This is a genomic window from Nocardiopsis metallicus (assembly GCF_014201115.1).
GTDB classification, from domain to species: Bacteria; Actinomycetota; Actinomycetes; order Streptosporangiales; family Streptosporangiaceae; genus Nocardiopsis; species Nocardiopsis metallicus.
This window is the reverse complement of sequence record NZ_JACHDO010000001.1, coordinates 2059950-2290635: the sequence shown is the minus strand read 5'-3', so window position 1 is coordinate 2290635 and position 230686 is coordinate 2059950. Positions and strand designations below refer to the sequence as shown.

The window sequence follows — 230686 nt, the reverse complement described above, 5'->3', positions numbered from 1 at the left end:
CCGCGTCCGCGTCGGCGACCAGTACCTCGACCTGCCCGAGAGCCTCCTGCACCGGCGCCCCGCCCTGCGCGGCTACGCCGGATCCAAGGTCGTCGTGGGCATCCGCCCCGAGGACATGGAGGACGCCGAGATCGTCGGCGGTACCGAGGGCGCCACCCTCACCTCGGTCGCCGACCTGGTCGAGGCCATGGGCTCCGACGTCCTCGTGCACTTCCCGCTGGACGCCGCACCCGTGGTCACCGAGGACACCCGCGAACTCGCCCGCGACGCCGGGACCGACGAGACCCTTCCGGCGACCGACGACGGGGTCGTCCTCGTCGGCCGCTTCAGCCCCCGTACCCACGTGTTCGAGGGCCAGACCATCTCCATCGCCGTCGACACCGAACGGCTCCAGTTCTTCGACCCGGCCACGGGTACCGCCATCCACGACTCCTGAGGAGCGATCCCCCATGTCAGCACGCAGCAGCGCCCCGCACACCACCCCGCACACCGCTTCGCGCTTCACCGCGCACCGTCCCCGGTTCCTGGCCGCGACCGCCGCCGTGCTCGGCCTGGCCCTGGCCGCCACCGCCTGCGGAGGCGACGGCACCACCGCGGCCTCCGGCGCGGACCTGGACGGCCAGACCCTGGAGATCGTCGGTCCCTGGGCCGGTGACGAGCAGGAGGCCTTCGAGCAGGTCCTCGCGCTCTTCGAGGACCAGACCGGCGCCACCGTCTCCTACAGCGGTGCCGGGGACGACCTCCAGACCGTCCTGCAGACCCGCATCCAGGGCGGGGACGAGCCCGACGTCGCGCTCATCCCGCAGGCCGGGCTCATCCAGCACTTCGCTGACGAAGGCGTCCTGGTACCGCTCTCCGACGAGGTCGTCCAGGCCATGGACGAGAACATGGCCGGGGCCTGGGCCGAGATCGGCTCGGTCGACGACACCCCCTACGGCGTCTACCTCAAGGTCGCCAACAAGTCCCTGGTCTGGTACAACGACGAGCTCTTCGCCGAGACCGGAGCCGTGCCGCCGGAGAGCTGGGAGGAGTTCGTCGAGCTGTCCGAGAACCTGGCCGACGTCGGCGTCAGCCCGCTGTCCGTGGCAGGGGCGGACGGTTGGGTCCTCACCGACTGGTTCGAGAACGTCTACCTCCAGACCGCCGGTCCGCAGATGTACGACCAGCTCGCCGCGCACGAGATCCCGTGGACGGACCCGAGCGTCGAGGTCGCCCTGGAGACACTCGCCGACGTGTGGGGCGAGGAACAGCTGATGCTGGGCGGTTCCGGCGGCAGCCTCCAGACCGACTTCCCGACCTCCGTGGTCAACGTCTACAGCGACGACCCGGACGCCGCCATGGTGGTGGGCGCCGACTTCATCGGCGGGGTCGTCACCGCCAGCACCAACGCGGCCGTGGGCGACACCGCCCAGATCTTCCCCTTCCCGACCATCGGGGGCGGCGGTGACTCCGTCGTCGTGGCCGGGGACGCCGCCGTCGCGATGAGCGAGGGCGAGGCCACCATGGAGCTGCTGCGCTTCCTCGCCACCGAGGAGGCAGCGGCGGAGTGGGCCGCCATCGGCGGGTTCATCTCCCCGAACAAGCACCTGACCGCCGACGACTACGCCGACCCGGTCCTGGGCCAGGTCGCCGAACAGGTCATCCTCGCCGGTGACAGCGTGCGCTTCGACCTGTCCGACCTGCAGCCCGCCGCCTTCGGCGCCACCGTCGGCGACGGCATGTGGCAGACCCTCCAGGACTTCCTGGCCGACCCCTCCGACGTGACGGGCACCATGGAGCGCCTCGAGGCCGAAGCCGAGCGCGCCCATGGCTGAGCCCCGCCCCGTGGCCGAGCGCACTGAGCCCCGCCCCGTGGCAGCGCCCGCCGAGCCCCGCCCCGGCTGGCGGCGGCTGTTCGGCCCCGCCACCCTGTTCCTGCTACCCGCCCTGCTCTTCCTCGGCGTCTTCCTGGCCTACCCGGCCGTGTACTCCGTGGTCCGCAGCTTCTTCGACGCCTCCGGGTCCCAGTTCGTCGGGATCGACAACTACACCCGGATGTTCACCGACGACCGCACCCTGACCGCCATCCGCAACACCGGTATCTGGGTTCTGGTCGCACCCGCCCTGGTCACCGGGCTGGGCCTGGTCTTCGCCGTGCTCACCGAGCGCGTGCGCTGGGCCACCGCCTTCCGGGTCCTGCTGTTCATGCCCATGGCGATCTCCCTGTTCGCCTCCGGCATCATCTTCCGACTGGTCTACGACGAGAACCCGGACCGCGGCGTGGTCAACGCCGCCGTGGTGACCGTGCACGACACCTTCGCCTCGCCCTCCGAGTACCCCGGGGCGCGCCCGCGCGGCGACGAGGAACTCGACACCGACCCCGCCCGGGGCGGGTTCACCACCACGCGGACCTACGAACCGGGGGAGACCGTCACCCTGCCGCTGGTCGGCATCCGCCCCACCGAAGTCCCCGAACAGGCCGTACAGGCAGCCGCCCCCGAGCCCTCCGGGGACACCATCGAGGGCGTGGTCTGGTTGGACGTGGCCCTGGGCGGCGAGGCCGGGACCATCGAGGACGGCGAGAACGGCATGCCCCGCATGACCGTCGACGCACTCCGGGACGGACAAGTCGCGGCCAGCGCCACCACGGGCGACGACGGCCGCTTCACCCTCACCGGGCTGGAGCCGGGGGAGTACGAGGTCCACCTGGCCGCGGACAACTTCACCGAACCCTTCCGCGGTCTGACCTGGCTGGGCCCCACCCTGATCACCCCGGTGATCATCTCCTCCTGGGTGTGGATCATGACCGGTTTCGCCATCACGTTCATCGCCGCGGGGCTCGCCGCCATACCCAGGGACGCCCTGGAGGCGGCCCGGGTCGACGGCGCCACCGAATGGCAGGTGTTCCGCAAGGTCACCATCCCCCTCCTGGGGCCGCTGCTGCTGGTGGTGTTCGTGACCCTGATGATCAACGTCCTGAAGATCTTCGACCTCGTGTTCGTGATCGCACCCGGATCGGTCCAATCCAACGCCAGCGTGATCGCCCTGCAGATGTGGCAGGTGTCCTTCGGGGCGGGCGGAAACCAGGGGCTGGGCAGCGCCCTCGTGGTCCTGCTGCTGGTCCTCGTCCTGCCGATCGTCTACTTCAACATCCGCCGATTCCGACGGGAGCGCTCGTGACCACCACGCCCCAGCAGTCTCCCTCCGTCGTCGAGGTGACGGTCTCCGGCGCCCCGCGCCGCGGGCTGGCCTCGCGGCTCGTCTCCCGACTGGGGTCGGGCACCCTCCAAGTGGCGCTGGCCCTGGTCGCCCTGTTCTGGATGGTGCCGGTCGTCGGCCTGCTGCTGGTGTCGCTCCGCTCGGAGGCGGACAACACCAACAGCGGCTGGTGGACGGTCCTGCTCAAGCCCACCGAACTCACGCTGGACAACTACCGGACGCTGGTCGACAACGACGTCCTCGTCCAGTCGTTCCTCAACACCGTCTACATCTCGGTACCCGCCACCCTGCTGGTCGTGGGCATCGGCGCGCTGGCCGCCTACGCGCTGGTGTGGATGGACTTCCCCGGCCGCGACTGGATCATGGTGGCCGTGGTCGGCCTGCTGGTACTGCCCATCCAGGCGGCGCTGATCCCCATCTCCCAGCTGTACGGGGCCCTGGGGATCTTCGGCTCCATCACCGGCGCCATCCTGTTCCACGTCGCCTTCGGGCTGCCGTTCGCGGTGTTCCTGCTGCGCAACTTCTTCGTGAACATCCCGCGGGACCTGCTGGAGGCGGCTCGGATGGACGGCGCCAGCGAGTGGCGGATCTTCCGCAGGGTCGTCCTGCCGGTGGCGCGCCCCGCGCTGGCCTCGCTCGCGGTCTTCCAGTTCCTGTGGGTGTGGAACGACATGCTGGTCGCCCTGGTGTTCACCAGCCCCGACTCCGCCCCGCTGACCGTGGCGCTGCGCTCGCAGCTGCGCCAGTTCGGCACCAACATCGACGTCCTGGCCTCCGGTGCCTTCCTGTCCATGCTGGTCCCGCTGCTGGTCTTCTTCGCCTTCCAGCGCCACTTCGTCCAGGGGGTGTTCGCGGGCTCCGGCAAGTAGACGCCACCGGGTCCCACCAGACCCCGCCCGAACCAGACGGCCACGGTCCCACTCCCTCGTTCCGACCGCTACCGGCCGTCCCGGGCCCCGCGGAACCCACTCCGCGGGGCCCGGCCCACGACCCCGTCGGGAAACAGCACGGTCCCGGACAGCGCCACCCCGAACACCCCGCCACCGATCGTCAGCGTCAGCAGGGCTGTCAGCAGCAGGGCGTTCAGTACCCCGCCCCAGCGGTCACCGAACACGGGCGGGCCCAAACGCCCCCGCCGTTCCACCCGCTGCTCCTCTTCCGTCACGGAGATCGCGCCCACACTCCCGCCCGCGGAACGGTTCCGTTAGGTCGTCGAAACCACGGCCCAGGTCCGGCAGCAGAGTACCGACGGGCCACCCATCGCCGGTATCCAGGTCGTCGACGCGGCCGAAGGCATCGAGCTCTGATTGCGGTGGCCGTGTCTTCATCGGGTTTTCCCTCCTGTTGTTCGAAAGTCAGGAAAAGGGAAATAAGACAACGACGGGAAGGTTGCCGTATTCGACCTCGGATCGGCTGATGGAAATCCCTGAGTAGGCCTCGACAGCTGAGAACACCGCCGCCGGGAGTTCTTTGAAGTTCTGTTCCCAATACAGTTCCACCTCGACCTCCGGTGTGTCCAGAACAGAAGGGAATACCGCCCCGGCCGCGTGCAGTGAGGTTTTCTCAGCGAAGATCATTTCCACTGCCTGTTGAGGACAAGAGCCGCACGGGCGATGTCTCCGATCCGGCTCGGGCTAAGCGTGACGTACTTCAGCGTCCGCCAGCGCTCCTTGAGTTCGGCGGCGGTGCGCTCACCGAGCGCACGCACGTGCCGCAACAGCGCGTTATACATCCGTGTGTCCACGTGCAGAGCCCCTTCGCCCTGGCCCGTAGGGCGCTTGATGGGGGTGTGCACGCCGATACCGGCGCCTTGGTAGCCCTTGTCAGCCAGGGTGGGCAGGCCCTCGGCCGCTGCCTTGTACAGGGCGGGCAGGGCGTGGAGGCGGGCGGCGGTGATGTCGGGGGTGGATCCGGGCTCGACTGCGGAGACCCACAGCGGGGTGCCGTCCGGTGCGGATAGGAACTGGATGTTGCCGCCGAAGGCCTTGTGTTTTTGGCTGAACCACAGGTCGTTGCCGTTCTCGCGGACGCCCGCGAGGCGGTCGGAGGCGATCAGCGTGCCGTCCAAGACTACGCGCGCTATCCCTTCGTTGTGGCAATTGGCCAAGACTTCGTGCAGGTCGGGGGCCTGGCCGGCGAGGACGTCGATGCCTTCGTGTAGGTAGCGGTAGCTGGTGGCCTGGGAGATTCCGGCGTCACGGGCCAGGCAGTGCACACAGCCGCGCTCACGGAACCAGCGCAGCACCAGCACCGCTTGGCGGAACGGCCCGAGTGCCCGTGAGCCCTTCGGAGTGGCGATGCTTCGGCGGTGGGCGGCCAGGTGTCGGGCGAGGAACTCGACGATGTGGCGTGGGACGTCGAGGGTGGCAGAATAGGTGACCAACGTGAAGCCTCTGGTGGTTACGGACATGATCTTGTGGTGAGACCTGTCCTACCAGGGGCTTTACGTCTGCTCGCATCCAGGTGCCACTCGTCCGGCCCGGCGGGGATCCGAAAATCACCCTGCTCCGCAGAGATCATTTCGCTGAGAAAACCTCAGTGCGGAATCCAGTTCTGATCCGCGGCCTGTGTCCTCTCCGAACTCCCCGCCGGCGATGCGCCCTTCGGAGGTGGTATGCACGATACGTGAAGGCGGGTCGTGCCTGTTCAGGCTGAGGCAGACGGTTTCCACCCCGGCCAGCTCGGCTGTCTGCGGACCGCCGTAACGGTGCAGGTGCCAGGTGGCCATTTCCCAGTCCTCCAGTACGTACACCCAGTCCCCGCTGGTGCCGTACATGGCGTATTTGACGCTCCTGGAGTCCACGCCGTCAGGCAGGGTCACCGATTTCCAGTCCTTGTAAAGATGGCCTTCGTCGAGCTGGAGGGGCTCGGCTTCGAGATGGGAGAGAAAGTCTTCCGCGTCGATGCCGCGAGCTGCGGTGAGGGATATCCCGCCGAGCATTCCCGGTGAGCTGTAATTCGGTTTCTGGTAACTGTGTTCGCCGATCCAGCGGATCCCATCGCTCATGTGGACAGGATAGTCGGAAACCGGAGTCCGCCTTTTCTCGGATTTCCTGGAGCAACTGGATGGTGGGAGACCTCGGCGAGGGCATCGTCTTCCACACCATGCGAGTCTCGGCGGGTTCCGAGCAGACGGCTCGGGAACGGACCGGGGAACAGGGATTCGCCACCGCCGGGGCAGCCGATCCCTTCAAGCCGCACATCGTCGACGTCTCCAACATCTGACCGGGTTCAGCGAACGCGATCGAATGCCCTCCTCACTCCCCGGCGGCCCGAAACCGGTGCTTCAGTCTTCGGGCACACCGGATCCCGCTGGTAAAAGCCGCCCCGGGGTCTGCCGACGGAGCTGTGTATGCCCGCCCTCGGCCCGCACCCGGGTGATCGGGTCCCATGCCGGGCCCGGACCCGGTCCCCGAACCGACATCAGGGCGGCGGCAGCTCCGGTGCGCGTTCTCCGGCCATCCACAGCCCCAGGCCGTGCCGGTCCACCAGGACCATCCCGTCACCGGCCTCGCGCACGGCCTCCCGGGAGAACCCGTTCGAGGCGACGAACATCCCCACGTAACCCCGGTGCCCGCCGGCCAGCGCGCCCAGGAAAGCACGCACCTCGTTGGGCGGTACCGGTTTGCGCCAGCGCTTGCACTGCACGGCCAGCGGTCTGCCGTCCGGGGTCTGCGCCCGCAGGTCCACCCCGCCGTCGGAGGCCCCGCCGACCACCGTCACCTTCGTGTATCCGTGGGTGCGCAGCAGCCGCGCCACGTGGTGCTCGAACTGCGTTCCCGACATCGTGTCGATCCCCGCGATCCCGGTGCGCGAGACGATCCACCGCTCCCGGGCCAGCCGCACCCGCGACCACGCCCACCAACCCAGCCCGGCCGCCGCGACCGCCACTGCCAGACCGACGGACAACAGCACCCCCGGGCGTTCGGCGTTGTCGAACAGCCACCCCAGCCCGAGCAGGAGCACCAGCACCGTCAGCGGCAGCGCGCCCCGGAGCCTCCGGCCCCACCGTCGCCGCCCGCCTCGCCCGCGCCGACCCTGCCGCACACTCACGTTCCTCCCTGGGGGTGGGGACATACCGGGGCACATCATTCCACGGAGTGCACACATTCCCCCGGGAGGTTCGGCTCGGGGTGACCAAGCCGACCACCGGACCCCGCCGACGCCGGTCCGGACTGTCTCCGGGCACTGCCAGAATGGCCCCGTCGTGGTTTCGCGCCCGGGGGTGCGCGGACGGGGGACACGAGTACACGGGGGTGCAGTGGTGGCCGAGCGCAGGACTCTGGATCTGGACGCGCTCGCGGTCAGCGACCGTTTCCGGCTGTTCAACTTCACCCGGCGCGACGACCACGTCACCTACCTGTGGATCCTGCGCGCCGTGGACCGTCTGCGCGAGGTCCACCAGGTCCAGGTCGGCGCGGACGAGGTCGCCGCGACCCTGCGCGAACTCAGCGCCGCCCACGCCGAGGCGCCCGAGATCCCCGCCCAGGGCCTGCGCCACCGGCTGGACGAGCTCGCCGCCGACGGAGTGGTGCACCGCTTCGACGACGCCTCCCGCGCCGGAACCCTGGCCCGCTACCGCAACCGCCAGTCCGTCTACCAGTTCAGCGAACTCGGCTACCGCGCCTACCACGCGGTCGAGAACCTGCTCGGCGCCCGGGCCGAGGACGTCAACCTGTCCCGCCTGGTCTTCTCCGACGTTCTGGAGGACCTCGGGGCGCTGGCCGAGGCCAACCGCACCGGCCGGGTCGAGGACGTCTACCGCCGCCTCTCCCGCCTCGACGCGGTCATGGAGGACATGGGCCGCCGCTCCGCCCAGTTCCACGTGACCCTCGGCGAGATCCTGCGCTCCACCGAGGCCTCCTCCGAGGTCTTCCTGCGCCACAAGAACGCCCTGCTGGTCCACATGTCCGACTTCATGGCCGAACTGGACCGCTACCTGCCCCGGCTGGACCGGGCCGTGCACGAGGTCGAGGCCACCGGCCTGAGCACCCTGCTCTCCCGCGCCGCCGACGTGGACGAACGCCTCTTCATGGACCGGACCGAACGCCTGGAGGACTGGTCGCGCCGCTGGTGGGCGGTGCGCGCCTGGTTCGCCTCCGAGAGCGGGGCGCCCACCCGCGCCGCCGAGCTCGGCCGGGCCACCCGCTCCGCCGTCTCCGGGGTCGTCGCCCTGCTGCGCCAGATCACCGAGGCCCAGCGCGGCGGCGTCAACCGCTCCACCCAGCTGCGCCACCTGGCCGCGTGGGTGTTCGACACCCCCGACGACGGCGCCGCGCACGCCCTCATGGGCGCCGCCTTCAACACCCGTTCCGCCCGTCACCTGGGCGCGGCCCACGAGGACGGCGACGAGTTCGCGCCCACCGACTCCTGGCACGACGCCGCCGGGGTGGAGGTGTCGGTGACCCTGTTCCGCAGCGACCGCTCACCCACGCACGGCGTCCCCAAACCGGTGCGCAGGGACACCGGAGCCCGCTCCGAACTGCGTCGGCGCCAGACCGAGGACCGCGAGGCCGAACGCGCCTCCGCCACCCGCCTGGTCCAAGAGGGCGCGCACCACCGCGTCCTCGACGACAGCGACACCAAGGTGCTGCTGCGGCTGGTCACCAAGGCCCTGGAATCGAGGTCGGTGGTCGCCGGGCGGATGAGCTCGGCCACCGGTGACGACGCGGGCACCCTGGTCAAGCTGGTCCCCAGCGACCGGGGAAGCACAGTGCGCACCTCGCGGGGCAGCCTCCACCTGCCCGGGTTCCGCCTCGAACTCGCCTCCCGCGCCCGCGGCGCCCGCAGTACCCGCCGCAGCACTCGCGGGGCTGACAGCACCCGGGGCGACCAGAGCACGCCCACCCGGAAGGGGGACTGATGGCCCGACGGAACCGCCCCCGAGTCGAGGACGTGGACCTGGGCTCCTACCAGCAGGCCGTGCGCAAAGTCCTCACCTGCGACGTCATCACCGCTGCCCGGCCGCGCCCCGGTGTGCTCGACCAGGTCCTGCACTGGGCCGACCAGATGACCGAGGACCTGCGCGACCTGTTCGGGTACACCCTGATCGCCACCACCGACCACGTGCGACTGGTCCGCGAGCTCGACCTGCTCGACCCCACCCAGCGCCAGACCTTCGCCCGCAAGGGCAAACCCTTCGACCGCCGCCGCCTGGCCTACCTGTGCCTTCTGCTGGCCGCCTTCCAGCGCTCCCAGGTCGAGATCAGCCTCGGCGACCTGGTCAAACGGCTCACCCCTTCGGCCAACGAGATCGAGGGCCTGGGCTACGACCCCACCGACTCCACCCACAAGGCAGCGCTGGTCGACGTCACCCACTGGCTGTTGGACCGGGGCGCCCTGCACCTGTCCGACGGCTCCGTCGAGGCCTGGGCTCGCGGCGGCGAGCAGGGCGACGCGCTCTTCGACATCGACCACGAGATCTGCGAGGTCCTCTTCCGGCCCACCCGGCCCATCCAGCACCTGAACAGCGCCTCCGGCCTGCTCACCGACGCCCTGGGTCCGGACGCCTCCCGCGAACGCGCCGCCCGGCGCGCCCGCCGCCTGCTGGTGGAGTACCCGGTGGTGTACTACGCGGACGTCGAACCCGAGGTCGCCGCCGCCCTGCGCGGCAAGGGCCCGGCCGAGGAGGTGGCGCGCCTGACCGGCACGAAGCTGGAGCGCCGCGCCGAAGGGGTCCTGCTGGCCGATTCCTCCGGTACCTTCACCGACCGCGCCTTCCCCGGCAGGGGAGGGGCCGTCACCCGCACGGCCGGGCTGCTGCTGGCCCAGATCACCAACCACTTCGAGGAGTCCTGGGCCGCCCTGGCCCACCTGCCCGCCCCGGGCCCCGTCCACGAGCACCCCGAGCTGGTCGCCCGGATCGACGCCGGGGTTCCGCGGGAGGGCGTCGTCACCGAACTGGCCTGGGCCGAGGCCGGGCACGCTCCGACGGTCGCCGAGCCCGCCCCGGTACCGCTGGTGGAGCGCGAACGCCTGGAGGAGATGGTCGCCGACCTGTTCGAGGAGTTCGGCGCGTCCTCCTTCACCGCCAGCTGGCAGCAGGACCCGCAGGGCCTGCTCGACGCCGCCCTGGCCCTGCTGACCGACCTCTCCCTGGTCCGGCCGCTCCCGGGCGGGGTCCTGGTCACGCCCGCCGCACTGCGTTACCGCAACATCCGGGGCGCACTGCCCGAACGTCCCGACACCGGGCTGCTCCCGTTCGGCCCGCTGGACCCGACGGCCGGAGACACCGCCGGAGCCGAAGCCACCGCCACCCGGCCAGGGCCCCCGGAAGACGCAGAGCCCCCGGAACACGCAGAGCAAGCAGAACACGCAGAGACCGAAGGAACCGAGGAAGCCGCGCCATGACCCGCAGGAGCGACCGCTTCCGGCCCAGCCGGGCCGGTGTCGTCAACGTCTGGGACTACGTCGACGAGGAGTTCGCCTTCGCCGACGGCCGCCTCGTCCTGCGCGGCCACAACGGTTCGGGCAAGACCAAGGCCCTCGAAGTGCTGTTCCCCTTCGTCCTGGACGGCTACACCGACGCCCGCAGGCTGGACCCCTTCAGCGGCCAGAACCGCACCATGAAGTCCAACCTCCTCTACCGGGGCGACGAGTCCGCCTACGGGTACGTGTGGATGGAGTTCGCCCGCACCACCGACGGCGATCCGGACACCGGCGACGCTGGTACGACCGAGACCGTCACCCTGGTCATCGGGCTGCGCGCGCACCGCCACCGCGACGGGGTCAGCCCCTCCTTCTTCGTCACCGACCAGCGCCTGGGCGTGGACTTCGGACTGCTGGCCACCGACGGGCGCCCGCTCACCGAACGCCAGCTCAAGGCGGCCCTGGGCGAGGACGCCCACCACTCCACCGCCGCCGACTACCGCCGGGCCGTCGACGCGCGCCTGTTCGGGCTGGGGGAGCGCTACGTCCAGCTCCTGGACCTCCTGCTCGCCCTGCGCCGCCCGCTGCTGGCCAAGGACCTGGACCCGGAGAAGGTCTCGCACACCCTCACCGGCGGTCTCAGCCCTCTCGACGACGCCCTCGTCGACCAGGCCGCACGCGACTTCGCCAACCTCGCCGCCGTGCAGAGCCGCTTCGCCAGCGCCAACGCCGCCCACGAGGCCGCCCGCACTTTCACCGGCGTCTACGCCGACTACCTCACCGCCAACGCCCGCCACCGGCTGTCCCGGGTCGCCTCCGCCACCGAGCAGGCCGACACCCACGCCCGCACCGTCACCGAGGCCGCCGCCGAACTGGACCGGGCCACCGAAGCACGAGACCTGGCCCGCGAACGCGCCGCCGAACTGGCCAGGGAGTCCGAGCGCCTGGACGCCCAGTGCGCGACCCTGCGCCAGCACGAGACCCTGCGCGACCAGCAGGCCCTCCAGGTCCGGCGGGAGAACAACGAGGCGCGCGCCCGCCAGATCTCCACCCAGCAGACGCGGGTGCGCGCCCAGGAGGAGGAGATCTCCCGGTTGAGCGGAGAGGCCGCCCGCGTCGCCGAACGCGTCGAACGCGAGCGCGCCCGCGCCGAGGAACTGCGCACCGAACTCTGCGCGGCCGCCGAGGCCTCCGGCATCGTCCACGACGCCGAGGGGGAGGTGGACACCGGTGACGACCTGCCCGAGACCGCCCGGGGCCGGGCCAGCGCCCGACTCGACGACGTGCGCGCCGTACGCGAACGCCTCAACGCCCAGGACCGCGCCGAGGACGGCCGAGCCCGCGCCGAAGCCGCCGCCACCCGGGCCGAGGACACCCTCGGCGGACGCGAAACCGAGTGCGCCGGGGCCCAGGAGAAGCTCACCGAGCTCCGCGCCACCCTCGCGCAGAACCTGGATGCCTGGTCCGAGCGCTGGGAGATCGTCGGCCCCGAGTCCCTGACCGCCCTGCGGGACACGCTCGACCACTACGGCGAACCCGGCACCGCCACCCTCGCGCAGGTGTTCAACGAACAGCTCCACGACCAGCAGCTCCAGGCGGCCGCCCGCGCCAACGGTCTGGAGTCCGAACAGAGCCGACTGGGCGAGGAACTGGCCGCCGTCCGCCGCGAACGCGACCACATCGCGGCCGAACGCGACGACGCCCCGCCCGCCGACCCCCTGCGCCCCGCCCCGCGCGAAGGCCGTCCCGGAGCCCCGCTCTGGCAGCTGGTCCGCTTCGCCGAGGACCTGACCGAGGACCACGCCGCCGCCGTCGAGGGCGCCCTGCACGCGGCGGGCCTGCTCACCGCCTGGATCCACCCCGACCCCGAGCTCACCCGCGAAGCCCTCGCCCAGGGCGAGGCCGACGCCTACCTGCTCCCCGCCGAACCAGGCGCTACCGGCGCCACCGCAGGGACCCTCGCGGACGTCCTCGTGCCCGAGACCCAGGACCACGTCCCCGTGGACGTCATCACCCGCGTCCTGGCCTCGATCCCCTTCAACGAAGGGGAGGGTGACGCACCCGTCGGCGTGGACACCACCGTCACCGGCGTGGACACCCGGGCCACCGGAGTGGACACCCCTGCCACCGGAGTGGACACCCGGGCCCGCTTCCGCCTCGGACCCCTCACCGGTGCCCGCCCCAAGGCCGCCGCCGAGTTCATCGGTGCCACCAACCGCGCCCAGCGCCGCCGCGAGCGCCTGGCCGCCCACGACACCCGCATCGAGGAGCTCTGCGCCCGCCGCACCGAACTCGGCGACCGCCTCGCCCGGGCCCACGAGCTCCTCAAGGACTTCGACCGCGCCCGCGCCGACCTGCCCGACGCCACCGAGGCCGCCAAGGCCCTGCGCGCCCTCGAACACCACTCCACCCTCCTGGCCTCGGCCCGCGCCGCACGCGCCGAGGCCCGCCGCGACCTCGACGCCGCCGTCGCCCAGGTGGACGCCGAACGCCGCCAGGTCCGCACCGCGGCTGCCGAGCGAGCCATGCCCACCCGCCGGGAGGACGTCGACGCGGTCGCCGCCGCGGCCGAGGCCTTCCAGGACACCGCTCGGAACCTGCGCGCCGCACGCGCCGACATCGCCGAGTACGAGCGCGACCTCACCGGGCGCCAGGACACCGTCGCCCGCCTGACCGAAGCGCTCGACAGCGACCGCGCCGACCTCGACCAGAGCCGCACCGACCACGAACGCGAGACCGAGGAGCTGGCCACCCTGGAGGCGGCCATCGACGCCCCGGCCCGCGAACTCCTCGACCAGCTCGAACAGGCACAGAGCCAGCTCCGCGAGGTCCAGGAGCGGCACCGCGCCGCCACCGCCGAGGCCTCCCGCGAGCACGACCTGGCCGTGCGCTCCGAAACCCTGCGCGACAGCGGCCGCCAATCGCTGGCCCAGGCCCTGGGCACGCTCTTCGAGCACGCCGCCGCCTTCGCCGGACTCACCCAGCCCGCCGTACGCGCAGTCATGGGCGTGGACACCTCAGGCGCCTGGCCGGTCCCCGACCAGTGGCCCGCGCCCGAAGAAGCGGCGGAGCGCCTGCTCACCGGGCAGGCCGCGACCGTCCGCGAGATCCTGCCCGGGGCCGCCGCCGCCCTACTCGACGGTTTCGCCGAGGCCGTCGGCACCAAGGACGTCGGCGACGCCGAACTCAAGACCGCCGGGACCCGTATGTCCCAGGCACTGCGCACCTTCCAGGAAGCGCTCGGCGGTGACGCCGAGGGCTACCGCGTGGACCACGAGGTCGGCGCCAGCGGCCTGGTCACCGTACACGTCAACGACGAGAACGGCCGCAACCCCGTCTCCGCGTTCGCGCGCGCCGTCGCCGAACGCGTCGAGGAACAGGGCGCGCTCCTGCGCGAGGAGGAGCAGGGGGTCCTGGAGGACGAACTGCTCAGCGGGATCGCCCAGCAGATCCACGACCGGGTCCGCGCCGCCAAACTCCTGGTGCGCGCCATGGACCGCGACACCCGCGCCCGCCCCATGTCCTCCGGCACCCGGGTGGGCATCCGCTGGTCCCGCTCGGACGGCCTCGGCGACCACCAGCGCCGGGCCACCGAGCTCGTCCGCCACGACGGCTCCGGACTCGGCCCCCGCGGCCTGGGCGAACTCCGCGCAGTCCTGCGCGAGATGATCCGCGACTACCACGCCCGGCACCCCCGCGCCAGCCACAAGCAGGTCCTGGCCGCGGTCCTGGACTACCGCGACTGGTACCGCTTCGAGCTGCGCCTGGCCGAACCGGGCAAGGACGAGGCCACCCTCACCAAGAACAAGCACGAGCAGATGTCCGGCGGCGAGAAGTCCGCCGCCATCCACCTTCCGCTGTTCGCCGCGGCCAACGCCCTGTACTCCTCAGCCGCGCCCACCTGCCCGCGCGTGGTCGCCCTCGACGAGGCGTTCGCGGGTATCGACGACCGCTACAAGCCCGAACTCATGGGCCTGACCGTCACCTTCGATCTCGACATGTTCATGACCGGCCACGACCTGTGGGTGCACTACGACACCGTCCCCATGGCCGCGCACTACGACATGCACCACGACAAGGCCAGCCACACCGTCTCCGCCCTGCTCATGCTCTGGGACGGCGAGCAGACCCTGGACGCCGACGCCGGTTTCGCGGGCAACGAGGAGCTCGCCGCGCAGCTGCTCGGCATCACCCCGACCCGCTACGTGCCCCAGTCCACCGCGGGCACCCTCCTGGACGAGGCGGCCACCTGACGACCCCGAAGGCCAGCGGCCCGGTACGCGGTATGCGACGTACCGGGCCCGGCTAAACCGGAAAAATGAACTGAGAAATTCATTTTCCTGTTCGTGTCCGCTGCTTTCAGTGATAGATGGCAGGTAGCGACCGTGCGGCCTGGGCGGCCGGAAAAATTTCCCGGGGCTCGTGGCGTGGAGAACTCCCGGTTGGTTAAGATCTCACCTCCCGATTTCTGGAGCTCGAAATGACGGAACCCTTTCTCCGCACGGTCGAGGTGCCGCTGGGCGAGGACGGCACGGAAACCGTTCTGGTCCAGGTGCGCACCGCGGACGATTCCATCGTGCCGGTGGGTCGCGGCGACCGGTCCGTCGCTCGGGCCAGGAAGACCTTCTCCCAGATGCTCGGTACCGTGCGGCCGGTCGCGGAGAGCTTCGTCGGGCAGGTCAGGGGAATGGCGGACGCCCCGGAGGAGGTCACCCTGGAGTTCGGGATCTCACTGTCCGCGGAAGCGGACCTGGTCATCGCGAGCACCACCACCGAGGCCAATTTCGCGGTGAGCCTGAAGTGGAAAAGCAAGCCCGAAGCGAAAAACGGGTGACGAGCCGTGGCGGCTGACCGCTTCAGTTCGGGACCCCGGTGGCCTCCCGTCCAACCGAACCCGGGGAGTAGTGTGCCCCTAGGGCCTGTTCCGCGGATCTTGGTTCTCGAATCTGTGGCTCTGAGCGTCGGTGTACAACCGGTATATGAGCCGCAGATTCGAGCTCACTGACCAAGAGTGGGACCTGATCAGCCCCCTGCTACCCCCGATGACGCCCCAACGCGGAGGCCGCTGGCGTGATCACCGCCAGGTCCTCAACGCGATCATCTACCGGACCCGTACCGGTATCCCCTGGCGTGACCTGCCCGAACGCTATGGCCCCTGGACCACCGCCCAACACCGGCTCCAACGCTGGGAAGCTGATGGCACCTGGGCCCGCATCGAACAACACCTCATCGACACCGATGAGGACACCGACCTGGACGCCCAGATCGACTCCACCGTGGTGCGTGCCCACCAACACGCCGCCGGAGCGCGAAAAGGGGGAAGAGTCCTGAGGACTCACGAGTCGCCCAGGGCCTCGGAAAGTCCAGGGGAGGTTTGAGCACCAAGATCCACACCATTTGCGAGGGCAACGGAAAACCCCTGGTCACCACCCTGACCCCGGGTCAGGACGCCGACACGTTGCAGTTGCCGGTGCTGGTGGGGCTGGTGCGGATCAACCAGCCCGGGCCCGGTCGTCCCCGCACCCGTTTGGAAGGGCTGGCCGGGGACAAGGCCTACAGCTCCAAGGCCAACCGGGACACCCTGCGCACCACGCGGACCCGGTGCACCATCCCCGAGCGTGAGGATCAAAAGACCAACCGCCGCAACCGCGGGTCGGCCGGCGGTAGACCGCCCGACTTCGATCGGGAGGTCTACCGCCAACGCAACCGGGTGGAGCGGTTGATGAACCGGCGCAAGCAGTACCGGGCGCTGGCCACCCGGTATGACAAGCTCGCCACGACCTACCGGGCCACCGTGCGCGTCGCGGACATCCTCATCCGGTTACGCGCACGACCCGACCGCTCCACCCCACAAGATCCACGGAACACGCCCTAGCTTGGCGTTTAACCTGCTTGCTTGGCTCCGGGGTGCCCCGTAGTGCCCGTTTTGTTCTTCTTGGGAACCCCGTATCGGGGAGCTGGACGCTTGTTCTGGCTCCCCACCGGACGCCCCGGACCAGGCCCGCAGGATTTCGGTGCACCCACACACACCGGCAGGTCAGCGCGAATGTACCGAAACCCCCGACGCACCCGCGCCGGACTCATCCGGTCCGCTTCCACCAGCCGATGCCAGGGCAATCTGACCTGACGCGCCAACAACCGGGCCAGACGTAGCTGGGTATAGGCCACCACGACCAGCCAGGACCACCGGTCCGCCGATCGCGGGTCCCGTAGCCGGGGTGCGTTCCACCCCAACGACTGTTTGAGGAAGCGGAAGGTGTGCTCGATGTCGAACCGGCGCAAATAAGCCCACCACATCTGACTGACCTGCTCTGAGCGCATGCCGGTGGCTGAGGACCACAACCACAACGGTTTGGGATCGCGCCGCGAGGGCAAAGCCTGCACCTGCAACAACACCAGGGTGCCCTCGATCACCGGTAGCTCACCGGGGTGCTCGGCCCAGGCTGAGCGGTGGGTCAGCCGGGGATGCATCCGATCCCAGGAGCGCGCGGTGGCACTGCCGTAGCGGCGGGTGGCAGCGGTGGTCACCGTCTCCGGCTCGGGCCAGGTATCGGGGGCGGCCATCCGTAGGGCAGCCCCGTGTTTGGGCGGGCGCCCGTTGGCTGAGATCGGTCGGTGCTCGGCTGGGCCGTAGAGCACCCGGTTGGAGGGCAACCGGCCCACCACCTGAACGGGCAGATCAGCGAGCAGATAGGCCAGACGAGGACTGTCATAGCCCGCGTCAACCACCACCACAATGTCGGGATCGCCCTGCTGGTGGTGTTCAGCCCTGATCAATCGGGCGATCAGCTGGCGGACTTGGTGGGCGGTGACGGTGGTGGGGTCCTCGTCACTGTGCAGGCGGCGCAGGTCCAGGGGCGCGGTCCAGGAGGTGGAGCCCTCTTCCAGTGCGACGATCATGGAGTAGGGCCAGCCCGGGACCATCTCGGCCTGGCCGGTGCCGCGCCCGTAGGTGTGGCACCAGGCCCGGTCAGGGCTGGTCCAGGCGTCCGGGCGCAGCCAGGGGGAGACATCGCAGGCCAACACGATGCGCCCGTGGAAGCGGGGCAGGGGCAGCGAGGCCAGGATCGATCGCAGTTGGGTGGTGTCGATGCTTCCGTGGGCCAGGGCGGCGTAGGCCGAGCCGTGGCCGCGGTGGTGTTCGGGCTCCAGGGAGAGTTGTGCCAGGTGGCGCACGGGGGTCGGGGTGCTGACCAGGGCTTCGCAGACCTCGAAGAGGGCGTCAGCACGTGTGGTCAGGCAGGCGTGGAACTGGGAGCGGAATCGGGCCAATGTCGACAGTGGCTCGACAGGGGTGTGCTGGTGCAGCAGACTCATGGTGACGGCCTTCGTTGTGATCAGGTGTGTTCGTGGTTGAAGCACATGATCACGCGAAGGCCGTTGTGCTGTCCGGGAAACAACGAAGCCCGTGACCGGGACGGTATCCGGTCACGGGCTCGAGGTTAAACGCCAAGCTAGCCCGGGCGCGACACCCTGGGCGCGACGTGGGGAGAAGTACGCGATGACAGTCATCGGGAAGGTCGCCGACTTCGTCGGCAAGTGGTTCGCGATCCTGGTCCTGGCCGGGGCGATCATAGGGCTGCTCATCCCGGCGCAGACCTCGCTCATCGCCCCCCACGTCCCCCTGCTGCTCGCGATCATCATGTTCGGCATGGGCCTGACCATGCGACCGGTGGACTTCGCGATCGTGGCCAAGCACCCCAAGGCCGTGCTGCTGGGGGTGGTTGCCCAGTACACGGTCATGCCGCTGCTGGCCTGGGGCATCGCGCACGCCTTCGGCCTGCCGCCGCTGCTGGTGGTCGGCATGATCCTGGTCGGTGCCTCGCCCGGCGGTACCGCCTCCAACGTGATCGTCTACCTGGCCCGCGGCGACGTGGCGCTCTCGGTCGCGATGACCTCCATCTCCACCCTGCTGGCGCCCTTCCTGACCCCGCTGCTGGTGCTGGGCCTGGCTGGCTCGACCCTGCCGGTCTCCGCGAGCGCCCTGTTCGCGTCGATCCTTCAGGTCGTGCTGCTCCCCGTCATCGCGGGCCTGCTGCTGCGCACCTTCGCCGAGCGTTTCGTGACACCGCTCCTGCCACTGATGCCGCTGGTATCGGTCACCGGCATCGTGCTGGTCGTCGCCGGTGTGGTGGGCGCCAACGCCGACGCCGTGCTCACCACCGGCCTGTTGCTGGCCCTGGCCGTGATCGCGCACAACACCCTCGGCCTGACCGTCGGTTACCTGGTGGGCTACTTCGGACGGATGCCCGAGAGCGCCCGCCGCGCGGTGAGCGTGGAGGTCGGCATGCAGAACTCGGGGCTGGCCGCGAGCCTGGCCACCACCCACTTCGAGCCCGTCGCCGCGCTGCCCGGGGCGCTGTTCTCGGTCTGGCACAACCTGTCCGGCGCGGCCGTGGCCACCTACTGGGCACGCAGGGCTCCCGAGGAGGAGGGCACCGAGGAGGCCAGGGAACCCGAGCGTTCCTGACACGCCGGGGCTTGCCCCACACCAGTCTCACGTGACACGCTCGCCCCTGACATCTGCCTGACATCCCCCACGCACGACGAGGACGGATCACGTGGCCGCCCGCAAGAAGAAGCGCAAGCCCGGACGCGGTAAGAACGACATCCACCGGGGCCCCACCCGCGACCCGGGGCCGACCGGGAACGTGGGCTGTTACTTCATCTTCTTCTCGATGCTCGCCATCGGCCTGATCGTCCTGCTGTTGGAGATCTTCACCTAGGCTCGCCGAGTTCCGCCCCGGCCGTCATCGGCTGAAGCTGCGGCGCAGGTCGGGGCGGACGCAAACCAGCAGGTCGGGCAGGTACTCCGGGCCGACCACTTCTTGGTCTCGCCACCGCGCGGGTTCGGCCGGGAACCTCCGCCGTGGGAGCCAGGCGGAGCTGGAGGACCGGACGGGCGGGTGTCTGCGGGAACCGAATCCCGCACATCCTGGGGGAGCGATCCCGGCGCAACCGGGACGGGTTCACGAACACCCATGTCGGATCCCTGTCAAGGGCCCGAACAGACCGCTGACCCCCGTCGCCGGGCGACGGGGGTTTCAATACGGGAATCTGCTGGAGAAACTCGGGGCTCAAGGACCGGACGAGTCCCGCCGCGACCGGGACCCCACGGGACACCCGAGCATGCGGCTGTCCCGTGCGCCCCAACCCCTGAGCTGCCAGTGGCAGCTGAGGACTTGGGACTTCCCCGAGAATCGCAAGGACTCCCTGGTCGGAGTACCCCAAGGGTTTCGGGGCCTCAGTCCCGAAAAACATGGAACCGTCTCCGAAGCGCTATCCGAAGTGATGTTTGAACAACGGATTCGGAATCAGGGCACATGAAGGAGGGCGTTTCCCAAGTGGAAACCCTTCGGAGAGTGACCCTGCAACGTGGCTCCCCAACGCCCGTGCGGCGGCACGGAGGGACGGACTCTCTCGGGGATCTCACCGACACCGTCTGGAAGGTCTGGGGCCGGGTCGTCTGGATCCGCGCCTCGGCGCCGTTTTCCCGTCCAGTTCCGGTCGGTGGTGCTGTACACCTTGGGGCCGGTCGCCGCGACCACGTACACCGGGCCGGTGCCGGCGTCCGGGTCCGAGACCTGCCATGCCGTGACAACGCTGTGGACAGGTCGCGACCCGTGGTCTTCGCGCCAGTGAACGAGACCGCCCCGAACGGTCCCGCCCGAAGGTCCTCCCCACACCTCAGCGCATGCGCTTCCACGGATTGCCGGTTCCCACACCCGGTAAACCTGGCCTGAAACGGCCATCAGTGATCATCCGAGGCAGCCACATTGACACCCGGCCGCTGCGAGGCTGAGCATATGCGACACATCGCCCCTTGCTCCGGTCTTCTCGTGCTCGCCCTCCTGGCGACCCCGAACGTCTCCATCGAACGCCTCGCCGCGAGTCCGCCGCCCCCGAACACACCGGGCCCCGCCACGTCCCTCCAGTGCGGTCCCCGCCGGCCTGCTCCGCTCCCGCACAGGCCACCGCGCTGCGGCTACCGGTAACCCGGCGGCGACGGCGGGCCCCCGAAGGTTTCCGAGGGGCACGCCGTCGCCCCGCGCAGCCCGGTGGCCCCGCACTCCCCAGCCGGTCGGCCCGCCAGGAATCAGCTCTCCAGGAACCGGTACCCGAACTGCTCCAGGCGGGTCCGTGCCCTCGCCAGCTCCTCCTCGGTGAACAGCGGAGCGAACTCCGGCTGTAGCACCAGCGCCTCCACCGTCAGATCCAGCCGCCCCCGCTCCCACAGGTTCGCGAACCCGTCGGAGACTGCCGGAACGCTCAGCAGCTGGCGAGCCGTCCCCAGCGGGCCCAGCTCGGACAGCATCCCCAGGTAGCCGGAGGCGGTGTAGTCGGCCTCGCGTTTGGCCCGCTCGTAGAGCGACAGCATGGCCTTGCCGAAGTCCGTGGTCTCGGGCGCCGCGGACTCGGGCTCCTCGACCGACTCCTCCCAGGAGGACGGAGCGGAGGACTCCTGGCTCAGGCGCTCGACGAACCCCCGCAGGGAATCCACCGAGGTGAAGACCTCATAGCCCAGCTCCTGCAACCTGGGCAGGTCCGCCTGCTCCGGGTCCAGCTCCAGGACGACCGGCTTGCCCACACCTCGTTGGAGACCTTCGGCCCAGAAGGCCTCTGCTTCGGCGATGACCCGGCCGCGCACCGGGTCGCTGATCACGGTGTCCAGTTCCGGTTCGGCGTACCCCGCCTCGCGCAGCGCCTCGACCAGTTCCTTGACCTGAAGCGTCCGGGGGTCGTCCGCCCGTTCCGTGGTGACGGTGAGCGGGCTCAGCGTGGCCTCCTCGACCGACGCCGAGCCCTCCAACAGCTCCTCGAGGAACTCCTGGGCGGAAGCGGCCAGGAGTTCCCGGCGGACCGTTAGGAAGTCGCCGTAGCGCTCCGGATGCCACAGCTCCGGGTCGGTCGGAATCCACTGCGAGGCCAGCACCCCCGGATGCGCTGCCTCGGCCTCCGCCAGGTACTCGTGTGGTGGGCGGCCTGCCGCGGCGGCGACGCTCTCCTCGGTGAGGAAGCAGAAGTTGGCGATGGCGTCGGACTTGCCCTCGTGCCCGCGCAGCAGCTCGGTGGAGAAGAGGTTGCGGCGGTGCAGTTGCGGGCGCTCCCCGAGGCTCTCCGCAGTCAGCACCTGGCCACTACCCAGGTCACGGGCACCGCGGGCCCGCACGAGCAGGTACAGCAGCGGGTAGAAGCGTCCTCCCTGGGTGCCCTCGAAGTCATCCGGACGCACCGTTAGAGACCCGCTGCGAGACCGCTTCAGGGCATCGATCAGCGCGTCGACCCCGCCCTGCGCCGCCCGCTCGTAGTCCCGTTGCAGTGTGGTCTCGGTCGTGGCGCTGTACCGAGCCCACAGCGCAGAGTGCATGTACCAGTACAGAACCTTGTCCCGGTGGGCCCGGTCGTCGAAGGCGCCGCCGTTGAGCTCCAGGAGCAGGACCGCCACGGGGAGCGAGGAACGGCTCTTGAGCACCCGGTCGTGATCGAGCCCCAACCGTCCCCGCACTGCTTCCAGGAAGGTGCCGGTGTGCGCAATCGACTTCTCCAGCGCCGAACGGAACTCCTCGGCTTCCACCTTGCTCAAGTGCTCGAACTGCGAGCGGCGGGTCGCGACCGCGGTCACCACCCGCAGCAGCCAGTCGAGGCCGAACTTGTAGCCGTCCTTCTCCCACTCGTCTATGGCCTGGCGCATCACCCTGCGCGCGTCCGGCCACTGCGCGCACACCCTCGCCAGGGCCAGGTCGCCCTTGGACAGCTTGGTGCCCCCGGAGTTGACCCGGTTGAAGATGTCGACAACCTCGTCGATGTCCTTGTCGACCCCGGTGATCTTCTCCTGGTGAAACTCTCGGCCAGTCACCTGGTGCAGCTGGTTCAGGTTCTCCAGGAAGGTGGTGGTCTGGTCGGGGTAGGCGTCCTGGAGACTACGCAGGAAGTGGATCGGTCCCTGCGCGAACAGCTCGCTCACGCTCACCCACCGCGGGTCGCCCGACATCTTCGTGGGCATGTAGAACGCGAAGTCTTCGGTCTCCACGTTGAAGTACACCCCGGTGAAGGCCTTGGGATCACCGTCGAAGAAGGCGGGTGGGTTCCCCTTGATCACCCCGTACAGAGAGGTGATGCGCTGCTGCCCGTCCAACAACATCAGGTACGGGCCGTTGCCGGGGGTGCCGCCCCGGGCGGAGAGGTCGGCGTCGGAGGTCTCCCACATGAGCAGACTGCCCACCGGGTGGCCCAGGTACATGGAACGCATCAGGCCACGTACCTGGTCCCGGTTCCAGACGTATCCGCGTTGGAACTCGGGCAGGAGGACGGTTCCGGCGTCGATCTGGTCGAGGAGCACGGACAGTTTCGCCATGGGGCGGTGACTTTCTCGTCAGGGGTTCGTCTGGGGAAGACCGGTATTGCGGAAGGACATCGCCTTCAGATCGCCTTCAGGGGGACAAGATCGCCTCGATGAACGGGCTCGGGTTCTCGTGCCAGCTCACACTCAGCTGCTCGCGTGCGCGCGTACACGCCACGAACAACAGGCTGCGCTCGCGCATCAGGTCGCGCGCGTACGCACCGGGATCCTCCACTTCGGGTGTCAGGCTCTTCGGCGCGGGGAGCTTGCTGTCCGCGGCACCGACCACGGCCATGCACCGGAACTCCAGACCCTTCATGCGGTGCATCGTTCCCACGGCCACCTCGTCCTCGGGGGTGTTCCCCTTGGCCAGGGCCCGGGCGGAGACGCCCTGCCGGTCCAGCTCCGCCACCACCTGCTCCACGACGCGATTGGACCTGGCCGCCACCCCGATCTCCCCGGGGAGCACACCGGCTTCGGTCCAGGAGCGCACGGTGTGCACCAGGTGTTCCAGTTCCGCCTGCCAGGTGGCCAACCCCGTCAACACCGGTTCCGCGCCGCGCATCTCCGAGCGGCAGCCGGAGATCGAGTCCGCCCCGCCGTCCAGGTCGTCCACGCTCTGCCCGCGCATCAGCCCCAGACTCCACTCCAGGATCTGCGCGGTGGTCCGGTAGTTGATCCGCAGCTTGGCTGACCGTCCGCGGATGTTGATTCCGACCTCCGCCAGACTCACCTGCGGGCCGTAGAGGCGCTGGTGCGTGTCCCCGGCGATGAAAAGGTCGTCGGCGCCCTCGTCGACCGCCGCACGCAGGAGCCGCCACTGCCCCGGATTCAGGTCCTGGGCCTCGTCCACCACGATGTGCTCGAAGGGGCGGGAGCCCTCTTCCCCGAGCAGGCGGGCGGCCTCCTCGGTGACGGTCTCGTACGTCCACAGGTTCTGCTCCGCCAACAGCGCGCGGAACCCCGTGATCGCCTGCCACACCCGGGCCCGGTGGGCCGCGCTCATCCCGCGACCGCGACCGGTCCGCTTCGCCGCCAGGTACTCGGCGGCGGTCTCGACCTTGCGGGCCAGCACCACCTGGCGCCACTCCTCGGCCAGGAAACCGGGGGAGAAGTCCAGGCCGAGCTCCTCCAGCACCTGCTCCCACAGCTGGCGCTCACGCTGCGGGGACAGCAGGTCGAGCCCGCCGTGGGCCTCCCGGAACACCCGGTTGGCCAGCCGGTCCACGTGCTCCACCCGCACCCGGGAGAGCACCTCATCGGCGTCCCCGGCGGCGTCGTTCTCCGCCAGCAGCCGCAGACTGGACTCCAGCGCGTCTGCCAGGGTGGAGGTGAACGTGGTCAGCAGGACCCGGCCGCCCGTACGGGCCAGCCGGTGCGCGCGGTGGATGGCCACGACGGTCTTGCCCGTCCCGGGGCCGCCGCTCACCCTGGCCGGCCCCCGATAGGAGGCCTCCACCACCGAACGCTGCACGGGGTGCAGGTAGATCCGCCACAGGTCGAACGGGTGCGCCAGCGCGGACATCAGCTCTTCGGGGCCCTCGACCAGAAGTACCCGGTCGGAGCTGCGCCGCACGGCCGCGTCCAGGTCGTGCGGGTCCACGTCCTCGACGATGGCCGGTCCCAGCTCCGCCCACACCTCTTCGGGTGTCATACCGGACGCCAAGCCGTACAGGACGTCCCACTGCACCGGTGGCAGCAGTCCGCGGGCGGCCTCCAACTGGAACGGCGCGGTGAGCACACGGGCCAGCGGCAGCGTGTGCTCGTCGATCCCCAGCCGCCGCAGCTCGGAGTCCTTGACGTTCTCGAACAACCGCTCGGGCGCGCTCCTGGCCATCCGTTCCATGTGCGGCAGGCTCGCGTCCAGAGCCGCCACGTCCCGGATCTCCACCCCGCCGGTGGCCAGGTTCACCGACGCCTTGCGGCGCTTGGCCCAGTCGTAGGCCTCGTCGTGCCCCATGACCCGCAGGAGCGTGTAGGTATCGCCGCTCTCGGGGGCCAACACCACACCGCGCCAGTACTGGTCGATACGGATGGTGCGGAAACGGTCGTCGCGGGCGCCGGTGATCTTCTCCAGGTGCAGCCCCGCGTGCGTGGCCTCCTCGAACTTGGCGAACACCTCGCCCACCCGTTCTCGCACAGGTTTTTCGAGGTTGGGGAATTCCTTGAGAAGGTCCAGGTGCAGAGCGAGTCGAGCCACGGGTGGGTCGTCCTAGCGTCGGGGTTTCGGGGGCCCTGGGTGGGATCGGGAACCAACTTAACGCGTTCCCGAACACGGCACCGGAGGCGTTCGGGCAGGTTGCCCACTCGTTACCCGAATTGTCCGAGATCAGGAATGCGCAGGTGTGAACACCCGGGCCAGGGCCGCGCCGTACATCCTTTGCGGGCTGGGCAGCGACGGCGGGTGCAGCACACCGGGCATCGGCTCCAGTTCCTGAGCGAACCGGATCAGCCGCTCGTACACCTCCACGGCACCGGCGGGGCGGTTCTCCGGCTGCTTCTCCAACAGGGCGTTCACCACCTCGGCCAGCTCCGGCGGTACCTCCGGCCGCAGGTCACGCACCCTGACCGGGTCCTTGCCCACCTGCTTGGAGGCCACGGCGAACGAGGTGGAGGCGGTGAACACGGGTTGCCCGGTGAGCATCTCGTACACCGTGCATCCCAGGGAGTACAGGTCACCGCGGGCGCTCGTCGTCCCGGACATCAACTGTTCGGGGGCCATGTACGCGGGTGTTCCCGGAGTGTGCCCCGCCCGGGTGATCTGAGACATGTCGGTGCGGCCCAGCGCCACCGCCAACCCGAAGTCGAGGACCTTCACCGTTCCGTCCGGCTCCAGCATCAGGTTGCCCGGCTTCAGGTCCCGGTGCACCAGCGAAGCCCGGTGCGCCACGGCCAGTACCGCGCACACCTGGGCCGCCACCCCGGACGCCCAGCCCACGGACAGCTGCTCCTGCTCGGCGACGAGATCGGCCACACTCACCCCGTGGATGCGCTGCATGACCAGGTAGGGCTGCTCCTCCTCGGGCGCGCTCATCCCGAAGACCGTGGGCACCCCGGGGTGCTGCAGTTCAGCGGTGATCCGGGCCTCGCGGGTGAACCTGCGCACCAGCTCGGCCCGCTCGCCGTCGTCGCAGTCCCGCGGGAAGCGGATGAACTTGACCGCCACCTCCCGCCCCAGCCGGACGTCGCGCCCCTCCCACACCTCACCCATCCCGCCCCGGGCCAGCGGTGCGGTGCTGAGCCTGTAGCGCCCGTCCAACAGCCGCGAGTGCCGTGCCGTCTCGGTCATGCCGCGTACTTCCCCCACCCTGGTACTTTCGCCCGACGCTATCGCACCGCGGGCCGCCGTCCCGTAGGGAAAACACACGGGTGGCCCTCCCCAAGGGAGGGGGCTCAGGCATGGGTCAGGGCCCTACCAAGGGTCCCAGGACATTGAGGGCGTCCCTGCGCCGGAGCAGGTCGTGCACGGTCTGGTTACGGTAGGTGCGCAAGCACCCGTAGCAAGAGGTCTCCGTCCCGCAGTCGCACTCGTTCACCCTTGCGAAGGCGGCCTTGAGCACGGTGCCGAAGTGTTTCGAGATCCTCTCGGCGCCACCGGCACCGCCCGGAACGGTGTCGAAGAGCACCAGACTCTTGCTGCGGTCCCTACCGTGGTGCACGGTGCCCCCGATGTCCTCTCGGCTGATCTCCAAAGCGGAGGAGGCACCTTCCAAAAGCGCGTAGAGCAGGGACTGGCGTGCTGTTTCGGAAATGTCTCCCAGTTCGAGCGGCCCCTCGAACCGCACCGACATCAGATCCGTCTCGTAACGGTGTCCCAGTGCGCGGAGGCTGATCGGTCCGGTGCACTCGTCCCCGCTCGCCGGTTTGCGGTGCTTCTTGGGGAAGGCCCGGTTGTGCGGTACAGGCTCGCCCCAACCGCACCACTCGCACAGGTGGAACCCGGCCCAGTTCTTTCCCTCGGAGACCGCCACGAGCTCACCCCGGCTCCCGCTCAGGCAGTGTGCCAGACCGCCGTTGCCCAGCGACCATGCCTTCTTCTGCGGGTGCTCCGCGAGTCGGCGTACCTCGACGAACCCGTTCCAGGAACGTTCCGGAGGAGTTCGGCCCACGGCCTCGGCCTTGGGCGCCGAGACAAAACCGAACTCGGGCACGCTGTACACCATCGTCCGTCCCCTGGTGCTGCCGCAGGCACCGCATGCGGCAGACAGGTTTCGGGCGGTCTGGTCGGCCTGCTCGAAGTAGCCGCAGTCGGGGCAGCGCCTGTAGTGGTACTCCGGCAATCCTCGGTCGGGTAGACGGTACACACCGGCGGAGACCCACCGCTTGCCGCCAGCCACGATTGATGACCCGGGCGCGTACTCGTGGATGGCCGCGGTGAGGTCGCGGGTGAGTTCGAGTTTCGCGCCGGTGGCGTCGGCGTGCACCGTGCGCAGTTCCACCGTGTCAACCGGGAACCCGTATTTGGGCAGGATGTTCTTGGTGGACAGGAACCCCAGGAGGTCTCTGCCGCGGATCGTGTTGGCGGTCCTGCGGAAGTGTCCGGCCAGCCGGTCGTTTCCTTCCTCGAATGACTTCAACCGCCTCTTCCGTAGCCACTCCAGTTCACGTTCGACCTCCGCCTGGGCCTTCTTGACCATGCTCACGAGCTCTTCGGCCCAGGCCTGGCCGGCGAGGTCCATGTGACGGGCCACTTCCGCGGGCAGGATCTGCTCCAGAGACCGGGTGATGCGGTCGGGTACCGGGTCTAGGAACGAGCCCAGCAGCTGTGTCGGCGACGGGCCGCTCTCCTGGGCGGGGCAGAAGAAGTCGCCCACCTTGTTCCAGAGCACGCCGCTTTCTTGGAAGTGGTGTCGGAAGAATGCGGACAGCGCCACCGAGTGCGCGTGCCTGCGGTCGATTCGCACGTTTTCCAGGGGAACGAAGGGCGTGGGCATCTTACCGCTGATCATCTCCTCGGGTCGCTGGTAGCGGAAGAGGTCGTGGGAACGCCGCATCGCGTGCGTGACGACCAGCGCCGCGGAACTGACCCGCCGTCCGGCACGGCCCGCGCGCTGCACGTAGTTGGCCGTGGTCGGCGGCATGTTCCGCATGAAAACCGCCTGCAGCTCACCGACGTCCACCCCCAGTTCGAAGGTGGTCGAACACGACAGGGCGTTCACTTTCCCCTTGATGAAGTCCTGTTGGATGGTGGCCGCCTCGGTGTTGGTCCACTGCGCGGTGTGTTCCTGGGCGTGGAGCGGGACCGGGTTCATGTTCTGGTACAAGTGGCGGTGGTGGTCCCGGTCCAGCTCGGGATCAGTGGGATCCATCGGAACGAGCTTGCCGGTGCAGTTCATCGTGGGACACACCCCGCGCACCGATACCGGGTTCGGCTTGCGGCAGGAATCGCATTCGAAAGGCGTGTTGTCCGGTCCCACCGGAGTGATACGGAGGAAGGTGTGGTCAACCTGGTACACCACACCGGTCTGCTTGGAGTTGTGCGTGGCCAGCCATCCCTGGGGTGTGTCACGGAGCAGAGCCCACAACTTCGCCAGGACCTCCCTGGGGTCAAGGTCGCAGCCGGTCTCCCTTAGCACTCGGGTGAGGTAGTCCAGGCGTCGGTTGTTCCTGGTCTTGGACGAAGGGGACCAGCTCAACTGCTTGCGTTTGCTGTGTGCTCCGTCGCCCCGCATGTAGATAGGGCCCAACCGTGGATCGAAGGCGGGATCGTTGGGCTTCACCCCGTCCGGCATGGTCACGACCCCTTGGAGCCGCACGGTGCGGACCAGCTCGCCCAGTAGGTCCCAGGCCTCCGCCATCTCCAATCCGAGAAGGCGGGCGGACCCCGGCGCCAGTACGTCCTCCTCCGGTCTGAGCATCTCCACCCGGATCAGCCCGCGACCTTCCAGAGACTGTCGTTCGGTGGTTGAGATCAGCTCGCTCATCACCCACAGCCCGGCTTCGCGCATTCTGGTCGTGTGGGAGTCCAGGTGACTGAAGCAGTGAGCCCGCTCGGCCGTCTCCATGGCCTTCTCGGTGGTGTCCCGGACAGACAGTCCACCAGGGACGTCCCCGGCTTCGAGAAGGCCCTGAAGTATCAGCCGCCGCCGTTGCAGTAACTGGTAGTCGTCCTCCAAACGAGGTGCGAAGTAGGCGGCTGCCTGGCGGCTGTCGCTGAAAGCGAGGAGTTTGCGTCCCCCGCCGGGCTGATTGGCGATTTCGGAGTCACTGTCTTCGGGAAGCGCCTGGTAGAGGGTGGTGGCGACCACCGTGGTAGCAGCGTCTTCACGGCTGCGGAAGCGTTTGATAGCGCCTACCCCGCGATAACCACAGGTGAGGCAGTGGGCGGTCCCCTTCTCGGAGGACCGGAACTGCTGAGCTGGACGTACTGCACGGTCCAGGCAGTTCGGTTGACAGGGGGAGTCGGGTTTCCCGGTCAGAGTCCCGCACCCCGTGCACAGATACCGCTCGGACACCTTGGCCGTGTCCTTCCCCGCCAAGGTGTCGTCGTCCTCGTCCATGGAGTCGACGGACTCTCCGAGGTGAAGCCAGACCACGGGCTCCCGATCCGTCCGCTGTGGAAGGAACCGGGACGGCTCCTCTTCCTTGTGGACCACCCCGACCAGGTAGGAGTCGCCACACCGCTGGCAGGCGGCCAACTCGAAGGTGGGTCGGCCGCAACCTGTGCGGGCACAGGTCTCGTGCCTGGCCAGGGAGACGTGCGGACGTTCGTTGTGAAGGCAGGCGAAGGCGCCGTCGGTAGCCCTGGTGAACAAGTGGTACCTGGCGGACAGCAGGGGAGTACCATCGGCTCCCCGCAATCGGCTGCCCAACGCCACCAAAGCCGTCAGAGCCTTGAGCCTCTCCTCCAAGACCGGCGGGTCGGTATCGGCGCCGAACACCCGATCGGCCAGGTCCGGAAGGGAGCAAGGGCCGCTGGCCAGTATTTCGCGTAACCGCCGCATCCTGATCTCCGCGGCGAGCAGGGCCGTGGGAGCCGCCGGATCCACCCCGTGGGAGAGGGCGGCGATCCCGGTGAGTGCTGGGCCCGGGTCGGCCTCGTCCAGCAGAGAGCTGTAGGCGGAGACGGGCAACGGGCCCCACTCCGGGAGCTCCTCGGCACTTCGCAGGGTGGCGCGGACCAGGTCCTGTTGTTCTGGTACCCCGTCCTTCCAGACGAAGGGGGAGTTGAAGAACAGCTTGCTCGCGAACGTCATCACCTCGGTCGCTTTATCGCCGACGGTCGCGCTGGTCGCGATGCACTGCAGCTTCCTGCGGGGCGCGACCCGGTCGCGCAGCCGGCGCAGGAGCATGGCGATCTCGGCGGCCTTGGCCCCGTCGTAGACGTGGGCCTCGTCCAGGGCGATGAAGCGCCAGTGCCCCGCGTGCGCGCCCTCGAACAGGTCTAGATCGTTGATGGGGGTTTGGTGTCCTGGTCAGTGGTCGTAGGCGATCAGGGACCGCTTGACCGGGGCACCGATCAACCAGTTGTGCCAGATCGCGGCGTTGAGCGCGCAAATCCTCTGACAGGTGCGCGCCCACAACCCTTCCGTGGTGCGGGCCGCGTGACGCTCCAACCCCAGCTGGTTCTTCAACGTCCAGATCACCGCCTCAACGCGTTGGCGCAGCCAGGAGGGGAACACCTTCACGTCGGGTTCGGGCTCATCCTCGCGGATCGGGCGGATGAGTAGATAACCCAGCTCAGCCGCATCAGCCTCGATCTTGGCTCCGGCGAAGCCCTTGTCACACACGATCGGGGCCGGCCCGGGAGCGCAGGCCTGAACGTGCAGCAGGTGCAGGGCCTGAGCACGCTCGTCCAGCTCTTTGGGATGAGCCAGGCTGAACGCGCACACCGCTCCCTCGGTGGTGGTGATGAGCATGAGCTTGGCGCCCCAGTAGAAGGCGTGGTGGGAGACGTCGCGTCCGTATCCGGCGATCTCGCCCAGCATGGAGCGGTTGACCGTGGTGCGCGAAGCACCGCAGCGCAGTGGGGTTCCGTCCATCAACCGCAGCCGCTCCCACCAGGTAGGCACGGCCCTGGCCAACCACATCGCTGCTGTGAACAGGGCCGGTGCCAGATCGCGCAGGTGGCGGTTGTACTCGGACTGGCCGGGCAGGCGGGGGAAGAGGTGGCCGATCCGGGCCGGTGCGGCGCGCAGCCAGTGGCGCTCTGAGTCATGGCGCAGCAGGACTTGGGCGATGGCCACGCACACGAGTTCTGGGTCGGTGAGCAGCCTTTTGGGGCCGCGTTTGCGGGGTTGTTCACGCGAAGGCAGGACGTGGTCGTCCAGATGGACGTAGAGTGCGGTCAGAAGGGCGTCAAGGTTGGTCGTCACACACCGATCCTTGACGCCCTTCGTCATGGGCGCAGGAGTTCCAGAAAACTCCCATCAACGATCTAGGTCCTTTGGGCGCAGGAGCAGGTACTCCAGCATCGCGTAGTTGGTCAGGAGCAGGTGTGGCGGGTTTTCCCGCATCTCCTCGCGGCTCAACAGCTCGTTGGGCAGGATCTCGGCCCCCGGGTGCAGCGACCGGAAGCTGTTGTGCGCGTCGTTGACGCTGTTACGGGTCTCACCGGTGTAGCGCCCGAAAGTGATGTGCGGGCTGCGCGCCAAGAGCCCTCGCAGCCGTTTGAGCTGATCGTTGGCGAGCGCGTTCATCGGGTAGATGAGCAGGGCGCGCACACCGGGACCCAGCTCTCCGCGTTCGTGCTCCTTCTCCAGGGTGTTGAGAATCGGCACCAGAAAGCTCTCCGTCTTCCCCGAACCCGTACCGGTGGCGACCACCAAGTTCCGCCCCGCCCCGACCTTGCGAATCGCCTGTTCCTGGTGCACGTACAGGGGCCGGTTCAGGTCCAGGGCGGCTGTGAATCCCTGGGTGAGCACCCCTTCCGCCATCAGCTGCCTCGGTGTCGCCCCGGTCGCATAGGCCGGGGTGACTTCCAACAGCGGTCCCTTACTCAGCAGCGGGCTTCTGTCGATCTCCTCGTTCAGCGCCCGGGCCAGTGCCCGGTCCCTGAGTGGGAGCAGTGACCGCAGGTAGCGGCGGTATCCCGCGCTGATCGCGGCGCCGACCGCCACCGGATCGAGGGTCTCCACGGTTTCGGTGCGCACACCTTCGGTACTCACACCCTGCTCCCTGCCTGTAGTAGTGCTCGCTCGGCCCCCGCAGCGGTGAGTTCGGCGAGCACGATGTCGAGGGCGACCAGCTCCGGTAGGCACTTGGCCAGCTCCGCCCAGAAACGGTGATGGCTCCTGGCGAGCCGGACACACTCCTCTGGGGGGTGGGGCCGGGCCGCCAGGCGTCCGTTGACGGCCAGGGCGAGGGAGAGCAGCGGCAGGTGACCGGGGTAGCGCTGGGCCAGGGTCCGGCGGTGGTCGAGCTCCCGCCGCAGGCTGTCACCCAGGGCGGGCACGAGCTCGGCGCAGGCCTGGAAGAGGGTGAGATCCACCCCGTGGCCGCCTTGGACGAAGTGCCTGCGGGCCTTCGGCGACAACTGGAAGCACCTGATCATGGCCGCCATGAGCACCCCCGGGTCGAGGAGCTCGGGGATGGGTGTGCGGGTGGGCGCGAAGGCCTCGTTCAGGTGTGTTCGCCAGGACTGGTTGAAGGAACTCGGACTGGCCAGCCGCAGTACCCGTTCGGCCCCGGGACGCGGCTGACCGACCAGCAGTGATACCGCGTCGGCGCCGCAGCGCCGCACGATCTCCGCCAGTGGGTCCGCCGCATCCGCCCCATCCACATGCGCGGAGCCGAACGGAGTACCCCGGATCCAGTCACGGGAGTGGAGCGCCGCGATCACGGGGTGCGCCTGCCAGGCCTGCGCGGCCTGCGCCGCTCCCGGTCGGAACCGGGGCGGCGAACTCACGGTACCGTTCAGGACCAGCTCCGGAACGCCTACACGGACTGGGGGCATCGACTCCAGGAAGTCCTCGAAGGAGAGGGCCTTCACGGTGGTGTGGGTTCGGGCGGGGGACGACGCCGACGGGCCGCGGCGGAAGCGGCCGAGCAGCGCGACCCGGCCGCGCAGAACCTCGGACGCCTCCTCGGTGAAGGCCCTGGGGAGCTGGCGTGTACGGGCTCGGTTGTGCGGGGTGATCACGTCGTCCACGGAACAGGCCGCCCCGCCCCCGGCGAGGAAGCGGCACAGCAGGTCCTCGTCCAGATCGGCGCTGTTCGGTCGGCCCGGCATCTCATACTCCAGGATGGTGCCGTCACCGCTGGTGGGCCATGAAGGCCACTGGCGCGCCCGCGCGGACCACGGGTCCACCTCCTGGAGCAGGACCCGGACCGGACCGCCGATCTCCGGGTGCTCCTCGGTGCACACGCGTCCGTTCCCGTCCACGCCGAGCAGCACGGGCGGGCGCCAGGGCGCGTACCAGGCATACAGGGCCGCCTCCATCTGGATGCCCGGGGTGACTCCGGTGAACTGGATGTACTCGTCCTCGAAACGCGCCTCCTGAGCCAGTGGTGGCGGGTTGACCTCGGCCACCCGGGTGACCCCCTGGGGGAGGACCAGCATGAGCTCGGTGTGGGAGTGCTGGGCGGCCGTCTCGCTCAGCCGGGCGACCGCGAACGCGTGCGTGTTGCCCGCGGACCGGCCCAAGGGGGTGATCTGCTGGAGTTCGGTGCTGTCCGCCGCGGCGATCATCAGTTGGGGGCGGGGCAGCCGACTCGTCTCGTCTGAGATCCGCACCGCCAGACCGGCGGCGCCGCGGAGCTCCTCGGGGGTGAGCTGGAGCGGTCGGTCGTGCCACGGGCCGTCATCGATCCGTACCTGAAGATGGGGCACGCTCACCCGGATCGGGAGCGCGCCGAACAGCGACTCCACTCTGCACCTGCGGGTGGTGCGGTGGGCGGAGAACGTCATCCGCGCGGGCTTCGCGGTCAGGGCCCCGGGCACGTGCAGCTGTGCTCGTCCGGGTTGGAGACCCTCGTACTCGAAGAGCCGCAGCGGTGGGTGCACGTGCACCTCCACCCCTTCAGCCAGGGCCACGGGCCAGCTCCGCTTGAGCCCTTCGGGGCAGCTGGCTTTGACGGTGAAGGTTCCCAGCCGTGGTTCCGGCAGGCGCTCCAGGGGTGAAACCCTGGTTCCGGAGGGGGCCTCGAAGGAGTATCGGAGGGTGAGGCCGCCACTCTGCCTGACCAGTACCTCCACGGTCCACGTCGTCGCGGGGCGTTCGGGAAGGACCAGTTCAGGTAAGGCGCTGTGGACCGGGGTGCCGTCCTCGTCCTCGACCCCGGGCAGAGCGGAACTCGCTTTCAAGGCCAGCCCGAAGCCGCCCGTCCCCCGGAACCGGTGGATCGGTCCCGCCGCCACCCGGATCCAGGAGTTGTCGTCGAGTTCCAGGAGTGAGCAGGTCCACCCGCCCCAGCCCGGCATGGACTCTGAGTACAGGGCGCGGACCCCGGTCGAACCCAGCAGCCGGTCGTTGGGGTGCAGGGCCCACAGCCGCCCCGTGGGCAGTTCCCGGTGCGGTCGGATCCAGCGGTGTGGTTCTGAGTCGGTGAACAGCAGTAGCTGGTCGTCTGCGGGCATGAGGTCGACCTGGTGTGCCTCACCTCCGGCGGGGCCGATCCGCAACGCCGCCGTGGGGGAGGACAGCGGGTGCACGGGGTGGTCGTCCCCGGCCTCGTCCTCCTCCGACACGCCCTGCGCCTCGATCCGTGTGCCGTCGGCGGTGCGCACCTGCCAGTGGGTGTGGGCCGGAAGGTGAACCACGACCTGTTCCCGCTCCCGGTCCAGCAGGAGACCGTGGTCGGGCCGCCGCGGCGCGGCACATCCGAGTGCGAATCTGCGGGCCAGGGCGTTGCGGGCCGGTTGGTCGAACCGCTGCGGCAGGTCGCCCTCGCCCATCGGAACACTCGTCTCTCCCCGTTCGAAGAGGCTGAGCACCCGATCGCTTCGCCGGATGGTCTCCAGGACGTGGTGCGCGTCCGAGGCCAGGAAGTGTCGCACGGGCGTGTCCAGCCGGGCCCTCCGCCCGCTGCTGTCGTTCACCCAGACCCGGAAAGCCTCGGCGTCGGTGAACAGAGTCCGCTCCCTGTAGTCGAGGAGCAGGTCGAAGAAGTCGTCGAGGCAGTGCGTGGGGATCCCGGCGTGCAGGAGTGCGGCGGCGACGTACTTGTTCCGCTTCCTGGTCCCCGGCACCGCGTCGGGCAGCCCGATCCGCCGCAGCGAGAGCAGGAACCCCTCGCCCCAGGCCCTGGCGGGTGACTGCTTCTGTTTCAGGTGAGACTGAACCCCGGTGAACTCCCAGAGGTGGTCCCAGAAGGTTCCCGCGGCGTAGGTCTCGACCGCGGCGCCCACCGTGACCAGGGCCGTGCACGCCGGCCACCGTTGGATCCCGGGTGCCTCGCCATGGCAGATCTCCCGAACGAAATGGCGGCCCAAAGCATGCGCGAGTTTCCGGAGGTCGGTCGACCGAACGGGTACCTGGTAAACGAGGCTTGCCTTGTTGGCTTTCGGTCGCAACCGCGATTCCTGGTCGCGTAGAAATCCGGGTATCTCCGCATAGGGCATAGGAGATATTTCGGTGGGGCTGGGTTCTGCCATGGCCGCCTCCGGCGATATCTGGAGGTTTCCTCCTCCCTTTTTAGGCTAGGGAGTTGGTGGTAGGGTGTCAATCCATGTTTTTGTTTATTCTTTCATGGGTTTGGCTTTTGCTGACTCCGGGTTCCGCTGTGCGGGTTCCCGGGGCTCGACCGGTTGTTACTGGGTGCGGGTATGCGGATGGCCGGGTCCGGCCACTGATCGAGGTAAATAAGAGACCAATGACGGTGACAAAAAGTCGGAGAAGGCGCATACTCGGTGGTGGCAATGCTGGATTCCTGGGGGTTTGCCATGGCCGCGCGCAGAAGCTCGGATGACGGCTCTTATCTTTCTGGAGGGCGCCAGGTCGCGGTTGTCGATCTGATGATCAATGGCCTCCTGGGGAAAGGTGACGAGCTGGTTCTCGGAGTCATCGGTGAAGATGGCGAGAAAGCCGAAAATATCGCTCGCCTGACCTCCGAGGGTCAGATCATGCTGGCCGACAAACGAGTATTTGTTTCCCCGCACAAGGCAGCTCATGAGGCGACGGGAGAGGCCGGCATCGACGGATGGTCGACCTGGGTGCGATGCAAGGACGGCAAGACCCTGGACGACCTTCGTCAGACGTTCCTTGAGAAGCAGGCCAAGAAGGAGCGCAAGGAGGAGGGCAACGGTCACCTGGCCCTGGCGCTGGAGCGACACAAGCGCCTCAAGCAGGCCCGCGCCCGTGCGGACGAGCACGCGCCGGAGAGCGTTCCCGTCCAGGAGCTCATCGGGCTCTGGGGAGCCACGCGCAGAGGCCAGGGGCTCATGCAGCTGATCGAGGTGGACCTGGCCAACCACGGCCTGACGACGCGGCCCGGCCTGATGGAGGCCCGGCCGGGTGACGCGATCAAGCTGGTGCACACCCTGGAAGGGCACGATCACCTGAGCCCCACGGTGGGTGCCCTCCCGAGCGCCAGGGTCAAGGTCCAGACGGTTCGGGAGAACGCCGGTGTCCAGGAGGCCCTCACGATCATGTTGCTCAAGGACTACTCCCAGGTTCCGGTCCTGAGCAAGAACAAGTCAGGTGTGCTGCGCGGGGTGGTGACCTGGAAGAGCCTTGCCAGGGCGATGAACGTGGATCCGAGGTGTTCCCTGAGACAGGCGACGGAGCCCTGTGACCCGGTGGAGTCCCACCGGGAACTCCTGGACGTCATTCCGGAGATCCAGGACCGGGGGTTCGTGCTCGTCAACGGGGAGGACGGCCGGATCAGCGGGATCGTGACCACCACCGACGTGGCCCAGCGCTACAGCGACGCGGCCATTCCCTTCCTGCTCATCGGGGTCATCGACACCCTCCTGCGCCGCACCATCGCGGAGAACGTCCCGATGGCTCTGATCAACAAGTTGTGCGCCGCGTCCGAGCAGGGGAGGCCGGAACTGAAGTCGGTCAACAACCTCACCATGGGCGACTACAAGAGGGTGCTGGAAAGCCCCGAAGCGTGGGAGCGCCTGGGGTGGCCCCTCGACCGTGCGGCCTTCATCAAGCAGCTCGACGCCATCGTCACCATCCGCAACGACGTCATGCACTTCAACCCCGACCCCCTCCCCGAAGGCTGCGTGGTTCAACTGAAGAGCATGATCGCTCTCGTCCGCGACCATGGCGGGGTCTGAGACGGAGCGCTCGTGGGTGGTTGCTCCCACTTTGTAGCCTGCTTGTTCCCCGATTCCGGACAACTGCTCCCAACGCCCTCGCGTCACCACTGTGGCGCCTGTAGCTTCTGGGTGCGGAAGGCAACAACGAGAAAACGGTGCGGATGGACAGCGAACCCCGGGAGATCAGGGACGAACTCCGTGGACGCCTTGAGGCCTGGCGCGAGGAACTCCTCGACCTCAGTAGGCGCAACAGACTGCTCAACTTCCGGCACACCAAGGCCTCGACCCTGGCGATCCACGAACCCGGCTACATGGACCTGCTGGGCAAGCTGGCCCGCGGCCTCGAATTCGCTCTGCTCCCCTCGAAGAAGGACAGCGAAGCGGAGAGCGAGGAAGCGGCGGAGGGCGCCGAACCGACCCGGTCTCCTGCTCTCCGCAGCCCACGAGCTGGGATCCGCACCCAGCGCGCCTACCAGGAGGATCTCGATCGGGCACTGGCCCGGCTGCGCAAACAGAGCCGCACCACCGAGACCGAGACGGGTATCTGGATCCTCTACCTCGGTGTGGGCTTCCTGCGTTGGAAGGGCCCGAGCGAACAGGACCATTCCGAGGCCCCGCTGCTGCTCGTCCCGGTGGAGCTGGAGCTCACTGATCGGGGCCGGTATCGCCTGGTCGCCTCCAACGCCGCCGAGCCGCTGCTCAACCCCGCACTGGGCATCAAGCTCCAGGAGTTCGGCATCGACTGGGGCGTCGTCGAGGACGTGCCCCTGGACGAACTGGAGCCGCTCTTCGCGGCGGTGCGCGAGTGCGTCGGTGAACAGCGCTCCTGGTCGGTGGAGGAGAACGTCGTCCTGGCGCCCTTCACCTTCCACAAGGAGACGATGTACCGGGACCTGAAGGACAACGAGGAGGCCATCCTGGGCCACCCGATCGTCCAGGCGGTCGCCGCCGCCCCGGAGAACCACATCAGCGCGGCCACCCTGGAGTACGACCTCCAACCCCTGGAACTTCTCGACCATCAGCAGGAACCCGAGATCGCCCCCCTCGTCCTGGACGCGGACGCCTACCAGCGGCGTGCCGTGGCCGCGGCCCTCGACGGGCGCAGCTTCGTCCTCGACGGCCCTCCGGGAACCGGCAAGAGCCAGACCATCGCCAACCTCGTGGCCGCGCTCATCGGGGCGGGGCGTACCGTCCTGTTCGTCAGCGAGAAGGCCGCCGCCCTGGAGGTCGTCCAGTCACGCCTGGTCGGCATTGGTGTCGACATCGCCGCCCTGGCCCTGCACGACGGCAAGACCAGGGGCGGTGCCATTGCCAAGTCCCTGGAACGATCCCTACACGCCGACGTGCGCGCCCTCCCGGTCAACCTCGCCGACGAACGCGACAAGGCCCGTGCCCTGCGTGCACGCCTGTCCGAGCACGCCGAGGCCGTCAACGAGATCGACCCCCGCATCGGCCTTTCCCTCAACCAGGCCATGGGGCGCATCGCGCTCCTCTCCCAGGGGCTGCCCGCCGACACGGAGCTAGGCATGGTCGACCCGGCCCCCAGCCTCTTCGACCGTCAGGGCCGGGAACGGATCGTCGACACGGCCCGCTCCATGACGCACGTGTGGGATCTGATCACCGCACCCGAGGAATCTCCCTGGCACGGCATCCGTCAGGCCAACACTGCCCAGGAAACTCTGGACGCGGCCCTCACAGCACTCAACGAGCTCGCCCGGCACCACGGCACGCTGCGGCGGATCACCGGGGGACAGCGGCCCGACTCCCCAAAGGCCGCACGGCGCTGGCTGCCCCTACTGCGAATCCTGGCCGAACGCGACGACGTCCCCGAACTCTGGCTGGTCTGCCCCGACCTCGAAGCGGACGTCGTGCCCCGGGTGAACGAGGTAGCCGACCGGCTCACCGGTCTGGCCTGGCTGCGGGAGCGGACCGATTTCGACTGGCGTTCGGTCAAGGACCTGCCCACCTTGGCCGAGCTGGACACCGAGACCGCACCCGACCAGGGGTGGGGCGTCGCCTCACTCGAACCGCTCACCGAACAGCGCGCCGAAGACGCGGTGCGGCTGTGCGCGGACTGGGCTCAGCGCCTGGCTGGGGCCGACATGACTCTGACTGAGGCCGCCCACCGGACCGGTATCCCCGCACCGACGGAACAGGACTCGGCCCTGCGCCTGGCCTCCGTCCTGGCCGAGATCGCCTCGGGGGCCCACCCGCTCCCGCACTGGCTGACCGAGACCCCACCGGAACAGGTGGGCCACCTGCTCACCTCCTTCGCTCAGCACCGGGACCGCCTGACCGAGAGTCGCCCGCGCGCCCGGGAACTGTTCCACGACGGTGTCCTGGAGCAGCACGACATCAGGGCCCTGGCCAACCGGCTCAGGCTCTGGCAGTACACCGGCCAGCTGGTCACGCAACGCCCCGCGGTGCCCGCGTACTGGCTCACCTTCCGTGATTTCCAACCCCTGGTCCGCGAACCCGTGCTTGCCGCCTGGGACCGCTGGCAGACGCGCCGGTTCGCCCTGCAGGACCTGGGCCGACTCACCGACCTGACGTGGAAAGAGCTGCCCGGTTTCGAGGCCGACGACCCCACCACGGCGGTCGCCGAGTTGGACACGGGGGCACCGCCGAGCGCGCCCGCAACGACGCCCGTTTCTTCGGCGGCTGGGCCACCCGGTTGACCGAGGTGACGGTGGTGTCGGACTCGATCGCCCAGGCACTCGCCTGCCCGCCTCCCCGCCACCCCCACGAGGTCCAGCTCCTCCTCGAGGCCGCCGTCGGCCTGGGCGCGGCGGTTCGACCCCTTCCCGCCTGGTTGGGCGAAGAGGCGGCGCGGGCGGCGCAGACCAGCGTGGACCACGCCGAAGCGGCGGTCGCCGAACTCCGCGAGGCCCGTGCTGCCGCCGCTGACCTGTTCGGACCCGCGACCCCTGAACAGCAGGGACTGGAAGAACTCCACCAGCGGCTGTCCGGCTACGGTCGCCTCGACCGGCTGGGTTCCGCCTTCCGCGAGGACAAGCGCCGGGCCGCCACTCTGACGGTCAACGGCTCCTGGGACAAACGGGTACCCGACCGTCTTCCTGAGGCGATCCGCTGGCAGCGTGCTCACCGCCTCCTGACCGAGAACTCCGCCGACTACCAGGCACAGCTCGGACAGCACTGGCGGGGCGAGGAGACGGACTTCGCCGCCGTGCGATCCAGCCTCCACACGGCGGCCCAGCTCCGCCGGCTCCTCCCGGAGGAGGGACGTAGCGGACTGCGCCGCTTCCTCTACCAGGACCAGGCCCTGGACAGCCGGACCGTCGCCGGGGCGCGCGCCGCCCAGGACGAACTGTCCCCCTGGGAAGAGGCTGCCCGCCAGCTCCTGCCCCCGGCCGCGGCGCTGTTCGAGCGGCCCCTGGAACAGGCAGCGTCCTGGCTCACCGCCGCGGCGGCCCGTCTCGACGCCGACGCGGACCTGGCCGACGTCCTCACCCCCGTGATCGGCGCACCCGTGTCCACGGGAACCGCGCGGGCCGTCCGCGACTGCGCCCTGCGGGCCCGTGACGCCGACCGGGAACTGCGTCGGCATGAGACGGTCGACCAGGCCGTGCTCGGGAACTACCGGGAACTGCTGGCGGAGCAGACCCGTCAGGGACTGGTCGAGGATCTGGACTGGGCGGAACGTGTCTCCCAGGAGCTGCGCGCCCTGACCGAACCCGTTCTGGGACCGGACTGCCTGGACATCGCCGGGATCGACTCTCTCCGGGCCCAGACCTCCGGGGCGAACGGCGGTGAGGTCAGCGAGGCCGGTACGGGCAGCACCGACCAGACCAGTGTGGGGAGCCAGGGAAAGGTCAGCGGCGCTCTCGGCCGAGCTTGCCAACGGGACCGCTCCCTGGCCGCCTCGCTCAGCCACGGCGGTACCTGGCACGGTGGACTCACCGACCGTATCGGTGACGCTCAGCGCTGGTACGAGGACCACCAGGCTCTCTGGGGCCAGGCCGCGGTACTGGGCAGGGCGTTCGGTCGTTACTGGCAGGGTGAGGAGACCGACACCGAGGTGCTGACGGCCGCCCTGGACCGGGCCGTCCGGTGTCGCGCGGAGCTGGGTGAGGACGAACGCTCAGCGCTTGCCGCCTTCCTGGACGACAGCGACCTCACCGACCTCCAGGAGGACCTTGACCAGGCCTCCCGGACGTTGTCGACGTGGGCCAACGAGCTGATCGCGTTTCCGGGCGGTTCCGCCCAGGCCCGCGACCTGGCTCCGGCTGCTGCGCTGTCCTGGCTCCGGCAGGTCCGTGTCCGGATGGAACGCTTGCGTGAACTGCTCAGCCGGTTCCGGCGCGACACCGGCATGGACGTGTCGGCCGCCGAGGCGGACAGGAACATCAACCTCGCGCGCTATCGGGACACCGCCGAGACCGAACGGGAACTGCGGGAACAGGACGATCTGAAACTCCTGGGCGGGCTCTACCAGATCGAGGGTGACCTCGGGGAAACGCTCCAACAGGCCCTGTCCTGGACTCGCCGTGCCCGGCGCCTGATCGACGACGCTGTGGGAACCGCCGCCCGCGAGTGGCCCGCAGGGGCGGTTCCGGCCCTGCGCGTCAAGTGCGCACCGGACGAACTCGGACGAGCGATGGACGACTGGGAGCTGGCGGTCGAGGTCTTCGCCGACCTGTTCGACGAACTGATCCGTCCGATCATCACCGGTCGGCTCTCCGGCGATCTGGCCGAGGCCGAACGGTTCCTCTTCGTGCTGCGTGAGGACAGCTCCTCACTGGAACGCTGGAGCACGGCCCTGACCGGGCTGGAAGCCGTGCGCTCCCACAGGTTGGGACCGCTCCTGGAGCGCTACGTCGGGTTGGGCGGGGACCCCGAACGCTGGCCGGACGCGGTGGAACGCGCCGTCCTGCGGGCCTGGACCGACCGTCGGCTCCGCGAGGACACAAGGGTGCGCAGGGAGCCCGGGCCGGTCCGGGACAACGAGGTCCGGGACTTCCGCCGGCGCGACCTCGAACTCCACACCTGGGCCAGGCAGGAGGTGCTCCACCAGTGGTCCGAACGCCGGCCACCGGTGGCGTCCTACTCCCCGGGCCTGGGGGTGATCCGCCGGGAGGCGGAGAAGAAGCGCCGCCACATGCCGGTGCGCAGGCTCATGGAGGAAGCGACCTGGGAGGCCCAGCGCCTCACCCCCTGCCTCATGATGAGCCCGCTCACCGTGAGCATGTTCCTGCCCTCGGACATCGAGTTCGACGTGGTGGTCTTCGACGAGGCGTCCCAGGTGAAACCGGCCGATGCGATCAACTGCATCTACCGGGGCAGGTCGCTGATCGTGGCCGGTGACCAGAAGCAGTTGCCGCCCACCGGTTTCTTCGACCGGGCCACCACCGACGACGAATGGGACGAGGAGCAGCAGGAGACCTACGAATCCCTGCTGGACATGTGCAAGGCCAGCGGCCGGATGCGTGACATTCCGTTGCGCTGGCACTACCGCAGCCGCCACGAGGACCTCATCGCCTTCAGCAACCGGAAGTTCTATGAGGGTGAACTCATCACCTTCCCCGGGGCGCACCTGCGCGACGAGAACACCGGGGTGGGCTTCGTCCGGGTCGAGAACGGTGTCTACGACCGGGGCGGTGCCCGCAACAACCGGGTCGAGGCCCGCAAGGTCGCCGAGCGGGTCGTCCACCACTTCCGGACCCGCCCCGGACAGACCCTGGGCGTGGTCGCCCTGTCTCGGGAACAGGCCAACGCCATCGAGGACGAGGTCGCCAAGGCCAAGGACGAGCACCCCGAACTGGGAGCGATGTTCGACGAGGGCCGCCTTGGCGGGTTCTTCGTCAAGAACCTGGAGACCGTCCAGGGCGACGAGCGCGACGTCATTATCCTGTCCGTGGGGTACGGGCCCGCGGCTGACGGGGTTATTCGTCGCAATTTCGGTCCGATCAACCGCGCGGACGGCTCACGGCGGCTCAACGTCGCCGTCACCCGTGCCAAGCGCCGGGTCGAAGTGGTCAGCTCCTTCTCCGCGGACGACCTGCGGGTCGGCCCGGACGACGCCGAAGGGCTGCGACGGCTGTGCGAGTACCTCCGCTACGCCGAACAGGGCCCGGCTGCTTTGGAGGCACAACCGGTCGCCGGACACGCCGCTGACGCCGACACCGAGAGCCCTTTCGAGGACTCCGTGCTCGACACCCTGCGGGGCTGGGGGTACGAGGTCCAGCCCCAGGTGGGCGTGGCGGGGTACCGCATCGACCTCGGCGTCATCGACCCCGAACTGCCCGGCCGGTACGTGATCGGCATCGAGTGCGACGGCGCCATGTACCACTCCTCCAAGGTCGCCCGTGACCGCGACCGCCTGCGCGACGGCGTGCTCAGTGGCCTGGGCTGGCGTCTGCACCGCATCTGGGGCACCGACTGGTACCGGGATCGCGCCCGGGCGCAGGAGCGGCTGCGCGAGGCGGTGGAGGCCGCAGTGCTCGCCGCCCGATCAGCGGTGGAATCTCCGGAGTTCGACGCCCGGGAGGGCCAAGGCACTGGCACCGTGGGCCTGACCCCCGACCTGGTCACGGTCCCCGACGAGGCGGCTCGGACCCGGGCCGCGGAGCAGGCCAGCCAACAGCGCCCCGACTGGCTGGTCGACTACGAGACCCACAATTACAAACCGCACGATGAGGCGTACTGGTACGAACCCAGGAGCGCGGAAGCCCGCCCCTACATCGCGGGGCTGTTCATGCTGATCGTCGAGCACGAGAGCCCGGTCGAGGTCAACTGGCTGTACCGCAAGACGATCGACTCCCTGGGCGGAGAACGGCTCGGCCGCACCATCAGGGCCAATTTCGACGTCACCCTGGAGCACCTGCTGCGCAAGGAAAAGCTGTGGCGTGACGGCGACACCATCTGGTGGCCTGGGGGCGGAGTGGAGGTCCGCTGCCCCAATGGTTCGGTCGTCCGCAGGATCAACGAGGTGCCCCCGGTCGAACGGCAGCAGGCACTGATCCTGCTGGTTCGTGACTCCACCCGCATCACCCGCCCGGACCTGCTCCGAGCCATGCGGGAGACCTTCGAGTGGGGCCGCAGCGGCAAGGACATCACCCAGGCCTTCGAACAGGACCTGGAGACGCTGCTGGCCAAGGGCACGTTGATTGAGGAGGGCGACGTCATCCGCTCCGGAACCTGATGCCCTGTCCTGAGGGATCAGGGGGAAGGCTGGGTGAGAGACCGGGCATACGCACGGAAACCGGTATCGGCTTGTTTCTCACACTCGGTCAACGCCCGGGGGTCGCACGGCGTCACCACTGTGGCGTGTGCGCCCCTTGGTCGTCGAGGAGCCGCTGTGGCGGTCGGGAGAGGGCCCCGCCGCCCCCGACTCCGTCATGGAAGGCATCACGATGTTCAGCCAGGGCCACCTGACCCGAGGCCACGGGGCCGACCCCCGACGGATGACGTTCGCCGTCGTGGACCTGGAGACCACCGGCCTGCACCCCGAGGCCGGGCACCGGATCTGTGAGGTGGCCGTCGTGCGCATGCGCGGCGACGGCACCGTCATCGACGAGTACTCCACCCTGGTCAATCCCGGTATGCCCCTGCGCAACTCCGAGTTCCACGAGATCACCGACGCCCAGGTCGCGCACGCCCCCGTGTTCGCCGACATCGCCGGTGACCTGGTCGCCTACCTCTCCGACGCCGTGGTCGTCGCGCACAACCTGCCGTTCGAGGAGGGCTTCCTGAAGGTGGAGTTCGGCAGACTCAACGTGAGCGCCCAGGGGCTGCCCGGGCTGTGCACGCTCCACACCCTGCGCACCCAGCTGGACCGGTACGGCTACAAGCAGAACCAGCTCTACCAGCTGATGACGGGGGAGTGGATGCGCGGCCAGCACCACGCCCTCGCCGACGCCCGTCACCTGGCCCGCATGCTTTCGGTCCTGCTCAGCGAGAGCCCTCAACCGCTGGCCTGGGCGGGGGCCAACCCCATGGCGGCCCCGCCGTTGCCCCGCACCGGACGTATCGCCCCGCGCACCTTCGGGCTGCGCAAAGGCCAGGAGGGATGGCTGGCCAACGTCGCCGCCGGCCTGCCCGACATGAACCCCTCGCCCCACCCGCACCCCCAGGGGGTGGCCACCTACCGTTCCGCGCTCGGCCACGCCCTCGCGGACGGCAGGATCGTCGGGGAGGAGGCCCACCACCTCGCTGAACTCGCCACCGCGGCCGGGCTGACCCAGACCACCATCCGGCAGGTTCACGAACAGGTCCTGCTCGAAGCCCGTGCCCGGGCCGAGGCCGACGGCGTGGTCACCAGCACCGAGCTCCGGGAACTGGAGAAGGCTGCCCGCAACCTCGGCGCCGGGCACGCCATCAAGGACCTGCTCTACGTCGCCGAACAGGAGAAGGCCCGCAAGAACGGCCCGCTCAAGGGCTGGCGGATCGTCCCGGTCGGAGACTCCCCGGCGATCAGCGCCGTCATGGACCACGCCGTGTCCCAGGGCGCGGCGGCCGGGGTGAAGATCACCAAGACTGTCCGCCTGGTGATCGCCGAGGCCGGAACCACCGACCCCAAGATCGAACGCGCCCAGCAGGAAGGCCACCGGGTGGTAACCCCGGCCCAGGCCTGGGACGTGCTCCGCGCCGCCTCGGACCGCCGCGAGGCCGGGCTCTTCGCCGACAGCGGCAGCGCCCAGGCGGCCGCGCAGATGAGGTCCGACTCCGCCGAACAGGAGGAGAAACGCCCCTGGCAGAGCTTCTGGCGCCCCCAGGAGCTCGGTCCCGGTGAGTACCACCAGAGGTTCGTGGCGCCCTTCGAAGAGCGCGATCGTGCCCGGTCAGGGGCCGCGGCGTCGTCTTCCACCGCGGCTCAGGCCGAGCGGAAGGGGTGCTGCGCCGGTTCGCTCTTGCTGTTCATGGCCACCGGTGCCGCCGTGACGACCACGCTCACCCACCTCTGGCCGCTCTGACCCCCTGTTGTTCCCCACCTGGTCACCACGCGGAGCGGCTGGTCTCAGGAGTCCTGCTCCGGGGCCAGCGCTCCCGAGGTCAGACCTTCGCGGGTCAGCTCGGCGGCCCTGTCGGCCAGAGTCGACAGTTCACGGGCGCGGCGTTCGAACTCTCCCAGGGCGCGGAAGGCAGCACCGTAGCGGCGCTGCTCCTCCGGTTCCAGCTTCGGGACGCGGGCGGCGCGGGCGTCGGTGCGGTAGGTGCCGCTGGCGCTGGTGGAACGCCGGGTGTTGGCCGCGGCGGTGAGGAAACCGTTGAGGAAGTCCGAATCCAACCGCTGGTCCACCGCCCGCGGTTTCTCTCCGTCCAGCTGGACCAACCCCGCGTCGACCAGGTCGCCGACCCGTACCTGCTGTTCTAGGCGCTCCGCCGTACCCGCGTGCACGATGGGCAGCAGCTGGGCCAGCTCCCCGGTCAGCCGCTCCAGGTCGGCGCGCACCTCGGCCAGGGCTTCGGGGATCTCGGCCAGGTCCGGGGCCACGTGCCGGGCGGGAGACAGATCGACCTCCTCGGCCAGAAGGTCGATCAGCGGTACCTCGGCGCCCGGGCTGTCGGGCAGCTGCCAGGGCTGGTCGGGGTCGGCGCCGGTCAGGTCCCACATTCGCACAGCCGTGGCCGCGTCCTCGCGTTCCAACGGTCTGCGCAGCAGCCACAGGTGCACCTGCTGGGAGTGGGAGGAGGCCAGACCGGCGGGTAGGGCGATGACGTCGGTCAGCAGACCCCGGCGTACCAGCTCGGCGCGGATCCGCCGCCCCGTCCTGCGGTAGGCGCAGGAGGTGGACAGCACCACGGCGGTCTGGCCGCCGGGTGCGGTGTGTGCGTAGGCGTGTTGGAGCCAGGCCAGTTCGCCTTCGGCCTTCGGCGGCAGGGCCAGTTCCCAGCGGGGGTCCATGAGGAGTTCCTCCCGGCCCCAGTCCGTGGTGGCGGGCGGCGGGTCGCACACCACCAGCTCGGCCTGTTCCCCCGGCCAGCGGTCCTCGCGCAGCGAGTCCCCGGTGGCGAACTCGGCGTCGGTGAGCCCTTCGATCCGGGCACGTGCGGCGGCGAAGCGCACCGCGTCCGGGTCGGTGTCCTGACCGCGTCGCCGCGCCTGCGGAGCGCCCACGGACAGCAGTAGCGCCCCGCTGCCGCAGGCCGGATCGAACACACTGGCCGCGTCGGTACGGGTCAACGCGGTCACCGCCCGGACCAGGCGTGCGGTGGAGGTGGCTGCCGTCCCGGCCCGCTCACTGGAGTTCAGGAACCGTTCGGCCAGCGCCCGCGAGACCTCGGCAGCGGAGGTCTCCTGGACCAGTTTGTCGGCCTGCTCGACGGCGGCCGCGCTCAGCTCGCCCGACCCCCGAGCGGGGTCTTCCAGGTATTCGGCCAGGTCGGCCAGCCCGGTCAGCATGTTCCCCGGGTGGTCGCCGCGCAGGGTGTGCCAGAGGCGTACTTCGGGGGATTCCTGGGCGCCCTTGTTCTGGCTCTCCAGCCAGGTCCGCACCTGAGCGAGGGGGAAGAGTGGGCTGGAGGAGGTGCCCCCGCTAGGGGCGGGGAAGTTGTCGTGGCGGCGCCGCCAGTTGGACACGGCGGCGCGGGTCACCCCGGCCAGCCGGGCGATGTCGGCGGCGGTGATCTGCTGCTCGTCGGTACTGGCCTGGGCACGGGAATCCATGGAGGTCACAGTACACGGATGCTGCTCCCAACCCCAGGCCTGGCCTGTTGGCCGCGTTAACGACCGGGGTGGGTTGGGTGGCGGGGCGGGGTGAACGCAGTGCCGTTCGGGACAGGAGTCGGCCGGTGTGTCATCCGAAAGGGTGCCGGGTGCGTCTTCTGGGGGTAGGGGGACAGTGGTGGGCTCTGATGGCCCGGCAGGCTTCCTGTCCCGATGGGTTGTCGTGCCACCAACTCACATGTATGTTTGCTATGTAAACAGCTTGCATGGTGGATCGAGAAGATACCTGTGCACGTGAGGCGAACGTGAGCGCCACCCCTGGGAGGATGGGGCGGCGCTCCCGCAGGGCGCACGGACACGCGGGTCGAGAGTGTGAGGGCACAGTGATGCAACGGCAGATCGTGGCGGACCGGTTCCGCCTGAAAGAGATCATCGACCGCGGCAACATGGGCGAGGTGCACCGCGCGGAGGACCTCGAGACGGTACTGGACGCCAAGGACCACGAGGTCGCCCTCAAGCTGATCCTGCGCCGCCGCTCCGGAGCCCCCGTCGACCCCCGGGACAAGTCGGTCCGGCGGTTCGCGCGCGAGGTCGCCATCATGCGCAAGCTCGACCACCCCCGCATCCCCAGGGTCATCGACGGCGGCGTGGACGACACCGACGGCGACCACCTGCCGTACCTGGCCATGGAGCTCCTGGACGGGCACACCCTGCGCGACCTCAACGACGATGCGCCCCAGCTGCCGGTCTCGTGGGCGGCCGCGTTCGGGGCCCAGATGGCCGACGCCCTCTACGCCGCCCACGCCGAAGGGGTCATCCACCGCGACCTCAAACCCGCCAACGTGATGGTCACCCGCGGCGGCCTGGTCAAGGTACTGGACTTCGGCATGGGCCTGATCGTCGACGACCCCGACGCCACCAAGCTCACCAGCACCCACACCACCGTGGGCACCGCCCGCTACATGGCCCCCGAACAGTTCGAGGGCGGCAAGGTTTCCCGCGCCGCCGACCTCTACGCGCTGGGCTGCGTCCTCTACGAACTCCTCTCGGGTGCCCCGCCCTTCGACGGCGCCACCAACTTCGAGCTGGGCTACAAGCACAACAACGACGAGGTCCCACCCCTGGGGCTGCTCCGCAACGACATTCCCAGCGAGCTCACCTACCTGCTCGAACAGCTTCTGCAGAAGAAGCCCGCGAACCGCCCGGTCAACGCCGCCGAGGTGCGCCAGGCCCTTCTAGCCGTCGTTACGGACGAGGGCGAGGTCTCCGGCTGGGCCGACTTCGACCCGCGCGCCCACCTACCTTCCGCCGTCCCGGCCGCGGTCCTGACCGACCCCGCCGGGCAGCGCCCGCACAACGCGCCCCTGGGCGTCATGGACGTCTTCTCCCTGCACGACCAGCTCATCGGCGACTACCGGGACTTCACCGAGGGCGGCACCACCATCCGCGACGACCGGATCGCCCAGTTCCTCAAGGAGGACCTGGACGGCAAGTCGCAGTGGCCCGACCCCTGGCTGTCCCTCAACCCCTTCTTCGCCTCCGGCGGGACCGTCCCCGAACTCGTCAGCGAGGGGCTGCTGCACGCGGAGGCCGCCCGCATCTTCCAGGCCAAGAAGAAGGAGGGCAGCACGGTCTGCGACGGCAAACCGCTCACCCTCCACCGCCACCAGCGCGAAGCCATCGAGGCCGCCCGCACCGGCCGGTCCTACGTGCTGACCACCGGCACCGGCTCCGGTAAGTCGCTGTCCTACATCGTCCCGATCGTCGACCGCGTCCTGCGCGAACGCGACCGCGAGAAGGCCGAGGGCCGCCGGACCAAACGGGTCCGCGCCATCATCGTCTACCCGATGAACGCCCTGGCCAACAGCCAGATCAAGGAACTCACCAAGTTCCTGGTCGACGGCTACGGGGCGGGCCGCGAACCGGTCACCTTCGCCCGCTACACCGGCCAGGAGAGCGAACAGACCCGCAAGAACCTGCGGGACGACCCGCCAGACATCCTGCTCACCAACTACGTGATGCTCGAACTGATGCTCACCCGGCCGGGCGACCGCAAGTCCCTCATCAAGATGGCCAGCGGCCTGGACTTCCTCGTCTTCGACGAACTCCACACCTACCGGGGCCGCCAGGGCGCCGACGTGGCCATGCTCATCCGCCGCGTCCGCCAGGCCTGCGACGCCCCCGACGTCCAGTGCGTGGGCACCTCCGCCACCATGTCCTCCGAGGGCACCACCGAGGACCAGCGGCAGACCGTCGCCGAGGTCGCCACCAAGATCTTCGGCACCGAGGTCCGCCCGGACAACATCATCACCGAAACCCTCGTGCGCGCCACCGCCGAGGGCGACGCACCGGTCCCGGCCGAGCGCCTGAGGGCCCCCGACGCCCCGCGCGCCTACAACGACCTGTACCAGGACCCCCTGGCCCGGTGGATCGAGTCCACGTTCGGGCTGACCACCGACCCCGCCGGCAGGCTCGTCCGGCAGCGCCCCACCAAGGTCGAGGACGCCGCACAGGAACTGTCCCGGGACACCGGTGTGCCCGAGCAGCAGTGCGTGGAGGCGATCCGCCGCACCCTGGAAGCGGGCGCGGAGGCCTTCCACCCCGGCAACCGCCGCCCCCTGTTCGCGTTCCGCCTGCACCAGTTCCTGTCCAAGGGCGACACGGTCCACGTCACCCTGGAGGACCCCGAGACCCGCCACCTGACCCGCGAGTACCAGCTGGAGCGCCCCGGCCACGACGGACACGTCCTGCTGCCGCTGTCCTTCTGCCGCGAGTGCGGTCAGGAGTACATGACCGTCTGGCGGGTGGAGAAGCCCACCGGAACCGTCTACCAGTCCCGGCGCGACACCACCGCCAGCTCCGACGGGGCCTCCGAGGGCTACCTGTACGTCTCCCCGGACTCTCCCTGGCCGGAGAGCCTGGAAGCGGTCCTGGACCGCAACCTGCTGCCCGAGTCCTGGACCGAGGCGGACGACAACCACCAGGTGAGCGTCCGCAAGAACTACCGCAACAACGTTCCGCGCGCCGTCACCGTGGACGTGCTGGGCCGCGAGGGCGAGGACGGGCTCAACGCCGCGTTCATCCCGGCCCCCTTCCTGTTCTGCCTGCACTGCGGGGTCAGCTACGAACAGAAGCGCGGCAAGGACTTCGCCAAACTCGCCAGCCTGGGCCAGGAAGGCCGTTCCTCCGCGACCTCCCTGGTCTCCGGCACGATCGTGCGCTCCCTCAAGGCGGTGCCCGCCGAGGCCCTGCCCAAGGAGGCCCGCAAACTCCTCACCTTCGTCGACAACCGCCAGGACGCCTCCCTCCAGGCCGGACACTTCAACGACTTCGTCCAGGTCACCGAGTTGCGCGGCGGCCTGTACCGGGCCCTGGTCAAGGCCGACGAGCAGGGCGAGGAGGGCCTGACCCACGAGAACCTGGCCACCCGGGTCGCCGAGATCCTGAAGCTGAGCCCCGAGGACTACACCAGGTCCGGCAGCGTCGCCCCGCGCCTGGCCAAACAGGCCGCCACCACCCTGCGCGACGTCCTCGCCTTCCGCCTCTACCTGGACCTGGAGCGCGGCTGGCGGGTGACCATGCCCAACCTGGAGCAGACCGGCCTGCTGCGGGTGGAGTACGCCGACCTCGGTTGGACGGCCGAGCAGGAGGACCTGTGGTCCAAGACCGCACCCGAACTCCGCGCCACCGAACCGCACGTGCGCAAGGTGATCCTGCGCGCCCTCATGGACGAGATGCGCCGCGGCCTGGCCATCGACACCCCCTACTTCCGCGACGAGAGCTTCGAGTCCCTCCAGACCGCCAGTGAGACCCGCCTCGCCGAGCAGTGGGTGCTCTCCAAGTCCGACCGCCCGCGCGTGGGCATCGCCTACCCGCGGCCCTCCGGGCGCGGCACGGACCGCAGCGGAATCTTCCTGTCCGGCCGCGGCAAGTTCGCCAAGTACCTCGCCCGCGCCCACAAGGAGTTCAAGGGCCTGGGCGCCGACGAGCTCCAGAAGGTCATCGCGGACCTGCTCTCGGTGCTCTCCGAGGCCGGACTGGTCAACGAGGTCGAGGCGGCGCCGCGGGGACGCCACAACCGCTTCCACCGCAACGACCAGGACACCGCGACCGGCTACCAGGTGGACGCCGCCTGCCTGATCTGGAAGGCCGGCGACGGCAAGTTCGGTGCCCAGGACCCGCTCACCCGCACCTACGCCAGCGGTGACGGGCCCCGCGTCAACAGGTTCTTCCGCGACCTCTACCGGGGCGCCGCCGCCTCCCTGACCGGCCTGGTCGCCCGCGAGCACACCGCTCAGGTGCCGCCCGAGGAGCGCGAGAAGCGCGAAGGGCTGTTCAGCGACGCCGAGCTCAAGCTCCTGTACTGCTCGCCCACCATGGAGCTGGGGGTGGACATCAAGGAACTCAACGCCGTCATGATGCGCAACGTGCCCCCGACGCCCGCCAATTACGCCCAGCGCAGCGGTCGCGCGGGCCGAGGCGGCCAGCCCGCCCTGGTCACCACCTACTGCGCCACCGGCAACAGCCACGACCAGTACTACTTCCGCCGCTCGGAGCGCATGGTGGCCGGGGTCGTGCAGCCGCCCAGGCTGGACCTGGCCAACGAGGACCTGGCCATCGCCCACCTCCAGGCCATCTGGCTGGCCGAGACCGACCTCCTGCTGGGCCGCGCCGTCCCCGAGGTCATCGACATCGCCTACGACGAGGAGCAGCGCGTCCCCGACCCGGCGCTGCCCCTGCACGACACCGCCCGCGACGCCATCGCCGACCCGGCCGCCCAGCGCCGCGCCATCGCCGCCGCCCGGGACGTCTTCCGGGACGTCTTCCCGCAGCTGGAGCAGATGACCTGGTGGGACGACTCCTGGCTGGAGCGGGTCATCACCACCGCGCCCGACCGCTTCGACCGCTCCTTCGACCGCTGGCGCGACCTGTTCCGGGCCGCCCTGGTGGACCAGGCCGAGCAGAACCGGCGCGTCCTCGACCACAGCCTCAGCGAACGCGACCGGGCCCAGGCCACCAACCGCCGGAGGGAGGCCGAAACCCAGATCACCCTGCTCAAGAACGAGAGCCAGGACAGCAAGTCGATGATGAGCGACTTCAACCCCTACCGGTACCTGGCCAGTGAGGGTTTCCTGCCCGGTTACTCCTTCCCGCGCCTGCCGCTGGCCGCCTACATCCCCACCCGCCGCAGCCGCTTCGACGAGGGCGACTTCCTCCAGCGGCCCCGCTTCGTGGCCGTGCGCGAGTTCGGCCCGGGCGCGCTGATCTACCACGAGGGTTCGCGCTACCAGGTCACGCGGGTGCAGCTCCCGCCGGACTCCGCCGGGGAGCTGTCCACCAGCAAGGCTGTCCGCTGCGAGACCTGCGGCTACCACCACGACCCCGAACGCCTCGCCGACCGCTGCGAGCTGTGCGACAACCGTCTGGGCGCCTCCACCCACGGCCTGCTCCAGCTGCACACCGTGTACACCACCAAGCGGGAGAAGATCTCCTCCGACGAGGAGGAGCGCCGTCGGGCCGGTTTCCGCCTGGTCACCTCCTACCGCTTCCAGGACCACGGCGAGCGCCTGGGCCGCCAGGACGCACAGGTGGCCGACCCGGTCGGGAAGCTGGCCACCCTGCACTACGGCGACTCCGCCACCGTGCGCATCACCAACCTGGGCCGCCTGCGCGCCAAGGAGAACGAGCCGGACGGTTTCTGGTTGGACCCGGTCACCGGAAAGTGGCTCAACGAACAGGACGCCAAGAAGGCCGTCGGCGACCAGATGGAACTGCCCCTGGTCGAGGGGACCGGTGAGGAGCGCGGCACGCGCAAGCGCGTCATCCCCTTCGTCGAGGACCGCCGCAACATCATCGTGCTGAGGTTGGAGGAGGCTCTGCCCCAGGAGCAGGCGCTGACGCTGATGTACGCGCTGGAGCGGGGGATCGAGGCCGCCTTCGAGCTGGAGGACGCCGAGCTCACCAGCGAGCTGCTCCCGCCCGAGGACGGCCCCCGTGATCGGATGCTGTTCACCGAGGCGGCCGAGGGCGGTGCCGGCGTGCTGCGCCAGCTCCAGGCCGACCCGAAGAAGCTGGCGCAGGCGGCGACCACCGCGCTGGCCATCTGCCACATGGACGCCGACGGCGTGGACGTCGAGGGTGCGTGTGCCCGCGGCTGTTACGACTGCCTGTTGACGTACGGTAACCAGTTCCACCACCAGCTCATCGACCGGCGTCTGATCCGGGACCTGCTGCTTCGCCTGGTCGACTCCGAGACCCTCACCACCGGTCAGGGCGTGTCCCGGACCGACCAGATGGCAGCGCTCAGCTTCCAGTCCGACACCGCGCTCGAACAGCGCTTCCTCACCTGGCTCAAGGAGCACGGCTACCGGATGCCCGACGAGGCCCAGACCCTGGTCGCCGAGGCCTCGGCCAAGCCCGACTTCGTCTACCGCCTCTCCGGGGCCCAGGTCGCCGTGTTCGTGGACGGGCCCGTGCACGAGGACGAGCGGATCGCCCAGCGCGACGCCGAGGCCGAGGAGCGCTTGGAGGACGCGGGTTGGGACATCGTCCGTGTTCCCCACGACGCCGACTGGAAGGTGATCATGGACCGACACGAGTCCTTCTTTGGCCCCGGCTCGCGCCGCTGACCGACTAGCTCTGCCCCCACTCCCCGTGATCTTGCTACCAGAGGCAAGCTGGAGCCCGATATGGCTCCTGGTAGCAAGAAGCGTCACGGGGGACAGCCACCGTAGATTTCCGAACGCAGACTCCCCGCAACACCCTGTGAGGAACGAGGAACTCCGTCACATGACCACCACGTACGCACCCGGATCCCTGGTCTCGGCCCGGGGCCGTGAATGGGTGGTGCTCCCCGAGAGCGCCGCCGACATGCTGGTGCTGCGCCCCCTGGGCGGCAGCGACGACGACGTGGCCGCGCTCTTCCCCGCCTTCGAGAAGGTGGCGGCAGCCACCTTCGACGCGCCCGACCCTGCTGACCTGGGCAACGCCGAGGCTGCTGGGTTGTTGCGCAGCGCCCTGCGGATCGGCTTCCGCTCCGGCGCCGGTCCCTTCCGCTCCCTGGCCGGGATCGCTGTGCAGCCGCGGGCCTACCAGCTGGTGCCGCTGCTGATGGCGTTGCGTCAGCAGACCGTGCGCATGCTGATCAGTGATGACGTGGGTATCGGCAAGACGGTGGAGGCCGGCCTGGTCGCTTCTGAGCTTCTGGCCCAGGGCGAAGCCAAGGGCCTGGCCGTGCTCTGTTCCCCGGCACTGGCCGAGCAGTGGCAGGAGGAGCTGCGCACCAAGTTCAACATCGATGCTGAGCTGGTGCTGGCCTCCACGGTTTCGCGGTTGGAGCGCGGCCTGGATCTCGGTCAGTCGCTGTTCGACAAGCACAAGCACGTCATCATCTCCACCGACTTCATCAAGTCCACCCGGCACCGCGACGACTTCGTCCGTCACTGCCCGGACCTGGTGATCGTGGACGAGGCGCACACCTGCGTGTCCGCCGACGACACCAAGGCCAACCAGAGCCAGCTGCGCTACGAGCTCCTGCAGAAGGTCGCCGCCGATCCGGAGCGCCACCTGCTGCTGGTCACCGCCACCCCGCACAGCGGCAAGGAGTCGGCCTTCCGTAACCTGCTCGGCCTGGTCAACCCCGAGCTGGCCACCGCCGACTTCGACACCCGTGCTGGCCGTGAGCTCCTCGCCCGCCACTTCGTGCAGCGCAAGCGCGCCGACGTGCGCCAGTACCTGACCCGGGAGGGTGACGGCCTGGCGGACGACTCCCTCGCGGAGAAGACCGCCTTCCCCTCGGACCGCCAGTTCAAGGACGAGAAGTACAAGCTCGCCTCCGAGTACAAGAAGCTGCTCGAGGACGCGATCGCCTACGCGAGCGAGCGTGTTGAGCAGGCTGGGGCACCCGGCGAGCGCAACTACCGGATCGCCTGGTGGTCGGCGATCGCCATGCTGCGCTCCCTGGTTTCCTCCCCGCGTGCAGCCGCCAAGACCCTCACCACCCGTTCCGCGGCTGCCCTCGCCAAGACGGCGAAGGAGGCCGACGAGCTCGGTGCCCCGCTGATCCGTGACTCGGTCGACTCCGACCAGCTGGAGGGGATCGACACCGCCCCCGGCGCCAAGGCGGATGAGGAAGAGGGCCAGACCAAGCACCCGCTGCTGTTGCTCGCCGAGCGGGCCGAGCAGCTGGAGGGTCCGGCCAAGGACGCCAAGCTCAAGGCCCTGGTCAAGCACCTCAAGGACCTACTGGCCGATGGTTACAACCCCATCGTCTTCTGCCACTACATCGACACCGCCGAGTACGTGGCCGCGAACCTGGAGAACAAGCTCAACGGGCGCGCCAAGGACGGCAAGCCGGGCTGGAAAACCACCGTCAAGGCGGTCACCGGCACGCTTTCCCCGCAGCAGCGCGTCCAGCGCATCGAGGAACTCGCGGAGGAAGCCGCGGCCGAGGCCGCCCGTGAAGCCGAATCCGAGGACGGGGCTGGTACCGCCGCCCGCCGGGTGCTCGTTGCTACCGACTGCCTGTCCGAGGGTGTGAACCTCCAGCACTACTTCGACGCCGTCGTCCACTACGACCTGGCGTGGAACCCCACCCGCCACGACCAGCGCGAAGGCCGTGTCGACCGGTACGGGCAGAAGCGCGATCAGGTCCGCGTCATCACCCTGTACGGCGAGGACAACGGCATCGACGGCAACGTCCTTGAAGTGCTGCTGCGCAAGTACCGCCAGATTCGCAAGGACCTCGGCATTGCTGTGTCCGTGCCTGACGAGTCCTCCGCCGGGGTCACCGACGCCATCGTCGACTGGCTGCTCGTGCGCTCCCGCTCCGGTGAGCAGGAGGCCCTGTTCGGCGCTGAGGAACTCACTTCCCGGGCCGATCAGCTAGAAGCCCAGTGGAAGTCCGCTGCTGATCGCGAGAAGCTCTCCCGCTCCAAGTACGCCCAGCGCGCCATCCACCCGGAGGAAGTTGCCCGCGAGGTCGCTTCGGTCCGGGCGGCCTTGGGCGGTACCGGCGAGGTGCGTGCGTTCGTTGAGAGCTCGCTTCGGGAGCTGGAGGCGATCCTGCGCCCCGCCCCGGACGGTTTCACCGCTGATGTTTCTGGGACCCCGGTCGGGCTGCGCGATGCCTTCTCCCCGGTTCTCGGATCGGCTGCCGTTGAGGACGGCAAGCCCTTCCCGTTCCGCGACACCGCTGCTGTTGCTCGGGGGGAGGCGGCCCTGGTTCGTACCGATCCCGTGGTGGGAGCTCTGGCCTCCCACGTACTGGATGCTGCTCTGGATCCGGACACTGCTGGTGCCCGGCCCGCGCGGCGTTGCGGTGTGGTCCGCACTTCGGCTGTCGAGAAGCGAACCACGCTGTTGCTGGTGAGGTACCGCTTCCATCTGACTTTGCCTTCGAGGCACGGAACCAAGCAGCTGGTGGCTGAGGATGCCAAGCTGCTGGCCTTCCGCGGGGCGCCTGAGCGCGCCGAGTGGCTGGAGCCGTCTGAGGCGGTTGCGCTGCTTGACGCCCGGCCCGACGCCAACACTGATCCTGCGTCTGCTGAGCGCTCCATGACTAAGATCCTTGAGGGTCTGCCCACGGTCTCCGACCGCCTGGTCGAGTACGGCCGTGAGTTGGCTGAGGAGCTTACCGAGTCCCATCGCCGGGTGCGTGGGGCTTCGGGTGAGATCCGTCGTGGTCTGAAAGTCGAACCTCAAGAGCCTGCCGACATCCTCGGCGCCTACGTCTACCTGCCCGCCCCCGCCGCCGGAGGTATTGCCTGATGTCCGCTATCGCAAAGAACCAGGTGTTCACCGCCGTGCACACCGTGGGTGGATTGCTGCCCGCCGACATGCTCGTCCGGATTGCTGAGGGCAAGGACGTTCCCGGCTCCAAGCCCTCTGACTACGGGGTTGTTGGATCTCGTTCGGTCAGCGATGACGCCGAGCGGCACTGGGAATTCCTCAAAGGCGTGTGGAAGGACCTGCGCAAGCAGCTTCCGGCCGAGAAGGACGGGACCCTTGCCGGTGACCCGACTGGCCTGGCCCTGAGTCAGTGGGTGCAACCGCTCTTTGCTGAATTCGGCTTCGGCCGGCTGGGAGAGGTCGGTTCGGGGCGGATCGTAGCTGACGACGACCCGGAGAAGGTCTTCCCGCTCAGCCACCGCTGGCAGCACGTGCCGATCCACGTGCCGGTGTGGGGGACCGAGCTGGACAAGCGTCCCGGGGGAGCGGGGACGGTTCCGCCGCAGTCGCTGGTGCAGGAGGCACTGAACCGGACTTCTGCTCACCTGTGGGCCGTGGTCACCAACGGGCGGCAGTTGCGGTTGCTGCGTGACTCCAGCGCGCTGGCCACAGCGTCGTATGTCGAGTTCGACCTTGAGGCGATCTTCGACGGCGAGCTGTTCAGCGAATTCGTGCTGCTGTACCGGCTCCTGCACGCTTCCCGCTTCGAGGCCAAGGAGGGCGAGCCCTCGGCGTCCTGCTGGCTGGAGAAGTGGCGCACCGACGCCATTACGTCCGGGACACGGGCTCTCGAGCAGTTGCGCAAGGGTGTGCAGGAGGCCATCACGACGCTGGGCACCGGTTTCCTCAAGCACCCGGCCAACAGCCACCTTCGCGAGAATCTGGATGCTAAGGATCTCCATGCGGCTCTGCTGCGCATGGTTTACCGGCTGCTGTTTCTATTTGTGGCGGAGGACCGCGAAGCCCTGCACCCGCCGGAGGCTTCGGAGCAGGCCAGGGAGCGCTACGCGAAGTACTTCTCCTCAGAGCGGTTGCGACGCCATGCCCGCCGCCGTCGTGGTACTGCGCACGGGGACCAGTACCGGGCCCTGAAGATCGTCCTGAATGCTCTCGGTGATGTGAACGGTCGCCCCGAACTCGCTCTGCCGGGGCTCGGTGGTCTGTTCACCGATACTGAAGCTGACGCTCCGCTGCGGGATCTGGAGCTGTCCAACGAGGCACTGCTCGGGGCGGTCCGCCACCTTGCTCAGGTGCGTGACACGGCGTCCAAGCGCTGGCGTTCGGTGGACTACCGGAACCTGGACGCCGAGGAGCTCGGTTCGGTCTACGAATCGCTGCTGGAATTGGTACCCAAGCACAGTGTCGCTGAGCGCACCTTCGAGCTGGTGGAGCTGGCCGGGAACGACCGCAAGACGACGGGTTCCTACTACACCCCCTCTTCACTGATCGAGATCCTGCTGGACTCCTCCCTTGACCCGGTTATCGATGACGCCGTCAAGCGGGGATCGGTCGAGGCCAGTGCGGCGGGGCAGGCGGACGAGTCCGAGGCGATCGTCGCGGAGTTGCTCAAGCTCACCGTCTGCGACCCGGCTTGTGGGTCCGGGCACTTCCTGGTGGCAGCGGCGAGGAGGATCGCCAAGAAGGTCGCAGCGGTGCGGGAGGGTAACCCCGAACCGACCGTGGACGCGGTGCGGCACGCCATGCACGAGGTGGTGGCGCACTGCATCTACGGGGTGGACCTCAACCCCATGGCTGTGGAACTGGCCAAGGTGTCGCTCTGGCTGGAGGCATTGGAGCCCGGCAAGCCGCTGAGCTTCCTGGATGCACACGTCAAGCGTGGAAACGCGCTCATCGGTGCAACCCCAAAGCTGCTGCGTGACGGTATCCCTGACGAGGCGTTCAAGCCCATCGAGGGCGATGACAAGAAATACGCGCGCTTCCTCGCCAAGACCAACAAGGAGGAACGCGGCGGCCAGATCGGCCTCTTCGACATCGACGACGATGCGGTGCAGGTCGACAACACCGTCTACGCGCGGCAGTTGGAGCAGATCACCGGTATCAACGCTGATTCCCTGGACCAGGTACGCCGCCAGGAGGCCGCCTACAGGGAATGGGCCGACTCAGACGAGTACGTGCGTGACAAGCGGGTGGCCGATGCCTGGTGTGGGGCGTTCGTGTGGCGCAAGACCCATGATGCGCCGCGTGCGGTCACCCAAGAAGTCTTCCGGAACCTGTCTAGGGCCAAGGAAGGCAACGGGGCTCCGTACACCACGGTCGAGGAGATTACGCGGTTGCGGGACCAGTACCGCTTCTTCCACTGGCACCTGGAGTTCCCGGACGTGTTCGCTTCGGCTGGTGGTGCGAAGGCGGATGAGGACACTGGCTGGTCCGGCGGGTTCGATTGTGTGGTCGGGAACCCTCCGTGGGAGCGGATCAAGCTTCAAGAACAGGAGTTCTTCGCCCAGCGTGACCAAGAAATCGCCTCAGCGCGCAACGCTGCCGAACGTAAACGTTTGATTGCCGGTCTAAAAATTGATATGCATCGCTCTTTGCTGTTTGAGGAATTTGAAGAAGCGAAGCGCCGATCTGAAGGTGAGAGCAGTTTTCTCCGAAGTAGCGGCCGGTATCCGCTCACTGGGCGCGGTGACATTAATACCTATGCGGTCTTTTCGGAGCTTGACAGATCTCTCATGGGGTCGAATGGTCGAATGGGGGTAATTGTCCCTACGGGAGTCGCTACGGATTCCACTACTCAGTATTTTTTCAAAGACCTGGTGAAGGAGAAGGCGCTAGTATCTCTGTTTGACTTTCGAAATGCTGGCTTCTTTGGTGATGTCGCTGGAGCTCAGGGAAATCGATTCTGTCTCTTTGTCTTGCAGGGGAATGCTAACGACGAGCCGGTCGATATGGTGTATCGTATTGTCGATCTGACTGAACTAGATGATCCTGAGCGTCACATCGTTTTTCGAAGCGAAGATATTGAGCTTATCAATCCTAATACTGGAACGGCTCCAATTTTCAAGTTTCGAAGGGACGCCGAGATTACCTTGGGTGTCTATCGCCGGTTGCCGATCCTGTTGAAGGAGGGTGATCCACGGGGAAACCCCTGGGGCGTTTCGTTTATGACCATGTTCCATATGGCTAATGACTCTGGCTTGTTCTGTGAGCGAGGGGCGCTGGAGGAGGGTGGCTGGAATCTAGAGGGAAATGTCTTCACTAGAGGTCGGGATCGCATGCTCCCACTCTATGAGGCGAAGATGTTGCACCACTACAACCATCGCTTCGGTGACTATTCGCTGGCTGATTTGGTGCAAGGTAAGGGAGTTCGTCAGCTTCCGAGGCCTGAGTTGAGTCGTCTAGATAATCCTTCGTTTTCGGTTCACCCTCGAGAGTGGGTTGATGAGTCCTTGGTGCGGGAGCGTCTGGAGGCAAAAGGGTGGAGTCGCGGCTGGCTGCTGGGGTGGCGTGATGTAACCAGTGGAATTGATGAAAGAACTTCGATATCTGCAATTATTCCCAAGGTTGCAGTTGGCCACAAATATATGCTTATTATATCTTCGATGAAACCGTTCCTGCTTTCTTGTTTGAATTCCATTCAGTCTTCGTTTGTTTTCGACTATGTCAGTCGTCAAAAAATCGGCGGAACGAGCATGGGTTACTTTATTTGGAAGCAGCTCCCTGTTCTATCTCCGGAATTTATTTCTCCGTTCTCGGAGTTTATTGGGCTGCGTTCCATTGAGCTTACTTATACTGCTAGCGATATTGAGCCTTTTGCGCGTGATTTGGGTGATGTGGGGGCACCGTTCAGGTGGGATGAGGAACGGAGAGCGGTGATGCGGGCTGAGCTGGACGCGCTGTTCTTTCATCTTTACGGGATCAACCGTGATGACATGGACTACATCATGGAGACATTCCCGATCGTGAAGAAGAAGGACGTGGCTAAGTACGGGACCTACCGTACTAAGGAGCGAATCCTCGAGATCTACGATCGGATGGCCGAGGCCGGGGTCTCCCGGGACACCCCGCTTGTTGATGGCGAGAACTTCGTCTCCGAGCTGACCCCGCCGCCGGGGCACGGACCCCGTCACGCCCCAGTCTGATCTGAGTCCACAACGAGGCCCCGTCCGCTCGGATGTTGAGTGGACGGGGCCTCGTGGGTTTCAGGGGTGCTTAGCGCACGCTGTGCTGATTGGGGGAGAGGAAGGCACGCCACTCGAGCGCCTCGAAGAAGAGCGCGCCGAGTTCACGGTTCTTCGTATCCCGAATGCCGGTGATTGGTCCTTCCGAAACCTCGACGCAAGCGCCGCGGTCGTTCGTATAGATCGCGGTGTGCCAGGGGTTATGGGCCACCTCAACACAGTTGTTGTCACCGCCGCTGTAGCTGGACTTGAACCACTCGGCCATCAGGTCTCCGATCAAGAGTTGATGCGGGCGCTATCCAGGAAAGCCTGCCACTCGATGGCACCGAAGAACAGTGCGCCGAGCTCACGGTTTTGGGTGTCACGGACCCCGGTGGTAGACCCTTCAGCAACCTCTACGCATGTGCCCCTCTCGGCGCTGTAGCTGGCGGTGTGCCAAGGGCTGGCGGGCACAGTCGACGCCGTAGTTGCTTCGTGCTCAGTCATCAGGGCCTTTCCAGATCTTCCGCCAGGTGACGGATGAAGTCTTGCGTCTCATCCAATGGCAAGGCAGCCGCTTGCATGTGCTCGAACCTGTGCGCATGGTCGGCAAGCTCCTTGCTGCCTTCAAAGAAGTGCCCGCTCGGCAGAACATCGATGTAGCCGACCCGGTCAGTTTCGCCGAGGTGCAGCAAGGTGTAGCCACAGGGCTGTGCCATGCCTTTGGACAGTAGCAGCACCTGAATGTCGATGTTCGGGCGCTTGTTCAGATCCATGAGGTGTTGGAACTGGGTTCGCATCACCTGAGGGCTGCCGACCAGACAGCGCAGTGCCGACTCGTCGATGATCGACCAGATGCGCGGTGAGACTTCGCGATCCAAGATGCTCTTGCAGCGTTCGATCCTGGCCGCCGCGCGCTTCTGGCGCTCCTCGGGATCACTGACAAGCCCTCTGGACATGAGGGCTTCCACGTAATCCGGATGTTGGAGTAGGCCTGGGATGACACCCATGGCGTACTCCTGAATCTTTGTGGCCTCGTTTTCCAGGCTGTAGAAGGCGTTGCCTGCTACGTCCTCGTGCTGGAACCACCAGGGCTTCTGCTTTCTCGCGGCCTTGGCGATCTCCACCAGCTCTTCTCGGAGCGCGTCGCTCGACCCGTACAGGCGGCAGAGAGCTGCCACGGCTTCGGTGGTCAGTCTGACGAACCGGCCGTTCTCGATTCTGTAGAGCTTGCTGGTGTCCCACCCCAGCTCCTTCGCGACCTGCTCCTGGGACATCTTGGCCTGAGCTCTGAGGCGCTTGAGCTGACTCACCAGGTAGTGCCTTCGGACGGGGGAGCCCTGGGCCACGACGGCCTCCTTCGTTCCATCGACGTCGCGCCGGTTGGCGGGGGTCGTAGTCATCATCTCACCAACCAGAAAAAGGACACGTGTTCATAATGCGGACCACTTTAAATGCAGGCCTTGTAACTTTGAAGGCCGCTCTCTAGCTTAGGTGGTGAGACGAACCCCAGCAGCACTGATGGCAGTCGGTGAAGCCGGGAGTTCGTGGAGCTACGGAGAAGAGGTCACGTGGTGGGTGGACGAGGGATACGGGCAGTAGACAGCGGGGGAACTCTGGATCACTGGGAGGGGTTCGGGGCGCGGGTGTGGGCGGCTCGCAGGGAACACGACTTCTCCCTCGACTACCTGGCGGCACAGGTGTACGTCACCAGCGAGATGCTCCAGGAAATCGAAACCGGAGCTCTCGACCCCGGGCGTCGGGTGGCCCAGGACCTGGACCGGAACCTCTACCTCGATGGGGAGCTCTGGGATGCCTGGGGGTCCGCCCATTTGGCCACCCTGTTCCAGGACCGCGTGACGATCACCGACGTCCTGCCCGAGGCCTTCCAGGTCCGGGCCTACGCACCCCTCGTTCTCCCCGAGCCCTACCTCACCGACGCCTACGCGACCGCTCTCCACCGCGCGGAACGCCCCATGGAGTCCCTACTCCTCGACGACGACCGGCCCCATGTCGGGCGGCTGCTCCCCACCAGCGGGGCCGCTCCGCACCACTGCCTGGTGATCGACGAAACCGCGCTCACCCGCACCCTCGCGGACGCCGACACCACGCGGGCCCAGCTCCTCCACCTGCACCGGCTGGCGCAGTCCGACCGGATCACCGTGCACATCATCCCCACGGGCACGCCCTACCACCCGGGGCTGCGCGGGGCCTTCTGGACGCTCTCCTTCTCGCCCGCCCACACGCTCGTCTACTCCCCGCACGCGCGCGGCCCCGGGCACGTAATCAGCGAGCCCGCTCTCGTCAAGGGCTACACCGACCTCTACGCCACCCTCCAGGGCGTCGCGCTCTCCGCCGACGACTCCCTGCACCGCGTCACCGAGATCGCCGCCCGTGTGCCCACCCCTGAGCGCCGCGCGCTGCACCCCTGAACCCCTGCGCCCCTGAAACCGAACCCACACGCAAAAAAGCTCTGGCGGGTGTTGACGCACCCCCAGAGCAGGCCGACCCAGTTCCACACCTTGCGAGTCAGAAAGCGAGATCGACATGTCCAGTGTGCCGTACGTGCGCGCCCCGTTCCACACACCCACCCCGCCCTTCGCGGGACGGCGCTGGTCCTCCCGGGTCTACCCCGGTGACCTGGCGCAGACCTCCTGGGTCCGCTCGGACCTGGCCGCCGACCTGCACCGGCTGGCCGGGCTGCCCGCCGAGACCAGCGAGAACATGGTGCTCTGCGCCAGCGAGATGTTCGCCAACGCCGTCGACCACAGCCGCTCCGGCCAGGACCCCGATGGCCGAGTGATCCGGACCCTGCACATGCCCACCGCCAGCACCGTCCAGGTCGCGGTCGTCGACGACGGCACTCGCACCGACGCCGACGCCTCCGCCCGCCCCGAGATCCCCGAGCACACCCTGGAGGAGTGGGCCCAGGCCGAGCGGGGCCGCGGCCTGCTGCTCATCCACCACCTCGCCGACCGTTGGGGCACCCGCGCGGTGTTGGACTTCCCCTTCTGCGACGCCCTCGGCACCGTGACCTGGGCCGAGTTCTCCCTCCCGGAGCTCACCCAGTGACCGGCCCCCAGCTCGACCCCGGGGTGCGGGAGGTCCTCACCGCACCCCGGGGCCACCGCTTCTCCCACACCCGCACCGGCAGGCGTCCCGTGCCGGCCACCCGCGAAGAGCTCTTCGACCAGATGATGGAGCACCCCAAGGTCCGCTACCGGGTGGAGCACGGCGAAGTCCCGCCCTGGATGGCCACGCACGCCGCCCGCCTGACCAGACAGGCGGCCCCCGCCCCCGAAGAGCCGCGCGACCCTCCGCCTCCGCCGACCCGTCCACCAGCCCGTCCGCCGACGCCCTTCGTACCGCGCCCCCGCCCGGCTCCCGACGACGGGCCGCGCCCCAAACCCCCGCTCCCGCGCCGCCCGCACAGCCACCGCAAACCCTGCTCCCTCACCGGCTGGCGTCTGGCCGCCTACGCCCTGGCCGCCGCCACCGGCGCCCTCGCCCACCACCTGGCCACGGTCCTGCTGTAGCCGCCCGCCACCGCACCCCAGCGAGGCCGCGCCGGAACCCCCACCCGGCGCGGCCTCCACTCGTTCCTTCGCCTTTCCCTCAGCTGTTCTCGTCCACGAGCACTGAAGGCCAGGGGAAGTCCTCGGGAAGTGCGTCCATGACCACCTCGCCGCAACGCTTCCCCTTCCAGACCCCGGCGCTGCGCATGGTGCCGACCTCCCGGAACCCGGCTTTGGCGTAGGCGTTGCGTCCTGCGGTGTTGGGTTCCAGGACCTTCAACCAGACCATCTCCAGACCGATGACGTGGAAGGCGTAGTCCAACGTCAGCCGTGTGGCCGTGGTGCCCACACCCTTGCCCCTGGCCTCCGGGGCGACGACGAGGACGAACTCGGCACTGCGTACCTGATGGTCGATGAGCAGACTGGCCAGCCCGCACGGGGCCGGTTCGTCCCCGCCCAGGTCGTAGACGGTGAACCGGGCCTGGTCGGGAGCTCCGCGCAACTGGTGCTCCAGCCCTTCGGCCCGCGACTCGGGACTCTCGGGCACCTGCCGCCCGTACCCGAGCACCGCGCCCGGGTCGCTCTCCCACCGCCAGTACTCGCGTGCCAGGTCGGCGCGCAGCGCTCCCAGGGCGATGCCCTCGGCCCGCGCCCACAGGACCGGTTCGGCGATGTCACTCACAGGACTCCTCGAAGGGTGTGTAGTCGGTGATGTCGTCGGACTCGGCGACCGCTCGGCCGCCGACCTCGACCCAGGCGTGCAACCGCACCGGATCGGTGGCCACTCCGTGTCGGAAAGCGGCCCGGTAGCCCGCCCAGCGCAGGGCGATACTGATCGCCGCAGCCTCCTCCCAACATGCCACGCGCAACGGCAGGAAGCGGCCTGCTTTGCGCACTGCGTGCGCTGCTTCCACCGCTGCTGTGTGGTCGGTGACGCCTGCCGCCGTCCGGGCCAGCCGCCGGGTGCGGGTGAAAGCGCCCCTGCGGCCGCCAAACCCCCCGCCCAGCACGGTCAGCAGCGCGAGACTCCCCAGGACGTACCAGCGCAGGGCAGCTCGGGGGAGCTGCGCGAGCGCGGCGGGGCTGTCACGTGTGCCCCAGCTGGGGGAGGAGGGTACTCCCGGCCTGACGTTGTCCCAGGCACCGGAGTCCCCGCCCCTCATGAGTACCCCAGCATCCACCAGTGCCACGAGGGTCCGCTCCCGCACGGGGGACGGAGGAAGAGCCGCGGTGCAAGAGCCCCCGGTGCCCCGCAGGTACGCAACGGCCCGAGCGGCCTCCCCGGAGAACAGCCGTACCGTCCCCTTCTCCACGTCCAGTGCGACGCATGCAGCCGGAAAGCAGACCAACCTCAGGTGCGGGGCGGGGGAGAGCGAGGGCGGAAGAGTCATCTCCCCGCCTCCTGCCGCGCCGGGGTCCGGGTCCATACGGTCGGAGGGCTCGCTTCGACCGCACGCGCCCACACCTCGGCGGCGGCCACCGGCTCCAACAGTCCCCACGGTGTCTCCCTGCCCGAAGCCGCTGCTCGCAGTTCCTCGTGTACTGCCTGCGGATCGATCAGGCCGTGGCCCGCCAGCCAGCCGTCGACGAGCAGCGCCGACACCTCGGGAAGGTGCGCACGCAACCCCAGGTGGTGGTCGGCGTCCGTGCCGCCCTTGGTGCGGCGACGTGCGATCACCTCGGGCAGGATGTCCCGCATCGCCTCCGTCAACTGCGGTTTGTAGCTCCAGGGCGACCCCCGGTCCCCGACACGGAAGGTCAGAGCGGCCTCCACCACGGCCCTGTCCAGGAACGGAGCCTCCAGACGCACCCCGAAGGACGCGGCGAACTGCGCGTCGGCGTGGGCGGTGCGCCCGATGCCGCGCAGCGCGAGCAGTTCCGCGTCGCCGCGCAGCAACTCCACGGTGCGACGGCTTGGACCGGCCACGGACGTGTTCTCTGCCTTCGGGGCGAGCCAGTGCGGGGAGGACCTGTGCCCGTTTCGGGCCATACGCGAAAGCATGCCGAGCGGGCTCTGGCGATCGAGCTTGGCCCACCCGTACAGATCCCGTAGAGCGCGGACCACTCGGCCGCGCGCAACCAGCCTGAGTGTGAGCTCGGGCGACTGCATCAACAGCGCGTCGCCCCCGTCGCCGCTCATGTGGAGGGTGCTTCCGCCGGCGCGGATCCGCTCGTAGGCCAACACGTGCCGGGCACTGGTGATGGTGGCCGGAGCGGGTTCGTCGGTTGGCGGGACCCGGTCCAAGCCGCCGTAGGGGAGTTCCGCCTCGGTCAGGGGCAACAGCGTGTGGTTCACATCGGCTCGTCCGTGTACCGCCTCACGTGCGTGGTCCATGTCGCCGCCGTGGTCCCTGGACGCCGGGTGGACGGTCCAGGCGGTGAGGGGTTGTGTGCCCGCAGCCTGCTTCGAGGAGAGAAGGCACAGTGTGGTCGAGTCCAGGCCCCCGCTCAGGTCGCAGGAGAGGTGTTCTGCCTGTGCGATCCGTACCGCCACAGCTTTTTCCAGCGCGTCTTTGAACAGCTGTGCGGCTTCGTTTCGGGGTGAGCACTTGGGCGGAGACCACCAGCGGGTGAGTGTGGCCCGCTCTCCTGAGCGCACCGTGAGGCAGTGCCCCGGAGGAACGGTGCGAACCCCCTGAAAGGCGCTGTGTTCCGTCCCGTGCGCTCCCACTGGATCCAGGAGCAGACCAGACACCCACGCCGGGTCCACTCCGGTACGGGTGAGACCCGACAGGGCACGGCTGGAGGACGCCCACACCGTAGAACCCTCCATCTCACAGAAGTGGATCGGTAGCGCGTGGGCCGGGTCGGTGAACACGCTCGCCCCTTCCTGGTGAGCGACGAGAACCGTGTAGTTGCCGGACCAGGTGGGCGGTCCGGATCGCCAGTCTCCCGAGAGCCAGGCGCGCAGGCAGAGGGCGGAGACCGTGTGAGTGCCCAGTACCGCCCCGTGCAGGGGGCCGGTCTCAGCGGTGGTCACGGCCATCCCGGAACCCGGGCCCGCCGTCCACAGCTCCCCGGAGGGGATCGCCCGGGACCAGGCGGGTGCTGTCGGCCGTAGAGAAGGGGAGCCGGTGGCCGTGACCACCCCGCCGAACCATTCCATGTCTCTCCTGTCCTCGGGGGCACGTCCACCGGTCCCGTAACCGGCCTACTGGTACTTGTAGCGCTTGTCCTCGCTACCGCTCCTGCTGCTGGTCCCCTCGGTCAGTTCCACTGCATCCCCGAGTTCGACCACGACGGAAAGGTCGTCGTCCGACTCGAACACAGGTGCCTCAACTGGCCGGCTCTGGTCCTGCATCGCTGATCGCTCCCTTGCTGGTGTTGTTCGCGGAGCCCAAGTCTGTTCCCGCTCCGGGGGACGCCGCTACCGCACCAAGGACGCCTCGAAGGACGTCTCCGGTGCGGTAGAAACGTCCCCATGCCCCCCAACGAACGTCTGCGCGTCTGCCTGGAGCAGTCCGGGCACACAGCAGCCTCTCTCGCCGCGCATGTGGGCACCGACCCCAAGACAGTGGCCCGCTGGATCAGTACCGGGCGCGTGCCCCACCGCCGCAACGCCCACGCGGTCGCGCGTGCACTGGGAACGGACGCCCGTGAACTCTGGCCTTCCCTGGAACGGCGGAGCAAGAGAACGGCGGCCGCGGACGAGGATCTGGTGGCCGTCCACCGCCACCGCTCCGATGTCTCAGCCGAGCAGTGGCGGGACGTGTTCGCAGCTGCTGAGAGGTCGATCGACATCCTGGTCTACGCGGCCCTGTTCCTCCACGAACAGATTCCCGGCTGGAACGACCTGCTCAGAGAAAAGGCCGGGGGCGGCGTTCGCGTGCGTGTGCTCATCGGGGACCCCGATTGCGAGGCCGTACGTGTGCGCGGTGAGGAGGAGAGCTTCGGCCACGGCATCCAGTCCCGATGCCACCTGGCCGCGATGCACTACCGGCCCCTGACAGCGACTCCTGGAATCGCGGTGAGAGTGCACTCCACGACGCTGTACAACTCGCTCTACCGGGCCGATGACCAGATGTACGTCAACACGCACCTGTACGGGGTCAACGCCTACGGCAATCCGCTGCTGCGGCTGAAACGCACGGCTGCCGGAGGAATGTTCGACGCCTACACCGCCAGCATGGACGCCGTATGGCACACGGCCCGACCACTTGAGGAGTGAATCAGCACATGGCCAGAACCGAGTACTACGACGACCCGGACGCCCCCGTGCCCAACAGCCTGGTGGTGGCGGCCAGCGCGGCCGTCCTCGACGAGGCGGGCCGTCTGCTGTTGCAGCGGCGGGTGGACAACGGGCTCTGGGCGATGCCGGGCGGGGTGATGGAGATGACCGAGAGCCTGCCCGAGGCGGCTGTCCGGGAGGTGCGCGAGGAGACCGGCTACGAGGTGGAGGTGACGGGGCTGGTGGGCACCTACACCGACGCCCGGCACGTGATCGCCTACAGCGACGGGGAGGTGCGCCGCCAGTTCAACGTGTGCTTCCGGGCCCGGGTGGTCGGGGGAGGACCCGCGGTCAGCGACGAGTCGCACGAGGTGGGCTGGTTCACGGCTGGGGAGATCTCGGGGTTGGACATGCACCACACCCAGCGCCTGCGCGTGGAGCACGCTTTCAGGGAAGGTGCTGCCCACGCAGGATGAACCGAAAAGACGCGCCTTCAGGAGGCCGTTCTCGGGCACGGGAACACCATTCGCCGCCTTGGTTCCACGCACCTGTGCAGCCTGCGATCCCCGCCGCACTCCGTGGTGCCTAGTTGTACTGACCACGGAGGTTGAGTCCAGCCCGGCAGTGATTTGACAGCAAGAGAGGGCCTCCGACATAGGTGTGGATTGTCTAGATCAACACCTGAAGTAGATCAGGAGGCCCTCCGTGACCCACATTACCCATGCCAATGCCCGTCTCACACCCGCCGGACGCCTGGCGTTGGCCCGCTGCGTGGTCGAAGACGGCTGGCCGCTACGCCGAGCCGCCGAACGCTTCCAGACCAGCGTGAGCACCACCAAACGTTGGGCCGACCGCTACCGCACCCACGGCCAAGCCGGGATGGGCGACCGCTCCAGCCGCCCACACCACTCACCCCGGCGCACCCCACCCGCCGTGAACGCCGCGTCATCAAACTCCGCGTGACCCAACGCTGGGGACCCGCCCGTATCAGCGGCCACCTGGGCATGCACGCCTCAACCGTCCACCGCGTGCTGACCCGCTACAAGTGCGTCCGCCTGGCCCACACCGACCGGGCCACCGGTCGTGTGGTGCGCCGCTTTGAGCGCTCCCGGCCCGGTGAGCTCGTGCACGTGGACATCAAGAAGCTCGGCAACATCCCTGTCGGAGGAGGACACCGAGCGCTGGGACGACCCCAGGGCCGCAAGAGACGCTCCAAGGCCGGGTACGCCTACATCCACAACGCCGTGGACGACCACTCCCGTCTGGCCTACAGCGAGCTCCTGGCCGACGAGAAGAAGGAGACCGCCACCGGCTTCTGGAAACGTGCCCACGCCTACTTCAGCTCGGTCGGCATCACGGTGGAACGGGTACTGACCGACAACGGGGCCTGCTACAAGTCCCACGCCTGGCGGGACCTGCTCGCCGACCAGGGCGTCAAACACAAGCGCACCCGCCCCTACCGGCCCCAGACCAACGGCAAGGTCGAGCGGTTCAACCGGACCCTGGTCGATGAATGGGCCTACGCCCGCCCCTACACCAGCGAGAGCCAGAAGCGGGAGGCGTTCACCGGATGGTTGCACGAGTACAATCACCACCGGTTCCACACCGCGATCAGCGGCCCTCCCGCCTCCCGCGTACCTAACCTCTCAGGTCAGTACACCTAGTCACCTACACCGTCACCGCCCTGGCAGGGGCCGTCGCCCATCACTTGGCCGCGTTCCTGCTGTAACCATCCGCCATCGAACCAGGGCAGAGCCGCGTCGCAACACCTGTCCCGGATCGGTTCCCCGCGATCCCCTGCCTGGGTTTCGGCGTCGTCGCTCATGAGTACCGCCGACGGACCGGGCACCTCCGGGCAGGGACATCCATGACCGCCTCGCCCAGCGGTGGCCGCCTTTTGTCTGGAATCGCGCAGGACCGACCTCCCGGATCTCACGTCGACGCTCTCGTCACAGGTCCCGGAACAGATCCTTGTCATGCACGTCGTCACTCCGGTGGCCTGCTCACCCGAAGTGCCAGGTGCTGCCGTCAGCAGCTTGGCGAGAGCTCAGGAGGGCATGCCGTCCGGCGCAGATCCTCAGAAAAAAAATCTCGTCGTTCGGGAACCACCATCACGGTGTGGTCGTCATAGGTACAGTAGGAAACTGTTAGCGACGTTCACATAATAATGAGGTTATGCTGTGTACTTGTGTCAACTGGAGCTGAAGGGCTTCCGGTCGCTCGCCGACGAGACCGTCACCCTCCAACGCGGTGTGACCGTGCTGGTGGGGGAGAACAACGCGGGCAAATCCAACGTCATGGACGCCATCCGCCATCTGACCGAGCCGTTGGACGGCAAGCGTGACCTCCACCTGCAACGTGACGACCTGTACCGCGACGGATGCCCCGCGGAAGGGCACCGGGCCGACTGCCCGCGGAGTATCGAGTTCGTGGGGCGTTACACCTCCCGGAACGTCAGTGACCTGGCGTCCTACAACCAGGCTCTCAACGCCGACCGGACCTCGATCAGCTATCGGCTCACGTACACACCGCCTCCGACCGGCAGCCAAAGGGGAGAGCTCTCCTGGCAGGCGGGTGAGACGGACACGGCTGACCAGGACCCCGAACCCGCCGCCCGTAAGCGCATCCGCCACCTGTACCTGCCGCCTCTGCGCGATGCCCGGCGCGAGCTGGCCTCCAGCACGGGCAGCCGTATCCAGCACGTGGTCGAGCGACTGCTCAAAGATAAAGACGAGCAGCAGAGCTTCATCGCTGACGTGGAGAAGCAGTTCCAGATCATCGAGGAGATGCCGACTCTGTCCGCTGCGGCCGAGCACGTCCAGAAGGGACTGACCAGGCTCACGGAGGGAGCTCACCACCAGCAGGTGGGAGTCGGCTTCGCCGAGACCTCCCTCGCGTCGGTGACCCGTGCGTTGCGTCTCCGTCTGGAGCAGGTCGGGCTGGATCCGCGTGACCTCGCTCAGAGCGGCCTGGGCTACGCCAACCTGCTGTTCATGGCCACGGTCCTCACCCAGCTCCAGGACGCCGCCGAGGCCGACCTGACGCTGCTGCTGGTCGAGGAGCCCGAAGCCCACCTGCACCCCCAGTTGCAGACGATCCTCATGGACTACCTCGTCGAGGAAGCGGCTAAGAGCCACCAGCGCGAAGCCGTGGGCGACGAGTGGCTGGGACGTATCCAGGTCGTGGTCACCACGCACTCACCCCACATCGCCACCGCCGTCGGGCCGGAGAGCTTCGTGGTGCTTCAACGGCACCGTCGCGTGCCGGAGGAAGGGAAGGAGGGCTCTGAGAAGGAGGCACTGCCGGAAGCCACGACGGCACGCCTACCGGAGTACCGTTCCAAGGCGGTCGCCGTCCGCGGGCTCGGGCTCAAGGACGCGAGCCTGCGCAGGGTCCGCCAGTACCTCAACGCCACACGCAGCACCCTGCTATTCGGCCCTCGTGTACTCCTGCTGGAGGGGATCGCCGAAGCTATCCTGGCGCCGGCCTTCGCGGAACAGATCCTTGACCGAGCCGGTATGCAGCGTTTCCGGGGAACAGCGGTGGTGCCGATCGACGGAGTGGACTTCGAGCCCTACCTCCGGGTCCTGCTCACCAAGGACCCCGGGAGCGGCCACCGCATCGCCCAGCAGGTCGCGGTCATCACCGACGGGGACTTCTTCGGCCTGGACGAGAAGAGGAAGGTGGACCGCCCAGGTGACCTCCGAGACCTCTTCACCGAGCTGGAGGCCTCGGATGACGTTGCCCGGGTCTACGCCAACCGGACAACGCTCGAACCCGAACTGCTGGCGGCCGACGAGCGCAACGTCCCCCTTCTCCAGGAGGCATGGAGGAACCAGCGTCGTGATGCGTGGGCGGATGACTGGGTTGCGCTGCCCGCTGAGCCGGAGGAGGCGCGGGCCAGGGCGTTCGCCGACCTGTTCGGTAAGCACAAAGCTCGCAAGGGTGACTTCGCCCAGGACCTCCTGGAGATCTCGGCGCAGATCGGACCGGACGGACACCTGATCCCACCCAAGTACTTCCGGGACGCTCTCGAGTGGATCACCCAGGGGGAGCCCGTCGATGCGCGCTGACTCGAAACCCCAGCAGGCTGGAGCGGAATTGCAGGATCAGGCTCGGACCGCGCAGCGGGCGGTGATCGATGTCGAGACGCTGCCGTCGCGACCGGTGAGTGTGGTGGCGTGTCCCGGAGCCGGTAAGACCCGCGTCATCGTGGACCGACACCTGGATCGTGCTCTGCCCGCACGTCAAGGGCGGGCGATCGTATCGTTCACCAAGGTGGCGGGGCGTGAGCTTCGCAAGCGCTGCCATGCGGCGGGAAAGCCCGATCTTGCTGGCTTCCCGCATTTCATCGGTACGATCGACACTTTCATCTGGCTCCACCTCGTGCGCCCCTACCTGCGTCCCCTCGCGCAGGGCGGACGGTCGTGGCGGCGGCTCGAATCGTGGCGGGACCATCCCGGCGCCAGCAACGGTGAACTGAATCTGGAGGACTTCGCCTTCGCCGGGGTCGAGGGAATACGTGTGGGCGCGGCCACGCTGATGGAGTCATCCCGCCACAAGCTACGGGGACGCGGCTCTTACGGGCCACAGCTGTGGGCGGCCCAGAAGATCAAGGAGCTGTTCGAAGAGGGATACGTCACGGGGGACCTCGTCCGGGACCTCGCGCTAAGGATCCTCGCTCAGCCGGAGCTGTCCGAGGCGGTGATGTCAGTGCTCTCCACCCGGTTCAGCGAACTCGTCGTTGACGAGGCCCAGGACTGCTCAGTCGAAGACCGCAATGTCATCCGGGAGCTGGTTGCCCGGGGCCTTCCGCTGATGCTTGTCGGCGATCCGGACCAGGCCGTCTACGGGTTCCGGGACACGGTAGCCGCGATCGACGACCCCGACCTCCTCGATGCGAAGCGGTCGTTGCGGCTGGAGCACAACTGGCGCTCCAGCCAGACCATCTGCGACCTCGCCGCGACCCTGCGCACGAGCGAGCGGGAGGCCGATACCGCCGCCGGCCCGCACCGGGGCGAAAGCGTTCCCATCCTCCTCACTGCCCTGCCGAGCCGGGGGACCGATCACGTCCGGGCCTTCTGCGAGGAGGCCGCCCGACTCGGGGTTCCCAAGGCGGAGCGCCTCGTGATCGCTCACCGCAGATCGTCCCTGCCCAAGGACCTCACCGGAGCGGCTAAGTCGCCCGCGTCCCATACCGGCAGGCTGGCCTGGGCCGTCGGAGTCCTGAACGCCGGGGCTCCCCCGGCCAAACAGCGAGAGCGGGCCGGAGCGGCCATCCTGGACGTGTGGTGCGGGAAGGACGACCTGCCCGAGGCTGACCGGTTGGAGAGGTACGGGGTCACAGCGCAGGGCTTGGCCCGGAGCCAGTCCCTGGTGCTACGCGACCTACCGCCCCTGGACCAGGTGATGGGGGAGTGGATGGAACAGGCCAAGGAGGTGTTCAAGCGCCACAGCCCCGGCCCGCACCTCGTCACCCCCAAGAACAACCCCCGCTGGGCGCGCCGGCAGGCGGGCAGGGACGACAAACCCGCCTACCAGGTGGGTGGTCACGGTTGTCCCCGGGCCGATGCGCCGGTGGAGGTGGGGCGGGTCACGAGCATCCACCAGGTCAAGGGTGAGGAGGCTGACGCGGTGCTGGTCGTCATCCCGAAGCCGACCGCGGATAACCGCTGCGAGGAGCTGCTGGCCTCCTGGTTGGATCAGGAACGTCCCAGCACCCCGGAGCTCGTGGAGGACCGCAACGTCCTTTACGTCGGGGCCACTCGAGCTCGCCGCCTGCTGGCTTTCGCTCTCTGCACGGATCACCTTCCCCGGGTTCAAGCATTCCTTGAACAGCGCGGGATTCCGTTCCGGGTGGCCGGATGATCCCCTCTCACGCGTGCTGTGGGGGATGACACGGTGAGGGGCCGGTCGTCGCGCAGGGACCGGCGATGAGCCGATCTCAAGATCGTGCCCACCTCGTGATTGTTTCGTACCTTGATTGCTGTTGACGTAGCTTTCATGTGTTGCTTGGCTGTTGTCATGTTGAGGGTGGTCTTCAACCCGTCCCCTGGCCCTCAGGTTCGGTGCCGCGGCGCCGGGAAAGTGGTGATCTGCCATGTCCGAGTCCGATGATGCCGTGCGTGCGGAGGACGACGGGCCCGATGAAGGGAAGGAGGGTGGTCGCAGAAGGCCGCCCCTGCCCCTGGTGCTGCTCGTGGTCGGGGCGCTCGGCGCCGGAACCCTTCTGGGGTGGTCGCTGCGAACTCCTGAGAACGCCCCGGTGTACCTGGAACTGTCCGAACAGCACGAGTCGACCGGGGGCGAGCTGGAACAGGCCCTGGTGAGAGAAGCTGACCACGAGGACACCATCAACGGCCTGCAGGAGGAGCTGGAGCAGCTCGAAGGTCCGATCCTGAAGCTGGACGAACGTGAGGAGGGACTGGACACCCGGGAGGGAGAGCTCGACGACCGGGAGGAGGAACTGACCGAGTTCTCCGAGGAGCTCGACGAGCGGGAAGGTGACCTGGACACCCGTGAGGAGGAGGTCACCGGCCTGGAGACCGAGGCCGAGGAGAACAGCTTCCCCGGCACCGGGACCTTCCTCGTCGGCGACGAGATCTCACCGGGGACCTACCGTTCCGAGGGCACCTCCAGCTGCTACTGGGCCCGGCTGTCCGGTACCGGCGGCACCCTGGACTCGATCATCGCCAACAACTTCGGCGGCGGCCGCCAGGTCGTGACCATCAGCGGTTCGGACGTGGCGTTCGAAACCAGCAGCTGCGGCGGCTGGACCCGGATCTGATTCCGGTTTCCCGCCGAGTTCGCGGGGGCTAGTGTGACAGCACTTCCCTCCTGGGGCAATTGGGGCGAAGCGGAATTTTACCCAAGGCTTCAAACGCGACCTTCGGATCTTCCTTTCGTGCGCGTGCGGGTGTTCCTGTGGATGCGGGTGCCGGTGCACCTGCGCTCCCCGCAGTTCCCCCCTGCAAAAGGACGTGTCGATGCCCCCCTCGACCCTGCCCTTGTCATTGTCCGCAGTCCGCAGCGTCGGCAGCATCATGCCCGCCGACATGCTCTTACGGATCTTCGACGGCCGCGATGTCGAAGGCGGTCGACCAGCCGACTACGGGGCCATCGGTACCCGGTCGGTCGAGGACGAGGCCGAGCGCCTGTGGCACGAACTGCGCGGTGCCTGGTGGGTGCTGCGCCGAACACTGCCCGGCCGTGAAGAGCACGGGCAACTGCCAGCAGATCCCACCCGTTCCGCGCTGCGTGGATGGGTCGAACCGCTGTTCGTCGCGCTGGGTTTCGGGCGCCTGGCCGGCCTGCGGATCTCCGGGATCCCGGCCGACGACGACCCCGGCCGGGTATTCCCGATGACCCACCGGTACCAGCGCCTTCTCATCACGGTGGCGCCCTGGGACACCGAACTCGACGCACGCGGCCGTGACGGCTCGGCCTCCCCGCAGTCGCAGATGCAGGAGTGCCTGAACCGCACCGAAGCGCATCTCTGGGGTCTGGTCACCAACGGCCGCGAACTGCGATTGCTCCGCGACTCCACCTCCCTGGCCGGGTCCGCCTACCTCTCCGTCGACCTGGAAGAGATCTTCGAGGGGGAACTGGTCCACGAGTTCATCGGCCTGTGGCGGCTCTTCCACGCCTCCAGGTTCGAGGTTCTCGACGGGGAACCACCGTCCACCTGCCTGATGGAACGCTGGCGGGATGAGGCGCTGCGCTCCGGCGTCCAGGCCCTGGACGCGCTACGGCAGAACGTCGAGGAGGCCCTGGCCATCCTCGGCACCGGCTTCCTACGCCACCCGGACAACCATCACCTGCGGCAACCGGCGAAGGTCGGTGAACTCCACACGGCCCTGCTGCGCCTGGTATTCCGGATCCTGTTCCTCGCCGTCGTGGAGGAGCGCGACCTCCTCCACCCACCGCACACCGATCCGCGCACCCTCGGTCGCTACGCCGACTACTTCTCCTTCGCGAGACTGCGACGGGTCGCCGACCGGGGCGGCGGAGGCGGTCACCACCGGGACCTGCACACGACACTGCGCATCGTCCTGGACGCTCTCGGGCTCGAAGACGGCCGCCCCGAACTCGGCCTGGTGGGCCTCGGCGGGCTCTTCACCCGCACCGAAGAGGATCGCTGCCTGGACGGGGCCTCTTTGAGCAACCAGGCCCTGCTGCGCGCGGTCCGCAGGCTGTCACGGGTGCGTGACCCCGGAACCCGGCGCTGGCGGCCGGTCTCGTTCCGTACGCTCTCCTCCCGAGAGCTGGGTGCAATCTACGAATCGCTCCTGGAGGACCTGCCGGAGTACCGGCCCGCGGACCATTCCTTCCACCTCGTCCACCGCGCGGGCAACGCGCGCAAGATGACGGGCTCCTACTACACCCCGTCCTCCCTCATCTCCCGCTTGCTGGACACCACCCTTGAACCCGTTCTCGACGAGGCGGTCAAGCGAGGGGCGAACCAGGCCGCCAACTATCCCGAACTCGATGAAGCGGATACCATCGCGGAGTCGCTCCTCTCCGTAACGGTGTGTGACCCAGCGTGTGGATCCGGGCACTTTCTGGTGGCCGCGGGCCAGCGCATCGCCAAGCGGGTGGCGGCCGTCCGCGAGGGCACGCCCGAACCGGGGGAGGAGGCCTACCGCCGAGCGCTCCACACTGTGGTCGCCCGTTGCCTGTACGGAGTCGACATCAACCCCATGGCGCTTGACGTGGCGAAGATGTCGCTGTGGCTCGAAGGCATGGCCCCGGGCCGACCACTCGACCTGCTCGCCCCCCACCTCAAATGCGGGAACGCGCTCATCGGCGCGACACCGGCACAGCTACGCGGCGGTATCCCCGACGCAGCCTTCACCCCGGTGGAAGGAGACGACCGCAAGGCCGCGGCCGCACTGGGCAGGGCCAACAGCCTCGAACGCGCCGGTCAGGCCGCACTGTTCGACACTGAACCCGACGCGGTCAAGGTCGACAACACCACCTACGCCGAAGGGCTCCACGGGCTCTACGCCATCGAGGTGGGCAGCCTGCGGGACGTCCGCGAACAGGAACAGGTCTACCGGGTCTGGCGCCGATCGGCCGACTACCGCAGGGCCGTGCACATAGCCGACGCCTGGTGCGCCACCTTCCTGTGGGAGAAGGTCGAGGGCGCACCGCAACCGGTGACCGACGAAACCTTCCGCAGACTCTTCGATCCCGAGGACGCCGCGGAGACCGAAGCCACCCACACTGAGATCAGGCGGCTCCGGGACCGCTACCGCTTCTTCCACTGGCATCTGGAGTTCCCCGACATCTTCCCGGTCTGCGACGACCTAGGCGGTGGTAGCAACGGCGCTCCGGGCTGGCAGGGCGGGTTCGACTGCGTGCTTTCGAACCCGCCCTGGGACAAGCTCGACTTCGAGGACAAGAAGTACTTCAGCGTGGTGCAACCCTCGCTTGCAGGCATCGCCGGACTGGCCCGCCGCGAGGCGATCGCCCAGTGGCAGCGTGACTTCCCAGAAGAAGCGGAGCGGTACCGGTCTGCGCGACGTCAGGTGAAGTCCACCCTGCATTTCGCCGGACGTTCCAAGGGGTTCCCCTCGTGCGCGAAAGGATTGACCGTCAAGGGGGTGAACACCCTCCAGGTGGACCACCTCTTCGTCGAGCTGTTCACCGGCCTGATCAAGCCCGAAGGCCGCATCGGCGCGATCGTGCCCACGTCCATTGCCACGGGGGCCGGGGCCCAGGAGCTCTTCGCCACCCTGACCCGAGACCGGTCGATCGCATCGCTGTACGACTTCGAGAACCTGAAACAGCTGTTCCCCGGGGTGCATTCTAGTTACCGCTTCTCACTGCTGACCTTGCACGGCTCCCAGAGCCCCGTGCCTGTGGCGGACTACGCCTTCTTCCTCCACGAACCTGCACATCTCGACGACGGGCGCCGGAACTTCGAACTCACCGCGGACGAAATCTCACTGCTCAGCCCCAACACGGGCTCACTCCCGCTGTTCGGTTCCAGGCGCGACGCCGACCTCACCCTTTCCGTCTACCGGCGTTTTCCGGTGCTGTGGGAGGAGGGGCGCAGGGACGGGAACCCCTGGGCAGTCAGGTTCAAGAATCTGTTCAATATGACCGATGACTCCGGGCTCTTCCGAACCAGGGCCGACTTAGAGGGGGAGGGGTGGCAGCTGCGGGGGAACGCCTTCGAACGCGAAGGCAGCCGAATGTCGCCGCTCTACGAAGCGAAGATGGTCCACCACTTCGATCATCGGTGGAACGGCTTCACACCAGCAGGGGCCGCACGACAACCGGAGCGGTCCGAGAAAGCAGACTCCGAGTACGCGCCGTTGCCCCGCTACTGGGTTCCCGAGGACGACGGTGCGAGGGAAGGCCTCGACACACGGCTGTCCGGGGTCGGCTGGGACCGGGAATGGCTCTACGGCTGGCGTGACATCAGCCGTTCCAATGACGAGCGAACCGCGATCCCTGCCCTGCTGCCGCGCGCGGCCGTCGGACACACCTTTCCCCTCATGTTCGTCCAACGGAGCCCGCGGCTGGTCGCGGCCTTGTGCGCGGTGCAGAGCTCGCTCGTCTTCGACTTCGTCGCCCGCCAGAAGATCAACGGCGCGCACATGTCCCTCATGACCTGGAAACAGCTTCCCGTGCCCACCCCCGAACAGTTCGAACCCCACCTGGACTTCCTGGTGCCCCGCGTGCTCGAACTCGTCTACACCACCCACGACATGGCCCCGCTCGCCCGCGACCTCGGTTGTACCGGCCCGCCCTTCCCCTGGGACGAGGAGCGCAGAGCGGAGTTGCGAGCGAAATTGGACGCCTACTGCTTCCACCTCTACGGACTCGACCGACAGGACACGGAGTATGTCCTGGAGACCTTCCAGACGGCGAAGGGCGGTCTGAAGAACAACGAGATCGCCCGATTCGGAACCTACCGAACCAAGGAGCTGGTTATGGAGGCCTTCGACCGCGCGGGCATCGGCCCCATGAGGACCCAGGGGGTCGAGCACTCCCGGAATTGACGAACCTCCTGTGGCGTCTCCCCTGGGAACGTCGCTGAAGCTCCTGCGGGCTCTCCGTTGAGGTGTCCACCGGGATCATCCTCGCGAGCACGAGCGGCGGCTTTCGGGACGTGAGGGGACGGGCGGGCCCGCCGCGCGGCCATCGAGGATCCCCACACTCCCAAGGCCTCGGTTGTGCTCACGGGCCACATGTCCCAGCTCACATCCAGTCGGCACAATCACAGCAGTGACCGACAGGAGGCGCCAGTGCCCACATCCCCCACGCGCAGACCCCGCCCGCCCGCAGCTCGGACGGTGCTCGCCCTGTCCGCCTGCCTCGCCCTGCTCTGCGGGGTGCTGGCGGCACCTCCCGCCCGAGCCGCCGTCCTGCCCTCGCACCTGGAGTTGCAGAGCACGCACACGTCGGTCGACAACGGCTGGGAACGGGTGGAGCACTACCGGGACGCCCGCCCCGGGTTCACCGCCGAGCAGTTTCCGCCCGACGGGCGGGGCGACCAGGACGGTCAGCGCGCCGCGTTCTTCGGCACCGCGCAGCCGGACTCGTCACGGTTCCTGCTCTACCACGCCCCCGGCTGGGACACCGCGCCGCGCGGCGCCGTGCTCCTCGTGCACGGGGCCAACGACACCCCCGACCGGGCCTGGGCCGACCCCGGCGAGTCCGGCGACTACGGATGCGGCAGGGCGAGCTGCCCCTCCACCGGGATGATGCAGGACCTGGCCGACGAGGGCTACGCGGTGTTCGCGATCGGGTTCGCGCACAAGCAGGGTGACAACCTCATGCAGGCCCAGCAGGTCGGCAACGCGCTGGCGGTGATCCGGGCCAAGCTCGGCGTCTCCGGTGCCGACGTCATCGGGTGGAGCAAGGGGATGATGTCGGCCCGCATGTACGTGTCGTCGGTGGTGCCCGAATGGGGGACGGAGTACGCGGGTGACGTCGGCCGTCTGATCCTGCTGGGCGGTCCCAACGGCGGCTACGACTACCCGTTCGCGCACGGGTGGGCGCACGACTTCTCCATCTGGCCCGAGTGCGGCGGGACCGTCAACGCGCCCTCTCCGCACACCCGGATGACCTGCTACGGCCAGTACACCCACCACCCGGAGTTCTCGTTCGTGCCCGACTCCGGCTGGGACGCCTACCCCGGTCAGAGGCAGATGCTCGCCCGGTGGGACCACCAGTACGGGGTCAACACCGCCGCACAGGACTGGTACACCACCTACTACGGAGGCCAGGGGGTCTTCACCCGGGGCCCGGGCATCCAGGCGGCCGTCGACGCGGGCTCGCTCATCGGACAGATCCAGGGCACGGGCACCCCGCCGGAGGTGCCGGTGTACCTGTTGGCGGGCGGCGCACCGACGGTCGTCGGCATCTGGAACGAGACGCGCGCCCCCAGCGACGGGGTGGTGTTCGTCGACAGCGCCCTGGACACCACCGGTGTCTCCACCGTCGGAGGCACCCGCCTGGCCGCCACCGTCAACCACCTCGAACTCGGTTGGCACCCCACTGTCCGCGACCAGGTCACCGCCTGGCTCCAGTAGGAGGAACCCCATGAACCACCTGTCGCCCTCGGTGGTGTCCGAGCACGTGGACACCGACCGGCTGCGCGCCCGTCTCCTGCACCTGGACCGTGCGGGCGAGGCGGTCGTGTTCGTGCACGGCAACGTCTCCTCCGCGCTGTTCTGGCAGCGCACCATGCTCGCCCTGCCCGAGCGGTACCGGCCGCTCGCCGTGGACCTGCGCGGATTCGGGGACAGCCCGCGCGAGGCGGTGGACGCGCGCCGGGGCCTGGGTGACTACGCCGACGACGTACGCGCGCTGCTGGACGCACTCGACCTGGACCGGGCGCACCTGGTCGGCTGGAGCATGGGCGGCGGTGTGGTGACCCGGCTGCTGCGGGACACCCCCGGGCGGGTGCGCTCGCTGACCCTGGTCAACCCGGTCTCCCCGTACGGTTTCGGCGGGACGCACGGCGTCGACGGCGCGCTCAATGATCCCTCCGGTGCCGGGAGCGGAGGCGGTTGCGCCAACCCGGACTTCGTTTCCCGGCTGGCCGCGGCCGACCGCTCCGGGGAAGCTCCCACCTCGCCCCGCCAGGTACTGCTGGGAGCGTACGTGCGCCCCGGCTGGACCCCCGAGGACCCGGCCGACCTGGACACCTACGTCGAATCGATGCTCTCCACCGCGGTGGGCGAGGCCCACTACCCGGGAGACGTACGCCAGGGCCCGGTGTGGCCCGGCGTGCTGCCGGGAGACCAGGGAGTGCTCAACGCGATGTCCCCGGTGCACTGCCGCCTGGACGACCTGCACACGATCGCCCCCAAGCCGCCGATCCGGTGGATCCGCGGCGCGGACGACGTGATCGTCTCCGACACCTCGCTGCACGATCTGGCCTACCTGGGGTCGATCGGGGCTGTCGAAGGCTGGCCGGGCGCGGACGCCGCACCGCCGCAGCCGATGGTGGCGCAGACCCGGCATGTGTTGGACGCCTACGCCGCGGCGGGCGGTGCCTACACGGAGCACGTCGTGGAGGGAGCTGGACACAGCCCCCAGATCGAACGCCCCGAGGAGTTCCTCGACCTCCTGGTGTCCGGGCTGGAAACCGCTGACGGGTAGTACGTCACGACCGCGTGCCCGCACTTCGACGCCGGGTCGAAGGGGCTGGAGCCCTGCGATACCTTCGCGGAAATTGCGTCCGTTCAACCTGTCGTTGTTTTTGGCGAATGGGTGGTATTTGGTGCGATAGGCCTTGGGTTTCATTTCTTGCTTCAGGGGAAAATCACCGGTGTCAGATTCGGGTTCTGGTGATGGGGTTCCTATCGCGCTTGATCTCCTCTCCCGTGTCCGTGTTGACCTTCCCCGTCCCTCGCATGCGACCAACGACCAGATCCACACGCGAGTGGAGTCTTTCTGTCAGGGGCAACACCATCGCGAACAACTGATGGGGGCGAGGTGGAGCCCCCGGGGCGCCCGTGTCGTGATCGATCCCCCGAACTCCGCGGGTCACCCGGTCGTGCACGCGGCGTGGCTGACGGAGATGACGGGTGGGGCCGTGGACGTCGCGTCCGCCTCATGGCTGTTGCGCCCGCAGGTGTGAGTGGAGTTCGGGATGCGTGTGGACGTGGAGTCGTGGCTCACCCTGGTGAGCCGGAGCGGTTCCTTCGACGCCCGGGCGGCGTTCGTGCGCGGTGGGGCCGATGCGCATGGCGGGGGAGAGGGCGCCAGGTCCGAACACCGGTTGGGTGTGGACGACCCGCTGCACTGGGAGTACACGGTTTCCACCGGGGGCCGGGAGGCGCGCTGGTCCTGTGACGGTGACGAACTCCTGCACGTCACCGATGAGAGGACGTTTCGCAGCCCGGTTCCCCACGGGTCCGATCCGGACGAGCCCTGGTACTTTTCCACGTGGCTGGCGGTCGTGGACACGCGGCTGGTGGAGATGGTGCGTCGGTGGATCTCCTCGCCCGGGTCCTCGTCGATGCCGTTGAGGAGGAGGGCGGGGGCGAACGCGGGTTCGTGCGCGTCGCGGCCCGGCCCCTGGGTAACGAACCCTCCCCGTACAGCGGTTTCTCGGTTCCCGACGGACGGTCGTTGAGCCTGCGGCTCGACGGCGGCCTCGGATATCTGACCGAGGTGGTGGTGACGTCCCCCGGCAGCGGGGCGCTCGATCCACACGCTCGCTCTGACCACTCGGGCGGCGTAGCGCAGTAGCGGAAACGGCAGGGAAACGAGCAGGAGCCCCGCTGCCCGAAGGGAGCGAGGGGCCTGGCTGTAAGGCGCTGCTTGGGCAGGGTGAGTCCGAGGCGGTGCGTGCCTGCCGGTGCTGTCGGCATTCGGTGGAGCTCGGAAGATAATTTGGTGCGCACCCGGAATCCCGGGGATGTATGGATCATTATGATTTTACCGTATTGTCTGTCATGTCGGTGCGATAAATTCGCTGAGCCTATTGATTTGCTGCGCCCCCGTAGGCATGGTGTAAGAGTGATCCGCCGCCCAATGACCCTGGGGAATCATGAAAGCCTCTGCTGTTGCCATCCTGGAATTCACGCCTCCCCCCGGTGCCGGGTAAGTGGTGCCCCGGTGGCTGGGGTGAACGGTTTCGATGGTTTCCGGGGTCCGTTCGATCCAGGCCCTTTCAGGGTCAGACCCGCCTTTCCCTGGATCTGAGCCGAAACGCCTCCAGGGGAGCTGGGAGAACTCTTTCGACCTCTGGCGCCGCACGCCTTTTGCGGGAGGGCGACGGTCCGTTCCCCGAGTCAGGGTGCAGAGAAGGCCAGGGGCGGTAAAAGATCCGGGCCCTGCCAGAAAGCATTCGGGTCGGGGCTGGGTATGACATCGAACGGAATCAGGGCTGTTATGGGCGGCCGCTCCTCGTGAGCCGTCGAAGAGCAAGAAACCATCAGCCACACCCGGAACTGCCGGGCCAACTGTCGACCTACGGAGAATGCATGTCCTTCAAGAACATCTTCGACAACAGCGAGAACGAAGCCGGATCCGCGGAGGAATCGGCCCGCGCGGTGTATGAAAGGATCCCGGGGGCGCGGCCCGAACGGGAGGGGATCGACCCGGAGCTCGCCGAGGGGATCCCCGAGGCCGAGCGCGACCCCAAGATCATCCGCGAGACGTCGCCTGAAGCGCTCAACGTCATGGGCAGCTTCATCTCCCCGATGTTCAGGAACACCCGGACCGCCGCCGCCGAGCAGCGCGGGACCAGCGAAGACCCCGAATCAACCACCTCGATGGCGTCCTCGGCCAAGGACGAGGCATTCAAGGGGGTGGAGGTGGAGATCAGGGACGAGGACCGCCCCGAGATCAGCGATGAGGAGCGGGCGAACCTGAAAAAGGCCAACCAGAAGTCAACCGGGAACCTCAGGAGGACTGACAACGGTTTCACCGAAGGGTGAAGGCGGTTCCGCGGCCTTTTCCGCGGACCGGATGTGCACCCGCAGGAATCTTTCCCCTCATGGGCCCCGACCCGAGAAAACAGGACCGTCGGGTTTCTTGGCGATGCGGAATGTCCGATCGGGTCAGGGCGGGAACCGTTCCACGGAATAGACAGATGATTGATCTCCACTCTTCAAGGAGGTAGATGTTCATGTCCGGCGCCATCAAGAACAACGTGAGTACCGCTTACCTCGGTGAGCGGTTCATGCGGCATCCGCTGACCGGGAGGAACCTGAAGGAACTCGAAATCGACGAGAAGGCGCCGGGGCTCCTGGAGCGGAACAGGGAAAGGCTGAAGGCGAAGGCCGAGAGGAAAGCGCCTGACGGTTCGGACCGGTTCGTGTACCCCACCGGGTTCTCCCTGAACAGGGGGAGGTTCGGGGAATACCCGACCGCACGGGAAACGGCTCACCAGCTCGGGTGGCGGGCCTACATGACGGTGGGCGTGCCGCTCGTCGAGGAACGAAACGACATCGTGCAGCCGCCGCCCGACGTGGTCTCCAAGCAGACCTACGTCAACCGAACGGACCCCAAGCCCACCACCTGGTCGCACACCGTGGAGTTCTCGGTCTCCAACACCATCAACTGGTCACTCCAGGGGCAGGTTCAGCTCACCTTCGGGGCCAAGGCCATCGCTTCGCTGCAGCAGCAGCTGCAGAAGAGCATGGCGCTGAACAACTCCCAGAAGACCACCCTGAAGAACAGCAAGGACAACCAGGGCGTCGACATGGAGTCCCAGTCGCAGTCGACCAGCACGACGACGGCCACCAGCAGCGCGACGGGAACCGGGGAACTGTCCGCTCAGCTCATGCTGGGGATCACCGGGTCCGTCAGCGGTTCTCTGACCACCGCGTTCAAGACCTCCTCAACGTTGAGCGGGGAGGTCGGCAGCCGGGTCGACGTCCTGGCCACGCAGCGGCGCCAGGTGCGCAGGTTCGACTACGAGTACCCGGTCTCCTTCGGCGGGGGAGTGGCTCTCTACTACCCCGAGCCGGTGGAGGTCGGGAAGACCCGGCCGGGCGGACCGGCACCGAAGGAACCGGAGTACTCACAGGTGGTCCCGTGGGAGCTCGGGGAGTCCGGTGCGACGGGCAAGGCCTTTGACCTGAACGACGAGGGCAGGCCGTTCATGCAGAAGGGCGAAGCCGAACTGGTCTCCACGCTCGCCGGTGTGCACGAGGTCTTCGAGCTCGAGAAACTCCACTTCACGTTGGAGGACCATCCGCTGCACGGAGAGGGTGCGGAGCGCGGGAACCCGAAGGCGGCCGCCGACGAGGTGCGCACCGGCCTGGGGACGGCCGACGGCCTGGCGTTGGACCCGGTGGCGCAGAAGGCCTACGTCACCGACCGGTACAACAGCGGAAAGCTGTACAAGGTGGACCTCGCCAGTGGCGAAACGGACTGGGTCCTGGACAAGCTCGGCGAAGTCAACGACGTGGCGCTGGACCTGCCCGGGGACAGGGCCTACGTCGCCGACTACGGCGGTCGGCGCGTGTTCACGGTGGACCTGTCCGACCACACCGCCCCTCCGGTCGCGGTCGCCGAGGGTATCCGCGTGTACGGCCTGGCGCTGGACCTGCCGGGTAACAGGCTCTTCGCCTCCGACCACGCGCGGGGCGAGGTGGTCGAGTTCGACCTCAGTGGCGGATCGGCCGAGCGCAAGCGCACCTGGAAGGTGCCGCTGGCCGCCGGGATCGCGTTGAACGCGGGCAGGGCCTACGTCGGTCAGTACGACCGCGGCGGGCTGTAGTAAGCATTCAGTTGCTGGGTTCGCCTGACAGGGCGACACTGGACCAGGCACGATGTCCACCATGCCGTCGGGACTGGAGACCGCCTCGCGTGAGGACCTGCTCGCGCTGATCGGTGTGCTCCACGAACAAAACACCGCCCTGCGCCAGCACCTGGCCCAGCAGACCGAAGAGATCACCCGCCTCAAGGCCGAGAACGAACAGCTCCGAGCCGACAACGCGCGTCTGACCACCCGGGTCGCGCAGCTCGAACGCCGCCTGGGACGCAACTCCGGCAACTCCTCCCTGCCACCCTCCTCGGACCTGTTCGACAAGCCCGAACGCGCACCCGCCAAGAAGAGCGCCCGCAAACGCGGACGCCAACCAGGCGCTGAAGGCTTCGGACTGCCTATGGTCGAAAACCCCGACCAGGTCCACGACCATCTGCCCGCCACCTGCACCGGGTGCCACGCCGAGCTGGACCCGGCCTCCTCCATTGGCTACCAGCGCCGTCAGGTCCGCGACATCCCCCTGGTCACGGTGCAGGTGAGTGAGCACCGCGCCCACACCTGCGCGTGCCAGTGCGGAAGCATCACCCAAGCAGCGATGCCCCAGGAACTGGCCGCCTCCCCTTCCTCCTACGGCCCCCACCTGCGCACCCTGGCCGTCTACCTGCTCGTGTTCCAGCACATCCCGGTGGAGCGCACCGCACAGCTCATCAACGACCTGACCGGCGCGAAGGTCTCCACCGGATGGGTGTCGCATCTACTGGGCGAGGCCCATGCTCTGGTCAGCGACAGCCTCAACCTGATCCGGGCGTTGCTCACCCTGGCCCACGTGCTGCACGCCGATGAGACCACCACCCGCATCAAGGACCAACGGTGCTGGTTGCATGTGGCCTGCAACGAGCACCTGACCCTGCTGGGTCTAGCTCCGCGTTCACGAGCCGGGGCGAACACGTTGGGGGTACTGCCGGGCTTTACCGGCACCCTGGTGCACGACTCCTTGGCCTTGTACTCGGGTTACACGTGCGCCCACCAGCTGTGCGGGGCGCACCTGATCCGCGAGCTCACCGCTGCCGAACAGGACCACCCCGGCCAGCACTGGCACCGTCAGATCCGGTCCGCGCTGGCCACCTTGGCCCGCGAGGCGGGGCGTGTGCGCTGCGGCCAGGCCGAGCACATCCCCGCCGGGGTGCTCCTGGCCCAAGGGGAGTTGTTCCACCACGGCATCGCGGTCGGGCTGTCCTGCCATCCCCGGGCCCAAGGAAGGAAGCAATCACCGGCCCGCAACCTGCTCGAGCGTCTGCGGGAGCGGGCCGAGCAGGTGTTGGGCTTCTCCGACCGGCCCCACCTGGTGCCCTTCACCAACAACCTCGCCGAAAGAGCGCTCAGACCCCTCAAGACCCAGGTGAAGATCTCCGGTTGCCACCAGTCCCGTCAGGGGGCGGCGGCCTGGCTCGGGGTGCGTTCCTACATCGACTCGGCCCGCAAGCACGGGGTGAGCGCGTTCGAAGCGCTGCGCCGGGCGTTCACCGGACAGTTGTGGATGCCGCCCATCCCCGCCTCCGCCTGACCAGCTAAGGCCATCTACCCTCCGCAGTCCCCAACGCCTTCTGAATGCTTACGGGCTGTACGAGATCGACCTGGGCGCGCAGGGAGGGGCTCCGCGGGAGGTGGCCACCAATCTCGGACGGAGTGTGCGCGTGGCGCTGCACGGCGGAGCTCTGGCCTACGTCTGCGACTCGACCGGCAGTCTGCACGAGGTCGTGGTGGCCGAGGGCGAGGACAAGGGTCTTCGCCGTGTGGTCCTGGGCGGCCTGGGCCCGGTCTGCGGTCTCGCGTTGGACGAGGCCAACGGACGGGTCTACGTCAGCGACCGGCACGGCAAACTGTCGCGGATCACCGGTGCGCTGCCCGACCGCCCGGCCCAGGCCTAGGATCTGGCTCCTCCTCGGGTGAGGCGGCGGTGACGCGCGGCATGGTCCGCCGCGCGCCCTCATCCGTGAACGCGCACCCATGGTGCGGGCCCGGCCCGAAGGCGAAAGCGGGGGCCCTTCGGTTCGAACCGGGCCGGACAGTTCAGGTATGGCGCAGGTATCAGGCCGCCCTCCGGCGCGTCGGAGGGCGGCACGGCTTCCTCAAACGTGTTTCTCCGGGGCCAGGGCCCCTGAGATGAGGCCCTCGCTGGTCAGTTCGGCGGCCTTGTCGGCCAGCGCCGACAGCTCGCGGGCGCGGCGTTCGAACTCGCCCAGGGCACGGAAGGCCGCTCCGTAGCGGCGCCGCCGTGCGGGTTCCGGTTTCGGGGCGCGGGCGGCATGGGCAGAAGTCGAATGCCGGGCTCCGCCTGGCAGGATTGACCAGGTTGCCAGCGCACGTCACACAGGAGTACATCCCGCGCCCTGCCCGCCGCCCCGGGTGAGCCCGGCGGCCGCCCGTTCCCCCACCCCGAGGAGTTCAGCCCCGTGAACGTCCCCCTGTGGCTGTGGGTCACGACCGTCCTCGTGATCGTCAGCCTCATCTGCGTCGACTTCGTGATCGTGGCACGCAATCCACGCAAGCCCTCGACCCGTGAAGCGGCCCTGTGGGTCAGCTTCTACGCGTTGCTGGCGGTGGCCTTCGGTGCGGCCCTGGCCTTCACTGCGGGGGCCGAACACAGCATCGCCTTCTACACCGGTTGGGTCGTCGAGTACTCGCTGAGCATCGACAACCTGTTCATCCTCATCCTGATCATCGGCTCCTTCCAGGTCCCGCCCGAACACCAGCAGCGGGTCCTGCTCATCGGGATCGGTCTGGCCCTGTTCTTCCGTGCCCTGTTCATCGTGGCGGGCGCGGCGGCGGTGGAGGCCTACGTCGGGGTGTTCTACCTGTTCGGCGCGATCCTGCTGGTCACAGCGATCAAGTTGCTCGTCTCGGCCGACCACGACGTGGCGCACGCCGAGTACAGGGAGAACGCGCTGGTGCGTACGGTCCGGCGGGTGCTGCCCACCACCGACCGGTACCACGGTGCCCGGCTGACCGTCCTGCTCGGTGGGCGGCGCCACCTGACCCCGATGCTGTTGGTGATCATCGCCATCGGCATGGCCGACATCGTCTTCGCCCTGGACTCCATTCCGGCGATCTTCGGCATCACCCAGGAGCCGTACCTGGTCTTCACCGCCAACGCCTTCGCCCTGATGGGCCTGCGCCAGCTCTACTTCCTCATCGGTAGTCTGCTCACCCGCCTGGTGTACCTGAACAAGGGTCTGGCGCTCATCCTCTGCTACATCGGAGTGACCCTGATCCTGCACGCCATCGAGCACACCACGGACCTGCCGGTGAGTTCCCCGCCCGAGCTGGTCTCCCTGGGCGTCGTCGTGAGCCTGCTGCTACTGGTCACCGTCGCCAGCCTCGTCGCCAGCCGTAACCACCGACAGCGCGAGTCCGTTTCCGGCTCCGAGGCACGGTAGGTGTTCAGCCCGGGCGGTTGCGCGCGGTGAGGAGCCCGAGCCCACCGGGGAGGAGTTGGAAACGCTGTTCCCGGTCCTGGCCTGAGGGGCCGGTGCACCGGGGACTGTCGGAAAGCGGAAGATCACCGGTCCTGACGCGGTGTTCGAGACCAGCGGCCGGGGTGAGTGGAAGAGAACCTGAGCAGCGAATGTGCTTCGCTCGGCCGTGCGGGCTCAGGACCGCCACCAGGGGAGGGGGTAACCGCCTTCCGGGACGCCTCTGGGTATCGGCTTGACCTGGGACGGAACCCGCAGTTCGGCCGCCTCCCACACCGCGCCCAGGCGCTGGTCCCACTCGTCGGTGAAGTGGTCGTAGGCGCCCACCCAGGCGTTCACCTCACCGACCTTGGGACCGTCGTCGGTGTAGAAGGTGTCCACACGCGTGAAGGCGTAGGGGGAGGCCGAGGACACCCGTCGGGCGACGTCGGCGAGCTCCTCCTTCTTCTTCTCGGGCAGGACCAGGTCGAGGTTGGTCTTCTCGACGTGTTTGCCGGTCTCCACCGGGTTCCAGTCGGCGTCATACCACCGGTAGCTGGCCAGGGTGCCCGAACGGCCAGGGCGTCCCTGGCGTTGCAGGACCAGGGCGATGTCCCCCTGGAACGTGTAGAACTTCAGGTCGTCCGGGACCTTGCCGTCCGCGATGAGCGGTTCCTCCAGTAGCCAGACGTCGGGGAACCCGCGCTTGTCCAAGGCGTCGCGCCCGCGCGCCACGATCTCGTCGAACGTCCAGGTCCGCTTGGCGATCGAGTCGTACCACCCCTTCTTCTCCGGCCTGAGCACCATGACACCGACAGCGCTGCATCCGTCCAGGGGCTTGACGACCACGGGGTTCTTCAGCCCCGGCTATTCAGCGGAATTGGGAGGACCGACCCCTGACAGCACGAAAGGTGCCCCTACCTGCAAAGATGTGACTGTCTAGGAAACATCACAGCAGAATCAGGAGCACCTTTCTGGTGCACGAGCCTACCTGGGACCACCGCCTGTCCGTGACCGCCAACAGCACCAACCTCGTCGGGCATGCCGGAGCCGTCCTGCTCCGCCAGCTCGCCGACCGCACCGGCCTCACCCGGGCCCTCGCCACAGCCTTGCCCACCAGCACCGCCAACGGCTGGCGGGACCGGGCCACCACCCTGGTCCACCTGGTCATCGCCATCGTGCTCGGCGCCCGCAACCTCTCCGAAGCCGAACGCCTGGGCCTGCACCACCGGCCCGTGTTCGGCCCACCCACTTCCGACTCCACCCTGCGCCGCGCCCTGAACGTCCTCGACGAGAGGGCCCTGGCGGCGATCGCCAAGGCCCGGCGGCAGATCCGCCGCCACGTGTGGACGCTGCTGCACCTGCGCCCCGGCGGGTTCCCCCAAGTGAAGGTCGCGGGCAAACCCCTGAAGGGATGGATCGTGCTGGACGCCGACGCCACGATCATCACCACCACCTCCAACAAGGAAGGGGCCGCACCCACCTTCAAGTCCAGTTTCGGGTTCCACCCCCTGGCCGCCTGGTGCGCCAACACCGGCGAGTGCCTGGCCATGCTGCTGCGCCCCGGCAACGCCGGAGCCAACACCGCGAGCGACCACATCAACGTGCTCACCTGGGCCCTGGATCAGGTCCCCGGCTCTTCCCGGGCCAAGATCCTCGTCCGTATCGACGGAGCCGGCGCCACCCACGACCTCCTCGAGTACCTGGAGAAGCTGAACACCAGCCGCAGGACGGTGCGCTTCACCGTCGGGTGGAAGATCACCACCGCGGACGAGGAGGCGATCGCGAAGATCCCCGAGAGCGCGTGGGAGAGCGCCGTGGACCAGAAAGGCGACCTCCAAGAGGGCTATGAGGTCGCCGAACTGACCGGGCTCAACACCCGCGAAGGCTGGCCCAAGGGGATGCGGCTCATCGTCCGCCGGGTACGCCCCTCCCGCCGCCACACCGCCAAGCTCACCGCCATGGAGAGGAAGACCGGTTGGCGCTACGCCATCTGCGCGACCAACATCAAGCGGATGCATCGGGTGCCGGGCTCCCACCAGGCCCAGTTTCTGGACGCGCTGCACCGAGACCACGCCGAGGTCGAGGATCGGGTGCGCACGAACAAGGCGATGGGGCTCGCGTTGTTGCCGTCATCGTCCTGGCAGGTCAACCAGGCGTGGGTGCTCGCGGCCAACCTGGCCGCGGATCTGGACGCCTGGCTGCGGTTGCTCACCCTGCACGATGCGGAGGACCTCGCGGATGCCGAGCCTGAGAGCATGCGGTTTCGGATCTACCACCTGCCCGCCCGTCTGGCCCGCCACGCCCGCCGCCGCTTCCTGCGTATCGAACGGTCCTGGCCCTGGGCGGAGGCGTTCACTACCTGCTGGCAGCGGTTGACCGCTCTGCCGACCCTCACCTGAGGATCGGGACCTGATCCGACGAGCAGCAGGAAGGAGGGAGCACGCAGTTCCGGGGTTCGTGGAGCCCGGCGCGCACCGCGGCGTCACGCGAGGGCTCGTTCCTGCCCGGACCAGGGACACCATGGGCGAAGTGCCGGATCAGAAGACGCGATCAGACCCCTGACGAATCCGGGTCAGATGCCCGGGCGTGAGCTTGTCGATCCCCGAGAGCACGCCGTACACCTTGGCGTGGGCGATACCGATGCGGTCCAGGAAAAGATAGGCGCCCAGCTTCGTGGAGAATCGATAGTAATCAGAGTCCGGGTTCAATTCCATTTTCTGCAGGAATTCCCTGCACTTGTAGGAAAACGATGGGGGGCTCCTGTGGTACCCGAGTGTCGCCTGGGCCGGATACTTGTCGACATCGATCATGCGCATCCCAGGATCCTAGTAGAGCCCGCACGGCCCGATCGTCACGCTTCGGCCTCGCCTCTTTTCCGATGTCGTCGAGTACTCCATCTCGATACCTTCCCTTCGTTGTTAATTCACCCGATGTGCGTCAACCTGCCGAAGGAAGAAGCGTCGCGATCGGTATCGCGAGTCTTTTCATGAACTGTGGTGAATCCAGAAGTTGCTACTCAGGAAGGGAAGGACCGGTACGCCGGGCGACCGCCGCGTCCGGTCCGGGGCCGCCTGCTTCAGCAGCGCGGCACGGGTGCCGATCACGGCGGCGCGCACGGTGGGCCTCAGGGCTTGGTGGCCAGGTAGTAGCTGTTGAGCGGATCCTGGTCGAGGGTGGTGACCTCGACGTCCGTGAACCCCGCGTCGGCCAGCATCGTGCGGGCCAGCTGCTCGCCCCACACGGTGCCGAGGCCGTCGCCGCCCAGTGCCAGCGACACGGTCATGCAGTGCATGGTCGACACGGTGTAGAGGAACGGTCCGAGCGGGTGCTCCACGTTGTCGGCCACGTCGCTGCTGGCGTTGATGTCGACCATGAGGAAGCGTCCCCCCGGCCGCAGCGCCCGGTTGATGTTGTCGAGCACCCGCGCGGGGTGGGCCTGGTCGTGGACGGCATCGAAGGCGGTGACCGCGTCGAAGGCCCCGGCAGCGTCGAGTTCTGCCACGTCGGCGAGCCGGAAGTCGGCGTTGGCGAGGCCGAGGCGGTCGGCTTCGGCCCGGCCCGCGGCGATGCCCTCTTCGGAGAAGTCGTAGCCGACGAAGCTGCTGCGGGGGAAGGCCTGGGCCATGAGGTTGACCGCGTGGCCGCTCCCGCAGCCGATGTCGGCGACATCGATCCCCTCCGCCAGCCGACCGGGCAACTCCGGGGCCAGCGGCAGGATCACCTCGATCAGGGCGTTGTCGAACACCGCCGCGCTCTCTTCGGCCATGAAGCGATGGAAGTCGGCGAAAGCGGCGTAGTGGACACCCCCTCCGGTCTCGAACCGCTCGGTGATCTCGGCGCTGACGTTGCCGAGCAGCGGCAGGATCTGCATGGTCTTGGCCACGTTGGCCGCCCCTCCGGAGCGGGTGAGCGGCAGGTGGTGTTCGGCCGGCAGGTGGAAGGTGCCGGTGGCGGGGTCGTGGTCGACGACACCGCCGGTGGTCATCGCGCCGAGCCACTCACGCACGTACCGTTCCTGCAGGCCGCAGGCCTCGGCGATCCGGCTGCTGGTCGAGGGCGGCAGACCCGCCATGGTGTCGAACAGCCCGGTGCGGTGGCCGATGCCGGCCATCAGGGCGAGCGCCCCGTCGTTGAGGACCTCGACCATGCGCTCGGCGAACGCTTGGGCGCGGTCGGTGTCGGCGGTGGGAGCGGAGTGGGCGGGTACTGTGGCGGTCATCGGTTCGGCTCCGTTCGGATCGAGGTGGGTCGGATGAGGGCCTGGGCGGTCGGTGAGGCCGCCACCGCGGCCCGGATCAGGGTCTGGAGGTGTTCGGGGGCGGCGTCGGCGTCGATGTCGAACCGCAGTGTCACCTCGCCGGGGCCGACCGGGACGCCTTCGACGCCGAGCGCTCCGCGCGCGTCCAGGGCGGTCGAGGCGTGGGTCTCGACGCGATCGAGCCGGATTCCCTCGGCGGTGGCCAGCTCGACCAGGGCGGCGCTCACGCAGGCCGAGGTGGCGGCGAGGAGCATCTCCGTGGGGGCCGGGCCGGTATCGGAACCGGCGAGTGGTGCGGGCAGGTCGGTATGGAACGCGTGATGGGACCGGTCCCGCGGCCCGTCCAGGCGCAAGGTGGCGCCCGCCCCCTCGGTCGCGAGCCCGTCCCGCCACCGCAGGTGCGTGCTCAGCTCGATCCGCAGGGGCTCGCCGTCCGCGTGCGCCCTCGTGAACAGGTCTGTCAGCACTTGTGCGTTCACGCCGTTCAGCGGTCGTGTTCCGGTGTGGGGCATCGTGATCATCCCCGTCTGTGGATTAGGGACGAGGATCCTCCGGGCCGGGCCCGGTCACATCCGTGAGCTCACCTATTTCGGCGCGAGGCCGTCACCGTGCCGCACGGCGACCCCCGCTGCCTCGGCGCGGTTGCGCAGGCCGAGTTTGGAGAGGATGTTGGCCACGTGGTGTTCGACGGTGCGGCGGCTGACGAAGAGCCGCTCGGCGATCTCGGGGTTCGACAAGCCCTCGCCGAGGAGCCGGAGCACCTCGGTTTCGCGTCGGGTCAGACCGGCCAGGCCCGACCGCCCCCGCGCACGCGCGACGGTCGCTCCTCGCACCCGCAGCCAGTTCGCCGCGCGGTCGGCGTCGGGGACGGCCCCGAGAGCGGAGAAGACCGCGTGGGCCGAGCGGGCCTCGGCGGTGGCCTGGGCGTTCGCGACGGAGTCGAGGTGTTCGGCGAGGGCCATGCGGGTGCTGGCCGCGTCGAGGGGCAGGTCGAGTTCGACGAACCCGGCGAGGGCGGCCTCGAGGAGGTCGCGTGCGGCGTCGGGGTCGGCGGGCCCTCCGTCGCGTTCGGCACTGAGGGCGATCCCGAGCAGGCGCTGGCCCCGGCAGCGCACGATGTCACAACCGGTCCGAGTCCCGAACTCGGTGATCTGGCGGCCGAGGTCGGCGGCGGTGTGCGGGTCCCCGGCGGCCAGGCGACACAGTCCGAGAAGTTCTCGCAGCCGGGCGCCGGGGGCGGCTTGGGAGCCGAGTCGTTCGAGCCCGCGGGCGAGGGTGGTCTCGGCTCCGGCGGGGTCGCCGTCCAGGAGCTGGAGCCGTGCGGTGACCGCGGCCAGCGACGGCAGGCCTTCGAAGCCGCGGATCACCCCGCGGGCCTCGTCCGTCCTGCCCTGGGTGATGCGCAGGTCGGCCAGGCATGCGGCGGCGTCGGCCCGGACCTTGGGGAGTCCGTGGGAGGCGAGTGCGACGGCGCACAGCAGTTCGGTCTCGGCCCGTTCCCAGTCGCCGGTGGCGGCGAGCACCTCGCCGTAATGGGTGCGGCAGCTCGTGTGCAGGTACGGGTTGCCGAAACGTTCGATGAAGTCGTCGAGGGCCCGCACCCAGTGCACCACCCGGGCGAAGTCGGCGCACGAACAACAGGCCCGCATCATCAGACAGCTCGTGAACACGACGGTGTCGGGCGAATCGGCCTCGCCCGCCACCGCGGCGGTCATCGCCTCGTCGAGCAGGGCGCATCCCTCGTCGGTGTTCCCGGCGTTGACCTGGGCCAGGCCGACGGCGGTCAGCGCCGAGACCTCCAGGTCGCCGTCGCCGTGGGCGACACCGACTGCATGGGCTCGGCGGCCGAGTTCGACGGCGCGTTCCGGGTCGGCCGCGAACACTGACTCGGCCAGGGCCACCCAGCCGTCGAGCAGCGGCAGTCGGGCCTGCGAGGCTAGACGGCCAGCCCGTCGGACCCAGCCCGCCGCCACGGTCTCGTTGCCGAGGTTGGCGCTGTGGACGAACGAGAGCTGGATGGCGGCCATGACCGCTTCCGGCGCCGCTCCCGCCCGACGGAACCCCTGGTAGGCAGTGGTCCAGTGGTGCAGGGCCCGGCGGATGTCGCCAGTCCACCACAGGGCCGAGCCGAGCCCGAAATGGGCTGCCGGGTCGGGCCGGGATCCGAGAAACTCGGAGAGCGAACGGGCGGCCGCCGCCCAGTCGCCTTCGGCGAGCGCGGACATCCCCTCCTCGAAGAGCGACGAGGGCTGTGAGCTCATGAGCCGATGCTAACAGCCAGGTCACGCCAGTAACGGGGATTCGTGTGCGGTACCGGCGCAGGGGGTCGGCCGTTGCGAGTGCGGGCTCCTCACCTGACCGTTCGGGACATCCGGGGCCTTCCCGATACGCGGGCAGGGTCCGGCGGGGGAGGAGGTCGGACCCATGAGATCGGATAATGTCCCTGGTCCCCGCCGCGGCCGCAGCTCTGGGGCGGAACCCTTCCGGGACTCTGAATGACGGCACCCGGGTTCGGGCGGGCACCTCTGGGCTGTGACGCACGCGACTGGCGAATGGGATACACCCGGGGGTATGTTGGGGGTGCGGGTCGAAAGGAGACCACATGAAGCCTGAAATGGTGGGCGACGCCATCACACGACTCAAGCGCGCTCAAGGGCAGCTCTCCGGGGTCATCGCGATGATGGAGGAGGGGGAGGACTGCGCCGCCGTCCTCCAGCAGCTGGCCGCGGTCTCCCGCGCCCTGGACCGGGCCGGGTTCAAGATCGTCGCGAGCGGCATGCGGCACTGCAACGCCGCGCGTGAGAACGGCGAGGAGCCCGAGCTCACCGAGCAGGAGCTGGAGAAGCTCTTCCTGGCCCTGGCCTGAGCCCCGCGGGCGCCGACCGCTGCCCGCGGGGCAGGCGCCCGGGGCTGACCTGTTCGCCGGGGCCTGGCCTGGTTCCAGGCCGACACCGACTTCTCATATCCGAATACCCCCCCTGTATGGGCGGGGGTCGCGAAGCCTGGGCCCATCAGATTCGGGGCCCGCGTCCGACCACTGGATACCCCCCGGAGTATCCAGGCAATATCCGACACCAAAGAAGGAAACCGACCCATGAGTGACCACGTCATCGACGCGCGCTCCGTACGCCACCTGGTCGAAACCGACCCCCACACCCTGCTCGTCGACGTGCGCACACCCGCCGAGTACGAGAGCTCCCACATCCCCGGCGCGATCAACCTGCCGCTGGGGCGGGTGGACGCCCACCTGGAGCGCATCGTCGCCGACGCCGGGGGCCGCCTCGTCCTGGTCTGCCAGTCCGGGAACAGGGCGGTGCGGTGCCAGGGCAAGCTGACCGCCGCGGGTCTGGACGACACGGTCGTGATGGACGGCGGCATGAACGCCTGGGAGGCCCAGGGCGCGCCCGTCGAACGCGGCCGCAGACGCTGGGCCCTGGAGCGCCAGGTCCGACTGGTCGCTGGAGGCCTCGTCCTCACCTCCGTACTCGCCTCCCTGCTGTGGCCCCCGATGGTGGCGGTCGCCGGTTTCGTGGGTGCGGGTCTGGCCTTCGCGGCCGTCACCGACACCTGCGCCATGGGTATGGCGCTGGCTCGGCTGCCCTACAACCAGCCGCGCAACGACCTCGACATCGAGGACTCCCTGACACGGCTCGGTGCCCGCCGATGAGCGGCGCGGGTAGGGCCCTCCTCTGACTTCTGGATACTCCCCGGAGTATCGCAACAGTGCAGACACCACCAGACAAGGAGCAGGACATGCTGCTGGAACGCCTCTACGACAACGACCTCGCCCAGGCGGGCTACCTCATCGGCTGTCAGGCCAGAGGAGAGGCCGTCGTGGTCGACGCCCGCCGCGACATCGGCGACTACCTCGACCTGGCCGCCGAACACGGCATGCGGATCGTGGCCGTGACCGAGACCCACATCCACGCCGACTACCTCTCCGGAACCCGTGAACTCGCCGCGGCGACCGGAGCCGCGGTGTACGTCTCCGGCGAGGGCGGCCAGGACTGGCAGTACGGTTTCGACGCCGAACGGCTCATGGACGGCGACACCATCACCATCGGCAACATCACCGTCCAGGCGCGCCACACCCCGGGACACACCCCCGAACACCTGGCGTTCCTGATCACCGATGGGGCGTTCAGCCGGGATCCTGGCTACCTGATCTCCGGGGACTTCGTCTTCGCCGGCGACCTGGGGCGTCCCGACCTGCTCGACGAGGCGGCCGGAGGCGTCGACACCCGCTTCGAGGGCGCGCACCAGCTCTTCACCAGCCTCCGCGAGGTCTTCCTGGCACTGCCCGACCACGTCCAGGTCCTGCCCGGGCACGGCGCGGGCAGCGCCTGCGGCAAGGCCCTCGGCGCGCTCCCGGCCACCACGGTCGGGTACGAGCGGCTCAACGCCTGGTGGGGGCCCTACCTGCGGAACGACGACAGGGAGGGCTTCGTCCGGGAACTGCTCGACGGGCAGCCCGACGCCCACGCCTACTTCGCGCGGATGAAACGTCAGAACAAGGAGGGCCCGCGAGTGCTGGGTCCGACGGCTCCGCCGCCCGAGCTCTCCGTGGCGGGGATCGGCCGCTCCCTGGAGCAGGACCAGATCGTGTTCGTGGACACCCGGCCCCACACCGAGGTGCACCGGGCAACCGTGGCCGGTGCGCTCAACGTCCCCGGTCCGGCCAAAGCGGCCACCTTCGGCGCGTGGGCCCTCGACCCCGAGACCGAGACCAGGCCGCTGGTGCTGTTCACCCCCGACGGGGACACGGCCCGGCGGGTGCGGGACCACCTGCTGCGGGTCGGTATCGACCATGTGATCGGGTACACCACCAGCACGGAAGGGCTGCCGACCACCGTGCCGCGGCGTATCACCCCGGAGCAGATGCCCGAATCCGGTGCCTCGCTGGTGCTGGACGTCCGTAACAAGGCCGAACACGCCGAAGGGCACATCCCCGGCTCCCGGCAGCTCAGCGCGGGCCGGGTGCTGTGGAACCTCGACGTCCTGCCCGCCGACGGCACCATCGTCAGCTACTGCCAGTCGGGTGCCCGCAGCTCCGTGGCTGCCTCGGCCCTGCGCCGCGCCGGATACGACGTCGTCGAACTCGACCGCGGCTACCCGGCCTGGGCGGACCAGGCATCGGACCGGCGCGCCCCCGCGCGGAGCGCCGTGCGCTGAGCAGGTGTGGGGGCGGTGCCCGCCGTGCCGGGCACCGCCCCCACCGCCGCAGGACACCGCCCCGACCCCGCCCTTCCTGTCACATCGACCCTCGTCCGCGTTCGCGAGCCATGGAAGCAGATTCAACATGGAGTTTCAGATCGTCCTCGTCCTTGGCCTCGCGGTGGTGGTGGGTCTCGCGCTCGGCCTGCTCGGGGGCGGCGGTTCCATCCTGATGGTTCCGCTCCTCACCTACGTCGCCGGCATGGCACCGAAGGAGGCCATAGCCGCGTCCCTGTTTATCGTGGGCGTCACCTCCCTGGTCAGCGCGTTCGCGCACGCACGCGAGGGAAACGTCCGCTGGCGCACCGGGCTGGTCTTCGGGGCGGCGGGCATGGCGGGTGCGTTCCTCGGCGGTGTGGCGGGCGGATACCTGCCCGGCGCCGTGTTGATGATCGCCTTCGCCCTGATGATGGTCGCCACCGCCGCGGCCATGCTCCGGGGCGGGAGGAAGGCGCCCCCGGTAGGCGGGGAGACCGAAACGCTTCCCCTGCGCCGTGTCGTCCTCGACGGCCTGGCGGTCGGGGCGGTCACCGGCCTGGTCGGAGCCGGCGGCGGCTTCCTCGTCGTGCCCGCCCTGATGTTGCTCGGCGGCCTGGCCATGCCGGCCGCCGTGGGCACCTCCCTGCTGGTGATCACGATGAAGTCCTTCGCCGGGCTTGGCGGGTACCTGACGACCGTCAGCGTGGACTGGGCCCTGGTGTCCGCGGTCACCGCCCTCGCTGTCACGGGCTCGCTGGTCGGGTCGCTGCTGACCTCGCGAGTGCCCGAAGCCGCCCTACGCAAGGTCTTCGGGATCTTCGTGCTGTTCATGGGCCTGTTTGTCCTGGCCCAGGAACTCCCCGCCCCCTACGGTCTGCTGCCCCCCGCGCTGGCGGCACTCGTGGCCGCCCTGGTGCTGGGCTGCCGCCTGATCGGTGAGTACTGTCCGCTGCTTCCGCTCCTGCGACCGCGGACATGACGCGCTCACTCCTTCGCGGCGTCGCGTGCTCCTGCGCGTGGACCCCTTTCCCGCAGGTAGGGCAGCGGAAATCACCTCGGCCAGGACGGTCGCGACCGCGCATCCGACGGTCGAGAGGTTGACCGGGGTGGAATCGACGCCGGACGTATCCACGAGGCCCGGTAGTGCTGGTAGGCGGGTGGCGAACGAAAGCACCGAAATGGCATTCAGGAAGATAAAGAGCACACGGCTCGGTCGGTGCTTTTGGCGTCTGTGAACCGGTGGGTCCGGGCATGCGGATTTCCTGCCCGTGTTCACCGGTCCGGTGCCGGGGCGCGGAGGGTCCTGTGCGCGCTCACGGGCTTCCCGTGCCCGCTGATGTACTGTTCAGTGGCTGTGGAGCGTCTGCGGTAAGGGAAGGAAGATCTGTCCGCGGCGACAGTTTTCACTGTCGGCCGGGGTGCTCGCCGGAGAGATCCCGAAAATCCTCCCGGTAGACCAGTCGGGGATCTGATAAGAGTCTTTCCAGTTTGGGGGATTGCGGTACCGGGTGCCCGACAGTACCAGTGCGGAAACGGCTCCTTGTGATTCGAGGAACCTTGTCAAAGGTACCCGATTCCAAAGCGAAAACAGGCCTTGACGAGGTAATTGGCGGCTGCCTAATCTGCTCGACAACAGGTCCAGAAAATTCCGGGACAGCTCGGAATTCCTGAGAACACCTCCCTTCGCGAGCACCGGGAAGAGTTCGAGCCCCGTGGCCGCGAATCGAGCCGTCCTGGGCTGGAGAACGGCCCCGGTCCCCCCGCTACGGCCTCCGGCCCGCCCGGAGGCCTGTGACCCCCGAGAAGGACGAAGCCCATGAAGAACCGCAAGCTCCGCGCCGCCACCGCGGTGGCCGCCGCCACCGCACTCGTCTTCGCTCTCCTGCCGGCCGGTGCGGCCAACGCGCACGGCTACATCGACACCCCCGCCAGCCGCCAGGCCCAGTGCGCCGCCGGAGTCGTCCAGTGCGGCGGAATCCGGTGGGAGCCGCAGAGCGTCGAGGGGCCCAAGGGCCTGATGAGCTGTTCGGGCGGCAACGCGCGTTTCGCCGAGCTGGACAACGACAACTACGGCTGGCAGGTCGCCAACGTCGGCACCAACGCCACCTTCAGCTGGACGATCACCGCCGCCCACTCCACCGCCACGTGGGAGTACTTCATCAACGGCCAACTCGTCGACAGCTTCAACGACGGCGGTGCACGCCCGCCGTGGAACTTCTCCCACAACGTCGACCTGTCCGGCTACAGCGGCCACCAGACCGTCCTGGCCCGCTGGAACGTGGCCGACACCGCCAACGCCTTCTACGTCTGCGTCGACGTCAACATCGTCTGACCCCGCCCCCCGGCCCGACCACCCCCCTCGGGCCGGGGAACGGTTCACCGGTGCCCGAACGCGCCTTCCCCGGCCCCGGCGTGGATACTGGTGCCCATGGCGATCATCCACAAGGCCACTCTCACACCGAGAAAACCGGATCTGATCAGCGCGTGGCTGGATGGCCGTTCATGGGCGGGGCAGGGGAGTACCGAGGTGCTCGGCACCTACAGGTTCGACGACCCCGCAGGCGAGGTCGGGGTGGAGGTGTTCCTGCTCCGGCGCGGAGAGCGGCTCCTCCACCTGCCGCTGACCTATCGGGGCGCACCCCTGCCCGACCACGGCGACCACCTCGTGGGAACCCTGGAGCACCCCGTCCTGGGCACACGCTGGGTCTACGACGGGTCCGCGGACGAGGTGGCCCTGGCCTGCTTCCGGAGGGCGATCGAGGGCGAGCAGGAACAGGCGGAGCTGGAGGTCTGGGACCAGGGCCGTGTCGTGGAGCACCGACCGCAGCAGGTGCTGATCTTTCGGGAAACCGGGGGTGAGCGCGAAGGCTCCGGGGGCTCCGGGAAGGACCAGGTCCTGCTCACGCGTGTTCTGGGGGAGGAGCCCGGAGGCACACGGAGGCTGCAGGCGCGGTACGGCGACCAGCAGTGGGTCGTGGCTGCGCTGGCGTAGAGCCCGTCGCTTCTCCTGGTTTCCAGAGGTTTCCCGCGCCCGTAGTGCGACCACTGAGGCCGACAGGGCCGGGGGCCGGATGTCGGTGGAATGTGGTTGTCTCATCCCATGGGTGCGCAAGACACGGGTGTTGAGATCGAGCGGTTCCTGCGGTTGGCGCGTGCGCTGCCGCGGTGCGAGGCCAAGGAGTCGGAGCGGTACACGACCTTCCGCGTGGGCGGAAAGCCCTTCGGATACCTGTGGCCGCGTACCGCCACGGTGGGGCTCAAGCAGACCCTGCTGGAGCAGGCCGCGCTGGTCGCCGAACGGCCCGAGGTGTTCGAGGTGCAGTTCACCGCGGGCGGGTTCGGCTGGGTGGTCGTCCACCTGGACGGGATCGAGCTGGAGGAGCTCAGCGAGCTCACCCTGGAGGCCTGGTACCTGACCGCCCCCGAGGAGCTGACCGCCGCCCCGCCCACTCCGGAGTCTCTGGCCAGGGCCTGAACGGTCGCTGTCTCCGTCCGCACGTGCGTAACTGGTGGCGCGTTCTCGTCTCGGGCGGTCAGCGACCCCCGCTCACGGGTCACAGCCCCAGCTCGTGGTGGAGCCGAGCGATCTTCAGTGCCTCCTGCTGGACCGCCAGTAGAGACCGCAGGGCCTCGTCCTGCTGGGTGCCGCCGGAGGTTTCCGCCAACAGGTCATTGGCGATCCGCTCGTACTCCGCGGCTCGCTCCGCGTCCTCCAGGCGTTCCTGGGCCTGTCGGACCCGGGCGGGGTAACCAGTGATCGCGTCGGTGCGGTCGGCCACGGCCGAACGGATCTCCTCGATCGCCAGTGTGGCCCGTTCGTGCGCGGACAAGGCCATCTCACCGTCGCCGCGGGGCTCGCCGACCGCGGCGAGGTCGACCTCGGCCCGCGATGCCTTCCACAGGTCACAGGCGATCTGCCATTCCAGGTCACGGAGTACGACGCTGTTCCGCGTCGTGTCCAGTAGCTGGCCGGAGCCGTGCAGGGGCGACGCCAGAACCGAGTCGACCGCTCTTTGGAGCGGGACCAGCGTGTCGCGATCGCGCTGGGTGAGCAGCTCGGGGTCGACGTAGTCCTGGCCGTGGGCCTGCCCGCGCTGAGCCTCGTGCTTGAGGAAGCGACGTTCCCTCAGTTCCAGGGGGACGTAGATCGCCAGGGAACCCAGCAACACGACCACGGCCACGAGGATGAACGCGGTGCCCAGTCCCGGCCCGGCGGCGATTCCGAGGCCGACGCACACCAGACTTCCGATGGCCAGAAAACCGGTGCTCTGAGCAATCTGATCCCTGGCCTCTTCGGCAGCGGGACTCAGAGGCTGCGCTGTGGACGGCGCCTCGGCGCCGGGCCGTGTGCTGTGTCGCGGGGACAGTGGGGGACTCCTGGTGACGTGCCGGTCGAGCTGGCTGCCGGACACGTTCATGCTGCCACAGAGCCGCCATGGCCAATGGACCCCGGCCGTGTGGAGGTTTCCAGCGATCAACTTGAACTTGTTAACAGCGTTGGCATCGTTAACAGTATTTGATGTATGTTGTGTGTGCACGCCCTGGAGGTGTTCGATCCCTCCCCCTACACACACCGGAGATCACCATGACCACGCCCCAGCAGCCTCCCTTCGGTCCGCCCGTACCTCCGGGGGCTCCGGTTCCGCCGAAGCGGGGCATGTCCACCGGCAAGAAGATCGGTGCCGGCTGCGGCGGGTGCCTCGGCCTCCTGCTGATCCTGTTCATGTTCGCCGGATGCCTCTCCGTCCTCAGCGGCGACGCCTCCTCGGGGCAGGGCGGCGACGCCTCGGTCCGTGAAGAGTCCACAGAGCCCGAGGAGGACGCCTCCGAGCAGACGGAGGAGGCGCCCGAGGACGAGCCCCGGGAAGAGGAGGAGGCGGCGGAGTCCGAGCCGGAACCTGAGCCGGAGGTGTCCGCCACGATCGGCAACGGAATCCACCAGGTCGGCGACGACATCGAGCCCGGTACCTACTCCACGGGCGGTCCGGACCCCGACGACCTCTTCCCGTTCTGCTACTACGCCCGGCTGTCCGGCCTGTCCGGGGAGCTCGACGACATCATCTCCAACAACAACATCGAGGGCCCCGGCACCGTGGTGGTCGCCGAGGGCGATGTCGCCCTGGAGCTCTCGGGCGGCTGCGAGTGGACCCTGCAGTAGTCGCCGTGGCGGGCGCTGGACGGTGCCTGCCACGCTTCGCTGTTTGGATTCGCGTTGATCTTGTCAACGTACTGAATTCCGATGATCTGTTTCTCCGGGGCGGTTGTCGTCCCTCGACTCTCCTCAGGGACGAAGATGCGCACCTCGAAGATCCCCGCCGCCGTGGTTCTCACGCTCGGGCTGGCCGCCTGCTCCTCGGGCTCCGAACCGGATGGGGCTTCGGACGACGTCGTGGGCATGCTCAGTGGGAGACCCGCTCATGGAGTCCCAGGCGCCCGTCTACGGCGGCAGTGTCAGCCCGCCGGACAGCTTGGCCCCGGGTCAGAGCGGCGCCTGGGAGGAGGACTGCTTCGCCGCGGAGGATGACGAATACCTTCAGTGGACCATCCGGTTCTCCGACCGGGAGTCCGCGGAGCCCTGCCCGGAGATCACCTTCGCGGGACAGGTGTGAGTGCCGCGCGGCCGGGGCCGGTGGGTCGAGGATCGGTCAGGGCTGCTCGAAGGCCGGGAGTTCCACCCCGGGGGCGCTCGTGTACTCCACTCCGCGTTCGGGCGGGGTGGGCTCGCCCGAGGCCGCGTCGACACAGTGGGCGTTGAACATCTCCGCCTCGTCCACGGGTGTGATGGACCCTCCTCCCAGGCGCCAGCCGAGGACACGCTTGACCGGGATCGCGGTCCCGTCGGCCAGGGTGTGGGAGAGGCGGTCGGTGAAGGTGCGCACGATCACGGCGGCGGGGGCTTCGGCGGACAGGGCGGTGTACAGCCGCTCCACCACCTCGGGGTGTTCGACATCGAAGCCCTCGCTTCGGCGGTCGAGGGCAGTGGACATCGCGTGCCGGGTGTGCAGGGTGAGGACGTACCGGTCGCCGGGCAGGTCGCGCAGGAGCGCGCCGAGCAGGGCGCGGGCGTTCGGGGAGAGCATTTTTCCAGTATGTGCCGGTGAAAGCGGGTCAACCGGGTTATCCACAGGCGCGTTCTCGGGCGCTGGCAGCTCGCGGTGTCCCAAGCCCCCGCTCATGCTCGGAAACGGCCGAAAACTTTCGGAAATCCTCTTCGGTTCCGCAAGTGTCTGGAACCGGGTTCCGGCGTGGTTGATGGTTTCGATCATCAAAAAGCGTTGTGAGCTGGCAGGATGCTAACTTAACGGGTGTTAACCATTCCGAAATTTTCCGGAAATTATTGACGGCGCTGAACGTGAAGCAGATACTTCGTGGCACGGCGATCCGCCGACTTCCCGACGGCCCTCATTAGGAGGCAGCTGACCGTGAACGACACCCCCAGACCCCCGTTCAGCCGCAGGAACTTCATCGGCCTCACCGGGGCCGGAGCGCTGGCGGTGGCGGCGCCCTCGCTGCTGCTGCCCGGTACCGCGCACGCGCAGACCATCACCGAGAACCAGACCGGAACCCACGACGGCTACTTCTACTCCTTCTGGACCGACGGCGGCGGCTCGGTGTCCATGACCCTGGGCAACGGCGGAAACTACAGCACGTCCTGGACCAATACCGGGAACTTCGTCTGCGGCAAGGGATGGAGCAACGGCGGCCGCAGGAGCGTGAACTACTCCGGAAGCTTCAACCCGTCCGGCAACGGTTACCTGTGCCTGTACGGCTGGACCTCGAACCCGCTCGTGGAGTACTACGTCGTCGACAACTTCGGGACCTACCGGCCCGAGGGGGAGTACCGGGGCACCGTGTACAGCGACGGCGGCACCTACGACCTCTACCGCACGATGCGCTACAACGCCCCGTCCGTGGAAGGTGACAGCGAGACGTTCCCGCAGTACTGGAGCGTCCGCCAGTCCACGCGCACCGGTGGGACCATCACCAGCGGAAACCACTTCGACGCCTGGACCGGCGCCGGAATGCAGCTGGGCTCCTTCAGCCACTACATGATCCTGGCGACCGAGGGCTACCAGAGCAGCGGGAGCTCCAACCTCTACATGAACGGCTGAGCGGCGGCCGCCGCGCCGCGTCGTGCCCGCTGGGCGCGGGTGCTGTCAGCCCGGCCCCTGCCCGCCCGCCGGCTCACTGGGTGAGCGGCGGGCGGCTTCGGGGCCGCCCCGGTCAGGGGGCGGCAGCCGGAACCCGTGCGCCCCCGTGGGAGGCCGTTTCCCCGGACGCGGTCTGTCGCTGTTCGGCGTACAGGGCCAGCAGGCCCGACCAGTTGCGCCGTGAACCCGACCGCTTGGCGTGCGCGGTGGGGGCCTGTCCGGCGGCCAGCTCCGCCAGGGTGGCCACGAACAGGTACTCGGCGGCCTCGTCGGGCAGGCCCAGGGCGCGCAGTTGCCTGCGCCAGGTGTTCCAGGTGAGCTCGTTCAGCCATCCCTGTCCCGAGAACGCCTCCAGGAACCTCTCCTGGGGATCGCGCAGCCGGGAGTCAGGTCCGGGGATGGCGCGGGCGTAGTGGTTCAGGAACACCAGCACCTCCGCCAGGGGCGGCCCCTGCGCCACCGCACCCTCCCAGTCGACCACGCGCACGCGGCCCCGGTGCACGAAGCAGTTGCTGGGCGCCAGGTCCCCGTGCAGCGGACGTACCGGAACGGTGAGGGCGCCCAGGTCGGAGCCGCGGCGGGTCATCCAACGGGTGAGTTCCTCGGCCCCGGGCGCCCCGCCTGGCAGGACCTGCGCCAGGCGCTCCAGTACGACCTTTGGGCCTACGGTGGCGGTCTCCTCCGACGCGGAGCTGTGGAACGTGTTCAACCAGGCCAGGGCCCTGGCATGGTCACGGGCGCTGAGGCGCCTGCTCTGCCGGAACCGTCGGCGCAACACCACATTGAGCGGGGTGCCGGGTAGAGCGGTCTGGGCCATGGCCACCGTGTCTCCGCACCGGTGTACACCCAGGGGCAGGGGAGCGAGCCCGGCCATGGCCGGATTCGCGGCGACTCGGACGAGGGCGTCGTGTTCCTGGTACAGCCGCGGTTGGTAATCGGGGTGGGTGTCGGCCTTGACCACCACCGCGGGGACGCGCCCGCGCGGCGCGAACAGGGCGTAGACCACACGCCCCTCCCACCGGCTGCCCAGGACCACCGCCGAGTGGGGCGGGGTCAGCGCGGCCGCCGCCTGGGGCGGCGTCGATTCCGGTAGTCCGGTACGGACGGCGTCGACGATCCTGTTCAGCATCAGAGCCCTCGCTCACGCTCGGCCGCGAACAGTACGTTCGGGAAGAACAGCTGGTCGAGCGGGGTGCGCGGCAGGCGTGCCAACAGCGCCGCCATGCGTGCGTGGTGGTTCTTCTGCGGAGGGTAGAGCGAGGCGAGGAACCAGGAGCGCGCACCGGCCCGATCGAGGGGCACGAGGAATCGTGGGTCGTGGAAACCGTGCCGGACCCCGTAGACCTGCGTGCGGGTGAAACCGGCGGCGGCCAGCAGACGTCGTCCGCTGCCGGGTGTCTGAGCCGCCCGCCGCCGGGGGAAACGGGCTCGGGAATCGGCACCGAACAGCAGGCAGGCGCCGGGGGCCGCGACCCTTGCCAGCTCGGCCAGCCGTTCGGGCCGCCACCACGCCGCGTTGACCGAGGCCAGCACGATGTGATCCACGGAGGCGTCCTCCAGCGGCAGCGGCGCGTGCGGCGAGTCCAGGTGGATCCTTCCCGCGGCGGACCTGCCCGCCTTGGGGCCGGTGTACACCACACTCAGTGGAACGGCCCCGCGTCGCTGTACCCCGCGGGCGAGTGCCTGATCATGGTTGAGGAACAGGACCCTCTGGCCTGACTCCAGCTCCAGCAGGGGCACCAGGCAGCGCGGCCCGAACATCTTGCCGGGCTTGGGCTGCTTGGCCTTGGGTTTCGGGCCGACACCGGGTCTTGCCTCGGGTGCGGGTGGCCAGACCTGTTCCGTGGGGGTGGAAGAGGATGGTGTCAACTGGTCGGTGTCCGGCATCGTGCTCTCAGGCCTGGGTGGGGGACACCCCGAAGACCGCACTGTCGTGCGGTAGCCAGAACAGGGAGAGGCCCGCAGCTGGTGCAAGGGGTGACGAGGGGAAATAAAAGTAGCATAAGTAGGAAATGTGAACTTTTGGTCTCCGAAGCCCTCTGCCGTTCCGCTTCCCGGGGGTGTACTGCTCCCGGACACGCCCTACCCCCGGGAGACCTCGGGCAGGCCGCCTCCGGCGACCACACCGACCAGGCCCAGCGCGGCGAGGAAGACCAGCGCCCACACCACGCCGAACACCGCCAACAGCGAACTGACGCCGCCGACCACGAGCAGGATGAGTCCCATCGCCGAGTTCGACACCGCCACGTAGGTCGTGCGCAGGTCCCCTTCGGCCACGTCGACGACGTAGGTCTTGCGCCCCACCCGGATACCGGTGTGCGTCAGGGCCAGCAGGAAGTAGCAGCCGATGAACAGCGCCGACCCCCACGCCGTCGTACCGGTGAAGCCCGGCAGGGAGACGACCAGCACCAGAACGAGGATGACGGCTGAGGCGACCGCGGCCCCGAACGTCATCAGCTTTCGACTCGACCTGTCGGCGAGCCGGCCGAACAGGCGCCCGCCCAACAACGCGGCGACCCCCGAAGCGAGGATGTAGCCGCCCAGGCCCGACAGGCCGGTGGTCCCCGACTGGGTGGCCAGGGTGATCACGAACGGCGGGCTCAGCGCCGAGACCAGGAGGAAACCGCGCACGGAGACGAATCGCCGGAAGGTACGGTCCTCGCGTAGCAGCCGGTAGGTCTGGACCAGCCAGTCGTGCCACCGCACCGGGTGGTCGCCGGAGTCGGGGCCGCGCCCGTTCGCGGTTGGTTCGTCGGCCGGTTCCCGGACCCGGGCGTAGACCCAGGCCACCCCCACCCACAGGGCGGCACCGCCGCCCAACAGCCAGGCCAGAGGTGCCGGGTCCAGGTCGTCACCGCCGAACACCCGGATCCCCAGACCCAACGTGATGGCCACCAGCCCCGCCGCCGCCGTGGCCAGGCCGTTGACCTGGCCGCGCTCTCCACTGGGCACGGTGCGTCCCTGCACGTCCTTGGAGGAGATCGAGCAAAGACAGCGGCCCAGTGAGAACACTGCCAGGGCGGCCACGATGACCGCGCCGGCCGGAAGCCCCCGGCCCAGCGCGGCCGCTCCCGCCATCACCGCCACCGAGCACGCCTGGACGAGTGAGCCGGTGACGAACACCCGCTTGCGGTACCGGGCCCGCAGGACCAGCGGGGTCAACAGCGCCTGCGGCAGCATCGAACCGGCCTCCCTGACGGGGACCAGCGCGCCCACCAGCGCTGCGGGGACGCCCAGGGCGTGGAAGAGCCACGGCAGGACGGTGGAGGCGTTGACCACCTGGTCCCCGGAGGACTGCAGGGTGTTGGCCCAGATCAGGCGCAGGCCGTTGCGCGGGACGTCGCCGCGTACCCGGTCGGGCAGCTGCTCCTCCGACTTCCGGTCGCGTTTGACCAGAGCGGAGTAGATTCTCTCGGTCGGGTTCATGCTCTCAAGCTAGAGGGCTGCTTCCGTATGCCGAATGCGCCACTCCCACCGCGCGAACCGTAGCGCCGAGGCGGGGTTTGCGCGTAGGTGCCGCTCCGCACCCGGCACCCGTGCCCCGGGTAGGTCCTGCAGGGCCCTGACCGTGCTCAGGCGGGTTCTCTCTTTTGTGAGGATAAATCCTCTCTTTTCTTTTCACTTCTTCGTCTCGCCATGCCGGTGTTGACCTCATTGATCGCCTGCAGAAATCATCGGGTTACTCTCGGACTCACCTCTCAGGGGTGTTTTAGTTTCTGGGATGTCTATCTGAGGGCGAATTTTCTATGGTTCTCAGATTGCGTTCGATTCGGGGGTTTCATGCGTTATCTGATGATGAGGAAGAAGGCAGTGGCCGCTACGGCTCTGCTGTTCTGTGCCGCGCTCTCCGGAGTACTGGCCTTGACCGGTGTCCTGCCGTGGGTGCTGGCGCTCCAAGCCGCCGCGCTGGGCGCTATCGGGCTGGGTACGGCGTCCCTTCTGTTCCTGCTCCACCGCGTGGATCTGCGTACCCGGGACGTCCACCGTTCGGTGCACGGTGGCAACCAGCTCATGACGGCGCAGGACATGATGCGAATCTCCTTGCGCGCGAAGGAGGCCCGGCACCGGGCCGGTGTACTCCATTCGGAGGGGAGGATTCAGGAGGCTGTCGACGAACTGGTTCCCTACGCGGCGCTGGATGACACCGCTGACCTCGCCCGTCGCCGCATGCTGAGTGAGCGCCGGGCACTGGGCCCGATCACCGGTCTGCCCGAACGCGCTACGGCGGCCTTCTCACCGGTTTCTGGGCGGATCCTGCACCTGGTGACCAACGCCCTGCCGAACACACAGGCCGGTTACACGGTACGAACCCACCGGATCGTCACCGCTCAACGGGAGGCCGGACTTGATCCGCACGTGGTGACCTTCGCAGGCTGGCCCACCATGGAGGACGGCGATACTTCTCCCCTGCGTGAGGTCGACGGGATCCCTTACCACCGGATCCTTCCCGGGAGGAGTTTTCTGCCCGGATTGCAGGAACGTATCGACGCCGCCATCCCCGAGGTCACCGAACTGGTCAAGCGTCTGCGTCCCGCCGTGTTGCACGCCGCCAGCGACCACAAGAACGCCACGGTCGCCCTGCGCGTGGGACGCGAGCTCGGTATTCCCGTCGTCTACGAACTCCGTGGGTTCCTGGAAGAGACCTGGCTGTCCCACGACGGGGCGCCCTCGCGGCGCGGCAGCGAACGCCACCGGCTCCTCGTGGAGCGCGAGGCCTCGGTTCTGCTGGAAGCCGACGCGGTCGTGACTCTCGCCCGGACGATGCGGGAGGAGATCATCCGCCGCGGGGTTGCGCCCGAGAAGATCGTCCTCTCGCCCAACGCCGTCGATGAGAGCCTCCTGCGCAACCGCCCCGACGGCCGGGCCTACCGGACCGCTCTGGGTATCTCACCGGACGAGACCGTGATCGGATCCGTCTCCAGTCTCACCCACTACGAGGGTTTCGACACCCTGATCGATGCGGCCGTTCATTTGCGGGACTGGGGGCACAGCGTGCGTGTACTCCTCGTCGGGGACGGAGCCGTACGTCCCGCACTCCTGGAGCAGGTCGAGCGTCTCGGGCTCGAAGCTCTGTGCCTGCTGCCCGGGAGTGTCGGGCCCGAGGAGGCCCTGCGTGCGCAGGCTGCCCTGGATGTCATGGTCGTGCCGCGTATCGACGCACGTGTGTCCAGGCTGGTCACACCGCTGAAGCCCGTCGAAGCGATGGCTCTGGGGACACCGGTGGTCGCCAGCGATCTGCCTGCTCTGCGTGAGCTGCTCGCAGACGGCCGGGCGGGCACGCTCGTGCCCGCTGGCGACGCGGTCTCCCTGGCCGACGCGGTCGTACGGCTGACCAAGGACGACCGTCTGCGCGAGCAGCAGGTCGAGGCGGCCCACGAGGAGGTCCTGGCCCACCGCACCTGGGCTCGCAACGCTCAGGTCTACCGGGACCTCTACGAACGTCTGGGCGCCTTCGCCTGACTGAAGGTCCGTCCGAGCCGCGCGGCCCCCGTCTCAGGAGCTCCGGGGGCCGCGCAGCCAACCGGCCAGCTTCTCCAGGGTGCTGGTCCGCCCGGACGCCGCGGACCTTCCGGCGGTCAAGTGAAAATCCTCGCGGTCCGGGCGCCCGAAGCTCACCTCCCAGTGCTCACCCCCTTGCGACCAGCGCAGGTGTACCTCGTCCCCCCTGGCAGAGGCCGTCGACCTTCCCGGGGCCGGAGCGCGCTCTCCGAAGCCCAACAGGGTGGCCATGGAACAGGAAGCCTCTCCGTTGATCTGGTAGGCCGAGGTCCAACAGGGCCGGAGTTCACCGTCCTGGCGGGAGATCCACCCCAGGAGATCCGGTTCGTTCTGCCCCCGCACCGGGTCCAGGGGAGTGGCGGGCAACAAGGGGGCCACGTGCAGTCGTGTGTCCGGCAGAGCGGCCTCGAAACCCGCACCGACCGCGCACAGGTCCAGCTCCGGAGCGAAGTGGAACCGCTGTGTGTAGGTGTGGGGCTGCTCCAGGTTGTCCCACAGCCAGGCGTAGACGAGCAGCCACTCTCCCGGGCGGAAGGCCAGGACCCGCGCGTGGCGGATGGTCTTGTTGTGCCGGACGTGGGTTCCGGAGTACAGGACGCCCTGGTGTTCACCGGCCTGGAGAAGTCCGGAGCCATAGGGCTTGACCCCTCGCCGCTGGTAACTTCTGCCGTCGATCTCGACGGTGTTGTGTGCTCGGGTGGACTCCACGTACACACGCGAGGGGTGCGCGTAGTAGAAGCCCGCCCGCCCCAGTTCGCTGTCAGGGGTGGTCCGGTTCGGATAGCCGAACTTGCCCGAGTCGACGAGGAGCTCGTGGCCCCTGTCGTACCAGACCATCGAGAGGTCGTCGGCGTGTTTGTGCACCCGTGAGTGGAAGCTCGCCGTCTGGGCCAGGTAGGAGCAGTCCCCGTAGTCCTGCGGGCCGGTGGGCCAGCGGTCGCGCGCCACGAAGTAGCCGGCGTCGTCGAAGGAACGCCAGCGGTCGCCTGGTGGCTTGCCGTGTGCGCCCTGGGTCAGGACGAACTCGAGGGCGGGGTTGAGGGCACAGGTGCGGTGCTCTTGGAGAACATCCCGGTGGATCGTGTCCCCGAACATGGCCAGGCGGCTGTTCGGGAGCACGAACCAGGCCAGTGCCTCCTGGATCCGGTCGATGAGCGGAGCGAACTCAGCTCTGTCCAACAGACCCGACGCGACCAGGCCTTCGAAGGTGTTCAGCACCATCTTGTGGTAGTCGGGGGAGTGCTCGCGATGTACACCCGTGGAAGTGAACTGGCTCTGGATCAGCTGATGCACTCGTGCACGTGCTTGTTCCCGGTGGGGGCCCATACCGGGTAGGCCGCGGAGCCTGCGAACCAGGGCCATCTGGCCCGCGGCCACGTAGAAGCCGTGGTTTGAGTGCGGGGCGAAGAACCGTGCGTCCGCCAGCGCCTCCAGGTGGAGCTTCGCGCAGCTCAGCAGTAGCGCGAAGGATGTGTGGTCAATCTGGTCGGTGCGTGCCGCCGCGTCCACGAGATAGCCGAGCTTGTAGGCACGCAGACCTATCGCCATGTCGTACCAGGCCATGCTCCGGTCGGGTTCCACCACCGGGTGCTGCCTGGCCCAGTCCAGGGCGATGTTGACGGCCCAGACCAGGTAGTGTGCCTCGCCGGTGTGGGAATGGTTGGCGAGCACGGGGCCGAGAAATCCCCAGGAATGGAAGGTTGAAGACCAGGACCTGTTTCCTGAGGCGCTTTCATCCCAGTTGATCGGGAGTGTCAGGTCGATGCGCGGGAATATTCCGTTTTTCCACCCCAGATCCATGACTTCATCGGCCTCGTCCCGTCTTGCCGGAGTCCAGTGCTCATTTGCTCTGAAGGCTTCGAAGGGAAGTGGGTCCTGTTTCCTTATGAGTGATCGCTCTTCTGGTTCCGTCATCGTTTTTCCAGTTTTTCGGGTTTGAGTCAAGTTCTCCTTCGCGCTTCACTGTGGAGCATAGTGCTCAAGGGGGTGGTGATATGGAAGGCGCGCTGAAATATTTTTATGCAGGATTTGTTTGCTTTGGCATTATTGTTCCTTTTGTCGGGGTGGAAATTTGCAGGCCGGTTGCGTGTCCATCTTTTATTTACTCCTGAAGGTGATTACTGTCTTCGTTGCCCTGTCTTTTGGGAGTGATTCTTTTGGGTGTCAGGAACAGCAAGCGGGGATGGCTCGATTACGCCGGTCGGCAGGCTCGGTCCTCTGGGGGTGATGCCTCACTCGACCCTGGCCGCACCATCCACGTGAATCCGTTGGAAATCACCAGGGTGTGTCGCAGGCACATCGATACCAAGAAGAAAGAAGGGTCGAAACTCTACGACTTCGGCCGGGTCCTGGAGGGCGACTGGGATCTGGCCAACCAGGGCAAGCGCAACATTCCCGTCGAAGAGACGGTGATTCATCAGTCGGTCTTCGATCGCTACGCCAACAACACCGCTTGGGAGGACCTGCCGGTGTTCGAGCACAAGCTCAGGGCTATCCGTGAACAGGGAAAAGTCGATGGGTGTCGCACCCGGGCGGACCTGGTCGAACGGTACCGGCGCTTGGACGGGGTCTGCGAGCGCTTGCGTGACACCGGGTGGCAGTTGGAGGAGCACGTGGGTGGACTGTTCCAGAACAACGTGTCCGTCTCCGTCACGAGGAACGGCGGCTTCCTGCTCGGGACGGGCGGTGCGCACCGACTTTCCATCGCCAAGTTCCTCAGGCTGCCCACCATCGAGGTCTACGTGCTCTCGCGGCACACCGATTGGATCGACGTGCGTAGAAAGGCGGCGGACGGCCTGGTTTTTCCCCATCCCGACCTGGAGGAGTTCGGACGGGGCGACGCGCGGCTGTCATCCGCCCCGTCTCCTACGGCCGTCAAGCGGCCGATCGGCCGCTTCCTGGACAGGTTGCTCCCGGTGCGTGTGTGATGAGGGGCAGGGAAGGCGCTGGCTTTCGCAGCTGAAGCGTTGAACTGCGGGCTCTGGAACCTCGAACGAGTCGGCAGCCTGCTTGCCTCGCCACCTGAGGGGCTAGCAGAGGCAGACGGAGCTGGAGGTCCGGGAGGACGGGCGCGTGCTGGAGCACAGGGCGCAGCGGGCCCCGTTTTCCGGGAACCCGGATCCGCTGGCGGGCGGGGCACCGCGGGGCCTGGGGGAAGAACGGGTGTGGCATTCGCGCCTCCTGGGTGGGGAGCTCTGAGGGAGGCGACTCGCTGCCGGTCAGTCGAAGTCCCCACCGGTGCCCCATGGGTCGGCCTCGATCCCGGGGGTGTCGTCGGACTCCGTGTGCTCGCCAAGGCGGGCCCAGGCCAGCACGGTCCACAGGCACAGCAGGGACGGGGCGGCCGACAGCAGGAACCCGCGGCCCAGGGTTCTGCCCTCGTCCCCGAGGTGGTGCGCGACCAGGCTCCCGACGAGGACGACGGCCAGGCCGAGCATCGAGCCCAGGACGGGGCGCCCGTACTTGAACGCGACCAGTGCCCACACGAGCGAGGCGGCCACCGCGGCTCCCGCCAGGAGCGCGCTCAGGGCGGGTGCGTTCACGGATGCTCCTTGTCCGGTCGGTGCACACCTGCTGAGCACAGCATCCGACGCTGTCCGGGGAGTGAAGCCAGGGTGACCGGGCGGGTAAACGTGCGGACACGCCGAAGGCCGGAGGCCGTTCGGGTAGCGGGGCGCGGCCGTCTTCCTCCCCTTGGGTGTGGAGATCGAACGGTTCCTGTGCTTGGTGCGCGCGCTTTCGGAACGGGCCGACCAGGACTCGGCCCGGTAGACGAGGTTCCGTGTGCGCGAGGGGCCCTGCGGCTGCTGGAGGAACTCAGCGGCCTCACCTGGGAAGCCTGGTTCCCGGCCGCCCGGGAAGTGCCGGTCGTCGCTCCGCCCGGCCCGGATGCGCTGGTCCGGGTCTGAACCTCGAATTACCGGGCGCGCGGAACCGGAGAAGCGGTGCACGGTCCACCGCGCACCGCCCCTTTCGCCAGCCGCTGTCGGAGTCTCATGGCGCGGGTGCTTCTCACAGCGCATCCGTCACCTGTCCGTGGAACGGTCAGGCGGCGGCACACTCCGTCTCCGGGACGCCGTTGCTGCCGGTGTGGGTACCCGTCAGGCCGAAGCTGGTGCTCTCCCCGGCGCTGAGGGAACCGTTCCAGCCCAGGTCGGTGGCGGTGACCCGCGCTCCGCTGCTGCTGATACCGGTGTTCCAGCCCTGGTCGACCCGCTGGCCGTCGTCATAGGTCCACGTCACGGCCCAACCGGTGAGGTCCGTGCCGGCGGTGACCGTCACCTCGGCCTGGAACCCGCTTCCCCAGTCGTTGACCAGACGGTACTCCGCCGTGCACTCCTCACGGGAAGGGGGATCGGTCGGATCCGTGCCGGGGTCGGTGGGCTCCTCGCCCGGGTCGCCGGGCCCGTTCGGGGGCCAGGGCGCGTCCACCGCCATGTCGTAGGCGGCCTGGGGCACGAACTGCCCGGCGGGGGCGATGCAGCCGTCGGCCTCACCGGGGAGCTTGGTCCACAGGAAGGCGTCGATCGTCGGGTTTCCGGTATCGGTGGTGCTGGGCTGGCCGATCATCCTTCCGGGCGGGTCGCACCACTCCTCGTCCGGGGCGGGGCCGTTGCCGTTGCGGCTGGTGTCGATCACGGCCCCGAGTCCGGCCACGCCGGTGGCGGAGATGACGGCTTCGGCGTAGGCCACCTCGTCGTCGGTCCAGTTGTAGTTGGAGGTGTTGGTGGACACACCGTGGGCGCTGTTGGCGATGTCGGCGCCGTTGAGCAGGTCGGCGGCGTCCTGGGGCGAGAGCCAGGACGAGTGGCCGATGTCGAAGTACACCCGGGCCTGGGAGGAGCCCGCGATGAGCGCCTTACCCGCGTGCGCCATCGACTCCAGGAGGTCGGAGGGGTCGCTGCAACCGCTCACCAGGGGCAGGGCGTCGGGTTCCAGGACGATGGTGGCGGGACGGTCCTCCAGCCCGGCGGCGACCTCGTCCACCCAGGCGCGGTAGGAGTCGTGGTCCGGCGCCCCGCCGTCGCTGTGGTTGCCGCAGTCACGGCCGGGGATGTTGTAGACCGCCAGGATGGGGATCTGCCCCTGGGCCTGGGCATCGCCGACCAGCGCGTCCACCTCGGCGCGGACTTCGTCCGGGTTGTAGTGGGTGAACCAGGTGGCCTGTGCGGTCGAGGCGATGCGCTCGCCGATCACTTCGGCTCGGGGGTCGTCCGGGTTCTCCTGGACCCAGACGGCCGCCGAGGTGTCGGGATTGGCGTAGAACTCGGAGTCCTGAGCGGCCGCTGGCGGCAGGCCGAGCAGCGCGGCTCCTACTACCAGAGCCGTGGCGGAGCCCAGGGCGGCTCCGATGGCTGTGCGTGTGCGGGACATAGCCTTCCTTCGGTGGATTGCCTCCGTTGCGGTCCCCGTACCACCCGGTGCCTTTCGGCTCCGGATGCCCCTCCCGAAGACTGGGAGCGCTCCCAGTCACGTGCAGGTTACCGGGTGCAGCGCTCGGCGCCCAGGGGGTAACGGCTACTTTTCCGGTTGTTCTCGCCCCTGTCGCGGTCTCCGTACGGGCGGGTCTGCGAGCTCGGTGATCCGGCGGGCGCTTTCCCGGGCCAGGCACAGCTACTCGAGGCAGGAGGCGTCGGACTCCGCCGCGGCCGCACTGCCCGCGCCCTCTTCGCTCATGCTGGACCGCAGGTGGGTGAGGCGGTGCGCGGCCTCCGCGTCAGCGAGCCGCTCCTGTGCCGCCAGGACGTGTCGTGCGTGCCGGGTGATGGTCTCGATCTGGCCGATGGTGCGCTGCTGCTGTTCGACGAGTTCGGCGAAGGCCTGATCGGCGGCAGCCCGGCTCTGCGGCACCGAGAGGGGGTCTGCTCGATCTTCGTTCGCCACACGGACTGTTCCCGCAGCTGTCGGGCGATGCTCCATCCCACACCGGTCAGGACGCCCCGGACACGGGTGGCGTCGTCGAGCAGTTCCCGTTCGTTCAGGGGAGAGCCCACGATCGTGTCCACCGACTGCTGGACGGTGACGAGCAGATCCCGTTCGGTGTCGGCCAGTTTTCCCCGGGGAGTACCCGCCCCTCCTCGATCAGTTCCAGCGTCGGCTCGGACCGCGGGTGCTCGACCACCATGACAAAGGCGAGAACGGCCGCACCGGTGGCGGCGACGGTGCCCAGGAAGACGGACATCCTCTCATCGGCGTCCTGCTCGCCCACGTGCAGGAAGACGGCTCCGACCATCGTGAGACCGATGGTCGTGATGCGGTTCTGGGCGGCTTCGTCCTCTTGGAAGCGCGTTCGTGAGCGCATGGTTCGCAGCAAACGGTGCGGGAGCGCGGGATCGATGGTGGCTCGGGGGAACCGGGCATGGGGGACCTTCTGAGGTGGAGGGCGCGGCACGGAGCAGTTCTTGCGGTCTTCGACTGCTGGGACGCGCTCCGTGGTTCCCCGGTTGACGGGCGGACCGGGCGCTGTTGTCCGCGCGTCCTGGGTGCGCGGCGCGCCCTGGCCGCCTCTCCGGGCCGCTCGCGCGGCTTCAGTCGGGCTGTTCCCGCAGGTAGGTCAGGACGGCCATCACGCGGCGGTCCACGTCGGTGCCGTCCGGGGGCAGGTCCAGTTTGGCGAGGATGTTGCCGATGTGCTTGCCCACGGTGGGTTCGGAGACCACCAGGTCCCGGGCGATCCGCGCGTTGGAGTGCCCCTCGGCGAGTAGGGACAGCACCTCGCGTTCGCGTTCGGAGAGGCGTTCCAGCGGTGTGCTGCGCCGGCGGACGAGCTGGCGCACGACGGCCGGATCGATGACCGTTCCGCCGCCGTGCACGCGGCGCAGGGTGTCGGCGAAGTCGGCGACGTCCACCACGCGCTCCTTCAGGACGTATCCGATGCCGTGTCCGTTCTGGGAGTCGAGGAGCTCTGCCGCGTAGCTGGACTCCACGTACTGGCTGAGCGCCACCACGGGCAGGGCGGGCCGGGTCCGGCGCATGCGGACGGCGGCGCGCAGGCCCTCGTCGCTGAAGTCCGGCGGCATGCGGATGTCGGTGACCACGAGGTCGGGTTCATGCTCCTCGACCGCCGCGACCAGGTCCTCGGCGTCGCCGACCGAGGCGGCGACCTCGAACCCGAAGCGCTGGAGGAGCCCGGCCAGGCCCTCGCGCAGCAGGGCGCCGTCCTCGGCCAGTACTACCCGGATGGATGACAAGGGATCTCCGCTCGCAGCCGTGTGGGACCGCCTGGGGGACTGGACAGCCAGATCTGGCCGCCCACGACGGCGACCCGGTCGGCCAGACCGGTCAGCCCGGTGCCCTGGTCTGGGTCGGCGCCGCCCCGGCCGTCGTCGATGGCCTCGAGGACCAGCGTGTCACCGTCGAGACAGGCGTTCAACCGGACCCCGGTGGCCCCGGCGTGTTTGGTGACGTTGCTGAGTGACTCGGCGGCCACGTAGTAGGCGGTGTTCTCCACGTGCACGGGCAGGCGCCGGGGGAGGTCGACGCGGGTGCGCACCGGTACCGCGGAGCGGTCGGCCAGCTCCGGTAGGGCTGCGGGCAGCCCACGGTCGCTGAGCACCTTGGGGTGGATGCCGTGGACGATCTCGCGCAGGGAGCCGATGATCTCCTTGGCCTGGGCGTGGACCGAGGCCAGGGTACGTTCCATGTCGCTGCCGGGCGGAGCGTCCATGCGGGCCAGACCCACCTGCACGGCCAGGGAGATCAGTTGCTGCTGGGCGCCGTCGTGCAGGTCGCGTTCGATGCGTCGGCGCTCGGTCTCGAAGGCGTCCACCAGCCGGGCGCGGGAACGGGTGACCTCCACCAGTTCCGAACGCAGCTCCTCGGTGCCGCGGTCGTCCAGCAGGAGGCGGGCCAGGGCGGCCTGCGCGTGGGCGGTGACGGCGACGGCGTAGGGGGCGGCCAAGAGGAGGACGAGCCCGGCGGCGACCAGGGGGAGCGTGCTCGCCGGGGTGCCGAACTCCCACGGGAAGAGGGCGACGGTCCCGCCGAACGCGGTGATCAACGGGCTGGTGACCAGGAACGGGCCCATCAGCGCGAACAGGTACACCACGGTCCAGCTGACGGATCCGAAGACGACGACCAGCAGGAGCAGGTAGGCGAACTCCCGCCAGGTCGCGGCCTCGGTGTAGCGGATCCGGACCCAGCGCAGGGCGCCCTCGCCGGTGGGCCGGTGCCCGCTGCGCAGCCGGGGGTGCACCAGACGTATCCGCCACCGCTCCAGCCGGGCGACCGGGACCGCGACCAGGGGGCCGAAGGCCAGCAGCAGGGCCAGCCCCAGACCGAGCAGAACGGCCAGGAACCAGGTCGGATGGTTCTGCCCTTGGACCATCTCCTCCAGGGCCGCGCCCAGGGAGAGGAGGGGGAAGGTGATCGGCGAGGTCAGCGCGGCGATCACGGTCCCGGTCAGCACGGTGGAGGCGAGGTAGCCCAGGCTCCGCCAGGGCCAGAGCGACCACAGGAAGCGCGGTCGCCGCAGCGCTTCCCAGGGCGTGCACGGTGGTGCCTTCGGGTCCTCTGACGGGGCGGTGGTCTCCTTGCTCACGCGCTCAAACTACGGGAACCGGAGGCCGCGGAAGAAGGCGGGGCGCCCCACCTTCCGGCTACGGGTCTGCCCTACCCCGGACAAGCCCTCAGGTCCCGATGATCCCGCCGTCGTCCTTGCGCACCACCACGACCGCGGAGCGGGGCCGTCCCGCGGGGTCGAACCCCGGCCAGTTGCTCAGTGCGCGCGGGTCGTCCACCGTGGGACCGCCCAGCCGGGCCGAGGCCGAGCCCGGCCCCTGCACGGTGACGAACAGGCTGCGCTGGTCCGGGCTGGCCGTGGTCCCCGCGATCCCGCAGCCGTGCGGTCCGGTCAGGAAACGGCGCACCTCGCCGCTGTCGGGGTCGGCGCACAGCAGCGCGCTGTTGCCGACCCGCTCGCGCGCCCCCTCGGCCGCATCGCCGAGCCTGGCCACGTCCGTGCGGATCCACAGTCGGCCGTCGTCCCCGCAGTGCACCCCGCCCGGGGCCGCGAAGACCGCCCCCTGACCGTCGCCCGAGGGCGCCCCGGCCCGGGCGAACTCACTCCAGGAGAAGAGGGTCGCCCCGTGGTCGCCGGCGCCCTCGGTCCACGACAGCACGCGCCCGGATCCGCTTGCGGAGGCCTCGGGGCAGTACACCGTTCCGGTCTGCGGGTGCACGGCCGGGCTGCCGGGCCCTTGGAGCTCGGTGGCGCCCACCGCGTCGGCGGCCTCGCGGGCCCGCAGCAGCACGTCGGCCTGGTCGGTGAAACCGTCGCCGCGGGTCAGCCCGGACCGGCCGTGCACCAGGGGCAGCCAGGTGCCAAGGCCGTGGGAGCCCAACCGGGCCACGTAGAGGGTGCCCGCGTCCAGCGGCCCCGGGCCCCGGCCCCGCGAATCGCGCCAGAGCCGTTCGCCCACGAACTTGTAGACGTGGGTCCGGTCGCTCATGTAGACCACCGCGCGGCCGCGTGACTCGGTGACGGCCGCGCCGCTGTGCGCAAGCCGTCCCAGGGCCGTGTGCTTGACGGGACGGGAAGAAGGATCCAGGGGATCGATCTCCACGGTCCAGCCGAACCGGTGCGCCTCGTTGGGTTCGCGGGCCAGGTCGAAGCGGCTCTGGTGGGTGTGCCAGCCGTAGGACGAACCGTCCGCGGTGAGCCCGTAGCGGCGCTGGGCGGCGGTGGCGTTCCATCCCCGGTCGTCGGTGCCGAAGACGTCGGGGAGGGTGTCCTCTCCGGTCAGATAGGTGCCCCAGGGCGTGGTGGCGTGCGCGGAACCGCCGATGACCCCCGCCGGATCGGTGCCGGTCTCCAGGCTCCGGTGTCCGGCCAGGGGGCCTGCGACGGTGGTGGGCGAGGTGGCGGTGAGGCGCCGGTTGAGTTCGTCGTCGATCACCCGCCATCGCCCGTCGGTCAGCTCGACGCGGGCCACGGTCACCCCGAGGGAGGCCATCTCCTTGTCGGTGCGGGCGCCGGTGGCCGAGCGCCCGCCGTCGGCGTGCAGCAGCACCGGGTCGATCCAGGAGTGGTTGAGCACGATGAGCCCGCGCCGCCCGCCGTCGTGGCCGGGGTGCAGCGGAAGGTAGCGCAGCCCGCTGTGTCCGGTGCCGACCTGGCGTGCGGCGTTGGCGGCCCCGTCGGTGGCGTCGGGCCGCCAGCGAGGGGTGTCGCGGTGCAGCGGCGCGCCCCAGGGGAGCAGGACCCGGGCGGTGTAGCCGGGCGGGACGGTGATCGCGTCGGCCCGGGCCGACGGGACCCCGGTGAAGCCCGGCGCGGAACCGGTGTCGGGGACGGCCGCGGCGGCTGGGCGGGAGGCGTCGCCGAACAGGGCCGCGGCGGTGAGGGCGCCGAGCCCCGCTCCGCCGCGCAGGATCTGTCGTCGGCTGGGTCTGTGCTCGGACGCCATGGCTCTCCTCCGACCGGGGTGCGCGCCGCACCGTGCTCGACTATTTGTAATGAGGTAATCACAGAAAGTAGCTTTTCCTGCGCATTGGGGTGTGTGGTGGCGCTCTGAGTCGTGTGGTTCTGGCGGGAATGAAAACGGTTATCATTTAGTTGGCAGGTCTGACACCCCAGAGGAGGCGCTCATGGCACGCAACGACGTTCGGCCCATCATCAAGCTCAAGTCCACGGAGGGGACCGGGACCACCTACGTGACCCGGAAGAGCCGACGCAACACCCCCGACCGCCTGGTCCTGCGCAAGTACGACCCCAAACTCCGCCGCCACGTCGAGTTCCGCGAGGAGCGCTGACCCGCGTTCCGCGAGGAGCGCTGACCCGCGTTCCGCGAGGAGCGCGCCCCGCAGCCGACGCCCGACGGCCCGAACCCTACGGAGACCCGTATGCAGAAGGACATCCACCCCGAGTACAAGCACGTCGTCTTCCGCGACAAGGCGGCCGACTTCGCCTTCCTCACCCGGTCCACCCGCACCAGCGAGAAGACCGTCGAGTGGGAGGACGGGCGGACCTACCCCGTCGTCGACGTGGACATCTCCAGCGCCAGCCACCCCTTCTACACCGGCACCGCCCGCGTCGTGGACACCGCAGGTCGGGTGGAGCGCTTCCAGCGCCGCTACCAGCGCAAGTAATCAGGATCCGCGCAGGGTCCGGTGAACTGCGAACCGACGGGCGGTGGGCACACGCCCCACCGCCCTCTCCTGTGCTCCGCACCGCCCGGGCCCCGAACACGCCCCCGCAACACGAGTCCCGGAACCCGAACTGAAAGGCAACAGGTCACATGGCCGTACCCAAGCGCAAGATGTCGCGGTCCAACACCCGCACGCGCCGATCCCAGTGGAAGGCCACCACCCCCGACCTGGTCACCGTCCACATCCGTGGGCGTGAGTACCGCGTCCCCCGAAACCTCGTCCGCGCCTACCAGCGCGGCCTGATCCCCCTGCCCGAGTAGCCTCGCCCGGGGAACCCGTAGGCAACTCCTGCCCCACAGGCAGCGACGGGCCCGACCACGGCGTCGCCGGACCCGAACCGGCGGCGCCGTCCGCTTGCCCGGGCAGACAGCGGTCGGCCCGATACGGCGGAACGGGCCGGGCGAAACACCCCCACCCCTGGCGCCCGAATCCCCATGAGTCGGGCAGGCTTGTCCCGTGACAACAACCCCAACCGACACACCGCCCCCCGCCCCGGGCCGAACCGCGGCACGTGCCCCGCGCAGCCCCGTCGACCTGCTGGCGGGGATCGCCGGGCTGTTCCTGGCCTTCGTGGTCCTGCTCCTCGTCGGCGACGCGATCGCCGACGGCGCGCCGACCGACGACGCCACCCAGCTCCGCGCGGTGATCCCGTCCTGGCTGCTCTTCGCCGTCGCCGTGAGCGCCAACCTCACGCTCATCGTCCTGATGGTCTTCGTCGTCCTGCGCACGCTGTTCGTCAGGGAGCTGCGTGATCTGCTGCGCGCGATCGTCGCGGCGGTGTCGGCTTATGCCATGACGTCCTACGTCAACGCCCAGCTGGAGTACGCCACCTACAGCGCCGACCCGCTCCCCGGGCTCCCCGACGGAGTCCTGACCGCCGCCACCCTCGGTTACGTCGCCGCCGGGATCGCGTTCACCCGCACCATGCCCACCGGGCAGCCGCGGGTACGCTCCCTGCTGTGGGGAACCAACGCCGTGGTCGCGGTCACCGCGGTCATGGCCGGGGTCACCAGCATCCTCGCCGTCCTCTTCACCATCCTGGTCGGTCTGACCTGTGCCGCTCTGGCCCGTTACGCCATCAGCACCAGCGTCCCGCCGCCCGCCACCGGCCGCATGCACGCCGAACTCCACCGCTTCGGCCTGACCGCGGACCGGATCACCCTCGTAGGGACCAACCAGGAAGGCGACCCCCTCTACCTGGCCGACCTCGCCGACGGCCGCCAGATCGAGCTGTCCGTGCTCGACTCCGAGAACTCCAGGGCGTTCTGGCAGCGCCTGCTCGACCTGCTCCTGCTCCGCGGCCCGGTCGCCCCCCGCATGCTCTACGGCGCGCGCAGACGCGCCGAGCACGCCGCCCTGATGAGCTCCGTCGCCCGCGACGCCGGGGTGGACGTCCCCCGCGTCCTGGCTCTGGGCGAGCTCACCCCCGGCACCGTTCTCCTGGTCCGCGAACGCTCCGAGGTCAGGGGCCTGGCCACCCTGGACCCGGCGGAGATCACCGACACCCTGATCGACGGCCTCTGGCACCAGCTCGGCCTGCTGCACCGCAGACGCGTGGCCCACGGCGACCTCAACGGCAGCACGGTCGGCGTGCTGGCCCGCGTTCGGACCCCCGCCAACAGCACGGCCAACGGTACCGCCGGCAGCGCGGACAGCGGCACCGACGACGCAGCTCTCGGGGCCGCCGCCCTGACCGGGGTGGACCGGGGCGCGGTCGCCGCACCCCAGCTCAGGACTCTGCTGGACACGGCCGCGATGATCACCCTGCTGGCACTGCGGGTGGGCCCCGACCGCGCGGTGGCCTCGGCCGTGCGGGCGCTCGGGGTGCCCGCCACCGCCGCCGTCCTGCCCCTGCTCCAGCCCCCGGGCCTGCCGCACGGCCTGCGCGCCGAGCTCCGCCGCTCCGACCGCAAGCTCCTGGGCGAGCTGAGACGACAGATCGCGGCGGTCGCTCCCGAGGCCCCCGCCGAACCCGCGCGCCTGGAACGGATGCGCCCGCGCACCATCGTCAGCGTCGTGGTCGCCACCCTGGTCGGCCTGGTACTCGTCTACCAGCTCTCCGGGGTGGAGCTGTCCGCCGTTCGCCACGCCGATCCCGGCTGGGCGATGGCGGCCCTGGTCATGGCCACCACCTGCATGTTCGCCGCCGCCATGGTGCTGATCGGCTTCGTCCCGGCACCCCTGGCCTGGTGGCGGACCCTCCTGGTGCAGTACGCGGCGTCGTTCGTGCGCATCGCGGCCCCGGCCGGGCTGGGGTCGATCGCGATCAACAGCAGGTTCGTGATCAAGTCGGGGGTGCCCACCTCCCTGGCCCTGTCCGCGGTCGGCCTCACCCAGCTGGTCGGTTTCCTGATCCACGTGCCGCTGCTCCTGGTGTGCGCCTACCTGACCGGCACCTCGTACTGGACCGGCTTCACCCCCTCGCCCACCCTGGCCGTCATCGTCATCGCCGGGACCGCCTGTGTCGCCGCCGTCCTCCTGCACCCGAAGATGCGCCGTGCCGTCACCTCACGGCTGCGCCCCTACCTCAGCGGGGTCCTGCCCCGGCTGCTGGACATGCTCCAGCGCCCGGTCAGCCTCCTGCTCGGGGTGGGCGGCACCCTTCTGCTGACCGTGGCGTTCGTGCTGTGCCTGCATTTCTCGGTCCTGGCGTTCGCCGGACCCGGGCTCCACGTGAGCCTGGTCGCGGTCGCCGTGGTCTTCCTGGCGGGCAACGCGGTCGGTTCGGCCGCGCCCACTCCGGGCGGGCTCGGGGCGGTCGAGGCGGCCCTGATCGGCGGACTCACCGCGGTGGCCGGCGTCCCCGCCGCCGTGGCCCTGCCCGCGGTGCTGCTCTTCCGGCTACTGACCTTCTGGTTCCCGGTCCTGCCCGGTTGGGCGGCCTTCAGCTACCTGCAACGCCGTGAGGCGATCTGAACGGCCCCCGGCCAGCCCTGGTGGGCCAGGCACGGACCGTGCCGTGGTCGGAACAGGCGTAGAGGGAGGGCGCCGTCGGGGGAGAGCCCCGCACCCCGGGTGAAGGCACTGTGGCCGGTGAGCTGCCGCAGCTCCCCGCGTCCGGCGACGTCCCACACGCGCACCAGCTGGTCATCTCCCGCGGTGGCCAGCAGGGAACCGTCCGGGCCGACCTCCAGGGGCCACAGGCCGGTGCCGTGGGTGCTTCCCAGCACCTCACCGGGGAGACCGGCCCGCGCGTTTGCCCAGAGGGTCTGCGCTGCGCTGTGGGGGAGGGGACGGGAGACGGCGCGGGTGGCGGGGCCCGGCGCCGACCTGACCGTCCGACCCCTTGCCCGCGCTGTCGAACCAGGGCCCCGGCCACACGGACACCCCCACCACGAGTGTGCCGATCGCCCCCGGTCAGCACCAGGAACGCATCCCGCCAGGGGCCGGCCGGAGCGGGTTCCCGCGTGCGCTCGAACGGCAGCCGACCCGGCAGCGGGCCGTACCGGGACGTCGGGTGTCGTTCGGCCCCTCGGGGCGCCGGGCTATGGTGTCCAGTCGCCCTGGGGAGTGTTCGGGGACCACGGGGGCCACGGGGGCTGCGTGGGCCCTTCGGCCCGCAGCCGGTCCGGCGGGGCCGACGCCCCGGGCGGCAGCAGCCGGGGCGGCCAGGTACGGGGGGCCCCGCGCGCGCAGCGTTCGATGATCAGCCCAGGCGAGGGGCGCAGCTCGGGGTCGTGGTTCCAGCAGGCGGCGATGAGGGAGCGCAGGTCCGGCGGTAAGGAGGCCAGGAGCCCGACCGGCGGCGGGCTGACCAGCCGCAGCAGGACCCGGGGCCCGGATGTGCTGTCGAAGGGATTGACTCCGGTGGCGGCGTAGGCCAGGAGGGTGCCCAGCGCGAACACGTCCGAAGCGGGGGACAGCGGGGCCCCTTCGGCCTGCTCGGGCGACATGTAGGGCAGCGTGCCGAACAGGTGGCCGGTGGCGGTCATCGAACTGCCCTCGGTGGGACGGGCCACCCCGAAGTCGATGATCCGGGGCCCGTCCTCGGCCAGGATGACGTTGCCCGGTTTGAGGTCACGGTGGATCAGCCCGCTGCTGTGGACGGCCTGGAGCCCCTCGGCGAGACCCGCCGCCAGAGCGCGCAGGGAGGGCGGGTCGATCGGCCCCTCCTGGAGGGCCTCCCCGAGCGAGCGGCCCCGGATGTAGGCGTAGGCGATCCAGGGGGGATCGGCTTCGGGGTCGCTGTCCACGACCTCGGCGGTGTAGAAGCCGCCGACCCGGGAGGCCAGCTCGGCCTCGCGGGCGAACCGCCCGCGGTAGTCCGTGCCGCCCTCGGCCAGCCTGGACTCCTCCAGGAGGGAGGGCAGCACCACCTTGACGACCACCTGTGTCCCCGAGGGCGTACGGGCGAGGTATACCCGCCCCATGCCACCGGTGCCGAGGCGGTGGGTCAGCCGGTAGGGGCCGATGTGTGTCGGGTCCTGGGGGATGAGTTTCCGCACGACTGCCTCGTGTCCTGTTGTGGGGGCGCCCTTCCTTCCGCGCCGGAGGTACCTGTCTCCCTTCCCTCCCACAGCGGTTCGGCACACCGAACTCTCCCCGACTTGCGCTTGACGTTGCGTCAACGCCTAGCGTCGTTTCCGGGCCGGAGAACACCGGCCCGACGAGGGGAGAAGCCATGTCGTGGCCGATGGGCGAGGTCTGCCGGATGAGCGGGGTGACCTCCCGGACCCTGCGCCACTACCACCACGTGGGCCTGTTGCTCCCGGAGAGCACCGGGCCGGGCGGGCTGCGCCACTACGGCCGGCGCGAACTGCGCAGACTCCAACGGATCCTGGTCATGCGCGAGCTCGGCCTGGGCCTGGCGGACATCCGCCGGGTCCTGGACTCCGAGCACGACGAGGTGACGGCGCTGCGCCAGCACCTGCACGACCTCGAGGCCGAACGCGACCGGCTCAGCCTCCTCGTCGAGACCGTACGTCGCACCGTCGACGCATTGGAGGAGAACGACGTGTCCGGTAACCCGGAGGAGCTCTTCGCGGGCTTCGACACCGACCACTACACCGAGCGTGCGCGCACCGAGTGGCCCGAGCAGTGGGACCAGGCCAAGGCCGCCGGGGAGCGGATCACCCCGGAGGAGGCCGACCGGATGCGGGCCGAGGCGGCCGAGCAGATGACCCGGATGGCCGGGCACCTCAGGGCGGGCAGCCCGCCCGACTCCCCGGCCGTCCAGGCCGAGATCGAAATCCACTACCAGCAGGTCAGCCTCATGTGGGCCCCTGACGCGGACTCCTTCGCCCACCTGGGCAGGGTCTACGCCGAGGACGGCCCCTGGCGCGAGGTCTACGAGCGGGTGGCCCCGGGGCTGGCCGACTTCCAGAGCGAGGCCATGCGGGTCTACGCCGAGCGCCGCCTGTCGGGGGAGGACGGGTGATCCCCGAGCACTGGAGCCCTCACCACCGGGAGGAGGACGGAGAGGTCCTGGGCTACCTGAGACCCGAGCCCGGCGGCCACGTCCCGCTCACCCCGTTCGGCCACCCCGTCACCGGTCCGCTCCCCGAAGCCGAGGCCCGCGCCGCCCTGGACAACCTGGGCCTGTCCTACCTGGCCGGGCCCTGGCTCCTGACCCTCCCCCACCGAGAGGAACCGATCACCGTGCGGATCTTGGAGGTCACCCCGGAACGCATGCGGGTGGCCAACGCCGACTACGGATACGAGGCAGCCGACATCGGCCACGTGTTCGTCCTCGACGTGCCCGAACCCGGCCGCCTGCGCGCGGCCGGGCCCTGACCGGGCACCGGGCGAACGCCACGGACCGGCTGGCGTGGCCGAAAGCGGTGCGCTCTCCCCTGTCGGCGGCGGGTGGTCCCGGGCCCTGAGAAGGGCTGGGGCCGCCCACCGCCGCGGAGCTCGCGTTCGGTGCCCGCCGGTTGCCGGAAGGGGCCGGACTCCGCAGGGGTCAGAGGACCTCGGGGGACACGTCCAGAACGGTGCGGTCGCGGGAGGCGACCAGGTCGAACTGGGGACCGGTGCGGGGCAGTTCGTGGCGGAAGAAGTACGCGGCGGCGGCGCGCTTGCCCTCGTAGAAACCGCCCTCCTTGCCGTGCGCGGCGACCAGCTGCTCCAGCCACAGCCAGGCCACCACCACGTGCCCGACCGCCTCCAGGTAGGGGGTCGCGTTGGCCAGGGCCACCGCCGGGTCGCCCTCGGACCAGGTGGCGGCGACGGTCTCGGCGGTGCGGCTCAGCGCGGCGTCGAGCAGGTCGGCGTACTCGGCCTCGCGGCCGCCCAGCCTCCGAGCCCGTTCCGCGGTCGCGCGGGCCGTGTCCACCAGGAGCGACAGCCGGGCGCCGCCGTCCATGACGGCCTTGCGGCCCAGCAGGTCCAGGGCCTGGATGCCGTGGGTGCCCTCGTGGATGGCGTTGAGCCGGTTGTCCCGGTAGTGCTGCTCCACGTCGTACTCGCGGGTGTAGCCGTATCCGCCGTGTACCTGGATGGCGAGGCTGTTGGCCTCCAGGCACCACTGGGAGGGCCAGCTCTTCACGATGGGGGTGAGCACGTCCAGCAGCAGCTGGGCGCTCTTCGCTGTCTCGGGGTCTTCGGCGCTGGCCTTCTCGTCCACGAGGCGGGCGCAGTACAGGACCAGGGCGAGGGCGCCCTCCACGTAGCTCTTCTGTGCGAGCAGCATCCGGCGCACGTCCGTGTGCTCGATGATGGGGATCTGCGGCTCCTCGGGGTTCTTCGCGCCCAGCGGGCGGCCCTGGAGGCGCTCGCGGGCGTACTGGAGCGACTTCAGATAACCGGTGTAGCCGACCGCCATCGCGCCCGCGCCCACCCCGATCCGGGCCCCGTCCATCATGTGGAACATGTACTTCAGGCCCTGGTGGGGCTCGCCCACCAGGTAGCCGACCGCTCCGGGTGCTCCCTGCGGGGTGTACCGGCCCTCGCCGAAGTTGAGCAGCGCGTTGACGGTGCCCCGGTAGCCCATCTTGTGGTTGAGCCCGGCGGGGACCACGTCGTTGCGCTCGCCGAGTGAGCCGTCCTCGTTGACGAGGTACTTCGGCACGATGAACAGCGAGATGCCCTTGACCCCGGGCGGGCCGCCGGGGAGCTTGGCCAGGACCAGGTGGACGATGTTCTCGGTCAGCTCGTGGTCGCCGCCCGAGATCCACATCTTGTTGCCGAAGACCCGGTAGGTGCCGTCGTCTGCGGCCTCGGCGCGGGTGGTGATGTCGGCCAGGGAGCTGCCCGCCTGCGGCTCGGACAGGCACATCGTGCCGGTGAAGCGCCCCTCCACCATGGGCCGCACGAAGGTGTCGACCTGTTCGGGGGAGCCGTGCGCGACCAGCAGGGACGCGTTGCCGGAGGTGAGGGAGGGGTAGGCGGAGCTGCCCAGGTTGGCGGCCTGGAAGTAGGCGTTGCAGGCGCTGGAGACCACGCGGGGGATCTGGTCGCCGCCCACGGAGGCGTCCATGGCGATGGAGGACAGCCCGGTCTCGGCGTAGACCTCCAGGGCCTTCCTCACCTCGGGGATGACGTGGACGCGCTCGCCGTCGAAGTGGGGTTCGTTGGCGTCGTTGGCCTTGTTGTGCGGGGCGAAATGGTCGGTGGCCACGCGTTCGGCCAGCTCCAGGGCGCCGTCGAAGGTCTCCTTGGAGTGGTCGGCGTACCGGGGGCGCCGGGTGAGGGCCTCGGTGTCGAGCCACTCGTAGAGCAGGAACTGCAGGTCGCGCGCGGACAGCAGGGTGGACGCCACGGGTTGCCTCCCAAAGTAATGAACCGACTGGTCGGTATGCTACCTGGCCGGGGCAAGCCCCGGGTGAGGCGGGTGCACCTGGCCCCGCGGGTCTAACCTGGTCCCACCAGCCCGAAACGACGCCAGGAAGCGCGCATGCCCGAGAAGACGCCCACCGTCCTGCTGCTCAACGGCCCCAACCTCAACCTGCTGGGCACCCGCGACCCCGAGCAGTACGGAACCACCACCCTGGCCGAGGTCGAAGAGCGGGTGAGCGCGCTCGGCAAGGAGCTGGGGGTGGAGGTCGTGTGCGCACAGAGCAACAGCGAGGGCGGCATGGTGGACCAGATCCACGCCGCCCGCCACTACGCCGGGGTCGTGATGAACCCCGGAGCCTACGCCCACTACAGCATCGCCCTGCGCGACGCCGTCGACGCGATCGAGGCGCCCGTGGTGGAGGTGCACATCTCCAACGTCTACGCCCGCGAGGAGTTCCGGCACACCTCCGTCACCGCCCCGGTCGCCGCCGGGTACATGGCCGGCTGCGGGGTCCTCGGCTACGAACTGGGCCTGCGTGCCGTCCTGGCCCGGGCAGCCGAACGCTCTTCCTGAAAACACGGTACTCCGCCTGACGCGCCGGTCTTCGCCCGGCCGCTCCGGAGCGGGGTGCGGCGGGCGGACACATGCGCCTCCGCGGGCTCAACTCCAGAGCTCCTCCTGGCCGGGGACCTGCTCGCGACCGCTGCCCGAGCGCCGGGAACGGCAGCGCAGGCAGGTGACCGGGCCGGCCGAGGGGCGCAGGCGCATCGGGTCCGGGGCGGCCGCGCAGACCACCGCCGGGATCTCCACCCCCACCCACAGCCGGGTGGTGAGTTCGTGGACGATCTCTCCGTCGCCGATCCGGGCGGCCTTCGCGTCGGCCAGCTCGGCTCGGCGACGGCGCAGCGTGGCGGCCAGGTGCTCGACGTCAGGGGTGGTTCCGGTCGCGGCGACGGGGGAGGAGTGCTCGGTCATGCCCCCAGAATGCCCTGTCGGCCCCGGGGCCGCACACGGGCTCGCGGCCGTGTGCGGCCCCGGGGCATGATTCAGGACCGACTGGTCGGTATGTGGAGGGCGTGAGAAGGCCCGATCAGCGGTACGTCATCAGCTCCGGGCCGCCCTGCTCCAGGTGGGCGTGGTCGTTGAACGACAACAGCTGGGTGCCGCCGCGCCCGTGCGCCAGCTTGCTCACCGAGCCGTTGACCACCACCCGGTTCATCGCGATGAACCCGGCGACAGGGGCGCCCAGCAGCGTCGAGCAGGCCGCCCCGATCACCCCGGCCGAGGTGAACACCAGGGCCGTCTGCCCCCTGCCGAGCGAGGCCGTGAGCTCACCCAGGGCCGACCGCACCCCGTCACGGAACCATGGCCACGAACCCTCGGCGGTCTCGTCCGCACCGGTCCAGGAGGTGAGGGAGGCGTCCAGCCGCTCCTGAAGCGAACCCGTGCCGACCGGGTAGCGGTCCAGCAGGTGCAGGTGGTCGTACTCGTTCCACCGCTCGTCGACCGCGGGCTCGGCCTCGATCCCGGCCTCGGCCAGCGCGGTGGCGGCGGTCTGGCGCTGGCGGCGCAGCGACCCCGACACCACGGGGCCCACGTTCACCTCACGCCGCTTGAGTTCGGCGCCCAGCAGACGCGCCTGTTCGTATCCGGTGGGGCTCAGCTCGTCGTAGTCCGCCGCCTTTGGGGAGGCCTTACCGTGGCGGATCAGGTAGATCGTAGGCATGCCGACACAGTACGGGTGACCCCGCGCACCAGAGCCGCCCGGCCCCCGCCCAGTGTGACCACCCAGTGTGACCACCCAGCGCGATCACCCAGTCCGAAACACCCGCTCCGGTAACCACACTTCTCCGCTTCTGAGCGGTATCAATGGAACTGGTGACCCCCCACCCCGAAGGAGCGCCCCTTCGCCGGTGAGGAGAACATGACAGAGCCGCCCCTCGACGGCCGTACCCCGAGGCACCGGATCCGGGCCCTGGTCTGGGAGGTACGAACGCGCGTCTCCTCCCAGGCGTCCCTGATCGTGCTCGCCGTCATCGCCGCCACGCTGGCCTGGGCCATCGCGGGCGGCCTCGTCCACGACCACAGCCCCTTCTTCGCGCCGATCGCCGCCGTCATCGCGCTCAACGCCTCGGGCGGCGAACGCGGCGCCAACGCGCTCCGGCTGCTCACGGGCGTGTTCATCGGCATCCTCGCCGGAGAGCTCGCGTTACTGGTCACCGATCGAAACGCTGCGGCCATGGCCCTGGCCACCGCGGTCGCCATGACGGCGGCCGCCGCGATCAACGCCGAACGGATCGTGATCGGCCAGGCGGCCGGGAGCGCCATCCTCACCACGATCTTCGTCGGGGCGGCCAGCCCCGGCATCGACCGGCTGGTGGACGCGCTCATCGGAGCCGGGGTGGCTCTCGTCTTCAGCCAGCTCTTCTTCCCCGCCAGACTCGTGGCCATGCTGCGCCGGATCGAGGAGGACGCACTCAACGAGATGGCCGACATGCTCGCCCTGGTCGGTCGGTCCCTCGAGGAGGAGGGGGACGCCTCCAGCGAACAGGTGGTCAACCGGCTCGGTGGCCTGAGCAGGCCCATGGCCGCGCTCAGTCGGGCCCGGGAGAGCAGCAAGTCCACGATCCGGCTCTCCACCATCCGCTGGGGCGACCCGCAACCGGTGCTGGACGAGGACGAGGTCATCGAACGCCTCATCCTGCTCGGCGAGAGCTGCCTCTTCCTGTCCCGGACCACCACGTCCATGGGTGTGGAGGAACGCCGGGAGCTGGCGCCGATCGTGAGCGGCATGGCGGACGTGCTGGCCACCCTCGCCGACGACCTCAGCAGCCGCCAGGCCCGGGAACAGGCGGTGGAGCAGGCACTGATGGCGGCACGCACCTACGGGGGAGGTGCTCCGGACGACGACCCGGTCACCCACGCCACCCACCTGGCGGTGGAGATGGTCGCCACCGACATCATGGTCTTCGCCGGAATCAGGTTCGACGAGGTCGAGGACGTCATCCAGGGCGAGGTGGAAGACCCCAGGGTCCCGCACCCGCCGGGGGAGCCGTGGCTGCCGTGGCTGCGCTGGCGTCCCCGCCGCGGGCTCCTGGGGCGGTTCTCCGGCCGCCGCCCCAAGACTCAGTGACCGGCCCCCCCTGCGCCTTCCCACGAGCGCGCGCACCGCGCGCCCGGCCAGGCCGAGCAGGAGCGCGTTGCCCAGCGCGGCCGGCACGAGCAGCGCGAAGAACACGGGTATCTGCGCCTCGGGCAGCATCCCGTCCAACGCCATGTCCAGGAGCCCGAACACCAGGGCCGCGAGTGCTCCGCACGGTAGGAGCAGCACCGACAGGGCCAGTTCCGGCATACCCGAGTCGAAGCCCGGGCCGAGGTACACGAAGGCCGCCCAGGCCAGGAGGAGGGCGGCGGCCGCCAGATAGACACGCGAGGGCCAGTTGTCCGTCGAGGCCGTGAGAATGTGGCGCACAGTGCTCCCTTGTTCCGTTGTGCCCCCACAATGCCGCATCCGTTTCGGAGGCCCCTGAGTACGCGTACTCAGGGGCCTCGTGGAACGGGGATCCGGCGCAGGGCGCTCCGGTCCGGGTGAAACGGCTCGGCGAGCTGCTCGGACGGACTGCTCAGGCGGGCTGCTCGGACGGCTCGAAGCGCACCACCACCGACTTGGAGGTGGGGGTGTTGCTCACGTCCGCCGTGGAGTCCAGTGGCACCAGCACGTTGGTCTCAGGGTAGTACGCCGCCGCGCTGCCCCGAGCCGTTGGGTAGTGCACCACCCGGAAGCGCGGCGCCCGCCGCTCCCGACCGTCCGACCACTCACCGACCAGATCGGTGTAGGCCCCGTCCGCCAGCCCCAGCTCCCGGGCGTCCTCGGGGTTGACCAGCACCACCCGCCGACCGTTGTGGATGCCCCGGTAACGGTCGTCGAGCCCGTAGATCGTGGTGTTGTACTGGTCGTGCGAGCGCAGCGTCTGCAGCAGCAGCCGCCCCTCGGGGACCTCGGGGGCGTAGGTGCCGTTGGCGGTGAAGTTGGCCAGGCCGGTCGCGGTCGGGAACTTCCGGTCGTCGCGCGGGGCGTGCGGGAGCGCGAAACCCCCGGGCCGCCTCGCCTTGGCGTTGAAGTCCTCGAACCCCGGCACGACCCCGGCGACGTGGTCGCGGATCCGGTCGTAGTCGGCCATCGCGTCCCAGTCCACCGGGGAGTCGCCGAACAGCCTGCGCCCCAGCTCGCGGACGATGTCCACCTCCGCGTACATGCCCTCGGACAGCGGCGGCAGCACCCCGTGCGAGGCGTGCACCAGCCCCATGGAGTCCTCCACCGTCACCCACCGCGCCCGACCGCCGACCACGTCGCGGTCGGACCGGGCCAGCGCGGGCAGGATGAGGGCGCGCGCACCGGTCACCACGTGCGAACGGTTCAGCTTGGTGGACACGTGCACGGTCAGCCCCACCCGGCGCATCGCCTCCTCGGTCACCCCGGTGTCCGGGCTGGCCGCCACGAAGTTGCCGCCCATCGCGAAGAACACGCCCACCTCGCCGCGCCCCATCGCCCGGATCGCGTTGACCGTGTCGTGCCCGTGCTCGCGTGGTGACTCGATCCCGAACTCCGCGTCCAGCGCGTCCAGGAAGGAGTCCGCGGGCCGCTCGAAGATGCCCATCGTGCGGTCGCCCTGCACGTTGGAGTGGCCGCGCACCGGGCACACGCCGGCGCCCGGTCGGCCCACGTTGCCGCGCAGCAGCAGGAAGTTGACCACCTCGCGGATGGTGGGCACCGAGTGCTTGTGCTGGGTCAGCCCCATCGCCCAGCACACCACGATCCGCTCCGAGGCCACCGTCATCGCGGCGATCTCCTCGATCAGCTCGCGGGTCAGCCCGGTGTCGCGTTCGGTCCGGGCCCAGAACTCGTCCTCGGGCTCGGCCAGCAGCGCCTCGGCGAAGTCCTCGAACCCGTGCGTGAACTCTTCGACGAACGTGCGGTCCAGGACCTGCTCACCGCGCCGGTCGGCCTCCAGCAGCAGCCGGTTGACCGCCGAGAACAGCGCCAGGTCGCCGCCCACCCGGATCTGCGCGAACAGGTCGGTCAGCTCGGTGCCCCTGCCGACCAGGCCACGAGCGTACTGGGGGTTGCGGAAGGCCTTCATGCCCGCCTCCGGCAGCGGGTTGACCGTGATGATCCGGGTCCCGCGCCGCTTGGCCTTCTCCAGCGCCGAGAGCATCCGCGGGTGGTTGGTGCCCGGGTTCTGCCCGGCCACGATGATGAGGTCGGCCTCGTACACGTCCTCCAGGGACACGCTGCCCTTGCCCACACCGAGCGTCTCCACGAGCGCGGATCCGGACGACTCGTGGCACATGTTGGAGCAGTCGGGCAGGTTGTTGGTGCCGAGTTGGCGGGCGAACAGCTGGTAGGCGAAGGCCGCCTCGTTGCTGGTGCGCCCCGAGGTGTAGAACACCGCGCCGTCGGGCGAGTCCAGCCCGCGCAGCTCGTCGGCGATCAGGTCCAGGGCGCGGTCCCAGGAGATCGGCTCGTAGTGTGTGGCGCCCTCGGCCAGGTACATCGGCTCGGTCAGGCGGCCCTGTTGGCCCAGCCAGTACCCGGAGCGCTCGAACAGCTCGGCGACCGGGTGCCGGGCGAAGAAGTCCGCGCCCACGGTCCGACGGGTGGCCTCCTCGGCGACCGCCTTCGCGCCGTTCTCGCAGAACTCCGCCTTGTGGCGCTTGTCCGGCTCGGGCCAGGCGCATCCGGGACAGTCGAAGCCGCCCTTCTGGTTGAGGGCGAGCATCGCGGGCAGCCCGCGCCGCACCCCGGCCTGGTCGTTGACGTGGCGCACGCTGTTGAGCACGGCCGGAATCCCCGCCGCGCTTTTCTTGGGTGGCCCGACCTCCGGCGCGTCCTGTGCTGGATCGGGCATGTCCGAGTCGTGGTGTGTCACAGTTCGAATTCTCTCACCGAGTCGGCCTCTGTCCAGAGGTCCCGAATGTTTGCGGCCCAGATTTTTGCGACTGAATGGACCGAACGATATCAAGGACTTGAACGTTGTTGTTGCCGGGATCGGGCGCATGTATTCTTGCGCGATGTTGCTGAGCCAGCTGAAGTACCTGACCGCGCTGGCCGAGGAACGGCATTTCGCCCGTGCGGCCCAGGCGTGCCATGTGTCCCAGCCCGCGTTGTCCGCCGCCATCCGCAAGCTGGAGGCGGAGTTCCGAGTCCCCATCGTCCGGCGGAGCAACCGGTTCATCGGCTTCACCCACGAGGGGGAGCGGATCGTCGCCTGGGCGCAGCGGGTCCTGGCCGAGCACGACACCCTGGTGGACAACGTCAGGAGCCTGCGCGAAGGGCTCAGCGGCCGCCTGCGCATCGGGGCCATACCGACCACCCTGAGCTCGATCGCGCTCATCACCAGCGCCTTCTGCGAACGCCACCCGATGGTCACCCTGTCGATCGCCTCCATGACCTCCAACGAGATCCAGCGCGGCCTGGCCGACTACCAGATCGACGTCGGTCTGACCTACGTGGACAACGAACCCCTGGAGCACGTGCGCAAGCACCCCGTCTACCGTGAGCGCTACGCCCTGCTCACCGCCGAACACGGTCTGCTCGCCGATCACGAGACCATCACCTGGGCCGAGGCGGCCGAGGTGCCGCTGTGCCTGCTGTCCTCGGACATGCAGAACCGCCGCATCATCGACCAGGCCTTTCGCCGGGCGGGGGTGGAGGCCGTGCCCAAGGTCGAGACCAACTCGGTCAGCGCACTGTGTTCGTACGTCAAGGAGAACCGGTGGTCGGCGGTGATGCCGCACGCCTGGCTGGCCCTGCACTCCGTACCCGAGGGCATGCGCGCGATCCCGCTGGTGGAACCCGAGGTCAGCAAACAGATCGGTCTGGTCGTCGCGGACCGGGAGCCCGAACCGATCCTGGCCCGCGCCCTCCTGGACACCCTGTCCGACACCGATCCGCAGGCCCGGATCGACCGCTACCACCCCACCGGACTCGCCCCCGAGGTCACTCTCTGACAGCCGCCGGGAGCGCTCTCGGTACATCCGGCGGGTGCCTTCTGGCGTGTCCGGGACAGTCTCCGGGGCAGCTTCCGCACACCTGTGCGCTCCTCGATAAACAACGCTTATCGCTTGACAATAAACGTGTATTTGATTTCTGTCACAAAAGGTGTGACGATGGCGCGTGCTTGTTGCCGCTGATGCGGAAAGCAGGGCAAGTGGATAAGTATTCCGGGCCGGAAAATCAATCGTGAGGATGGTCAGTGCTGTCGTTTCTCGATCGTGACAAGAGTGTCGCTCCGCCCGGTTACAGCCGCTGGTTCATTCCGCCCGCAGCACTCGCGGTCCACCTGTCCATCGGTCAGGTGTACGCGTTCAGCGTCTTCAAGACCCCGCTGGTCGAGCGCTTCGACACCACGCTGACCGCCATCGGCGTGGTCTTCAGCATCTCCATCGTGATGCTGGGGCTGTCCGCCGCCTTCGGCGGCAAGTGGGTGGAGCGCAACGGGCCGCGCAAGGCCATGTTCGTCTCCGGCCTGTTCTGGGGCACCGGCTTCCTGGTCGGAGCCCTGGGCGTGGCCACCGGTCAGCTGTGGCTGCTCTACCTCGGCTACGGCTTCCTCGGCGGCATCGGCCTCGGCATCGGCTACATCTCCCCGGTGTCCACCCTGATCAAGTGGTTCCCCGACCGGCCCGGCATGGCCACCGGCATGGCGATCATGGGCTTCGGCGGCGGCGCGCTCATCGCCTCACCCCTGTCCGCCGCGCTCCTGGAACGCTTCGGAGAGACCCCCGCCGACGCCATCGTCCCGGCCTTCCTCATCCTCGGCGCCGTCTACCTCACCGCCATGATGCTCGGCGCGATGATCGTCAAGGTCCCGCCGCCCGGCTGGCGGCCGGACGGCTGGGAGCCCCCGGCGGACAGCGCGGGCACCCCAGCCGCGGAGCCCGCCTCCGAGGGCGTGAGCGTGGAGAAGGCCTTCCGCACCCGCCAGTTCTGGCTCCTGTGGATCGTGCTCTTCTGCAACGTCACCGCGGGCATCGGCATCCTCGAACAGGCCGCGCCGATGGTCCAGGACTTCTTCGGCGGCGTCGGCCCGGCCGAGGCCGCGGGCTACGTCGGCTTCCTGTCCCTGTGCAACATGGTCGGGCGCTTCGTGTGGTCCTCCACCTCGGACGCCCTCGGCCGCAAGCGCACCTACATCGGCTACCTGGGCATCGGCGGCCTGCTCTACCTGCTGATCGCCGTGGCCGGGACCAACTCGGTGGTGTTCTTCGTGGCGGTCACCGGCGTCATCCTGTCCTTCTACGGCGGCGGCTTCGCGACCATCCCCGCCTACCTGAAGGACCTGTTCGGCTCCTTCAACGTCGGGGCCATCCACGGCCGCCTGCTCACCGCCTGGTCGTGCGCGGGGATCGCCGGACCGCTGATCGTCAACGTGATCGCGGACCAGCAGCTCGCGGCGGGCCGCTCCGGCGCCGACCTCTACACCTTCTCGCTGTACCTGATGGTGGGCGTGATGGCGGTCGGGTTCCTGGCCAACGCGCTGGTGCGGCCGCTGCCGAAGGCCGGGCCGGCCCCGGAGGCGGAGCACACGACCACCGACCCGTCCCGTGAGCGCGTGTGACCCCGCTCGCCGAACCCGCCGAAGGAGCCCCGATGGAGTCGGTGAAGGAGAAACCGATGGAGCAGAGCACCCGTGACCGGGCGTCCAAGGCCGCCGCGATCTTCCTGTGGGTGGTCGTGGTCGCGGCCCTGGGGTACGGGGTCACGCGCACCGCGATCCAGGCGGCCGCCCTGTTCACCGGATAGCCCCGGGCCGGGTAGACCAGTTCACCGGTCAGACGACACGGGCCCGCCTTCCCCGACTCGGGAAGGCAGGCCCGCCGTTGTCAGTCGACCGTGCCCGCGAAGGTCACCGGCGGGTAGAGCGGGACGAAGTCCTGGTCATGGAACTCGACCGTGTACTGGATCTGGGTGTCCCCCTCGTCCGCCCAGCAGTCCTCGTCCCAGGAGCCGGACCGGCCGGGGTCCAGACTGTCGGGCGGGTTCACGCTCTCGCCCAGGACCGGGGAACCGGACTCGCGCAGCGGGTCACCGACCGAACAGGACCTGGTCACCAGGCCGGTCGGCACGGCCTTGTCGCCCCCGTTGGCGACCTCCACCGTCCAGGACAGGTAGGGCAGGTCGCCCTCCTGCCCGGTGACCGGGTCGACCCCGCCCTGCTCGACCCCGCGCTCGAAACCGCTCAGGTTGACGGTGAGGCCGTCACCGAAGTCGTGGGTCTCGTCCAGGCCGACGACGACCGTCTCGAACCCGGTCTCGGGCCGGTCCTCGACGTCGTCGGGGTGCGGTCGCTGGGTGGCCGGGGCGGGGCCGGGTGAGTCCGTGGCGGCCCGCTGGGTCCACCAGCCGGCACCGAACCCGACGATCAGGGCGAACCCCGTGCTGACCGCGGCCGCGATCCAACCGGTTCTGGTCATGTGGGGCGTCCTTCCCGGGGCGGGCGCGCGGGCCCGAGCTTCGCGGCGACCGTATCGCACGCCGCCCCGCGCGGGCCGGGTACGACGTAGGCGGGGAGTGGGTGAGGCCCCTCGACGTAGCCGGTCGAGACCCGGGGCTGACGTGCTCCGGGCCCGGCGTTCCTAGCGTGGGGGCATGGACTCAGCAGACCGTTCCCCGTCGTCCGGCCAGCCCCCTCAGACCAACCGGTCCCGTCAGCCCGGCGAGCGCCCAGGGCTGGGACTGCCGTTCCTCGCCGTCGTCACCCTCGCGCTGATCGCCGCGCCCCGGGTGGTCCTGCACGACCTCGGGATCATCCAGGAGGGCACCTTCGTCAACTCGTTGTTCGTGTTCGTGCCACCGCTCGTGTGGATCGCCGTGGTGCTGTGGCGCCGGGTGCCCAACCCGTTCCTGACCCTCCTGACGGTGGGCGCGGTGTACGGGGTTCTTCTCATGCTCGGGCACCAGATCCTGTGGAACACCACCTGGGAGGGTGCGCCGCCGAGCCTCGGGGGAAATCTCAGCGGACTCTCGCCCGCGCTCCAGGAGGTGTTCACACGCGGCTTCGCGGCGCTGAGCAGCCTGGTCACCGGAACCCTCGTCGGAGCCGTCTGCGGCCTCGTCGCCTGGGCGATCGGCAAGCTCTTGCGTCGCTGAGAGCTGAACGGTTACATAGCCGGACAACCGGCCAACCCCCGGCGGCGTCCTTACCTCTGTTGACGCAGGAGAGTGCAAATGCGTCCTTCCGGTCTTGCCGCAGCGGCCCTGACCCTGTCCTGGGCCCTGATCCTGAGCGCGTGCGCTGCCCAGACCCCGGTCGAGGAGGACGCACCCGAACGGGAGTTCTTCGTCGAACCCGAGGAGCGCCGGCCGCCCGAGCCCCGTGACCCCGAACCTCCGGCCAGCGCCACCGCCACGGGTTCGAGCATTCACCAAGAGCCCCAGGCACCCCAGGCGCCGAGCCTCCAGCCGGACCCCGCTCCTCCGCCCGAGGACACGATCCCGATCCCCGACGACCCGTTCTACCGCCCTGAGGGCATGGATCCCTGCGATACCGCCCACGGGTTCGTCGACAACGACGCCTGCCTGGCCCAGAACGGCTACCCGGTCGACTGACCGTGAAGCAGGGGTCTGGTGTCACCGCCCCACCCGACCCGAACTAGCCTTGGCCCGTCCCCGCGGACCCGACACCCTCCTCCCCGTGTTGGAGCTCGATGAAAACCGCCGCATCCCCCTCATCAGCCTGGACACTGGCGGTCCTGGTCATCGCCGCCGCCCTCATGGCGGTCGACCTGACCATCGTCGCCGTCGCCCTGCCACAGATCGGCGCCGACCTGCCCGGGGCCACGCTCGTCGGCCTCCAGTGGGTCGTGGTCGGCTACACCCTCGCCTTCGGCACCCTCGTCCTGCCCGCCGCTTCGCTCGGCGACCGGATCGGCGCGCGCACGATGTTCCTGTGGGGCGTGGTCGTGTTCACGGTCGCCTCCCTGCTGTGCGGCCTGGCCTGGGACCTGACCTCGCTGGTGGCGTTCCGGCTGGTCAAGGGGGCGGCCGCGGCGGTGGTGTCCGCGAACGTGATGCCCCTGCTCAGCCGCGCCTACGACGAGGACCGGCGGCCGATGGCGATAGCGGTGTGGACGGCCTCGCTGATGGCCGCCGCCACGCTCGCCCCGGTCCTGGGCGGATTCCTGGTGGAAACGGCCGGGTGGCGGTCCATGTTCCTCGTCAACCTGCCGATCGGGACCGCCGCGCTGCTGGTCGGCGTGCGTGTGCTGAGCCCGGACACGCGGCGGGCCCGGGGAGCGGGGTTCGACTGGACCGGCGCGGTACTGGTCGCCCTGGTGCTGCTCCTGGTCAACCTGGGACTGACCGCGGCGCAGGACGGCGGCTCCTGGTGGGCCGCGGTGTGGACCGGGTCGGCCGCCGCGTTCGCCCTCGGGTACGCGCTGCACCAGCGCCGGACTGCCCTTCCCGTGCTCGACCTGGCCCTGTTCCGGATCCGGTCCTTCCTCGGGGTGACCGTCCTGGCCGTCCTCACCCGGGTGGGCCTGATCGGCGGCACCGTGTACTTCGTCCTCAACCTCCAGGACGGGCACGGACTCAACCCGTTGGAGACCGGCCTGCTGATCCTCCCGGTGGGCGTGGGCACCGTCGTCGGCGCCCTGGCCGCGGGCAAGGCCCAGGCCCGGTTCTCCGCGGGGTCGGTGATGACCTTCGGTTTCGTCTTCCTCACCGCGGGCGGAGCGGTGTTCGCCTGGCAGGCGTGGAACGCGCACGACCCGCTCTGGTACCTGCCGACGATGGCCCTGTGGGGGCTGGCCAACGGGGCGGTCAACGCGCCGCTGATGGCGGTGGCCACCGCGGTGGTGCCCGCCGAACGGGTGGGCATGGCCACGGGCGTGGTCAACAGCAGTTTTCCGCTCGGCGCGGCTGTGGGAACCCTGGGGTTGGGCGCCGCGTTCACCGCCTCCCTCTCCACCGTCGGCGGGCCGGGAGCGGCGCCCGCACTGACCGCGTTGGGCCAGGCCACCGGCACGGTCTACGCGGTGATCGCGGCGGTGTGCCTGCTCGGGGTGTTCGTCGCCGCGTTCCTGGTCCGTACCCCGAACCACGCCTCCCCGGAATCCACCTCCGTACCCCGGTGACCATTCGTGGTTGCGAAGTGACGAGACGTCCCTAGAATCTCACTCGGCACATCCGCACCCCCCACGGAGCAACAAAAATGAAGATCGGGCGCATGCCCCGGGCACGGCGGGCGGCCTTGGCCGCACTGGCCGTCCTCACCCTGACGGCCACTTCCTGCGGCCTGGTGCGGGACCAACGGGAGAACCCCGATGAGGGACGCATCCCCGGGGCCGGGCCCGACCTCGGTTTCGGGGAGTTCGAGGAGCATGTGCCCGCCCTGGAGTTCGATCCGAACGGGGTGCACATCCAGCCCGCCGCCGGGGCCGGTACGGCCTCTGTCGCCGTTCACGGGCCGGTTCTCGTGCACGCGGGAGAGTACGCGTTCACCGCACACGACGTGGTGGACGACGACCGGCTCTGGAACGTTTCCACCGAGTACGGTTCGCCCGAAGCACGGTCCGTCGTGATCCTGGAGCACGGGGAGGCACTCATCGCCGTCGGCTCCTACCGGACGCTGTCCCCGGGGGAGGGAACCGCGCAGGACACCTATGTGCGGGAACTGCTGGCGGTCGACCTGCTGTCAGGTGACCTTCTCTGGCACGAGGTGACCGACGACGCCGACTACGGGTCGTATTCGGTGGGCCTGGACGGTGACGTGTTGATCCTGGGCGGCGGCGGGGTCTGGGCCGTCGACGTGCGGGACGGCGGCCTCCTGTGGTCCCAGGAGGGGAAGAGCGCCCGGCTGGTCGACGACGGCGTCGTGGTGGCCAGCGCCGAGGACTCCGGTACGGATCTCTACGATGTCCACCGTCTGTACGGACTCGACGCGCAGACCGGGGAGCAGGTCTGGGAGACCTGGGCTGAGGGCGAGCACCAGACCCGCTCTGAACAGGCCCGTAGCGAGTACTCCGCCTTCTTGGAAACCGACCCCGAACCCGGGGAGATGGTCATGGTGCACGGATCCCTCAACGGCTACGACCTGCACCGGCTCGGATACGCCGGGCCCGGGCGTTTCTACGCCACTGCTTCCTACAGCCGTAAACCCTGGGATCTCGGTAGCGGCGGCGGCATGATCGGCCTGTTCGACACGGCGACGGGAATCGCCGACTACAGCGTCAATCACGACCCGTCCGTCGGCGGGGTCCACCCCGAACGCGCGCATTGGGGCGAAGCCTCCTGCTCCTTCGACCAGGAGGGGAGACTCGCCTGCTGGGTCGTGGAGAACTCCCTGGTCACGATCGTCGCGATCGACACCGAGGAGGGCGAGGCCCTCTGGGCGGACGAGTTCTCCCCCGGTTCCGAGCGCCGCTCCACCGAACCGGTCAGCGCATGGAAGGGGGCCCTCTACGCGAAGGTCGAGGGAGATCCGATCATCCTCGACCTCGAGGACGGCTCGGACCTGGTCATCGATCCGCCGGTCGCCCCCGACCTGACCAACGGCACGATCGCCGTCGAGTTCGAGCAGGACGACGATGCACTTCGCGTCTATCCGGTGACCGGTTGAGCGCCGACCGCGCAGACCACCCGTGGGGTTCGGGGCCGGCGGCCGTCCTGGGAGACGACCGCCGACGCCCGTGTTCAGTTGACCGCGATCTCGGTTCCGCCGGTGATACGGAGCAGTTCGGCGTGGCCGGTGGGGAAGACGGTGTTCGGGGTTCCGCCCGCCGCCCACAGGGTGGGGTAGTCGGCCAAAGCGGGGTCCACCACGGTCTCCACCGGGACCGGGTGGCCGACGGGCGCGACCCCACCGATGGCCTGGCCGGTCGAGGCCCGGACCTCCTCCGGTGCGGCGCGCCGGATACACGTCTTTCCCAGGCGCTCGGCCAGCAGGGTGACGTCCACCTTGTGCCGACCGCTGGTCATCACCAGCAGCGGCTTGTCATCGGCCACGAACACCAGGCTGTTGGCGATCGCGCCGACCTCACAGCCCAGCGCCCGGGCGGCCTCCGCCGCGGTGCGGGTGGAGGCGGGCAGCGCACGCACCCGCCCTCGCGCCCCGAGCGCTTCGAGGGCCCGCGCCACCTCGCGGCTGCGTTCGGGCAGGTCCTGGACCTCGTCCATCTCGATCCCTTCGTCGCTTTCCGGCGGCAGGTTATCGGAGCCGGGGCGGCTCCGTGCCGGGTTCGGCACCGGCCTCACCCGGTGGTTCCGAACCACCTCGGCCGCGCCTCGGTCAGAGTCCGCTGGTTCTCCCCGGCCCACGCCACGTGGCCGTCCGGACGCAGCAGTACGGCGGGTACGTCCAGCTCCTCGCTGGTGTCCACGACGTGGTCGACCCGGTCCGCCCAGCCCTGCACCGAGAGCCGCCCGGTCTGGTCCAGGAGCAGGCCGCGGCCCTGGTGCAGCATCCCGTAGAGGCGCCCCCGCTTCAGACCGATGTCGCGCATCCGGGCCCCGACCAGCTCGTGCCCCTCGCCGAGGTCGTAGCGGACGCCGAGCGCGGTGACCTTCTCGGTCAGGTACCGGTTCACCCCGTCGATGTCCAACAACTCCGTGACGAGCCTGCGCACCGCCCGGGGGCCGGGTTCGGTGGACATCAGCTCCATCTGCGCACGGGTGTTGTCCAGTACGTCGGCGGCGACCGGGCGCCGTTCGGCCTCGTAGCTGTCCAGCAACCCCTCCGGCGCCCAGCCGTTGACCTCGGCGGCCAGTTTCCAGCCCAGGTTGAACGCGTCCTGCACCCCGAGGTTGAGCCCCTGGCCGCCGGTCGGCGGGTGGACGTGCGCCGAGTCCCCGGCCAGCAGCACCCGGCCGACCCGGTAGCGCTCGGCCAACCGGGTGGCATCGCCGAAGCGGGACAGCCAACGTGGCGAGTGCACCCCGAAGTCGGTACCGGCCACCTCGACCAGCTGTTTCCGGAAGTCGTCGAGGGTGGGTGCGACCGCGCGGTCCTCGGTCACCCCGTCGGCGGGCACGACCACACGGTGCGCCCCGTCCCCCATGGGATCTACCCCGAACCGCTTCTGGGTCCGGCGGACCTCGGCCACCACGGCGGCGACCGTCTCCGGCGGCGCGGTCACCTCCATCTCGCCCAACAGCGTTTCCGTCCGGGACGGTTCACCGGGGAACCCCACCCCGAGCAGCTTGCGCACCGTGCTGCGGCCGCCGTCGCAGTCGACCACGTAACGCGAACGCAGCCGTGTGCCGTCGGCCAGCTCGACGCTCACCCCGTGCTCGTCCTGCTCCAGCCCGACCAGTTCCGAGCCGCGCCTGATCCGGGCGCCGAGCTCGGTGGCGCGCTCGGCCAGCAGACGGTCGGTCACGGGCTGCGGGATACCGAGGACGTAACCGTGCGCGGTGTCCAGCCCCTCCGGTGGTGGCGCGGCGATGCCCGCGAAGAAACCGCCGACCGGGTACTTCTGGCCCAGCTCGAGGAACCGCTCCAACAGGCCGCGCTGGTCCATCACCTCGATACTGCGCGCGTGCAGGCCCAGCGCGCGTACCACCCTGGTCGGCTCCGCGTCCCGCTCCAGTACGAGTACCCGAACCCCGTGCAGCCGCAGCTCACCGGCGAGCATCAACCCGCTCGGCCCGCTACCGACGACGAGCACGTCCACCATGCGCCCTCCCCGCTCGACGGGCCCGGTTCCCGGGCCCGATGTGGCCCGCTCACCTGGAGTTTCGGGCCACGAAGAACGATTGTGCGGCATGACCCGGGTCTTGCCGCAAGCCCCGGGGCGCGCTATAGATCAAGAGTGGAGGGGAGCGTTTCTCGGCCCCTCCTTCGCTGTTTCTGCTGGCTCTGCCTGCTCCTCCTGTCCTGTTGGATCGCGCTCCAGGCCGACCGCGTGCAGGATCTGGCGAGCGTGCTCCTCGGCTGAGAACCGGGTGCCCAGGATCTCCTCCACCCCGCCCGGCAGCAGGTCCATGTACGACCACCACTCGCGCAGGTGCTCCTCGTACACAGCCTCCATCCCCGGCTTCGTGGCGTGCCGAACCAGCGTCTCCTCGAAGGGGACGTCGAAGTAGTAACAGCGTGAGATTCCGCGGTGGTCGGCGGTCAGGGACGCAAGCATGTCCGTGTACTGGTCGGCGGGCAAGACGCCCTCGACCACCACCGTGTTGTTGGGCGGGGCGCCTGGTCCTTCAGAGCCAGGGTGAATGCCCCTTCCCCGGTAGCGGGTCCTGGGGCTCCCGGCCTTCGGTGTGCCGCTCTGAGTACGGATCGGTCCCAGCACATCTGGAAACCCTCCGGGACACGGTTGGTGAGGCTAGGTTGCTGTTCGGGTCCAGGTTCCGGTTGTACCCCACCAGCGCGCAGGAGCAGCAGGTGCTCGATCACTGCGCGCACGCCAGGTATGTGTGGAACCTGGCGTTGGAGGTCAACTCCACCTATCGCAAGGGCGGGGCCCGGGTTTCGAAGCCGCCCAGGTTCGCGGCGATGAGCCGGATGCTCACCCAGGTCCGCCAGACCGACACGAGCGACCTGGATTCGGAGTCGGCTGCGGAGTATTCCTGGGTGGCCTCGGGCAACGTGGTGATTCAGCAGCAGGCTCTGAAGGACTTCGACCAGGCGATCTCCAACTTTCTGGGTGGCAGCCACGGTTACCTGAAGTGGCGGAAGAAGTACCGGAACGAGGGGTTCCGGCTGATCGGCACCGGCCGGGTCCCCGCCTTCACCTCCGAGGGTGAGCCGTTGTTGAACGCCAAGGGCAAGCAGGTGATGCACCGCAAGGCCCTGGTGCGGAAGCTGAACAGGAAGTGGGATCAGGTCAAGGTGCCCGGCTGCGGGTGGGTGAGGTTTCGGCTGGCCCGCCGGGAGCTGCCCGACGCCAAGTCCTTGCGTATCACCCACAGGGACGGGTTGTGGCATGTGGCCTTCGCGACCCTCCCCGACCCGATCCCGGGACCCGGAGATGGGTCGGTGGTGGGTGTTGATCGGGGTGTGGCCATCACCGCCGCCCTGTCTGACGGGCGGATAGGGGTGATACCGCGTCCGCGGTCAAGCGCCCGTGAACCTCAGCAACTCCCACTCTTCCTGAGTTGGTAGCTGGAATCCCCTGCTCTTTCAGGCAGGGGAGGATGTCAAGTGGTAGCCCTGGTCCAGGCAGTACCGGACGGTCAGGTCGATCAGCCCGATACTGGCCAGGCCGGGCCGGTCCCGCTCGCGCAGGAGGTGTCGGCGCAGGTTGCCCTGGCCGACCAGGGCGATCCCGCGCCCGTACCGGGAGCGCAGAGCCATGGCGGTCGTGCCCTTACCGGAACCGGAATTGCCTCGGATGACGACCAGCCTGGTGTCAGGGGAACTGGTGGGTGCCATGGGCCGCAGGCTAGCGCCCGGAGCACGTGCCCAGGCTCAGGATTCGATGAGGTGGCCGTCGAAGCCCGCGGCGACCAGCAAGGTGTAGGCCTCCCGGACGTGGTCGGGGACCTCCTGTGGGGCGGCGAAACCGCGGGCCGGGTACTCCATCACCCTTTGCAGGTCACCGACCATTGTGTCCATGACCAGCCGGTCGTCGCCCACGGTCACCAGGTAGTCGTCGAACCCGATGCGCGCCGAGGCGCACACCGTGTCCGCCTCGGGCCACAACACCCGGGCGGTGGCGTGCGCGCGGCGCTCCATGTACGGCTTGCACACCAACATCACGCTCCGCGCGGGGATCCCCTCACGTTCGATCAGGGCGCGGGCCAGGCGCAGGTTCTCCCCGGTGTTGGTCGCTTCCGGCTCCACCAGGATCACGGAATCGGGCACTTCCAGTTCCAGGGCGTGTTCGCGGTAGTGCACGGCCTCGCCCCGGGGGAAGCGGGCCAGGGTCGAGGGGCTGTTGGCGCCGGTGATCACCATGCGGGGGAAGCAGCCTCGGTGGTACAGGTCCGCGGCGCAGGTGGCCACGCCCAGGTCGTGGCTGCCCAGGACTATCGCGACGTCGCAGCGGCGCGGTTCCTGGTTCAGGTGCTGGTAGTCCCAGATGACCCGGGCCTGTTTCCGGATCTCCTCGGTCAGTTCCACGTTTGTGCCTCCTGGGCGTCGGTGACCGTCAGCCACACCAGGATGCCGACCGCGAACAGCCCGGCGCCGACAGGGACGGAGGCCGTCAGCGGTGCTCGTCGGCGACATGGGACGAGAGTCATGTGCGGGAAGCGCGCGGTTACTCCGGGGGCTCGGGGGCGCGGTGCCGACCGGGGCGCTTGGGCGGTGCGGGCGGCGGTTGCTGTTGCGGGAACGCTTCCTGGGGCCTTGTGGAACCCTGTGGTCCGTGCGGCGTCTGGGGGACCTGCGGTACCTGGGGATACGGGTACTGCTGAGGCTGCGGCCCCGACCGCGGGTGCGGTGGCGGGCCCGCCTGCCGCTGGGGGTCGCCGTGGGGCGGCCGGCTCGGTGGCGGGGGTCCCTGGGGTCGGGGTCCTCGGTGCTGGTCTCCGGACGTCTGTGCCTGGTGCGGGCCGGGCCGGTACGGGTGCGGCCCTGCGGGGCCCGGGCCGGTCTGCTCGTTCGCGGTGCGGGAGCGGGGCAGCGCGATCAGCAACAGGACGACGACGGCGACCACCAACAGGCCGTTCGCGTAGTACCAGGCGGGCTGGAGGACTTCGTAGTTGAAGGCCTGGACGGGGGACAGCTCGGGCGGGGTCTCACCGGGGACGGCGAGGATCGGGGGATAGGTGAGCATGATGGTCCGCACGGTCGCGGACCAGATCGCGTAGAGGAGCATCAGCGCGGCCGCGGTCAGCAGGACCCCGCGTGCCCGGGGCACCCTGCGTGCGCGCGCCAGGATCAGCACGCCCGTGACCGCGAAGAACAGCGCCAGGGCGAGGTCCAGAACCGTGAAGAAGATCGAGGGAAGCGCCATCAGTGAGTCCCTCCGTGCGGTCCGCGCTGGTGGGGGTGGTGACCCGCGGGGTAACCCCGGCCACTGTGTTGCCCGGGATACCCGGGAGGTCCGGGGTGGCCGGGATGACCCGGACGGGGCTGCGGCGGCCGGTGTTCGTGCGCGGGCTTGCGCGGGCCTCGGGTGGCGGCCAGCCCCAGGAGCAGCACTCCGGTCGCGGTGAGCGCCGTCCCCACGTGGCCCAGGACGAAAACGACGTCGTACAGGCCCGCCGAGAACAGGGGGCCGCTGAGCCCGCCGTACACGAACACGTCCGAGAGCGGTCCGAGGACGATCAGGATCAGGCCGGTGATCGCGGTGCCCCTGGGCCGGGGGAACCGTCCGACGAGGCAGAGCCCGAGCACACCCGCCAGGAGGGGCAGGACGATCAGGGCCAGGTCCAGGCCGGTGTTGTCGGGGGACATTCGAGCTCCCGTCGGGGGGCGGTCAACCGGTCGGCGCTGCGGGGCGAAGCAGCACGGTCGGGTCGAACACGGGTACGCGCCGAGAGTCTAGGGCAACACCCGTCCCGATCCCAGGGAATCACCCTGTGCAGAGGTGGCCGGACCCGGCCGTCTTCCCACCGGTGTTCCGTTCCGGGGCCCTCTTGGCCCGCCCGTTCCCCGTGGCGGGGATGCCCGGCACGAAGCGGCTCCGGCGGGCTCGGTCCGGGCCCGGGTCAGCTGGTCGGGACCAGGGTGATGGTCCCGTTGTCGGTCCGGGCGGTGACGGTGCTGGTGCTGGTGTCGTCCGAGGGGAGCTCGTTGACCACCTCGCCGTCGTCGAACGTCTCGAAGACCGCGTAGGGGCCGCCCGGCAGTGCGAGCGTCGCCGCGCCGTTGTTGGTGCTGACCTCCACCTCCGCGGGCGCCTCGCTGAAGACGGCGTCGATGGTGCCGTTGTCGGTGGCCGCGCTCAGGCTCTCCGAACCGATCCCGGACAGGTTCATGTCGCCGTTGCCGGAGGTGAGGGTGAGCGGGCCGGTGACATCGGAGACGGCGACGGTGCCGTTTCCGGAGCGGACTTCGGCCGGTGCGCTGAACCCGGACACGGAGACGTCGCCGTTGTCGGTCTCCACCGACAGCGCGGTGTCGGCCGGGACGAAGACCTCGTAGCGGACCCGGCAGTCGGAGAAGGTGCCGCAGTCCATCTTCAGCTCGAGGGTGTCACCGGTCAGTTCCCAGTCTCCGCCCGCGTTGCCCGTTTCCTCGCGGACCACCCGGATCTGCTCCGCCTCGTGGGGGACGATCTCCAGGTCGGCGTCGTCGACCTCCACGATGAGCAGCTCGGGCACGTCGCCGTAGGTCTTCTCCTCGGCCCCCGCCTCGGATCCGGCCAGGTCGGCGCTCTGACCGCACCCGGCGAGCAGGGCCAGAGCCAGGAGCGTTCCACCGGCGGCGAGCAGACGGCGCCGCGCCTCCTCGCGGGGGACGCGCGGTGTCGGTTCCGGCTGCCTGTCCATGACGTGAACCTAACATCGCCGTAGGTATCGGATGCCGAAGGGCGTCGGAAAAGAGGCGGTCGCGTGGAGGAGCGGGGGCGAAACGGGGCCCTCGGTGGATCCGAGGGCCCCGTCGAGGTAGGGAGAGTAGGGCTCCGTCAGGGGCCCAGAGGGAAGAGTCACTCCATGTCGTACACGCGCACGTAGTCCACGACCATCTCCTGCGGGAACTGGGTGGTCTCGTCCGGGTAACCGGGCCACTGACCGCCCACCGCGACGTTCAGGATCATGAAGAACTCCTGGTTGAACACCCAGTCACCGCCCACGTCGGCGGGAGTGATCGTGTTGTAGGCGACACCGTCGACCGACCAGGTGATGGAGTCAGGCGCCCAGTCCACGGCGTACACGTGGAAGTCGTCCGGGAAGGCTCCGCCGTCGGGGTGGTCGTAGGAGGCGCCCACGCCCCCGCCGCCGGAGTACCCGGGACCGTGCACGGTGCCGTGGACGGTCCCGGGCTCGCTGCCGATGAGCTCCATGACGTCGATCTCGCCCGAGTCCGGCCACGGGGTGTCCGGGAAGTCGGTGCCGAGCATCCAGAAGGCGGGCCAGACCCCCTGCCCGGTCGGCAGCTTGATCCGGGCCTCGACCCGGCCGTAGGCGTGTTCGATGTTGTTCTGGGTGGTCATCCGAGCGGAGGTGTAGCCGCCGTCGGCTTCCTGCCGGGCGGTGATGACGAGGTTGCCTTCGCCGTCCAGAGCGGAGTTGTCGCGGCCGGCGGTGTAGTTCTGCAGCTCCTCGTTGCCCCAGCCGTGGTCGCCGGTCTCGTGATTCCAGTTCGCGGGGTCGGGGGCGTCGCCCGCCGCGCCGTCGAACTCGTCGGACCACACGAGCGTGGCCTGCGAGGTTTCGGTGGAGGTCAGTTCGCTGTTGTCGGTCACGTCGCTTCCGCTCCAGGCCAGGGTGGTCGCGGTGAGCGCCGCCGCAGCTCCCAGGCCGACGGCCGCGGTGACCGTGCGGCGGGTGCGGCGGGAGGCGTGGGCGCTCGTCCCGCCCGGTCTTTCGCTCGTGGCGGTTCGGTCGCTCATGATCGTGCTCCAAGGGGTAGGGGGTGCGGGAGGTGGGCCCCGGGCACGCGCGGGTCAGCGGGTCACGCGCGGTCCTGCGGGGTTCCGAGCACCCTGCTGAATGAGTGTTAAGCGACTGTACGATCGCGCTCCGTGTTCCAACAAGGGGTTTCGGGAAGAATTTGGGAACGCTCCCATAAGTGGAATCGGGTACCGGAGTGACAGGTGTGACAGTGGTGGTGGCTGAAGGGGTATCGAACGCGGCGGGGCCGGAAGGCGGGGACGTCGAAGCGTCCGCCGTCCCACCGGCCCCGGGGGCATGACTGCCGTGATCAGGGCTTGCTCGCGCGTAGGGAGTACATCAGCGGGATGCGGGCGTGTGTGTCCGGGAAGCGGTAGTAGCCGTCTCCGGAACGCTCGAAGGACTCGAACCGCGGGTAGAGCGAGGCGTCGTGCTCGTGCAGGAAGTCCAACCGCAGCCCCGCCGCGGCCAGCGCGGAGACCACCGCGCCGAGCGGGTGCTGCCACTCCACGCTGCGGTTGTGGACGGTCTTCGCCCCCAGCTCCGCGTACGTGCCGGACTCCTCGCTCACATGGGCGTCCCGGGTGAAGTAGTCGCACACGACCCGGGTTCCGGTCTGGTCGTCGAGGATGTCGGTGAGCGGGTGGAACTCCGCCAGGTACAGGAAACCGCCCGGGGCCACCAACGAGGCCGCGGTCCGCGCCCAGCGCTCGATGTCGGGTAGCCAGCACAGCGCACCGGTACCGGTGTAGACGATGTCGTACGTCGGCTCGGGGACCGCTGAGGGTGCGTCGTACACGTCGGCCTCGACGAACACGGCCCGCTCGGGCCCGAGCCCGATCTCGGCTGCGAGCTCCCGGGCCTTCTCCACGGCCGGGCCGGAGAAGTCCAGGCCGACCACGCGCGCGGCACCGTGGTTGCGCGCCCACGACATCGTGTCCAGCCCGATGTGGCACTGGAGGTGCAGCAGCGACTTTCCGGTCACGTCACCGAGCTCGGCGACCTCGAAGTCGCGCAGCGCGTCCGCTCCGGCGCGGAACCCTCCCAGGTCGTAGAAGTCGCTCGCGACGTGCAGGGGGACCCGCTCGTCCCAGTGGGCCCGGTTGGCCTCGTGCCAGTCCGGCGGGGTGGATGTGCTCATAGCGGACCAAATTACCAGCAGGGTCGGTCCGGAGCCCTCGGGGTTTTCGCCCGACGGTCGGGTGTATGCGCTTTGGCAGATGCCCCGGCCCGGAACGGCTGCCTACGTTGGCCTGCTCCGATCCACCGAGCCGAAGGTGTCGCGATGCCGCGTGCAGTGCCAGACCGCCCGAACGGCCTTTCAACCGCCCCTGTGCCCCGGCGACGCAACCGCACCACATCCCTGGCCGGAGCGGCCCTCGCTGCCGTCCTGCTGGCCGGATGCGCCGCGGCCCCCGCAGGGGCGGCCGGGGGTGACACCGGCGACGCCGGCACGGTCAGCGCGGTCACCGACAGCGGATCCGAGGGCGGCGCCGGGATCGAGTGGCGTGAGTGCACCGAGGCCGAACTCCTACCACCGCCCATGGAGGGCCACGGGCCGCCCGAGATCGAGATCCCCGAGGAGATGCGGTGCGCCGAGGTCGCCATCCCCGTCGACCACGACAACCCCGAAGGGCGCACCACCAGCCTCCAGGTCGGGACCCTGCCGCACACCGGTGGGGGCCAGAGCCGAGGAACGGTCCTGTACGTGGCCGGTGGCCCCGGCGGCGCCGGGATTCCCGACCTCTCCCAGGAACTGGAGACCGTTGCCGACCTACGGGAACACTTCGACGTCGTCGCCTGGAGCCCGCGCAGGGTGTCGGGCGCGACCGTCGACCTCCTGCCCCACGACGTGTGCGGCTACCAGGGCCCCGGCTTCGTCGACGCCGGTACCCGGGAGGAGTTCGACGAGCTTGTGGCCGCGCACCGGGCCGTCATGGACCAGTGCCGCGACCGGGACCCGGAGCTGTTCGACAGCATGGACACCCTCCGGCACGTGGGGGACATGGAGCCCATCCGGGTCGCGCTGGGCGAGGAGACGCTGAACTTGTACGCGCAGTCCCACGGCGGGGTGCGCGCGACCGCCTACGCCGACCTGCACACGGAACGGCTGGAGTCGGTGGTCCTCGACAGCATCGTGGACAACGTCTCCGACCCCGAGTAGCAGGAGATCGCGTTCATGACCGCGATGGAGTCCCAGTTCGCGGCGTTCGGACAGTGGTGCGCGGACAACGGGGAGTGCGCGCTGCACGGCCAGGACGTGGCGCAGCTGTGGCAGGAACTGCTCGTGCGGGCCGCCGAGGAGCCGCTCCCCGCGGACGGAGTCAGCTACGGGCGCGCCGAGCTTTCCCTGATGGGCGGGTCCCTGGCCCGGAACGAGTTCTCCTGGGAGTGGCTCGCCGAGGCGATCGGCTCCGCCCTGGAGAACGGCGACGCCATCCGGTTCCAGGAGATCACCGGCGAGATCTTCTACATGCCCAACCTCGTGGCCGCGGACGTCCGCGCGGACGGGCGGCCCTTCGACGGCTTCGCGGGCTACCAGGAATACACCGAGTTCACGGTGGGCCTCTCCGAGAACCCCGGCCACGGCCGGGGCTGCAGTACCTGCCCTGCGCGGCCTGGCCGCACGAGGGCGTCAACCCACCAGGCCCGATCGGCACCGAGGGGCTGCCGCCGTTCCTGTTCCTCGCCCCGGAACTGGAGTTCCCCTACTCCACCGCTACTTCGTGGACGGGGTCCTGCCCGAGCATGACGTCTTCTGCGAAACGGACTAGCTGCCCCCTGACCCCGGTGCGGCCCGGTAGCTTCAACGGGCAGGGTTCGCATGCCACGGCCGCAGGGTGAGGGGCCCGCGGCCGTGGCCGAACCCACCGGCGCCTGTGCCGTGCCGATCGGACAACCGCGGACAGTCGCGCTCACACCTCCAGGGTGGTCACCAGGTAGCCGACCGGGATCCGGAACTCGCTCCCGTTCTCTTGCCCTGCTGCGCGGACGAGGTCGACGAGCTGGGCGCGGGCCCGCGGCCAACGGTCTCCCATGGCGTGCGCGCCGCGGATGATGGGTGCGCTGTGACGGTGCATCAGATCGACGAACCGCTCCGGTGAGGCCACGGTCATGGTGAAGACCTGTTCGGTGACCTTCGTGTCCGGGCCGGTGACGGAAACGATGTCCTCCCGGGTCTCGTGCCAGGGCTCGGGTGCGTCGGGGAAGTAGGGCGCCAGGGTCTGGCGGATCCGGCCGAACAGGCCGGTACCCGACCAGCTCGTGAACACGATCCGTCCGCCCGGGCGGGTCAGCCGTCGTGCCTCGGTCAGGGCGACCTGCGGTTCGGCGGCGAAGATGAGCCCGAATGTCGAGGTCACCAGGTCCGCTGACCCCGAGGGCCAGGGGACGGAGGCCATGTCGGCCTCGAGCCAGGTGACGTCGACGCCCGCTGTGCGGGCACGGTGCCGTGCCACCTCCAGCAGGGGCCGCGCGACGTCGACGCCCACCACGGAGCGCGCCTGGTGCCGGGCCGCCGCGATAGCGGTCGCGCCAGTGCCCGTGGCGAGGTCGATGACGTCGTGCCCCCGAGCGGGGAGAGCGGCGGCGAGCTCGCGTCCGGGGGCGCTCCACAGGTCTCCGACGACGGCGTAGTCGCCGGTCGACCAGAACTGGGCGGGGTCCATGTTCGTTTACTCCTTCTCCGGGCGCTCACGGCCGCCCGGTGGTGAATCCGTTCTCCGCTCACCGGTAGGTGAGGGAAGGGTCGGCGAAGACGGCGCCTGGGCCGTGTCGTCCGGGAGAGGGGCGCTCGCGCTGGCCTGGTCCGCGCTCGTTACCCCGATCGCCGCGCCTGCACCGGCGGTTGTCCGGGAACACGGCGCAGACGGGGTGCAGGAGGACGAACGCGAAGACGGCGAGCATGGTGATGCCGCCGGTGAGGATCGGCAAGGGCGGCCACAGGCTGTACAGAGCGGTACTCGCGGTCGGGAGCGCCCCGCCGGTGACCACACCGGTGGTGGAGGCATCGAGACCGAAACGGTCCTGCGCGATGAACCCGGTGATCACCTGGATGAAACCGAGCGCGGTGAACATGCCGAACCCGGCGACGAGGAACGGCCACAGGCGCGGATCGGCCGCTCTTACCGGAACCGGAGCCTCGATGGGCGTCGCCCTGGGTTCGCTCCTGAGGACCACCGCCGCGAGGAACAGGCCCGCGGCCACAAGGACGGGGACGGCGGTCAGGGAGACCATCACACCGAACCCGGCGAGTACACCGCCGATGAGGGAACCACCGATCATGGACAGTCCCTGGGCGGAACCGATTCGCGCCATGCCTGAGACACGGCTCTGCTCGTCGTGGGTGACGTCGGCGACGTAGCCCTGTGCGGTGGGGACGGCCGCTGAGATCGCGAGACCGAAAAGCGCACCGCGCAGGAGCACGAACAGCGCGAACAGCGCGGTTCCGGTCAGGACTCCGGACATGCCCAGGTGTGCGACGAGGACGAACAGCACCATGGCGGTCAGGGCGATGAGCATGGAGGCGACCAGTACTGGTTTGCGGCCCCGGGTCTGTGACCGTCGCCCCCACGGGGCCGAGGTGAGGACGAGCATCAGTGCGGCAGTGCTGATGGTGACGCCGATCTGCCATTCGGACAGGCCCACCTCGCGTGCCAGCGGGGCGATGATCGGGTTGAGCGTCATCTGACCGAGGTGGATGACGAACACGACCGTCACCACGACGGAGACCTGGCGTGTGTGCGAGCCGTGTGCGCCGGAACCGCTCATGGCGTGTCCTCCTCGCTCGGACGCGGATTTCACCGGTGTCGACCGCAAGAGACCGGCCGCGGTGACCGCCCCGAGCGAGCTCGGTGCCGAGAGACGTCTAATGATAACGGTTATCATTTTAGTGAGAATGGTGTTCTCGCCGCAAACGCGCGCGGTCGGCCCGGGGGGTGTCCGCGTCCACCCCGGGGTGGCTGTCCCGGTGGCGGGTGCGGTGATGTCGGGCGGCGGGCGTGAAGCAGGCGGGGGATTGTCTCGCGATGTGCTTATCTATAGAATCTGCGCATGAACGCAGATACGCATCCATGCAGTCTCGACGAGAACAGCCCCTACGTCGAGTACGCGGTGGAGATCCTCTCCCTCCTGGCCGACGCCACCCGGGTCCGCATCATCCTCGCCCTGCGCGGCGGTGAACTGTCGGTCAACGAACTGGCCGACCGACTCGGCAAACCCGGCCCCTCGGTCTCCCAGCACCTGGCCAAACTCCGCATCGGCCGCGTCGTGGCCTGCCGCCGCGAGGGCAACCGGATGTACTACAGCCTGGCCAACGAACACGCGCGCAAGCTGGTCGCCGACGCCGTCTTCCAGGCCGAGCACGCCCTGGAAGTCGAACCCGCCCACCACCGCGCCCGCATCGCGGCCCCGCGGCCCACCGACCAGAGCTCGGACGGTCGCGCGTGACCCTCACCTCGGGCCCCGTGGACCTCTCCGCCCAACACCCCCGGGCCCGCACTCCGTCACTGTTCGCCACCGGCATCCGGCTCGCCGAGGTACGTTGGGCCGCCGCCGCGCTGGCCCTGTTCCTGGTCGGCTGGGCCGCCCAGATCCTGGGCGCCCCGGCCTGGGTGTGGTGGACCCTCTACCTGACCTGCTACGTCACCGGGGGCTGGGACTCGGCCCTGTCCGGGCTGCGCGCCCTGAAGGAGCGCACCCTGGACGTGGACCTGCTGATGATCGTCGCCGCCATCGCCGCGGCCTCCATCGGCCAGGTCTTCGACGGCGCCCTGCTCATCGTCATCTTCGCCACCTCCGGCGCCCTGGAGGCCGTGGTCACCCAGCGCACCGCCGATTCGGTCAGCGCACTGCTCGACCTGGCACCCGAACGCGCCGTACGGCTCGACATCACCGCGGGCGCCCAGCACGAAGAGGTCGTGGAAACCTCCCAGCTGCGAGTCGGCGACACCATCCTGGTACGCCCCGGCGAGCGGGTGGGCGCCGACGGCACCGTCGTCCACGGACTGAGCGAGGTCGACCAGCAGGCCGTCACCGGAGAATCCGTCCCGGTTCCCCGTGGTGTGGGGGAGGAAGTCCTCTCCGGCACCGTCAACGGCACCGGGGCCCTGAGAGTGCGGGTGGACCGACCGGCGGGGGAGTCGGTGATCGCCCGGATCGTCACCCTCGTCGAGGAGGCCTCGGCCACCAAGGCCAGGACCCAGCTTTTCATCGAGAAGATCGAACAGCGCTACTCGGTCCTGGTCGTCGTGGGCACGCTGCTCGTGCTCGGCATTCCCCTGCTTTTCCTGGGCCATGACTTCGAGGCGGCCCTGCTCCGCGCGATCGTCTTCATGATCGTCGCCTCCCCCTGCGCGGTGGTGCTGTCGACCATGCCGCCGCTCCTGGCCTCGATCGCCAACGCCGGACGCCACGGAGTGCTGGTCAAGTCCGCCACCGTCATGGAACAGATCGGGCGCACCGACCTGGTGGCCTTCGACAAGACCGGCACCCTCACCCGGGGCGAACCCCAGGTCACCGAGGTGCTACCGGAAACTGGTCACACCACGCACGGAGTCCTGGCCGCGGCCGCGGCGGCCGAACACGACAGCGAGCACCCGCTTGCCCGCGCCATCCGCGCCCACGCCGACCAGCACGGGGCGGCCCCGCCTTCCTCGGTGGAGGACTTCGTGTCTCTTCCCGGTGTCGGAGTGAGCGCGACCGTGGACGGGGCCCGTGTCCGAGTGGAGCGCGCTCCCGTCGACCCCGACGGACCGGCGAGCACCCAGGCACAGGTCAGCGTGGACGGTGAGCTATGGGGGCGGATCACCCTGATCGACACCCTCAGGCCCGAGTCCGCCCGCGCGGTCGAGGAGTTGGACGCGCTCACCACCCGGCCGGTGCACCTGCTCACCGGGGACAACGCCGCCACCGCCGCCCAGGTGGCCCGGGCCGTCGGCATCGACCGCGTGCACGCCGGACTGCTGCCCCAGGACAAGGCCGCACTGGTCAAGGAGCAGGAGGAGGCCGGCTCCCGGGTTCTGCTGGTGGGCGACGGGGTCAACGACGCACCGGCGATGGCAGCGGCCACCACCGGTGTGGCCATGGGCAGGCGCGGCTCGGACCTGGCACTGGACACCGCCGACGCCATCGTGGTGCGTGACGACCTGGCGACCCTGCCCCGACTGGTCGCCCTGTCCCGTCGGGCGCGCCGCTTCGTGATCGCCAACCTGTGCATCGCGGGCACCTTCATCGTGGTGCTGGTGACCTGGGACCTGGTGGCCACACTGCCGCTTGCTCTCGCGGTGGCCGGACACGAGGGGTCCACCGTCCTCGTCGCCCTCAACGGCATCCGGTTGCTGCGCGAACGCGCCTGGACACGGTGATCCCGCGTAGGCGGTCACAGCCGCGTCCAGGAAGCCGAAGGCGACGTAACCAAGCAGCGCCAACACCCCGAGCACGCTGATCGCGAGGAGCGCCGCCAGAGCAGCCCTCGCGTTGATGCCCAGGACCCCCGGATCCCCGCGGGGGTTCTTATCTGTTCGTGTACGCGGTCATATGAGCGCGCACGAGCGTGCACGAGTGAACAGAGCACACCGTTCCCGTTGGTGACGGGCGTCCCGGCCAGAGACGTCTCCCCCCACCTCGCTTGGAGGAGTTTTCCGGCTTCCCGTGCACCGCGACGTCGACGAAATGAACTTGTGCGGGTGATCAACGGATCACGGTAGTACACCGGTTCCCGTCTGGTTGTGTCAGCTCCCCCGACACCTGAGGGGAGCCAGGCGGTGCTCTGCTGTCCGCGCCCCCGGCCGGGCGCGACATACGACTTTGGACGGGGACCGGGCCCGAAGGGCCATGACTTTCGAGGGTGTCAGCGTCCGCACACGTCTCGTTACGCTTCCCCGATGAAGACGCTCGATCATGGTGAAACGCCCGATTCCGTTCGCGAGGAAAGCCCTGTCAAGCCCCGGAAGAAGCTGTGGCGCCGGGTGCTGGCGGTTCTCGCGATCGTGGTGCTCCTGCTGGGCGGAGGCGGGGTCTGGCTGGTCCACACGTGGGGTCCGCAGCTCGGCTTCTACCTGTTCCCGCCCTCGCCGCAGAGGTACGCGGACGTGGCCCTCCAACTGATGGAGCAGGGCTACTACGCCGACGGAGCGGAGTGGGAGACCGCGCGGGAACGGGTGCTGGAGACTGCCGAGGGCGCCGACAGCTACGCCGACCTCCACGACGTCCTGGCCGAGGCTGCGGATGTGGCGGGCGGTAGCCACACGTTCTTCCTGACCCCGGAGGAGGCCGAGGGCTGGGCCGACGAGTCGACCACCGAATTCCGGGCGCCGACGGTCACCGTGGACGGTGGGGTCGCGACCGTGGTGGTGCCCGAGCTCGGCAGCGTGTCCGAGGAGCTCCAGCAGCGGTACGCCGACGAGGCCACCGCGGACATCGCCGCAGCCGCTTCGGAGGTGTGCGGGTGGGTCGTCGACCTGCGTGACAACACGGGCGGCAACATGTATCCAATGCTGTCGGGGCTCTCGGCGCTGCTGCCGAACGGGGCCGCGATGCAATTCCGGATGGCCGCCGGCGCCGAGATGGGCGTGACCGTGCAGGACGACGGGGTCGGCATGAACGGCAACAGCTTCATCAGCGTCGAGGAGACGCCCAAGATCACCGGTCAGCCGATCGCCCTGCTCCAGAGCGAACGGACCGCTTCGAGCGGCGAGGCGGTCCTCACGGCTTTCCGGGGGTTGGACTCGGTGGAATCCTTCGGCGAGGACAGTGCCGGATACACCTCGGGCAACTCCGTGCACACCCTCTACGACGGCGCGGAGCTGGCCCTCACCAGCAGCGTCTACGTCGACCGCGACGGGGTGAACCTCAAGGAGGAGCCCATCCGGCCCGACCACCCCACGGAGGCGGCCGAGGAGGACGCGCGCCAGTGGCTCGCCGATGCGGACTGCGGGTGAGTCGGGGGCCGGCTCAGGGCCCGGTCGGACAGCGTGTTTCGAGTGGTCAGCGGGTGCCGAGGAGGTCCTTGAGCGCACCGGCGAACTGCGCGGGGCGTTCGACCGGGCCGAGGTGGCCGCCGGGGAATTCGGTCAGCGGCAGACCGAGCCGCGCGGCCAGGGCGGCCGCGGTCCGGTACGGGAGCTGGCCGGCTGAGTCGACGCCGACCACGGGGACGAGCTGATCGCTGTGCGCGGCGAGCACGGAGAGGCCGGGTTCGTGGGTGGTGAACGGGAGCATGATGTGTTCCAGCATGATCCCCTGGAGCTCACCGAGCCGGACGAAGAGTTCTGCCAGCTCGGGGCCGAGCGGTTCGGGCCCGGTACCGGCGTAACCGTCGCTCCAGGCTCCGACGCGTTGGAGTCGGGGAAGGTCGCTCTCGCGGCCCGGGTCGGGCCCGGGGGCGGTCACGGCGGTGGTCATGAGCTCCTGGGCTTCCTCCAGGCCCCGGTCTCGGGCGGCGGCGCGGACCGATTCCAGTGCGGCGCGGTGGCGTGCGGCGTCCGGCAGCAGATTGACCAGCGGCGGTTCGTGGACCACGGCCAGACGGACGCGGTCGGGCCGCTGGGCCAGCAGTTCGAGGGCGGTGACGGCCCCGGAGCTGAAGCCGAACACGATCGGCGGTTCCGCGAAGAGGTGGTCGATCAGTCCGAGCACGTCCTCGGCGTGGTCTCCGGGTCGCTGGTCGCCCAAGGTCTCGGGCTGCTTCGCCGAGGCCACGCGACTGGACATGGTGACGACGTCGAAGCGGTCGGCCAGGTGCGCGGCGAGCGGGTCGAGCATGCCACCGTGCCCGACCCCGCCGGGGACGAGCAGCAGCGGGGGACCGTCGCCGCGGCGGTCGTAGTCCACGGTGACGTCGTTCAGGTTCAGCGTGAGAGTGCTGGAAGGAATGGGTTGCTCCTGTTCGGGTTCAGGTCTTCGACCAGTGGGTCAGGGTGTGGTGGAGCGCGTCGATCGCACGCCGCCACGAGGCGTCCAGGTCGCGGTCGGCGGTGAATCCCCCGACCGCTTCCAGGTCGCTGAAGCCGTGGCAGGTGCTGCGTAGAAGCCGGACCGCGTCGGTGGCGTCGTCTTCGGTGAGGTCGTAGCCGCGCAGCAGCGCGTAGCAGGCCTCGATGATGCGCGGTATCCCTGTGGACTCGGCGAGCCGCTCGGGCGGCACCGGGTACCGGGTGGCGGCGTAGCGGCCCGGATGCCCGGTCGCGAACGCGCGGTAGGCGTCGGCGAAGGCCCGCAGCGCGGTGTGGCCGGACCGTCCGGCCACCGCCTGCCACAGGGTGTCCGCCCATTCGTCGTGTGCCAGCAGGGCGACGCTCTCCAGGAGGTCGGACAGGCCCCGGACGTGCGTGTACAGACTGGCGTCTCGGACACCGAACCGCTGCGCGAGCACGGCGAGGGTCAGCCGGTCGAACCCGATCTCGTCGGCGACGTCGGCGGCGGCGGACACCAGAGCGTCCCGGGTGAGTCCCACACGTGGCATAGCGATCCTAATGCTCCTAGGGTTCTTCCTAATATGCCTAGGTTCGGTGTCGAGGGCAAGGGTTTCCCGCGCGCCGCCGGCCTTGTCATTCGGGAGTGCCCGCCGGGAGGATGGGGCGCAGGACGTGTCCGTCCCGTGGGCACACCCAGGAGGGGACCTCGTTCGCCGAGTCGGCTTTCGCGGGGTGCTGGTGGCCCGGGCACGCGGGCACGGGTTCACCGCCGGTGCTTTCCCATACTTCTTCCTGAAGCTGCTCGGCGAGCATGAGGACGACCTGGTGTTCAGGCAGGGAGTCCGGAAGGCGGACCCCGGAGCCGCAGCCGCTGGGGTGCAGGGAGACAAAGGTCCGCACGCCGGACCGGATGTCTTCCGGTGCTTTTTCGGAGAGCGTGCGAAGGGTCGGTCCGGGAACAGTGCCACTGTCGAGGATCAGCGCGTTGACATCGTCGACCTCATCGACGTTGAGCGCGAAAACCCGCGGATTCCCGAGCTGGCCGAGAATGATTTCTGACCATTTCCTTACGGTGTCAGCGCTTCGTTTCATGTTCGCTCTTCGCTGTTCTGGAATTGATGGAATCGAGTGGAACGGGTCCCCTGGACGTGACCGCCGAATGCTGGAGTCGGAGGGAACCGGGTGTCGGCCCAGCGGTGCCGGATCCCCGTCGACCGGACCCCGGGCTGGCCCCCCCAGATCGGAGCAGCGCGTTTGTCCTCTCCACCCTCTGGCTCCAACGACTGTGACCTGCGGCCCTGCGGTTCGAAGGGGCAGCGGACCGGAGCCTCAGCCGCCGAGCTCCCGCTTGAGGATCTTGCCCATGCCGTTGCGGGGCAGGGAGTCCACCACGCGCAGGCGGCGGGGGCTCTTGTGCGGGGCCAGCCGGGCGGCGACCAGGTCCGCGAGTTCGGCCAGGGTTGGTGCGACCGGGAAGGTCTGGCATCCCTTGGCCAGGGCGCTGGCCGCCCCGAACGGTACGGGGTCAGCGGGGGTACAGGTCGAGGACCACGGTGCCGCTGGGATCGTGGCACTGGTCAGGCTGCCAGGCGCCGTCATCGGAGAGACGCCGCCATACGCATTCCAGGCCGTCGATCTCGATCGGTTCGGAGGGGCCCGTCTGGAAGACTGACGTGGGATCGTGGTCCTGCGACACCATCTGGTCGGCAACCGACAGGGCCTCCTCGCAGGCAAGGGTCCAGGTGTAGGTGACCACCAGCCACTCCTGCCCGTCCGCCTCGACCCGGTCGCAGTAGGGGTTGGCCAGCCGGTGTGTGCCTTCCGGCCACCAGAAGTCGTTGAGGTTCAGCCTGCTCTCCCGGTGGTTCTTCGGGACGGGCGGAACCGTCGGCTCATCCAGAACGGACAGCTCCAGCACGAACCGGGCCTCGTCGACGGTGAACTCCACCCGTTCCGGAGCCCCGGCCTCCGACAGCCACACGCGCCCGGTCCCGTCCTGGGGGCGTACGCGTCCGAAGTCCAGGTCCCAGGCGGCCATGCCTCCCGCGACCAACAGACCCTCGTGGGAGGCCGCATCGGAGTCCTCGGAACCGAGCAACTCCAGGCCCTCGTCCTCCGCCAGCGAGGACAACAGGCGGGAGAAGAGCTCCGGGCCGTAGTCATCGGCCGGGAACTGCGCGGACTTCTCCTCACCGGTGTTGCTGCGGTCCAACTCCCGGATGGTGATGGGGTCGCGCATTTCGTCATAGGTGAAGGGGCCGTCGGTGTTGGCGCCGTCCTCCTCCCGGTAGGCGATGGAGGCGCCCGGCTCGGTGTATACGAACGCACCGTCGGCGTTGGCGATCAGCGCGTAGCCCAGGTCCAGGTCGACGGGTTCGATACTGAAGACCTGTTCGGCGCCGCCCGCGTAGCGCATCTCGAACCCGATCTCGCCTTCGGGCCACAGTTGCGCGGTGACACCGTCTTCGGTGCGATCGACCGCTTCGTCGTGGCCGATCGTGTAGGAGCGTGTGGCCTCGACGTGCAGCCCCGGTGCCTCCTCGACCAGGGCCGCAGCGGTCAGAAGGTCCTCACGGGGGTCCACCGTCAGGTAGGTGTCGTAGATGACGTAGCCGCCCGCGACGGCGAGGACGGTTCCCGCGCTCGCGCCCGCGAGCGCGAGCGTCTTCACGGTGCCCCGGCCTGGCCGCTTTCGCCCCGGGGGAGGGTGGGGGCCGAAGTTGCCGGGGGCCTCGGGCTGCTCTGCGGACGGACCGGGTGACGGGCTGGAAGGGGGAGTGGCATTCATCGGATCATCTTGTTCGGGGCCGCCACCGGTGTCAAAGCACCCGATTCGCGGTAGTGATGTTCCAAAGTCCGGGTCGTGAGGTGTCAGCTCTGATCACAGGACCGCTGCGCTCAGTTCGAATCCGCTGCTGAGGTGTTCAGTGACCTGGCTCCCGGGGCCAGGTTCGGCGCGGCGTCGTCGGTGGACGACCAGCAGCAGGACCACCGACACCGTGAGCAGGATGAGCCCCCCAGGGCGACGAACGGCCATCCGGTGAAGACGGCTTCAGAGTTCACCCCGATCACCGGGGCCGTGGCCGACGTCCACCATCAGCCCAGCACCAACGGAAGCGGAACCAGAAGCAGGACCGCGATCCCGGGCAGCCGGCGCAGGTGTCCGGCGGTCAGCGCCCGGAAGGGCAGTGCGGTCGCCGCCAGGGCAGCGGCCAGGCCGACCGCGCCGACGGCGACCTCGCTCAGCGGCCAGGTACCGTTCGCGTACCCGGCCTCCGACAGGGGGAACCCGCCGTCCGCGCGGTGTTCTCCGCCGGGACGGGGGCGATTTACCAGGTCGCGGCGGGTGACCCGACCAGGAGAACCGCGACCTGCAGGGTGGGCACGGGGGAGCTGCGGCGAGGGGCTTCGGGGTGGGCGGGGCGGCACTCCTGTCGCTCATGCCCTCATACTGCCCGTACCGCGAACGGGCCGCCCGAGTACCGGCGCTCAGATGCGCGTGGGTACTCGGACGGCCCGTGGCCGGTCGCGTCCGACGTCCTAGTGGGCGACGCCGCTCAGCTCGTTGGGGGCCTCGTCCAGGGTCACCGATCCGGTGACCTCAGCGGAGGACAGGTCCACCGCGTGGATCTGCCGGGTGGCCGGGTCGCTCACGTAGGCGGTGCCGCCCCGGACGAAGAGGGCGGGACGGGGGTCCTGCCACTCCAGGGGCTCCTCCCACTCGTCCATCAGCTCGATGCTGTCGGTGATCTCGGCCGACTCGGCGTCGATGACGTGCAGGGCTCCGTCGGTGCCCAGGACCAGGGCCTCGCCGCCGGGGCCGCGGCCCAGGGAGCGGAAGGTGTAGCTGGAGGGCAGGTCGACCAGCTCCAGGCTGGCGTCGGTGGTGTCGATCAGTGCGATGCGCTCGGGACGCTCCAGCTCGGCGTCCGGGTCGGTCTTGTAGTCGCCCAGGATGATCGGTGACTGGTAGGAACCGGCCTGGTTGCCGATCCGGCCGTAGTCGTCCTCGGCGTCCACCTTGGTGAACGCGCCGTCCTGGTAGATCAGGGCCCCGTCCTGGCAACCGATCGCGATGGCCCCGCCCTGAGCGGCGCTCTCACCGTGCACGCCCGGGCAGTCCTCGCTGTGGGCGATCTCCTCCCGGTTCTCGTCCAGGACGATGGCGCCGACCCGCTCCTCTTCGTCGCCGAGGGTCACGAGGAGCTCGCCGTTCGCCAGTTCGACCGCCACACCGTGGTGGGCCTCCTCGGTGGTGTAGACGTCGAGGTCCTCAGGCAGTCCGTTGCCGAGGGCGTCGCTGTCGAAGGCGGTGACCTCGCCGGTTCCGTCGGCGAACAGGACCGTCCGGTCGTCGTGCCGCACGACGTGCCCGGGGGTGTCGGCGGTGAAGAGGGTGTCGGTCAGTTCCGCTCCCGCGGCGTCCAGGACCTGGAAGCCCTCGGAGGTGGAGACGAAGACGTGCCGGTCGTCCCCGCCGGGGTTGATCCGGTTGAAGCCCTCCAGTTCGATGTCGGCGACCACGTCGAGGGTCTCGCCGTCCAGGACGTACAGTCCGCCGTCGTAGGTGGTGACCAGGGGGTCGGTGGCGACGGTCTCGGCCGGCGCGTCCTCTCCGTCGGCGCCCGTGGAGGTCTCGTCGGATCCGGTGCCGCAGGCGGTCAGCAGTAGACCTGCGGACAGCAGCGCGGGCAGGGCCGCTCCGCGGGTGATGCGGTTGGTGCGCATACGGGTTCTCTCTTCGGGGTGGATGGTGTGCGGGGACGGGGGGTGCTCACCGCCGGGTCAGCTCGCGCCGAGCCCGGCGGTGATGGCTTCGGTGTTGGAGCGCATCATTTCCAGGTAGGTCTCGGCCCCTTCTCCCTCCGCGCTGAGGGACTCGGAGAAGAGCGGGATCACCTCGATCTCCACTCCGGCTTCCTCCGCCATGACGGTGGCCAGCCGGTCGGGCTGGGAGGAGTCGGCGAAGACGGCCGAGACACCCGCCTCGGCGACGGCGTCCGACAGCTCCTTGAGGTCGGAGGTGCTGGGCGAGGCCAGGGTGGTGCCGCTGGGGATCACCGCGCCGATGACCTCGAAGTCGTAGCGGTCGGCGAGGTAGCCGAAGACGTGGTGGTTGGTCACCAACCTGCGGTTCTCCCTGGGCAGGGCGGCGAACTCCTCTCCCATCCAGGTGTCGAGTTCGGCGACCTCGGCCGCGTAGGCCTCGGCGTTGGCGCGCACGGTGTCGGCGTCCACGCCCCCGACTTCCTCGATCACGCTCTCGGTGATCAGGTCCACGGCCATGAGCACTCGCTCCGGGTCGGTCCAGAAGTGCGGGTCGGGCTCGCCCTCGCTCTCGTCGGAGGTGTAGGGGAGGGGATCGACGCCCGCCCCGACCTCCAGCGCGGCAACACCCTCCTCCGCGGCGGCGGTGACGTTGTGCGCGACACCTTCTTCCAGCCCGAGGCCGTTGTGCACGACGAGGGAGGCGTTCTCCAGGGTCGCGGCCTCCTGGGCGGAGATGGCGAAGGAGTGCGGGTCGGTGTCGGGTTTCATCAGTACGGTGACCCGTGCTTGATCACCGACGATCCGTTCGGTGATGTCACCGAGGATGTTGGTGGTCACCACGACCCCGGTGTCCTGGCCGTCGGAGGAGCACGAGGCCAGGGTGAGGGCGAGGCCGGTGGCCACGAGGGCGGAGAGGGCGCGTTCGGCGGGTGTGGTTCGGGGGTTCATTTCGGTCACCGTCCGGTCTCGACCATCAGGTGCGGCGCGATGCCCACGTCGAGGGTGCGGGCCACACGCAGGTCGTCGTTGTAGTCGATCTCGTGGACGACCCCGGCTTCGGCGTCGTTGACGTAGGCGCGGGAGGTGTCCACCTGCACGGTGGGCGGGTGCTCGGGGTCCAGCTCCTCCAGCAGCGGGGTGCTGGCCTCCTGCTCACCCGTCTCCGGATCCAGGGAGTACAGGGTTCCGTCCCCGGTCAGCGCGAGGACCGGCATGTCCTCACCGGCCGCGGTCACCGCCACCGTGTCGTCGAGGTCGACGGGGCGCCACTCCGCGGCGGCCAGGTCCAGCACCCACGGGTCGCCGTCGGTGGACAGCGCGGCAAGGACGGCTGAACCGGGGCGGTGGTGGAAGGCGTCGACGCGCCCGGACGCCGGGTAGGGGAGCATCTCGGCGTCGAGGGAGTCGTCGTCCTCGGTGACGTGGAGCGCCCCTTCCTCGCAGCCGACGACCAGGCCGCGACGTGTGACGGCCGCCCCCTGGGGGGCCTCACAGGTCTCGTCCAACGTCTCGCCGGGGTCGCCGTCCCGCCCCACTGTCCGGACGGAGCCGTCAGAGCTGTCGGCGGTGACCAGGACCCCCTTGTAGGGGTAGGCCGCGACCGGCCCGTCGGTGACCACGTCCGCGGTCTCGACCGAGCCGTCCTCCAGTCCTTCGCGGATCAGGACCAGGGAGGCTCCGCCAGTGTCGGTGACGGAGGTCAGAACGGTGTCGGTGACCACGTCGGAGCCGATCACCCCGTCCAGGGCGCCGACCCGGCCCGCGCCGGTCCGGTAGTAGTGGTTGTGGTCGCCGTGGTCCACGGTCCACACACCGCTGTCGAAGACTTCAAAGGTCCCGTCACCGGATGAATTGAGATAGGCGAATCGGCCGTCGCCCATGATCCCGTCGACGCCGGGTACCTCGCCGAGGTCGGAGACCTCTTCTGTGATCAGGTCCAGGAGGTGGACCTGCCCGGTGTCGGAGTCCGCGACGACCAGGCGGGACTGCGGTTCGGCGGTTTCCTCCGCGCCCTCCACGTAACCGTGGGGTGTCTCCTCGTCCTCGGGGGTGTCGGCGGCTTCGGGGGAACCGCCCAGGCAACCGGAGACGAGCAGGGTGATCAGGGCCGCCGGGAACAGGGCGGTAGCGGGACGTCTCAAGACGACACCGGCCTCTCCATAGGGGTGTTCGGGATCAGGGGGGCGGGTGAGTCGTGCTCTTCGGGTGGGAGGGGGCGTGCCTTCCCGGTCAGTCGTGAACGCAGCGCGGCGGCCAGCGCGGAGACGAAGAAGAACGCCACGGCCGAGGCCGCGATACTCGCCCCGGCCGCCGTGCCCCAGTGCCAGGACACGAGCAGGCCGACGTAGGTCGCGGTACCGCCCAGCAGGGCGGCGGTGAGCATGATCGCGGGGATGCTCCTGGCCCAGAGCAGCGCCGCGGCGGGCGGGGCGATGAGCAGGCCGAACACCAGCAGGGTGCCGACCACGTGGAACGAGGCGACCACCGCGAGGGTGACCAGGCCGAGCAGGGCGAAGTGCGCCACCCGCGGGGCCAGGCCCAGGGTGTGCGCCTTGCGGGGGTCGAAGGCCAGCGCGACGAAGGCCCGGTGGCCCACGACCGCGACCACCAGCGCCACCGCCAGGGAGATTCCCAGGTGGACCAGGTCCCGCTCCCGCACCCCGAGTACGTCACCGAAGAGGAACGCGGTGAGGTCCACGGCGTAGGACGCCGAGTGCGACACCAGGATCACACCCGCCGAGAGCATCCCCACGAACAGCAGGCCGATGCTCGTGTCCTGGGACAGCCGGGGTGATCGGCTCAGCGCGGTGACCCCGGCCGCCATGGCCGCCGCGGCCAGGGCGGCGCCCAGGAACAGGCTCTGCCCGAGCAGGGCGGCCAGGGCCACCCCGGGCAGCATGCCGTGCGACATCGCGTCCCCGAGGAAGGCCATGCCCCGCAGGACCACCCAGGTGCCCGCGATCGCGCAGACGGCCGAGACCAGGAGTCCGGCCCACAGCGCGCGCTGGACGAAGGTGACCCCGAAGGGTTCGATCAGTGCTTCCATGATGGGACACTCTATAACGATAACCATTATCGTTTCCAAATCGGGCCGAACGATCGGTATCCGCACACCCGGAGAGCAGAGGGGCGCGACGTGCTACTGGACGACCTGTACGCGGGCTACGGGAGGACCGACGTCCTCAAGGGCGTGAGCGCTGAGGTCCCCGAAGGGGCGGTCACCGCCCTGGTGGGGCCCAACGGTGCGGGAAAGTCAACGCTGCTCGGGGTCCTGGCGGGCACGGTGCCGCTCAGGCGGGGAAAGGTCACACCGGACCGGGGCGCCCGCGCGGCCCGCCCCGCCTTCGTCGTGCAGCGCAGCGCGGTCCCCGACACCCTGCCGCTCACCGTGCGGGCCGCGGTGGCCATGGGCCGCTGGGCGCACCGGGGCCTGTGGCGTCCGCTCACCCGCCACGACCGGGCGGTGGTGGCCCGCTGCATGGAGCGGGCCGGGGTGGCCGACCTCGCCGACCGCGGCCTCGGCGGGCTCTCCGGTGGTCAGCGCCAGCGCGCCCTGATCGCCCAGGGCCTGGCCCAGGAGGCGGACTTGTTGCTCCTGGACGAACCCTCCGCCGGGCTGGACCAGGAGGCTCGGGAGCGGATCAGCCGGACCGTCGCCGACATCGCGGCCGAGGGAGTCACGGTCGTGCACGCCACCCACTTCGCCGAGGAAGCGCGGGGGGCGGACCACCTGCTCACCCTCGACCAGGGGAGGGTGGCGGTCCCGAACACCCTCGCGTGACCGCCGGGCCGCGAGCCGTGGGTTCTTCTCGGGCAGGGGCCGCAGATGCGACCATGCCGGGCATGGACGTTCTGAGCAGCCGCATCCTGTTGCGGCCCACCGACCTTCGGCGCAGCCGTGACTTCTACCGGGACGTGCTGGGGCTGGCGGTGCACCGCGAGTTCGGCGCCCCCGAGGCCCTCGGGACGGTGTTCTTCCTGGGCAACGGGCTGTTGGAGGTCTCTGGGGCCGCCGAACCCTCCGGGGTGCCGCCGCTCTCCCTGTGGTTGCAGGTGCGCGACGTCGAGGCCGAGTACACCCGGCTGACGGCGGCCGGTGTCAACGGGCTGCGCGAGCCCCGGACGGAGTTCTGGGGCTTGGTCGAGGCGTGGATCGCCGACCCCGACGGGGTGCGCATCGTCCTGGTCCAGATCCCCGACGACCACCCCCTGCGTCGGGACCAGCGCTCACTGTGACACGGCCCGCCCGGAGCGGGTTCGCCCCTTCACGAGGGCGGTGCCACCAGGAGCCGTTTCGGTGCACTGGGTTTCGGTGGTACCGCGCTTCTGGCGGCAGGACACCGGGGTAGGGCGGTTCCCGGCCGGTTCGGGGCAGGCTCTTAGCCGAGCTCCTCGATGGTCGGGCGCAACTCCTCGGCGAGCCAGCGCAGGCTGATCGGTCCCGCCGAGTTGATGGCGTTGGCGAAGGCGAGGTCGGCGTAGTACACGGTGCCCGCCCCGACCGCGGGCAGGCCCTGGAACAGGGGGTCCTCGTCGAGCCGTCGGCGCTCGTCCTCGCCCGGAGCCCAGACGGCGAGGAGGTCGGCGTCCAGGTCGGCGGTGTGCTCCCGCGACAGCGGATCGCCGCCCTGGGTGTTGTCCTGGTTGTCGGCCGGCTTCAGACCGAACAGCTCGAACAGCGCACCGTTGCCGAAGGTGTAGCCGTCCGCGTCGGCGCGCACCCACTGGTAGGTGCGGTCCCCGATGTCGGGGACGGTCGCGCCGATCCCGGCGAACTCCGCCTCGATCCCGGCCACCAGCTCCTCGGCCTCGTCGGTGCGGTCCAACGCCTCGGCGGTCTTGAGCAGGCGTTCGTCCCAGTCGGCGTTGACGGCGTCGGTGTCGGGCAGGACGGTCGGGGCGATCGCGTTCAGCCGTTCGAAGCTCGCCCGGTCGGGCAGCTGGTGGGTCTGGGCGATGATCAGGTCCGGGGCGAGCGCCGCGATGGCCTCGATGTTGGGCTCGCCGTCGCCGGTGAGCAGCCCGGCCTCGGCGGTGCCGGCGATCTCCTCGGCCAGCCACGGCACGCTCTGTTCGAGGGTGTCGGGCTCCTCGGCCACGCCGATCGGTTCCACGCCCAGGGCGAGCAGTTCCTCGGCCGGGGCGAACCCGAGCGCGACCACCCGCTCCGGCGCCTGTTCGACGGTGACCTCCCCGTAGGCGGTCGCCACGGTCAGCGGGTAGGGTCCCTCGCCCGGGGCGCCGGGCCCCTCCTCCGTGTCCCGGGCCGTGCCGCAACCGGCGATCAGCAGAATCGCCAGAGCACCGGACACTCCTACCGACATCCGTGTCATCGGAAGCCTCCTTGGGGCAGAAAATAAGGCAAGGCTACCCTTTCATTGGGTGCAGGTGCTCGGCGGGCGTAACCTTGCTGGCGTGGTCATACGAGACATGGCGCCGAACACCGCGGCCGGGCGCGGCAAGCGCCGCGGGCGGGCGGAGGCGGTCGACAGCCGCAGGCTCCCCCTCTACGCGGCGGGCGAGATCGACGTGCCGTTCGTCGTCTACGGCACCGACGAGGTCATCGCCCGCGACACCTACTGGGAGGAGCACTCCCACCCCACGCACGAGCTGCTCTGGAACCAGCGCGGCGCGTCCACGGCCAGGATCGGGGCGCGGATGTGGACCGTCACCCCGTCGGTCGGCCTGTGGATCCCGGCCGGAACCCTCCACTCCGGATGGACCCCGGCGGGCACCTGGCACCACGCCGCGCAGTTCGGTATCCACGCGGTCCCGGCGATCGCGGACACCCCCGTCGCGGTGGAGGTCACCCCGCTGCTGCGGCTGCTGCTGGAGCGGCTCAACACCGAGGGCCTGGCCGCCGACTCACGGGCCAAGACCGAGGCGCTGGTGCTCGACCTGCTCGCGCCGGCCCCGGTCGAACTCCTCCTGAAGATCCCCGATTCCTCATTGCTGGCGCCGATCGTGTCCGCCGTGCGCGCCGACCCGGCCGACGACACCACCCTGGCGGCCTGGGCGGTGCGGCTGGACGTGAGCGGCCGGACCATCACGCGGGCCTTCCGGGCGCAGACCGGGCTCGGGTTCAGCCAGTGGCTGGCCGCCGCGCGCGTGCAGCACGCGATCACGCTGCTGTGCGGGGGAGAGGAGATCGAGGAGGTCGCCGAGCGCGTCGGCTACCACTCGGCGAGCGCGTTCGGCACGGTGTTCCGGCGGGTCACCGGGATGAGCCCCGGGCGGTTCCGCGCACAGTAACCGCCGGGTCAGTGGCTGGGCCTGTCATCGGTGTGGTGTCCGTTTCGCGAGGAAGGGTGTCCTCTTCGCGCGATTGCGAACCTACTGAGTGCACCCTAAATTCGGTTAGGCAAACCTAACTCCCGGTTTTCGGGGGTGCACAGGGACACCACCGGAAGGACACCATGCCCCGCGTTTCAAGGCTGGCTCGCATCGCCGCGGCCGCGCTGATCCCCCTCACCCTCGCCGCCTGCTCCTCCTCCCCCGCCGAGGAGGGCTCCGCGAACTCCGGTGACTGGACCCCCGTCACCGTCGAGCACGCGCTCGGCACGACGACCATCGACTCCGCGCCCGAGCGGGTCGCCACGGTCAACTGGGCCAACCACGAGGTCCCCCTGGCCCTGGGCGTCGTCCCGGTCGGCATGGCCGCCGCCAACTTCGGCGACGACAACGACGACGGCGTACTCCCGTGGGTCGAGGAGAAGCTCCAGGAGCTGGACGCCCAGACCCCCGTGCTCTTCGACGAGACCGACGGCATCGACTTCGAGGCGGTCGCCGACACCGCGCCCGACGTCATCCTCGCCGCCTACTCCGGGCTCACCCAGGAGGACTACGACACCCTGAGCGAGATCGCCCCCGTCGTCGCCTACCCCGAGACCGCCTGGGGCACGTCCTGGCGCGACACCATCGAGCTGAACAGCGCCGCCATCGGCATGGCCGACGAGGGCGCGGAGCTCATCGTCGAGCTGGAGGCCGAGATCGCCGACGCGGTCGCCGAGCACCCGCAGATCGAGGGCTCCTCGGCCATGTTCCTCACCCACGTGGACACCAGCGACCTCAGCGAGGTCAGCTTCTACACCACACACGACACCCGCGCGCTGTTCTTCGAGGACATCGGCCTGGCCACCCCCGGGAGCGTCGCCGAGGCCTCCGCCGCAACAGACCAGTTCTCCCTCACGCACAGCGCCGAACAGGCCGACACCTTCGACGACGTCGACATCATCGTCACCTATGGCGGCGAAGAACTGATCGAGGCCCTGGAGGGCGACCCGCTGCTGGCCCAGATGCCCGCGGTGGAGAACTCCGCCGTGGTCGGCCTGCCAGGCGACAGCCCGCTCGGTACCGCCGCCAACCCGACCCCGCTGTCGATCTCCTGGGTCCTCGACGACTACCTGTCGCTCCTGGCCGAGGCCGCCGACGGAGCACAGTGACCGCGCGGCACACCTCCACCCAGCACGCTGCCACCGAAACGGGGGCCGCCACCGAGCGGCCCCCGCGCCGGGCCCGCCCCCTCTGGCTGCTCCTGACCCTCACGGTCCTGCTCGGCCTGATGTTCCTCTCGGTCTCCGTCGGCTCCCGCGACGTCGCGTGGGCCGACATCGTCGCGGCCTTCGGCGGGTCGGCCGAGGGCTTCAACGAGGCCGCGGTCGCCAAACGCATCCCCCGGACCCTGCTCGCCGTACTGGTCGGCGCGGCCCTCGGGATATCCGGCGCGGTCATGCAGGGCGCTACCCGCAACCCCCTGGCCGATCCCGGCATCCTGGGCGTCAACATGGGAGCCTCGCTCGCCGTGGTCACCGGCATGGCATTCTTCGGCCTGGCCACCGCCACCGACTACATCTGGTGGGGAATCGCCGGAGCCGGGCTCACCGCGCTGTTCGTACACGTCATCGGCTCCATGGGCCGCGGCGGCCCGACCCCGCTCAAACTCGCCCTCGCCGGAGCCGCCACCTCCGCCGCGCTGGCCTCGTTCACCAGCGCCGTCGTGCTCCCGCGCAACGACATCGCCGACGGGGTCCGCTCCTGGCAGATCGGCGGAGTCGGCGGCGGCACCTACGACGCCATCTCCCACGTGCTGCCCTTCCTCGCGGTCGGCTTCATCGTCTGCCTGCTCTGCGCGCGCGGGCTCAACCTCCTGGCCCTGGGCGACGAGCTCGCCGCGGGGCTGGGCCAACGCGTGGAGGCCTCGCGGGTCACCGCCTCGGCCGGAGCCGTCGTGCTCTGCGGGGCCAGCACCGCCGTCACCGGCCCCATCGGCTTCGTCGGCTTGGTCGTCCCGCACGTGTGCCGCCTGCTGGTCGGCGTGGACCACCGCTGGCTGCTGCCGTTCTCGGCCCTGACCGGGGCCGCGCTGCTCACCGCCGCGGACGTGCTCGGCCGCATCGTGGCGCGCCCCGGACAGATCGACGTGGGGATCGTGACCGCCCTGGTCGGCGCCCCCTTCTTCATCTACATCGTCAGACGCCAGAAGGTCCGTGCCCTGTGAGCATCTCCACCGTCGAGACCGTCGCCCGCGGTCGCGGGCGCCGCGCCCGCCGACGGCACACCGTGGTCGGCCTCCTCGCCGCCCTGATCGTCCTCGGCTTCGCCCTCACCCTCATGGTCGGGCAGACCTTCTACCCGCCCGGCGACGTCGCCAGGGTCGTCCTCGGCCAGGACGTGCCCGGCGCCTCGTTCACCGTGGGGCGACTGCGCCTGCCCCGCGCCGTACTCGCCATCACCGCCGGAGCCTGCTTCGGGATGGCCGGTGTCACCTTCCAGACCATGCTGCGCAACCCGCTGGCCAGCCCCGACATCATCGGCATCAGCGCCGGCGCCGGCGCCGCCGCGACCTTCGCCATCGTGGTGCTGTCCTTGGACAGAACCGGTGTGTCGGTCTTCGCGATCGTCGCCGGGCTGGGCGTGGCCCTGCTCGTGTACGCGCTCTCGTACAAGAGCGGGGTCTCCGGCACCCGGCTCATCCTGATCGGCATCGGCGTGGCCGCCATGCTCAACAGCATCACGTCGTACATCCTCGACCGCGCCGCCACCTGGGACCTGCAGGAGGCGATGCGCTGGCTGACCGGCAGCCTCAACGGCACCAGCTGGAACGCGACCCTGCCGGTGGTCGCCGCGTTGGCCGTGCTCGCACCGGTGCTGCTGGGGCTGTCGGGCAACCTCTCCGCGCTCCAGTTGGGCGACGACACCGCCTCGGCCCTGGGGGTGCGGGTGGACCGCACCCGGCTGCTGGCGATCGTCGGCGCCGTCGGGCTCATCGCCTTCGCCACCGCCGCGGCCGGACCGATCGCCTTCGTGGCCTTCCTGTCCGGGCCGATCGCCGCCCGCCTGGTGGGCTCGGACGGCTCCCTGCTGGTGCCCTCGGCCCTGGTCGGCGCGCTGCTGGTCCTGGTGGCCGACTTCTGCGGCCAGTTCGCCTTCGGCACCCGCTTTCCCGTGGGGGTCGTCACCGGCGTGCTCGGCGCCCCCTACCTCGTCTACCTCATCGTCCGCACCAACCGTGTGGGAGGCTCCCTTTGACCACGGGTCACTCGCTCCTCGTCGAGGAACTGACGCTCGGCTACAAGGACCGCGACGTCATCGACTCCCTCGACCTCGCCGTGCCGCCCGGCCGGATCACCTCGATCGTCGGCGCCAACGCCTGCGGCAAGTCCACGCTGCTGCGCTCCATGTCGCGCCTGCTGGCGCCACGCAGCGGACGGGTGCTGCTCGACGGCCAGGAGGTGCACCGCATGCCGCCCAAGGCGGTGGCGCGCACGCTCGGGCTGCTCCCGCAGTCCCCGGTGGCCCCGGAGGGCATCACCGTGTCCGACCTGGTCGGCCGGGGCAGGCATCCGCACCAGCGGGTGCTCACCCGGTGGAGCCGCCAGGACGACGAGGCGGTGGCCGAGGCGCTGGAGGCCACCGGAACGGCGGAACTGGCCGACCGGGCCGTGGACGAGCTCTCCGGCGGGCAGCGCCAGCGCGTGTGGATCGCGATGGCGCTCGCCCAGCGTACGGACCTGCTGCTGCTGGACGAGCCCACCACCTTCCTGGACGTCAGTCACCAGGTCGAGGTCCTGGACCTGCTCACCGACCTCAACGCCTCCCGCGGTACCACGATCGTGCTGGTGCTGCACGACCTCAACCTCGCCGCCCGCTACTCCGACCACCTCATCGCGCTCGCCGACGGCGGACTCCACGCGGCGGGCCCGCCCGGTCGGGTGCTCACCCCCGACCTGGTGCGGGCGGTGTTCGGGATGGAGAGTCGGATCATCACCGACCCCACCTCGGGCAAGCCGCTGATGCTGCCGATCGGCAGGCACCACCGCGCGGTCCTGGTGGACTGACCGCCGGTTCTCCGAGGTTCCGCGCAGGGGCCCGCACACCCGACGACACCGGACGTGCGGGTCCCTTCGTGCTGCCCGGCCCCGGCCGAGGGCTCCCGTCCCACCTTGAATCCCGGCAACCGAACCCCTATCGTTCAAGGATCGTATTAATCGTTCATTGAACGATTAACCCGTTCAAGGGGCATGCAGGACGCACGGAGCACAGAGGAACAGAGGGGAAGTCATGCCGCGCTCACCGGGTTCCGCGGGCAACCCGCCACAGATCCCGCGCAGAACCGCGCTGCTGGGAGGGGCGGGCGCACTCGGTGCCGCGGTCCTGCTGCCCGGCTGCGGGGCGTCCGACCGGCAGGCGGCCCCGCCGATCCCGGAGGGCGCGGCCACCGGGGCCACCGCCGACGGAGGGGTGCTGCGCATGGCGCGCCCGCCGGCGTCGCAGGCCGAGACGCTCGACCCGGCCAGCTCGCTGTCGGCCTACGAGTACCTCGGCGCGCTGTACAACCGTCTGGTCAGGATGGACGAGTCCGGCGAGACGGTCCCCGATCTCGCCACGGAGTGGGAGCCGAGCGAGGACGGCACCACCTGGACCTTCCGGCTGCGCGAGGGGGTCACCTTCCACGACGGCACCCCGTTCACCTCCGCGGACGCCGCCTACACACTGCGCCGCATCGTGGACCCCGACCTCGCCTCGCCCCAGGGCACGGTACTCGCACCCCTGGTCGACCCGGCCGGACTCGGCACCCCCGAACCGGGGGTCCTGGTGGTCGAGCTCAAGGAACCCAACTTCGAGTTCCCCGCCCTGCTGACCAGCTACCACTGCTACGTCATCCCGGAGGGCAGCGGCGACACGATCGGGGAGAGCGGGATCGGCACCGGCCCGTTCCGGCTCGACTCCTTCTCACCGGGCGGCCGGGGCAGAGTGGTCGCCAACGACGGCCACTGGGAGGGCGCGCCCGTCCTGGACGCCGTCGAGATGTTCGCGATGACCGACATCCAGGCCCGCGTCAACGCACTGCTGGCCGGACAGGTCGACCTCATCTCCCAGACCAACCTGGACTTCGCCACCGCCCGCGTGGTGGAGGCCTCCGAACGGGCGACCATCGCCCGGTCGGTCAACGCCCAGTGGTACGTCCTGCCGATGCTCACCACCGCGGAGCCGTTCACCGACCCCCGGGTTCGCCGCGCCATGAAGCACGCCTACGACCCCCGGCTCATCATCGACGTGGCCCTCCAGGGCACCGGTGTGGTCGGCAACGACAACCCGGTCCCGCCCGGCACCCCCTACTGGACCGACCACGCGCTCGACCACGACCCCGACCGGGCACGCGCCCTGCTCGCCGAGGCGGGCCGCGAGGACCTGCGCGTCGACCTCTACACCTCCAGCTACGACCCGGTCTTCACCCCCATGGCGCTGGCCTACCGCGACTCGGTGGCCGAGGCGGGGATCGACGTCACCGTGCGCAACGCCTCGGCCGACTACTACTACACCCAGATCTGGATGCGGCGGCCCCTGATGGCCACCTACTGGTACACCGGACGCCCCGCCGACCAGCTGCTCAACCAGGTCTTCCGCAGCGGCTCCTCCTACAACGAGACCGCCTGGTCCAACGAGGACTTCGACACCCTCCTGGACGACGCCCGCCGCACCGCGGACGAGGACCGCCGCCGCACCCTCTACCAGGACGCCCAGGTCCTGGTCGTCGAGGAGGGCGGAGCCATGACGCCGATGTTCGCCGACCGCCTGGTGGGCCTGTCCCGGGACGTCCTCAACTACCGCGAGTACGGGTTCGAGTTCGACTACCTCAACATCGGATTGAGGCCCTGATGCTGTTCTACGTCACACGAAGGCTGCTCTCCGCGGTCGTCACCGTCCTGCTCGCCTCGATCATGGTCTTCGCCGCGGTACAGCTCCTGCCGGGCGACGTCGCCACCCAGGTGCTCGGCCAGGACGCCACCCCCGAGGCCGTGGCCGCGCTGCGCGAGCAGATGGGCCTGGACCAGCCCGCCGTCCTGCGCTTCCTGGACTGGATCGCCGGTGTGGTCCAGGGCGACTTCGGAGTCTCCCTGGTCTCCGGTGAGGCGGTGGCCGCCACGCTCTGGCTCCACCTGCGCAACACCATGCTCATCGCGGTGGCCACCGTCGCGGTCGCCGTGACCGCCTCGATCGTGCTGGGCGTGCTCGCGGGCCTGTACCGCGACCGCTGGCCGGACACCGTGATCTCCACCCTCACCCTGGTCGGGATGAGCGTCCCGGAGTTCGTGGTGGCGACCCTGCTCGTACTGGCCCTGTCCATCACGGTCCCCGTCCTGCCCGCCGTGGTCCTGGACGAGGCCTCCGCTCCGGTGGCCGACCTGCTGCCCGCGATCGTGCTGCCCACCATCGCGCTGTCGGTCGTGATGACCGCCTACATCGTGCGCATGACCAGGACCAGTGTCATCGACGTGATGGCTAGCGAGTTCGTCACCACAGCCCGGCTCAAGGGCATCGGCACCGCGCGCGTGGTCGTCCGCCACGCCCTGCCCAGCGCCCTGCTGCCCACCCTCAACGTGATCGCGATGAACGTCGCCTGGCTGGTCGGCGGCGTCGCCGTGGTGGAGAACGTCTTCAACTACCCCGGTATCGGCCAACTGATGCTCGAGGCCGTGCACAACCGCGACCTACCCGTACTCCAGGCCATCGCCGTGCTCAGCGCGGTCGTCTACGTCCTGTGCAACCTCGCCGCCGACCTCGGGGCGATGGCGCTCAACCCGCGCCTGCGCACCGGTGAGAGGAGCTCCCGATGAGCGAGTCCAACCAGACACCCGCCGGAGGTGAGGCCCGGGAGGCCGCGCACGAGGCCGGGTCGGCCCCGGCGCCCGGAGCCCTGCGGCGCGCCCTGCGCTCGCTGACCCGCTCCACCCCGGCGACGGTGGGCCTGGGCCTGGTCGCCCTGCACGTCCTGCTGGCCCTGCTCGCACCGCTGCTCACCCCGTACTCACCCACCGCCAACACGCCCGACCAGGCACTCCTCGGTCCGGGCCCCGACCACTGGGCGGGCACCGACGCCCTGGGCCGCGACGTCCTCACCCGGGTGCTCTACGGCGGACAGTACGCCCTGGTCGTCTCGTTCGCCGCGACCGCCTGCGCGGTCGCCCTCGGCACCCTTCTGGGCTGTGTCACCGCGCTCAGGGGAGGATGGTTCGACGACGCGCTGATGCGTGTGCTCGACGCCGTCCTGGCGATCCCGCCGATCCTGGCCCTGCTGGTGGTCGTCACCGTGCTCGGCGCCGGACCGGCGGTGATCGTCCTGGCGGTGACGATCGTCTACTCCCCACAGGTGGTGCGCGTGGTGCGGGCGGCCGCCCTGGGCGTGGCCCCGCTCGACTACGTCACCGCGGCCCGGGCCCGAGGCGAGCGCACTCTCCCGATCCTGGTCCGCGAGGTCCTGCCCAACATCGTCAACGTGGTCTCCGTGGAGTTCGCGATGCGCGCCTCCTGGGTGGTCCTTCTCATCAGCTCGCTCTCCTTCCTGGGCTTCGGCGCCAACCCGCCGACCCCGGACTGGGGGCTGATGGTGGCGGAGAACCGCACCGCGATGGTCGTGGTGCCGTGGGCGAGCCTGGCACCCATCATCGCCCTGGCGACCCTGGTCGTCGGGCTGAACCTGTCCGCCGACGGCCTCGCCAAGGCCTGGGGCGTCGACCGCGTGAAGGAGAGCTCGTGAGCACCGCTGACAGAAACACCGTCGCCCACCGGGGCGAGGCGGTGGTCCGCGTCGACGACCTCTCCGTGGCCTACCGCTCGGGCGGGGCCGACGTCACCGTCGTGCGCGGGGTGTCCTTCGAGGCGGCCGCAGGGGAGACCGTGGCCGTGGTCGGCGAGTCCGGCAGCGGCAAGTCCACCGTCGCCGGGACCCTGCTGGGACACCTGCGGCACGGATCCCGGGTCACCGGAGGCAGGGTCGAGGTGGCCGGCCGCGACGTGCTCTCCCTGGACGCCCGCGGCCTGCGCGACCTGCGCGCCGCCGACATCGCCCTGGTCGGGCAGAACGCGGGCAACGCGCTCACCCCGTCCATGCGGGTCGGACGGCAGATCGAGGAATCGCTGCTGCCCCTCGGGCTGACCCGCGGCGAACGGCGCGAGCGGGCCCGCACCCTGGCGGCCAAGGTCGGGCTGCCCGACCCCGACGGTATCGTCCGCCGCTACCCGCACCAGCTCTCCGGCGGACAGCAGCAGCGCGTGGCGATCGCCATGGCGCTGGCCGCCGAACCCCGCGTGCTCGTCCTGGACGAGCCCACGACGGCGCTGGACGTGGTCACCCAGGCCCGCGTCCTCGACCTGGTCGCCGGGCTCAGCGACGAACTCGGCCTGACGTCGGTCCTGGTCAGCCACGACCTCGGGGTCGTGGCGCGGATGGCGGACCGGGTGGTCGTCATGCGCGAGGGCGAGGTCGTGGAGTCAGCCGACACCGGCACCCTGTTCACCGACCCCCGGCACGCCTACACCCGCCACCTGCTCGCCAGCGTTCCCCGGGTCCGCGACCGAGGCCTGGCCGAGGTCGGCGAGGACGGCGCCCGGACCGTGCGCACGCGCCGCCCCGTCCCCGACGAGGCCCCCGAAGTGGTGTCCGTACGCGACGTCACCATCGACTACGGGCCCCACCGCGCCGTGGACGGGGTCACGCTCGGCCTGCGCCGCGGCGAGGTCCTCGCCCTGGTGGGGGAGTCCGGCAGCGGCAAGTCCACCCTGGCCTGGTCCCTGGCCGGACTGCGCCCGCCCACCTCGGGCAGTATGCGGCTGCTCGCAGACACCGAAGACGGGAGCGGCGAGGGCGACCTCGCCAACGGGGCGCGGCAGCGGCCCCTGGACGTCCGGCGCCGGATCCAGCTGGCCTTCCAGAACGCCGACACCTCGCTCAACCCGCGCCGCCTCGTACGCGAGGCGGTGCGCAGGCCCCTCCGGTTCTTCGGACTCGCCGACCGCTCCGAAGCCGACGCCCGCGCTAACGCCCTGATCAGGGACGTTGCCCTGGACCCGGCGCTCGCCGACCGGCTGCCCGAGCAGCTCTCCGGCGGCCAGCGCCAACGCGTGGGCATCGCCCGCGCCCTGGCCGGGGACCCGCGCGTGGTCGTCGCCGACGAGGTCACCACCGCGCTCGACGTGTCGGTCCAGGCCTCCGTGCTGGCGCTCCTGGACGACCTGCGCGCCCAACGGGACCTGGCGTTCGTCTTCATCAGCCACGACCTGGCGGTCGTGCGCGGCATCGCCGACCGGGTGGCGGTCATGCGCGAGGGCCGGGTGGTCGAGGAGGGGCCGGTCGACGCCGTCTTCAACGGCCCCAACCACCCCTACACCAGCCGCCTCATGGCGGCGGTCCTGGAACCGGAACCGGCGCGGGGCGGGGGCACCGCGCCGGTTCCCGAAACGGAAGGGCCTCCCACCGGGTCGGTCGCCGAGTCCGCGGACGGGGGGTCCGACCCCGACTGGATCGACCTGGGCGGGGGCCACCGCATCCGCCGCTGGGACCCCGACGGTCCCGCCAGCGCCGCCTGACACCTGACACCGAGCACCACACAGTACGAACGGGGGAACATGCGGTACCGCGAGGACTTCGACAGAGAGGTCGAAGTACGGGAGACCTGGATTCCGATGGCCGACGGCACGCGCCTGCACGCGCGCCTGTGGCTGCCGACGGACGCGCTGGAGGCCCCGGTCCCCGCGCTGCTGGAGTACCTGCCCTACCGCAAGGGCGACTGGACCGCGCCGCGCGACGCACAGCGCCACCCCTACTACGCGGGCCACGGCTACGCGTCGGTCCGGGTGGACCTGCGCGGATCCGGTAACTCCGAGGGCGTGATGCGCGACGAGTACGCCGAACAGGAGCTCGCCGACGGCGTCGAGGTCGTCGAGTGGCTCGCCGCCCAGCCCTGGTGCACGGGCCGGGTCGGTATGTTCGGCATCTCCTGGGGCGGGTTCAACTCACTCCAGATCGCCGCCCGGCGCCCCGAGGCGCTCAAGGCGATCGTCACCGTGTGCTCGGCCGACGACCGCTACGACAACGACGTCCACTACACCGGCGGCTCGGTCCTGGGCATCGACATGATCGGCTGGTCCGGCACCATGCTGGCCTTCACCGCCCGGCCGCCGGACCCGACCGCCGTCGGCGACGCCTGGCTGCCCATGTGGCGCGAACGCCTCGACGCCATCGAACCGTTCGTCCACACCTGGCTGGACCACCAGGAACGCGACGACTACTGGCGCCGCGGCAGCGTCTGCGAGGACTACTCCGCCATCGACGCCGCCGTCCTGGCCGTCGGCGGCTGGGCCGACCCCTACCGCGACACCGTGCTCCGCCTGACCGAGCACCTGCCCGGCCCGGTGCGCGGCATCCTGGGCCCATGGGCACACCAGTACCCCGACATCGCGCTGCCGCCCGGACCGCACATCGGCTTCCTCCAGGAGACCGTGCGCTGGTGGGACCACTGGCTCAAGGACGCCGGCAACGGCGCCATGGACACCCCGCGCCTGCGCTCGTGGATGCAGGAACCGGTCCCGCCCGCCACCGCCTACGAACAGCGGCCCGGCCGCTGGGTCGCCGACGACGCCTGGCCCTCGCCGGACACCCGGTGGAGCGAGGTCGTCCTCGGCGCGGACGGCGCGGACGACCCGGTCCGGGTACACAGCCCGCAGCACACCGGGATCGACGCCGGCCGGTACTTCCCCTACGGCAACGCCACCGACCTGCCGCCCGACCAGCGAGAGGAGGACGGCCGCTCCACCTGCTTCGACACCCCCGTCCTCACCAGGCGCACCGAGATCCTCGGCCGCGCCAGGGTACGCCTGCGCATGGACGCCGACCGCCCGAGGGGGACGGTGATCGTGCGCGTGTGCGACGTGGCCCCCGACGGCTCCTCCACCCTGGTCACCCGGGGCGTGCTCAACCTGAGCAGCCGCCACGGCCGCGACCGCGCGGTGCCCTGGGTGCCCGGAACCCCCGAGGACGTCGAGGTCGAGCTGACCGGCACCGGCTACGCGTTCCCCGCCGGGCACCGCGTCCGGGTGGCCGTGTCCACCGCCTACTGGCCGTGGGTGTGGCCCCAGCCAGACGACGCGACCCTGACCCTGTGGCCCGCCGACAGCGCCCTGCTGCTGCCCGAACGCCCCGAGGGCACCGACGAGGGCCGGGCACCGGTGGAGTTCGACGAACCCGAACAGGCCGCACCGCTACCGATCGTGCGGGGTACCGGCAACGACCGCCCCGAGCGCCTGGTCACCCACGACGTCGGCACGGGCGAGTGGGTGCTCGACGTCGATCCCAACTACGGGGGCACGCGCACCTACCCGGACGGCCTCGTCTACACCGAGAGCGCCCGCGAGCGCTACCGGATCCGAGTCGACGACCCGTTGTCGGCCGTGGCAGGATCCGAGTGGGAAATCAGCCTACGCCGGGAGGGATGGGACGTTCTGGTGCGCACCTCCAGTGAGCTCAGCGCCACCGCGGAACACTTCGTCGTGCACAGCACGCTGGAGGCGACCAGCGGGGGAGAGGTCGTCGAGACCAGGGAGTGGCGCCGGGAGATCCCCAGGACGGCGGGATGACGGCCGATCCGGAGGGCGCCGCGCCTCACCCGGGTCCCAACCCCTCGGGCCCCAAACGCCGTGCCGTGGCCCCGGACAAGCGCACCCGGCAGCCCACCGAGGTCCGCAGGCGTCTCATCCTGGAGGCCGCGGTGCCCCTGGTCTCCGAGCACGGCGCGGGCCGGGTGGGCCTGCGCGACATCGCCCGGGCGGCCGGGGTGTCCGTGGGCACGGTCACCTACCACTTCGCCGGGGTCAAGGAGATCATCAGCGAGGCGGTCTCCATCGAGATCGACGGCTACTACCGTCCGCTGGGTGAGCGGATGCTGTCCCTGCCCACGGCCACCGAAGGCCTGGAGGCCCTGGTCGAGGGCGTGTTCAACGCCGAGACCGACCGCCACTGGCGGCTGTGGTTCGACAGCTGGGCCTCCTCGGCCACCCTCGCACCGGACTCGCACCAGCACCGCCGCTACGAGCACTGGTCGGATCGGGTGGCGGAGCTGATCACCCGCGGCCGGGACTCCGGAGAGTTCCGCTGCCCGGACGTGGACGAGACCACCATCCGGTTCAACGCCATGGTCGACGGCCTGGCCCTGCGTCGCCTGCGCGGAGCCCCTCCGCTCTCCCTCGAACAGGCACGCTCGCACCTGCGCCGCTTCCTCGCCTCCGAGCTGGGGCTGGCCCAGCGGCCGTGACCGGCGGTCCGCTCCCGGGAGTACCGGCTCCCGGGAGCGGTGCGGGCGTGCCGGACGACTCCGTCTAGCTCCGGTCCGCGCCGACGTAGGCCGCCAGGTGCTCGCCGGTCAGGGTGGAGCGGTCGGCGATCAGATCGGCCGGAGTGCCCTCGAAGACCACCCGGCCGCCCTCCTGCCCGGCGCCCGGCCCGAGGTCGATGATCCAGTCGGCGTGCGCCATGACCGACTGGTGGTGCTCGATCACGATCACCGACTTCCCGGACTCCACCAGTTGGTCCAGCAGCCCGAGCAGGTGCTCGACGTCGGCGAGGTGCAGCCCGGTGGTCGGCTCGTCCAGCACGTAGACCCCGCCCCGGTCGGCCATGTGGGTGGCCAGCTTGAGCCGCTGGCGCTCCCCGCCGGACAGCGTGGTCAGCGGCTGGCCCAGGCCGAGGTAGCCCAGTCCCACGTCGACCAGCCGGGTCAGGATCCTCTGCGCCGCCGGGGTCCGCGCCTCGCCTTCGCCGAAGAACGCGCCGGCCTCGGCCACCGACATCGCGAGCACCTCGCTGATGTCGCGTCCGCCCAGCCGGTACTCCAGGACCGAGTTGTCGAACCGGCGCCCCTCGCACTCCTCGCAGGTGGTGGCGATGCTGGCCATGAACCCCAGGTCGGTGTAGGTCACTCCGACGCCCTTGCAGACCGGGCAGGCGCCCTCGGAGTTGGCGCTGAACAGCGCGGGCTTGACCCCGTTGGCCTTCGCGAACGCCTTGCGGACCGGGTCGAGCAGCCCGGTGTAGGTGGCCGGGTTGCTGCGCCGCGAACCGCGGATGGGGCTCTGGTCCACGGTCACCACCTCCGTGCCGGCGGCCGCCTTGCCCTCGGCAGCCTTCCCCCGGACGGTGCGTCCCTTGACCAGGGACTCCCGCACGAGCGAGCTCTTGCCCGAACCGGCCACGCCGGTCACGACGGTGAGCACCCCGAGCGGGATGTCCACGTCGACGTCGCGCAGGTTGTGCGCGTTCGCCCCGCGCACCTCAAGCCTGCCGTCGGGGGCGCGTACCTTCTCCTTGAGCACCGCCCGGTCGTCCAGGTGGCGGCCGGTGGTGGTACCGCTGCCGCGAAGCCCCTCGACCGTGCCCTCGAAGCAGACCGTGCCGCCCGCCGAACCCGAACCGGGGCCCAGGTCCACGACGTGGTCGGCGATCGCGATGGTGTCGGGTTCGTGCTCCACGACCAGCACCGTGTTGCCCTTGTCCCGCAGCCGCAGCAGCAGGTCGTTCATCCGCTCGACGTCGTGCGGGTGCAGACCCGCGGTGGGTTCGTCGAAGACGTACGTGGTGTCGGTGAGCGAGGAGCCCAGGTGGCGGATCATCTTGGTGCGCTGCGCCTCACCGCCGGACAGCGTGCCGGCCGCCCGGTCGAGCGAGAGGTAGCCCAGGCCGATCTCCACGAACGAGTCCAGGGTCTGGCGCAGCGCCGTGAGCAGCGGCGCGGCCGAGGGCTCGTCCAGGCCGCGCACCCACACGGCCAGGTCGGTGATCTGCATGGCGCAGGCGTCGGCGATGCTCACGCCCTTGATCTTCGAGGAGCGGGCGGCCTCGCTGAGCCGGGTCCCCTCGCACACGGGACAGTCGGTGAAGGTGACCGCGCGCTCCACGAACTCCCGGATGTGCGGCTGCATCGCCTCCTTGTCCTTGGACAGGAAGGACTTGCGCAGCTTGGGGATCAGCCCCTCGAAGGTCAGGTTCGACTTGTCCACCTTGACCTTGACCGGCTCGTGGTAAAGGAAGTCGCGCATCTCCCGGTCGGTGTACTCGCGGATCGGCTTGTCCGGGTCGAAGAAACCCGACGCCTTGTAGGTGCGCACCGTCCAGTAGTCGTCCGACTTCCAGCCGGGGATGGTGAACGCGCCCTCGGCGAGCGACTTGGCGTCGTCGAAGAGTTCGCGCAGGTCGAAGTCGGTGACCTTGCCGCGGCCCTCGCAGTTCGTGCACATGCCGCCGGTGCGGGTGAAGGTGGCCTTCACCGCCTTGCGGTCACCGCGCTCCACCGTGATCGCGCCGCTGGCCCTGACCGAGGCGACGTTGAAGGAGAAGGAGTGCGGTGAACCCACATAGGGCTGCCCCAGGCGGCTGAACAGGATGCGCAGCATCGCGTTGGCGTCGGTGGCGGTGCCCACGGTCGACCTCGGGTCGGCCCCCAGGCGTTCCTGGTCGACGATGATCGCGGTGGTCAGTCCGTCGAGGACGTCCACCTCGGGGCGGGGCAGGGAGGGCATGAAGCCCTGTGCGAAGGTGCTGTAGGTCTCGTTGATCATCCGCTGCGACTCCGCGGCGATCGTGCTGAACACCAGGGAGCTCTTGCCCGAACCGGAGACCCCGGTGAACACCGTCAACCGGCGTTTGGGGATCTCGATACTGACGTCCTTGAGGTTGTTCTCGCGTGCACCGTGCACCCGGATCAGTTCGTGGGAGTCGGCCGGGTGCCGCTCGGGCGGAACGGTGTCCTTGCTCATCTCGTCTTCTCCGTCTCGGCGGCCCGGTCAGTTCAGGCCCTTGATGCGCAGCAGGTTGCCGGCCGGGTCGCGGAAGGCGCAGTCGCGCACGCCGTAGGGCTGGTCGACGGGCTCCTGCACCACCTCGGCTCCGGCGGCCGCCAACCGTTCGAAGGTGGCGTCCACGTCCGGGGTGGCCAGGTTCAGGAAGGCGTAGGTGCCCTTGGCCATCATCTCGACGATGGTCTGGCGCTCCTGGTCGGTGACGCCCGGGTCGGCCACCGGCGGTTCCAGGACCACCGAGGTGTCGGGCTGGCCCACCGGGCCCACCGTGATCCAGCGCATGCCGTTGTAGCCGACGTCGCCGCGGACCTCGAAGCCCAGGACGTCCCGGTAGAAGGCCAGGGAGGCCTCGGGGTCGGTGTGCGGAAGGAAGCTGGCGTTGATCGTGATGTCCATGCCGGCAACATTACGATCGGCCGGTCGCCGGCGCTTCTTGATTCCTGACCGGTCTGGTCACCTGTTTGACCACGCACGAGGGCATGCCCTCCGCCTCGCCCGCGGCCTGCCTCCGGTAGGCGCTGGGCGGCATCCCGACCAGCTCGGTGAACCGGGTGCTGAAGGTGCCCAGGGACGAGCAGCCGACCTCGAAGCACACCTCGGTGACGCTGCGGTCGCCGCGCCGCAGCAGGGCCATCGCGCGTTCGATGCGGCGTGTCATCAGGTAGGAGTACGGCGACTCGCCGTAGGCGCGCCGGAACTCCCGGCTGAGGTGGCCCGCGGACATGTGCGCGTCCCGGGCCAGCGCCTCGACGTTCAGCGGCTGGGCGTACTCCCGGTCGATGCGGTCGCGTACCCGGCGTAGCCGGACGAGATCGCTCAGGTGCCGCTCTGCGGCGGATCTGCTGGTCACCTGCCTCATCGTGCCAGGCGGTACCGACAGATTCCAGCGACTCCACGCGGGGCCGCCCGGCCCCGGAGAAACCCGCCCCGGGGCAGGTCGGGACACGCTATCTTGCCACCCGTAGTCACATCATTACCTTTGGTCATGGAATTGGTCCGTGGCCCGACCGGAAGGAGGGATCCGATGCGAGCGGCCCTGATGTACGGCGCCGGTGACGTCCGGGTGGAGAACGTGCCCGATCCCGTGCTGGTGGAGCCCACCGACGCGATCGTGCGGGTGGTCGGCAGCTGCGTGTGCGGCAGTGACCTGCACGCCTACCGGGCGATGCCCGCCGCCCAGACCGGCGTCCAGACCGGGCACGAGTTCGTCGGCGTGGTCGAGGAGGTCGGCCGGGAGGTCACCTGGGTCAAACCGGGCGAGCTGGTGGTGTCCCCGTTCGCCTACGCCGACAACACCTGCGACCTCTGCCGCGAGGGCGTGCAGACCTCCTGCCCGAACGGCGGCCTCCTCAGCGCCGCCCAGGCCGAGCTGATCCGGGTCCCCCAGGCCCAGGGCACCCTGGTCCGGCTCCCGGTGGGGGAGGAGTCCGTCTTCCTGCCCTCCCTGCTCACCCTGGCCGACGTCTACGGCACCGGCTACCACGCGGCCCTGACCGCGGGGGTGAACGCCCGCACCACGGTCACCGTCATCGGCGACGGGGCCGTGGGACTGCTGTCCGTGCTCTCGGCCCGCCGGATGGGCGCCGAGCAGATCATCCTGATGGGGCGGCACAAGGACCGCACCGACCTGGGTCGCGAGTACGGGGCCACCGAGGTCGTGGCCGAACGAGGACCCGAAGCAGTGGAGCGGGTCCGGGAACTGACCCGAGGCGAGGGCACCCACACGGTGATCGAAGCAGTCGGCCACCTCGACGCCTACGAGACCGCCCTCGACGTGGTCCGCGCCGGGGGCACCGTCAGCCGTGTGGGCGTGCCCCAGTACGAACAGGGCCCGGTCGGCTTCCCCGCGATGTTCGGTGCCAACATCACCCTGACCGGCGGCCCGGCCCCGGTGCGCTCCTACATCGAGCAGCTCCTCCCCGACATCCTGGAAGGAAAGGTCAACCCGGGACTGGTCTTCGACCACCACACCGACCTGGACGGCGTCCCCGAGGCCTACCGGCTGATGGACCGGCGGGAAACCCTCAAGGCGCTCATCCGCCCCTGAAGGCCAGTTCCCGGCCAGGCAGCACGGATGCCCGGCCGGGTCCTCCCACACCCGCGGATCAGGACTGTCAACGGTGATCGCGGTGAGTCTCGACGGCACTGGTACGAATGGCTCCTCTGCGAGATCCACCCCGCCGCAAGCCTGACCTATGGCAATGGATTCCATTACTGGGATTCACGCGAAGGGGTCCCCCGTGTCCCCCTGTTGATGCTCGCCCTCGCTGTCATCGGACTCGTCGGCGGCATGAGCGACTCGATCCGGTACATGCGGGACGACTGGGTCCGAGGCACGAAGCAGTGCGGGGCCTTCTCGGCTTCAGCCGGCCGGGCGGGTTTCGTGGATGGTGCCGTGGGGGTTTTCGGCCGGGCCGTGGACGGAGTAGAGCTTCAGTTCCCGGCCGCCCGTGTTGGTCTGCGGGTAGCGCGGTCGCCCCTTCTCCGGAGGCGGGAAGGGCGGCCGTCGCGGAACCGCAGGAAGGGCTTCTTGTTTCCAGGGGAGAAGGGCTAGGCGCGGCGGGTGCGGAAGTCGCGGGCTCCCGGGGCCAGGGCGGCCAGGGCCGGGGCGAGGACGCACAGGGCGGCGCAGGCCAGGAGGACGTTCTGCGGGCCGAAGGCCTGGGCCGCCGGGGCGATCAGGGCCAGGCCCACCGGGGCGAAACCGTAGGCGAACAGGAAGTCGAGAGACGAGACCCGGGCCAGTTTGTCCGGGGCGACCTCGCGCTGGGCGGCGGTGAACCACGGGACGTTGAACAGTTCCACGCCCAGGCCCACGATCGCGTAGGCGGCGAACACCCACACGGCACCGACCGGGAACACCAGGCTCAGCGGGGCCAGGGCGTACAGGCCCAGGCCGAACAGGGCCCACCAGCCCTGGGCCCGCGGCTTCCAGCGGGAGACCAGTAGCGCCCCGATGAGTGCCCCGCCGGTGTAGGCGGTCAGCGCTCCGGCCAGGACCGCCTCGGTGCCGTAGTGGTCGCCGCTGGCCAGCGGCAGCAGCACGCTGGTCGAGGAGTAGCCCAGGGCGATAACCACGGTCAGGGCTCCCAGGCCGGCGAGGAACCAGGTGTGGCGGCGGGCCTCGGTGAGACCCTCGACGAACTCCACGTGGAAGGGCGCGCGGGCCGGGCGCGGGGAGGGCGCGGCGGTGCCGGCGCGGGGGAGCAGGGCGGCGGCCAGCCACAGGCCCGCCGTGATCAGCAGGAGCGTCTGGGGGCCGGTGACCGTGGCCAGCAGAGCGGTCAGCCCGGGGGCCAGGAAGGTGACCCCGCGGACGGAGAAGGTCAGGGCCGCGTTGGCCTGCTGGCGGTCGTCGGGGGCGACCACCTCGGCGGTCAGCGCCTGGAAGGCGGGTCGGCAGGCCCCCTGGCCCACGCCCACGACGGCGGCGGCCACGGCCATCAGCGTGACGGAGGTGCCCAGGCCCGCGGCGAGGACGGGGGTGGCGATCGCCGCGGCCAGACCGGACCACAGGACCACCGAGCGGCGCGAGTAGCGGTCGGCGAGCAGCCCGCCGAGGGGGACCGCGACCAGGAAACCGGCTGTGCGGGTGGCCAGGACCAGCCCGAGCCCCACGGCGGTCAGCGAACCGTGCAGGACCGCCAGGCCCAGGATGAACGGCATGGCCCAGGTGGCCAGGCCGGAGGCGGTGGTCGCGCACCACAGGCGGGCGAAGGTCGGCTGGAGCAGTGGACTGCGGCGGCTCCGGAACGGTCCGGTCGTGTTCGGCGTCGTCGTCATGGACACGAAGAGTACTCATCTCGTTTCGGGGTGTGTGGCCCTACTCTAGTGAAAACGATAATCACTTGCGCCATGCTTGACCAACTGGCGTGCCCGCCGGGCGGGGGTGGGGGTTCGGCGGTTTGCCGGTCGGGTGTCAGATGTCCTCTCTGTATGGATTGGCGCTCGGCCGGAGGGGGCAACGACTCCGTGGAGCGGGTGGGCCCGGGGTGGATAAGCGTAGCGTGACAACGATTATCGTTTTCGCTATGGTCTTCGGGGTCGCTCCTCCCGGAACCCCCTCGAAGTACCGAAAGGACGCACATGGACCCCTCCCAGATCGCTCAGCTCCCCCCTCCGCTGCCGCCCGAGCAGATCATCGGCCTCAACCAGCCCAAGGTCGACCTGCACACCCGCCGCGACTACTCCTGGAACGGGTGGGAGTTCGACGTTCCCCCGGAGGTGTTCCTTCCCGGCGCGACCAGCCGCATGATCCACCAGCGCATCCTTGACGACGACATCGACGTCCGCGGACGCGTCTACGCCGCCATGGGCGCCGGACTCGGGGTCGAGGCGGTGGTCGCCGGACTGCGCGGCGCCGGGCGGATCCTGGCCGTGGACGTCCATCCCGCCAGCGTGAAGGCGACCGAGCACAACTACCACCGGATCGTCGGCGCCGAAGGCGGCTCAGAGCTCGTCCCGCTGGTCTCCGACCTCTTCACCGACATCCCGGACCGGCCGCGGCTCGACGTGGTCACCTTCAACCCGCCTGCGGTGAGCCAGCAGGTCAGCGAGGACCCCGACATCGTCCGCAACGTCTGCGCGGGCCGCCCCGTCACCGACGCCTTCTTCACCCAGCTCGCCGAGCGCGACCTCCTGGCCCCCGGCGGCGAGGTCTACTTCGTCGCCTCCAACACCGCCGACCTGCGCCAGATCATCGGCCACGCCGCCCTGTGCGGCTTCACCGCACACGTCCACCACCGGCACGACTGGGGCGACGGCGTCCTGACCTACCTGTTCCGCCTCACCAGGGAGACCGGCAAGTGACATCCCCCCACCACACCCCGAGCCCCCAGGACCCCAGAGCCCCCCAGCACCCCCAAGCGCTCCACGACCTCGAAGAACTCCGCCAGTCCGTCCTCGCCACCCCCGACCTTCCCGTCGCCACCAGCGTGTTCTGGGTCCACCACGGCACCCGCCTGGCAGGGGGCGACGTCACCTACCTCAACCAGTACGTCCTGGTCCGGATCGGCCGGGCCTTCGGCGCCTGCGCCTTCGAAGCGGGACAGCTGGACCCCGACATCTGCGCCGAACTCTCCGGCAGACCCCTGGCCGACCTTCTCAGCGGCCCGGCCCCGGTACGGCTCGCCGCACTGGACGCCTACCTGGGCCACTCCCAGCCGCACTCCGAGGACCCCCGCGCCGAGCGGGTCACCCTCCCCTACGGAACCCCAGAGGAGCGCGCCGTCGCCCGCGACCGCGCCATCGCCGGTCTGCTCCCCGAACCCGACGGGCGCCGCATCGCCCTGATCGGTGTGGTCAACCCCCTCGTGGCCGCCATCCGGGAGCGGGGCGGCCAGTGCCTGCCCTGCGACCTGAACCTGCGCCGCACCCAGTGGGGCGACCCCGTCAGCCCGGACATGGACGAGGTCCTGGCCAAGGCCGACGCCGTCGTCGCCACCGGGATGACCCTGGGCAACGGCACCTTCGACCGCATCCTGGAGCGCTGCCGGGACCGGTCCGTGCCGCTGGTCGTGTACGCCCAGAGCGGCAGCGCGGTCGCCCGGGCCTTCCTCGGCTCGGGTGTCACCGCGGTGTCCGCCGAACCCTTCCCGTTCTCGCAGTTCAGCGCGGAACCGACCCACCTCTACCGATATCGAGAAGGAACCGACGAGTGACCCTTGGAACTGGACAGGCGACCTGCCACCACGGCGAGATCCTCCAGGGCGTGTTCCTGGACGAGCGGGGAAACCCCACCCGTGGTCTGGTCACCCTGCCGATGGCCGACCCCCGCACCCGGGCGGTGTTCACCCCGTTCTCGCCCCGGGCGCCCCGACGCGTCGTCGTCGACCCGCCGAACCGGGCCAAGGCCGCCCGGGCCGCGGAGCTCGCCGTCACCGAGTGCGCGCGCGTGGGCGGGGTACGGCCGGTGGGCGGCTACCTCAGCGTCCGGGGCGGGGCCGCGCCCGGCCTGGGCATGGGGTCGTCCACGAGTGACGTGACGGCGGCGGTGCGCGCGGTCGCGGCGGGGCTCGGGGTGGAGCTCACGCCGGACGCCGTCGCACGGGTGGCGGTCGCCGCCGAGGGGGCCAGCGATCCGGTCATGTTCGGTGACCGGCCGCTGCTCTTCGCCCAGCGCGAGGGCCGGATTCTGGAGGAACTGGGCCCCGAGCTCCCGGAGATGGCGGTCGTGGGCTGCCTGACCGGAAGTGGCCAACCGGTGGACACCCTCTCTCTGGTGGGTACCGCACGACGTGGGGACATCGCCGTCTACGAGAGGTTGCGTGCCGCGCTGCGTACCGCGATCACCGAACGCGACGTGGCCGGGGTCGGGCACGTGTGCACCGAGAGCGCCATACTCAACCAGCGTGCGCTGCCCAAGGCGGAACTGGGCACGCTCCGGGAGGTCGCCCGCGGTTGCGGGGCGGTCGGCATCCAGGTGGCGCACAGCGGCAACGTGGCCGGAGTCCTCTTCGACGCCACCGACCCCGACCTCCGCGCCCGGATCGCCGCCGCCGCCGACCGGCTCGGCGGGGCCGGACTCGTCCCGCATCGGGTCTTCTCCACTTCGGCCGCCCGCACTCCTTCCTCCTCCACTGGCAAACCCCTCTCCTTCGAATCGGCAGTCCCCGCACCGGCCGCCCTCACGGCGGTCTCGTCAGCACCGGCCCCTCCGACCCAGAGCACCGGGGAGCGATCTTGGACGACCACGTTTCCGAAGCCATCGCCAGACCTGACCTGATCGACCTCGGCGGAGGCCTGCTGTGCCTGCGCTTCGAGTCCATGAAGGTGGCCTCCGCCCTGGCTGCGGTGCGCCACCTGCTCGACGCCGGAGTGGTCCGCCCCGGCGACACCCTGATGGACAGCTCCAGCGGTATCTACGCCTACGGACTGGCGCTGGCCGCGCACCGGTACGGGCTGCACTGCCACATCATCGGCTCCACCACCATCGACCATCCGCTCCGCCTCCAGCTCGCGGTCCTGGGGGCCACCCTGGAGCAGATGCCGCCCTCGGACGACCTGCGGCTGGACCAGAACCGCCGGGTCCGCCGGGTCAAGCAGGTGCTGCGCGAGCACCCGGATTACCACTGGATGCGCCAGTACCACGACGTCATCCACGGCCTCGGCTACCGGGCGGTGGCCGACCAGATCCGCAAGGAGGCGGGGGAGGGGCCAATGACCCTGGTGGGCGGGGTGGGTTCGGGGGCCTCCACCGGGGCGCTCGCCCGCTACCTGCGGGAGAGCGACCCGGGCACCCCGCTGGTGGGCGTCCAGCCGTTCGGCAGCGTCACCTTCGGCAGCGACCACGTCACCGACCCGCAGATCATCATCGCCGGAATCGGCAGCTCGATCCCGTTCGGGAACGTGGACCACACTCTCTACGACACCCTGCACTGGACCGGTTTCGACGCCGCCCTGGCCGGGAGTGTGGACCTGCTGCGCCGCCACGCGGTCTTCGCCGGGCTCTCAGCAGGGGCCGCGTATCTGGTGGCTCGTTGGGAGGCGGCGGCCGACCCCGGCCGCCGGGTGGTGTTCGTGGCGGCCGACACCGGACACCGGTACGTGGACTCGGTCTTCGCCCGCCACGAGGAGGCCCGCGAGGTCGCCGATCTCTCCCCCCGGGAGATCGGCGACCTCAAGGAGCTCTCCCCGCCCTGGTGCCGGATGGACTGGGGGCGTCGGTCCGCCCCGGAGCAGGCGATTCACCGGAGCGATTGAGCCGGTAGGCCGGTAGGCCGGTAGCAGGACAACAGAAACCGCCCCGGGAGAGGAAGTCACCTCTCCCGGGGCGGTTCGGGTCTTAGATCGAGGAAGAGCGCAGCAGCGCGGACCACTCGGAGGAGGGGAAGGAGAGGTAGCCCAGGTCGCGCTGGGTGGAGTCACGCACGGCGAACCGCTGAGGCTCATTCAGGAAGGGACCAGCTTCGACACAGTTACGCCCTGTGTCCGAACTGTAGCTACTGATGTGCCAACCGACCTCAACGCACTGCCCGCCGCCATTGGCGCTGTAGCTGCTGGTGCGCCAACCGGCGACGGCTGACGTGTCCCTGATCATTGCAACTCCTGTTCGACCTTGCGAAGGAAGTCGATGGACGCTCCCGCATCAAGACTCCCCTGGTGCAACCGATCGTATCGGCCTTCAAGCTCTTGAGCGCCTGCCGCTTCCACGAAGAGAGCCCCCGCAGGGCTTTCGATGTAGGCGATCACAGGGAAGGGCTCTGCCATGTGGATGAGTCTGAACGCACCAGCTTCTCCACCGTGGGCACCGACAGAAAAAGGCAACACCCTGATATCGAGGTTCTCACGCTGAGCGGAAGCAGCGAGATGAGCGATTTGTGCCGCCATCACTTCCTCCCCTCCGACAGGGCGACGGAGAGCCGCCTCATCCAGGACAAGCGAGAGTTGAAACCCTTCCCGATCAAGGATCTGCTGCCGCTTGATCCTGAGATCCACACCGCGTTTGATCTGTTGTTTGGCCGCCTGCGGGTCGTCAGCCCTCATCAGGGCCTCCGCGTACTCAGGGGTCTGGAGCAGGCCGGGGAGGACGGCATTGCTGAACAGCTTCAGGACTTCAGCCCGGTCCTCCACCCACAACAAGTCCATGAACCAGCCACTGGCGTCCTTGGCGTGCTTCTCCCACCAACCAGTCTTGGAGACCTCACCCACCATGTGCAGAGTGGCTTGCCGTTGGGACTCCTCCTCCACCCCGAAGAGGTCCATCAGCGCCACCACGTCGTCCTTGCGCGGCGGGTGGATGCCAGCCTCGAACCTACTCAGCGAGGACTGATCGCGCCCCAGGTACTCGGCGACCTCCTGCATGGTCATGCCGTTGCGCTGGCGCAGCTCCTTGAAGGTCTTACCGATCCACTGAGCCCGGAGGGTGACCTGTCTCTTCGCTGCCACGGTTGCCTCACAGAAAGTTCACGCATATATGGTTCAACTTCTTGCAAAGACTATGTGAGCCGTGCCACTCTTGACAACAGGTTCAGGGTAGATCGCAGAGAGCTACCACCTGGGCCGTTCAAAAAGCAGCCGCCTGGGGTGGGAACACGAGTTGGTCCCTCTACACCCACCTCAGGCGGCCTTCCAGGAGGGGAACGCCGGTGAACGACGTCCACATCCCGAAGCCCATTCTTCCTCAGGAGTGGGACAAGATCGACACCTCCGTCGACAACGAGGATCCCCAGATCCTGTCCTCCGAGCAGTTCGCCCGGTACTGCGTCACCATCCGGGACCTGCTCCGGGCCGCTGGCCTGTCGGTTCAGGACTTCGACAAGGAGACCCCGGACTTCCTGATCGTCGATGACGACGACCTGAGCATGAAGGTTCAGCTGGCCTCCGACCGCCTCGCGAATATCGAGATCACCCTCGGCGAGGAGATGGCGGAGGCCTTCAACACCGTGCAGATCGCCAGCCGCCTCGTCCGACTCTTCGAGCTGGGCCGAGGGTTCCGCGACGCCAGCACCGGGATCGACTGACCTGGAACACCCTTCACATCGCGCTGGTCCGCTGCCGTACCCGCACGGTTCCTCGTCAGGCCCAGAAGCCCGGATGCGAGAGGGCCGTCCCGCAACGCCTGCCAGGAACAGGCCTGCCCGGGACGGCTCACTCGCGGCTGTTCAGCCCTTCAGTTCGCGCAGGTACTCGGCGAAGTTCTCCAGGCCGTCGATGTTGCGCGGCCCCGAGATGCCCTCGTTGTAGTCCAGGACGAAGAAGTTCTTCTCGACCACCGCGGGCACCTCCGCCATCGCGGGGGAGGAGGAGAGGAAGTCGATCTTCTCCTGCGCGGGCTGGTCGCCGTAGTCCAGGATGATGATCACCTCCGGCTCGGCCTCCACCACGGCCTCCCAGCCCACCTGGGTCCACCGCTCCTCCAGGTCGCCGAAGATGTTCTCGCCCCCGGCGTGCCTGATGATGTCGTTGGGCGGGACCTGGTTGCCCGCGGTGAAGGGCTGGTCGGTGCCGGAGTCGTAGAGGAAGACCGGCACGGGGTCTCCCTCGGGCGCCTGCTCGGCCACGGCCGCCACCCTCTCCTCGAACTCACCCACCAGCTCCTCGGCGCGCTCCTCCACACCGAAGATCTGTCCGAGCCGCTCCAGGTCGGTGTAGAGCCCCTCGAACGGCGTCACCCGCTCGGGGTGGCCGGGGTAGTTGAAGCAGGACTCGGTGTGCATGAAGCTCTGGATGCCGATCCCGTCCAGGATCTCCGGGGTGATGCCGCGCTGGTCGCTGAAGCCGGAGTTCCAGCCCGCGACGACCAGGTCGGCCTCGGCGTCCACGACCAGCTCGCGGTTGAGCAGGTCGTCGCTGAGGAACTCGACCGCCGCGTAGTCCTCGGCCCACGGCGACTCCGAGACCGGCGGGTTGGCCGGGGGCATCACGTAGCCGTGCACGTGGTCGACCAAGCCCAGCGAGAACAGCTTGTCGGCGCTGCCTCCCTCGTAGGCGACCACCCGCTGCGGGGTCGTGTACTCCACCTCCTCGCCGCAGCGCTGGACGGTGACCGGTGCGGCGCCCGCCTCGGAGGTCCCCTCGACCTCGGCACCGCACCCGGCCAACAGAACGGTGACCGCGGCCAGGGGCAGCAGGGTTCGTGGACGGGGGAGCGGGCCGCTCCACGCACCGGAGCGGGGAAGGGAGAGCGGGCTGGTCCAGGCGCCGGACCGGGGGAGACGGTTCCTTCTGGGGTTCAACGGAGGCCTTTCCTCGGGGGTGGGAGTTGGTACAGCAGCTGGGGATCGCCGGTGAGCGGATGGGGGACCACGGACGCCTCGACCCCGAAGACCTCCCGGAGCAGCGCCGGGGTCAGGACCTCCTTGGGGGAGCCCGCGTCCACCAGGGCGCCCTCGGAGAGCACGCCGATCAGGTCGCAGGCCGAGGCGGCCAGATTGAGGTCGTGCAGGACCACGAGCACCGTGACGCCCGCCGCCCGCAGCAGCGAGAGCAGTTCGAGCTGGTGGCGCACGTCCAGGTGGTTGGTGGGCTCGTCCAGGACCAGCACCCGGGGCTCCTGCACCAGGGCGCGGGCCACCAGGACCCGCTGGCGTTCACCGCCCGACAGTTCGAGCACGCCGCGCCCGGCCAGGTGGGCCACGTCCAGCAGCTCCATCGAGTCCCGGCACAGCTCGCGCTCGCGAGCGCTCAGCGGCTGGTTTCCGCGCAGGTGGGGAGCGCGGCCCAGGGCGACCAGCTCCTCGACCGTGAAGTCGAGGTCGCTCCCGCTCTCCTGGGTGAGCGCGGCCACCCGCTGGGCGCTGTGGCGCGGGCTCATCGCGGACAGCTCCTCACCGCCCAGCAGGACCCTGCCCGCGCTGGGGCCCAGTGCCCGGTACACGCAGCGCAGCGCGGTGGACTTCCCGGACCCGTTGGGGCCGACCAGTCCGACCACCTGCCCCTCGGGGACGTCCAGGGTCAGTTCCCGCACGATCCGGGCTCCGCCCAGGTCCACGGAGAGTTCGTCGAGTCGAAGGTCCATCAGCGGCCTCCGAACAGGTAGCCGCGGCGGCGCATCAGGATGATGAAGACCGGTACGCCGACCAGCGCGGTGATCACCCCGAGCGGAAGCTCGCGCGGGGCCACCACCACCCGGGAGACCAGGTCCACCCACACCATCAGGACCGCGCCCGCCAGCGGCGCGATCGTGAGCACCCTGCGGTGGTCGGCGCCCACGAGGATGCGCACGATGTGCGGGACGACCAGGCCGACGAAGCCGATCGCCCCGCTGACCGCCACCATCGCGCCGGTCATCACGGCGGTCAGGACGAACAGCCAGCGGCGCAGGCGGTCCGAGCTCACGCCCAGGCTCGCGGCGGTCTCGTCGCCGAGAGCCATCACGTCCAGGGAACGCGCCAGCGAACGGAGCAGGAGCACACCCGCCAGTACGGCGGTCGCGACGACCGGCAGCGAACCCCAGGTGGCGGCGCCGAAGCTGCCCATGGTCCAGAACAGGACGGTGCTGGTCGCCTCGTTGCTGGGGGCGAGGTAGACGATCACGCTCATGATCGCCTGGAAGCCGAAGGACAGTGCCACCCCGGTCAGCACCAGCCGTAGCGGGGTGATGCCCATACGCGAGTAGGAGATGGCGTAGACGAGCAGGGTGGCGGCCAGCGCTCCGGCGAAGGCCCCCGCGGAGACCGCGTAGATGCCCAGGAAGGAGAGCCCGCCGAGGACGCCGACCAGCACCGCCCCCACCGACGCGCCGGAGGAGACACCGAGGATGTAGGGGTCGGCCAGGGCGTTGCGCACCATCGCCTGGATGGCCACGCCGACCACCCCGAGCCCGGCGCCGACCACGGCGGCGAGCAGCACCCGCGGGGTGCGGATCTGCCAGATGACCTGGTAGCGCATGAGTTCGTCGGCCTGGATGGTCCCACCGGTCAGCGCGGCCCACAGGTAGCGGACGGTCTCACCCGGCGGGATGACCGCCGATCCCAGACCGATCGCCAGGACCACGGACATGGCGAGGGTGATCGCCAGGACGAGTGCGGTGCTGGCGGTTCCGGCGGGGGTGGTCATCCAGCGGATCTTCGGAGCGGGTGCGGACGTGGCGGGGGTGCCGCTCCGTTCCGGTTCGGAGGTCTCGGGCGGGGGTCCGGCAGCCTCTCCGGGCGGAGTGGAGACGTTCCGCATCCGGTCTCCCTTCCTGTATGGATATGAAAACGGTTTTCATTATAAGCATTGGCTTGACTGCTCTCGTCCGCTTTCGGCTCGTGGAGGGCACACGGAAGAGGCCTCCCCGTGGGGAGGCCTCAGGAGGAGTGATCGCGCTCAGATGGCGTCGAGCTGGATGGCCAGGTCGTCGAGGTCCTTCGCGAACAGATCGAAGGAGTCCGTCGCGCTCGGCGGATCCCCGACGGGGCGTTCGACGTAGGCGGTCCGCATCCCCAGCGCCTGGGCACCGCGCAGGTCCCAGGCGTGCGCGGCGACCATGAGCAGGCGCTCGGGCGGGCAACCAGCGTTGGCGATCGCGAGCCGGTAGACCTCGGGGGCGGGCTTGTAGCCGTGTGCGTCCGCTGCCGAAAGCATCTGGTGCCACCGCAGTCCGGCATGCGCGTTGATCCGGGTGAGCGCCGCGTGGTCGGCGTTGGACAGGCCGACCACGGGGTAGCGCGAGGCGAGCCGCCCCAGCGCCCGGGCGGAGTCCGGCCACGGGTCCAGCCGCAGCGCGGCGGCGGCCAGCGAGCGCACGGCTTCTTCCTCTTTCTCGTCCCCGATCCCGACCGCGGCCGCCACGCGGGCCGCGGCCTCCCGGTCGACCACCGCGCTACCGGCGTAGGGGCGGCGGCCCGCGAGCATCTCCCGCTGCTGCTCGCCCACGTGCCGGTGCCACAGCTCGACCAGTTCCTCCGCCCGCGCGTCCCCGATGTCCGGCAGGAGTTCCCGAAAGCCGCGCCGGAGTCCGCCGGGCTCGTCGACCATGGTCCCGAGCACGTCGAAGACGACCAGGTCGATGTCAGGGAGTGCGGGCATGGCAGGAGCTCCTCTGGTTCTTGTTGCGAGGATCCGTCAGCTCACGGAGACCCCGGTTCCGTCAGCGATCCTAGTGCGAGATCCGTCGGTGAACAGGCCGTCAGCGCCGAAGGCGAGCTCGGCGAAGCGGGTGCCGACGCGCTGGTGCGCGGCGGTGTCCGGGCGGAGTTCGTCGGGCAGCGGAAGTTCGGCGCGGTCCGCCTCCCCGTAGAGCTCACGGCCGTCCAGACAACCGAGGTGCGGGTCCTCGGCCGCGCGCTCGTTCACGATCCGGGAGAGCTCCTCTCTGATGGCGGTGAGCGTGAGCTCCCCGTCGGCGCGCTCCTCCGGGTCCCCGGTGGCCCGCAACTCTTTCTCCCCGGTCCGGGCCCGGCTCGACGGGGGCGTCCGCGCGCAGTGCGACGAGCTCGGTGGTCTCGTTGTGCGGCAGCCGGATCTCCACGTCCTTGACCCGGTCCGGCAGGCCGGTGAAGCGGGCGGTGCCGACCGGCCCGGTCCGGTGCTCGAAGCCGCCGGTAGCCGTGTCGATGGTCAGGGTGTCGCCGCCGGGCACGGTGGCCCGAGCGGTGAGGCGCCCGTCCACGAGCAGGTCGTACACCCCGTCGGGCGGGGAGCGAGGCCCGTGTAGACACGCTTGGTGGGAATCGTGTCCGGTTCGATCGCCCTCGCCCGGGTGCGCAGCGGCAGCCGGACACCCGAGGGCTGGGCCTCGGCCGTGGCCAGCTGCGGGTCGGTGTCGCGGGCACGGGCCCGCGCGGGTAGCCGGTGCGGCAGGACGCCGCGTTCGGTCTTGTCCAGCTCGACCGCCCCGCACAGGATCTCCATGGTGATGGGCGTGGTGGTCCAGTGCTCCGTGTGGCTCATGGGTCTTCTTTGCGTACGGGCGACGTGGAACGCGGGTCAGGCGGCGCCGGGGTAGCCGATGAGTCTTCGCATGGCGCTGGGAGGTGCGCAGGCGCGGGTGAGGGGGTCGAAGACCACGTCGTCGCGGGAGCAGTAGTACAGCCGTTGCCAGGCCTGCCAGGAGCGCTGCCGGTGGACGCTGTCGGCGTTGGACTGTTTCCTCCTGGCCTCGGCTCTGCGCAGATCCCACAGGACCAGGGCCAGACCCAGTGCGGCGTAGGTGAGGCTCATGGCCAGAGTGAGCAGGAAGCCGGTCATCTCATGGACCCCGAGGTCCATGAGGAGATAGGAGAGCGTGCCGACCAGATAGAAGAGGCCGACGGCCGCGAGGAGGGCGGTCTTCGCTGATCCGCCACCCCAACGGTGCACCAGCAGACCGGTGACCACCGCCGGTACGAGCGCGAGGACGCCGTTGACGCTCAGGGTCACTGTGGCCATCGCGAACAGGAGGATCCCGAAACCCCTGGCGAACCGGACCGGGGGCCGCGGTCCCGAGGGGAAGCTCAACTGTGCCGCGAGGCTGCTCTGGGAGCGCGTGGTGGTGCTGTGCCGCGCCTGACCGACGGTGTGGTGCAGCTGCGTGAACTGGTCCTTGGCCTGGAGCTTCGAGGAGCCGGTCGTTCGAGTGGTCGTCGTCCCGGACCGGACCACCGCGGACACCTTGGAGGTCCGGTCCTGAGCCGAGCACATCGGACAGCGAGCCATCGGTCCGTCCACCCCCGAATCACACCTGTTGTCAGTGACCCGTCGAAGAGTAGCGCCCCGCGTTGCCGCCCGGTCCCTCGGGCCTCAGCCCTCCAGGGTCTGCTGGATCATCGGGACGATCTGGTCCAGGGCGTGGTGGATGCCCAGGGTGGAACCGCTGGAGAAGGCGTCCGACAGTTCCTGGTCCTCCAGGATGATCAGGCGGCCGTCCTCGGCGGAGCCGATGCCCTGCAGGACCGGGTCCTCGTTCAGGGTGTCCACGACGTCGCCGATCGGGAAGACGATGGTCAGGTCGGCGTCCAGCTCCTCCACGAGCTCGGCGCTGAGGTCGGCGTAGAAGGCGCCGTCGGCCATCTCGACCAGTTCGGGCTTGTACTCGAAGCCCAGCTCGGCGAGCACGTCCGCGCGGGTGTCGCCGGGGACGTAGGCGCCGTACTGGCCGTCGAAGTAGGCGCCCACAGCGATGGTGAGGTCGGCGAACTCCGGGTTCTCCTCGCGGATCTGCTCGAAGCGCTCCTCCAGTTCGGTGACCAGCTCCTCACCGCGCTCCTCCTCGCCGACGACCTGGGCGACCTGGCGGGTCTGCTGCTGCCATGTGGTGCCGTAGGTGACCTCGACGCCCGGCGGCGGGCCGACCACGGGGGCGATCGGTTCGAGGAGATCGTGCCGTTCCTGGGAGTTGTCGGAGCGGGTGTCCAGGATGACGTCGGGGTTCAGGGAGGCGATGGCCTCCACGTTGGGCTCCATGGTGTCGAGCAGGACCGGCTCGGCGTCGACCAGGTCGGCGGCCCAGGGGCCCACACCGGCGCCGCCGAAGCCCAGCCAGTCGGCGACCCCGACCGGCTGCACGCCCAGGGCGAGGGCGGCCTCGGCGTCGGACCAGCCCAGGGCGACCACGTTCTCGGGGCGGTCTCCGATCTCCACGTCGCCGAAGAGCGTCTCGACGGTGACGGGGTAGCCCTCGGCCGCCTCACCGGAGGAGCCCGAGGAGGTGTCGGAGCCGCCGCCACCGCAGGCGGCGAGCAGGACGGTGGACAGGGCACCGGCGGCGACCATGCCGAATCGGGCGGGCAGACCGGGGTTCATGGGACCTCGCTGATGAAGTGAGCTTAGCCTTGCCTAAGCCGGATTCGACCAGGCTAGCGTGTTCTGTGAATGGTGTGACCAGCGGGGCGGTGCTTGTTGTCCGCCCGCGGTCGCGCTCCCAGAGGGCGCCCCCGTCTCGGCGGGCCGGAAGCGTTCGGGGCCGGGGGAAGACAAAGGTCTTCGGGTTCAGTCGACCCCGGCCACGCCCGCGCGCCAGTACCCCACGAACGTGATGTCGTCCTTGGGTACCGCGTGGTCGCGTACCAGGGCGCGGCGCAGCCCGGTGGGCAGGGCGTTCTCCCCGGCCACCCAGCAGTACGGGCGCCCCTCGGGCAGGGTCGCGGTGCTGACCGTCTCCAGGGCCAGGCGTCCCGGGGTCGCGTGCGCGTCCTCGCGCGGCAGCCAGTGCACCTCCACGCCGGGCGGGGTCTGCACGGGGCGGACGTCGCCGGGGGAGGGGACCTCCAGGTAGACCTGGGCGCGCAGGTCCCGCGGGGCCTGTTCGACGATGGACAGCAGGGCGGGCACGGCGCTCTCGTCGCCGACCAGCAGGTGCCAGTCCGCGTCGGCCGGGGGCAGGTAGTAGATGCCCTCGGGGTACAGGCCCACCTCGTCGCCCTCGCTCGCCGAGATCGCCCAGGCGGAGGCGGGTCCTCCGTCGCCGTGCGCCACGAACTCGATGTCCAGTTCCAGGGCCCGGGCGTCGAGCCGGCGCATCGTGTAGTTGCGCACGTGGGGCCGCACGTCGTCGGCCATCTCGCGGTACTCCGGGTACCAGCTGTCAGGGTCGGAGTCCGGTAGGACCAGCTTCTCCTGCCCGGGGCGCCGCAGGAAGACCCGCACGCACTGGTCCATGCCGAGGAACTCGAACCGGGCCAGGTCGGGGCCGCTGACGGTCACGGTGACGAAGTGGTCGGTGGTCCGTTCGGTGCGAACGACCCGGGCGCGGATCATCTGGCGGTGGCGCGGCGACTGGATACGCAAGCGAGGGGCCCTTCGCGGACGTGTGCGTGGACGGGGTGTGGGGCGTTCGCCCGCAAAGCCGTATGAGGTTAGCCTAACCAATATCACGGCCGCTGAAAAATCATCTCATTCACGACATAAGACTCGTCCTGTGGTCGGAGGTCATGACCGGGATGGCTACGCTGGGCCAGTTGGGACAGCAGAACCGAGGGGACGGGAAACGGATGACCGTGCGTGAGGGCCCGGACCGGCCTCCTGTGACTCCGGCACCCCCGGTTCCCGCCACCGCCAAGGCCCTGCGCTCACGTACCCTTCGCCGCCACCGCGGCCGGGTCACCCTCGGCGTTCTCCTGCTCTCCCTGCACCAGGTCTGCGAGACCCTCGTCCCGGTCGCCATCGGCCTCACCATCGACCTCGCCGTCTCCACCGGCGACACCACCGCCCTACTGTGGTGCGTGGGCGGTCTGGCCCTGCTCTTCGCCGTCCTGGCCAGCGCCTACCGCTTCGGCGCCCGCTTCACCCTCGGCGCCGTCGAACGCGAGGCCCACCTGCTGCGCCTGGAGTCCGCCCGCCGGGTCCTGCACCCCCGGGGCGAGCGCAGCGGCCTGCGCTCCGGCGAGGTCCTGGCCGTGGCCACCTCCGACGCCGAACAGGCCGCCACCTACGTGCGCGCCTGGGCCATCGGCATCGCCCAGGTCACCGGGATCGTGGTCACCACCGTCGTCCTGCTCGCCATCAACGTCCCCCTCGGCCTGGGCGTCCTCCTCGGCGTCCCGATTATGCTCCTGCTGCTGCGCGTGCCCGCCGCCCTCATCACCCGCCGCACCGAGGCCAAGCAGGCCACCGCCGCCCGCGCCACCGCCATGGCCACCGACCTCGTCGGCGGTCTGCGCGTGCTCATGGGCATCGGGGCCCGGCACAACGCGGCCCTGCGCTACCGGCGTGCCAGCGACCTGGCCCTGACCGCCTCGGTCGGCGCCGCCGCCACCAACGGCCTCTACAAGGGCCTGGTCACCGCCACCGGCGCGGTCTTCCTGGCCTGCGTCGCCGGAACCGCGGGATGGATGGCCCTCCAGGGGCACCTGACCATCGGAGAACTGGTCATCGTGGTGGGCCTGGCCCAGTTCCTCGCCGAACCCGTCCAGGTGCTCGGCATGGTCGGCCAGATGTTCGCGATCGCCCGCGCCTCCGCCCAGCGGCTGGTCCGGCTGCTCAACGCACCCGACGCCGTCAACCCCGGTGACCGCCTCCTCCCCGCGGTGCTGCCCGAGGTCCCGCCCGCCGTGGAGCTGCGGGGGGTCACCCACCGCACGCTCGACGGAGTGGATCTGACCCTGGCCCAGGGGGAGTTCGTCGGGGTGCTCACCACCGACCCGCGCGACGCCGAGGCCCTGGTAGACATCCTCGCCGGACGCGCCGAGGGCGCCGGGGGCACCACCCGGATCGGGGGTGTCCCGATCACCGAACTCGACCTCACCTCGCTGCGCGGCACCGTGCTGGTGGAGGAGCACGGCAGCACGCTGTTCGAGGGCACCCTGCGTTCCAACCTGGACCTGAGCTCCAACCCGAACCCCGGCCGCCCCCGACAGGCTGGCGACGCACAGGGCGGCGACGACGCGCCCCTGCTCACCGCCCTGGCCGCGGCCGCCGCCCAGGACCTGGTCACCGGTCACCCCGAGGGCCTCGACCGGCCCGTCACCGACCGCGCCGCCAACCTCTCCGGCGGACAGCGCCAGCGCGTCGCCCTGGCCCGGGCCCTGGCCGCCGACCCGCCGGTGCTGGTCCTGCACGACCCCACCACCGCCGTGGACGCCGTCACCGAGGAAGCCATCGCCCAGGGCACGGCCGCGCTGCGCGCCCGTCGTACACCCGGCGGTGCCACCCTCGTCATCGCCAACAGCCCGGCACTGCTGGCCCGCGCCGACCGCGTGGTGGTCCTGCGCGAGGGACGCCCGCACGCCCTGGGCACCCACACACAGCTGGCCGAGGACGACCCCCACTACCGCGAGGCGGTGCTGCGTTGAGCACGGAACCCACTACCGGGGCCGCCCCTGACGGCCCGGGCAGTCCCGGCCCCGGTCAGCCTGGTGGCCCCGAACTCCTGCCCACCGCCACCGCCCGGCGCACCTGGGCCGTGCTCGGCGACGGGATCCGGGCCGCCCCCTGGGCCGCCGCCCTGGCCCTGGCCACCGTCCTGGCGGGCAGTGCCGCCGGGCTCGTGGCGCCCTGGGTGCTCGGCTCGATCGTCGACGACATCTCCGCGGGCGCGGGCCTGGACGCCATCCTGCGCTCCGCGGCGCTCATCGCCGCGGCCGCCCTGGTCGGCGGCGTCCTTGTCGGGCTCGGCGCCTGGCAGGTCAGCCGGCTCGGCGAGACCATCCTCGCCCGCCTGCGTGAACGCGTGATGGAACGCGTCCTGCACATGCCCGCCGCCCGCCTGGAGAAGGTGCGCATCGGCGACCTGCTCTCCCGGGTCGGCGACGACGTCGCCGTGGTCACCAACGCCGTCGCCCGCAACGGCCCCGAGGTCGTCACCGCCCTGGCCATGGTCGTACTCACCACCGCCGGGATGGCCGCCCTCGACTGGCGGCTGGGCCTGGCCGGGCTGGCCGCCGCGCCCTTCTACGTCTGGGCCGTGCGCTGGTACATGCCCAGGTCGGGGCCATACTACGCCCGCGAACGCATCGCCATGGGCGAGCGCTCCCACGCCCTGATGGGGGCCCTGCGCGGCCGCGACACCGTCCGCGCCTACCGCCTGGAGGAGGAACACGAGCAGCGCATCGCCGAGCGCTCGCGCACCGCGATGCAGCTCACCCTGGACGTGTTCCGGCTCTTCACCCGCCTCGGCGCGCGGATGAACGGCTCGGAGTTCGTGGGTCTGGGCGCCGTCCTGGTCGTGGGCTTCTGGCTGGTCCGCGGCGACCTGGTCACGGTCGGCATGGTCACCGCCGCCGCCCTGTACTTCCACCGGCTCTTCGGCCCGGTCGGCTTCCTCGTGATGAACTTCAACGACGTCCAGCAGGCCGGGGCGAGCCTGGCCCGCCTGGCCGGGGTCGTGGACCTGCCGGTGGCCGACGACCCGCGCGCCGAGGAGGGCCCCGCCGGTTCCTCCCTGCGGGTGGAGCGGGTCAGCCACGCCTACGCCCCCGGCGCCCCCATGGCCCTGGACGGGGTGACGCTCAGGGTCGCCCCGGGCGAACGGGTCGCCCTGGTCGGTGCGAGCGGGGCGGGCAAGACCACCCTGGCCGCCGTGGTCAGCGGGCTGCGCGCCCCCACCGCGGGGACGGTCTACCTGGGCGGGATACCGCTGGACGAACTCGGCGAACAGCGCGTGCGCGAACACGTCTTCCTGGTCAGCCAGGAGACCCACGTCTTCGCCGGAACCCTCCTGGACGACCAGCGCCTGGCCCGGGCCGAGGCCACCGCCGAGGAGGTCGAGGCGGCCCTGGAGACCGTGGGCGCCCTCGACTGGGTTCGCGCCCTGCCCGAAGGCCTGGAGACCGTGGTCGGCGAGGGCGGTCACGCACTCACCGCCGAACAGGCCCAGCACCTGGCCCTGGCCCGCCTGGTCCTGGCCGACCCGGACCTGGCGGTGCTCGACGAGGCCACCGCCGAGGCCGGGAGCTCCGGCGCGCGCCGTCTGGAGGAGGCCGCTCTCGCCGCGACCAAGGGCCGCACCACCCTGGTGGTCGCCCACCGCCTCACCCAGGCGCAGGCGGCCGACCGCGTGGTCGTCATGGACCAGGGCCGCGTCGTCGAGGAGGGCACCCACGACGAACTCGTGGCCGGGCAGGGCCGCTACGCCCGGCTGTGGCGCAGCTGGCAGGGCTGATCCGGCTCTGACGCGGACCGGGGCGGCGGCAGTCGGGTCGTTCCAGCGCACCGCTCGGTGAATCGGCCTTCCCCGACCACAATCCCGGTGCAATGCCTCGGCGGCGCCCACCGGCCTGATGGGCCGTGCAGCGCCTCGGGCAGGGGCCGAGGACGGCCACGTGCCCTACGGGGCACGTCCGAGGCGGTGCGCCGGCGTGTACCGTCCGCGCCGGTGCCCGATGTTCAGGGAGAGCTCAGGTCGAACGGTTCGGCCTGGAAGGAGTCCTCGGTGAGGACGATGTACTCACCGCCCGGAACACACTCCCCGGTCAGGTCCACCTCCCAGGTCGGGCCGCCGCTGACGGAGCCGCCCCCGGCGTAGACCGGGTCTCCGTCGAGGATCGGGCCGACGGTCGGTTCACTGACCCCGCCCCTCTCCTCCTCCATGAGCGGCTCGACGTTCTTGGGCCACACGGGAGCAGCCGAGCCCACGGTCTCCCCGGTGGCCTCGTCCCGAAGGTTGATGATCAGGCAGCCGGGCTCGGGCAGGTACTCCAGCTCCCCGATGATCATGGCCTCCACCGCCCAGTTGAAGTCGTGTACGAGGACGCGCGGGTCGTCGCCGACGCCGATCACCTCACCCCTGCCCGGGAGGGCATCCGCCTGCCCCAGCACGCCGCCGCACGCGGTGAGAAGGGAGACGGCCACCAGGGCGAGGGGGAGGGGCGAGCGCGCTGTGGACACGGCGGGAATCACCTTTTCACCGAGATGAGCTGGACGTACATAGGACGCCGGTGATCTCCGGACGGTTCACCCGGGTTCCTCCGGCTGGCGCGTGGCGCGCAACACCCCCTTGAATCGGACAATTGTGATCTATGGCGTAAAGGTGGCGGATGTTTTTGATTCGCATCAATCTTGGATCGGGTCACCCGGGAAAGGCCGTGCTCCTGCCCTGGGTGGTGTACCCCTCGACCCAGTCCAGCAGGGGAAGCAGGAGTGCGGTGACCTCGCGGCCGTCGCTGGTCAGGCCGTACTCGACGTAGGGCGGGACCACCGGCCGGGCATCGCGGAACAGCAGGCCGTCCGCCTCCAGGGCGCGCAGGGTCTGGGCGAGCATCTTCTCGCTGATGCCGTCGATCCCGTGGCGCAGGTCGCTCCAGCGCCGGGGCCCCTCGGACAGCGCGACCAGGACCAGGACGCCCCATTTGCTGGTCACGTCGCGGAGCAGGGCGCGCTGCGGGCAGTCGGCTGGGAGCTGGCGCCCGCCGATGCGGGGGAGCCGGGTCGGCTCCGCGGCCGCGTCCTTCGTGTTCTTCCCGGTGTCCTTGCTCGCTGATGGACTCATCCTCCTAACTTACCAAAAGGTGCGTACCATCTCATTGGAATGTGCGAAAGGAGTGACTCGTTGGACAGGAAGGAACCGCCGGGAGAAGAGACCCGGCCACCGTGAAGGGAAACCCCCATGTCCGTCGTCGTCACCGGAGCCACCGGCCACCTGGGCCGCCTCGTCGTCGAGTCCCTCCTGGAGCGGGGGTACCCGGCGGCGGAGGTCACCGCCACCGGCCGGAGTATCGAAAAACTGGCCGACCTCGCCGAACGCGGTGTGACCGTCCGCCGCGCCGACTTCGGGGACCGGGCCTCACTGCGTGAGGCCTTCGAGGGCGCGGACACCGTGCTCCTGGTCTCCGGCTCCGAACTCGGCAAGCGGGTGGAGCAGCACCGCAACGCCGTCGAGGCCGCGAAGGAGGTCGGGGTCGGGCACCTCGTCTACACCAGCGCGCCCAGGGCGAGCGACACCACGCTGATCCTGGCTCCCGAGCACAAGGCGACCGAGGAGATCCTCGCCGCCTCCGGGCTGAACCACACCATTCTGCGCAACGGCTGGTACAGCGAGCTCTACGGCCAGACCCTGGAGCAGGCCCGCGCACACGGCTTCTTCGTCGGCAGCGCGGGCCAGGGGCGCATCGCCAGTGCCTCCCGCGTGGACCTGGCCGAGGCCGCCGCGGTGGTGCTGGCCGACCCCGTGCCGCATGACGGTACCGTCCTGGAGCTCACCGGAGACACCGCCTGGACCAACGACGAACTGGCCGGCTACCTCAGCGAGATCCTGGGCCGCGAGGTCGCCTACCGTGACCTGAGCTCCGACGAGCACAGGGCGGCGCTGCTCGCCGCCGGCCTGGACGCGGGGCTGGCCGACTTCCTGGTCGGGGTGGACGGCAACATCCGGGACGGCGAACTCTCCCACACCACGAGCTCACTGAGCGAACTGCTCGGCCGCCCCACCACCCCGGTGACCGAGACTCTGCGCCGCCTCGCCTGACCGCGCGCCATCCTTCCGCGCCGCCGTTGCGGCGCCGCGTCAGCACTCGGGCGGGAATTCACCGGCTCTCATCAAGGTGCCTTCGCCACCTTCGTCCGTACCCACGTACACACCATCGTCCGCTGCCAGGAGTTCGGTGTCGAAGTTCAACGCTGCGATGTCGTGCTCGGTGTCGCTGTCGAGCGCGGCGGCGGAGGTCACCCCCAGCGTGTACTCGGTGTCCGGCGAGGCCGGAACGACCCGGTAGGTCGCGGCCCCGTCGGTGTCGGTGATGTTCCAGTCCTCGCCGGGGGCGGCCAGGTCCACCTCGAGTTCGTGGCCGGGGAAGTCACGGGTGGTGCTCAGGCGCCACCCGTGGTCCTCCGCGGTCAGGTCGATCCGGGCGGGAGGGCTGTCGCCGCACCAGGAGATCATGACGACGGGGAACTGGTGGCGGGCGGAGAAGTGACCGGTGGCGACCGCGCCCACGGCACCGCCTTGGGCCATGCACGAGGTCAGGAGCAGACACGCCGGGGGCAGGAGCACCAGCCGTCTGAAGGTGGCTCTGTCGAGGACTGACATGCCGCGATTGTGCCAACCGCTGTCGCGTCGCGTGCGGGGCGGACGACGGCTGCGGTGCGTACTGGACGTGAAGAACCCAGGTCACACCGGGCCTTCGGGAAATCCTCCCCGCACTGCCGCTTCGGCGTGTCCTCCTGCGGTCGCACCGCTCAGCTCCCTGCCCGCCATCAGCCCCGGGCGGCGGAGTAGACGCTCAGGTGGGTGCGGGCCAGGGAGAACAGCGGGGTGGGAACCCCGAGCTCTCTGCCCCGGGCGACCAGGTCGCCGACGATGTGGTCGCCCTCCACCGGGTTGTCGTGGGTGAGGTCCCAGTACATGGAGGTGGAGGTCTCCCGTTCGGTGTCGGAGATGACCTTGTCGGCGAACCCCCGGATCCGGTCACTGGGCGGGTACCCGGCGGCGGTCGCCACGGCTATGGCCTCGGCGAACATTCCGGCGCTGAACTCCGAACCGCCCGGTGCGCGGTTGACCCGGCCGATAGGGGCTCGCATCAGGCAGGTGACGGCGCCCAGACTGGCCAGGAAGACCCACTTGTCCCACATCTCCTGGCGGATCTCCTTGGTGGGCCGGGCGGTGAACCCCGCCTCCTCCAGGGCGCCGTGGACCTGGTCCAGGCCGATCACGGGGGAGTCGGAGAGCGGGCCGTAGACGAGCTCGCCCATCTTCCCGACCTCCACGATGCCGCCCCGCTCGTCCAGGCGGGTCATCACCATGCACACCCCGCCGTAGACGCGGTCCTCGCCGAAGCGTTCGACCAGGACGTCCAGATGGCGCATGCCGTTGAGGAAGGGCACCACCACGGTCCGCGGTCCCACCGCCGGGGCGAGGTCCTCGACGGCGCCCTCCAGCCCGTAGGACTTGACCGAGAGCAGCACCAGGTCGTAGTCGGCGGTGAGCTGGTCCTTGGTGACCGCCCGGACGCGGATGTTCTCGGTGCTCCCGTCCACGGAGCGGATGTTCAGGCCGTGCTCGTTGAGGAGCTCGGCACGGGCGGGCCGCACCAGGAAGTCGACGTCGCGCCCGGCCTGGACGAGCCGCCCGCCGAAGTAGCCGCCGACCGCTCCCGCACCCACGACAAGGATCCTCATGTCACTCCCAGCTCACCCAGCCCGATGAATCAGGCAAAACGTATGACGATGGGACACCCGCCCGCAAGAGGCGTCCTGCCAGCCTGTGGACAACGTGTCCGGTCGGCGCCGGAACCGCGGAGAGCTCGGGGCTTGCGCGGATCCGGCGGGCCGCAACAGGATGGTCCTGTGTTCGCGGCCCGCCCCCGGGCCTTGCCGTCGGTAAGAGACAGGTGCCATGACCGTTCTGACGACCTCCAGCCGCGTGGACGACATCCTGCGGCGGAGCGCGGCCCGGACCCCCGCCAGCACCGCGCTGGTCTTCGGTGACCGGGAGTGGACCTACGCCGCACTGGACGACGCGGTCACCCGGGCCGCCGCGCGGCTGCTGGGGCTGGGGGCGGTCAAGGGCGACCGGGTCGCGGCCTACGGGAAGAACTCCGATGCCTACCTGATCGGCTACCTGGCCTGTGCGCGGGCCGGGCTGGTGCACGTACCGGTCAATTTCGCCCTCCAAGGCGAGGAGCTCGCCTATCTGTTGGAGCAGTCCGGCAGCACGGTGGTGCTGGCCGATCCCGCGCTGTGTTCGGCCGTGGACGCCCTGCGTGCCGAGACCGGGGTGGAGCAGGTCCTGGAACTGCGGGACGGCCCCGGGTCGCTGCTGGCCGAAGCCTCCGAAGGGCCGGTGCCGGAGCTGGACGTGCGGGTGGCCGACACCGACCTGGTCCAGCTGCTCTACACCTCCGGTACCACCTCCCGGCCCAAGGGCGCCATGATGACCCACCGGGCGCTGGTGCACGAATACCTGTCGTGCCTGGTCGGACTGGACCTGGACGCCGGGGACAATCCGCTGCACGCGATGCCGCTCTACCACAGCGCCCAGATGCACGTCTTCCTCATGCCGTGGCTGGCGGTGGGCGCCCGCAACACCCTGGTGGAGGCGCCCGACCCCACCGACCTGCTGAACCGGATCGAGGCCGACGGCCACGGGGCGTTCTTCGCGGCCCCGACGCTGTGGGTGGCGATGGCCAACCACCCCGCTTTCACCGACCGGGACCTGTCCAGCCTGCGCAAGGCCTACTACGGGGCCTCCATCATGCCCGGCCCGGTCCTGGACAAGCTCCGCTCCGCCCTGCCCGGACTGGGCTTGTACAACTGCTTCGGGCAGAGCGAGATCGGCCCGCTGGCCACCGTGCTGCGTCCCGAGGAGCACGCGGACCGGCCCGCCTCGGCCGGGCGCTCGGCGCTGTTCGTGGAGCTGCGGGTGGTGGACGACAAGGGCGAGGGCGTCGCCCCGGGCGAGCTCGGCGAGGTGGTCTACCGCTCACCCCAGCTGTGCCTGGGCTACTGGGACAAACCAGAGGAGACCGAGGAGGCCTTCCGCGGCGGCTGGTTCCACTCCGGGGACCTGGTGCGCGCCGACGCCGAGGGCTACATCGAGGTGGTCGACCGGATCAAGGACGTCATCAACACCGGCGGCGTGCTGGTGGCCTCCCGGGAGATCGAGGACGTGCTGTTCGCCCACCCGGGCGTGGCCGAGGCCGCGGTGGTCGGGGTGGCCGACGACAAGTGGATCGAGGCGGTCACCGCCTACGTGGTGCCCGCCCCCGGGGCCGACACCGAAGCCCTGCCGGACCTGCTGATCGAGCACGTGCGCGAGCGCCTGGCCCCGTTCAAGGTGCCCAAGGCGGTGCGGGTGGTCACCGAACTGCCCCGCAACGCCTCGGGCAAGATCCTCAAACGCGAACTCCGCGACCGCGGCGCCTGACCCGGGGCGGGATCCCTCGACATGGGTAAATCCCCGGGCTGACAATGCCGTGCATGGGAATCTTGCGCGACGGACTGCGGCTCACGGGGCGAGACGCGTCGGTGACCCCGATGGAACTCTTCTTCGACCTCGTGTTCGTCTTCGCGCTGATCCAGGTCACCCAGTTCATGGCGACCGACCTGAACTGGCACGGGGTGCTGCGGGGGATGCTCCTCGTCGCCCTGCTGTGGTGGAGCTGGGTCTGCTTCTCCTGGGTGGCGAACCTGGTCAAGGCGGACGAGGGCACCGGGCGGCTGGCCATGTTCGTGGCCATGGCCAGCATGTTCGTGTTCGCCCTCGCTATCCCCGAGGCGTTCGACGATGCGCCGGGCGGTCTCTCGGGGCCCGTTCTGGTGGTCGGCTGCTACTTCGTGTTCCGCATGGTGCACCTGGTGCTGTTCTGGTTTGTTTCCGCGGGTGACCCCGATCTTCGGAACCAACTGTGGCGGTTCCTCCCGTCGATGCTGCTCGCGACCTTCCTGCTGCTGCTCGCCACCCGGACCGAAGGCGCCGCGCAGACGGCCCTGTGGGCGGTGGCGCTGGCGGCCGACTACCTCGGGAACTACATCGCGGGCTCGCGGGGCTGGCGGATCATGTCGGTGGGGGCCTTCGCCGAGCGGCACGGGCTGATCCTGATCATCGCGTTGGGCGAGTCGCTGCTGTCGATCGGTTTCGGGGTGTCCGGGCTGGCGATGACGTGGCCGATCGTGGTGGCCGCCGCGCTCGGACTGGGGCTGGCCGGGATGCTGTGGCGGGCCTACTTCCAGGTGAGCGCGCCCAGGGCCGAGCACGCCGTGGCCGCGCTGCCGCCCGGACGCCGGGAGCGGGTGGCGCGTGACGCCTACAGTTATCTGCACCTGCCGCTGGTCGCCGGGATCCTGCTCACCGCCCTGGGGCTCAAGAAGGCCCTGGCGTACGTGGGCGACCCCGGGTACCGCCTCGCGGATCCGCTGACCGGTATCCCCCTGGTGGTGCTGGTGGGCGGTGTCGTGCTCTACCTGCTGGGGCAGATCGTGTTCACGCTGCGCACCGTCGGGACGTTCAACGTCAAGCGGGTGGCCGCCGTCGGGGTGCTGCTGGTGCTGCTGGCCCTGGGGCCGATGCTCCCGATCCTGGTCACTCTCGCGCTGTTGACACTGGTTACCGCGGGTGTGGTGCAGTTGGAGGTGCGCCGTGCACGCCAGGAGGACGCCCAGGCGCACGCCCGAGCGGACACCCGGAGCGACGCGCACGGCGGGTGAGCCCGGCCCCCGGCTCAGGCCCGGCCCGTGCCGTCCGCGCTGCCGACCTCCGAGCCGTAGCGGCGGGCCAGGGCGTGGAAGCCCTCCTTGGGTTCCCAGTGGCCGTCGTCGGGGGACAGCCCCGATTCCAGGGCGGGCGGGCGCACGATCCCGAAGCTGGCCATGTCGAGGTCCCGGGTGGGGTCGGGGGAGTAGCGGCAGTCGCCCTCGACGAACATGCACAGGAACGCCCCGTGCACGTTCTCGGTCTCGTAGACGTCGATGGACCACTCGATCATGTCGGCCTGCACGCGCTCGTCGCGGACCAGGTCGCCGCGCACCCGGCGGTCGTCCAGGTCGCTCCAGTCCATCGGGTCGGCGCCCGAACCGCCCTTGGCCTCGGCGCCCCGGTAGGAGCAGCAGCCGAACTCGGTGACCACCACCGGCTTGTCCCAACGCTGCAATGTGCGCAGGCCCTGCCGGTAGGAGCTTCGGGTGATCTCGTCGAAGTAGTAGTCCACCCCGACGATGTCGAAGGGGGTCCAGTCCACCTCCTCCCAGGTCCCCGCGCCGTAGGAGAGCGGGCCGGAGAAGCGGTTCCGGGCGGTGGCGGCCAGCGTGCGGAGCAGTCTGTTGAGTCGGAGGTTGTGGTACACGGGGAACATCGCGAACACGTACAGGGCGCCCGCCCTGCGGCCCATGTCGCGGCCGGGGAGGATGCCGCGGTTGAGGATGGTCAGCTCACAGCCCACGTTGAGCACGACCCGGCCCGGGTGTTCGGAAATCAGCCGTTCGGCCACCTCGGCGGCGCCGCCCACGTGTTCGATGAGCTCGGGGTGCCGGGCGTCAACGGAACGCGGCTGCAACCACACGTCCAGGCCCTGCATCAGGGCCAGACGCGCGCCCTGCTCCAGACGGTTCAGGTCGTAGCCGAAGAGCGAGACGGTCGTGCAGTGCAGGTCCTCGCGGATGACCCGCATGTCCTCGCGGACCGCCTCGGGGTTCCACCGCTCGCGTGAGTTCTGGCCGGGCATGTAGCTGGAGCCGACGTCGTACATGATCCCGCGCAGGGACAACCGTTGACGGGGGAGCGCTTCCTGCTGCCGGTCCGGGACCTGGACGAGTTCGGGGTGGGCGGCGAACAGGTAGCGGACCACCAGGTAGGTGGCCACGCCGGTACCGATGTTCAGCACCGGTTCCCAGGCGGGGGAACCGAAGGCGATGCCGACGCGGTCCAGCACGACGGCGGTGGCGGCCAGGGCCAGGCGGGCGCCCGTGCCCGCCCAGATCCCGCCGGTGGTCATCCGCAGCAGCCCGAAGAAGACCCCGGCCAGTACGAGGTTGAACAGGTCGCCGACCTCGCCCAGGACCAGGGACATCGCGCCCGCGTACAGCACGGCCTGGGCCAGGACCACGGTCAGCTGGGACAGGCGGAACCCCAGGACGTGCTGGACGTAGCCGCGGAAGACCAGTTCCTCGGCCAGGATCTGCGGGCCCAGCAGCAGGGCCAGGAGCAGTGCGGCCAGTGCGGTCGTGCCCAACAGGGACGGGGTCAGGGAGGCGCCGAGGGTCGCGTCGCCGACGAGAAGGGCCGCGGCCACGATCAGGGCGGGCACGACCAGGCAGGTCAGGGTGGCGGCGAGCAGCGGCGGCCAGGCCTTGCCGGGCGTGGCCATTCCGATCGCGGACAGCGTGGTTCCGGCCGAGCGGCACAGGAACCAGACCAGCGGCAGGACCACCAGAAGGAGGGTGCCCGAGCGAACAGCCCGTCCCAGGGGTTGTTCCGGGTCGAAGGGCAGGGCGTTGACCAGGGCGAGGGTTCCGACCCCGGCCAGAGTGAAGGCGAGGACCAGTAACCCGATCCGGGCCAGGGCACCGTGCCGTCGGAACGGTTCGGGCTGGGGCATGGGGGACTCCCTAAAAACTCCGTACACTGTTCGGCTAAGGTAGAACGGTGTACGGAGTTTTGGCAAGCCTCAAGGTCGGCGAGGGCGGGAGGGGCGGGATGGGCGCCAAGCGCAAGAGCATCGAGGCCACGCTGGACCTGCTGTGGGCCGGACTGGGTCAGCCTCGGCGCGGCCCCCGGCACCAGCTGACCGTGTCGGGCCTGGTCGAGGCGGCCATGGTCGTCGCCGAGGCGGAGGGCGTCGAGGCGCTGTCCATGCGCAAGGTCGCCGCTCATCTGGGGGTCGGCGCCGCCACCCTGTACACCTACGTGCCCGACAAGGCCGCCCTGCTGGCCCTGATGATCGACGAGATGACCGGCCAGGTGCCCCTGCCGCACACCCGTCCCGGCACCTGGCGGGAGAAGGTCGAGGGCTGGGCCCGCGAGGACCTGGTCTCCCTCCGCGAGCACCCCTGGCTCGTTGAGGTCACCGCCGGACCCTACGTCGGCCCCAACGGTTTCGCCTGGATGGACTCGGCCCTGCGCGTCTTCGAGGGCACCGGCCTGAGCAGACAGGAGGCCTTCTCTGTCGTGATGGCCGTCGACGGCCTGGTCCAGGGGCACGTCGCCAAGGTGATCGCGGCCGACCGGGTCGAACGCTGGACCGACCCCGACGGCCGCTCGTTCGCCACCGTGCAGGAGAGCTACCTGGCCACCCGCCGGATCGAGCCGGGCCGCTTCCACGCCATCGAGCACCTGGGGGTCCCGCCCGACCCGGTCCAGGTCTTCGAGGAGGCCCTGGCCTGGCTCCTTGACGGGGTCGAGCAGAAGATCGCGCGAATGCAGGCCACCCAGGGCTGACGATCGCTCCTCACACGAACGCCTCACCCCGGAGGAGGCCCTGACCGCCTACACCAGCGGGGTCGCCTTCCAGGCGGGGGCGGAGAACTGCTGGGGGACCCTGCGCCAAGGGGCCTTCGCCGACCTGGTGCGGCTGGACCGCGACCCGCGCCGGGCGGACCCCATGGAGATCGCGAGCGTCACCGAACGCGGTACCTGGCTGTCGGGAACGCGCGTGTTCTGATCCCGTTCCGGCCCCGGCGACGTGTGCTGGACCCGGCGCGTTCGCACGGTGTGTGGTGTCCGTCCCCGTTCGCGCTGCCTGGCCGTCGCCGGTGCGGCGACGGTGGTCAGTGACGGTTACGGCGCAACGCTCCGAACGGTTCACCTGAGAATGTCGGGTAAGGCGGGTGAACCGTTCCGCCCCGGTGTCCGTAACCGCATCCGAACGACTTCGGAAGACGACTCACGACGACGGGGGACCTTCACATGCGTACGACAACGGTGACACTCACGGCCGCCACCGCACTGCTCACACTGACCGCCTGCGGCCTGTTCGGGCAGGACGGTGACGAGGAGGCCGCCGCGGGCGAACCAGCGGTGGAGGCCACACCGGTGGAGGTCGTCCTGGTCGACAGCGAGTTCGGCGAGGTCCTGGCCGACCAGGAGGGGAGGATCCTGTACGGGTTCACCAAGGACAAGGACGCCGAGAGCGTCTGCGAGGACGACTGCATCGCCACCTGGCCCGCGCTGACCGCCTCGGCCTGGGCAGTGCTCGGAGAGGGCCTGGAGGAGGCGCTCCTGGACACCACCGAACGGACCGACGGAGTCACCCAGATTACCTATGGCGAGTGGCCCCTGTACTACTACGTGGGTGACGTCCTGCCGGAGGAGACCAACGGGCAGGGGCTCGACGACGAGTGGTTCGTCATCGCCACGGATGGCTCGCAGATCCGCGAATAGCGTTCCGGGAGCGCGGGAGAACAGAGCGCGGGGTGGCCGCCGCGGCCCCGACCGGACGGCCAAGGCATGGCCCGGTCGGGGTGGTCCTGGGCGGTGTCCAGGGTGCGGGGGTGGTGCCCAGGGTGGGGGAGTCGTAGGGGCCGACCGGAGGGGACGCTGAGGATGTCACACGACAGGTGCGGTGCCCGGATCGCCGGGGCCTACGTCCTCGGCGCCCTGGACACCGATGACGCGGCCGCCGCCGAGCGGCACCTCTCACGGTGTCCCCTCTGCCGGGCCGAGGTCCGGGACCTGGCTGTGGTCAGTACCGCCCTGGAGGGGTTGCCCCTGCGAGAACTGCTGGTGTCCCTGCCCTTCGCCCCCGACCGGGTGGAGGGGCTGGCGCGGCGGACCGTCGAACGGGCTGAGGCCGAGGCACGTGAGAGCGGCCGCCGCGACGACCGCGCCTGAGGTCAGCGCGTGTACCCGCGCCGGTCCAACGCCGCGCGTAGCGCCCGGGCCGCTTTGTACGTACGGGACTTGACCGTGCCCGCCGGGATGCCCAGGGCCTGTGCGGTCTCACGGACACTTTTCCCCAGGTAGTGCACGTACAGGAGGATCTCGCGGTGCTGGGGTGTCAGGTCGCCGAGCGCGTCGGCGACGACCTGCGTCGTCACGACCCGCTCTGTCTCGTCCGGTACTCCGTGGTCCGTCGACGCGTCCTGCTCTACCTCCGAGGGCCGGGAACCGCGCGAGCGGTGACCGTCGATCGCCAGGTGCCGGATGACCGTGAACAACCAGGGGCGCAGCTTCGCGGCGTCGGTGTTGAGCACATCGATATTGCGCCAGGCGCGCAGGACCGCCTCCTGTACGAGGTCCTCCGCCCAGTGGAGGTCGTTCCCCACCAGGGACGACGCGTAGCGCAGGAGCACGCTCCCATGGTGTGCGTAGACCTCCTGAACGAACGCGGAAGCTCGGTGGTGGGGCGAGGCGGTCGCACGGGGCGCAGTCGGTGTGGCTTGGGTCATGCTCTTTGCCGTCAGGGGTTTCTGCTTGGCGGATGTACAGGTCATGGCTGTTTCGGGGCTCCGACTGGACGCGACTCTCGGGAGGGACGTCCGCCATGAAATCGATCCCGGGATAGCTTGTCTGCGTACTCTTCGACACAAGGCCGGACTTTTCTCCGTCCGCTCGCATCGTTCGTGGCGCGCAGCAGCCCTTGTGGGTACCGCCCCTTCCGTCCTCCCCCTGACTCATCACCAAGGTCGTACTCGTCATGTCCGGGACCGCTACCCCCACGTCCTCACGACTTTCCTCGCTGCCCGCACGCTCCGTGCGCTCCCTGGTCTGGAGCCTGCACCTGGCGGCCCCGCTCGCAGGCCTCTGGCTGCTGCTGGCGCGACCACACCTGGACGTGCTGCTCCACCACAACCCCGGGCACTTCTGGCTTGTCCTGGGGGTCTCACTGGTCAACGTGGCCCTGGGGCTGTGGATCCGCTCCGCCGCCAGGCGCCACGGCGACGCACGCCTGTTCCTGGTGTCCCTGGCCTTCCTCTCCTCCGCCGGGTTTCTCGCCGTCCACGCCCTGCTCACCCCGGGGATCCTGGTGGACGGTGCCACCATCGGGTTCGACCTGTCGCACCCGGTGGGCCTGGTCATCGCGTCCGTGTTCGCCTTCGTCTCCTCCCTCGATCTGAACCCTGAGCGGAGTCGGCGGGTGTTCAGGTTCGAACGGCTGCTGTGGGGAGGCCTGGCCGTGCTGATGGTCGGGTGGGCCATAGCCGGTCTGCTCGGCATCCCGCCCCTGCACCTTCCTGACCAGGCGCGCGATGTCGAGGGGCCGATGGTGCCGGTGGCGATCGGCGCTGCCGTGCTGTACGTGGTGGCGGCCTTCCGCTACTACCTGGTGTACCGGCGCGAGACCTCCGCCGTCCTGCTGAGCCTGGTGACCGCGTTCGTCCTGCTGGCCGAGGCGATGGTGACCGTCATCATGGCGGACAAGTGGCACCTGTCCTGGTGGCACTGGCACCTGATGCTGGTCGCCGCCTTCGGCTTCATCGCCTATAGCGCCTACCTCCAGTACCAGCGGGAGGGCACCTCGGTGGGTGTCTTCGACGCGATCGTGCTGGAGGAGACGGCCCAGCGCATCCGGACGGAGTACGAGGACGCCCTGGAGGAGTTCGTCGCCTTCCTCAGCGAACAGGAGAAGGGAGGCCGCAGCTCACCCGCTCAGGCCTCCGCAGCCCTTGCCGAGCGCTTCCATCTCTCCGAGGGACAGGTGAGGGTGCTCGAACGGGCGGCCTCCGCCCTGGCCACCGAACGGGCGACGTCGCGGCGGCTGACCGCCCTGCTCGAGGTCGGCCGCCGCACCAGGGTGGCCGATCAGGACGAGGAGGAGTACCTGCGGTCGGTCCTGGAGGTGGCCCGCCCGGTCTACGGCGACGTGAACGTCAACCTCGCCTCCGGCGGGACGGTCCGGTTGGCGGGCCGCGACTACTCCGTCGCGGAGTGGGACGAGGGCGGACGACTCCGCGAGGGCAGAGTGGCGTACCCTCTGGTCTTCCGCGGCGGAGTCGCGGGTGTCCTGGAGGGGCCCGAGGAACACTCGGGGCCGGTCCCCGCCTCCCTGGGCGGACTGGCCGAACACCTGTCGGTGTCCCTGGAGAACGTCCGCCTCTACCGCGAACTCGGCACCCTGTTCCGCCAGTACATGTCCCCGGACGTGGCCTCGGCGCTGTTGGCCGACCCCGACCAGGCCGCACTGGGCGGACAGGTCCTGGACGTGACCGTGCTCTTCGCCGACCTGCGCGGGTTCACCACCTTCTCCGAGCAGGTGGACCCCGAGCGGATCGTCTCCATGCTCACTCGCTACCACAGCGCCGCCGTGCCGTGCGTACTCGGCAACGGCGGCACGATCGTCCAGTTCGTCGGCGACGCCATGCTCGCCCTGTTCAACGCCCCCGCGCGCCAGGCCGACCACGGTCTACGGGCGGTCCGGGCCGCCCTGGAGATGGGTGAGGCCTTCGAGCGGATCGCCGTGGAGAACCCGGAGTGGCCGCGCTTCCGCATCGGGGTCAACACCGGCCCGGCTCTGGTGGGCAACATCGGCAGCGAGGACCTGCGCGGTTTCAACGCCATGGGCGACGCGGTGAACGTGGCGGCCCGGCTCCAGGAACTGGCGGAACCCGGTCAGATCGTGGTCGGCGACGCCACGCTGCGCTCCCTGGGCGTTCCCGTGGAGAGCCGGGAACTCGGGGACCTGGACATCAGGGGACGGCAGGGAACGGTACGCGCCCACTGCGTCACCGGCCTCCACGAGGAGACACGGCTCAAGGACGCGGGAAGGGGGACCGCGTGACTCGGTCCGCCGACGGGGGAACCGGACCGGACACCGAGTTCTGGAGTGGGCTCACGGGCGAGGAGCGCTCCGCGCTGCGTGCCGCGGGCAGGGTCCGGCGCTGGGACCGGCGCGAGATCGTCTTCCACGAGGGTTCCGCCCCCGACTTCGTCCTGGTGGTGCTCACCGGGCGGGTGAAGGTGTCCTCCCACACCGAGGACGGGACCGAGGCCCTGCTCGCCGTTCGCGGTCCCGGGGCGCTCCTGGGGGAGTTGGGGGTGGTCGACGAGCGGCCTCGTTCGGCCACGGTGCAGACCTTGGAGGACATGACCGGCCTGGTCCTGGGGATGGAGCAGTTCACCGGCTACCTGGAGGAGTACCCGCGTACCGCGCTGATTCTCCTGCGCACGGTGGTCGGCCGGCTCCGGGACGCCGACCGCAAACGGGTCGAGTTCGGCTCCATGGGCGCGGCCCGGAGGGTCGCGGCCAGGCTGGTGGAACTGGCTGACCGTTTCGGCAACCAGTCCGCCGAGGGCCTGCGTGTCGCCCTCCCCGTCTCCCAGGACGAACTGGCCTCCTGGACGGGGGTCTCACGGGCGGCGGTCAACAAGGCCATGGGAGTACTGCGCTCTCATGGCTGGGTCACCACCGGCCGATTGAACATCACGGTCCACGACATGGCCGCCCTGCGCCGCTACGCACGGGAGGGCGGGGCCTGACCAGGTCACCGCCACGATTCCCCTGCCACCGGTTCCCCGTTCCCGCTCCTTCGGCGGAGGAAGCGGGGGACAGGGAGGCGCGTCAGGGCGCGTTGCCGCGGGCCGGGGCGGCCCCGACCGCCTCTCGCTCCTTGGCGGGCGAGGAGGACAAGGCCTCCTCCTGGTAGAAGATGTCGATGTCGACCTCCTCCCCGCCGACGGTCAGCGTGTCCCACTGCCCGCCGCCCACCAGGGAACGCAGGGTCGTGTCGTCCAGGCCCTCCAGACGCGCGCGCAGGTCCGCGTCGTCGGGCATGCCCGCGATACGCGCAGAAAGCCTCGACCGGATCGATCCCATCCGCTCGAGCAGAGTCTTCACGTCCGCCTCCCGGTCCCCGTCCTGCGCCGCCATGCTCCGGGCGATCCCGGCCTTGATCGTGTACGCCGCCCCTTCCTGGTCGGTGTTGACCATCGCCTGCCAGGCGCGGCTCTTGTGCCGGTACTGGAGCATGGACATGACCGCCTCGTGGCGAGTGAAGTCCGCGTCGCGCAGCGGCCGCCCCTTCCAGGTGCTGCTGAGTGAACGCGCCAGGGAGATGGCCGAGGCCAGACCGCTGTTGAGGCCGCGTCCGGGCCAGAAGTGGATGGCGTTGGCGGCGTCCCCGAGGAGGAATCCGTAGGTGGACGGCGAGGACGGTGTGGCGGGGCGGAGCTGGGCGCTGAACCGCGGCTGCTGCACCATGCTCAGCCGGAAGGCGGTGACGGCGCTGAGGTTCTCCTCGGCCACGCCGAAGAAGGCGAGCCCCTCCCGCACGCGCTTCCACAGGGCCGAGCCCTTGACCAGGGCGGGCAGGAACAGCGAGCTGTGCGTGGAGCAGGAGAAGTCGCCGTGACCGTCACGCGTCATGACACACGGGCGCGAGGCGATGCACTGTTCGAACACCTGCCGGACCGGGTCGATCCCGACGACCTCCCGCGCCTCCTCGTCGGTGAGGCGCATGTTGAGGAAGCCCTCGCCGCGTAGGGAGTTGAGCAGGAAGCGGTTCTGCGCCACGGTCAACAGGACGGTCGTGGCGTCCGACAGGTCCGAGCGCACGCGCAGGCCCAGGACGATGTCCTCGACCTGTTCGCCGTCCAGGGAGTAGATCGAGGGGTCGGGGCGGCCGAACCGGTCGGCGAAGTGCTCGCGGGTTCGAGACCGCGAACCGTCGCAGATCGCGAGCACGTGGCTGCGCTCCAGGGCGCCCTGCTGCTGGGCGGCGTCGAAGCGGCCGGGGACGAGCCTGATGCGTTGGCTCTCGTTGGCCATCTCCAGCAGGACGTCCTCGACGTGGGAGATACGGATGTTGCGCGGCCCGTACCCGCGGATCGAGTCGGCACCCGAGGGCCACATCTCGGTGTAGGAGCCGGGGGTGAACAGCCGTTCCTGGATCTGCTCGGAGAGGTTCAGGAACTGGCGGCTCTGGACGGTCACGACCTGCTGGCGCCGGACGTTGCCCTGCTTCAGGTCCTTCCACACGACGCGGGACCCCTCACGGGTCCAGCGTCCGTCGTGGACGGTGACGGCGACCTGGGGGCCGATGAGGTGTTCGAGGAGGAGGGCGAAGGCCAGTCCCACGGGGCCGCCGCCCGCTACCGTGACGTTCAGGACGGGGCCCTTCGCCACGGAGGGCCGGACGAACATCTGGGTCATCGGGAAGTCCGCCACGGTGTCGGCGACCTGGGCAGTCTCCCAGCTGAACGTCTCGTCGCCGATCGTCATGAGGTCACCGGGCCGCAGGACCCGGTGGTGCACCTCGTCGCCGTTGACCCTGGTCCCGTTGCTGCTTCCGCGGTCGCGCAGGACGTGGTCGTCTCCCTCACGGACGATCTCCGCGTGGAAGCGTGAGGCCAGTTGGCTGGCGACCACCACGCTGTTCTTCTTGTGCCTCCCGAAGGTGACCGGGCTTTCGCCGAACAGGAACCGCTGTCCGGCGCGGGGACCTTCGCGACCGACGATTTCGAATGTCATGGACCGGCCTCCTCCGCAGGTGAGGGATTCCGCCCCGGCGGCCGGGCCGGCCAGTGGGGCGCTCTCAACAGGTACACGGATGGCAGTCCGTTTCGGTTCACTCTGTTCTCTTTTTCGTTTTCTCTTGAGCCATGGTGTCCCTGGATAGACGTACATCAGTATGTCTGGGCAATGTCTTGTCAATGCGGGATCAGAACGGTCGCGGTGGTCGTGTCGACCGGGGCCGGGGCCACGCCGTAGACCAGGGCGTTGAGCACGAGGTGGGCGCGGATGATCCGGAAGGGCTCGCGAAGAATGATCATGGGTTCGGCTTCCGTCCTCGGTGTCGGTGACCCGTTCTGGCCCTTCGACCGACATTGCGCACCGTGTCCTCGGGGCAGGGCCGGGCCCGGACCGGATAATTGCCCCTGCCCCGGGCCAGGGCGGTGACGGCGGCGCGCCCTGACCGCGGGGGCCGGACTCAGCAGCGGGATCAGGTCCCGAGGTGGTCGGCCAGGGCGGCGAGCAGCCGGTCGACGTCCTCCTCCGACACGTACGGCGCCATGCCCACGCGCAGTCCGGCGTCGTCGTCCAGCCCCAGCCGGGCGAAGGTCTCGTAAGCGTAGAAGCTCCCGGCGGGGGCGAGGACGTCGCGCTCGGCCAGGGCCCGGGAGACGTCCGCGCTGCGCAGTCCGGGGAAGGTCATGAACAGGGTCGGCGTGCGATCGGCCGCCCGTGAGTGCGGGACCACGTTGTCGCCGAGGGCGGCCAGCCCCGCCTCCACCCGCTCGCGCAGTGCCCGTTCGTGCGCGGCGACCTTCCCGTGCGCGGTGATCAGACGCGTCCGTCGCGAGGGGCCGGCCGGGGCCAGATCGGCGAGGACCTCCACGGCCTCGGCCGCCCCGGCCATGATCTCGTAGGGGAGGGTGCCGAACTCGAAGCGCTCAGGCACGTCGTCGGTGGAGGGCACCAGCTTGTCCGGCCGGATCGTCTCCAGCAGCGCGGGGGCGGCGGCCAGCACCGCGCAGTGCGGGCCGAGGAACTTGTAGGGCGAGCACACCAGGAAGTCGGCGCCCATACCCCGCAGATCCACGATTTCGTGCGCGGCGAAGTGAACGGCGTCCACGTACACCAGCGCGCCCACCGCGTGCGCGCGGTCGGCGATGGTCCGCACCGGCGGCTGCGTGCCGAGCAGGTTGGACGCGGCGGTCACCGCCACCAGCCGGGTGCGTTCGTTGACCACCTCGTCCAGGTCGGACAGGTCCAGCTCGGACGTCCGCGGGTCCAGGTCGATCCACCGCACGGTCGCGCCCGCCCGCTCGGCCGCCTGGATCCAGGGCCGGACGTTGGAGTCGTGGTCCAGCCGGGTGACGACCACCTGGTCGCCCGGCCCCCACCCCTGGGCCAGGTGCCGCGAGAAGTCGTAGGTCAACTGGGTGGCGCTGCGCCCGTAGACGATCCCTGAGGGGTCCGCGCCCAGGAGGTCGGCGTAGGCGCTCCGGAAGGCGTGGACGGTCTCTTCGGCGTTGGTCTGCGAGACCAGGGAGCCACCCCGGTTGGACAGGGGACCGGTCAGGGTGCGGGCGATGGCCTCGCCCACCCGCGTGGGGGTCTGGGTGCCCCCGGGGCCGTCGAAGTACGCGATGCCGGATGTGAGCGAGGGAAAGCCGGACCGGAACGAGTCGAGGTCGAAGGCGGGCAAGGGGACTCCTTCAGTGCGCGGATCTGGACGGGCGGGGCCGGGGCCCGCGCCCCAGATTGGCATACCACCGACCCGGGTCGGCGGATGCGTTTGACGAATGGTCGAGATTAGCCGACCATACTGTGATAGCCGACCATTCGACTTCTGCCGACCGACGGAGTGCCCCCTGTGACGGAAACACCCGACTACGAACTCGCCGATTCCCTGGAACTGTCCACCCCCGAGCAGTACCGGGCTCTGTTCGAGGACACGCGTACCGAGATCGTCATGCTGCTGCTGGAACGCGCCGCGACCACCTCGGAACTGGCCGAGTCGCTCGGCCGCCCCAAGGGCACCGTGGGCCACCACCTGAAGGTGCTGGAGGAGGCCGGGCTGGTGCGCGTGGTGCGCACCCGCAAGGTGCGGGCCCTGGAGGCCAAGTACTACGGGCGTACCGCGCGCACGTTCTACTACCAGGCGGTCAACGAGGCACGCGGGCTGAGCCAGCGCACCCTCGCCGACGTCTCCGCTGAAATCACCCAGCTGCCCGCCGAGCTCGCCGACCAGGTCAACGTCAATCTCCGTTACGCGCGCATCCCCGCCGACCGGGTCGCGGAGTGGAACGAGCGCGTGGGCGACCTGCTCGTGGAGTTCGGCACCCAACCGCGTTCGGGGGAGACCACCTACGGTCTGGCGATCGCGCTCTACCCGACGGGTCGGAGCTCGCTGCCCGAGTCCGAGGGACCTGCCCCCGAGGACCGCCCCGAGTCCGAGGGCCGCGAATGAGCGACACCGCAACCACCGCCCGGCCGCGGCTGGGCCGCGACTACTGGAAGCTGCTCTCCGCCACCGGGATGACCAACCTGGGGGACGGGCTCATGACCGTCGCCGTGGTGTGGCTGGCCTCCGCCCTGACCCGCGACCCCCTGCTCATCGCCCTGGTCGCCCTCACCACCCGGCTGCCCTGGCTGCTGTTCTCCCTGCCCGCCGGGGTGATCACCGACCGCTTCGACCGGCGTCTGCTGGTGGCCTGGATGGACGTGGGCCGGTTCGTCGTGGTCGCCGCCTTCGGGGTGCTCGTGCTGGTCGCCGAGGACGGGCTGCCCACCCCCGAACAGCTGGCCTCCGGTGAGGGAGCCCCCGCCTCGGCCACACTGCTGCTCATCGGCCTGTACGTGATGTCGTTCCTGGTCGGCTGCGCCGAGGTGGTCCGCGACAACGCCGCCCAGACCCTGCTGCCCGCCGTGGTGGACCAGCGCCTGCTGGAGAAGGCCAACGGCCGGCTGTGGGGCGTTGAGGTGACCACCAACCAGTTCGTCGGGCCGCCGCTGGCCGGGGTGCTCATAGGCCTGGCCCTGACGGTCCCGTTCCTGTTCAACGCAGGTCTGCTCGCGGTCAGTGCCGCACTGCTGTTCACCCTGGCCGGTACCTACCGCCCCCGCGGCGCCGAGGCCGGCACGGGCCGGATCGCCTGGCGGGCCGAGATCGGCACCGGCTTCCGGTGGCTGTGGAGCCACCCGGTGCTGCGGGCCCTGGCGCTGCTGCTGGGCGCGCTCAACCTGGCCTCCGCCATGGCCTTCCCGCTGATGGTGCTCTACACCCAGGACGTGCTCGGCCTGTTCGAGGGCTGGCAGTTCGGGCTGATCCTGACCGGCGCGGCCGCCGGTGCGCTGGGCGGATCGCTGCTGGCCGAGCGGATCATCGCCGCCCTCGGCGAGGGGCGCTGCCTGCTCGGTTCCATCGTGGTCCTCGGCCTCGGCTTCGCGGTCCTCGGCGCGCTGCCCGTCACCCCCGTCGTGTGGCTGTCCGGTGTGGTGAGCGGGGTGGCGATCGTGGTGTGGAACGTCATCACGGTCTCGCTGCGCCAGCGGATCATCCCCGACCACCTGCTGGGCCGGGTCAACTCGGTCTACCGGTTCTTCGGCTGGGGCACCCTGTCCGTGGGCACCCTCCTGGGCGGGCTGCTGGTCGCCGGACTCGAACCGGCCCTGGGCCGGGAATGGGCGCTGCGCCTGCCGTTCCTGTTGGCCGGGGCGGTGCACCTGCCCCTGCTGCTCTTCGCCTGGAGCCGGGTGAACGGGGAGAAGATGACCCAGGCCCGGGCCGAAGCTCTTGAGCGGACCTGAGCCCGAGCCCTCTTCCTGACCAGGGCCCTCAGCCCCGGATCGCGCTCACCAGGCCGGCGGCCAGGTGCGCGCGCTCGGCCATCGAGTCCACCATCAGGTACTCGTGGTCGGCGTGCGCGCCGCCGCCGACCGCACCCAGGCCGTCCAGGGTCGGCACCCCCAGCGCAGCGGTGAAGTTCCCGTCGCTGCCGCCGCCGACCGCCACACCCTCGACGCCGGGCAGCAGCTTTCGGGCGTGAGCCAGCAGTTCCCCGGCCACCTCCGGGGGCATCGGCGGGCGGTTCACCGAACCGCTCACTGTGATCCGGGCCCCGTCCAGGTGCGGGGTCAGGGCCGCGAAGGCCGCCTCGACCCGGGCGCGCTCCGTGTCGCTGGCGACCCGCACGTCCACGGTGATCGACGCCTTCGCCGGGACCACGTTGTCCGTGGTCCCAGCGAAGGCCACCGTCGGTGTCACGGTCGTGCCGGCCTCCGGGCGGTTCAGCGCCGCGATGTCCAGTACCTGGCGGGCCGCCTCCACCAGGGCGTTCACCCCCGCCTCGGGCTCCAGGCCCGCGTGCGAGGCCCGGCCGTGCACCGTCACCTCGAAGGTCCCGCAGCCCTTGCGGGCGACCTTCAGGTGTCCGCCCTCGGCCGCGCCCTCGAAAACCAGGACCGCGCCGCAGGCTCGTGCCCGCTCCTCGATCAGCGCGCGCGAGTGGTGC

194 protein-coding genes and 4 pseudogenes (2 of these 198 only partly in view) are annotated in these 230686 nt (G+C 69.7%); 104 read left to right on the top strand and 94 right to left on the bottom strand.

Features of this window, described 5'->3' with window-relative positions; translation table 11 throughout:
- The 4 genes in view from HNR07_RS09760 to HNR07_RS09745 are tightly spaced (at most 13 nt apart) and all read left to right on the top strand, a layout consistent with a single transcriptional unit that may run on beyond the window.
- A protein-coding gene (locus tag HNR07_RS09760) for an ABC transporter ATP-binding protein (RefSeq protein WP_184364488.1) crosses the window boundary here: on the top strand, nucleotides 1-436 show its end. It extends 767 nt beyond the left edge of the window; the window shows 436 of its 1203 coding nt (coding positions 768-1203); its start codon lies beyond the left edge, outside the window; its stop codon occupies nucleotides 434-436.
- Between the two features lie 13 nt (nucleotides 437-449).
- Complete coding sequence (locus HNR07_RS09755) at nucleotides 450-1814, top strand: ABC transporter substrate-binding protein (RefSeq protein ID WP_184364487.1); 1365 nt, start codon at nucleotides 450-452, stop codon at nucleotides 1812-1814.
- Nucleotides 1807-3159, top strand: coding sequence for an ABC transporter permease (locus tag HNR07_RS09750; protein WP_184364486.1), 1353 nt, complete (start codon nucleotides 1807-1809; stop codon nucleotides 3157-3159). The genes HNR07_RS09755 and HNR07_RS09750 overlap by 8 nt, the downstream gene beginning before the upstream one ends.
- Nucleotides 3156-4067 (top strand): carbohydrate ABC transporter permease, encoded by a 912-nt coding sequence (locus HNR07_RS09745; RefSeq protein ID WP_184364485.1) that lies wholly within the window; start codon nucleotides 3156-3158, stop codon nucleotides 4065-4067. Before HNR07_RS09750 ends, HNR07_RS09745 begins: the two co-directional genes overlap by 4 nt.
- Before the next feature lie 68 nt (nucleotides 4068-4135).
- Here HNR07_RS09745 and HNR07_RS09740 read toward each other — a convergent pair whose 3' ends face one another.
- The 4 genes from HNR07_RS09740 to HNR07_RS09725 all read right to left on the bottom strand — a co-directional run bounded on the left by HNR07_RS09740 (nucleotide 4136) and on the right by HNR07_RS09725 (nucleotide 6205).
- The gene (locus tag HNR07_RS09740; RefSeq protein WP_221318766.1) at nucleotides 4136-4363 is read right to left on the bottom strand and encodes a hypothetical protein; all 228 of its coding nucleotides are present in this window, start codon (nucleotides 4361-4363) and stop codon (nucleotides 4136-4138) included.
- A 190-nt stretch (nucleotides 4364-4553) separates the two neighbouring features.
- Nucleotides 4554-4775: a hypothetical protein gene (locus HNR07_RS09735; protein WP_184364482.1), complete on the bottom strand. Its 222-nt coding sequence runs from the start codon at nucleotides 4773-4775 to the stop codon at nucleotides 4554-4556.
- Nucleotides 4772-5581 carry a transposase family protein gene (locus HNR07_RS09730; RefSeq protein ID WP_184371353.1) on the bottom strand — a complete coding sequence of 270 codons (810 nt, stop codon included), beginning with the start codon at nucleotides 5579-5581 and terminating at the stop codon, nucleotides 4772-4774. The genes HNR07_RS09735 and HNR07_RS09730 overlap by 4 nt, the downstream gene beginning before the upstream one ends.
- A gap of 114 nt (nucleotides 5582-5695) precedes the next feature.
- Nucleotides 5696-6205, bottom strand: coding sequence for a hypothetical protein (locus HNR07_RS09725; protein WP_184364481.1), 510 nt, complete (start codon nucleotides 6203-6205; stop codon nucleotides 5696-5698).
- Between the two features lie 59 nt (nucleotides 6206-6264).
- Here HNR07_RS09725 and HNR07_RS09720 point away from each other — a divergent pair, with 59 nt between their 5' ends.
- A complete protein-coding gene (locus HNR07_RS09720; protein ID WP_184364480.1) occupies nucleotides 6265-6423 on the top strand; it encodes a hypothetical protein in 159 nt (52 codons plus the stop codon).
- A 198-nt stretch (nucleotides 6424-6621) separates the two neighbouring features.
- Here the strand turns inward: HNR07_RS09720 and HNR07_RS09715 are convergent, their stop codons facing one another.
- Entirely contained in the window at nucleotides 6622-7251 is a 630-nt protein-coding gene (locus tag HNR07_RS09715) for a restriction endonuclease (RefSeq protein ID WP_376769912.1), read from the bottom strand.
- 211 nt (nucleotides 7252-7462) lie between these two features.
- Here HNR07_RS09715 and HNR07_RS09710 point away from each other — a divergent pair, with 211 nt between their 5' ends.
- The 5 genes and pseudogenes from HNR07_RS09710 to HNR07_RS09690 all read left to right on the top strand — a co-directional run bounded on the left by HNR07_RS09710 (nucleotide 7463) and on the right by HNR07_RS09690 (nucleotide 16441).
- Nucleotides 7463-9061, top strand: coding sequence for a TIGR02677 family protein (locus tag HNR07_RS09710; RefSeq protein ID WP_184364479.1), 1599 nt, complete (start codon nucleotides 7463-7465; stop codon nucleotides 9059-9061).
- A complete protein-coding gene (locus HNR07_RS09705) occupies nucleotides 9061-10548 on the top strand; it encodes a DUF2398 family protein (RefSeq protein ID WP_184364477.1) in 1488 nt (495 codons plus the stop codon). Before HNR07_RS09710 ends, HNR07_RS09705 begins: the two co-directional genes overlap by 1 nt.
- Nucleotides 10545-14819, top strand: coding sequence for a TIGR02680 family protein (locus tag HNR07_RS09700; protein WP_184364476.1), 4275 nt, complete (start codon nucleotides 10545-10547; stop codon nucleotides 14817-14819). Before HNR07_RS09705 ends, HNR07_RS09700 begins: the two co-directional genes overlap by 4 nt.
- A 227-nt stretch (nucleotides 14820-15046) precedes the next feature.
- Entirely contained in the window at nucleotides 15047-15400 is a 354-nt protein-coding gene (locus HNR07_RS09695; protein ID WP_184364475.1) for a CU044_2847 family protein, read from the top strand.
- 145 nt (nucleotides 15401-15545) lie between these two features.
- Nucleotides 15546-16441: pseudogene (locus HNR07_RS09690) on the top strand (IS5 family transposase).
- An 8-nt stretch (nucleotides 16442-16449) separates the two neighbouring features.
- On the opposite strand, the gene HNR07_RS09685 reads toward HNR07_RS09690, so the two are convergent.
- A complete protein-coding gene (locus tag HNR07_RS09685) occupies nucleotides 16450-17883 on the bottom strand; it encodes an NF041680 family putative transposase (protein WP_184360963.1) in 1434 nt (477 codons plus the stop codon).
- A gap of 184 nt (nucleotides 17884-18067) precedes the next feature.
- Between HNR07_RS09685 and HNR07_RS09680 the strand changes: the two genes are divergently transcribed.
- Both HNR07_RS09680 and HNR07_RS09675 read left to right on the top strand, forming a co-directional pair.
- On the top strand, nucleotides 18068-19036 hold the full coding sequence (locus HNR07_RS09680; RefSeq protein WP_184364474.1) for a bile acid:sodium symporter family protein: 969 nt from the start codon (nucleotides 18068-18070) through the stop codon (nucleotides 19034-19036).
- A 91-nt stretch (nucleotides 19037-19127) separates the two neighbouring features.
- A complete protein-coding gene (locus HNR07_RS09675) occupies nucleotides 19128-19292 on the top strand; it encodes a hypothetical protein (protein ID WP_184364472.1) in 165 nt (54 codons plus the stop codon).
- A gap of 1370 nt (nucleotides 19293-20662) precedes the next feature.
- Here HNR07_RS09675 and HNR07_RS09670 read toward each other — a convergent pair.
- From HNR07_RS09670 to HNR07_RS09640, 7 genes are all read right to left on the bottom strand, one after another.
- Nucleotides 20663-22921: a GmrSD restriction endonuclease domain-containing protein gene (locus tag HNR07_RS09670; RefSeq protein WP_184364471.1), complete on the bottom strand. Its 2259-nt coding sequence runs from the start codon at nucleotides 22919-22921 to the stop codon at nucleotides 20663-20665.
- 76 nt (nucleotides 22922-22997) lie between these two features.
- Nucleotides 22998-25106, bottom strand: a complete 2109-nt coding sequence (locus tag HNR07_RS09665) for a UvrD-helicase domain-containing protein (RefSeq protein ID WP_184364470.1) — start codon at nucleotides 25104-25106, stop codon at nucleotides 22998-23000.
- A gap of 129 nt (nucleotides 25107-25235) precedes the next feature.
- Nucleotides 25236-26195: a serine/threonine-protein kinase gene (locus HNR07_RS09660; protein WP_184364469.1), complete on the bottom strand. Its 960-nt coding sequence runs from the start codon at nucleotides 26193-26195 to the stop codon at nucleotides 25236-25238.
- A 115-nt stretch (nucleotides 26196-26310) separates the two neighbouring features.
- Nucleotides 26311-30198, bottom strand: a complete 3888-nt coding sequence (locus tag HNR07_RS09655; protein ID WP_184364467.1) for a Zn-binding domain-containing protein — start codon at nucleotides 30196-30198, stop codon at nucleotides 26311-26313.
- Between the two features lie 123 nt (nucleotides 30199-30321).
- Entirely contained in the window at nucleotides 30322-31221 is a 900-nt protein-coding gene (locus HNR07_RS09650) for a transposase (RefSeq protein ID WP_184362068.1), read from the bottom strand.
- A 54-nt stretch (nucleotides 31222-31275) separates the two neighbouring features.
- A complete protein-coding gene (locus HNR07_RS09645) occupies nucleotides 31276-32013 on the bottom strand; it encodes a DEAD/DEAH box helicase (RefSeq protein ID WP_312893712.1) in 738 nt (245 codons plus the stop codon).
- Complete coding sequence (locus HNR07_RS09640) at nucleotides 32010-35279, bottom strand: hypothetical protein (RefSeq protein WP_184364466.1); 3270 nt, start codon at nucleotides 35277-35279, stop codon at nucleotides 32010-32012. Before HNR07_RS09640 ends, HNR07_RS09645 begins: the two co-directional genes overlap by 4 nt.
- A gap of 426 nt (nucleotides 35280-35705) precedes the next feature.
- On the opposite strand from HNR07_RS09640, the gene HNR07_RS09635 reads away from it, so the two are divergent.
- The 4 genes from HNR07_RS09635 (at nucleotide 35706) to HNR07_RS09620 (ending at nucleotide 45988) form a co-directional block, all read left to right on the top strand.
- Nucleotides 35706-37073, top strand: a complete 1368-nt coding sequence (locus tag HNR07_RS09635; RefSeq protein WP_312894060.1) for a restriction system modified-DNA reader domain-containing protein — start codon at nucleotides 35706-35708, stop codon at nucleotides 37071-37073.
- 143 nt (nucleotides 37074-37216) lie between these two features.
- Nucleotides 37217-39733 (top strand): DUF4011 domain-containing protein, encoded by a 2517-nt coding sequence (locus tag HNR07_RS09630; RefSeq protein ID WP_184364463.1) that lies wholly within the window; start codon nucleotides 37217-37219, stop codon nucleotides 39731-39733.
- Nucleotides 39734-39747: 14 nt separating this feature from the next.
- Nucleotides 39748-44217, top strand: a complete 4470-nt coding sequence (locus tag HNR07_RS35875) for an AAA domain-containing protein (protein WP_184364462.1) — start codon at nucleotides 39748-39750, stop codon at nucleotides 44215-44217.
- Between the two features lie 127 nt (nucleotides 44218-44344).
- On the top strand, nucleotides 44345-45988 hold the full coding sequence (locus HNR07_RS09620) for a 3'-5' exonuclease (protein ID WP_312893710.1): 1644 nt from the start codon (nucleotides 44345-44347) through the stop codon (nucleotides 45986-45988).
- A 44-nt stretch (nucleotides 45989-46032) separates the two neighbouring features.
- Here HNR07_RS09620 and HNR07_RS09615 read toward each other — a convergent pair whose 3' ends face one another.
- On the bottom strand, nucleotides 46033-47682 hold the full coding sequence (locus HNR07_RS09615; RefSeq protein WP_184364461.1) for an HsdM family class I SAM-dependent methyltransferase: 1650 nt from the start codon (nucleotides 47680-47682) through the stop codon (nucleotides 46033-46035).
- A 386-nt stretch (nucleotides 47683-48068) separates the two neighbouring features.
- On the opposite strand from HNR07_RS09615, the gene HNR07_RS09610 reads away from it, so the two are divergent.
- The 3 genes from HNR07_RS09610 to HNR07_RS09600 all read left to right on the top strand — a co-directional run bounded on the left by HNR07_RS09610 (nucleotide 48069) and on the right by HNR07_RS09600 (nucleotide 61511).
- Nucleotides 48069-54311, top strand: coding sequence for a protein kinase domain-containing protein (locus HNR07_RS09610; protein ID WP_184364460.1), 6243 nt, complete (start codon nucleotides 48069-48071; stop codon nucleotides 54309-54311).
- Between the two features lie 160 nt (nucleotides 54312-54471).
- Nucleotides 54472-57450, top strand: coding sequence for a DEAD/DEAH box helicase (locus tag HNR07_RS09605; protein WP_184364459.1), 2979 nt, complete (start codon nucleotides 54472-54474; stop codon nucleotides 57448-57450).
- On the top strand, nucleotides 57450-61511 hold the full coding sequence (locus tag HNR07_RS09600) for an Eco57I restriction-modification methylase domain-containing protein (RefSeq protein ID WP_184364457.1): 4062 nt from the start codon (nucleotides 57450-57452) through the stop codon (nucleotides 61509-61511). The genes HNR07_RS09605 and HNR07_RS09600 overlap by 1 nt, the downstream gene beginning before the upstream one ends.
- Before the next feature lie 70 nt (nucleotides 61512-61581).
- Here HNR07_RS09600 and HNR07_RS09595 read toward each other — a convergent pair whose 3' ends face one another.
- The 3 genes from HNR07_RS09595 to HNR07_RS09585 are packed head-to-tail and all read right to left on the bottom strand — an operon-like array spanning nucleotide 61582 to nucleotide 62935.
- Nucleotides 61582-61815, bottom strand: a complete 234-nt coding sequence (locus HNR07_RS09595; RefSeq protein WP_184364456.1) for a DUF397 domain-containing protein — start codon at nucleotides 61813-61815, stop codon at nucleotides 61582-61584.
- Between the two features lie 11 nt (nucleotides 61816-61826).
- A complete protein-coding gene (locus HNR07_RS09590) occupies nucleotides 61827-62036 on the bottom strand; it encodes a DUF397 domain-containing protein (RefSeq protein WP_184364455.1) in 210 nt (69 codons plus the stop codon).
- On the bottom strand, nucleotides 62036-62935 hold the full coding sequence (locus HNR07_RS09585; RefSeq protein ID WP_184364454.1) for a helix-turn-helix domain-containing protein: 900 nt from the start codon (nucleotides 62933-62935) through the stop codon (nucleotides 62036-62038). Before HNR07_RS09585 ends, HNR07_RS09590 begins: the two co-directional genes overlap by 1 nt.
- A gap of 165 nt (nucleotides 62936-63100) precedes the next feature.
- Here HNR07_RS09585 and HNR07_RS09580 point away from each other — a divergent pair, with 165 nt between their 5' ends.
- From HNR07_RS09580 to HNR07_RS09570, 3 genes are all read left to right on the top strand, one after another.
- Nucleotides 63101-63961, top strand: a complete 861-nt coding sequence (locus HNR07_RS09580; RefSeq protein WP_312893708.1) for a helix-turn-helix domain-containing protein — start codon at nucleotides 63101-63103, stop codon at nucleotides 63959-63961.
- Between the two features lie 115 nt (nucleotides 63962-64076).
- Entirely contained in the window at nucleotides 64077-64601 is a 525-nt protein-coding gene (locus tag HNR07_RS09575; protein WP_184364452.1) for an ATP-binding protein, read from the top strand.
- The gene (locus tag HNR07_RS09570; protein WP_184364451.1) at nucleotides 64598-65065 is read left to right on the top strand and encodes a hypothetical protein; all 468 of its coding nucleotides are present in this window, start codon (nucleotides 64598-64600) and stop codon (nucleotides 65063-65065) included. Before HNR07_RS09575 ends, HNR07_RS09570 begins: the two co-directional genes overlap by 4 nt.
- A gap of 79 nt (nucleotides 65066-65144) precedes the next feature.
- On the opposite strand, the gene HNR07_RS09565 is transcribed toward HNR07_RS09570, so the two are convergent.
- The 4 genes from HNR07_RS09565 to HNR07_RS09550 form a co-directional block, all read right to left on the bottom strand.
- Nucleotides 65145-65726 carry a GNAT family N-acetyltransferase gene (locus HNR07_RS09565; RefSeq protein ID WP_184364450.1) on the bottom strand — a complete coding sequence of 194 codons (582 nt, stop codon included), beginning with the start codon at nucleotides 65724-65726 and terminating at the stop codon, nucleotides 65145-65147.
- Nucleotides 65719-66234 (bottom strand): lasso peptide biosynthesis B2 protein, encoded by a 516-nt coding sequence (locus tag HNR07_RS09560; RefSeq protein WP_221318764.1) that lies wholly within the window; start codon nucleotides 66232-66234, stop codon nucleotides 65719-65721. Before HNR07_RS09560 ends, HNR07_RS09565 begins: the two co-directional genes overlap by 8 nt.
- Before the next feature lie 197 nt (nucleotides 66235-66431).
- Complete coding sequence (locus HNR07_RS09555) at nucleotides 66432-68150, bottom strand: albusnodin/ikarugamycin family macrolactam cyclase (protein WP_184364448.1); 1719 nt, start codon at nucleotides 68148-68150, stop codon at nucleotides 66432-66434.
- A gap of 45 nt (nucleotides 68151-68195) precedes the next feature.
- Nucleotides 68196-68312, bottom strand: coding sequence for an albusnodin family lasso peptide (locus HNR07_RS09550; RefSeq protein WP_184364446.1), 117 nt, complete (start codon nucleotides 68310-68312; stop codon nucleotides 68196-68198).
- 153 nt (nucleotides 68313-68465) lie between these two features.
- Here HNR07_RS09550 and HNR07_RS09545 point away from each other — a divergent pair, with 153 nt between their 5' ends.
- The 15 genes and pseudogenes from HNR07_RS09545 (at nucleotide 68466) to HNR07_RS09475 (ending at nucleotide 90338) form a co-directional block, all read left to right on the top strand.
- Complete coding sequence (locus HNR07_RS09545) at nucleotides 68466-69212, top strand: helix-turn-helix domain-containing protein (protein ID WP_184364445.1); 747 nt, start codon at nucleotides 68466-68468, stop codon at nucleotides 69210-69212.
- An 8-nt stretch (nucleotides 69213-69220) separates the two neighbouring features.
- Nucleotides 69221-69688 carry an NUDIX domain-containing protein gene (locus HNR07_RS09540; protein WP_184364444.1) on the top strand — a complete coding sequence of 156 codons (468 nt, stop codon included), beginning with the start codon at nucleotides 69221-69223 and terminating at the stop codon, nucleotides 69686-69688.
- Nucleotides 69689-69926: 238 nt separating this feature from the next.
- Nucleotides 69927-70876, top strand: a pseudogene (locus HNR07_RS09535) (IS481 family transposase).
- 516 nt (nucleotides 70877-71392) lie between these two features.
- The gene (locus tag HNR07_RS09530) at nucleotides 71393-73285 is read left to right on the top strand and encodes an ATP-dependent nuclease (protein WP_221318763.1); all 1893 of its coding nucleotides are present in this window, start codon (nucleotides 71393-71395) and stop codon (nucleotides 73283-73285) included.
- Entirely contained in the window at nucleotides 73275-75080 is a 1806-nt protein-coding gene (locus HNR07_RS09525) for a UvrD-helicase domain-containing protein (protein WP_184364441.1), read from the top strand. The genes HNR07_RS09530 and HNR07_RS09525 overlap by 11 nt, the downstream gene beginning before the upstream one ends.
- Nucleotides 75081-75312: 232 nt before the next feature.
- The gene (locus HNR07_RS09520) at nucleotides 75313-75999 is read left to right on the top strand and encodes a hypothetical protein (protein WP_184364440.1); all 687 of its coding nucleotides are present in this window, start codon (nucleotides 75313-75315) and stop codon (nucleotides 75997-75999) included.
- Between the two features lie 199 nt (nucleotides 76000-76198).
- Nucleotides 76199-80224: an Eco57I restriction-modification methylase domain-containing protein gene (locus tag HNR07_RS09515; protein ID WP_184364439.1), complete on the top strand. Its 4026-nt coding sequence runs from the start codon at nucleotides 76199-76201 to the stop codon at nucleotides 80222-80224.
- Between the two features lie 246 nt (nucleotides 80225-80470).
- Nucleotides 80471-81760 (top strand): esterase/lipase family protein, encoded by a 1290-nt coding sequence (locus HNR07_RS09510; RefSeq protein WP_221318762.1) that lies wholly within the window; start codon nucleotides 80471-80473, stop codon nucleotides 81758-81760.
- A 10-nt stretch (nucleotides 81761-81770) separates the two neighbouring features.
- Complete coding sequence (locus tag HNR07_RS09505) at nucleotides 81771-82835, top strand: alpha/beta hydrolase (RefSeq protein WP_184364438.1); 1065 nt, start codon at nucleotides 81771-81773, stop codon at nucleotides 82833-82835.
- Between the two features lie 834 nt (nucleotides 82836-83669).
- Nucleotides 83670-83930, top strand: a complete 261-nt coding sequence (locus HNR07_RS09500; RefSeq protein ID WP_184364437.1) for a hypothetical protein — start codon at nucleotides 83670-83672, stop codon at nucleotides 83928-83930.
- A gap of 737 nt (nucleotides 83931-84667) precedes the next feature.
- The gene (locus HNR07_RS09495) at nucleotides 84668-85123 is read left to right on the top strand and encodes a hypothetical protein (protein ID WP_184364436.1); all 456 of its coding nucleotides are present in this window, start codon (nucleotides 84668-84670) and stop codon (nucleotides 85121-85123) included.
- A 191-nt stretch (nucleotides 85124-85314) separates the two neighbouring features.
- The gene (locus HNR07_RS09490; RefSeq protein WP_246420211.1) at nucleotides 85315-86913 is read left to right on the top strand and encodes a YncE family protein; all 1599 of its coding nucleotides are present in this window, start codon (nucleotides 85315-85317) and stop codon (nucleotides 86911-86913) included.
- A gap of 52 nt (nucleotides 86914-86965) precedes the next feature.
- Complete coding sequence (gene tnpC / locus HNR07_RS09485; RefSeq protein ID WP_221318653.1) at nucleotides 86966-88465, top strand: IS66 family transposase; 1500 nt, start codon at nucleotides 86966-86968, stop codon at nucleotides 88463-88465.
- Between the two features lie 100 nt (nucleotides 88466-88565).
- Nucleotides 88566-88829 (top strand): NHL repeat-containing protein, encoded by a 264-nt coding sequence (locus HNR07_RS09480; RefSeq protein ID WP_246420209.1) that lies wholly within the window; start codon nucleotides 88566-88568, stop codon nucleotides 88827-88829.
- Nucleotides 88830-89354: 525 nt separating this feature from the next.
- A complete protein-coding gene (locus HNR07_RS09475; RefSeq protein WP_184364435.1) occupies nucleotides 89355-90338 on the top strand; it encodes a TerC/Alx family metal homeostasis membrane protein in 984 nt (327 codons plus the stop codon).
- A gap of 213 nt (nucleotides 90339-90551) precedes the next feature.
- Here HNR07_RS09475 and HNR07_RS09470 read toward each other — a convergent pair whose 3' ends face one another.
- The gene (locus tag HNR07_RS09470; RefSeq protein ID WP_184364433.1) at nucleotides 90552-91202 is read right to left on the bottom strand and encodes an ATP-grasp fold amidoligase family protein; all 651 of its coding nucleotides are present in this window, start codon (nucleotides 91200-91202) and stop codon (nucleotides 90552-90554) included.
- Nucleotides 91203-91330: 128 nt separating this feature from the next.
- Between HNR07_RS09470 and HNR07_RS09465 the strand changes: the two genes are divergently transcribed.
- Nucleotides 91331-92755: an IS1380 family transposase gene (locus tag HNR07_RS09465; RefSeq protein ID WP_312893591.1), complete on the top strand. Its 1425-nt coding sequence runs from the start codon at nucleotides 91331-91333 to the stop codon at nucleotides 92753-92755.
- A gap of 138 nt (nucleotides 92756-92893) precedes the next feature.
- On the opposite strand, the gene HNR07_RS09460 is transcribed toward HNR07_RS09465, so the two are convergent.
- The 4 genes from HNR07_RS09460 to HNR07_RS09445 form a co-directional block, all read right to left on the bottom strand.
- A complete protein-coding gene (locus HNR07_RS09460) occupies nucleotides 92894-93172 on the bottom strand; it encodes a hypothetical protein (RefSeq protein WP_184364432.1) in 279 nt (92 codons plus the stop codon).
- 308 nt (nucleotides 93173-93480) lie between these two features.
- Nucleotides 93481-94575, bottom strand: coding sequence for a class I SAM-dependent methyltransferase (locus tag HNR07_RS09455; protein WP_184364431.1), 1095 nt, complete (start codon nucleotides 94573-94575; stop codon nucleotides 93481-93483).
- Complete coding sequence (locus HNR07_RS09450; protein WP_184364429.1) at nucleotides 94572-95135, bottom strand: OsmC family protein; 564 nt, start codon at nucleotides 95133-95135, stop codon at nucleotides 94572-94574. Before HNR07_RS09450 ends, HNR07_RS09455 begins: the two co-directional genes overlap by 4 nt.
- A 63-nt stretch (nucleotides 95136-95198) precedes the next feature.
- Nucleotides 95199-96875 carry a helix-turn-helix transcriptional regulator gene (locus tag HNR07_RS09445; protein ID WP_184364428.1) on the bottom strand — a complete coding sequence of 559 codons (1677 nt, stop codon included), beginning with the start codon at nucleotides 96873-96875 and terminating at the stop codon, nucleotides 95199-95201.
- Between the two features lie 353 nt (nucleotides 96876-97228).
- On the opposite strand from HNR07_RS09445, the gene HNR07_RS09440 reads away from it, so the two are divergent.
- The 7 genes from HNR07_RS09440 (at nucleotide 97229) to HNR07_RS09410 (ending at nucleotide 103282) form a co-directional block, all read left to right on the top strand.
- A complete protein-coding gene (locus HNR07_RS09440) occupies nucleotides 97229-97480 on the top strand; it encodes a metal-sensitive transcriptional regulator (RefSeq protein ID WP_184371797.1) in 252 nt (83 codons plus the stop codon).
- Nucleotides 97481-97708: 228 nt separating this feature from the next.
- Nucleotides 97709-98281 carry a rhodanese-like domain-containing protein gene (locus HNR07_RS09435; protein ID WP_184364427.1) on the top strand — a complete coding sequence of 191 codons (573 nt, stop codon included), beginning with the start codon at nucleotides 97709-97711 and terminating at the stop codon, nucleotides 98279-98281.
- An 86-nt stretch (nucleotides 98282-98367) separates the two neighbouring features.
- Entirely contained in the window at nucleotides 98368-99786 is a 1419-nt protein-coding gene (locus tag HNR07_RS09430; protein ID WP_184371794.1) for an MBL fold metallo-hydrolase, read from the top strand.
- A 127-nt stretch (nucleotides 99787-99913) separates the two neighbouring features.
- The gene (locus HNR07_RS09425) at nucleotides 99914-100786 is read left to right on the top strand and encodes a sulfite exporter TauE/SafE family protein (protein ID WP_184364426.1); all 873 of its coding nucleotides are present in this window, start codon (nucleotides 99914-99916) and stop codon (nucleotides 100784-100786) included.
- Between the two features lie 837 nt (nucleotides 100787-101623).
- Nucleotides 101624-102139, top strand: coding sequence for a lytic polysaccharide monooxygenase auxiliary activity family 9 protein (locus HNR07_RS09420; RefSeq protein WP_184364424.1), 516 nt, complete (start codon nucleotides 101624-101626; stop codon nucleotides 102137-102139).
- A gap of 96 nt (nucleotides 102140-102235) precedes the next feature.
- Nucleotides 102236-102799, top strand: coding sequence for a maltokinase N-terminal cap-like domain-containing protein (locus tag HNR07_RS09415; protein WP_184364423.1), 564 nt, complete (start codon nucleotides 102236-102238; stop codon nucleotides 102797-102799).
- A 108-nt stretch (nucleotides 102800-102907) separates the two neighbouring features.
- Nucleotides 102908-103282: an MmcQ/YjbR family DNA-binding protein gene (locus tag HNR07_RS09410; RefSeq protein ID WP_184364422.1), complete on the top strand. Its 375-nt coding sequence runs from the start codon at nucleotides 102908-102910 to the stop codon at nucleotides 103280-103282.
- A gap of 79 nt (nucleotides 103283-103361) precedes the next feature.
- Here HNR07_RS09410 and HNR07_RS09405 read toward each other — a convergent pair whose 3' ends face one another.
- Nucleotides 103362-104045, bottom strand: a complete 684-nt coding sequence (locus tag HNR07_RS09405) for a hypothetical protein (RefSeq protein ID WP_184364421.1) — start codon at nucleotides 104043-104045, stop codon at nucleotides 103362-103364.
- Between the two features lie 419 nt (nucleotides 104046-104464).
- Here HNR07_RS09405 and HNR07_RS09400 point away from each other — a divergent pair, with 419 nt between their 5' ends.
- Both HNR07_RS09400 and HNR07_RS09395 read left to right on the top strand, forming a co-directional pair.
- Complete coding sequence (locus tag HNR07_RS09400; protein WP_184364419.1) at nucleotides 104465-104965, top strand: hypothetical protein; 501 nt, start codon at nucleotides 104465-104467, stop codon at nucleotides 104963-104965.
- Between the two features lie 259 nt (nucleotides 104966-105224).
- A complete protein-coding gene (locus HNR07_RS09395) occupies nucleotides 105225-105416 on the top strand; it encodes a hypothetical protein (protein WP_184364418.1) in 192 nt (63 codons plus the stop codon).
- A 36-nt stretch (nucleotides 105417-105452) separates the two neighbouring features.
- Here HNR07_RS09395 and HNR07_RS09390 read toward each other — a convergent pair whose 3' ends face one another.
- Complete coding sequence (locus HNR07_RS09390) at nucleotides 105453-105887, bottom strand: hypothetical protein (protein ID WP_184364417.1); 435 nt, start codon at nucleotides 105885-105887, stop codon at nucleotides 105453-105455.
- A 342-nt stretch (nucleotides 105888-106229) separates the two neighbouring features.
- Here HNR07_RS09390 and HNR07_RS09385 point away from each other — a divergent pair, with 342 nt between their 5' ends.
- Complete coding sequence (locus tag HNR07_RS09385; RefSeq protein WP_184364416.1) at nucleotides 106230-106919, top strand: glycoside hydrolase family 11 protein; 690 nt, start codon at nucleotides 106230-106232, stop codon at nucleotides 106917-106919.
- A gap of 112 nt (nucleotides 106920-107031) precedes the next feature.
- Here HNR07_RS09385 and HNR07_RS09380 read toward each other — a convergent pair whose 3' ends face one another.
- The 3 genes from HNR07_RS09380 to HNR07_RS09370 all read right to left on the bottom strand — a co-directional run bounded on the left by HNR07_RS09380 (nucleotide 107032) and on the right by HNR07_RS09370 (nucleotide 110384).
- Nucleotides 107032-108087, bottom strand: a complete 1056-nt coding sequence (locus HNR07_RS09380; protein WP_184364415.1) for an aminoglycoside phosphotransferase family protein — start codon at nucleotides 108085-108087, stop codon at nucleotides 107032-107034.
- The gene (locus HNR07_RS09375) at nucleotides 108087-108827 is read right to left on the bottom strand and encodes a class I SAM-dependent methyltransferase (RefSeq protein ID WP_184364413.1); all 741 of its coding nucleotides are present in this window, start codon (nucleotides 108825-108827) and stop codon (nucleotides 108087-108089) included. The genes HNR07_RS09380 and HNR07_RS09375 overlap by 1 nt, the downstream gene beginning before the upstream one ends.
- 213 nt (nucleotides 108828-109040) lie before the next feature.
- A complete protein-coding gene (locus HNR07_RS09370; protein ID WP_184364412.1) occupies nucleotides 109041-110384 on the bottom strand; it encodes an MFS transporter in 1344 nt (447 codons plus the stop codon).
- A 384-nt stretch (nucleotides 110385-110768) separates the two neighbouring features.
- Here HNR07_RS09370 and HNR07_RS09365 point away from each other — a divergent pair, with 384 nt between their 5' ends.
- On the top strand, nucleotides 110769-112418 hold the full coding sequence (locus tag HNR07_RS09365; RefSeq protein ID WP_312893703.1) for a glycosyltransferase family 4 protein: 1650 nt from the start codon (nucleotides 110769-110771) through the stop codon (nucleotides 112416-112418).
- Between the two features lie 33 nt (nucleotides 112419-112451).
- On the opposite strand, the gene HNR07_RS09360 is transcribed toward HNR07_RS09365, so the two are convergent.
- On the bottom strand, nucleotides 112452-114257 hold the full coding sequence (locus HNR07_RS09360) for a heparinase II/III domain-containing protein (protein ID WP_184364410.1): 1806 nt from the start codon (nucleotides 114255-114257) through the stop codon (nucleotides 112452-112454).
- A 329-nt stretch (nucleotides 114258-114586) separates the two neighbouring features.
- Here HNR07_RS09360 and HNR07_RS09355 point away from each other — a divergent pair, with 329 nt between their 5' ends.
- Nucleotides 114587-115384 carry a hypothetical protein gene (locus HNR07_RS09355; protein ID WP_184364408.1) on the top strand — a complete coding sequence of 266 codons (798 nt, stop codon included), beginning with the start codon at nucleotides 114587-114589 and terminating at the stop codon, nucleotides 115382-115384.
- 291 nt (nucleotides 115385-115675) lie between these two features.
- On the opposite strand, the gene HNR07_RS09350 is transcribed toward HNR07_RS09355, so the two are convergent.
- The 7 genes from HNR07_RS09350 to HNR07_RS09320 form a co-directional block, all read right to left on the bottom strand.
- A complete protein-coding gene (locus tag HNR07_RS09350; RefSeq protein ID WP_184364407.1) occupies nucleotides 115676-115999 on the bottom strand; it encodes a hypothetical protein in 324 nt (107 codons plus the stop codon).
- Between the two features lie 502 nt (nucleotides 116000-116501).
- Complete coding sequence (locus HNR07_RS09345; protein ID WP_184364406.1) at nucleotides 116502-117830, bottom strand: glycoside hydrolase family 6 protein; 1329 nt, start codon at nucleotides 117828-117830, stop codon at nucleotides 116502-116504.
- 240 nt (nucleotides 117831-118070) lie between these two features.
- Complete coding sequence (locus HNR07_RS09340) at nucleotides 118071-118340, bottom strand: hypothetical protein (protein WP_184364405.1); 270 nt, start codon at nucleotides 118338-118340, stop codon at nucleotides 118071-118073.
- A gap of 94 nt (nucleotides 118341-118434) precedes the next feature.
- Entirely contained in the window at nucleotides 118435-118758 is a 324-nt protein-coding gene (locus HNR07_RS09335; RefSeq protein WP_184364403.1) for a hypothetical protein, read from the bottom strand.
- A 226-nt stretch (nucleotides 118759-118984) separates the two neighbouring features.
- Entirely contained in the window at nucleotides 118985-119647 is a 663-nt protein-coding gene (locus HNR07_RS09330; RefSeq protein WP_184364401.1) for a response regulator, read from the bottom strand.
- Nucleotides 119629-120996, bottom strand: coding sequence for a sensor histidine kinase (locus tag HNR07_RS09325; RefSeq protein ID WP_184364399.1), 1368 nt, complete (start codon nucleotides 120994-120996; stop codon nucleotides 119629-119631). The genes HNR07_RS09330 and HNR07_RS09325 overlap by 19 nt, the downstream gene beginning before the upstream one ends.
- An 88-nt stretch (nucleotides 120997-121084) precedes the next feature.
- Nucleotides 121085-122863, bottom strand: coding sequence for a PhoX family protein (locus HNR07_RS09320; protein WP_184364397.1), 1779 nt, complete (start codon nucleotides 122861-122863; stop codon nucleotides 121085-121087).
- Between the two features lie 181 nt (nucleotides 122864-123044).
- Here HNR07_RS09320 and rpmG point away from each other — a divergent pair, with 181 nt between their 5' ends.
- The 4 genes from rpmG to HNR07_RS09300 all read left to right on the top strand — a co-directional run bounded on the left by rpmG (nucleotide 123045) and on the right by HNR07_RS09300 (nucleotide 126521).
- Nucleotides 123045-123209, top strand: a complete 165-nt coding sequence (gene rpmG / locus HNR07_RS09315; RefSeq protein ID WP_184364395.1) for a 50S ribosomal protein L33 — start codon at nucleotides 123045-123047, stop codon at nucleotides 123207-123209.
- 90 nt (nucleotides 123210-123299) lie between these two features.
- The gene (locus HNR07_RS09310) at nucleotides 123300-123545 is read left to right on the top strand and encodes a type B 50S ribosomal protein L31 (RefSeq protein ID WP_184364393.1); all 246 of its coding nucleotides are present in this window, start codon (nucleotides 123300-123302) and stop codon (nucleotides 123543-123545) included.
- 149 nt (nucleotides 123546-123694) lie between these two features.
- Complete coding sequence (gene rpmF / locus HNR07_RS09305; RefSeq protein WP_017582319.1) at nucleotides 123695-123865, top strand: 50S ribosomal protein L32; 171 nt, start codon at nucleotides 123695-123697, stop codon at nucleotides 123863-123865.
- 196 nt (nucleotides 123866-124061) lie between these two features.
- Nucleotides 124062-126521 carry a lysylphosphatidylglycerol synthase transmembrane domain-containing protein gene (locus HNR07_RS09300; protein WP_184364391.1) on the top strand — a complete coding sequence of 820 codons (2460 nt, stop codon included), beginning with the start codon at nucleotides 124062-124064 and terminating at the stop codon, nucleotides 126519-126521.
- Here HNR07_RS09300 and HNR07_RS09295 read toward each other — a convergent pair.
- Complete coding sequence (locus HNR07_RS09295) at nucleotides 126494-126775, bottom strand: WD40 repeat domain-containing protein (protein WP_184364389.1); 282 nt, start codon at nucleotides 126773-126775, stop codon at nucleotides 126494-126496. The two genes, HNR07_RS09300 and HNR07_RS09295, sit on opposite strands and share 28 nt — an antisense overlap.
- 315 nt (nucleotides 126776-127090) lie before the next feature.
- A complete protein-coding gene (locus tag HNR07_RS09290; protein ID WP_184364387.1) occupies nucleotides 127091-128050 on the bottom strand; it encodes a serine/threonine-protein kinase in 960 nt (319 codons plus the stop codon).
- Between the two features lie 176 nt (nucleotides 128051-128226).
- Here HNR07_RS09290 and HNR07_RS09285 point away from each other — a divergent pair, with 176 nt between their 5' ends.
- Both HNR07_RS09285 and HNR07_RS09280 read left to right on the top strand, forming a co-directional pair.
- Nucleotides 128227-128982 (top strand): MerR family transcriptional regulator, encoded by a 756-nt coding sequence (locus tag HNR07_RS09285; RefSeq protein ID WP_184364385.1) that lies wholly within the window; start codon nucleotides 128227-128229, stop codon nucleotides 128980-128982.
- Nucleotides 128979-129338 carry a hypothetical protein gene (locus HNR07_RS09280; RefSeq protein ID WP_184364383.1) on the top strand — a complete coding sequence of 120 codons (360 nt, stop codon included), beginning with the start codon at nucleotides 128979-128981 and terminating at the stop codon, nucleotides 129336-129338. The genes HNR07_RS09285 and HNR07_RS09280 overlap by 4 nt, the downstream gene beginning before the upstream one ends.
- 169 nt (nucleotides 129339-129507) lie before the next feature.
- Here HNR07_RS09280 and HNR07_RS09275 read toward each other — a convergent pair whose 3' ends face one another.
- Nucleotides 129508-131304: an acyl-CoA dehydrogenase gene (locus HNR07_RS09275; protein WP_184364381.1), complete on the bottom strand. Its 1797-nt coding sequence runs from the start codon at nucleotides 131302-131304 to the stop codon at nucleotides 129508-129510.
- 135 nt (nucleotides 131305-131439) lie between these two features.
- Between HNR07_RS09275 and aroQ the strand changes: the two genes are divergently transcribed.
- Nucleotides 131440-131895, top strand: coding sequence for a type II 3-dehydroquinate dehydratase (aroQ, locus tag HNR07_RS09270; protein WP_184364379.1), 456 nt, complete (start codon nucleotides 131440-131442; stop codon nucleotides 131893-131895).
- A gap of 87 nt (nucleotides 131896-131982) precedes the next feature.
- On the opposite strand, the gene HNR07_RS09265 is transcribed toward aroQ, so the two are convergent.
- Together HNR07_RS09265 and HNR07_RS09260 are read right to left on the bottom strand one after the other, a co-directional pair.
- Complete coding sequence (locus HNR07_RS09265; RefSeq protein ID WP_184364377.1) at nucleotides 131983-132297, bottom strand: hypothetical protein; 315 nt, start codon at nucleotides 132295-132297, stop codon at nucleotides 131983-131985.
- Between the two features lie 115 nt (nucleotides 132298-132412).
- Entirely contained in the window at nucleotides 132413-133048 is a 636-nt protein-coding gene (locus tag HNR07_RS09260; protein ID WP_184364375.1) for a histidine phosphatase family protein, read from the bottom strand.
- 198 nt (nucleotides 133049-133246) lie between these two features.
- On the opposite strand from HNR07_RS09260, the gene HNR07_RS09255 reads away from it, so the two are divergent.
- Nucleotides 133247-134455: an FUSC family protein gene (locus HNR07_RS09255; RefSeq protein WP_184364373.1), complete on the top strand. Its 1209-nt coding sequence runs from the start codon at nucleotides 133247-133249 to the stop codon at nucleotides 134453-134455.
- 39 nt (nucleotides 134456-134494) lie between these two features.
- On the opposite strand, the pseudogene HNR07_RS36280 reads toward HNR07_RS09255, so the two are convergent.
- Nucleotides 134495-134833: pseudogene (locus tag HNR07_RS36280) on the bottom strand (SCO4225 family membrane protein); the annotation flags it as partial.
- Between the two features lie 112 nt (nucleotides 134834-134945).
- Nucleotides 134946-137231 (bottom strand): FdhF/YdeP family oxidoreductase, encoded by a 2286-nt coding sequence (locus HNR07_RS09250; protein WP_184371791.1) that lies wholly within the window; start codon nucleotides 137229-137231, stop codon nucleotides 134946-134948.
- 163 nt (nucleotides 137232-137394) lie between these two features.
- Between HNR07_RS09250 and HNR07_RS09245 the strand changes: the two genes are divergently transcribed.
- The 3 genes from HNR07_RS09245 to HNR07_RS09235 all read left to right on the top strand — a co-directional run bounded on the left by HNR07_RS09245 (nucleotide 137395) and on the right by HNR07_RS09235 (nucleotide 140128).
- Nucleotides 137395-138333: a LysR family transcriptional regulator gene (locus HNR07_RS09245; RefSeq protein ID WP_184364370.1), complete on the top strand. Its 939-nt coding sequence runs from the start codon at nucleotides 137395-137397 to the stop codon at nucleotides 138331-138333.
- 245 nt (nucleotides 138334-138578) lie between these two features.
- On the top strand, nucleotides 138579-139943 hold the full coding sequence (locus HNR07_RS09240) for an L-lactate MFS transporter (protein ID WP_184364369.1): 1365 nt from the start codon (nucleotides 138579-138581) through the stop codon (nucleotides 139941-139943).
- 32 nt (nucleotides 139944-139975) lie between these two features.
- The gene (locus HNR07_RS09235; protein ID WP_184373091.1) at nucleotides 139976-140128 is read left to right on the top strand and encodes an MFS transporter small subunit; all 153 of its coding nucleotides are present in this window, start codon (nucleotides 139976-139978) and stop codon (nucleotides 140126-140128) included.
- An 80-nt stretch (nucleotides 140129-140208) separates the two neighbouring features.
- Here the strand turns inward: HNR07_RS09235 and HNR07_RS09230 are convergent, their stop codons facing one another.
- Nucleotides 140209-140799: a hypothetical protein gene (locus tag HNR07_RS09230; RefSeq protein ID WP_184364367.1), complete on the bottom strand. Its 591-nt coding sequence runs from the start codon at nucleotides 140797-140799 to the stop codon at nucleotides 140209-140211.
- Between the two features lie 175 nt (nucleotides 140800-140974).
- Here HNR07_RS09230 and HNR07_RS09225 point away from each other — a divergent pair, with 175 nt between their 5' ends.
- From HNR07_RS09225 to HNR07_RS09210, 4 genes are all read left to right on the top strand, one after another.
- On the top strand, nucleotides 140975-141475 hold the full coding sequence (locus HNR07_RS09225) for a hypothetical protein (protein ID WP_246420207.1): 501 nt from the start codon (nucleotides 140975-140977) through the stop codon (nucleotides 141473-141475).
- A 78-nt stretch (nucleotides 141476-141553) separates the two neighbouring features.
- Nucleotides 141554-141934 carry a hypothetical protein gene (locus HNR07_RS09220; protein ID WP_184364365.1) on the top strand — a complete coding sequence of 127 codons (381 nt, stop codon included), beginning with the start codon at nucleotides 141554-141556 and terminating at the stop codon, nucleotides 141932-141934.
- A gap of 98 nt (nucleotides 141935-142032) precedes the next feature.
- Nucleotides 142033-143463 (top strand): MFS transporter, encoded by a 1431-nt coding sequence (locus HNR07_RS09215; protein WP_184364363.1) that lies wholly within the window; start codon nucleotides 142033-142035, stop codon nucleotides 143461-143463.
- A gap of 92 nt (nucleotides 143464-143555) precedes the next feature.
- The gene (locus HNR07_RS09210) at nucleotides 143556-144947 is read left to right on the top strand and encodes an outer membrane protein assembly factor BamB family protein (protein WP_246420204.1); all 1392 of its coding nucleotides are present in this window, start codon (nucleotides 143556-143558) and stop codon (nucleotides 144945-144947) included.
- Between the two features lie 74 nt (nucleotides 144948-145021).
- Here the strand turns inward: HNR07_RS09210 and HNR07_RS09205 are convergent, their stop codons facing one another.
- The 3 genes from HNR07_RS09205 to HNR07_RS09195 form a co-directional block, all read right to left on the bottom strand.
- On the bottom strand, nucleotides 145022-145504 hold the full coding sequence (locus HNR07_RS09205; RefSeq protein ID WP_184364359.1) for a YbaK/EbsC family protein: 483 nt from the start codon (nucleotides 145502-145504) through the stop codon (nucleotides 145022-145024).
- 74 nt (nucleotides 145505-145578) lie between these two features.
- Nucleotides 145579-147003, bottom strand: a complete 1425-nt coding sequence (gene rox, locus HNR07_RS09200) for a rifampin monooxygenase (RefSeq protein ID WP_184364357.1) — start codon at nucleotides 147001-147003, stop codon at nucleotides 145579-145581.
- 129 nt (nucleotides 147004-147132) lie between these two features.
- Nucleotides 147133-147498, bottom strand: coding sequence for a P-loop NTPase family protein (locus HNR07_RS09195; protein ID WP_184364355.1), 366 nt, complete (start codon nucleotides 147496-147498; stop codon nucleotides 147133-147135).
- Between the two features lie 185 nt (nucleotides 147499-147683).
- On the opposite strand from HNR07_RS09195, the gene HNR07_RS09190 reads away from it, so the two are divergent.
- Complete coding sequence (locus tag HNR07_RS09190; protein WP_246420201.1) at nucleotides 147684-148433, top strand: helix-turn-helix domain-containing protein; 750 nt, start codon at nucleotides 147684-147686, stop codon at nucleotides 148431-148433.
- A gap of 18 nt (nucleotides 148434-148451) precedes the next feature.
- On the opposite strand, the gene HNR07_RS09185 is transcribed toward HNR07_RS09190, so the two are convergent.
- The 8 genes from HNR07_RS09185 to HNR07_RS09155 all read right to left on the bottom strand — a co-directional run bounded on the left by HNR07_RS09185 (nucleotide 148452) and on the right by HNR07_RS09155 (nucleotide 153917).
- Nucleotides 148452-148703 (bottom strand): P-loop NTPase family protein, encoded by a 252-nt coding sequence (locus tag HNR07_RS09185; RefSeq protein WP_246420197.1) that lies wholly within the window; start codon nucleotides 148701-148703, stop codon nucleotides 148452-148454.
- A 36-nt stretch (nucleotides 148704-148739) separates the two neighbouring features.
- Nucleotides 148740-149393, bottom strand: coding sequence for a YdcF family protein (locus HNR07_RS09180; RefSeq protein WP_312893700.1), 654 nt, complete (start codon nucleotides 149391-149393; stop codon nucleotides 148740-148742).
- Entirely contained in the window at nucleotides 149384-149515 is a 132-nt protein-coding gene (locus HNR07_RS35540; protein WP_281386388.1) for a hypothetical protein, read from the bottom strand. Before HNR07_RS35540 ends, HNR07_RS09180 begins: the two co-directional genes overlap by 10 nt.
- 17 nt (nucleotides 149516-149532) lie before the next feature.
- Nucleotides 149533-150231 carry a hypothetical protein gene (locus HNR07_RS09175; RefSeq protein ID WP_184364351.1) on the bottom strand — a complete coding sequence of 233 codons (699 nt, stop codon included), beginning with the start codon at nucleotides 150229-150231 and terminating at the stop codon, nucleotides 149533-149535.
- Complete coding sequence (locus tag HNR07_RS09170; protein WP_184364349.1) at nucleotides 150231-150674, bottom strand: hypothetical protein; 444 nt, start codon at nucleotides 150672-150674, stop codon at nucleotides 150231-150233. Before HNR07_RS09170 ends, HNR07_RS09175 begins: the two co-directional genes overlap by 1 nt.
- A gap of 254 nt (nucleotides 150675-150928) precedes the next feature.
- Nucleotides 150929-151711 (bottom strand): DUF4097 family beta strand repeat-containing protein, encoded by a 783-nt coding sequence (locus tag HNR07_RS09165; protein WP_184364347.1) that lies wholly within the window; start codon nucleotides 151709-151711, stop codon nucleotides 150929-150931.
- A 158-nt stretch (nucleotides 151712-151869) separates the two neighbouring features.
- Nucleotides 151870-152775, bottom strand: a complete 906-nt coding sequence (locus tag HNR07_RS09160) for a glycoside hydrolase family 16 protein (protein WP_184364345.1) — start codon at nucleotides 152773-152775, stop codon at nucleotides 151870-151872.
- A 311-nt stretch (nucleotides 152776-153086) separates the two neighbouring features.
- Complete coding sequence (locus HNR07_RS09155) at nucleotides 153087-153917, bottom strand: class I SAM-dependent methyltransferase (protein ID WP_184364343.1); 831 nt, start codon at nucleotides 153915-153917, stop codon at nucleotides 153087-153089.
- A gap of 192 nt (nucleotides 153918-154109) precedes the next feature.
- Here HNR07_RS09155 and HNR07_RS09150 point away from each other — a divergent pair, with 192 nt between their 5' ends.
- A complete protein-coding gene (locus tag HNR07_RS09150; RefSeq protein WP_184364341.1) occupies nucleotides 154110-154940 on the top strand; it encodes an alpha/beta hydrolase family protein in 831 nt (276 codons plus the stop codon).
- Nucleotides 154941-154955: 15 nt separating this feature from the next.
- Nucleotides 154956-155528 carry a hypothetical protein gene (locus tag HNR07_RS09145; protein ID WP_184364339.1) on the top strand — a complete coding sequence of 191 codons (573 nt, stop codon included), beginning with the start codon at nucleotides 154956-154958 and terminating at the stop codon, nucleotides 155526-155528.
- A 163-nt stretch (nucleotides 155529-155691) separates the two neighbouring features.
- Here HNR07_RS09145 and HNR07_RS09140 read toward each other — a convergent pair whose 3' ends face one another.
- Both HNR07_RS09140 and HNR07_RS09135 read right to left on the bottom strand, forming a co-directional pair.
- Nucleotides 155692-156444: a class I SAM-dependent methyltransferase gene (locus HNR07_RS09140; protein WP_184364336.1), complete on the bottom strand. Its 753-nt coding sequence runs from the start codon at nucleotides 156442-156444 to the stop codon at nucleotides 155692-155694.
- A gap of 58 nt (nucleotides 156445-156502) precedes the next feature.
- Nucleotides 156503-157546 (bottom strand): MFS transporter, encoded by a 1044-nt coding sequence (locus HNR07_RS09135; RefSeq protein ID WP_184364335.1) that lies wholly within the window; start codon nucleotides 157544-157546, stop codon nucleotides 156503-156505.
- A gap of 282 nt (nucleotides 157547-157828) precedes the next feature.
- Here HNR07_RS09135 and HNR07_RS09130 point away from each other — a divergent pair, with 282 nt between their 5' ends.
- The 3 genes from HNR07_RS09130 to HNR07_RS09120 all read left to right on the top strand — a co-directional run bounded on the left by HNR07_RS09130 (nucleotide 157829) and on the right by HNR07_RS09120 (nucleotide 161715).
- Nucleotides 157829-158224 carry an ArsR/SmtB family transcription factor gene (locus HNR07_RS09130; protein ID WP_184364333.1) on the top strand — a complete coding sequence of 132 codons (396 nt, stop codon included), beginning with the start codon at nucleotides 157829-157831 and terminating at the stop codon, nucleotides 158222-158224.
- The gene (locus HNR07_RS09125; RefSeq protein ID WP_184364331.1) at nucleotides 158221-160140 is read left to right on the top strand and encodes a heavy metal translocating P-type ATPase; all 1920 of its coding nucleotides are present in this window, start codon (nucleotides 158221-158223) and stop codon (nucleotides 160138-160140) included. Before HNR07_RS09130 ends, HNR07_RS09125 begins: the two co-directional genes overlap by 4 nt.
- Before the next feature lie 519 nt (nucleotides 160141-160659).
- On the top strand, nucleotides 160660-161715 hold the full coding sequence (locus HNR07_RS09120; protein WP_184364329.1) for a S41 family peptidase: 1056 nt from the start codon (nucleotides 160660-160662) through the stop codon (nucleotides 161713-161715).
- Nucleotides 161716-161761: 46 nt separating this feature from the next.
- Here HNR07_RS09120 and HNR07_RS09115 read toward each other — a convergent pair whose 3' ends face one another.
- Together HNR07_RS09115 and HNR07_RS09110 are read right to left on the bottom strand one after the other, a co-directional pair.
- A complete protein-coding gene (locus HNR07_RS09115) occupies nucleotides 161762-162607 on the bottom strand; it encodes an alpha/beta fold hydrolase (protein WP_184364327.1) in 846 nt (281 codons plus the stop codon).
- Nucleotides 162608-162668: 61 nt separating this feature from the next.
- The gene (locus HNR07_RS09110; RefSeq protein WP_184364325.1) at nucleotides 162669-163238 is read right to left on the bottom strand and encodes a TetR/AcrR family transcriptional regulator; all 570 of its coding nucleotides are present in this window, start codon (nucleotides 163236-163238) and stop codon (nucleotides 162669-162671) included.
- 190 nt (nucleotides 163239-163428) lie between these two features.
- Here HNR07_RS09110 and HNR07_RS09105 point away from each other — a divergent pair, with 190 nt between their 5' ends.
- Nucleotides 163429-163749, top strand: a complete 321-nt coding sequence (locus HNR07_RS09105) for a hypothetical protein (protein WP_184364323.1) — start codon at nucleotides 163429-163431, stop codon at nucleotides 163747-163749.
- Between the two features lie 270 nt (nucleotides 163750-164019).
- Here the strand turns inward: HNR07_RS09105 and HNR07_RS34835 are convergent, their stop codons facing one another.
- The 7 genes from HNR07_RS34835 to aztB all read right to left on the bottom strand — a co-directional run bounded on the left by HNR07_RS34835 (nucleotide 164020) and on the right by aztB (nucleotide 170506).
- Nucleotides 164020-164289, bottom strand: a complete 270-nt coding sequence (locus tag HNR07_RS34835; protein ID WP_184373089.1) for a hypothetical protein — start codon at nucleotides 164287-164289, stop codon at nucleotides 164020-164022.
- A complete protein-coding gene (locus HNR07_RS09095; protein ID WP_184364321.1) occupies nucleotides 164216-165361 on the bottom strand; it encodes a hypothetical protein in 1146 nt (381 codons plus the stop codon). The genes HNR07_RS34835 and HNR07_RS09095 overlap by 74 nt, the downstream gene beginning before the upstream one ends.
- Before the next feature lie 210 nt (nucleotides 165362-165571).
- The gene (locus HNR07_RS09090; RefSeq protein ID WP_184364319.1) at nucleotides 165572-165727 is read right to left on the bottom strand and encodes a hypothetical protein; all 156 of its coding nucleotides are present in this window, start codon (nucleotides 165725-165727) and stop codon (nucleotides 165572-165574) included.
- 503 nt (nucleotides 165728-166230) lie between these two features.
- Nucleotides 166231-167418, bottom strand: coding sequence for a zinc metallochaperone AztD (gene aztD / locus HNR07_RS09085; protein WP_184364317.1), 1188 nt, complete (start codon nucleotides 167416-167418; stop codon nucleotides 166231-166233).
- A 57-nt stretch (nucleotides 167419-167475) separates the two neighbouring features.
- Nucleotides 167476-168408 carry a zinc ABC transporter substrate-binding protein AztC gene (gene aztC / locus HNR07_RS09080; RefSeq protein WP_184364315.1) on the bottom strand — a complete coding sequence of 311 codons (933 nt, stop codon included), beginning with the start codon at nucleotides 168406-168408 and terminating at the stop codon, nucleotides 167476-167478.
- A 5-nt stretch (nucleotides 168409-168413) separates the two neighbouring features.
- The gene (locus tag HNR07_RS09075) at nucleotides 168414-169601 is read right to left on the bottom strand and encodes an ABC transporter (RefSeq protein ID WP_184364313.1); all 1188 of its coding nucleotides are present in this window, start codon (nucleotides 169599-169601) and stop codon (nucleotides 168414-168416) included.
- Nucleotides 169598-170506, bottom strand: a complete 909-nt coding sequence (gene aztB, locus HNR07_RS09070) for a zinc ABC transporter permease AztB (protein WP_184364312.1) — start codon at nucleotides 170504-170506, stop codon at nucleotides 169598-169600. Before aztB ends, HNR07_RS09075 begins: the two co-directional genes overlap by 4 nt.
- A 90-nt stretch (nucleotides 170507-170596) precedes the next feature.
- On the opposite strand from aztB, the gene aztA reads away from it, so the two are divergent.
- On the top strand, nucleotides 170597-171241 hold the full coding sequence (aztA, locus tag HNR07_RS09065) for a zinc ABC transporter ATP-binding protein AztA (RefSeq protein ID WP_184364310.1): 645 nt from the start codon (nucleotides 170597-170599) through the stop codon (nucleotides 171239-171241).
- A 62-nt stretch (nucleotides 171242-171303) separates the two neighbouring features.
- Nucleotides 171304-171696: a VOC family protein gene (locus HNR07_RS09060; protein WP_184364308.1), complete on the top strand. Its 393-nt coding sequence runs from the start codon at nucleotides 171304-171306 to the stop codon at nucleotides 171694-171696.
- 143 nt (nucleotides 171697-171839) lie between these two features.
- Here the strand turns inward: HNR07_RS09060 and HNR07_RS09055 are convergent, their stop codons facing one another.
- On the bottom strand, nucleotides 171840-172793 hold the full coding sequence (locus tag HNR07_RS09055) for an ABC transporter substrate-binding protein (RefSeq protein WP_184364306.1): 954 nt from the start codon (nucleotides 172791-172793) through the stop codon (nucleotides 171840-171842).
- A gap of 97 nt (nucleotides 172794-172890) precedes the next feature.
- Here HNR07_RS09055 and HNR07_RS09050 point away from each other — a divergent pair, with 97 nt between their 5' ends.
- From HNR07_RS09050 to HNR07_RS09000, 11 genes are all read left to right on the top strand, one after another.
- Entirely contained in the window at nucleotides 172891-173712 is an 822-nt protein-coding gene (locus tag HNR07_RS09050) for a helix-turn-helix domain-containing protein (RefSeq protein ID WP_184371785.1), read from the top strand.
- Nucleotides 173713-173876: 164 nt separating this feature from the next.
- The gene (locus HNR07_RS09045) at nucleotides 173877-174902 is read left to right on the top strand and encodes an iron-siderophore ABC transporter substrate-binding protein (RefSeq protein ID WP_184364304.1); all 1026 of its coding nucleotides are present in this window, start codon (nucleotides 173877-173879) and stop codon (nucleotides 174900-174902) included.
- Nucleotides 174899-175957, top strand: a complete 1059-nt coding sequence (locus HNR07_RS09040) for a FecCD family ABC transporter permease (RefSeq protein WP_184364302.1) — start codon at nucleotides 174899-174901, stop codon at nucleotides 175955-175957. Before HNR07_RS09045 ends, HNR07_RS09040 begins: the two co-directional genes overlap by 4 nt.
- Nucleotides 175954-176988, top strand: a complete 1035-nt coding sequence (locus tag HNR07_RS09035) for a FecCD family ABC transporter permease (RefSeq protein WP_184364300.1) — start codon at nucleotides 175954-175956, stop codon at nucleotides 176986-176988. The genes HNR07_RS09040 and HNR07_RS09035 overlap by 4 nt, the downstream gene beginning before the upstream one ends.
- Nucleotides 176985-177797, top strand: coding sequence for an ABC transporter ATP-binding protein (locus tag HNR07_RS09030; protein WP_184364299.1), 813 nt, complete (start codon nucleotides 176985-176987; stop codon nucleotides 177795-177797). Before HNR07_RS09035 ends, HNR07_RS09030 begins: the two co-directional genes overlap by 4 nt.
- A gap of 223 nt (nucleotides 177798-178020) precedes the next feature.
- A complete protein-coding gene (locus HNR07_RS09025) occupies nucleotides 178021-179619 on the top strand; it encodes an ABC transporter substrate-binding protein (protein ID WP_184364297.1) in 1599 nt (532 codons plus the stop codon).
- Complete coding sequence (locus HNR07_RS09020) at nucleotides 179619-180578, top strand: ABC transporter permease (RefSeq protein WP_184364295.1); 960 nt, start codon at nucleotides 179619-179621, stop codon at nucleotides 180576-180578. The genes HNR07_RS09025 and HNR07_RS09020 overlap by 1 nt, the downstream gene beginning before the upstream one ends.
- Entirely contained in the window at nucleotides 180575-181498 is a 924-nt protein-coding gene (locus HNR07_RS09015; protein WP_221318761.1) for an ABC transporter permease, read from the top strand. The genes HNR07_RS09020 and HNR07_RS09015 overlap by 4 nt, the downstream gene beginning before the upstream one ends.
- Nucleotides 181495-183327 carry a dipeptide ABC transporter ATP-binding protein gene (locus HNR07_RS09010; RefSeq protein WP_184364292.1) on the top strand — a complete coding sequence of 611 codons (1833 nt, stop codon included), beginning with the start codon at nucleotides 181495-181497 and terminating at the stop codon, nucleotides 183325-183327. Before HNR07_RS09015 ends, HNR07_RS09010 begins: the two co-directional genes overlap by 4 nt.
- Before the next feature lie 39 nt (nucleotides 183328-183366).
- Nucleotides 183367-185373: a CocE/NonD family hydrolase gene (locus HNR07_RS09005; protein WP_184364290.1), complete on the top strand. Its 2007-nt coding sequence runs from the start codon at nucleotides 183367-183369 to the stop codon at nucleotides 185371-185373.
- A complete protein-coding gene (locus tag HNR07_RS09000) occupies nucleotides 185370-186047 on the top strand; it encodes a TetR/AcrR family transcriptional regulator (protein ID WP_184364288.1) in 678 nt (225 codons plus the stop codon). The genes HNR07_RS09005 and HNR07_RS09000 overlap by 4 nt, the downstream gene beginning before the upstream one ends.
- 64 nt (nucleotides 186048-186111) lie before the next feature.
- On the opposite strand, the gene HNR07_RS08995 is transcribed toward HNR07_RS09000, so the two are convergent.
- From HNR07_RS08995 to HNR07_RS08985, 3 genes are read right to left on the bottom strand one after another with little or no spacing between them, the layout of a single operon-like run.
- Entirely contained in the window at nucleotides 186112-188544 is a 2433-nt protein-coding gene (locus tag HNR07_RS08995; RefSeq protein WP_184364286.1) for an ATP-binding cassette domain-containing protein, read from the bottom strand.
- Between the two features lie 27 nt (nucleotides 188545-188571).
- Complete coding sequence (locus HNR07_RS08990) at nucleotides 188572-188982, bottom strand: VOC family protein (RefSeq protein WP_184364284.1); 411 nt, start codon at nucleotides 188980-188982, stop codon at nucleotides 188572-188574.
- A 10-nt stretch (nucleotides 188983-188992) separates the two neighbouring features.
- Nucleotides 188993-189445: a helix-turn-helix transcriptional regulator gene (locus tag HNR07_RS08985; RefSeq protein ID WP_221318760.1), complete on the bottom strand. Its 453-nt coding sequence runs from the start codon at nucleotides 189443-189445 to the stop codon at nucleotides 188993-188995.
- A 165-nt stretch (nucleotides 189446-189610) separates the two neighbouring features.
- Between HNR07_RS08985 and HNR07_RS08980 the strand changes: the two genes are divergently transcribed.
- Entirely contained in the window at nucleotides 189611-190633 is a 1023-nt protein-coding gene (locus HNR07_RS08980; RefSeq protein ID WP_184364281.1) for a zinc-binding dehydrogenase, read from the top strand.
- 503 nt (nucleotides 190634-191136) lie between these two features.
- On the opposite strand, the gene HNR07_RS08975 is transcribed toward HNR07_RS08980, so the two are convergent.
- The gene (locus HNR07_RS08975) at nucleotides 191137-192369 is read right to left on the bottom strand and encodes an MFS transporter (RefSeq protein ID WP_184364279.1); all 1233 of its coding nucleotides are present in this window, start codon (nucleotides 192367-192369) and stop codon (nucleotides 191137-191139) included.
- A gap of 303 nt (nucleotides 192370-192672) precedes the next feature.
- Here HNR07_RS08975 and HNR07_RS08970 point away from each other — a divergent pair, with 303 nt between their 5' ends.
- Genes HNR07_RS08970 through HNR07_RS08955 form a run of 4 tightly spaced genes read left to right on the top strand, consistent with a single transcriptional unit; the run spans nucleotide 192673 to nucleotide 196287 of the window.
- Nucleotides 192673-193395, top strand: a complete 723-nt coding sequence (locus HNR07_RS08970; RefSeq protein ID WP_184364277.1) for a class I SAM-dependent methyltransferase — start codon at nucleotides 192673-192675, stop codon at nucleotides 193393-193395.
- Nucleotides 193392-194246 (top strand): Rossmann-like domain-containing protein, encoded by an 855-nt coding sequence (locus HNR07_RS08965; protein WP_184364275.1) that lies wholly within the window; start codon nucleotides 193392-193394, stop codon nucleotides 194244-194246. The genes HNR07_RS08970 and HNR07_RS08965 overlap by 4 nt, the downstream gene beginning before the upstream one ends.
- The gene (locus HNR07_RS08960) at nucleotides 194243-195310 is read left to right on the top strand and encodes a GHMP family kinase ATP-binding protein (RefSeq protein ID WP_184364274.1); all 1068 of its coding nucleotides are present in this window, start codon (nucleotides 194243-194245) and stop codon (nucleotides 195308-195310) included. Before HNR07_RS08965 ends, HNR07_RS08960 begins: the two co-directional genes overlap by 4 nt.
- The gene (locus HNR07_RS08955) at nucleotides 195268-196287 is read left to right on the top strand and encodes a pyridoxal-phosphate dependent enzyme (RefSeq protein ID WP_184364272.1); all 1020 of its coding nucleotides are present in this window, start codon (nucleotides 195268-195270) and stop codon (nucleotides 196285-196287) included. The genes HNR07_RS08960 and HNR07_RS08955 overlap by 43 nt, the downstream gene beginning before the upstream one ends.
- An 82-nt stretch (nucleotides 196288-196369) precedes the next feature.
- Here the strand turns inward: HNR07_RS08955 and HNR07_RS08950 are convergent, their stop codons facing one another.
- Nucleotides 196370-196624 carry a DUF397 domain-containing protein gene (locus HNR07_RS08950; protein ID WP_184364270.1) on the bottom strand — a complete coding sequence of 85 codons (255 nt, stop codon included), beginning with the start codon at nucleotides 196622-196624 and terminating at the stop codon, nucleotides 196370-196372.
- On the bottom strand, nucleotides 196621-197472 hold the full coding sequence (locus tag HNR07_RS35870; RefSeq protein WP_184364268.1) for a helix-turn-helix domain-containing protein: 852 nt from the start codon (nucleotides 197470-197472) through the stop codon (nucleotides 196621-196623). The genes HNR07_RS08950 and HNR07_RS35870 overlap by 4 nt, the downstream gene beginning before the upstream one ends.
- A 200-nt stretch (nucleotides 197473-197672) precedes the next feature.
- On the opposite strand from HNR07_RS35870, the gene HNR07_RS08940 reads away from it, so the two are divergent.
- A complete protein-coding gene (locus HNR07_RS08940) occupies nucleotides 197673-198047 on the top strand; it encodes a hypothetical protein (RefSeq protein WP_184364266.1) in 375 nt (124 codons plus the stop codon).
- 141 nt (nucleotides 198048-198188) lie between these two features.
- Here HNR07_RS08940 and HNR07_RS08935 read toward each other — a convergent pair whose 3' ends face one another.
- The 8 genes and pseudogenes from HNR07_RS08935 to HNR07_RS08900 all read right to left on the bottom strand — a co-directional run bounded on the left by HNR07_RS08935 (nucleotide 198189) and on the right by HNR07_RS08900 (nucleotide 205686).
- Nucleotides 198189-199157 carry an ABC transporter substrate-binding protein gene (locus HNR07_RS08935; RefSeq protein ID WP_184371779.1) on the bottom strand — a complete coding sequence of 323 codons (969 nt, stop codon included), beginning with the start codon at nucleotides 199155-199157 and terminating at the stop codon, nucleotides 198189-198191.
- 101 nt (nucleotides 199158-199258) lie between these two features.
- On the bottom strand, nucleotides 199259-200044 hold the full coding sequence (locus HNR07_RS08930) for an ABC transporter ATP-binding protein (protein WP_184364264.1): 786 nt from the start codon (nucleotides 200042-200044) through the stop codon (nucleotides 199259-199261).
- Nucleotides 200044-201198, bottom strand: coding sequence for a FecCD family ABC transporter permease (locus HNR07_RS08925; RefSeq protein ID WP_184364262.1), 1155 nt, complete (start codon nucleotides 201196-201198; stop codon nucleotides 200044-200046). The genes HNR07_RS08930 and HNR07_RS08925 overlap by 1 nt, the downstream gene beginning before the upstream one ends.
- A gap of 138 nt (nucleotides 201199-201336) precedes the next feature.
- Nucleotides 201337-202038 (bottom strand): haloacid dehalogenase type II, encoded by a 702-nt coding sequence (locus tag HNR07_RS08920; protein ID WP_184364260.1) that lies wholly within the window; start codon nucleotides 202036-202038, stop codon nucleotides 201337-201339.
- Nucleotides 202039-202074: 36 nt separating this feature from the next.
- A pseudogene (locus HNR07_RS08915) lies at nucleotides 202075-202902 on the bottom strand (hypothetical protein).
- Nucleotides 202903-202938: 36 nt separating this feature from the next.
- Nucleotides 202939-203646, bottom strand: coding sequence for a hypothetical protein (locus HNR07_RS08910; protein ID WP_246420196.1), 708 nt, complete (start codon nucleotides 203644-203646; stop codon nucleotides 202939-202941).
- 84 nt (nucleotides 203647-203730) lie between these two features.
- Entirely contained in the window at nucleotides 203731-204732 is a 1002-nt protein-coding gene (locus tag HNR07_RS08905) for an iron-siderophore ABC transporter substrate-binding protein (protein WP_184364258.1), read from the bottom strand.
- 186 nt (nucleotides 204733-204918) lie between these two features.
- Nucleotides 204919-205686 carry a siderophore-interacting protein gene (locus HNR07_RS08900; protein ID WP_184371774.1) on the bottom strand — a complete coding sequence of 256 codons (768 nt, stop codon included), beginning with the start codon at nucleotides 205684-205686 and terminating at the stop codon, nucleotides 204919-204921.
- Nucleotides 205687-205919: 233 nt separating this feature from the next.
- Here HNR07_RS08900 and HNR07_RS08895 point away from each other — a divergent pair, with 233 nt between their 5' ends.
- Nucleotides 205920-207719 (top strand): ABC transporter ATP-binding protein, encoded by a 1800-nt coding sequence (locus HNR07_RS08895; RefSeq protein WP_184371771.1) that lies wholly within the window; start codon nucleotides 205920-205922, stop codon nucleotides 207717-207719.
- Nucleotides 207716-209527 (top strand): ABC transporter ATP-binding protein, encoded by a 1812-nt coding sequence (locus tag HNR07_RS08890; RefSeq protein WP_184364256.1) that lies wholly within the window; start codon nucleotides 207716-207718, stop codon nucleotides 209525-209527. The genes HNR07_RS08895 and HNR07_RS08890 overlap by 4 nt, the downstream gene beginning before the upstream one ends.
- 224 nt (nucleotides 209528-209751) lie before the next feature.
- Here the strand turns inward: HNR07_RS08890 and HNR07_RS08885 are convergent, their stop codons facing one another.
- The gene (locus tag HNR07_RS08885) at nucleotides 209752-210252 is read right to left on the bottom strand and encodes a hypothetical protein (RefSeq protein ID WP_184364254.1); all 501 of its coding nucleotides are present in this window, start codon (nucleotides 210250-210252) and stop codon (nucleotides 209752-209754) included.
- Between the two features lie 181 nt (nucleotides 210253-210433).
- Nucleotides 210434-210853, bottom strand: a complete 420-nt coding sequence (locus HNR07_RS08880) for a winged helix-turn-helix transcriptional regulator (RefSeq protein WP_246420195.1) — start codon at nucleotides 210851-210853, stop codon at nucleotides 210434-210436.
- Between the two features lie 117 nt (nucleotides 210854-210970).
- Between HNR07_RS08880 and HNR07_RS08875 the strand changes: the two genes are divergently transcribed.
- The gene (locus tag HNR07_RS08875; RefSeq protein ID WP_184364252.1) at nucleotides 210971-211828 is read left to right on the top strand and encodes an SDR family oxidoreductase; all 858 of its coding nucleotides are present in this window, start codon (nucleotides 210971-210973) and stop codon (nucleotides 211826-211828) included.
- A 39-nt stretch (nucleotides 211829-211867) separates the two neighbouring features.
- Here HNR07_RS08875 and HNR07_RS08870 read toward each other — a convergent pair whose 3' ends face one another.
- Together HNR07_RS08870 and HNR07_RS08865 are read right to left on the bottom strand one after the other, a co-directional pair.
- A complete protein-coding gene (locus HNR07_RS08870; protein ID WP_184364250.1) occupies nucleotides 211868-212389 on the bottom strand; it encodes a hypothetical protein in 522 nt (173 codons plus the stop codon).
- A 167-nt stretch (nucleotides 212390-212556) separates the two neighbouring features.
- Nucleotides 212557-213477 (bottom strand): ketopantoate reductase family protein, encoded by a 921-nt coding sequence (locus HNR07_RS08865; RefSeq protein ID WP_184364248.1) that lies wholly within the window; start codon nucleotides 213475-213477, stop codon nucleotides 212557-212559.
- Nucleotides 213478-213694: 217 nt separating this feature from the next.
- On the opposite strand from HNR07_RS08865, the gene HNR07_RS08860 reads away from it, so the two are divergent.
- Together HNR07_RS08860 and HNR07_RS08855 are read left to right on the top strand one after the other, a co-directional pair.
- Nucleotides 213695-215224, top strand: a complete 1530-nt coding sequence (locus HNR07_RS08860; protein WP_184364246.1) for a fatty acyl-CoA synthetase — start codon at nucleotides 213695-213697, stop codon at nucleotides 215222-215224.
- 53 nt (nucleotides 215225-215277) lie between these two features.
- Complete coding sequence (locus tag HNR07_RS08855) at nucleotides 215278-216504, top strand: low temperature requirement protein A (RefSeq protein WP_184364244.1); 1227 nt, start codon at nucleotides 215278-215280, stop codon at nucleotides 216502-216504.
- Nucleotides 216505-216518: 14 nt separating this feature from the next.
- Here HNR07_RS08855 and HNR07_RS08850 read toward each other — a convergent pair whose 3' ends face one another.
- On the bottom strand, nucleotides 216519-218390 hold the full coding sequence (locus HNR07_RS08850) for a CPBP family glutamic-type intramembrane protease (protein WP_184364242.1): 1872 nt from the start codon (nucleotides 218388-218390) through the stop codon (nucleotides 216519-216521).
- A 47-nt stretch (nucleotides 218391-218437) separates the two neighbouring features.
- Here HNR07_RS08850 and HNR07_RS08845 point away from each other — a divergent pair, with 47 nt between their 5' ends.
- The 4 genes from HNR07_RS08845 (at nucleotide 218438) to HNR07_RS08830 (ending at nucleotide 220621) form a co-directional block, all read left to right on the top strand.
- Complete coding sequence (locus tag HNR07_RS08845; RefSeq protein ID WP_312893695.1) at nucleotides 218438-219229, top strand: TetR/AcrR family transcriptional regulator; 792 nt, start codon at nucleotides 218438-218440, stop codon at nucleotides 219227-219229.
- Nucleotides 219180-219452 (top strand): amidohydrolase family protein, encoded by a 273-nt coding sequence (locus HNR07_RS08840; RefSeq protein WP_184364240.1) that lies wholly within the window; start codon nucleotides 219180-219182, stop codon nucleotides 219450-219452. The genes HNR07_RS08845 and HNR07_RS08840 overlap by 50 nt, the downstream gene beginning before the upstream one ends.
- Nucleotides 219453-219697: 245 nt before the next feature.
- Nucleotides 219698-220171 carry a COG4315 family predicted lipoprotein gene (locus HNR07_RS08835; RefSeq protein ID WP_184364238.1) on the top strand — a complete coding sequence of 158 codons (474 nt, stop codon included), beginning with the start codon at nucleotides 219698-219700 and terminating at the stop codon, nucleotides 220169-220171.
- A gap of 162 nt (nucleotides 220172-220333) precedes the next feature.
- Nucleotides 220334-220621: a zf-HC2 domain-containing protein gene (locus HNR07_RS08830; RefSeq protein WP_184364236.1), complete on the top strand. Its 288-nt coding sequence runs from the start codon at nucleotides 220334-220336 to the stop codon at nucleotides 220619-220621.
- A 2-nt stretch (nucleotides 220622-220623) separates the two neighbouring features.
- Here HNR07_RS08830 and HNR07_RS08825 read toward each other — a convergent pair whose 3' ends face one another.
- Nucleotides 220624-221178: a sigma-70 family RNA polymerase sigma factor gene (locus tag HNR07_RS08825; protein ID WP_184364234.1), complete on the bottom strand. Its 555-nt coding sequence runs from the start codon at nucleotides 221176-221178 to the stop codon at nucleotides 220624-220626.
- Nucleotides 221179-221426: 248 nt separating this feature from the next.
- On the opposite strand from HNR07_RS08825, the gene HNR07_RS34310 reads away from it, so the two are divergent.
- Nucleotides 221427-223508 (top strand): adenylate/guanylate cyclase domain-containing protein, encoded by a 2082-nt coding sequence (locus tag HNR07_RS34310; RefSeq protein WP_221318759.1) that lies wholly within the window; start codon nucleotides 221427-221429, stop codon nucleotides 223506-223508.
- On the top strand, nucleotides 223505-224206 hold the full coding sequence (locus HNR07_RS08815) for a Crp/Fnr family transcriptional regulator (protein WP_184364233.1): 702 nt from the start codon (nucleotides 223505-223507) through the stop codon (nucleotides 224204-224206). Before HNR07_RS34310 ends, HNR07_RS08815 begins: the two co-directional genes overlap by 4 nt.
- An 82-nt stretch (nucleotides 224207-224288) precedes the next feature.
- Here HNR07_RS08815 and HNR07_RS08810 read toward each other — a convergent pair whose 3' ends face one another.
- The 3 genes from HNR07_RS08810 to HNR07_RS08805 form a co-directional block, all read right to left on the bottom strand.
- Nucleotides 224289-226196 carry an FHA domain-containing protein gene (locus HNR07_RS08810; protein ID WP_184364232.1) on the bottom strand — a complete coding sequence of 636 codons (1908 nt, stop codon included), beginning with the start codon at nucleotides 226194-226196 and terminating at the stop codon, nucleotides 224289-224291.
- A gap of 179 nt (nucleotides 226197-226375) precedes the next feature.
- Entirely contained in the window at nucleotides 226376-226498 is a 123-nt protein-coding gene (locus HNR07_RS35530; RefSeq protein ID WP_281386386.1) for a hypothetical protein, read from the bottom strand.
- A gap of 170 nt (nucleotides 226499-226668) precedes the next feature.
- Complete coding sequence (locus HNR07_RS08805; RefSeq protein WP_184364230.1) at nucleotides 226669-227877, bottom strand: cysteine desulfurase-like protein; 1209 nt, start codon at nucleotides 227875-227877, stop codon at nucleotides 226669-226671.
- A 168-nt stretch (nucleotides 227878-228045) separates the two neighbouring features.
- On the opposite strand from HNR07_RS08805, the gene HNR07_RS08800 reads away from it, so the two are divergent.
- Nucleotides 228046-228642 (top strand): ArsR/SmtB family transcription factor, encoded by a 597-nt coding sequence (locus HNR07_RS08800; protein ID WP_184364228.1) that lies wholly within the window; start codon nucleotides 228046-228048, stop codon nucleotides 228640-228642.
- Nucleotides 228639-229982, top strand: coding sequence for an MFS transporter (locus tag HNR07_RS08795; RefSeq protein ID WP_184364226.1), 1344 nt, complete (start codon nucleotides 228639-228641; stop codon nucleotides 229980-229982). The genes HNR07_RS08800 and HNR07_RS08795 overlap by 4 nt, the downstream gene beginning before the upstream one ends.
- A 28-nt stretch (nucleotides 229983-230010) precedes the next feature.
- Here the strand turns inward: HNR07_RS08795 and HNR07_RS08790 are convergent, their stop codons facing one another.
- Nucleotides 230011-230686: the 3' portion of a M20 family metallopeptidase gene (locus HNR07_RS08790; RefSeq protein WP_184364224.1), read on the bottom strand. 422 nt of this gene lie beyond the right edge of the window; the window shows 676 of its 1098 coding nt (coding positions 423-1098); the start codon falls outside the window, past its right edge — the gene reads right to left on this strand; its stop codon occupies nucleotides 230011-230013.

What these genes read in the sequence shown, in the direction of transcription:
- HNR07_RS09755 (WP_184364487.1), top strand. Translation starts at nt 450, where the DNA reads ATGTCAGCACGCAGCAGCGCCCCGCACACCACCCCGCACACCGCTTCG.
- HNR07_RS09750 (WP_184364486.1), top strand. Translation starts at nt 1,807, where the DNA reads ATGGCTGAGCCCCGCCCCGTGGCCGAGCGCACTGAGCCCCGCCCCGTG.
- HNR07_RS09735 (WP_184364482.1), bottom strand. Translation starts at nt 4,775, where the DNA reads ATGATCTTCGCTGAGAAAACCTCACTGCACGCGGCCGGGGCGGTATTC.
- HNR07_RS09725 (WP_184364481.1), bottom strand. Translation starts at nt 6,205, where the DNA reads ATGAGCGATGGGATCCGCTGGATCGGCGAACACAGTTACCAGAAACCG.
- HNR07_RS09720 (WP_184364480.1), top strand. Translation starts at nt 6,265, where the DNA reads ATGGTGGGAGACCTCGGCGAGGGCATCGTCTTCCACACCATGCGAGTC.
- HNR07_RS09705 (WP_184364477.1), top strand. Translation starts at nt 9,061, where the DNA reads ATGGCCCGACGGAACCGCCCCCGAGTCGAGGACGTGGACCTGGGCTCC.
- HNR07_RS09700 (WP_184364476.1), top strand. Translation starts at nt 10,545, where the DNA reads ATGACCCGCAGGAGCGACCGCTTCCGGCCCAGCCGGGCCGGTGTCGTC.
- HNR07_RS09695 (WP_184364475.1), top strand. Translation starts at nt 15,047, where the DNA reads ATGACGGAACCCTTTCTCCGCACGGTCGAGGTGCCGCTGGGCGAGGAC.
- HNR07_RS09685 (WP_184360963.1), bottom strand. Translation starts at nt 17,883, where the DNA reads ATGAGTCTGCTGCACCAGCACACCCCTGTCGAGCCACTGTCGACATTG.
- HNR07_RS09680 (WP_184364474.1), top strand. Translation starts at nt 18,068, where the DNA reads ATGACAGTCATCGGGAAGGTCGCCGACTTCGTCGGCAAGTGGTTCGCG.
- HNR07_RS09670 (WP_184364471.1), bottom strand. Translation starts at nt 22,921, where the DNA reads ATGGCGAAACTGTCCGTGCTCCTCGACCAGATCGACGCCGGAACCGTC.
- HNR07_RS09660 (WP_184364469.1), bottom strand. Translation starts at nt 26,195, where the DNA reads ATGACCGAGACGGCACGGCACTCGCGGCTGTTGGACGGGCGCTACAGG.
- HNR07_RS09655 (WP_184364467.1), bottom strand. Translation starts at nt 30,198, where the DNA reads ATGCTCCTGCGCCGGCTGCGCGACCGGGTCGCGCCCCGCAGGAAGCTG.
- HNR07_RS09635 (WP_312894060.1), top strand. Translation starts at nt 35,706, where the DNA reads ATGCTGGATTCCTGGGGGTTTGCCATGGCCGCGCGCAGAAGCTCGGAT.
- HNR07_RS09630 (WP_184364463.1), top strand. Translation starts at nt 37,217, where the DNA reads ATGGACAGCGAACCCCGGGAGATCAGGGACGAACTCCGTGGACGCCTT.
- HNR07_RS09615 (WP_184364461.1), bottom strand. Translation starts at nt 47,682, where the DNA reads ATGGATTCCCGTGCCCAGGCCAGTACCGACGAGCAGCAGATCACCGCC.
- HNR07_RS09610 (WP_184364460.1), top strand. Translation starts at nt 48,069, where the DNA reads ATGCAACGGCAGATCGTGGCGGACCGGTTCCGCCTGAAAGAGATCATC.
- HNR07_RS09605 (WP_184364459.1), top strand. Translation starts at nt 54,472, where the DNA reads ATGACCACCACGTACGCACCCGGATCCCTGGTCTCGGCCCGGGGCCGT.
- HNR07_RS09600 (WP_184364457.1), top strand. Translation starts at nt 57,450, where the DNA reads ATGTCCGCTATCGCAAAGAACCAGGTGTTCACCGCCGTGCACACCGTG.
- HNR07_RS09595 (WP_184364456.1), bottom strand. Translation starts at nt 61,815, where the DNA reads ATGGCCGAGTGGTTCAAGTCCAGCTACAGCGGCGGTGACAACAACTGT.
- HNR07_RS09590 (WP_184364455.1), bottom strand. Translation starts at nt 62,036, where the DNA reads ATGACTGAGCACGAAGCAACTACGGCGTCGACTGTGCCCGCCAGCCCT.
- HNR07_RS09585 (WP_184364454.1), bottom strand. Translation starts at nt 62,935, where the DNA reads ATGATGACTACGACCCCCGCCAACCGGCGCGACGTCGATGGAACGAAG.
- HNR07_RS09575 (WP_184364452.1), top strand. Translation starts at nt 64,077, where the DNA reads ATGTCCAGTGTGCCGTACGTGCGCGCCCCGTTCCACACACCCACCCCG.
- HNR07_RS09555 (WP_184364448.1), bottom strand. Translation starts at nt 68,150, where the DNA reads ATGGAATGGTTCGGCGGGGTGGTCACGGCCACCGGCTCCCCTTCTCTA.
- HNR07_RS09545 (WP_184364445.1), top strand. Translation starts at nt 68,466, where the DNA reads ATGCCCCCCAACGAACGTCTGCGCGTCTGCCTGGAGCAGTCCGGGCAC.
- HNR07_RS09540 (WP_184364444.1), top strand. Translation starts at nt 69,221, where the DNA reads ATGGCCAGAACCGAGTACTACGACGACCCGGACGCCCCCGTGCCCAAC.
- HNR07_RS09525 (WP_184364441.1), top strand. Translation starts at nt 73,275, where the DNA reads ATGCGCGCTGACTCGAAACCCCAGCAGGCTGGAGCGGAATTGCAGGAT.
- HNR07_RS09520 (WP_184364440.1), top strand. Translation starts at nt 75,313, where the DNA reads ATGTCCGAGTCCGATGATGCCGTGCGTGCGGAGGACGACGGGCCCGAT.
- HNR07_RS09515 (WP_184364439.1), top strand. Translation starts at nt 76,199, where the DNA reads ATGCCCCCCTCGACCCTGCCCTTGTCATTGTCCGCAGTCCGCAGCGTC.
- HNR07_RS09505 (WP_184364438.1), top strand. Translation starts at nt 81,771, where the DNA reads ATGAACCACCTGTCGCCCTCGGTGGTGTCCGAGCACGTGGACACCGAC.
- HNR07_RS09495 (WP_184364436.1), top strand. Translation starts at nt 84,668, where the DNA reads ATGTCCTTCAAGAACATCTTCGACAACAGCGAGAACGAAGCCGGATCC.
- HNR07_RS09490 (WP_246420211.1), top strand. Translation starts at nt 85,315, where the DNA reads ATGTCCGGCGCCATCAAGAACAACGTGAGTACCGCTTACCTCGGTGAG.
- tnpC (WP_221318653.1), top strand. Translation starts at nt 86,966, where the DNA reads ATGTCCACCATGCCGTCGGGACTGGAGACCGCCTCGCGTGAGGACCTG.
- HNR07_RS09460 (WP_184364432.1), bottom strand. Translation starts at nt 93,172, where the DNA reads ATGCGCATGATCGATGTCGACAAGTATCCGGCCCAGGCGACACTCGGG.
- HNR07_RS09455 (WP_184364431.1), bottom strand. Translation starts at nt 94,575, where the DNA reads ATGACCGCCACAGTACCCGCCCACTCCGCTCCCACCGCCGACACCGAC.
- HNR07_RS09450 (WP_184364429.1), bottom strand. Translation starts at nt 95,135, where the DNA reads ATGATCACGATGCCCCACACCGGAACACGACCGCTGAACGGCGTGAAC.
- HNR07_RS09445 (WP_184364428.1), bottom strand. Translation starts at nt 96,875, where the DNA reads ATGAGCTCACAGCCCTCGTCGCTCTTCGAGGAGGGGATGTCCGCGCTC.
- HNR07_RS09440 (WP_184371797.1), top strand. Translation starts at nt 97,229, where the DNA reads ATGGTGGGCGACGCCATCACACGACTCAAGCGCGCTCAAGGGCAGCTC.
- HNR07_RS09435 (WP_184364427.1), top strand. Translation starts at nt 97,709, where the DNA reads ATGAGTGACCACGTCATCGACGCGCGCTCCGTACGCCACCTGGTCGAA.
- HNR07_RS09430 (WP_184371794.1), top strand. Translation starts at nt 98,368, where the DNA reads ATGCTGCTGGAACGCCTCTACGACAACGACCTCGCCCAGGCGGGCTAC.
- HNR07_RS09425 (WP_184364426.1), top strand. Translation starts at nt 99,914, where the DNA reads ATGGAGTTTCAGATCGTCCTCGTCCTTGGCCTCGCGGTGGTGGTGGGT.
- HNR07_RS09420 (WP_184364424.1), top strand. Translation starts at nt 101,624, where the DNA reads ATGAAGAACCGCAAGCTCCGCGCCGCCACCGCGGTGGCCGCCGCCACC.
- HNR07_RS09415 (WP_184364423.1), top strand. Translation starts at nt 102,236, where the DNA reads ATGGCGATCATCCACAAGGCCACTCTCACACCGAGAAAACCGGATCTG.
- HNR07_RS09410 (WP_184364422.1), top strand. Translation starts at nt 102,908, where the DNA reads ATGGGTGCGCAAGACACGGGTGTTGAGATCGAGCGGTTCCTGCGGTTG.
- HNR07_RS09400 (WP_184364419.1), top strand. Translation starts at nt 104,465, where the DNA reads ATGTCCACCGGCAAGAAGATCGGTGCCGGCTGCGGCGGGTGCCTCGGC.
- HNR07_RS09395 (WP_184364418.1), top strand. Translation starts at nt 105,225, where the DNA reads ATGGAGTCCCAGGCGCCCGTCTACGGCGGCAGTGTCAGCCCGCCGGAC.
- HNR07_RS09390 (WP_184364417.1), bottom strand. Translation starts at nt 105,887, where the DNA reads ATGCTCTCCCCGAACGCCCGCGCCCTGCTCGGCGCGCTCCTGCGCGAC.
- HNR07_RS09380 (WP_184364415.1), bottom strand. Translation starts at nt 108,087, where the DNA reads ATGCTGAACAGGATCGTCGACGCCGTCCGTACCGGACTACCGGAATCG.
- HNR07_RS09370 (WP_184364412.1), bottom strand. Translation starts at nt 110,384, where the DNA reads ATGAACCCGACCGAGAGAATCTACTCCGCTCTGGTCAAACGCGACCGG.
- HNR07_RS09360 (WP_184364410.1), bottom strand. Translation starts at nt 114,257, where the DNA reads ATGGATCTGGGGTGGAAAAACGGAATATTCCCGCGCATCGACCTGACA.
- HNR07_RS09345 (WP_184364406.1), bottom strand. Translation starts at nt 117,830, where the DNA reads ATGTCCCGCACACGCACAGCCATCGGAGCCGCCCTGGGCTCCGCCACG.
- HNR07_RS09335 (WP_184364403.1), bottom strand. Translation starts at nt 118,758, where the DNA reads ATGCGCTCACGAACGCGCTTCCAAGAGGACGAAGCCGCCCAGAACCGC.
- HNR07_RS09320 (WP_184364397.1), bottom strand. Translation starts at nt 122,863, where the DNA reads ATGGCGTCCGAGCACAGACCCAGCCGACGACAGATCCTGCGCGGCGGA.
- rpmG (WP_184364395.1), top strand. Translation starts at nt 123,045, where the DNA reads ATGGCACGCAACGACGTTCGGCCCATCATCAAGCTCAAGTCCACGGAG.
- HNR07_RS09310 (WP_184364393.1), top strand. Translation starts at nt 123,300, where the DNA reads ATGCAGAAGGACATCCACCCCGAGTACAAGCACGTCGTCTTCCGCGAC.
- rpmF (WP_017582319.1), top strand. Translation starts at nt 123,695, where the DNA reads ATGGCCGTACCCAAGCGCAAGATGTCGCGGTCCAACACCCGCACGCGC.
- HNR07_RS09285 (WP_184364385.1), top strand. Translation starts at nt 128,227, where the DNA reads ATGTCGTGGCCGATGGGCGAGGTCTGCCGGATGAGCGGGGTGACCTCC.
- aroQ (WP_184364379.1), top strand. Translation starts at nt 131,440, where the DNA reads ATGCCCGAGAAGACGCCCACCGTCCTGCTGCTCAACGGCCCCAACCTC.
- HNR07_RS09265 (WP_184364377.1), bottom strand. Translation starts at nt 132,297, where the DNA reads ATGACCGAGCACTCCTCCCCCGTCGCCGCGACCGGAACCACCCCTGAC.
- HNR07_RS09260 (WP_184364375.1), bottom strand. Translation starts at nt 133,048, where the DNA reads ATGCCTACGATCTACCTGATCCGCCACGGTAAGGCCTCCCCAAAGGCG.
- HNR07_RS09255 (WP_184364373.1), top strand. Translation starts at nt 133,247, where the DNA reads ATGACAGAGCCGCCCCTCGACGGCCGTACCCCGAGGCACCGGATCCGG.
- HNR07_RS09250 (WP_184371791.1), bottom strand. Translation starts at nt 137,231, where the DNA reads ATGCCCGATCCAGCACAGGACGCGCCGGAGGTCGGGCCACCCAAGAAA.
- HNR07_RS09245 (WP_184364370.1), top strand. Translation starts at nt 137,395, where the DNA reads ATGTTGCTGAGCCAGCTGAAGTACCTGACCGCGCTGGCCGAGGAACGG.
- HNR07_RS09235 (WP_184373091.1), top strand. Translation starts at nt 139,976, where the DNA reads ATGGAGTCGGTGAAGGAGAAACCGATGGAGCAGAGCACCCGTGACCGG.
- HNR07_RS09230 (WP_184364367.1), bottom strand. Translation starts at nt 140,799, where the DNA reads ATGACCAGAACCGGTTGGATCGCGGCCGCGGTCAGCACGGGGTTCGCC.
- HNR07_RS09225 (WP_246420207.1), top strand. Translation starts at nt 140,975, where the DNA reads ATGGACTCAGCAGACCGTTCCCCGTCGTCCGGCCAGCCCCCTCAGACC.
- HNR07_RS09220 (WP_184364365.1), top strand. Translation starts at nt 141,554, where the DNA reads ATGCGTCCTTCCGGTCTTGCCGCAGCGGCCCTGACCCTGTCCTGGGCC.
- HNR07_RS09215 (WP_184364363.1), top strand. Translation starts at nt 142,033, where the DNA reads ATGAAAACCGCCGCATCCCCCTCATCAGCCTGGACACTGGCGGTCCTG.
- HNR07_RS09210 (WP_246420204.1), top strand. Translation starts at nt 143,556, where the DNA reads ATGCCCCGGGCACGGCGGGCGGCCTTGGCCGCACTGGCCGTCCTCACC.
- HNR07_RS09205 (WP_184364359.1), bottom strand. Translation starts at nt 145,504, where the DNA reads ATGGACGAGGTCCAGGACCTGCCCGAACGCAGCCGCGAGGTGGCGCGG.
- rox (WP_184364357.1), bottom strand. Translation starts at nt 147,003, where the DNA reads ATGGTGGACGTGCTCGTCGTCGGTAGCGGGCCGAGCGGGTTGATGCTC.
- HNR07_RS09185 (WP_246420197.1), bottom strand. Translation starts at nt 148,703, where the DNA reads ATGGCACCCACCAGTTCCCCTGACACCAGGCTGGTCGTCATCCGAGGC.
- HNR07_RS35540 (WP_281386388.1), bottom strand. Translation starts at nt 149,515, where the DNA reads ATGACTCTCGTCCCATGTCGCCGACGAGCACCGCTGACGGCCTCCGTC.
- HNR07_RS09175 (WP_184364351.1), bottom strand. Translation starts at nt 150,231, where the DNA reads ATGGCGCTTCCCTCGATCTTCTTCACGGTTCTGGACCTCGCCCTGGCG.
- HNR07_RS09170 (WP_184364349.1), bottom strand. Translation starts at nt 150,674, where the DNA reads ATGTCCCCCGACAACACCGGCCTGGACCTGGCCCTGATCGTCCTGCCC.
- HNR07_RS09165 (WP_184364347.1), bottom strand. Translation starts at nt 151,711, where the DNA reads ATGGACAGGCAGCCGGAACCGACACCGCGCGTCCCCCGCGAGGAGGCG.
- HNR07_RS09160 (WP_184364345.1), bottom strand. Translation starts at nt 152,775, where the DNA reads ATGAGCGACCGAACCGCCACGAGCGAAAGACCGGGCGGGACGAGCGCC.
- HNR07_RS09155 (WP_184364343.1), bottom strand. Translation starts at nt 153,917, where the DNA reads ATGAGCACATCCACCCCGCCGGACTGGCACGAGGCCAACCGGGCCCAC.
- HNR07_RS09145 (WP_184364339.1), top strand. Translation starts at nt 154,956, where the DNA reads ATGACCGCGATGGAGTCCCAGTTCGCGGCGTTCGGACAGTGGTGCGCG.
- HNR07_RS09140 (WP_184364336.1), bottom strand. Translation starts at nt 156,444, where the DNA reads ATGGACCCCGCCCAGTTCTGGTCGACCGGCGACTACGCCGTCGTCGGA.
- HNR07_RS09135 (WP_184364335.1), bottom strand. Translation starts at nt 157,546, where the DNA reads ATGAGCGGTTCCGGCGCACACGGCTCGCACACACGCCAGGTCTCCGTC.
- HNR07_RS09130 (WP_184364333.1), top strand. Translation starts at nt 157,829, where the DNA reads ATGAACGCAGATACGCATCCATGCAGTCTCGACGAGAACAGCCCCTAC.
- HNR07_RS09120 (WP_184364329.1), top strand. Translation starts at nt 160,660, where the DNA reads ATGAAGACGCTCGATCATGGTGAAACGCCCGATTCCGTTCGCGAGGAA.
- HNR07_RS09110 (WP_184364325.1), bottom strand. Translation starts at nt 163,238, where the DNA reads ATGCCACGTGTGGGACTCACCCGGGACGCTCTGGTGTCCGCCGCCGCC.
- HNR07_RS34835 (WP_184373089.1), bottom strand. Translation starts at nt 164,289, where the DNA reads ATGACGGCGCCTGGCAGCCTGACCAGTGCCACGATCCCAGCGGCACCG.
- HNR07_RS09090 (WP_184364319.1), bottom strand. Translation starts at nt 165,727, where the DNA reads ATGGCCGTTCGTCGCCCTGGGGGGCTCATCCTGCTCACGGTGTCGGTG.
- aztD (WP_184364317.1), bottom strand. Translation starts at nt 167,418, where the DNA reads ATGCGCACCAACCGCATCACCCGCGGAGCGGCCCTGCCCGCGCTGCTG.
- aztC (WP_184364315.1), bottom strand. Translation starts at nt 168,408, where the DNA reads ATGAACCCCCGAACCACACCCGCCGAACGCGCCCTCTCCGCCCTCGTG.
- aztB (WP_184364312.1), bottom strand. Translation starts at nt 170,506, where the DNA reads ATGGAAGCACTGATCGAACCCTTCGGGGTCACCTTCGTCCAGCGCGCG.
- HNR07_RS09060 (WP_184364308.1), top strand. Translation starts at nt 171,304, where the DNA reads ATGGACGTTCTGAGCAGCCGCATCCTGTTGCGGCCCACCGACCTTCGG.
- HNR07_RS09055 (WP_184364306.1), bottom strand. Translation starts at nt 172,793, where the DNA reads ATGACACGGATGTCGGTAGGAGTGTCCGGTGCTCTGGCGATTCTGCTG.
- HNR07_RS09050 (WP_184371785.1), top strand. Translation starts at nt 172,891, where the DNA reads ATGGCGCCGAACACCGCGGCCGGGCGCGGCAAGCGCCGCGGGCGGGCG.
- HNR07_RS09045 (WP_184364304.1), top strand. Translation starts at nt 173,877, where the DNA reads ATGCCCCGCGTTTCAAGGCTGGCTCGCATCGCCGCGGCCGCGCTGATC.
- HNR07_RS09025 (WP_184364297.1), top strand. Translation starts at nt 178,021, where the DNA reads ATGCCGCGCTCACCGGGTTCCGCGGGCAACCCGCCACAGATCCCGCGC.
- HNR07_RS09020 (WP_184364295.1), top strand. Translation starts at nt 179,619, where the DNA reads ATGCTGTTCTACGTCACACGAAGGCTGCTCTCCGCGGTCGTCACCGTC.
- HNR07_RS09015 (WP_221318761.1), top strand. Translation starts at nt 180,575, where the DNA reads ATGAGCGAGTCCAACCAGACACCCGCCGGAGGTGAGGCCCGGGAGGCC.
- HNR07_RS09005 (WP_184364290.1), top strand. Translation starts at nt 183,367, where the DNA reads ATGCGGTACCGCGAGGACTTCGACAGAGAGGTCGAAGTACGGGAGACC.
- HNR07_RS09000 (WP_184364288.1), top strand. Translation starts at nt 185,370, where the DNA reads ATGACGGCCGATCCGGAGGGCGCCGCGCCTCACCCGGGTCCCAACCCC.
- HNR07_RS08995 (WP_184364286.1), bottom strand. Translation starts at nt 188,544, where the DNA reads ATGAGCAAGGACACCGTTCCGCCCGAGCGGCACCCGGCCGACTCCCAC.
- HNR07_RS08990 (WP_184364284.1), bottom strand. Translation starts at nt 188,982, where the DNA reads ATGGACATCACGATCAACGCCAGCTTCCTTCCGCACACCGACCCCGAG.
- HNR07_RS08985 (WP_221318760.1), bottom strand. Translation starts at nt 189,445, where the DNA reads ATGAGGCAGGTGACCAGCAGATCCGCCGCAGAGCGGCACCTGAGCGAT.
- HNR07_RS08980 (WP_184364281.1), top strand. Translation starts at nt 189,611, where the DNA reads ATGCGAGCGGCCCTGATGTACGGCGCCGGTGACGTCCGGGTGGAGAAC.
- HNR07_RS08975 (WP_184364279.1), bottom strand. Translation starts at nt 192,369, where the DNA reads ATGACGACGACGCCGAACACGACCGGACCGTTCCGGAGCCGCCGCAGT.
- HNR07_RS08970 (WP_184364277.1), top strand. Translation starts at nt 192,673, where the DNA reads ATGGACCCCTCCCAGATCGCTCAGCTCCCCCCTCCGCTGCCGCCCGAG.
- HNR07_RS08950 (WP_184364270.1), bottom strand. Translation starts at nt 196,624, where the DNA reads ATGATCAGGGACACGTCAGCCGTCGCCGGTTGGCGCACCAGCAGCTAC.
- HNR07_RS08930 (WP_184364264.1), bottom strand. Translation starts at nt 200,044, where the DNA reads ATGGACCTTCGACTCGACGAACTCTCCGTGGACCTGGGCGGAGCCCGG.
- HNR07_RS08925 (WP_184364262.1), bottom strand. Translation starts at nt 201,198, where the DNA reads ATGCGGAACGTCTCCACTCCGCCCGGAGAGGCTGCCGGACCCCCGCCC.
- HNR07_RS08920 (WP_184364260.1), bottom strand. Translation starts at nt 202,038, where the DNA reads ATGCCCGCACTCCCTGACATCGACCTGGTCGTCTTCGACGTGCTCGGG.
- HNR07_RS08910 (WP_246420196.1), bottom strand. Translation starts at nt 203,646, where the DNA reads ATGGCTCGCTGTCCGATGTGCTCGGCTCAGGACCGGACCTCCAAGGTG.
- HNR07_RS08905 (WP_184364258.1), bottom strand. Translation starts at nt 204,732, where the DNA reads ATGAACCCCGGTCTGCCCGCCCGATTCGGCATGGTCGCCGCCGGTGCC.
- HNR07_RS08900 (WP_184371774.1), bottom strand. Translation starts at nt 205,686, where the DNA reads ATGATCCGCGCCCGGGTCGTTCGCACCGAACGGACCACCGACCACTTC.
- HNR07_RS08895 (WP_184371771.1), top strand. Translation starts at nt 205,920, where the DNA reads ATGACCGTGCGTGAGGGCCCGGACCGGCCTCCTGTGACTCCGGCACCC.
- HNR07_RS08880 (WP_246420195.1), bottom strand. Translation starts at nt 210,853, where the DNA reads ATGAGTCCATCAGCGAGCAAGGACACCGGGAAGAACACGAAGGACGCG.
- HNR07_RS08875 (WP_184364252.1), top strand. Translation starts at nt 210,971, where the DNA reads ATGTCCGTCGTCGTCACCGGAGCCACCGGCCACCTGGGCCGCCTCGTC.
- HNR07_RS08870 (WP_184364250.1), bottom strand. Translation starts at nt 212,389, where the DNA reads ATGTCAGTCCTCGACAGAGCCACCTTCAGACGGCTGGTGCTCCTGCCC.
- HNR07_RS08865 (WP_184364248.1), bottom strand. Translation starts at nt 213,477, where the DNA reads ATGAGGATCCTTGTCGTGGGTGCGGGAGCGGTCGGCGGCTACTTCGGC.
- HNR07_RS08860 (WP_184364246.1), top strand. Translation starts at nt 213,695, where the DNA reads ATGACCGTTCTGACGACCTCCAGCCGCGTGGACGACATCCTGCGGCGG.
- HNR07_RS08855 (WP_184364244.1), top strand. Translation starts at nt 215,278, where the DNA reads ATGGGAATCTTGCGCGACGGACTGCGGCTCACGGGGCGAGACGCGTCG.
- HNR07_RS08850 (WP_184364242.1), bottom strand. Translation starts at nt 218,390, where the DNA reads ATGCCCCAGCCCGAACCGTTCCGACGGCACGGTGCCCTGGCCCGGATC.
- HNR07_RS08835 (WP_184364238.1), top strand. Translation starts at nt 219,698, where the DNA reads ATGCGTACGACAACGGTGACACTCACGGCCGCCACCGCACTGCTCACA.
- HNR07_RS08830 (WP_184364236.1), top strand. Translation starts at nt 220,334, where the DNA reads ATGTCACACGACAGGTGCGGTGCCCGGATCGCCGGGGCCTACGTCCTC.
- HNR07_RS08825 (WP_184364234.1), bottom strand. Translation starts at nt 221,178, where the DNA reads ATGACCCAAGCCACACCGACTGCGCCCCGTGCGACCGCCTCGCCCCAC.
- HNR07_RS34310 (WP_221318759.1), top strand. Translation starts at nt 221,427, where the DNA reads ATGTCCGGGACCGCTACCCCCACGTCCTCACGACTTTCCTCGCTGCCC.
- HNR07_RS08810 (WP_184364232.1), bottom strand. Translation starts at nt 226,196, where the DNA reads ATGACATTCGAAATCGTCGGTCGCGAAGGTCCCCGCGCCGGACAGCGG.
- HNR07_RS35530 (WP_281386386.1), bottom strand. Translation starts at nt 226,498, where the DNA reads ATGATCATTCTTCGCGAGCCCTTCCGGATCATCCGCGCCCACCTCGTG.
- HNR07_RS08795 (WP_184364226.1), top strand. Translation starts at nt 228,639, where the DNA reads ATGAGCGACACCGCAACCACCGCCCGGCCGCGGCTGGGCCGCGACTAC.